This is a genomic window from Arthrobacter sp. 135MFCol5.1, assembly GCF_000374865.1.
GTDB lineage: Bacteria > Actinomycetota > Actinomycetes > Actinomycetales > Micrococcaceae > Arthrobacter.
Genome location: NZ_KB895452.1, coordinates 518,685 through 744,053, shown reverse-complemented (window position 1 = coordinate 744,053; position 225,369 = coordinate 518,685). Strand labels below are relative to the sequence as shown.

The 225,369-nt window shown below is 66.4% G+C and carries 225 protein-coding genes and 4 tRNA genes (2 of these 229 running past the window's edge); 146 read left to right on the top strand and 83 right to left on the bottom strand.

Annotation, left to right across the window (positions count from 1 at the left end; genetic code table 11):
* On the top strand, window positions 1-283 hold the 3' end of the coding sequence (locus tag C563_RS0103500) for a transglycosylase domain-containing protein (protein WP_018760648.1). Its footprint begins 1,922 nt before the window's first position; the window shows 283 of its 2,205 coding nt (coding positions 1,923-2,205); the start codon falls outside the window, past its left edge; it ends in the stop codon at window positions 281-283.
* Window positions 284-379: 96 nt separating this feature from the next.
* Here C563_RS0103500 and C563_RS0103495 read toward each other — a convergent pair whose 3' ends face one another.
* A complete protein-coding gene (locus C563_RS0103495; protein ID WP_018760647.1) occupies window positions 380-1,867 on the bottom strand; it encodes a sensor histidine kinase in 1,488 nt (495 codons plus the stop codon).
* A complete protein-coding gene (locus C563_RS0103490) occupies window positions 1,864-2,574 on the bottom strand; it encodes a response regulator transcription factor (RefSeq protein WP_018760646.1) in 711 nt (236 codons plus the stop codon). The genes C563_RS0103495 and C563_RS0103490 overlap by 4 nt, the downstream gene beginning before the upstream one ends.
* A 165-nt stretch (window positions 2,575-2,739) precedes the next feature.
* Between C563_RS0103490 and C563_RS0103485 the strand changes: the two genes are divergently transcribed.
* Window positions 2,740-3,255, top strand: coding sequence for a hypothetical protein (locus C563_RS0103485; protein WP_018760645.1), 516 nt, complete (start codon window positions 2,740-2,742; stop codon window positions 3,253-3,255).
* A 42-nt stretch (window positions 3,256-3,297) separates the two neighbouring features.
* Here C563_RS0103485 and C563_RS0103480 read toward each other — a convergent pair whose 3' ends face one another.
* Window positions 3,298-4,359 (bottom strand): sodium:calcium antiporter, encoded by a 1,062-nt coding sequence (locus C563_RS0103480; RefSeq protein WP_018760644.1) that lies wholly within the window; start codon window positions 4,357-4,359, stop codon window positions 3,298-3,300.
* 253 nt (window positions 4,360-4,612) lie between these two features.
* Window positions 4,613-5,416: a helix-turn-helix transcriptional regulator gene (locus C563_RS21825; RefSeq protein WP_018760643.1), complete on the bottom strand. Its 804-nt coding sequence runs from the start codon at window positions 5,414-5,416 to the stop codon at window positions 4,613-4,615.
* Window positions 5,417-5,720: 304 nt separating this feature from the next.
* Between C563_RS21825 and C563_RS0103470 the strand changes: the two genes are divergently transcribed.
* From C563_RS0103470 to C563_RS0103460, 3 genes are all read left to right on the top strand, one after another.
* Complete coding sequence (locus C563_RS0103470) at window positions 5,721-6,218, top strand: hypothetical protein (RefSeq protein WP_018760642.1); 498 nt, start codon at window positions 5,721-5,723, stop codon at window positions 6,216-6,218.
* Window positions 6,219-6,708: 490 nt separating this feature from the next.
* Window positions 6,709-7,395 (top strand): hypothetical protein, encoded by a 687-nt coding sequence (locus C563_RS0103465; protein WP_018760641.1) that lies wholly within the window; start codon window positions 6,709-6,711, stop codon window positions 7,393-7,395.
* Window positions 7,396-7,401: 6 nt separating this feature from the next.
* Window positions 7,402-9,867, top strand: a complete 2,466-nt coding sequence (locus C563_RS0103460) for a hypothetical protein (RefSeq protein ID WP_018760640.1) — start codon at window positions 7,402-7,404, stop codon at window positions 9,865-9,867.
* 91 nt (window positions 9,868-9,958) lie between these two features.
* Here the strand turns inward: C563_RS0103460 and C563_RS0103455 are convergent, their stop codons facing one another.
* The 7 genes from C563_RS0103455 to C563_RS0103420 all read right to left on the bottom strand — a co-directional run bounded on the left by C563_RS0103455 (window position 9,959) and on the right by C563_RS0103420 (window position 16,191).
* Window positions 9,959-10,378 (bottom strand): hypothetical protein, encoded by a 420-nt coding sequence (locus tag C563_RS0103455; RefSeq protein WP_018760639.1) that lies wholly within the window; start codon window positions 10,376-10,378, stop codon window positions 9,959-9,961.
* A 204-nt stretch (window positions 10,379-10,582) separates the two neighbouring features.
* Window positions 10,583-10,789, bottom strand: coding sequence for a hypothetical protein (locus C563_RS0103450; RefSeq protein ID WP_018760638.1), 207 nt, complete (start codon window positions 10,787-10,789; stop codon window positions 10,583-10,585).
* Between the two features lie 400 nt (window positions 10,790-11,189).
* A complete protein-coding gene (locus tag C563_RS0103440) occupies window positions 11,190-13,307 on the bottom strand; it encodes a beta strand repeat-containing protein (protein ID WP_018760636.1) in 2,118 nt (705 codons plus the stop codon).
* A complete protein-coding gene (locus tag C563_RS0103435) occupies window positions 13,304-13,792 on the bottom strand; it encodes a hypothetical protein (protein WP_018760635.1) in 489 nt (162 codons plus the stop codon). Before C563_RS0103435 ends, C563_RS0103440 begins: the two co-directional genes overlap by 4 nt.
* Before the next feature lies 1 nt (window position 13,793).
* Window positions 13,794-14,930, bottom strand: a complete 1,137-nt coding sequence (locus C563_RS0103430) for a COG1470 family protein (protein WP_018760634.1) — start codon at window positions 14,928-14,930, stop codon at window positions 13,794-13,796.
* Window positions 14,931-15,007: 77 nt separating this feature from the next.
* The gene (locus tag C563_RS0103425) at window positions 15,008-15,463 is read right to left on the bottom strand and encodes a hypothetical protein (RefSeq protein WP_026264335.1); all 456 of its coding nucleotides are present in this window, start codon (window positions 15,461-15,463) and stop codon (window positions 15,008-15,010) included.
* A gap of 266 nt (window positions 15,464-15,729) precedes the next feature.
* A complete protein-coding gene (locus C563_RS0103420) occupies window positions 15,730-16,191 on the bottom strand; it encodes an Lrp/AsnC family transcriptional regulator (RefSeq protein WP_109044260.1) in 462 nt (153 codons plus the stop codon).
* 160 nt (window positions 16,192-16,351) lie between these two features.
* Between C563_RS0103420 and pdhA the strand changes: the two genes are divergently transcribed.
* Genes pdhA through C563_RS0103405 form a run of 3 tightly spaced genes read left to right on the top strand, consistent with a single transcriptional unit; the run spans window position 16,352 to window position 20,198 of the window.
* Window positions 16,352-17,578, top strand: a complete 1,227-nt coding sequence (gene pdhA, locus C563_RS0103415) for a pyruvate dehydrogenase (acetyl-transferring) E1 component subunit alpha (protein ID WP_018760631.1) — start codon at window positions 16,352-16,354, stop codon at window positions 17,576-17,578.
* Window positions 17,575-18,687 (top strand): alpha-ketoacid dehydrogenase subunit beta, encoded by a 1,113-nt coding sequence (locus tag C563_RS0103410; protein WP_018760630.1) that lies wholly within the window; start codon window positions 17,575-17,577, stop codon window positions 18,685-18,687. The genes pdhA and C563_RS0103410 overlap by 4 nt, the downstream gene beginning before the upstream one ends.
* A gap of 2 nt (window positions 18,688-18,689) precedes the next feature.
* Entirely contained in the window at window positions 18,690-20,198 is a 1,509-nt protein-coding gene (locus C563_RS0103405; RefSeq protein WP_026264334.1) for a dihydrolipoamide acetyltransferase family protein, read from the top strand.
* Window positions 20,199-20,238: 40 nt separating this feature from the next.
* Here C563_RS0103405 and C563_RS0103400 read toward each other — a convergent pair whose 3' ends face one another.
* The 5 genes from C563_RS0103400 to C563_RS0103375 form a co-directional block, all read right to left on the bottom strand.
* Window positions 20,239-20,601, bottom strand: coding sequence for a hypothetical protein (locus C563_RS0103400; RefSeq protein ID WP_018760628.1), 363 nt, complete (start codon window positions 20,599-20,601; stop codon window positions 20,239-20,241).
* Between the two features lie 178 nt (window positions 20,602-20,779).
* Window positions 20,780-21,409: a TMEM175 family protein gene (locus C563_RS0103390; RefSeq protein ID WP_018760627.1), complete on the bottom strand. Its 630-nt coding sequence runs from the start codon at window positions 21,407-21,409 to the stop codon at window positions 20,780-20,782.
* Between the two features lie 311 nt (window positions 21,410-21,720).
* Window positions 21,721-22,968, bottom strand: a complete 1,248-nt coding sequence (locus tag C563_RS0103385; RefSeq protein ID WP_026264333.1) for an RNA polymerase sigma factor — start codon at window positions 22,966-22,968, stop codon at window positions 21,721-21,723.
* Window positions 22,968-23,303, bottom strand: a complete 336-nt coding sequence (locus C563_RS0103380) for a YciI family protein (protein ID WP_018760625.1) — start codon at window positions 23,301-23,303, stop codon at window positions 22,968-22,970. The genes C563_RS0103385 and C563_RS0103380 overlap by 1 nt, the downstream gene beginning before the upstream one ends.
* 143 nt (window positions 23,304-23,446) lie before the next feature.
* Window positions 23,447-23,779, bottom strand: a complete 333-nt coding sequence (locus C563_RS0103375; protein WP_133830423.1) for a hypothetical protein — start codon at window positions 23,777-23,779, stop codon at window positions 23,447-23,449.
* Window positions 23,780-24,482: 703 nt separating this feature from the next.
* Here C563_RS0103375 and C563_RS0103370 point away from each other — a divergent pair.
* Window positions 24,483-25,931 (top strand): FAD-dependent monooxygenase, encoded by a 1,449-nt coding sequence (locus tag C563_RS0103370; protein WP_018760623.1) that lies wholly within the window; start codon window positions 24,483-24,485, stop codon window positions 25,929-25,931.
* Window positions 25,932-26,234: 303 nt separating this feature from the next.
* Here the strand turns inward: C563_RS0103370 and C563_RS0103365 are convergent, their stop codons facing one another.
* The gene (locus C563_RS0103365) at window positions 26,235-26,957 is read right to left on the bottom strand and encodes a GAF and ANTAR domain-containing protein (protein ID WP_231369824.1); all 723 of its coding nucleotides are present in this window, start codon (window positions 26,955-26,957) and stop codon (window positions 26,235-26,237) included.
* A 158-nt stretch (window positions 26,958-27,115) separates the two neighbouring features.
* Between C563_RS0103365 and C563_RS0103360 the strand changes: the two genes are divergently transcribed.
* On the top strand, window positions 27,116-28,285 hold the full coding sequence (locus tag C563_RS0103360; protein WP_018760621.1) for an acyltransferase family protein: 1,170 nt from the start codon (window positions 27,116-27,118) through the stop codon (window positions 28,283-28,285).
* Between the two features lie 51 nt (window positions 28,286-28,336).
* Here the strand turns inward: C563_RS0103360 and C563_RS0103355 are convergent, their stop codons facing one another.
* From C563_RS0103355 to C563_RS0103340, 4 genes are all read right to left on the bottom strand, one after another.
* Window positions 28,337-29,260 (bottom strand): cation diffusion facilitator family transporter, encoded by a 924-nt coding sequence (locus C563_RS0103355; RefSeq protein ID WP_018760620.1) that lies wholly within the window; start codon window positions 29,258-29,260, stop codon window positions 28,337-28,339.
* Window positions 29,261-29,263: 3 nt separating this feature from the next.
* Window positions 29,264-29,971 (bottom strand): cation transporter, encoded by a 708-nt coding sequence (locus tag C563_RS0103350; protein ID WP_018760619.1) that lies wholly within the window; start codon window positions 29,969-29,971, stop codon window positions 29,264-29,266.
* Complete coding sequence (locus C563_RS0103345) at window positions 29,968-30,294, bottom strand: ArsR/SmtB family transcription factor (protein WP_026264332.1); 327 nt, start codon at window positions 30,292-30,294, stop codon at window positions 29,968-29,970. The genes C563_RS0103350 and C563_RS0103345 overlap by 4 nt, the downstream gene beginning before the upstream one ends.
* Window positions 30,295-30,365: 71 nt before the next feature.
* Window positions 30,366-31,901 (bottom strand): LCP family protein, encoded by a 1,536-nt coding sequence (locus C563_RS0103340; RefSeq protein ID WP_018760617.1) that lies wholly within the window; start codon window positions 31,899-31,901, stop codon window positions 30,366-30,368.
* 200 nt (window positions 31,902-32,101) lie between these two features.
* Between C563_RS0103340 and ftsW the strand changes: the two genes are divergently transcribed.
* Both ftsW and C563_RS0103330 read left to right on the top strand, forming a co-directional pair.
* A complete protein-coding gene (gene ftsW / locus C563_RS0103335; protein WP_231369823.1) occupies window positions 32,102-33,346 on the top strand; it encodes a putative lipid II flippase FtsW in 1,245 nt (414 codons plus the stop codon).
* 28 nt (window positions 33,347-33,374) lie between these two features.
* Window positions 33,375-34,589 (top strand): MFS transporter, encoded by a 1,215-nt coding sequence (locus C563_RS0103330; RefSeq protein WP_018760615.1) that lies wholly within the window; start codon window positions 33,375-33,377, stop codon window positions 34,587-34,589.
* Window positions 34,590-35,092: 503 nt separating this feature from the next.
* Here C563_RS0103330 and C563_RS0103320 read toward each other — a convergent pair.
* Window positions 35,093-35,845 carry an ANTAR domain-containing protein gene (locus C563_RS0103320; RefSeq protein ID WP_018760613.1) on the bottom strand — a complete coding sequence of 251 codons (753 nt, stop codon included), beginning with the start codon at window positions 35,843-35,845 and terminating at the stop codon, window positions 35,093-35,095.
* A 217-nt stretch (window positions 35,846-36,062) separates the two neighbouring features.
* Here C563_RS0103320 and C563_RS0103315 point away from each other — a divergent pair, with 217 nt between their 5' ends.
* Complete coding sequence (locus C563_RS0103315; protein ID WP_018760612.1) at window positions 36,063-36,581, top strand: MarR family winged helix-turn-helix transcriptional regulator; 519 nt, start codon at window positions 36,063-36,065, stop codon at window positions 36,579-36,581.
* A gap of 62 nt (window positions 36,582-36,643) precedes the next feature.
* The gene (locus C563_RS0103310; RefSeq protein WP_231369822.1) at window positions 36,644-37,093 is read left to right on the top strand and encodes a hypothetical protein; all 450 of its coding nucleotides are present in this window, start codon (window positions 36,644-36,646) and stop codon (window positions 37,091-37,093) included.
* 168 nt (window positions 37,094-37,261) lie between these two features.
* On the opposite strand, the gene C563_RS0103305 is transcribed toward C563_RS0103310, so the two are convergent.
* Window positions 37,262-37,585 carry a hypothetical protein gene (locus C563_RS0103305; protein WP_018760610.1) on the bottom strand — a complete coding sequence of 108 codons (324 nt, stop codon included), beginning with the start codon at window positions 37,583-37,585 and terminating at the stop codon, window positions 37,262-37,264.
* 203 nt (window positions 37,586-37,788) lie between these two features.
* On the opposite strand from C563_RS0103305, the gene trxB reads away from it, so the two are divergent.
* Window positions 37,789-38,766: a thioredoxin-disulfide reductase gene (trxB, locus tag C563_RS0103300; RefSeq protein WP_018760609.1), complete on the top strand. Its 978-nt coding sequence runs from the start codon at window positions 37,789-37,791 to the stop codon at window positions 38,764-38,766.
* A 26-nt stretch (window positions 38,767-38,792) separates the two neighbouring features.
* Here the strand turns inward: trxB and C563_RS0103295 are convergent, their stop codons facing one another.
* Entirely contained in the window at window positions 38,793-39,134 is a 342-nt protein-coding gene (locus tag C563_RS0103295; protein ID WP_018760608.1) for a hypothetical protein, read from the bottom strand.
* Between the two features lie 165 nt (window positions 39,135-39,299).
* Between C563_RS0103295 and C563_RS0103290 the strand changes: the two genes are divergently transcribed.
* The 3 genes from C563_RS0103290 (at window position 39,300) to C563_RS0103280 (ending at window position 41,756) form a co-directional block, all read left to right on the top strand.
* Complete coding sequence (locus tag C563_RS0103290; RefSeq protein WP_018760607.1) at window positions 39,300-39,737, top strand: hypothetical protein; 438 nt, start codon at window positions 39,300-39,302, stop codon at window positions 39,735-39,737.
* A 76-nt stretch (window positions 39,738-39,813) separates the two neighbouring features.
* Entirely contained in the window at window positions 39,814-41,031 is a 1,218-nt protein-coding gene (locus tag C563_RS0103285; protein ID WP_018760606.1) for an MFS transporter, read from the top strand.
* Between the two features lie 23 nt (window positions 41,032-41,054).
* Window positions 41,055-41,756, top strand: a complete 702-nt coding sequence (locus tag C563_RS0103280; RefSeq protein ID WP_018760605.1) for an esterase/lipase family protein — start codon at window positions 41,055-41,057, stop codon at window positions 41,754-41,756.
* Here the strand turns inward: C563_RS0103280 and C563_RS20805 are convergent.
* Window positions 41,725-42,864 (bottom strand): flavin-containing monooxygenase, encoded by a 1,140-nt coding sequence (locus C563_RS20805; protein ID WP_018760604.1) that lies wholly within the window; start codon window positions 42,862-42,864, stop codon window positions 41,725-41,727. The genes C563_RS0103280 and C563_RS20805 overlap by 32 nt on opposite strands.
* Window positions 42,865-42,964: 100 nt before the next feature.
* On the opposite strand from C563_RS20805, the gene C563_RS0103270 reads away from it, so the two are divergent.
* From C563_RS0103270 to C563_RS0103240, 7 genes are all read left to right on the top strand, one after another.
* The gene (locus tag C563_RS0103270) at window positions 42,965-43,618 is read left to right on the top strand and encodes a TetR/AcrR family transcriptional regulator (protein WP_018760603.1); all 654 of its coding nucleotides are present in this window, start codon (window positions 42,965-42,967) and stop codon (window positions 43,616-43,618) included.
* A 156-nt stretch (window positions 43,619-43,774) separates the two neighbouring features.
* Window positions 43,775-44,317, top strand: a complete 543-nt coding sequence (locus tag C563_RS0103265) for an alternate-type signal peptide domain-containing protein (protein ID WP_018760602.1) — start codon at window positions 43,775-43,777, stop codon at window positions 44,315-44,317.
* A gap of 71 nt (window positions 44,318-44,388) precedes the next feature.
* On the top strand, window positions 44,389-44,997 hold the full coding sequence (locus C563_RS0103260; protein ID WP_018760601.1) for a hypothetical protein: 609 nt from the start codon (window positions 44,389-44,391) through the stop codon (window positions 44,995-44,997).
* The gene (locus C563_RS0103255) at window positions 44,987-45,616 is read left to right on the top strand and encodes a signal peptidase I (protein WP_018760600.1); all 630 of its coding nucleotides are present in this window, start codon (window positions 44,987-44,989) and stop codon (window positions 45,614-45,616) included. The genes C563_RS0103260 and C563_RS0103255 overlap by 11 nt, the downstream gene beginning before the upstream one ends.
* 39 nt (window positions 45,617-45,655) lie before the next feature.
* On the top strand, window positions 45,656-46,105 hold the full coding sequence (locus tag C563_RS0103250) for a hypothetical protein (protein WP_155845075.1): 450 nt from the start codon (window positions 45,656-45,658) through the stop codon (window positions 46,103-46,105).
* Window positions 46,106-46,293: 188 nt separating this feature from the next.
* Window positions 46,294-46,668: a VOC family protein gene (locus tag C563_RS0103245; RefSeq protein WP_018760598.1), complete on the top strand. Its 375-nt coding sequence runs from the start codon at window positions 46,294-46,296 to the stop codon at window positions 46,666-46,668.
* Between the two features lie 270 nt (window positions 46,669-46,938).
* Window positions 46,939-47,280, top strand: coding sequence for a hypothetical protein (locus tag C563_RS0103240; protein WP_231369821.1), 342 nt, complete (start codon window positions 46,939-46,941; stop codon window positions 47,278-47,280).
* 17 nt (window positions 47,281-47,297) lie between these two features.
* Here the strand turns inward: C563_RS0103240 and C563_RS0103235 are convergent, their stop codons facing one another.
* Both C563_RS0103235 and C563_RS0103230 read right to left on the bottom strand, forming a co-directional pair.
* A complete protein-coding gene (locus C563_RS0103235; protein ID WP_043423647.1) occupies window positions 47,298-48,203 on the bottom strand; it encodes a phosphatase PAP2 family protein in 906 nt (301 codons plus the stop codon).
* Window positions 48,204-48,239: 36 nt separating this feature from the next.
* Window positions 48,240-49,418, bottom strand: a complete 1,179-nt coding sequence (locus tag C563_RS0103230) for an MFS transporter (RefSeq protein ID WP_018760595.1) — start codon at window positions 49,416-49,418, stop codon at window positions 48,240-48,242.
* Window positions 49,419-49,470: 52 nt separating this feature from the next.
* Here C563_RS0103230 and C563_RS0103225 point away from each other — a divergent pair, with 52 nt between their 5' ends.
* From C563_RS0103225 to menD, 7 genes are all read left to right on the top strand, one after another.
* On the top strand, window positions 49,471-50,463 hold the full coding sequence (locus C563_RS0103225; RefSeq protein WP_018760594.1) for an ABC transporter ATP-binding protein: 993 nt from the start codon (window positions 49,471-49,473) through the stop codon (window positions 50,461-50,463).
* Window positions 50,402-52,087 (top strand): ABC transporter permease, encoded by a 1,686-nt coding sequence (locus tag C563_RS0103220; protein WP_018760593.1) that lies wholly within the window; start codon window positions 50,402-50,404, stop codon window positions 52,085-52,087. Before C563_RS0103225 ends, C563_RS0103220 begins: the two co-directional genes overlap by 62 nt.
* Complete coding sequence (locus C563_RS0103215; protein WP_018760592.1) at window positions 52,084-52,578, top strand: GbsR/MarR family transcriptional regulator; 495 nt, start codon at window positions 52,084-52,086, stop codon at window positions 52,576-52,578. Before C563_RS0103220 ends, C563_RS0103215 begins: the two co-directional genes overlap by 4 nt.
* Window positions 52,575-53,591, top strand: a complete 1,017-nt coding sequence (gene corA, locus C563_RS0103210) for a magnesium/cobalt transporter CorA (protein WP_018760591.1) — start codon at window positions 52,575-52,577, stop codon at window positions 53,589-53,591. The genes C563_RS0103215 and corA overlap by 4 nt, the downstream gene beginning before the upstream one ends.
* A gap of 61 nt (window positions 53,592-53,652) precedes the next feature.
* Window positions 53,653-54,657 (top strand): o-succinylbenzoate synthase, encoded by a 1,005-nt coding sequence (locus tag C563_RS0103205; protein ID WP_026264329.1) that lies wholly within the window; start codon window positions 53,653-53,655, stop codon window positions 54,655-54,657.
* A gap of 265 nt (window positions 54,658-54,922) precedes the next feature.
* Complete coding sequence (locus C563_RS0103200) at window positions 54,923-56,989, top strand: PhoX family protein (protein WP_018760589.1); 2,067 nt, start codon at window positions 54,923-54,925, stop codon at window positions 56,987-56,989.
* A gap of 213 nt (window positions 56,990-57,202) precedes the next feature.
* A complete protein-coding gene (gene menD / locus C563_RS0103195; RefSeq protein ID WP_018760588.1) occupies window positions 57,203-58,975 on the top strand; it encodes a 2-succinyl-5-enolpyruvyl-6-hydroxy-3-cyclohexene-1-carboxylic-acid synthase in 1,773 nt (590 codons plus the stop codon).
* A 123-nt stretch (window positions 58,976-59,098) separates the two neighbouring features.
* Here the strand turns inward: menD and C563_RS0103190 are convergent, their stop codons facing one another.
* The 4 genes from C563_RS0103190 to C563_RS0103175 form a co-directional block, all read right to left on the bottom strand.
* Window positions 59,099-59,875: an amino acid ABC transporter ATP-binding protein gene (locus tag C563_RS0103190; protein ID WP_018760587.1), complete on the bottom strand. Its 777-nt coding sequence runs from the start codon at window positions 59,873-59,875 to the stop codon at window positions 59,099-59,101.
* Window positions 59,872-60,831 (bottom strand): amino acid ABC transporter permease, encoded by a 960-nt coding sequence (locus C563_RS0103185; RefSeq protein ID WP_018760586.1) that lies wholly within the window; start codon window positions 60,829-60,831, stop codon window positions 59,872-59,874. Before C563_RS0103185 ends, C563_RS0103190 begins: the two co-directional genes overlap by 4 nt.
* Window positions 60,832-60,866: 35 nt before the next feature.
* On the bottom strand, window positions 60,867-61,820 hold the full coding sequence (locus C563_RS0103180; protein WP_018760585.1) for an ABC transporter substrate-binding protein: 954 nt from the start codon (window positions 61,818-61,820) through the stop codon (window positions 60,867-60,869).
* Between the two features lie 202 nt (window positions 61,821-62,022).
* Window positions 62,023-63,420 (bottom strand): isochorismate synthase, encoded by a 1,398-nt coding sequence (locus C563_RS0103175; RefSeq protein WP_018760584.1) that lies wholly within the window; start codon window positions 63,418-63,420, stop codon window positions 62,023-62,025.
* Window positions 63,421-63,534: 114 nt separating this feature from the next.
* Between C563_RS0103175 and C563_RS0103170 the strand changes: the two genes are divergently transcribed.
* From C563_RS0103170 to C563_RS0103155, 4 genes are all read left to right on the top strand, one after another.
* Window positions 63,535-64,308, top strand: coding sequence for a demethylmenaquinone methyltransferase (locus C563_RS0103170; protein ID WP_231369820.1), 774 nt, complete (start codon window positions 63,535-63,537; stop codon window positions 64,306-64,308).
* Window positions 64,309-64,311: 3 nt separating this feature from the next.
* On the top strand, window positions 64,312-65,643 hold the full coding sequence (locus tag C563_RS0103165) for a geranylgeranyl reductase family protein (RefSeq protein WP_018760582.1): 1,332 nt from the start codon (window positions 64,312-64,314) through the stop codon (window positions 65,641-65,643).
* Window positions 65,640-66,740, top strand: coding sequence for a polyprenyl synthetase family protein (locus tag C563_RS0103160; protein WP_018760581.1), 1,101 nt, complete (start codon window positions 65,640-65,642; stop codon window positions 66,738-66,740). The genes C563_RS0103165 and C563_RS0103160 overlap by 4 nt, the downstream gene beginning before the upstream one ends.
* 435 nt (window positions 66,741-67,175) lie before the next feature.
* The gene (locus tag C563_RS0103155; RefSeq protein WP_018760580.1) at window positions 67,176-67,961 is read left to right on the top strand and encodes an endonuclease domain-containing protein; all 786 of its coding nucleotides are present in this window, start codon (window positions 67,176-67,178) and stop codon (window positions 67,959-67,961) included.
* A 123-nt stretch (window positions 67,962-68,084) separates the two neighbouring features.
* Here the strand turns inward: C563_RS0103155 and C563_RS0103150 are convergent, their stop codons facing one another.
* Together C563_RS0103150 and C563_RS0103145 are read right to left on the bottom strand one after the other, a co-directional pair.
* On the bottom strand, window positions 68,085-68,516 hold the full coding sequence (locus C563_RS0103150) for a hypothetical protein (RefSeq protein ID WP_018760579.1): 432 nt from the start codon (window positions 68,514-68,516) through the stop codon (window positions 68,085-68,087).
* Window positions 68,517-68,566: 50 nt separating this feature from the next.
* On the bottom strand, window positions 68,567-69,220 hold the full coding sequence (locus C563_RS0103145) for a trimeric intracellular cation channel family protein (protein ID WP_018760578.1): 654 nt from the start codon (window positions 69,218-69,220) through the stop codon (window positions 68,567-68,569).
* 60 nt (window positions 69,221-69,280) lie between these two features.
* Here C563_RS0103145 and C563_RS0103140 point away from each other — a divergent pair, with 60 nt between their 5' ends.
* The 12 genes from C563_RS0103140 (at window position 69,281) to C563_RS0103085 (ending at window position 82,473) form a co-directional block, all read left to right on the top strand.
* A complete protein-coding gene (locus C563_RS0103140) occupies window positions 69,281-70,150 on the top strand; it encodes a sirohydrochlorin chelatase (RefSeq protein WP_026264327.1) in 870 nt (289 codons plus the stop codon).
* A gap of 54 nt (window positions 70,151-70,204) precedes the next feature.
* Window positions 70,205-71,950, top strand: a complete 1,746-nt coding sequence (locus C563_RS0103135; protein ID WP_026264326.1) for a nitrite/sulfite reductase — start codon at window positions 70,205-70,207, stop codon at window positions 71,948-71,950.
* Window positions 71,950-72,678 carry a phosphoadenylyl-sulfate reductase gene (locus C563_RS0103130; protein ID WP_018760575.1) on the top strand — a complete coding sequence of 243 codons (729 nt, stop codon included), beginning with the start codon at window positions 71,950-71,952 and terminating at the stop codon, window positions 72,676-72,678. The genes C563_RS0103135 and C563_RS0103130 overlap by 1 nt, the downstream gene beginning before the upstream one ends.
* Entirely contained in the window at window positions 72,675-73,619 is a 945-nt protein-coding gene (cysD, locus tag C563_RS0103125; RefSeq protein WP_018760574.1) for a sulfate adenylyltransferase subunit CysD, read from the top strand. Before C563_RS0103130 ends, cysD begins: the two co-directional genes overlap by 4 nt.
* Complete coding sequence (locus C563_RS0103120) at window positions 73,619-75,025, top strand: sulfate adenylyltransferase subunit 1 (RefSeq protein ID WP_018760573.1); 1,407 nt, start codon at window positions 73,619-73,621, stop codon at window positions 75,023-75,025. Before cysD ends, C563_RS0103120 begins: the two co-directional genes overlap by 1 nt.
* A 213-nt stretch (window positions 75,026-75,238) precedes the next feature.
* Window positions 75,239-76,039 (top strand): hypothetical protein, encoded by an 801-nt coding sequence (locus C563_RS21820; RefSeq protein WP_018760572.1) that lies wholly within the window; start codon window positions 75,239-75,241, stop codon window positions 76,037-76,039.
* Between the two features lie 130 nt (window positions 76,040-76,169).
* Window positions 76,170-77,300: an ABC transporter substrate-binding protein gene (locus tag C563_RS0103110; protein ID WP_018760571.1), complete on the top strand. Its 1,131-nt coding sequence runs from the start codon at window positions 76,170-76,172 to the stop codon at window positions 77,298-77,300.
* Between the two features lie 26 nt (window positions 77,301-77,326).
* Entirely contained in the window at window positions 77,327-78,052 is a 726-nt protein-coding gene (locus C563_RS0103105; RefSeq protein WP_018760570.1) for an ABC transporter ATP-binding protein, read from the top strand.
* Complete coding sequence (locus C563_RS0103100; protein ID WP_026264323.1) at window positions 78,042-79,007, top strand: ABC transporter permease; 966 nt, start codon at window positions 78,042-78,044, stop codon at window positions 79,005-79,007. The genes C563_RS0103105 and C563_RS0103100 overlap by 11 nt, the downstream gene beginning before the upstream one ends.
* A gap of 105 nt (window positions 79,008-79,112) precedes the next feature.
* Window positions 79,113-79,559 (top strand): SRPBCC family protein, encoded by a 447-nt coding sequence (locus C563_RS0103095; RefSeq protein WP_018760568.1) that lies wholly within the window; start codon window positions 79,113-79,115, stop codon window positions 79,557-79,559.
* Window positions 79,560-79,646: 87 nt separating this feature from the next.
* A complete protein-coding gene (gene cobA / locus C563_RS0103090) occupies window positions 79,647-80,909 on the top strand; it encodes a uroporphyrinogen-III C-methyltransferase (protein WP_018760567.1) in 1,263 nt (420 codons plus the stop codon).
* 97 nt (window positions 80,910-81,006) lie between these two features.
* The gene (locus C563_RS0103085) at window positions 81,007-82,473 is read left to right on the top strand and encodes an FAD-dependent oxidoreductase (RefSeq protein WP_018760566.1); all 1,467 of its coding nucleotides are present in this window, start codon (window positions 81,007-81,009) and stop codon (window positions 82,471-82,473) included.
* A gap of 65 nt (window positions 82,474-82,538) precedes the next feature.
* On the opposite strand, the gene C563_RS0103080 is transcribed toward C563_RS0103085, so the two are convergent.
* From C563_RS0103080 to C563_RS0103070, 3 genes are read right to left on the bottom strand one after another with little or no spacing between them, the layout of a single operon-like run.
* A complete protein-coding gene (locus C563_RS0103080) occupies window positions 82,539-82,979 on the bottom strand; it encodes an SRPBCC family protein (protein WP_018760565.1) in 441 nt (146 codons plus the stop codon).
* Window positions 82,980-83,014: 35 nt separating this feature from the next.
* Window positions 83,015-83,842 carry a DUF1206 domain-containing protein gene (locus C563_RS0103075; protein ID WP_018760564.1) on the bottom strand — a complete coding sequence of 276 codons (828 nt, stop codon included), beginning with the start codon at window positions 83,840-83,842 and terminating at the stop codon, window positions 83,015-83,017.
* Between the two features lie 3 nt (window positions 83,843-83,845).
* Complete coding sequence (locus C563_RS0103070; RefSeq protein WP_026264322.1) at window positions 83,846-84,136, bottom strand: hypothetical protein; 291 nt, start codon at window positions 84,134-84,136, stop codon at window positions 83,846-83,848.
* Window positions 84,137-84,296: 160 nt separating this feature from the next.
* Here C563_RS0103070 and C563_RS0103065 point away from each other — a divergent pair, with 160 nt between their 5' ends.
* On the top strand, window positions 84,297-84,836 hold the full coding sequence (locus tag C563_RS0103065) for a hypothetical protein (protein WP_026264321.1): 540 nt from the start codon (window positions 84,297-84,299) through the stop codon (window positions 84,834-84,836).
* Window positions 84,837-84,910: 74 nt separating this feature from the next.
* On the opposite strand, the gene C563_RS0103060 is transcribed toward C563_RS0103065, so the two are convergent.
* Both C563_RS0103060 and C563_RS0103055 read right to left on the bottom strand, forming a co-directional pair.
* Window positions 84,911-85,591: a FadR/GntR family transcriptional regulator gene (locus tag C563_RS0103060; protein ID WP_026264320.1), complete on the bottom strand. Its 681-nt coding sequence runs from the start codon at window positions 85,589-85,591 to the stop codon at window positions 84,911-84,913.
* A 4-nt stretch (window positions 85,592-85,595) separates the two neighbouring features.
* Complete coding sequence (locus C563_RS0103055) at window positions 85,596-86,861, bottom strand: MFS transporter (RefSeq protein WP_018760560.1); 1,266 nt, start codon at window positions 86,859-86,861, stop codon at window positions 85,596-85,598.
* 135 nt (window positions 86,862-86,996) lie between these two features.
* Between C563_RS0103055 and C563_RS0103050 the strand changes: the two genes are divergently transcribed.
* Complete coding sequence (locus C563_RS0103050; RefSeq protein WP_018760559.1) at window positions 86,997-88,601, top strand: CYTH and CHAD domain-containing protein; 1,605 nt, start codon at window positions 86,997-86,999, stop codon at window positions 88,599-88,601.
* A gap of 6 nt (window positions 88,602-88,607) precedes the next feature.
* Here C563_RS0103050 and C563_RS0103045 read toward each other — a convergent pair whose 3' ends face one another.
* Window positions 88,608-90,044, bottom strand: a complete 1,437-nt coding sequence (locus C563_RS0103045) for a PucR family transcriptional regulator (protein ID WP_018760558.1) — start codon at window positions 90,042-90,044, stop codon at window positions 88,608-88,610.
* 168 nt (window positions 90,045-90,212) lie between these two features.
* On the opposite strand from C563_RS0103045, the gene C563_RS0103040 reads away from it, so the two are divergent.
* Window positions 90,213-91,643, top strand: a complete 1,431-nt coding sequence (locus C563_RS0103040) for an aminobutyraldehyde dehydrogenase (RefSeq protein ID WP_026264319.1) — start codon at window positions 90,213-90,215, stop codon at window positions 91,641-91,643.
* A gap of 74 nt (window positions 91,644-91,717) precedes the next feature.
* Complete coding sequence (gene gabT / locus C563_RS0103035; protein ID WP_018760556.1) at window positions 91,718-93,088, top strand: 4-aminobutyrate--2-oxoglutarate transaminase; 1,371 nt, start codon at window positions 91,718-91,720, stop codon at window positions 93,086-93,088.
* Between the two features lie 81 nt (window positions 93,089-93,169).
* On the opposite strand, the gene rarD is transcribed toward gabT, so the two are convergent.
* Window positions 93,170-94,195, bottom strand: a complete 1,026-nt coding sequence (gene rarD / locus C563_RS0103030; protein ID WP_018760555.1) for an EamA family transporter RarD — start codon at window positions 94,193-94,195, stop codon at window positions 93,170-93,172.
* A 104-nt stretch (window positions 94,196-94,299) separates the two neighbouring features.
* Here rarD and C563_RS0103025 point away from each other — a divergent pair, with 104 nt between their 5' ends.
* From C563_RS0103025 to C563_RS0102990, 8 genes are all read left to right on the top strand, one after another.
* Window positions 94,300-95,295 (top strand): DNA topoisomerase IB, encoded by a 996-nt coding sequence (locus C563_RS0103025; protein ID WP_018760554.1) that lies wholly within the window; start codon window positions 94,300-94,302, stop codon window positions 95,293-95,295.
* Between the two features lie 39 nt (window positions 95,296-95,334).
* On the top strand, window positions 95,335-96,795 hold the full coding sequence (locus C563_RS0103020; protein WP_018760553.1) for an FAD-dependent oxidoreductase: 1,461 nt from the start codon (window positions 95,335-95,337) through the stop codon (window positions 96,793-96,795).
* A gap of 57 nt (window positions 96,796-96,852) precedes the next feature.
* Complete coding sequence (locus tag C563_RS0103015; RefSeq protein ID WP_018760552.1) at window positions 96,853-98,196, top strand: helix-turn-helix domain-containing protein; 1,344 nt, start codon at window positions 96,853-96,855, stop codon at window positions 98,194-98,196.
* 151 nt (window positions 98,197-98,347) lie between these two features.
* On the top strand, window positions 98,348-99,871 hold the full coding sequence (exaC, locus tag C563_RS0103010) for an acetaldehyde dehydrogenase ExaC (protein ID WP_018760551.1): 1,524 nt from the start codon (window positions 98,348-98,350) through the stop codon (window positions 99,869-99,871).
* A gap of 45 nt (window positions 99,872-99,916) precedes the next feature.
* Complete coding sequence (gene adhP, locus C563_RS0103005) at window positions 99,917-100,939, top strand: alcohol dehydrogenase AdhP (protein ID WP_026264317.1); 1,023 nt, start codon at window positions 99,917-99,919, stop codon at window positions 100,937-100,939.
* Complete coding sequence (locus tag C563_RS0103000) at window positions 100,939-101,346, top strand: DUF779 domain-containing protein (RefSeq protein WP_018760549.1); 408 nt, start codon at window positions 100,939-100,941, stop codon at window positions 101,344-101,346. Before adhP ends, C563_RS0103000 begins: the two co-directional genes overlap by 1 nt.
* A 173-nt stretch (window positions 101,347-101,519) precedes the next feature.
* Window positions 101,520-103,079 carry an amino acid permease gene (locus C563_RS0102995; protein ID WP_018760548.1) on the top strand — a complete coding sequence of 520 codons (1,560 nt, stop codon included), beginning with the start codon at window positions 101,520-101,522 and terminating at the stop codon, window positions 103,077-103,079.
* Between the two features lie 78 nt (window positions 103,080-103,157).
* Window positions 103,158-103,787, top strand: coding sequence for a TetR/AcrR family transcriptional regulator (locus C563_RS0102990; RefSeq protein WP_018760547.1), 630 nt, complete (start codon window positions 103,158-103,160; stop codon window positions 103,785-103,787).
* Window positions 103,788-103,798: 11 nt separating this feature from the next.
* Here the strand turns inward: C563_RS0102990 and C563_RS0102985 are convergent, their stop codons facing one another.
* From C563_RS0102985 to C563_RS0102975, 3 genes are all read right to left on the bottom strand, one after another.
* The gene (locus C563_RS0102985; protein WP_018760546.1) at window positions 103,799-104,434 is read right to left on the bottom strand and encodes a DUF2461 domain-containing protein; all 636 of its coding nucleotides are present in this window, start codon (window positions 104,432-104,434) and stop codon (window positions 103,799-103,801) included.
* A gap of 140 nt (window positions 104,435-104,574) precedes the next feature.
* Window positions 104,575-106,071 (bottom strand): catalase, encoded by a 1,497-nt coding sequence (locus tag C563_RS0102980; protein ID WP_018760545.1) that lies wholly within the window; start codon window positions 106,069-106,071, stop codon window positions 104,575-104,577.
* Between the two features lie 7 nt (window positions 106,072-106,078).
* The gene (locus C563_RS0102975) at window positions 106,079-106,564 is read right to left on the bottom strand and encodes a Fur family transcriptional regulator (protein ID WP_018760544.1); all 486 of its coding nucleotides are present in this window, start codon (window positions 106,562-106,564) and stop codon (window positions 106,079-106,081) included.
* A 106-nt stretch (window positions 106,565-106,670) separates the two neighbouring features.
* Between C563_RS0102975 and C563_RS0102970 the strand changes: the two genes are divergently transcribed.
* Both C563_RS0102970 and htpX read left to right on the top strand, forming a co-directional pair.
* Window positions 106,671-107,942, top strand: a complete 1,272-nt coding sequence (locus C563_RS0102970; RefSeq protein WP_018760543.1) for an MFS transporter — start codon at window positions 106,671-106,673, stop codon at window positions 107,940-107,942.
* Window positions 107,943-107,970: 28 nt separating this feature from the next.
* Window positions 107,971-108,837 (top strand): zinc metalloprotease HtpX, encoded by an 867-nt coding sequence (gene htpX / locus C563_RS0102965; protein WP_026264316.1) that lies wholly within the window; start codon window positions 107,971-107,973, stop codon window positions 108,835-108,837.
* Between the two features lie 47 nt (window positions 108,838-108,884).
* Here the strand turns inward: htpX and C563_RS0102960 are convergent, their stop codons facing one another.
* Window positions 108,885-109,376: a YajQ family cyclic di-GMP-binding protein gene (locus tag C563_RS0102960; RefSeq protein ID WP_018760541.1), complete on the bottom strand. Its 492-nt coding sequence runs from the start codon at window positions 109,374-109,376 to the stop codon at window positions 108,885-108,887.
* A gap of 185 nt (window positions 109,377-109,561) precedes the next feature.
* On the opposite strand from C563_RS0102960, the gene C563_RS0102955 reads away from it, so the two are divergent.
* Both C563_RS0102955 and C563_RS0102950 read left to right on the top strand, forming a co-directional pair.
* A complete protein-coding gene (locus C563_RS0102955; protein WP_026264315.1) occupies window positions 109,562-109,816 on the top strand; it encodes a hypothetical protein in 255 nt (84 codons plus the stop codon).
* A 170-nt stretch (window positions 109,817-109,986) separates the two neighbouring features.
* Window positions 109,987-110,068 (top strand) — tRNA-Tyr (locus C563_RS0102950).
* A 248-nt stretch (window positions 110,069-110,316) separates the two neighbouring features.
* Here C563_RS0102950 and C563_RS0102945 read toward each other — a convergent pair.
* A complete protein-coding gene (locus tag C563_RS0102945; RefSeq protein ID WP_018760539.1) occupies window positions 110,317-111,342 on the bottom strand; it encodes a LysM peptidoglycan-binding domain-containing protein in 1,026 nt (341 codons plus the stop codon).
* 340 nt (window positions 111,343-111,682) lie between these two features.
* Entirely contained in the window at window positions 111,683-112,417 is a 735-nt protein-coding gene (locus C563_RS0102940; protein WP_018760538.1) for a potassium channel family protein, read from the bottom strand.
* Window positions 112,418-112,489: 72 nt separating this feature from the next.
* On the opposite strand from C563_RS0102940, the gene C563_RS0102935 reads away from it, so the two are divergent.
* Window positions 112,490-113,044, top strand: a complete 555-nt coding sequence (locus C563_RS0102935; protein WP_018760537.1) for an acyl-CoA thioesterase — start codon at window positions 112,490-112,492, stop codon at window positions 113,042-113,044.
* A 93-nt stretch (window positions 113,045-113,137) separates the two neighbouring features.
* Window positions 113,138-113,575: a thioredoxin gene (gene trxA / locus C563_RS0102930; protein ID WP_018760536.1), complete on the top strand. Its 438-nt coding sequence runs from the start codon at window positions 113,138-113,140 to the stop codon at window positions 113,573-113,575.
* 62 nt (window positions 113,576-113,637) lie between these two features.
* Here the strand turns inward: trxA and C563_RS0102925 are convergent, their stop codons facing one another.
* Window positions 113,638-113,916: a putative quinol monooxygenase gene (locus C563_RS0102925; RefSeq protein WP_018760535.1), complete on the bottom strand. Its 279-nt coding sequence runs from the start codon at window positions 113,914-113,916 to the stop codon at window positions 113,638-113,640.
* Between the two features lie 102 nt (window positions 113,917-114,018).
* Here C563_RS0102925 and C563_RS0102920 point away from each other — a divergent pair, with 102 nt between their 5' ends.
* On the top strand, window positions 114,019-115,695 hold the full coding sequence (locus tag C563_RS0102920; RefSeq protein ID WP_018760534.1) for an AMP-binding protein: 1,677 nt from the start codon (window positions 114,019-114,021) through the stop codon (window positions 115,693-115,695).
* Here the strand turns inward: C563_RS0102920 and C563_RS0102915 are convergent, their stop codons facing one another.
* The 4 genes from C563_RS0102915 to C563_RS0102900 form a co-directional block, all read right to left on the bottom strand.
* Window positions 115,696-116,013: a hypothetical protein gene (locus C563_RS0102915; RefSeq protein WP_018760533.1), complete on the bottom strand. Its 318-nt coding sequence runs from the start codon at window positions 116,011-116,013 to the stop codon at window positions 115,696-115,698. It lies immediately after the preceding gene.
* Window positions 116,014-116,150: 137 nt separating this feature from the next.
* Window positions 116,151-117,644: a hypothetical protein gene (locus tag C563_RS0102910; RefSeq protein ID WP_018760532.1), complete on the bottom strand. Its 1,494-nt coding sequence runs from the start codon at window positions 117,642-117,644 to the stop codon at window positions 116,151-116,153.
* Between the two features lie 68 nt (window positions 117,645-117,712).
* Window positions 117,713-118,303, bottom strand: coding sequence for a hypothetical protein (locus C563_RS0102905; protein ID WP_018760531.1), 591 nt, complete (start codon window positions 118,301-118,303; stop codon window positions 117,713-117,715).
* A 105-nt stretch (window positions 118,304-118,408) separates the two neighbouring features.
* Entirely contained in the window at window positions 118,409-119,392 is a 984-nt protein-coding gene (locus C563_RS0102900) for a DNA-3-methyladenine glycosylase family protein (protein WP_026264314.1), read from the bottom strand.
* Window positions 119,393-119,528: 136 nt separating this feature from the next.
* Here C563_RS0102900 and C563_RS0102895 point away from each other — a divergent pair, with 136 nt between their 5' ends.
* Window positions 119,529-119,942, top strand: coding sequence for a VOC family protein (locus C563_RS0102895; RefSeq protein WP_018760529.1), 414 nt, complete (start codon window positions 119,529-119,531; stop codon window positions 119,940-119,942).
* A gap of 21 nt (window positions 119,943-119,963) precedes the next feature.
* On the opposite strand, the gene C563_RS0102890 is transcribed toward C563_RS0102895, so the two are convergent.
* Complete coding sequence (locus C563_RS0102890) at window positions 119,964-121,148, bottom strand: SLC13 family permease (protein ID WP_018760528.1); 1,185 nt, start codon at window positions 121,146-121,148, stop codon at window positions 119,964-119,966.
* Window positions 121,149-121,210: 62 nt separating this feature from the next.
* Between C563_RS0102890 and C563_RS0102885 the strand changes: the two genes are divergently transcribed.
* Genes C563_RS0102885 through C563_RS0102865 form a run of 5 tightly spaced genes read left to right on the top strand, consistent with a single transcriptional unit; the run spans window position 121,211 to window position 126,511 of the window.
* A complete protein-coding gene (locus C563_RS0102885) occupies window positions 121,211-122,596 on the top strand; it encodes a cystathionine beta-synthase (RefSeq protein ID WP_018760527.1) in 1,386 nt (461 codons plus the stop codon).
* Between the two features lie 10 nt (window positions 122,597-122,606).
* A complete protein-coding gene (locus C563_RS0102880) occupies window positions 122,607-123,770 on the top strand; it encodes a cystathionine gamma-synthase (protein ID WP_018760526.1) in 1,164 nt (387 codons plus the stop codon).
* A gap of 52 nt (window positions 123,771-123,822) precedes the next feature.
* Window positions 123,823-124,329 (top strand): winged helix-turn-helix transcriptional regulator, encoded by a 507-nt coding sequence (locus C563_RS0102875; RefSeq protein ID WP_026264312.1) that lies wholly within the window; start codon window positions 123,823-123,825, stop codon window positions 124,327-124,329.
* A gap of 5 nt (window positions 124,330-124,334) precedes the next feature.
* Window positions 124,335-125,705 carry an MFS transporter gene (locus C563_RS0102870; RefSeq protein WP_231369835.1) on the top strand — a complete coding sequence of 457 codons (1,371 nt, stop codon included), beginning with the start codon at window positions 124,335-124,337 and terminating at the stop codon, window positions 125,703-125,705.
* Between the two features lie 35 nt (window positions 125,706-125,740).
* Complete coding sequence (locus tag C563_RS0102865) at window positions 125,741-126,511, top strand: SDR family oxidoreductase (protein ID WP_018760523.1); 771 nt, start codon at window positions 125,741-125,743, stop codon at window positions 126,509-126,511.
* 105 nt (window positions 126,512-126,616) lie between these two features.
* Here C563_RS0102865 and C563_RS0102860 read toward each other — a convergent pair whose 3' ends face one another.
* From C563_RS0102860 to C563_RS0102845, 4 genes are read right to left on the bottom strand one after another with little or no spacing between them, the layout of a single operon-like run.
* Window positions 126,617-127,792: an acyl-CoA dehydrogenase family protein gene (locus C563_RS0102860; RefSeq protein WP_018760522.1), complete on the bottom strand. Its 1,176-nt coding sequence runs from the start codon at window positions 127,790-127,792 to the stop codon at window positions 126,617-126,619.
* Window positions 127,789-129,282, bottom strand: coding sequence for an APC family permease (locus tag C563_RS0102855; RefSeq protein ID WP_018760521.1), 1,494 nt, complete (start codon window positions 129,280-129,282; stop codon window positions 127,789-127,791). The genes C563_RS0102860 and C563_RS0102855 overlap by 4 nt, the downstream gene beginning before the upstream one ends.
* A gap of 13 nt (window positions 129,283-129,295) precedes the next feature.
* The gene (locus C563_RS0102850; RefSeq protein ID WP_018760520.1) at window positions 129,296-130,507 is read right to left on the bottom strand and encodes a glutathionylspermidine synthase family protein; all 1,212 of its coding nucleotides are present in this window, start codon (window positions 130,505-130,507) and stop codon (window positions 129,296-129,298) included.
* 3 nt (window positions 130,508-130,510) lie between these two features.
* The gene (locus tag C563_RS0102845) at window positions 130,511-131,104 is read right to left on the bottom strand and encodes a hypothetical protein (protein WP_018760519.1); all 594 of its coding nucleotides are present in this window, start codon (window positions 131,102-131,104) and stop codon (window positions 130,511-130,513) included.
* Between the two features lie 134 nt (window positions 131,105-131,238).
* On the opposite strand from C563_RS0102845, the gene C563_RS0102840 reads away from it, so the two are divergent.
* From C563_RS0102840 to C563_RS0102805, 8 genes are all read left to right on the top strand, one after another.
* Window positions 131,239-131,892, top strand: coding sequence for an MOSC domain-containing protein (locus C563_RS0102840; RefSeq protein ID WP_018760518.1), 654 nt, complete (start codon window positions 131,239-131,241; stop codon window positions 131,890-131,892).
* A gap of 409 nt (window positions 131,893-132,301) precedes the next feature.
* Complete coding sequence (locus C563_RS0102835) at window positions 132,302-134,395, top strand: DEAD/DEAH box helicase (protein ID WP_018760517.1); 2,094 nt, start codon at window positions 132,302-132,304, stop codon at window positions 134,393-134,395.
* 295 nt (window positions 134,396-134,690) lie between these two features.
* Window positions 134,691-134,762, top strand: a tRNA-Thr gene (locus C563_RS0102830).
* Window positions 134,763-134,823: 61 nt separating this feature from the next.
* Window positions 134,824-134,897: transfer RNA gene (locus C563_RS0102825), tRNA-Met, on the top strand.
* Window positions 134,898-134,978: 81 nt separating this feature from the next.
* Complete coding sequence (gene yidC, locus C563_RS0102820; protein ID WP_018760516.1) at window positions 134,979-135,788, top strand: membrane protein insertase YidC; 810 nt, start codon at window positions 134,979-134,981, stop codon at window positions 135,786-135,788.
* A gap of 22 nt (window positions 135,789-135,810) precedes the next feature.
* Window positions 135,811-136,368, top strand: a complete 558-nt coding sequence (locus C563_RS0102815; RefSeq protein ID WP_018760515.1) for a dihydrofolate reductase family protein — start codon at window positions 135,811-135,813, stop codon at window positions 136,366-136,368.
* A 16-nt stretch (window positions 136,369-136,384) separates the two neighbouring features.
* Window positions 136,385-137,041, top strand: a complete 657-nt coding sequence (locus C563_RS0102810) for an SDR family oxidoreductase (protein WP_018760514.1) — start codon at window positions 136,385-136,387, stop codon at window positions 137,039-137,041.
* Between the two features lie 18 nt (window positions 137,042-137,059).
* Window positions 137,060-138,631 carry a Na+/H+ antiporter gene (locus C563_RS0102805; RefSeq protein WP_018760513.1) on the top strand — a complete coding sequence of 524 codons (1,572 nt, stop codon included), beginning with the start codon at window positions 137,060-137,062 and terminating at the stop codon, window positions 138,629-138,631.
* Here the strand turns inward: C563_RS0102805 and C563_RS0102800 are convergent, their stop codons facing one another.
* The gene (locus C563_RS0102800) at window positions 138,632-139,840 is read right to left on the bottom strand and encodes an ROK family transcriptional regulator (RefSeq protein ID WP_018760512.1); all 1,209 of its coding nucleotides are present in this window, start codon (window positions 139,838-139,840) and stop codon (window positions 138,632-138,634) included.
* A 96-nt stretch (window positions 139,841-139,936) separates the two neighbouring features.
* Here C563_RS0102800 and C563_RS0102795 point away from each other — a divergent pair, with 96 nt between their 5' ends.
* The 7 genes from C563_RS0102795 to C563_RS0102765 all read left to right on the top strand — a co-directional run bounded on the left by C563_RS0102795 (window position 139,937) and on the right by C563_RS0102765 (window position 145,851).
* On the top strand, window positions 139,937-141,649 hold the full coding sequence (locus tag C563_RS0102795; RefSeq protein WP_018760511.1) for a glycoside hydrolase family 13 protein: 1,713 nt from the start codon (window positions 139,937-139,939) through the stop codon (window positions 141,647-141,649).
* A gap of 31 nt (window positions 141,650-141,680) precedes the next feature.
* Window positions 141,681-142,622: an aldo/keto reductase gene (locus tag C563_RS0102790; RefSeq protein WP_026264311.1), complete on the top strand. Its 942-nt coding sequence runs from the start codon at window positions 141,681-141,683 to the stop codon at window positions 142,620-142,622.
* 155 nt (window positions 142,623-142,777) lie between these two features.
* Window positions 142,778-143,641, top strand: coding sequence for an HpcH/HpaI aldolase/citrate lyase family protein (locus C563_RS0102785; protein ID WP_018760509.1), 864 nt, complete (start codon window positions 142,778-142,780; stop codon window positions 143,639-143,641).
* 28 nt (window positions 143,642-143,669) lie between these two features.
* Window positions 143,670-144,629 carry a DUF2797 domain-containing protein gene (locus C563_RS0102780; protein WP_018760508.1) on the top strand — a complete coding sequence of 320 codons (960 nt, stop codon included), beginning with the start codon at window positions 143,670-143,672 and terminating at the stop codon, window positions 144,627-144,629.
* A gap of 43 nt (window positions 144,630-144,672) precedes the next feature.
* Window positions 144,673-144,897, top strand: a complete 225-nt coding sequence (locus tag C563_RS0102775; protein ID WP_018760507.1) for a DUF3188 domain-containing protein — start codon at window positions 144,673-144,675, stop codon at window positions 144,895-144,897.
* Between the two features lie 52 nt (window positions 144,898-144,949).
* Window positions 144,950-145,411 (top strand): FAS1-like dehydratase domain-containing protein, encoded by a 462-nt coding sequence (locus C563_RS0102770; protein WP_018760506.1) that lies wholly within the window; start codon window positions 144,950-144,952, stop codon window positions 145,409-145,411.
* A gap of 2 nt (window positions 145,412-145,413) precedes the next feature.
* Complete coding sequence (locus tag C563_RS0102765) at window positions 145,414-145,851, top strand: MaoC family dehydratase (protein ID WP_018760505.1); 438 nt, start codon at window positions 145,414-145,416, stop codon at window positions 145,849-145,851.
* Between the two features lie 109 nt (window positions 145,852-145,960).
* Here C563_RS0102765 and C563_RS0102760 read toward each other — a convergent pair whose 3' ends face one another.
* On the bottom strand, window positions 145,961-146,941 hold the full coding sequence (locus C563_RS0102760; RefSeq protein ID WP_026264310.1) for a trypsin-like serine peptidase: 981 nt from the start codon (window positions 146,939-146,941) through the stop codon (window positions 145,961-145,963).
* A gap of 185 nt (window positions 146,942-147,126) precedes the next feature.
* Here C563_RS0102760 and C563_RS0102755 point away from each other — a divergent pair, with 185 nt between their 5' ends.
* Both C563_RS0102755 and C563_RS0102750 read left to right on the top strand, forming a co-directional pair.
* A complete protein-coding gene (locus C563_RS0102755; RefSeq protein WP_018760503.1) occupies window positions 147,127-148,194 on the top strand; it encodes a UDP-N-acetylmuramate dehydrogenase in 1,068 nt (355 codons plus the stop codon).
* A gap of 49 nt (window positions 148,195-148,243) precedes the next feature.
* Entirely contained in the window at window positions 148,244-149,344 is a 1,101-nt protein-coding gene (locus tag C563_RS0102750) for a winged helix DNA-binding domain-containing protein (protein ID WP_018760502.1), read from the top strand.
* Here the strand turns inward: C563_RS0102750 and C563_RS0102745 are convergent.
* The 13 genes from C563_RS0102745 to C563_RS0102685 form a co-directional block, all read right to left on the bottom strand.
* Window positions 149,341-150,501 (bottom strand): cation:proton antiporter, encoded by a 1,161-nt coding sequence (locus tag C563_RS0102745; protein WP_018760501.1) that lies wholly within the window; start codon window positions 150,499-150,501, stop codon window positions 149,341-149,343. The two genes, C563_RS0102750 and C563_RS0102745, sit on opposite strands and share 4 nt — an antisense overlap.
* Before the next feature lie 30 nt (window positions 150,502-150,531).
* The gene (gene asd / locus C563_RS0102740; RefSeq protein WP_026264309.1) at window positions 150,532-151,674 is read right to left on the bottom strand and encodes an aspartate-semialdehyde dehydrogenase; all 1,143 of its coding nucleotides are present in this window, start codon (window positions 151,672-151,674) and stop codon (window positions 150,532-150,534) included.
* A gap of 103 nt (window positions 151,675-151,777) precedes the next feature.
* Window positions 151,778-152,194, bottom strand: a complete 417-nt coding sequence (locus C563_RS0102735) for a hypothetical protein (protein ID WP_018760499.1) — start codon at window positions 152,192-152,194, stop codon at window positions 151,778-151,780.
* 2 nt (window positions 152,195-152,196) lie between these two features.
* Window positions 152,197-152,841 (bottom strand): hypothetical protein, encoded by a 645-nt coding sequence (locus tag C563_RS0102730; RefSeq protein WP_018760498.1) that lies wholly within the window; start codon window positions 152,839-152,841, stop codon window positions 152,197-152,199.
* Window positions 152,842-152,864: 23 nt separating this feature from the next.
* Complete coding sequence (locus C563_RS0102725; protein WP_133830338.1) at window positions 152,865-153,842, bottom strand: hypothetical protein; 978 nt, start codon at window positions 153,840-153,842, stop codon at window positions 152,865-152,867.
* Between the two features lie 113 nt (window positions 153,843-153,955).
* A complete protein-coding gene (locus tag C563_RS0102720; RefSeq protein WP_018760496.1) occupies window positions 153,956-154,174 on the bottom strand; it encodes an NF038396 family protein in 219 nt (72 codons plus the stop codon).
* 4 nt (window positions 154,175-154,178) lie between these two features.
* Window positions 154,179-154,763, bottom strand: coding sequence for a dihydrofolate reductase (locus C563_RS0102715; RefSeq protein ID WP_018760495.1), 585 nt, complete (start codon window positions 154,761-154,763; stop codon window positions 154,179-154,181).
* Window positions 154,760-155,563, bottom strand: a complete 804-nt coding sequence (locus tag C563_RS0102710) for a thymidylate synthase (protein WP_018760494.1) — start codon at window positions 155,561-155,563, stop codon at window positions 154,760-154,762. The genes C563_RS0102715 and C563_RS0102710 overlap by 4 nt, the downstream gene beginning before the upstream one ends.
* A complete protein-coding gene (locus C563_RS0102705; RefSeq protein WP_018760493.1) occupies window positions 155,560-157,176 on the bottom strand; it encodes a hypothetical protein in 1,617 nt (538 codons plus the stop codon). The genes C563_RS0102710 and C563_RS0102705 overlap by 4 nt, the downstream gene beginning before the upstream one ends.
* A gap of 72 nt (window positions 157,177-157,248) precedes the next feature.
* The gene (locus C563_RS0102700; protein ID WP_026264307.1) at window positions 157,249-158,217 is read right to left on the bottom strand and encodes an NUDIX hydrolase; all 969 of its coding nucleotides are present in this window, start codon (window positions 158,215-158,217) and stop codon (window positions 157,249-157,251) included.
* Window positions 158,218-158,225: 8 nt separating this feature from the next.
* Window positions 158,226-160,475, bottom strand: coding sequence for an RNA degradosome polyphosphate kinase (locus C563_RS0102695; RefSeq protein WP_018760491.1), 2,250 nt, complete (start codon window positions 160,473-160,475; stop codon window positions 158,226-158,228).
* Window positions 160,476-160,607: 132 nt separating this feature from the next.
* Window positions 160,608-161,576: a mycothiol synthase gene (mshD, locus tag C563_RS0102690; protein ID WP_018760490.1), complete on the bottom strand. Its 969-nt coding sequence runs from the start codon at window positions 161,574-161,576 to the stop codon at window positions 160,608-160,610.
* Window positions 161,577-161,609: 33 nt separating this feature from the next.
* A complete protein-coding gene (locus C563_RS0102685; RefSeq protein WP_013601862.1) occupies window positions 161,610-162,308 on the bottom strand; it encodes a winged helix-turn-helix transcriptional regulator in 699 nt (232 codons plus the stop codon).
* A gap of 340 nt (window positions 162,309-162,648) precedes the next feature.
* Here C563_RS0102685 and C563_RS0102680 point away from each other — a divergent pair, with 340 nt between their 5' ends.
* The 6 genes from C563_RS0102680 to C563_RS0102650 all read left to right on the top strand — a co-directional run bounded on the left by C563_RS0102680 (window position 162,649) and on the right by C563_RS0102650 (window position 168,085).
* Complete coding sequence (locus tag C563_RS0102680) at window positions 162,649-163,416, top strand: hypothetical protein (RefSeq protein ID WP_018760489.1); 768 nt, start codon at window positions 162,649-162,651, stop codon at window positions 163,414-163,416.
* 171 nt (window positions 163,417-163,587) lie between these two features.
* Entirely contained in the window at window positions 163,588-164,196 is a 609-nt protein-coding gene (locus C563_RS0102670) for an FABP family protein (RefSeq protein ID WP_018760487.1), read from the top strand.
* A 17-nt stretch (window positions 164,197-164,213) separates the two neighbouring features.
* Entirely contained in the window at window positions 164,214-164,948 is a 735-nt protein-coding gene (locus tag C563_RS0102665; protein ID WP_018760486.1) for a flavodoxin family protein, read from the top strand.
* 58 nt (window positions 164,949-165,006) lie between these two features.
* Window positions 165,007-166,089 (top strand): CAF17-like 4Fe-4S cluster assembly/insertion protein YgfZ, encoded by a 1,083-nt coding sequence (ygfZ, locus tag C563_RS0102660; protein WP_026264306.1) that lies wholly within the window; start codon window positions 165,007-165,009, stop codon window positions 166,087-166,089.
* The gene (locus C563_RS0102655) at window positions 166,089-166,508 is read left to right on the top strand and encodes an ankyrin repeat domain-containing protein (RefSeq protein WP_018760484.1); all 420 of its coding nucleotides are present in this window, start codon (window positions 166,089-166,091) and stop codon (window positions 166,506-166,508) included. Before ygfZ ends, C563_RS0102655 begins: the two co-directional genes overlap by 1 nt.
* Window positions 166,509-166,561: 53 nt before the next feature.
* The gene (locus C563_RS0102650) at window positions 166,562-168,085 is read left to right on the top strand and encodes a DHA2 family efflux MFS transporter permease subunit (RefSeq protein ID WP_018760483.1); all 1,524 of its coding nucleotides are present in this window, start codon (window positions 166,562-166,564) and stop codon (window positions 168,083-168,085) included.
* On the opposite strand, the gene C563_RS0102645 is transcribed toward C563_RS0102650, so the two are convergent.
* From C563_RS0102645 to C563_RS0102625, 5 genes are all read right to left on the bottom strand, one after another.
* Complete coding sequence (locus tag C563_RS0102645; RefSeq protein WP_018760482.1) at window positions 168,047-168,763, bottom strand: GNAT family N-acetyltransferase; 717 nt, start codon at window positions 168,761-168,763, stop codon at window positions 168,047-168,049. The genes C563_RS0102650 and C563_RS0102645 overlap by 39 nt on opposite strands.
* Window positions 168,764-168,790: 27 nt before the next feature.
* Entirely contained in the window at window positions 168,791-169,816 is a 1,026-nt protein-coding gene (locus C563_RS0102640) for an ATP-dependent 6-phosphofructokinase (RefSeq protein ID WP_018760481.1), read from the bottom strand.
* Window positions 169,817-170,028: 212 nt separating this feature from the next.
* Window positions 170,029-170,292 (bottom strand): PspC domain-containing protein, encoded by a 264-nt coding sequence (locus C563_RS0102635; RefSeq protein ID WP_018760480.1) that lies wholly within the window; start codon window positions 170,290-170,292, stop codon window positions 170,029-170,031.
* A 3-nt stretch (window positions 170,293-170,295) separates the two neighbouring features.
* Window positions 170,296-170,550 carry a hypothetical protein gene (locus C563_RS0102630; protein ID WP_018760479.1) on the bottom strand — a complete coding sequence of 85 codons (255 nt, stop codon included), beginning with the start codon at window positions 170,548-170,550 and terminating at the stop codon, window positions 170,296-170,298.
* Between the two features lies 1 nt (window position 170,551).
* The gene (locus C563_RS0102625; RefSeq protein ID WP_018760478.1) at window positions 170,552-172,105 is read right to left on the bottom strand and encodes a PspC domain-containing protein; all 1,554 of its coding nucleotides are present in this window, start codon (window positions 172,103-172,105) and stop codon (window positions 170,552-170,554) included.
* A 125-nt stretch (window positions 172,106-172,230) separates the two neighbouring features.
* On the opposite strand from C563_RS0102625, the gene C563_RS0102620 reads away from it, so the two are divergent.
* Window positions 172,231-173,565 (top strand): ATP-binding protein, encoded by a 1,335-nt coding sequence (locus C563_RS0102620; RefSeq protein WP_018760477.1) that lies wholly within the window; start codon window positions 172,231-172,233, stop codon window positions 173,563-173,565.
* Entirely contained in the window at window positions 173,562-174,251 is a 690-nt protein-coding gene (locus C563_RS0102615) for a LuxR C-terminal-related transcriptional regulator (RefSeq protein ID WP_018760476.1), read from the top strand. The genes C563_RS0102620 and C563_RS0102615 overlap by 4 nt, the downstream gene beginning before the upstream one ends.
* Before the next feature lie 135 nt (window positions 174,252-174,386).
* Here the strand turns inward: C563_RS0102615 and C563_RS0102610 are convergent, their stop codons facing one another.
* On the bottom strand, window positions 174,387-175,604 hold the full coding sequence (locus C563_RS0102610) for a pyridoxal phosphate-dependent aminotransferase (RefSeq protein ID WP_018760475.1): 1,218 nt from the start codon (window positions 175,602-175,604) through the stop codon (window positions 174,387-174,389).
* Between the two features lie 277 nt (window positions 175,605-175,881).
* Between C563_RS0102610 and C563_RS0102605 the strand changes: the two genes are divergently transcribed.
* From C563_RS0102605 to rplL, 9 genes are all read left to right on the top strand, one after another.
* Window positions 175,882-175,954, top strand: a tRNA-Trp gene (locus C563_RS0102605).
* A gap of 83 nt (window positions 175,955-176,037) precedes the next feature.
* Window positions 176,038-176,322 carry a preprotein translocase subunit SecE gene (gene secE, locus C563_RS0102600; RefSeq protein WP_018760474.1) on the top strand — a complete coding sequence of 95 codons (285 nt, stop codon included), beginning with the start codon at window positions 176,038-176,040 and terminating at the stop codon, window positions 176,320-176,322.
* 115 nt (window positions 176,323-176,437) lie between these two features.
* Window positions 176,438-177,259, top strand: coding sequence for a transcription termination/antitermination protein NusG (gene nusG, locus C563_RS0102595; protein WP_018760473.1), 822 nt, complete (start codon window positions 176,438-176,440; stop codon window positions 177,257-177,259).
* A 128-nt stretch (window positions 177,260-177,387) separates the two neighbouring features.
* Window positions 177,388-177,819, top strand: coding sequence for a 50S ribosomal protein L11 (rplK, locus tag C563_RS0102590; RefSeq protein WP_018760472.1), 432 nt, complete (start codon window positions 177,388-177,390; stop codon window positions 177,817-177,819).
* Window positions 177,820-177,998: 179 nt separating this feature from the next.
* Window positions 177,999-178,706, top strand: coding sequence for a 50S ribosomal protein L1 (gene rplA, locus C563_RS0102585; protein WP_018760471.1), 708 nt, complete (start codon window positions 177,999-178,001; stop codon window positions 178,704-178,706).
* Between the two features lie 115 nt (window positions 178,707-178,821).
* On the top strand, window positions 178,822-179,961 hold the full coding sequence (locus tag C563_RS0102580; RefSeq protein WP_018760470.1) for a GNAT family N-acetyltransferase: 1,140 nt from the start codon (window positions 178,822-178,824) through the stop codon (window positions 179,959-179,961).
* Window positions 179,962-179,968: 7 nt separating this feature from the next.
* Window positions 179,969-181,087: a GNAT family N-acetyltransferase gene (locus C563_RS0102575; protein ID WP_018760469.1), complete on the top strand. Its 1,119-nt coding sequence runs from the start codon at window positions 179,969-179,971 to the stop codon at window positions 181,085-181,087.
* Window positions 181,088-181,383: 296 nt separating this feature from the next.
* Window positions 181,384-181,977, top strand: a complete 594-nt coding sequence (gene rplJ, locus C563_RS0102570; protein WP_018760468.1) for a 50S ribosomal protein L10 — start codon at window positions 181,384-181,386, stop codon at window positions 181,975-181,977.
* Between the two features lie 78 nt (window positions 181,978-182,055).
* Complete coding sequence (gene rplL, locus C563_RS0102565) at window positions 182,056-182,433, top strand: 50S ribosomal protein L7/L12 (RefSeq protein ID WP_018760467.1); 378 nt, start codon at window positions 182,056-182,058, stop codon at window positions 182,431-182,433.
* A gap of 78 nt (window positions 182,434-182,511) precedes the next feature.
* On the opposite strand, the gene C563_RS0102560 is transcribed toward rplL, so the two are convergent.
* Both C563_RS0102560 and C563_RS0102555 read right to left on the bottom strand, forming a co-directional pair.
* Window positions 182,512-183,009, bottom strand: coding sequence for an aminoacyl-tRNA deacylase (locus C563_RS0102560; RefSeq protein ID WP_018760466.1), 498 nt, complete (start codon window positions 183,007-183,009; stop codon window positions 182,512-182,514).
* A complete protein-coding gene (locus C563_RS0102555; RefSeq protein ID WP_026264303.1) occupies window positions 183,009-184,208 on the bottom strand; it encodes an acetyl-CoA C-acetyltransferase in 1,200 nt (399 codons plus the stop codon). Before C563_RS0102555 ends, C563_RS0102560 begins: the two co-directional genes overlap by 1 nt.
* Before the next feature lie 266 nt (window positions 184,209-184,474).
* Between C563_RS0102555 and C563_RS0102550 the strand changes: the two genes are divergently transcribed.
* From C563_RS0102550 to C563_RS0102505, 10 genes are all read left to right on the top strand, one after another.
* On the top strand, window positions 184,475-184,948 hold the full coding sequence (locus C563_RS0102550) for a hypothetical protein (RefSeq protein WP_018760464.1): 474 nt from the start codon (window positions 184,475-184,477) through the stop codon (window positions 184,946-184,948).
* Window positions 184,949-185,246: 298 nt separating this feature from the next.
* Window positions 185,247-188,756 carry a DNA-directed RNA polymerase subunit beta gene (gene rpoB / locus C563_RS0102545; RefSeq protein WP_018760463.1) on the top strand — a complete coding sequence of 1,170 codons (3,510 nt, stop codon included), beginning with the start codon at window positions 185,247-185,249 and terminating at the stop codon, window positions 188,754-188,756.
* A gap of 145 nt (window positions 188,757-188,901) precedes the next feature.
* Window positions 188,902-192,801 (top strand): DNA-directed RNA polymerase subunit beta', encoded by a 3,900-nt coding sequence (locus C563_RS0102540; RefSeq protein ID WP_018760462.1) that lies wholly within the window; start codon window positions 188,902-188,904, stop codon window positions 192,799-192,801.
* 388 nt (window positions 192,802-193,189) lie between these two features.
* Entirely contained in the window at window positions 193,190-193,564 is a 375-nt protein-coding gene (gene rpsL, locus C563_RS0102535) for a 30S ribosomal protein S12 (RefSeq protein WP_009358312.1), read from the top strand.
* Between the two features lies 1 nt (window position 193,565).
* Window positions 193,566-194,036, top strand: a complete 471-nt coding sequence (rpsG, locus tag C563_RS0102530; protein WP_003803829.1) for a 30S ribosomal protein S7 — start codon at window positions 193,566-193,568, stop codon at window positions 194,034-194,036.
* A gap of 69 nt (window positions 194,037-194,105) precedes the next feature.
* The gene (gene fusA / locus C563_RS0102525; protein ID WP_018760461.1) at window positions 194,106-196,220 is read left to right on the top strand and encodes an elongation factor G; all 2,115 of its coding nucleotides are present in this window, start codon (window positions 194,106-194,108) and stop codon (window positions 196,218-196,220) included.
* A gap of 265 nt (window positions 196,221-196,485) precedes the next feature.
* Window positions 196,486-197,676: an elongation factor Tu gene (gene tuf, locus C563_RS0102520; protein ID WP_018760460.1), complete on the top strand. Its 1,191-nt coding sequence runs from the start codon at window positions 196,486-196,488 to the stop codon at window positions 197,674-197,676.
* Window positions 197,677-197,987: 311 nt separating this feature from the next.
* Window positions 197,988-202,028: a hypothetical protein gene (locus tag C563_RS22535; RefSeq protein WP_231369819.1), complete on the top strand. Its 4,041-nt coding sequence runs from the start codon at window positions 197,988-197,990 to the stop codon at window positions 202,026-202,028.
* 29 nt (window positions 202,029-202,057) lie between these two features.
* Window positions 202,058-202,183: a hypothetical protein gene (locus C563_RS22900; RefSeq protein WP_018760458.1), complete on the top strand. Its 126-nt coding sequence runs from the start codon at window positions 202,058-202,060 to the stop codon at window positions 202,181-202,183.
* Window positions 202,184-202,288: 105 nt separating this feature from the next.
* Window positions 202,289-203,539, top strand: coding sequence for an Nramp family divalent metal transporter (locus C563_RS0102505; protein WP_018760457.1), 1,251 nt, complete (start codon window positions 202,289-202,291; stop codon window positions 203,537-203,539).
* A gap of 21 nt (window positions 203,540-203,560) precedes the next feature.
* Here the strand turns inward: C563_RS0102505 and C563_RS0102500 are convergent, their stop codons facing one another.
* A complete protein-coding gene (locus tag C563_RS0102500) occupies window positions 203,561-204,997 on the bottom strand; it encodes a GH1 family beta-glucosidase (RefSeq protein ID WP_018760456.1) in 1,437 nt (478 codons plus the stop codon).
* A 395-nt stretch (window positions 204,998-205,392) separates the two neighbouring features.
* On the opposite strand from C563_RS0102500, the gene rpsJ reads away from it, so the two are divergent.
* The 23 genes from rpsJ to map all read left to right on the top strand — a co-directional run bounded on the left by rpsJ (window position 205,393) and on the right by map (window position 218,370).
* Window positions 205,393-205,701 carry a 30S ribosomal protein S10 gene (gene rpsJ / locus C563_RS0102495; protein WP_003803825.1) on the top strand — a complete coding sequence of 103 codons (309 nt, stop codon included), beginning with the start codon at window positions 205,393-205,395 and terminating at the stop codon, window positions 205,699-205,701.
* A gap of 17 nt (window positions 205,702-205,718) precedes the next feature.
* Window positions 205,719-206,369 carry a 50S ribosomal protein L3 gene (rplC, locus tag C563_RS0102490; RefSeq protein ID WP_013601833.1) on the top strand — a complete coding sequence of 217 codons (651 nt, stop codon included), beginning with the start codon at window positions 205,719-205,721 and terminating at the stop codon, window positions 206,367-206,369.
* Window positions 206,370-206,373: 4 nt separating this feature from the next.
* Entirely contained in the window at window positions 206,374-206,994 is a 621-nt protein-coding gene (gene rplD, locus C563_RS0102485) for a 50S ribosomal protein L4 (protein WP_018760455.1), read from the top strand.
* A complete protein-coding gene (gene rplW, locus C563_RS0102480; RefSeq protein WP_011692807.1) occupies window positions 206,991-207,296 on the top strand; it encodes a 50S ribosomal protein L23 in 306 nt (101 codons plus the stop codon). Before rplD ends, rplW begins: the two co-directional genes overlap by 4 nt.
* 29 nt (window positions 207,297-207,325) lie before the next feature.
* Entirely contained in the window at window positions 207,326-208,165 is an 840-nt protein-coding gene (gene rplB / locus C563_RS0102475) for a 50S ribosomal protein L2 (RefSeq protein WP_026264302.1), read from the top strand.
* Window positions 208,166-208,177: 12 nt separating this feature from the next.
* Entirely contained in the window at window positions 208,178-208,459 is a 282-nt protein-coding gene (rpsS, locus tag C563_RS0102470; RefSeq protein WP_003803803.1) for a 30S ribosomal protein S19, read from the top strand.
* Window positions 208,460-208,497: 38 nt separating this feature from the next.
* Complete coding sequence (rplV, locus tag C563_RS0102465; RefSeq protein WP_009358304.1) at window positions 208,498-208,863, top strand: 50S ribosomal protein L22; 366 nt, start codon at window positions 208,498-208,500, stop codon at window positions 208,861-208,863.
* A complete protein-coding gene (gene rpsC / locus C563_RS0102460) occupies window positions 208,864-209,694 on the top strand; it encodes a 30S ribosomal protein S3 (RefSeq protein ID WP_018760453.1) in 831 nt (276 codons plus the stop codon).
* Entirely contained in the window at window positions 209,695-210,111 is a 417-nt protein-coding gene (gene rplP / locus C563_RS0102455; protein WP_015937848.1) for a 50S ribosomal protein L16, read from the top strand.
* A gap of 2 nt (window positions 210,112-210,113) precedes the next feature.
* The gene (gene rpmC, locus C563_RS22895) at window positions 210,114-210,443 is read left to right on the top strand and encodes a 50S ribosomal protein L29 (RefSeq protein ID WP_018760452.1); all 330 of its coding nucleotides are present in this window, start codon (window positions 210,114-210,116) and stop codon (window positions 210,441-210,443) included.
* Window positions 210,440-210,745, top strand: coding sequence for a 30S ribosomal protein S17 (rpsQ, locus tag C563_RS0102445; RefSeq protein WP_018760451.1), 306 nt, complete (start codon window positions 210,440-210,442; stop codon window positions 210,743-210,745). Before rpmC ends, rpsQ begins: the two co-directional genes overlap by 4 nt.
* A 483-nt stretch (window positions 210,746-211,228) precedes the next feature.
* On the top strand, window positions 211,229-211,597 hold the full coding sequence (rplN, locus tag C563_RS0102440; RefSeq protein WP_003803789.1) for a 50S ribosomal protein L14: 369 nt from the start codon (window positions 211,229-211,231) through the stop codon (window positions 211,595-211,597).
* Window positions 211,598-211,600: 3 nt separating this feature from the next.
* Entirely contained in the window at window positions 211,601-211,963 is a 363-nt protein-coding gene (gene rplX / locus C563_RS0102435; protein ID WP_018760450.1) for a 50S ribosomal protein L24, read from the top strand.
* Window positions 211,963-212,544: a 50S ribosomal protein L5 gene (gene rplE / locus C563_RS0102430; protein WP_018760449.1), complete on the top strand. Its 582-nt coding sequence runs from the start codon at window positions 211,963-211,965 to the stop codon at window positions 212,542-212,544. The genes rplX and rplE overlap by 1 nt, the downstream gene beginning before the upstream one ends.
* 82 nt (window positions 212,545-212,626) lie before the next feature.
* Window positions 212,627-213,025 (top strand): 30S ribosomal protein S8, encoded by a 399-nt coding sequence (gene rpsH / locus C563_RS0102425; protein WP_018760448.1) that lies wholly within the window; start codon window positions 212,627-212,629, stop codon window positions 213,023-213,025.
* An 18-nt stretch (window positions 213,026-213,043) separates the two neighbouring features.
* Window positions 213,044-213,580 carry a 50S ribosomal protein L6 gene (gene rplF, locus C563_RS0102420; protein WP_018760447.1) on the top strand — a complete coding sequence of 179 codons (537 nt, stop codon included), beginning with the start codon at window positions 213,044-213,046 and terminating at the stop codon, window positions 213,578-213,580.
* Window positions 213,581-213,582: 2 nt separating this feature from the next.
* Window positions 213,583-213,966, top strand: a complete 384-nt coding sequence (rplR, locus tag C563_RS0102415; RefSeq protein WP_018760446.1) for a 50S ribosomal protein L18 — start codon at window positions 213,583-213,585, stop codon at window positions 213,964-213,966.
* Window positions 213,963-214,679 (top strand): 30S ribosomal protein S5, encoded by a 717-nt coding sequence (gene rpsE / locus C563_RS0102410; RefSeq protein WP_018760445.1) that lies wholly within the window; start codon window positions 213,963-213,965, stop codon window positions 214,677-214,679. The genes rplR and rpsE overlap by 4 nt, the downstream gene beginning before the upstream one ends.
* Window positions 214,680-214,681: 2 nt before the next feature.
* Complete coding sequence (rpmD, locus tag C563_RS0102405; RefSeq protein WP_018760444.1) at window positions 214,682-214,888, top strand: 50S ribosomal protein L30; 207 nt, start codon at window positions 214,682-214,684, stop codon at window positions 214,886-214,888.
* Complete coding sequence (rplO, locus tag C563_RS0102400; protein ID WP_013601817.1) at window positions 214,889-215,374, top strand: 50S ribosomal protein L15; 486 nt, start codon at window positions 214,889-214,891, stop codon at window positions 215,372-215,374.
* Window positions 215,375-215,584: 210 nt separating this feature from the next.
* Entirely contained in the window at window positions 215,585-216,895 is a 1,311-nt protein-coding gene (gene secY / locus C563_RS0102395) for a preprotein translocase subunit SecY (protein ID WP_026264301.1), read from the top strand.
* Window positions 216,896-216,900: 5 nt separating this feature from the next.
* Window positions 216,901-217,470 carry an adenylate kinase gene (locus tag C563_RS0102390; protein WP_018760442.1) on the top strand — a complete coding sequence of 190 codons (570 nt, stop codon included), beginning with the start codon at window positions 216,901-216,903 and terminating at the stop codon, window positions 217,468-217,470.
* A 72-nt stretch (window positions 217,471-217,542) separates the two neighbouring features.
* Window positions 217,543-218,370, top strand: a complete 828-nt coding sequence (gene map, locus C563_RS0102385) for a type I methionyl aminopeptidase (protein WP_018760441.1) — start codon at window positions 217,543-217,545, stop codon at window positions 218,368-218,370.
* Between the two features lie 106 nt (window positions 218,371-218,476).
* Here map and C563_RS0102380 read toward each other — a convergent pair whose 3' ends face one another.
* Genes C563_RS0102380 through C563_RS0102370 form a run of 3 tightly spaced genes read right to left on the bottom strand, consistent with a single transcriptional unit; the run spans window position 218,477 to window position 221,761 of the window.
* Window positions 218,477-219,826 (bottom strand): ABC transporter substrate-binding protein, encoded by a 1,350-nt coding sequence (locus C563_RS0102380; RefSeq protein WP_018760440.1) that lies wholly within the window; start codon window positions 219,824-219,826, stop codon window positions 218,477-218,479.
* A gap of 58 nt (window positions 219,827-219,884) precedes the next feature.
* Window positions 219,885-220,805, bottom strand: a complete 921-nt coding sequence (locus C563_RS0102375; protein ID WP_018760439.1) for a carbohydrate ABC transporter permease — start codon at window positions 220,803-220,805, stop codon at window positions 219,885-219,887.
* A complete protein-coding gene (locus C563_RS0102370) occupies window positions 220,802-221,761 on the bottom strand; it encodes a carbohydrate ABC transporter permease (RefSeq protein WP_026264298.1) in 960 nt (319 codons plus the stop codon). The genes C563_RS0102375 and C563_RS0102370 overlap by 4 nt, the downstream gene beginning before the upstream one ends.
* 216 nt (window positions 221,762-221,977) lie before the next feature.
* On the opposite strand from C563_RS0102370, the gene C563_RS0102365 reads away from it, so the two are divergent.
* The 6 genes from C563_RS0102365 to C563_RS0102340 form a co-directional block, all read left to right on the top strand.
* Window positions 221,978-222,952, top strand: a complete 975-nt coding sequence (locus tag C563_RS0102365) for a P1 family peptidase (RefSeq protein ID WP_018760437.1) — start codon at window positions 221,978-221,980, stop codon at window positions 222,950-222,952.
* Between the two features lie 167 nt (window positions 222,953-223,119).
* Complete coding sequence (infA, locus tag C563_RS0102360; protein WP_009358723.1) at window positions 223,120-223,341, top strand: translation initiation factor IF-1; 222 nt, start codon at window positions 223,120-223,122, stop codon at window positions 223,339-223,341.
* A 70-nt stretch (window positions 223,342-223,411) separates the two neighbouring features.
* Entirely contained in the window at window positions 223,412-223,525 is a 114-nt protein-coding gene (gene rpmJ, locus C563_RS0102355) for a 50S ribosomal protein L36 (RefSeq protein ID WP_009358722.1), read from the top strand.
* 184 nt (window positions 223,526-223,709) lie between these two features.
* Window positions 223,710-224,084 carry a 30S ribosomal protein S13 gene (gene rpsM / locus C563_RS0102350; protein ID WP_018760436.1) on the top strand — a complete coding sequence of 125 codons (375 nt, stop codon included), beginning with the start codon at window positions 223,710-223,712 and terminating at the stop codon, window positions 224,082-224,084.
* 54 nt (window positions 224,085-224,138) lie between these two features.
* The gene (gene rpsK / locus C563_RS0102345; protein ID WP_018760435.1) at window positions 224,139-224,540 is read left to right on the top strand and encodes a 30S ribosomal protein S11; all 402 of its coding nucleotides are present in this window, start codon (window positions 224,139-224,141) and stop codon (window positions 224,538-224,540) included.
* A 130-nt stretch (window positions 224,541-224,670) separates the two neighbouring features.
* Window positions 224,671-225,369, top strand: the 5' portion of a protein-coding gene (locus tag C563_RS0102340) for a DNA-directed RNA polymerase subunit alpha (protein WP_013601812.1). 312 nt of this gene lie beyond the right edge of the window; the window shows 699 of its 1,011 coding nt (coding positions 1-699); it begins with the start codon at window positions 224,671-224,673; the stop codon falls past the right edge of the window.

Below are 225,369 nucleotides of genomic sequence, written 5' to 3'. Positions count from 1 at the left end.
CACCAACGAGTACAACAACCAGACCTGGGTGGTGGGCTACACCAAGGGGCTGGCCACGGCGTCGTTCTTCGGCGACCCCTTCAACGGCGGACCCAGCCGGCTGGGGCGCAACATCACCGTCAACGGAAAGTTCTATCCGGCAGTGGACGGGGCCTACATTGCCGGACCGCAATGGGCGCAGTACATGCAGGGCGTGGTGGGCCTCTTCGATCACGGGAACTTTGACGCCCCGCCGCAGAGCCTGGTCAGCGCCCCCGGCCCGCAGCCCGCCAAGAGCAGGTAACGGCGGCCCCTTCCGCCGGGTGCTGAAGGTTCCCGCATGCACCGTGGTGCGCGCCGCCGTCGTACCTCCCTGCCCTGCCGCCGGGCCTGCACGGGCCTACGCGGCGGTTGCGCGGGGCAGCCGGATGCAGAAGCAGGCCCCCGGGTGCTCCGGGGTGGCTGGTTCCACAGTCAGCCGGAGGTTCATGCGCTGCGCCAGCCGGGAGGCGATGGACAGGCCCAGGCCGGTGCCGGTGGGGCGCTGTCCGTCGTACCGGCGCGCTAAGACACCGCGGTCAAAGGCGACGGCGGCATCCTCCGGAGTCAGGCCCGGGCCGCTGTCACGGACCAGGATGGCGACGACGCCCGGCGGGCCTGCCAGCTGGCCGTTCCCGGGTGCCGGGCCGGGGGAAGAAGCCACGCCCTCTGTCCGGACCTGCAGGACCAGCGGTTTCCCCGCCGGGGTGACGCGCAGGGCGTTGCCGATCAGCCCATCAATGAGCTGGCGGAGCCGCTGCGCATCCGTGCTGGCCAGCAACGGTCCGGCGGGGTCCGCGGCGGGCACGTCCAGCACCAGGTCCACGCCCGCCTGCGCTGCGGCCGGGTGCCAGGCACGTTGGGCTTGTTCAAGAACGGCGGGAACGTCGACGGGCTGGATGTCCAGGGAGAAGTCGTCCGCCTCCAGCCGGGCCAGGGCCAGCAGGTCGCGGACGAAGCCGTCCAGCCGGTCGGTTTCGGCGGCGAGGGTCTGCCCAACGCGCACCGTGTCCTCGGGCGGGATCAGGCCGTCCTGGAGGGCTTCGGCGTAGCCGCGCAGGGCCGTCAGCGGGGTGCGGATCTCATGCGAAATGGACAGCAGGAACTCCCGTTGCCTGCTTTCACTGGCCAGCAGCGCGTGGTCCAGCGTGTTGATGGCCTCGCCCACGGCCCGGACCTCGGTAACCCCTGCCGGGCTGAGCTGCACGGTCCGCTCGCCCCGGGCCATCCGCCGCGCCGCCGCCGCGGTCCGGACCAGCGGGCCGGAGAGCCACCGCGCCAGCAGCGTTCCCGCCAGCACCGCGATGAGCAGCCCCGCGGCCAAAGCCAGCAGCATGGGCTGGAGGAGCCGGGCGGAGGTTGCGTTGACGTCCGCCAGGGGCCGGATCAAGGCGATGCCGCCGCCCTTGGCCAGCGGCCTGGCCTCCACCAGGTACTGGACGCCGCCGCGGGTAAGGGTGCGGGAGACTTTCTGCCCCGAGAGGACCGGTTGCACCTCGTCCATACCCAGGATCCGGCCGGCCACGCCGGTGACCGTGCCGGACGGGGTGATGCTGGCGAGGTCGTAATTGTCCGGGCCCAGCAAATGGCGTTCCCGCAGGTCCAGCGCCTGGGACGCCACCGGTGCCGCGCTGAACGCATCGGCCTGCCGGGACAGTTGTTCCCGGGCCTGTGCCACGGCGGCGGAACGGATCAGCGGGAAGGCCACGCTGCCGGTGACCAGGGCCGCCAAAACCGCGACGACGGCGGTCACCAGGGTGGTGCGGCCCGCGAGGGAACGCAGCCAGGGAGCCCGCGCGCGGCGTGACTGCTGCTCCGGCGCCGCCGTCGTACTTGTATGGGCGCTCACGATCCCTCCGCGTCCGCGGAGTAGCCCACGCCCCGCCGGGTGCGCAGCGGGTTCCCGGGACCCAGCTTTGAACGCAGCTGGGCGATGTGGACGTCCACAGTTCGTCCCGCCGAATAGTCCGCCTGCCCCCACACCGCGGAGAGCAGCTGCTCCCGGCTGAACACCCGGCCCGGGCTGGCCATCAGGTAGGCAAGCACATCGAATTCCCGCGCGGTCAGCTCCACCGGCGAGCCGTCCACTGCCGCGGTGCGGGCTTCCGGGTCCAGGGTTACCGGCCCTGCGCGGAGGACGCCCCGGCGCGGAATCCCGTCGCTTCGCCGCAGGACCGTCTTGAGCCGGGTCACCAGCTCACGGGGAGAAAACGGTTTAGTCATGTAGTCGTCCGCGCCCAGCTCCAGCCCCAGCAGCATGTCCACTTCGTCGTCGCGGGCGGTGACGAAGATGATGGGCGTCCAGTCGTTCCGCGCACGCAGACGCCGGCACACCTCGATCCCGTCGATGTCCGGCAGGCCAACGTCCAGCACCACCGCCACCGGCCGCAGGCCCCGGATCCGGTCCAGGCCCCCTTGGCCGGTAGTTTCCACGTGCACGCCGAAACCTGCCCGGCTCAGGTAGATCCGCTGCACATCGGCGATGGCGCGCTCGTCCTCAACGATCAGCACCAGGCCGCGGGACGGCGGGGCGCTGGCCGCTGTTGGTTGTTCCATGTATCTATTGAACGCTGCGGCAGCTCCGGCCAGCGGCCACGGACGCGCGACTTTACGTTCCCCTTACATTCCCCGAACACCCGCCGGATGTGGGAGCGCCAGAGTAGGAGACGCACAACCTGCAGCGCCCGGAACGTCCGGGCATGAAACGCCGAGGAGTACACCATGAACACCACACCCAGCACGTCCCGCAACCGCACCGCACGCTTTTGGGCGGTCCGCGGAGGCGCCGTCGCGGCCGGCGTTGTCCTGGTGGGCGGGGCCGTCTTTGGGGCCACGGCCGCATTCGCGGACGGCCAGAGCCCGGCGCCGTCGGCCTCCCCGTCCGCCTCGCCGTCAGCAGGCTCCGGGTCCGGTTCCGGCAACGCCAAGCACGCCGCCCACCCGTTCGTCCGTTCGCTCCGCAACGAACTCCGTGTGGACATCAAGGGCGGCGACGGCTTTGGGGACAAGGCCCACGTGATCGCGTACGCCCTGATCCACCGCGCCCAGGCCTTCGGCAAGCTGCCGGCCAACCTGCAGGCGGACCTGAAGACCCTGGAAGCGGCCGCAGCCTCAGACCGTGATGCCGCAGCCGCCAAGATCAAGGACACCGCCCTCAACGGCGGCTACGGGGACAAGATCCAGAAGGAAGCCAAGGCCATCCAGGACAAGGTCAACCAGGCGCCGGCCAAGCAATGACCATCACGAGACGACATCCGGGACAACGAACAGCGGCCGGCTCTAGGAAGCCGCGACGGCGAACAGCCCGGCAACGCCGATCAGGTACAACACCAGGACCAGCAGGGAGTCCACGCCCATGCCCAGCAGCTTCTTTTGCGGCCGGAAGAGGATCCCCAGCAGGTAGACGAGGGTGAGGAGGATGGCCAATGCGGTGAGGTAGATGTCCGTTGACTGGGCTTGGGGGAGTACCGGCTTGCCCGTGATCAGCACCGCCACCAGGAACAGCACCGGAAGGAAGGCGTTGCCGCCGAAGATGTCGCTGAACGCGAGTTTGTAGTCCCCCTGCTTCACGGACGTGAGCCCGGTGGAGATCTCCGGCAGTGAGGTTGCCAGCGCCAGGAACGTGGCACCGAACAGCACCCCGGAGAGTCCGATGTTTCCGGCGATCGCATCACCGCTGCGTTCCAGCACCACGCCGGCGCCCAGGGTGGCAAGCGCGGCGGCGCTGAAGATCAGCACCGAGGTGCCGGTGCGCAGGTGCTTGTTCTTCTCGCTGTTCTGCTTCTTGGAGTGGCCCCGTGGTTTGTCCTGCGCCCCGGGGGCGTCCCCTTGCTGGTGCCAGGGCAGGTCCTTCTGGGAGCGCTGCACCAGGATCAGGCCAACAATCCAGAACACAGCAATGAGGACCGCGGCGGGCGTGAGCCGGAACGCCACCAGGTTGCCGGGCATCTGGCTGCCGGCGATCACCACACCCAGGACGGCGACGACGGTGACCGCCTCGATCACCAGCGTCAGGGATGCCGCGCGGTAGCTCAGCGGGTGGCCGCCTTTGGTGCCCAGGGCATCCAGGACCACCAGCACCACCGTCTGGATGGCAATGCCGCCCAGGATGTTGCCCACGGCCACGCCAATGTTGTTGGCCAGGGCTGCGGAGACGGTGATGGCGATTTCGGGCAGGTTGGTGGCGATGGCCAGCAGGATGAGGCCGCCCAGCGCGGAGCCCAGGTGCAGGCGGTCATCGAGGATGTCCGTCTGTTTGGACAGCTGGATCCCGGCCACCCAGATCACGGCCGCAGCGGCGGCAAAGATGAGCAGGAGGACTGCAAGGGGCAGTGATTCCAATCCGGGGTCCCTTCCTGGTGGGGTCGCTAAACCGCGTGACGTATTCCCCCCATGGCTGGGCCGTACCCACATTTGTGCTGGTCACCCATCTTCACGCTGCTCAAACCCACATTGACGCTCCCTTGGTTAGAGTCGTCTTTCGGGCACTGTGAAAGGGGTATGAGGCCATGGAGGGGAAGCCTTACGTGCCGAATGAATTGCTGTCATGGCTGGTGGGGGACCGGCTGTACTCGGTGGAGTTCGTCCTCAACGACTACGTGCAGCTGCGCTTCGACGGCGCTCCGGCCGGGATCTCAGGTGTTGGTGCCAGGATGCCCAACAGGCGTGCTTTTTGGACTGCCATGAGCCGGTCACGCACGTCCAGTTTGCGGTAAATATGCTCAAGGTGTTTGGTGGCAGTGCGTGGCGATATGGTGAGCCGCCTGGCGAGTGCTTCTGCCGTTAGACCCTCACTCAGGAGCGTGAGGATTGTCAGCTCACGACCCGTCAAATCATGTGCTGAGCTCTTCGGGACCAGGTTGGCCTGAGCCGCGGCAACACTCAGTTGGAGGGACAGCCCGGTGAGCACGGGTTGCAGCAGTCCGGCCAGCGCCATCTCCTGTTCAGTGAAGTCACTGTCAGGCCGGGAGACAAGGTAGGCGTTATGGTCGGGGCCACCGAGTCGCAGCGGTATGGAGAGCTGATGGTTAACGCCCCAGGGGCGGGACAAGTCTTCCCAAACCCCTTTCTGGTGGTCGCTGGCCAACGCGGCGGGGACCCGGCCGTAGGACTGCGGCGCGGTCTGCCCGGTGAACACAAACCAGCGAAGCAGCGGTTGTTGCCTGAAGTCGTACCCGCCCGGAGGGTCGTTCGGAATGTAGTCGAGCGGCCAACAGGAAAGGATATGGTTCTCCCACTCCGGGCTCACGTGGTTCCGCGATGCAAACGAACCGTTGAACGACTCGGCCATGAGCTTAAGAAGCTGTGCCTCGTAGTGCGTGGACGCGGCCGGCGGCCCCTGAAGGACGTCCCCCAAGAACTCCAGCCACAATTTGTAAAGCGCGTCATTGCGAACCACGCGAGAATCTTAGATCCAGGCGGCGCCCAACAACAGCCGCGATGCTACCCATTTAAGCCCCTGTTTAGTGTTCCTTCCAGTACGTAGAACTGCTTAGGGAAACAGCCCGCAAACTTTTCTAAGCTGGACATAGCGGGCACAGAAACTTACCTCGCTGTCCTGCATCTATTGAACTGGAGCCGCCTGCATCCCAGGGAGGCGGCGATCCAGGGCCGGTCGCACGGCTTGCCCGGAAGCGTGCAGGCACACTCCATTTCCGGAAAGAGACATCGCACCAGCACCCAATTTTGAATAGAGAAGAATCATGAAAAATAGAGCCAAGCCCTTTGCGCTCGTTGCGCTGCTGACGGCCACCGCGGTTGCCACGGCCCAACCAGCCCGCGCGGACGATTCCCTCATCCTGCCTGCAGGTTTGGGCTGTGCAAACTTTGACCTGCAACTCCAGAGCTCCGGAGGTAATTTGCAGACAAAAGACTTCTACGACAGGGACGGAAGCAAGGTCCGTACCATTACGGCGGGAAAGGGCGTCCTGCTTACCTATACAAACCTGGCAAACCGGCGGTCCATTTCTTTCAACACGAGCGGCTCGGTATCGAAGACCACGTACAACGCTGACGGTTCCTTTACCGTCAGCGCAAGTGGCCATAACGGATTGATTCTCTTCCCCACCGACGTTCCGGCTGGCCCAACCACCACCCAATACATCGGGACCATCGTTTACACGGTCGATCCCGCCACTGGCGTGTTCACGTTGACCAGCACCTCAGGGCAAGCCGTGGACGTCTGCGCTGTGCTGGGCTAGCAAGGCCACAGGACGCCACACGGCAGTCACCGGGCCAGCGCAACAAGGTCGCGGCGAAGTGCTTCAATAGCCGGCATTTCCCGCCACTCTCTTGGGCTGGCCACCCATTACAGTTCACGCCGTACTTGGAGACAGCCATGATCGCACAACACAACTTAGTCATTGCCGCCCTTTTCCCTGCGCTCTTCCTCACCGGAGGAGGAACTGCCAATTCATCCGACTCCGGGGACAATCCACTGACTACATACGTGGACTGCCCGCTGGAAAGGATCGGGTCCCAGCTCGTGCGTTGCGACAATCTCACAGGCACTGGAGCGGAAGCACCTGCCTGGATCCCCGAGCAGAAGTAGGCCACGAAGCCGCTGAGGCCGGCCTCCGCCGCCGGGACCCTGTCAGTGCTTCGCAAAACTGCTAATCATGCTTACTATTGTGGGGCGCGGGCTGCCCGCTGGGGGCAGAGCACCCGCGCCGCACCGGAGGTCTCTCAAGCATGGACAACGAACTGCGTCCCCTCACCGATGATGAACTGATGTCTGAGCAGGCCACCGCCCTGCCGGACAAGGAAGTGGCGTCCGTCCTGGACCTGAACGCGGACCTGGACCTGGGCATTAACGCTGCGGCTCCCATCGACCTGGCCGTAGCCGCCAACGCGAACGTGGCGGCCCCCATCGACGCGGCAGCCTCGGCCAACATTCTCTCCTTCGGCTCTGACGCGCAGGCGCTCTCGAACCAGGACGCCGCGATTGACCAGGGCATCGTGGCCGACGCCAATGCCGACTCCGCCCAGGACAGCGTGATCGGCCAGGGCGACGGCACCACCGAGACGGGCACAGGCACCACCGATGCTGGCACCACCGGAACCACGGATGGGACCACCGGAACAGCACCTGCCCCCACAAGCACCGGTGGCGTCACCGACGCAGCGGGCGCGCTGAACGGCAACCTGCTGAACGTGGACGTGAACCTGGACGCCGACGCCGCCATCGCCGCCCCCATCAACGGTGCCGTGGCCGCGAACGCCAACGTCGCCGCCCCCATCGATGCGGCCGTTGCCGCGAACATCGGTTCCATCGACAGCCAGGCGTACGCCATCTCGGACCAGAGCGCCACCATTTCGCAGCACATCGACGGCGAGGCCAACGCCACAGCCGGCCAGACGTCCAACCTGCAGCAGTAAGCCAAGATGACCCAAACCCACGGCGGCCCGCCTCCCGAGGCGGGCCCGCCGTCGTCACGCGTTTCCCTCGCCCAGGAACCGCCGGGCCAAGGACGTACGACGGCGGGAGCCCACCTTCCGGCCCTGGCCGACGGCGTGCAGCTGCTTGGCACGGCTGAGGGCTCCGGCTACCGTGAGCCGCCCGCCCTGGTGCGCCGCGGCGACGGCCAGACCCTCCAGCTCACCCGGCTGCTGTACCTGGTGCTGGAAGCGGCGGACGGGAACCGGGACCTCGACGGAATCGCCCGGCACGCCAGCGAGGGATCCGGGCGGCTGGTCAGCGCGGAGAACGTCCGCACCCTGATGGATTCGCAGCTGCTCCCGATGGGCCTGCTCCGGCTTGCCGACGGCAGCCAGCCCGAGGTCAAGAAGTCCAACCCGCTGCTGGGCCTGCGGTTCCGCTACATCGTGACGGATCCCGAACGGACCCGCAGGATCACCGCGCCGTTCGCTGTCCTGTTCAACCCGCTGATCGTGGTGGCCGTGACCGCGGCGTTCCTGGCGGCCTGCTGGTGGGTGCTCATGGTCAAGGGCCTGGGCTCGGCCACCCACGAGGCGTTTGCCCAGCCCGCCCTCCTGTTGCTGATCCTCGCCGTCACCATCCTCTCTGCCGGCTTCCACGAATTCGGCCACGCCGCCGCCACCCGCAAGGGCGGCGCAACCCCCGGCGCCATGGGGGCCGGGCTGTATCTTTTGTGGCCGGCATTCTTCACCGACGTCACCGACTCCTACCGGCTGGGCCGCGGCGGCAGGATCCGCACCGACCTCGGCGGCCTGTACTTCAACGCGATCGTGGCGGTGGCCATCATGGGGCTGTGGTGGGCCACCGGCTTCGACGCGCTGCTGCTGGTGGTGGTTACCCAGATCCTGCAGATGGTCCGCCAGCTGATCCCGCTGGTGAAGTACGACGGGTACCACATCCTCGCCGACGCCACCGGGGTGCCGGACCTCTTCCAACGGATCAAACCCACCCTCCTGGGGATCCTGCCGTGGCGGTGGGGAAACCCGGAAAGCAAGGTGCTCAAGCCCTGGGCACGCGCCGTCGTCACCGCCTGGGTCCTGGTCACCGTGCCTGTACTGCTCTTCAGCATGGTGATGATGGTGCTGTCCCTGCCCAGGCTGCTGGCCACGGGCTGGGCCAGCGCGGGGAAGCAGCAGGAACAGCTCGCTGCCAGCCTTTCCGCTGGTGACTTCGCGGGCGTGGCGGTGCGGGCGCTGGCCATGGTGGTGGTGGCGGTGCCGGTGCTGGGCGTCCTTTACATCGTGGTGCGGCTGCTGCGGCAGCTGGTGACGGGGCTGTGGCAGAAGACCCGCGGCAAGCTGGTCCAGCGGACCATCGCCATGGGTGCCGTGGCCGTCCTGCTCGCCGGGCTGGCCTGGGCGTGGTGGCCCGACGGCGGGACGTACCGTCCGGTCCAGGCGTACGAACGCGGGACGCTCGGTGACGCCACCCGGGCCATCCTTCCCGTCCGCGACAGTGGGGCGTTGCGGCAGGGCAGTGCCGGACGGACCCTTGCGTTGTGGCCCGCTGGAGCCGCCAAGCCCACCCGGGACAACCCGCAGCTGAGCTTGGTTTTGGTGCCCGTTGGCGGATCCCCGGCGGGTGCAACGTCCGCCACTGCGTCCGGCGGTGCCTCGCCCGCATCCGCTCCGTCCTGGGTGTTCCCGTTCGACCGGCCAGCCGCGCCGGCCGCCGACGGAAACCAGGCGCTCGCCGTCAACACCACCGACGGCTCCGTGGCCTACAGCTTGGCATTCGCGCTCGTATGGGCCGAGGACGGCGAGCCTGTGACCAGCACCAACGAGGCCTACGCTTTCGCCAACTGCACAGGGTGCGCGGCCGTGGCCGTGGGTTTCCAGGTGGTGCTGGTGGTGGGGCAGGCCGATGTCATCGTGCCGCAGAACCTCTCCGCGGCCGCCAACTACAACTGCCTGGACTGCCTGACCTATGCGCTGGCCAGCCAGCTTGTCCTCACGATCGACGGTCCGCTGGATGCGGCCGCCAAGCAGCAGCTCGAGGCATTGTGGGCGCAGATCGCCGACTACGGGAGGCACATCCAGGACGTGCCGCTCTCCGAGATCCAAGCCACGCTGTCCGGATACAAAGACCAGATCACGTCCATCGTCAAGGGCAATTCCGCGGCCGGAGGGACCTCGGTGGCAACGTCCCCGGCGTCCGCGGGCCCCAGCGGCGTTCCCTCCACGGGGCCCACCGCCCCGGCGGTGGACAGCCCTGCTGCGGTTCCCGCGACAGCACCCGCCGGTACCGCCGCACCTGCGCCGGCAGGGACCGGGGCGGCCACGGCACCGGCGGGCCAGTACGTGGAAGGCGGGCAGCCGACGTCGGCCGTTACGGGTGCGACGCCGGCACCCACCAATGACGCCGGGTACGGTGCCACGCCTGTTCCGGCGCCAACTTCCAGCGCCGGCTGACCACCGGACCGGTTGCACCTTTGAGCCCGGCACCCTTGTGAAAAGGGTGCCGGGCTCAATGGGTTTCCTGTTGGGTTACCGTGCGTCCGGGTCAGCCCTGCGGGCCGCCGCCGGGGCCGCCGGTTTCCGTGGAAGTCACGGTGAAGGAGGCGTCCAGGTAGACGGTGGCGCGCGTTCCATCCGACGTGATGATGTGGGCCTCGTAGGTGGCGCTTTCGGCGTCGTTTTCCACGCGCTGGATGGTGGCGCCGGGGTTCGCCGCCAGGGCGGCGTTCGTCACTTTGGTCGCGGTGTCCCCGGTGAGGAGCGTCTCCGTGATGCCGTTGGCCTGGTGGCCGCCCTTTGATTCGTCCCGCGGAGCCTGACTGGTGGACGTGCCGGTGCTGGACTGGCTGGTGCTCGAGTCCGTAGTGGCGGCATTGGCCGGCAACGCCGCACTGGCCAAGGCACCACCGCCGATGGCTGCTGCGAGGGCGAGGCTGGCGATCGCTGACTTTAAGGTGGTCTTCATGTGGGGCTCCTTCTGGGTTGGCCCTCCGCTGGAGGGGGATGAATCAAGCATCCGGGCCCCGGCTGTTCCCGATGTAGGGCTCCGCTGTGCAACCGCTGTGGAGATTCTTGGACCTCTGGACGTTGGTGTTTGTGCCCCTGACCAGCAGGAAGCCCCTGGCATGTGTGCGCCAGGGGCTTCCTTCGGATTCTGTGCCTGTGCCCGCTACTCCGCGAGCTTGGAGACGGCCTGGGCCCAGAGGAAGAACTTGTTGGTCCCCAAGTCCTTGACGGTCTTGATGTTCAGCGCCTCTTTGAGCTTTTGGGCGTCGCCCTCGGAAAGGCCCTTCAGTGCTTCGACCGGCGCCGCAGCCAAGTCGTCGATGCCTTTGTCGAGGTATTCCTTGTCGAACTTCGCATTGATTCCAGCCATACTGTCCTCCTGGTGTTCGGGGTCCTGACTGTGCTGTGGGGCACAACCGCCATTGAACCACAGCGTTTATCAGTTTCGGGCGGACCGGGAACGGATTTGTTCATCGCCTTCTCAGAGGCCGGACGTATCCTGAAGTTTCAACGGCCATTTGCTCTTCGGAGGAGTCGCAGCATGCTCAACAATGCAAGCTTGGGGCTCAGCGTCGGAGCATTGGTGGCGGTGGCTGTTGCTCTGTACATCGTGCTGGTGGTGCGCCGCCGGAAGTGACCGGCAAACCAACTCGATCCGAACTGCCTGCCGCCCGATATCTGGGCTGCGCAGGGAACATCGTTGTCGAAAACGTGTAGCGGCTCCCCGACGACGAATCGAAGGGGAGCCGCTGGTGCACGCCACGGCAAGATCAGAACCGCGATGCCCCTGACGGGCTGTTGGCCGTAGCGAAGGGGTTGCCTGCCGCGTCCGTGAGGCTTGAACTAGCTGTGTAGACGGGGACGTCTGCCGCAATGTTGGTTCCCTGCGCGCCGGTGTTGTTCTTAGGGCTACCCAGTCTCACGATCAGTGTGTTGGTAGCAGGGTTCCAGCTCACCGTACTGGCGCCAGCATTCGCGCCGACGAAGACCACCGGCGAGGTTGTCGATGCATAGTTCGCAGTAGCGCCTAGCGAGATAGTTCCAACGTTCAGGGTGCACGTTTTGCTGGATACCGTCATCGAGTTGGTTGAGCTGGTGTGGTTGAACGTGACCGTAACGTCGTTGTTGGCGTTGAGATTTTGGGTTCCGGGAGTAGTCCAGGAGGAGCAGAACTTGGTAGCGTCCATGAACTCCGAATACACGATAGTGATTGTGTCTCCTGCGTCTGCTGTCCCAACGGTGCCACCATTGGCCAGCACTATACTCATGATTGTGGGTGCCACTGTGTCCTTTGTGGTGGAGCTCGCCGCGGTTGCGCTGCCCGTGTTACCGGCCGCGTCGGTAAGAGATGCTGTGAACGTCAGGATGCCTTGATCGAGCGAGGCCAAGTCCATGCTGGTGGACCAGGAGGCGCCTGAAGCCGATACCTGCTTTGTGACGCTGGGTGCCACGCTGCTTCTGGCAGTGACCGTAATAAGCCCGGTTGTATCTGTCGTGCCGCTAATTTGGACGGCCGTGTAGTTGCTGAGGTTCACGTACATCGGCGCCGTGATGGTCAGGACGGGTGCCACGGTGTCCTTCGTGTCCGTCGTAGTGGCAGGGACGCTGGCGTTGCCCGCGGAGTCCGTCACGGTGACCGTGTACGTCACCGTTCCGTCCCTCAGGGACGTGAGGTTGAGATTCACCGCCCAGCCTGAAGCGGTGGCAGTCGCCGTGCCGGTAACCACCGCGGCTGAACCCGGGCTCATCGCCGAAACGGTCACCACCGCGCCGGTTTCAGCGGTGCCGGCGACGGGAACCGAACCAACCCCGGCACTGTTCACGTATTGCGGCACGCTCGAGAACTGCGCTGCGGCCGGAGCCACCGTGTCCTTGGTGGAAGTAGCCGTCTTGGCCGGGCTGGTATTGCCCGCGGCGTCCGTGGCCGTGGCCGAGTAGGTGACTGCGCCTTGGTTCAGGCTGGTCAAGTCCAGGGATGCAGACCAGGTACCCGTCCCCGATGCCGTCACCGTGGCCGAAATGGAATGCGCGGAACCCGGATCGCTGGCAACAAGCGTCACCTTGGACCCCGCCTCAGCGGTGCCTGTCAGCGGCACCGCTCCAACGTTGCCGGCATTCACGTACGCCGGAGGGGTGAACGCCGGCGCGGCTGGTGCCTGGGTGTCGATCCGCACTGTCTGGCTCTGCGCGGACCCTGCATTGCCCACCTTGTCCGTGGCGAAGTATGTGAGCGTGTGGGTCCCGTCGCCGCTGACGGGGACATTGGCCACAGCGCCGCTGACCGTCTGCTGCGCGCCGCCGTCGAGCACGTAGGAAATGGAGGCGACGCCGGACCCGGCGGCCCCGTCATCTGCCGTGACCGTCACGCTGACGGGGCTTGTGGTGTTCCAGCCGGCCGCGTTGGGCGTGGGCGAGATTCCGGAAACGGTGGCCACCGGTGCGGTGGAGTCACTGCTGGTGCCGTTGCTTCGCGGGCTCTCGGCGCCGGTCCACAGGGCAATCGCAGGCGTCACTGTGTAGTACCAGATGCCGCCGGGCACAGACAGTTCCGTGCAGGTAAGCGTGGTGACGGTCCCGGCACAGCCGCCCGTGGCAGGGGTAGCCGTGCCGCCGGTGGCCGCCGAATAGCGTGCAACGGTGTAGCCGGTGGCGGCGCGTCCGTTCACCGTGGTGCCGCCGGCCCAGGTGACCGTTAATGCGGAGCCGGCGGCGGTGACCGCAGGCTTCGATCCTGGTGAGAGCGTGTCTGCAGCGGCGGCCGCGTTGCTGCTGCTGGTGCTTGAGGCCCAAAACGCGTAGGCGGCGGTGCCCGTTCCCAGCAGGAGCAGCAGGGCGGTAACGATCCAGGGCAGCCGGCGGGACGGGCGGCGCAGCAGGAGGAACCTCATTTCCGCACCTCCGCCGTCACGGGGACGCTGAAGGTTGCGCCCTGGCAGGCGGCGAGGGAAGTGGTGTCCATGGTGGCCGCTCCGGGGAGGGTGATGAGTGCTGATGAGTTGGCGGCAACGTACGTTGCGGGAGTGAGCGGCGCGGCACCCGCGAAGCGGACACCGGTGGTGGTGCAGCCCGGATGCGCGGCATCAGCGGCGGCGGGGCCGTTCGCAGTGACGCCGTAAACCTGCACCGAATAGGGGTTGGGATTGGTCAGGCGGAGCACGACGTCGGCGCTGCCGCCCGGGATGAGGGCCGTCTTCGGGTTGTCGCCGGCCACCAGGGCGTCGACGGTGACTGCCTGCATGGTGCCGGCCGCGGCGGACCCGGAGCCTCCGCCTGCCGCGGACCAGTAGGCGTAGGCGGTACCGGCGCCGGCAGTGGCCAGGAGCCCGGCGAGGGCCGCGGCCTTGATGCCGCGATGCCTGTGGATGCTGGTCATCTCAGTTCCCCTGTCCTGATCCCGAGTACGTGAGCTGGAGGGTTGCGCCTTTGCAACCGTCCTGGTTCCTGGAACTGTCCAGCATCCCCACCCGCGGCCAAGCAGACTGTGCCAGGCGGAGACCGGACAGCGAACTGCTGCCAGTCGGCGCCATCAGGGGGTACGGGCCGCTGTACTGGGTGAGGGCGAAATCGGCCGCCGTGCACGCCAGGTTCCTCGCTGTGGCATCCGCGCTCCTGGTAACCCCCGCGATAGCTACGGACAGGTTGGTCAGGGAAACAGACTTGTTGTTCGGGTTGCTGATCTGCAGGTCCAGTGCGGCCGAGGTACCGGGCGACAGAGTCCCGGGCACGTTACCGGAGAGGGTGAACTGCTTGATGGTTGAATCCAAGACCAGTTGGACGTTCGCGTAGGCGTACTGCGACTTCCCGGCGGCGTCCTTTCCGGTCCCCACCAGGTACAGGTTGTAGCTGCCGGTTGGTGAGGCGGCCGTGGTTGCCACCTGGAGCGTGCTCGAGTTGCCGGTTGTCGGTGTGGGAGAGAACGTTGCCGTGGCGCCGGCGGGCAGTCCGCCCTGGACGCTGAAGGATACTGCGGCGGGGAAGTTGTTGCGGGCCAACTGCAGCGTGTAGACGGCCGTTGCACCGGGTGGGACGGTGACGGAATCCGGTGTGGCGGCCACCGAGAGCGCGGAGGACATCTTGTAATTCACGGTGAGGCTGGCCTCCACGCTGCCGGACACCTTGCCGCTGGTCCCGGTAATGGTCAGGGCATTGGTTCCGGCCGGGGTGCTGGCGCTGGTGGTGGCGTTCAGCGTTGCGGTCGAGGTGCTGCCGGAGGTCAGGGTGACGGACGACGGCGTGAAGGCGCCTGCCGCGCCGGCCGGGAGTCCCGCGGTGGCCAGGTTGACGGCTCCGCTGAAGCCTCCGGTGGACGTCACCGTCACCGTGTAGGTTGCCGGCTGGCCCTGCTGGACGGACTGGCTGGCAGGGGAGACCTGCACAGTGATGCCCGGCTTTGGATTGTTCGATGCCGCGATCAGCGCCCCCGCACTTGCCAGCAGCAACAACAACGCGATGAACGCCGCCTTGATGCCGTTCCGTGTGCCGTGCCGCGATGGCCCGTCCTGCTTGTGCACCTTGTGCCCCCCTTGTTCCTTGGTGCAGACGACGGCAAGCCGGGGGCGGATTGCGCCGCCCCCGACTGGCTGTTGGTTTACTTGCTGCTGACGTTCACGGTGATAGTGGCGCTCTTGCAGGCATCTTGATTGGTGGCGGTGTCTTTGAAGGTCAAGGTGCCGGTACCAACAGTCGTTCCGGTCGTATTTGCCAAAACGGTCGTCGGTGTGTTGGACGCGTCGACCGTAAACCAGCTGGCGAGACAGTTGGTCGGGTCGCTCGTCACGACACTCGGGGTCAAGGAACCGACGACAGTGCTGGACGTGTTCGGGTTGTCAGCCGTGTAGGTCACGGCCCTCGTCTCGCCTGGTGCGATGTCAGCGGCGAACGAGGTGTGCAGGACGACGTCCTTCGTCCCGGACGAGGCGGCCGCGTTGCCGGTACCCGAACCGTTGGTGCTCCAGTAGGCATACGCGGCACCGCCACCAACAGCCACCAGGGCTGCGGACATGGCGACGGCGGCGATCTTGTTCTTCTTGGTCATTGGGCGCATGGAAAGACTCCTTGTGTGTGTGATTGAGAACCCGTTCCCCCATAGGTGGCTCCATCGAGGTGCCTTCCGGTGGATCGATGACCCAATATTTGCGAACGCAAAGGGGCGCAACAACACGTAGTGGTACCCGAATTTCCAGCGACTGGAATTGATCGCTACTTGGATCGGCGGGCGGGTACTCGCACGGGTGGGCAACGCCCTGCCCTGCGCGTCGGCATCACCTCCCGGCGCCGACGGCAAGGGGTGGTCGGCGACTTAGCCCGCTTCTACCGCGTATCCACGTCCTCGAACACCAGGAAAGTCTGCGTATCCAGGACGCCCGGCATGGTCTGCAGTTGGTCGAAAATGACCCGGCGAAGGTCGATGTTGTCCACGGCCCGGACCAGGAGGATCACGTCGAAATCACCGCCCACCAGGGCGATATGGTGTACCTCCGGGATGGCGCCCAGCTGGTCCCTAAGTTCCCGCCAGGAGTCCTGCTTCAGCTTGAGGGTGACATAGGCCGATGACTTCAGCCCTGCCTTGATGGGGTCTACCAGTGCGGTGAAGCGGGTCAGCACCCCGTCGCCGGTCAGCCGGGCGATCCGCGAGTAGGCATGTGCCCGGGAGATGTGCACGTTTTCCGCCACCTGGGTCACGGACATCCGTCCGTCCCGGGTGAGCTCACTGATGATTCGGCGGTCAATGTCGTCCAGCGGGACCTCGGCTGCTGCATCCTTGCCCGGCATTTTGTCCACGGCTCCCGTCGGTAATCCACGTCACAGTTACAAATCGTCTCCCATAGTAGGCACTTTGAAGCAGCTTCTCCACGATTTGCCCACCCGGTAGATACGAAACCTGCTGCGAGACCATACTGGGAGCGAATAGTGGCAACCGAAGGACGGACCAATGACGATCTCCGCAGACCACACCGCGCCGGACACCACCAGCACCGAGCCAGCAGGAAACGCGCTGACCGAAGCTGTGAAGAAGTTCGGCATCACGGTGGAGGACTACATGCTCCCCGCCCGGCACCAGATCCAGATGGTAGACCCGGACGGCCGGCTCATCCCCGAAGGTGAGCAGGGCACCCAGCCCGGCCACGAATACCCCGTGCCCGGCGACAAGGAACTGCTGGCAGCCTACGAGCAACTCGTCGTCGGCCGCCGCGTCAACGACCAGAACTCCGCCTTGGTCCGGCAGGGCCGGATGGCCGTCTACCCCTCCAGCCACGGGCAGGAAGCCTGCCAGGTTGCCGCCGCCCTGTGCCTCTCCGACGCCGACTGGATGTTCCCCACCTACCGTGACGCCGTGGCCGTCATGACCCGTGGCGTGGACCCGGTGCAGGTGATGACCATTTTCCGCGGCGACTGGCACGGCGGTTACGACCCCCTCGAAAACAAGGTGGGCATCCAGTGCACCCCGCTGACCACCCAGCTGCTGCACGCCGTGGGGGTGGCCCACGCCGCCAAGCTCCGCGGCGAGGACACCGTGGTCCTGGCCATGTGCGGCGACGGAGCCACCAGCGAAGGTGACTTTCATGAGGCCCTCAACTTCGCCGCCGTCTTCCACCTGCCGGTGATCTTCTTCGTCCAGAACAACAAGTACGCCATCTCGGTGCCGCTGGCGCACCAGTCTGTGGCGCCGTCGCTCGCGCACAAGGCCGTGGGCTACGGCATGGCCGGCGAGCGCGTGGACGGAAACGACGTCGTGGCGCTCCTGGCCGTCCTGGACCGCGCCGTCAAGCTCGCCCGAGAAGGCTCCGGTCCGCTGCTGGTGGAAGCGAACACGTACCGCATGCAGGCCCACACGAACGCCGACGACGACACCCGCTACCGCGAAAACAGCGAGGTTGCCGAGTGGCGGGCCAAGGACCCGGTCAACAGGATGCGCACGTACCTCACGGACCGCGGGTTGTTGGACGACGACGGCGAGGCCCGCATCCGTGAACACGCCGAGGCCGTTGCCGCGCAGCTCCGCGAAGGCCTCAGCGAGGATGTTCCCGTCGACCCGCAGGAACTGTTCCGCCACGTTTTCGACCGGCAGACACCGCAGCTGGCGGAAGAATCCGCCATGCTCGCCGACGAACTCGCCCGCGACGCAGCTGCTACCGATTCACAGGAGGCCGGCAAGTGAGCCCCACCATCACCACCTCGTCCGAGGCCAACGGCAACGTTTCCGCCGCCACCGCCCGGGCCGCAGCCTCCGCGGCGGCGTCCGCCGAAGCCGCCGGCCCGCAGCCGGTCACCATGGCCAAGGCCCTGAACACGGCGCTCGCCGACGCCATGCACGCCGACTCCTCCGTCCTGGTCTTCGGCGAGGACGTGGGCATGCTGGGCGGCGTCTTCCGCATCACCGACGGCCTCACCGCCACGTTCGGCGAACAGCGCTGCTTCGACACTCCGCTGGCCGAATCCGGCATTGTGGGCATGGCCGTCGGCATGGCGATCAACGGGATGCGCCCGGTGATCGAGATGCAGTTCGACGCGTTCGCGTACCCCGCGTTCGAGCAGATTGTCAGCCACGTGGCCAAGATGCACAACCGCACCAAGGGGGCCGTGAGACTGCCCCTGGTCATCCGCATCCCGTACGGCGGCGGCATCGGCGGAGTGGAACACCACTGCGATTCCTCCGAGTCCTACTACGCCCACACCGCCGGCCTGAAGGTGTACACCCCCGCCACCGTGGCGGACGGCTACCGGATGCTCCGCGAAGCCATCGACTCCGACGACCCCGTCATCTTCATGGAACCCAAGAAGATGTACTGGACCAAGGACCAGGTGGACTTGGGTGAGCTGCGGCGCCTTCATGCGGAAGGCACGACGACGGGACACACCTCCGAAGGCCGGGCCGCCGTCGCCCGTCCCGGAACGGATGCCACGCTGATTGCCTACGGCCCGTCCGTCCCCACCGCGCTCGCCGCCGCCGAAGCGGCCGCGCTGGAAGGGCGCTCGCTGGAAGTCATCGACGTGCGGACCATCGTGCCGTTCGACGACGCCACCGTGTGTGAGTCCGTCCGGAAGACCGGCCGGGCCGTGGTGATCGCCGAGGCACACGGCTTCGCGTCCGTGTCCTCCGAGATCGTGGCCCGGGTCCAGGAACGCTGCTTCCACTACTTGGCCGCGCCCATCCGCCGGGTCACCGGGTTCGACGTCCCGTACCCGGCGCCCAAACTCGAGAAGTACTACCTGCCCGGCGTGGACCGCATCCTCGACGCCGTCGACGACCTTCAGTGGGAGAACTGACCATGAGCCAAGCACGTGTGTTTTTGTTGCCGGACCTGGGCGAGGGCCTGACCGAAGCCGAACTCGTTGCCTGGCACGTTTCGGTGGGGGACACGATTGTTGTTGACCAGCCGATCGCCGAGGTGGAAACCGCAAAGTCCGCCGTCGAGGTTCCGTCCCCGTACGCGGGGATCGTCACCGAGCTGCACGGGAAGCCGGGGGAGACCCTGGATGTGGGGAAGCCGCTGATCTCGGTGACGCCGCTCTTTACTGGTGTCGCCGGTGGGGCTGACGCGGATGACGCCGCCCCCGCCCCTTCGCCGGACGACCATGCTGCAAGCAGCATGTCGTCCGGCTCAGGAAGGCCCGATGCCACTCCCGGGGCGGCATCATCCGCGCCAGCTGCCTCAGAGGCTGCAGCCGAGACTTACCGGGAAGAGGAGAAGGCCGGGTCGGGGAATGTGTTGATCGGTTATGGCACTCCCGGCGGTCACGGCGTTGCCCGGCGCACCCGTGCTCCCAAAGCCGCGCTCTCGGTGGTTGAGCCTGTCGAAACCAAGCCTGTCAACACCACCGAGGACGACCTCAGCCTCCTGCGCACCCGCGTCCCCGGCAAGCTCGGCGCGGTGATTTCACCGCTGGTCCGGCGCATGGCCCGGGAGCACGGCGTCGATCTCGGCGGCCTCCAAGGCTCCGGCGACAGTGGCCTCATCATGCGCCGCGACGTCGAAGCGGCCATCTCCACCCCGGCGGTCGAGCCGGCGGAAACCAGGCGCACCCCGGCGGTTGAGCCTGTCGAAACCAAAACCGCAGACCCCCGCACGGGTCTTGCCGTCTCCGCCCGCACTCCTGTCCGCGGTGTCCGGAAGGCAGTGGCCGCAAACATGGCGCGCAGCCGCTCGGAAATCCCGGAAGCGACCGTGTGGGTGGATGTGGATGCCACGGCGTTGATGGAGCTGCGGGAAGGACTCAAAGCCAAGGGTGGGGAAGCTCCGGGCCTGCTCGCCTTCATCGCCCGGTTCGTCACCGCCGGGCTGAAGAAGTACCCGGAACTGAACACGCGGATCGAAACAGCGGAGGACGGCTCGCAGGAGATCGTCTCGTTCGACGGGATCAACCTCGGCTTCGCGGCCCAGACCGAACGCGGCCTCGTGGTGCCTTCCGTCCGCGGCGCCGAGAAACTCAGCGCCCGGGAACTGGACGCGGAAATCCGCCGCCTCACGCAGGTGGCCCGGGACGGCAAGGCGACACCCGCCGAACTCGGCAGCGGCACCTTCACCCTGAACAACTACGGCGTATTCGGCGTGGACGGATCCGCTGCCATCATCAACCACCCGGAGGTGGGCATCCTCGGCGTGGGCCGCATCATCGACAAGCCCTGGGTGGTCAACGGTGAGCTCGCTGTCCGCAAGGTCACCGAGCTCACCCTCACCTTCGACCACCGGGTGTGCGACGGTGGCACCGCCGGCGGCTTCCTCCGCTTCGTGGCGGACGCCATCGAAAACCCCACGTCCTTGCTGGCGGACATCTGAGCTCCTCCACGTTCGACGAGCGCCGCCGGTAGGTTGGCCCTTAGCCGGCCAGCCCTCGGCGGATGTTCCTTATGTGGAGGTAGGCCATCAGCACCAGCAGGGGAGTGTGGATGGCCGGAAGGTTGTGGGCGAACCATTTTGGCAGGTAGATGTCCGTGACCGAGCCGGTTTCGGCGCCGTACCGTTTCGCGAGGCCGGTGAGGGGGCAATGGAATCCGTTGGCGGCAAATACCAGGGTTTCGGCGGCGACCACTGCCGCCGCCACGCCGACGCGCTTGTCGGTCCGCCCGGCCAAGCCGGTGACGAGCACGTAGACGACGCATAGCTCAATCGACAGCCACGCGAGAGTGTGGACTGCCTTGATTGCTGCCACGGCGGACGGATTGTGTTTCGTGGCTGTCACGTTGCCACGGCTTCCCATCGTGACCCCGGGGCTGCTTCGGGAGTCCCCTCGGCGGCCAGCGCGGTGTCCTTGGCCATTCTGCGTTTCCTTTCGGGCGGGATGCACTGGCACCTGCTGGTACCAGTGCATCTCCGGGGATGGTCCCGGACCAGAGGAATAGGTCCCGCCGAAAGGAAACCTAGGGCGTGGTGTGGCCGGGGAGGTCCCGGCCGTTGGCGTCGCCGGGCTGGTGGGCGCGGTACACGAAGTGCTCCACGCGGCGGTCCGGGACCAGCCAGATCAGCGCCACCACCGTGTACACGGCGATACCCAGGAGCGGCTGGGCGAGGGTCAGGGCTATGCCGACGAGGTAGATCAGTGGCGAGGCCTTGCCTTTCCAGTCGCGCCCCAGGGCCTGGGCGACGGCCCCGGTTTTGCCCTGTTCGCGGATGAGTGCCTGCTCCAGGATGTAGAAAGCGATGGCTGCGGCGAGAAGGTTGATGCCGTAGACCAGCACCGGCACCTCTACGAACCCGGACTCATCCATCCACCGGGTGGTGAAGGGGAACAGGGAGAGCCAGAACAGCAGGTGCAGGTTGGCCCAGAGGATGGCACCGTTGACGCGGTCCGCAATCTGGATCAGGTGGTGGTGGTTGTTCCAGTAGATCCCCACATAGACGAAGCTGAGCAGGTAGCTGAGCAAGGTGGGCAGCACCCCGGCGACGCCATGCCAGGTGGGCTCCTCAGGTACTCGCAGCTCCAGCACCATGATGGTGATGATGATTGCCAGCACGCCATCGCTGAACGCCTCAAGCCGGTTTTTGTTCACAGTTCTGCCCTCCGTCAGAAGCATAATGCCCGGTCGCTGGCTTGGGCACCGGTCGCTGCGATGTCAGACGCCGGCCGCGCCCCGCCGTCGAACGCCGTGCCTTTTTTCGATTAGGGTCTTTACGCCCTAGCCGGAGGTCTATAAAGTGATTTAGGTCATAGTCCGGATGGGCGCCCGGGGGCGTCCGGGAAGGGGGAGTGCATCAACACCGACCACTATCGGAAGCCAAGTGACAACCACTACGTTGAAAGCCCCTCCTAGGAGGGGCTTTCCCTTTGCCGCGGGCCACGGCGAACCGGCAACTGGCGGCGTCAGCCGGCCAGGCCGGACAGGCGGGCACGGAGGAAACGCTGCTCGGCTTCGTTGTCCGTCAGGATCAATGCCTCCTCGAACGCCACCCGCGCCTCATCCGGCCGGCCCAGCCGGACCAGGAAGTCACCGCGCGCCGCAGCCAGGTACGGGTACCTTGCAAGCTGCGGCTCGGCGCCAAGCGCATCGAGTTCTGCCAGCCCCTCGGACGGCCCCACCGCGAAGCCCAGGGCGATGGCCCGGTTGAGCCGGACCACGGGGGAGGGCCACCGCTCCATCAGCAGGTCGTAAAGGCCAAGGATCTCCTGCCAGTCGGTGCCGGACCAGGACCCGCTCTCGTCATGGACGGCAGCGATGGCTGCCATGAGGGCAAAGCGGCCGGGCGGCCGGGACGCCAGCGCCTCGCGCAGGAGCGCCACTCCCTCCGTGACGGCGTGCCGGTCCCACTTGGACCGGTCCTGGTTCTCCAACAGGACGAGGTCCCGGTTCCCGTCCACCCGGGCATCCCGCCGCGCCTCTGTCAGCAGGACCAGGGCCAGGAGCCCGGCCACATCGGGGTCGGCAGGAAGCAGTTCACGCAGCAGCCGGGCAAGCTCCACGCCGCGCTCGGCAAGGTCCCGGCGCATCAGGTCGGCTCCTGACGGCGCCGTGTGCCCGGTGGTGTACACGAGGTACACCACCGACAGGACTCCGTCCACGCGCTCGTGCAGCTCGTCCGCCGACGGCACCCGGTAGGGGATGTGAGCGGCCGTGATCTTCTTCTTCGCCCGGGTGATGCGGGCCGCCATGGTGGCCTCGGGGACCAAGAACGCCCGCGCCACCTCGGCCGTGGACAGTCCGCAGAGCAGCCGCAGCGTCAAGGCCACCCGTGCCTCAAAGGGAAGGGCAGGGTGGCAACAGGTAAAAATCAGCCTCAGCCGGTCATCCGGAATATCGTCCCCATCTGTGAACCCGCCGTCGTCGTCCTCACGGCCAAGGAGCTTGGGCAGAGCCCGTTGCGCCGTTGCCGCACGGCGCCGCATATCCAAAGCCCGTCGTCGTGCTGTCACCGTCAGCCAAGCCCCGGGATTGCTCGGGATGCCGTTCCCGCCCCACGTGGACAAGGCGCTGGCGTACGCGTCCTGGACGGCTTCCTCAGCGGCGTCAATGTCCCCGGCAACCCGCACCGTGGCCGCCAGCACGAACGCCCACTCCCGGCGGTGCGCATGGGCAACCGCGGCTGCAACCTCCGAGCCGGCGGCCCGCGCCATCAGCTGACCACCCGGACCGGCCACACCTCAACCCCGACGCCGGCGGGCACCTCCTTGCCGATCTGGAGCGCTTCGTCGAGGTCGGCCGCCTCCACCAGATAGTAGCCGCCCAGGGTCTCCTTCGACTCGGCAAAGGGGCCGTCCGTCACCACGAACCCGCCGGCCCCGTCGCGCCGGATGGATGTCGCCGTGGAGGACGGGTGGAGGGCGGCGCCGCTGATCAGGGACGCTCCGCGGCGTTCCATGAACTCCTGGTAGTTGGCGCTGATCGACTCGCCTTCGGCCTGCCTGGTCACCGCTTCGTCCTGGTAAATCAGGATCAGATACTTGGACATTTTGAACTCCCTTCGCTTGTCAATAAGAGCCCACTGTTGGAGCCCCTACCCATACGACGCGCGGGGGAAGCCCGGATCGACAACGCTCTAAAAAAGTTCGCCCGGGCAGCGGAGTTTATGCCGCCGCCCGGACGAGTGTCCGCCTAGCCCAGCTCAGCGCAGATGTTCCGCTGCGTGCCTGACTGCTGCTGGAAGGGCTGGGTCAGGGTGTAGTTGCTGTCAGTGGTGTACTTGACCACACCGGTGTACAGGATGGTGGACGGTCCGCCGAGGTCAACCTTGTCGAACAACAGGACCAGGTTTGCGCCGGACAGCGACCACGTAATGTCGCCGGTGGCGATGTCCGTGGCGCTCCTGGTGACCGAACCCTTCGTGCCGAACGTTACTGACTTTCCGGATTCGGCATTGGTCACCGTGATGGTTGTTCCACGGCCGGCGACGACGGTGTAGATGATTCCGTCCTTGATTCGTGTCATGCGGACGTCCTGTGTCCCACCGGTCGAACTGAGCGTGACGTCAAAACCGGGGCACGCAGGATACGCCGGGACCGGCGGGGCGGCCTGGACCGCTTGTGGAGCGAGCAGCGCCATCGCTGCCAAGAGCGTCGCCAGAAGCAGGCGCACTAGTATTTTCCTCATTTTTGGTTTCTCCATTTTTGCCTGAATTGAGCAATGTGGTTGGCGCACCACCAAGACGGGGAGGAGACCGTTCGCCATGCAAAGTCGGGGCTATGCCCTGTGTGCAGCACCGGAACGGCGCTGTGTGGCGTCCTTGGCCGCTGTGCGGCCTACGCCACAGCGTACGGAGGATCGGTGTGGCGCAAACAGTCTTGACAGGTGTAAAGGCGGGTGAATTCGGCGTAAACGGCGTGCCCATTGGTCGATGACGCACGCGCGTCCTGGGGGCGGGCCGTTCCGCCCGGCGTAAAGGAATCGTTAAAGTTTCGGCCGAAAGCGCAGTTGGCGGGCTGTGCCGCAGGCGCCGGCAAGTACTTTGGACGCAGTGCCGCCTTCTCAGGGACCCCCAACCTGGAGAAGGCGGCACGCCTGCTTTTGGGGCGGCAGTCTTCCCTGTATTTCCAAGGTACCGCGCTCCGGGGGGCTTGCCGCAAGGCCCCCGGGCTGACGCATACTGGGTGCCGCATCCCGGCTGGCGGGTGCAGGAACGGGCGGGGACAACATGCATGATGTGGTGATTGTGGGGAGCGGGCCCACGGGGTTGATGCTCGCGGCGGAATTGCGCCTGGCGGGCGTGGAGGCGCTGGTGTTGGAGCGGCGGCCGTCCCAGGAACTGGCCGGTTCCCGCGGCGGTGGAATCCACGCGCGAACCATTGAACTGCTGGACCAGCGCGGCATCGCGGAGCGGTTCCTCGCCGAGGGTAAGACCGTTCAGGCGGCAACGTTTGGCGCCACCCAGCTGGACCTGGCCGGCCTGCCCACGCGCCACCCGTTCACGCTGGCTCTGTTCCAGAACCACATCGAGCGGCTGCTGCTGGGCTGGGCAGAGGAGCTGGGCGTGCAGGTCCGGCGGGGCGTGGAGGTCACCGGCGTGGTTGCGGACGACGACGGCGCCGACGTCCAGCTCGCCGGCGGCGGACCCGTGCGGGCCAGGTTTGTGGTGGGCACCGACGGCGGACGCAGCGTGGTGCGGCGCTCGGCGGGGATCAACTTCCCCGGCCCGGACGCCACCCGCAGCAGCCTGATCGCGGAGGTGAAGGTGGCCGGCGAACCCGTGCAGCAGGGCACAGTGGATGCCCGCGGCACCCACGGGCTGTACCCGATGGGAGACGGCATGGTCCGGGTGGTGGTGACAGAAGCGGAGCTGGGTCCCGCCACCGAGCCCACGCTGGAGGACCTGCGCCGCGCCTTGACCGATGTGTTCGGCACGGACTTCGGCGTGCACAGCCCTGCCTGGCTCTCGCGTTTCACGGACGCCACCCGGCAGGCGGAGTCCTATCGGAAGGGCCGCGTCCTGTTGGCCGGCGACGCCGCCCACGTCCATTCCCCGACCGGCGGGCAGGGCATTGGCCTGGGCCTCCAGGATGCCGTGAACCTCGGTTGGAAGCTGGCGCAGGTGGTCCGCGGAATAGCCGGGGACCACCTGCTGGACACCTACCATGCCGAACGCCACCCGGCAGGCGCCCGCGCGCTCAAATACACCATGGCGCAGTCCCTGTTCCAGAAGGCCGATCCCCGGCAGGAGGCGCTGCGGGACCTGCTGGACGAGGTCCTCCGCCGCGAGGGCGCTGCCGATCCGGTGACGGCACTGGTCACCGGCCTCGACGTCGCCTACGGTCCTGGCACGGGCCACCCCCTCGTGGGACGCCGGATGCCCGACCTGGATATCGCCACCGTTGGGGGATCCGTGCGGGTTTATGAGCTGTTGCACCAGGCGCGGCCAGTGCTGCTGGAACTGGGCGGTGCCGGCCTGGACGCGGGTGCGTGGACTGGGCGGGTGCGGCAGGTTTCCGGGACGTACGACGGCGCGTGGGAGCTTCCGGTGCTGGGCGTGGTGCCTGCACCCACTGCAGTGCTGGTGCGTCCGGACGGCTACGTGGCCTGGGCCGGCGGGCACTCGGCGTCGGGCCTGCCGGAAGCGATGGCGGAGTGGTTGGGTCCAGCCCGCTGAATCCTTGCATGATCTTGACAGAAAATTGTGCGCTTGCACGTTGTTGCCGGAAGGCAGGTGCTTGTAGGCTGGCCCAAGGTCAGGCAGACGGCCAGCAACGCACCGTCTGAGGATATCCGTGACCGTTCTCCCCACAACACCCGAGCCCCTTCCGGGCGTGCATCCGCCTCCCCCCTAGCTGGCGCGGATGTGGCCCAAGGGAAATCCATGATTCGGGGGTGGGCCACATCCACGCCGTACACTCCGGGAGTCAGCAGCGTCGCTGGCTCCCGGGCCGGCGGGGAACGCCGCCGGCGTGCAACCTCAATCCTCGAAGTAGGCGGCTGTGGGCTGGGAGCCCGTGAACCGGTCCACCAGCGACTGGGCAAGATCGTTGAGCTTTTGGTTCCGCGTGTTGGAGGCCCGGCGGAGTACTTCAAACGCCTGGTCCTTGCTGCACTGGTTTTGCGCCATGATGATCCCGCAGGCCACGTCAATCGCGGTCCTGGTGTCCATCGCGGCCTTCAAGTGCTCGGCACGCTGGTCCGCGGACGCTATCCGGATAGCCAGGCGCAGGGCCATGCCCGCCATGTCCGCAAACCGTACCGCCTCGGACACCGCCCGCTCACTGAAGAGCCCGCTGGCGGGTGCGAAAAAATCCAGGACGGCCCCGGCGTCGTCCTGCAGTTTCATGGGCACCCCCAGCGCGCTGGCGATGCCCGCGGCTGCGAGGGCCTGGCGGTACTCGGGCCACCGGGGGTCGGAGTCCACGTCACCCAGCAGGACGGGGACGCCGGTCTCCAGCGCGTCGACGCAGGGCCCGTCTCCCAGTGTCTGCTCGATCCTGTCCAGCACCACCGCAGTATCGCTGCTGCCGCCAATGGTGGCCGTGTGCTTGCGGCGGCGCAGGGTCACGGCGCATTCAATAGGCGTGCCGGTGGTGTCCGTCATGGTGGCCGCCGCAAACGTGGTGATGGCGTCCAACACGGATTTGATGTCTTCCGTGCCGCCGATCAGTTCGACGAGCCGCTCGAAATCTTCTGCCATGTCCTGGTCCACCATGTGTTCAATGTAGAAGGCGCGCCGGCCGGCCACAAGCCACGATGTTGGGACCCGTTTTCAGCGTCCGCCCAGCTTCCACACAGGGCAGTTATGGAAACGTTATATATGCTTGCTTAGTGGTTTTTAGGTCAAGCAGTGGAATTTTGTCAGCCGCGGAGCGCCCGGCCTTGCCCGGAACGGGGCTCATCGCCGGGCGCAAGCATGCCCTGGACGGGCTCCGCACCATCGCCGTGGCGGGAGTGTTCTTTTTTCACACGGCCACCGATCTTGTCCCCGGGGGATCCATCGGCGTCGACGTCTTCTTCACGCTCAGCGGCTTCGTGATCACGCTGCTGATCATGAAGGAGTGGAGCACCACCGGCCGCCTCCACCTGGGCATCTTCTACGCCAAGCGCCTGGCCCGGCTCTGGCCGGCGTTGCTGGCGCTCTGCGCGGTGATCCTCGTGGCAGGCCTCCTGTTCCCGGCCTCGGGCTGGGGCGGACAGGCGGGGTTCGTCCTGCCGGCCGCGGCCTACGTGATGAACCTGGCGCACTTTGGCGTGTTCGGCGACTCCATCGCCGGGGAAACGCTGGGCCCCACCTGGACCCTGGCCGTTGAGGAGCAGTTCTACCTGGTGTGGCCGCTCCTGCTGCTGGTGATGCTCCGGTTGTGGAAGGTCCGCACCGTCGCCTTCGCCACGCTGGCGGTGGCCGGCGCGTTCCTGCTGAACCGGATCCTGCTGGTCACCGAGGGCCAGCCGCTGGCCCGGATCTACAACGGCCCGGATACCCGCGCCGACGAGCTGCTGATTGGCTGCGCACTGGCCCTGCTGTTCACTTCCGTGCGGACCGGCTCCCGGCTGCACGGTGGGTTGGTGTCCGTGGCCCGTTGGGGAGCCCCGCTGGCGGCCATTACTCTGGGGGCCGCCCTGTTCCTGTTCCGGGAACCTGACACGCCTGGCGTGTGGTTCACGGTTTTCTGGGCTGCCGGGCCCGCGGTGCTCGCCCTGTTGTCAGCGGTGCTGATAGGAGCCTTGGTGCTTGAGCCGGCAGGGTTCCTGGCACGGATCCTGAGCCACCCGTGGCTTGCCAACCCCGGCCGCGACCTGTCGTATGCGATGTACCTCTGGCACTTGCCGGTGTACCTGTTGCTGATGCGGCTGATCCCGGCGTTGCCCCTCCGGATCGCGCTGACCGCGGTCCTCACCGTGCTGGTGGCGTACGCGTCGTTCCGCTTTGTGGAGCGGCCGCTCCGGCAGTGGGCCAACGCAAAGCTGGAACCCGCCGTCGGGCCGGTACCACGGGAACGCACCAAGGAGCCGGTGGCCGCCTGAGCCACTCTGCTCCCGGCGGCCGAAGGCCCGGCCGGCAGGCGGCCTGTGCCGTCAGTGCTGGATGCTTTCCTGGTCACGGTGCGCAGCGGGTTCGATCTGGAAGGTGGAATGCTCGATGCTGACGTCGAAGTCCTTGGCCACGCAGCGTTGCAGGTCGGCCAGGATGCTTGCCGAGTGCCCGTCGCGCATGCACTGATCCTGCACGGTGACGTGGGCGGACAACACCGGAACGCCCGAGGCCACCAGTGAAGCGTGCAGGTCGTGGACGTCGATGACGTGCGGCAGGGCCAGGATGTGTTCCCGTACTTTGGCCAGGTCCAGGCCCGGGGGAGTACTTTCCATCAGCACGTTCACGGTGTCCCGGAGCAGGCTGAGGGTGCGCGGGATGATCAGCGCACCGATCAGCAGGGACACGACGGCGTCCGCCCGGGTCCAGCCGGTCAGGGCGATGACCAGTGCTGCCACGATCACCGCGATGGAACCCAGGGCGTCGTTGAGCACCTCGAGGAACGCGGCCTTCATGTTGAAGTTGTGGTGACGGCCGGAGGCGAGCACCACAAGCCCCACCGCGTTGCCGGCCAGGCCGATGACGCCGAACCACAGCATGAGGGAGCCGCCCACCTCGGGAGGGGCAAACAGCCGGCGGATGCCCTCCACAATGACGAATCCGCCCACGCCCAGCAGCAATGCGGCCTGCCCGGCCGCGGCGATGATTTCGGCGCGCTTGTAACCCCAGGTGCGGGTGTGGGTGGCAGGCTTCAGGGCAAGGGATGCCGCAATCACGGCAATGAGGAGCCCCGCGGAATCGGTGAACATGTGCCCGGCGTCCGCCAGCAGGGCCAGGCTTCCGGTCAGGACCGTTCCGAGGATCTCGGCCAGCATCACGGTAAACGTGATGCCGAAAACCAGCAGCAGCTTTCCGCGCTGGCCGTGGTGGTCGGCTCCGCCGTGGGAGTGGCTGTGTCCGCTGCCCACGGGTCAGCCTTTCCTCATGGTGGGCATGCCCAAGGACTGCGGAGCCGGCCCGCAGCAGTCGTCGCCGGCCGGGTCCTGCTCCGCGTGCGGAACCGCGCAGCAGGGGTCCCCGCGCCACGCGCTGACGCCTTCACGGACGGCGATTGCCGCAATGACCAGTGCTGCCCCGGCGTCCGCCCACCACCAGCCCAAGGCGCTGTTCAGGACCAGGCCAACCAGCAGCACGGCGGAGAGGTAGGTGCACAGCAGGGTCTGCTTCGAATCGGCCACTGCCGTCCGGGAGCCGAGTTCGCGGCCGGCACGGCGCTGGGCCCAGGACAGGACGGGCATGACGGCCAGGCTCAGGGCCGCGATGACGATGCCGGGAACCGAGTGCTGCGCTTCTCCCGCGCCTGCCAGCGAGCGGACGGCGTCCACGGCAACGAACGCGGCAAGGGCAAAGAAGGACACGGCGATGATCCGCAGCGTCAGGTGCTCGCGCCGCTCCGGGTCCTTGGCGGAGAACTGCCAGGACAACGCCAGTGCGGACGCCACCTCGATCACCGAGTCCAGCCCGAAGCCGATCAGGGCCGAGGAGTCGGCCACCCCGCCCGCCCACAGCGCCACGGCGGCCTCGATGACGTTGTAGGTGATGGTGGCCGCTGCAAAGAGCCGGATCCGGCGGCTGAGGACCCGCCGGCGTTCCGTGCCGGGCATGTGGAGTGCTGTCATCGCGCCACGTTCCCGTCGGGGCCGCAGCAGGTGGGGTCCACGGCCAGGACCACGTTGATCAGGTCCGTGATGGCGTGGCCGATCCGGGCATCCGCGAGCTCGTAGCGTGTGCGCCGGCCGTCCGGAACAGCAACCACCAAGCCGCAGCCGCGCAGGCACGCCAGGTGGTTGGACATGCTCTGCCGTGACACGCCGAGGCTGTCCGCCAGGTCCGAGGGGTACGAGGCTGCCCCGGAAAGCGCCAGGAGGACACGGGCGCGGGTTGGGTCTGAGACCGCGTAGCCGAACCGGGCCAGCACGGGAGCCTGCGTGAGGGTTTGCATGATCCCAAAGTACATAGCTGGCTGTATTCAGGCAACTGTGTACTTTGGGGACTGCGACGGTCCCCGGGTTGCTAGTAGCCGGAGGTGTTGGTGGCCTGGCAGGTCTGGTCGCTTCCGGTCTGCGCCACCACGCTCCCGGAATCAGCTGACGACGGCGGTGTGGCGGGCTTGGTGCCCGTCACGAAGTCGGTGCCGGCAGAGAGCTGCACGCCCTGGATGTTGGCCACCTGCTGGACGCTGCCGGCCGGCAGGCCGAACAGTGCGGCGACGTCCGCTGCCACGTCTTCATACCCGGCGCTGTAGTAGACCATGGTCTGGGTGCGGACGGTGGCCTGGAGCTTGGTCACCTTGGTGAAGCCGGCGTCGGCCAACAGGCCGGCGATGGCAGTGCTTCGGGCCGTCACGCCGGTGCCGTTGGCAACGGATACCGGCTGCAGCGCCTTGTCGTAGGCGGGTGCCGCGGGTGTCGCGGGTGCCTGGGTGGGGGCGGCGGTGGCCGGCTGGCTCAGGTCCGGATTGCTGCGCAGTGCAGCGAAGAAGTTGGCGGCCGCCGGCTCGTCCAGGGCCAGCCTGTTGGGGTCCTGCGGTGCCGGGACGGTGGGAGTGGTGATGAAGTTGACGCTCGCCGGATCGATGTTCTTCAGCCGGTTGGCGATGGTCAGCAGCGACGGCACGGAGGACAGCCCCGAATCCACGGTCAGGTTCTTGGTGACCGTATCAGCGATGGTCAGTACCTTTTGCGGGTTGCTGAGTGTTCCCTCGGACTTGAGTTTGCGGGTCAGCGAGGCCAGGAATCCCTGCTGGGCCTTGATCCGGCCCAGGTCCCCGCCGTTGGCGAAACCATGCCGGGTGCGCAGGAACGCCAGCGCCTGTTCACCCTGCACCTGGGAGGTGCCGGCGGGCAGGTGCAGCCCGGAATCGGGATCGTCCACGGCGTCGCTGACACATACGTCCACGCCGCCCACCGCGTTGGACAGTTCCTTGACGGCGTTGAAATCGGCCATCATGAAGTGGTCGATCTCCAGGCCGGTGAGCTTGTTCACGGTGTCCACTGCGCAGCCGATTCCAGCCTGCTTCATGGCGCTGTTGATCATGGCGCCCTGCTGTGCGGGATACTTCTGGCCGGTCTTCGGGTCCGTGCAGGCCGGGATGTTCACCAGGAGGTCGCGGGGAAAGCTCACCACGTTGACGTGTTTGTTGTCCGCCGAGATGTCCAGCAGCATCATTACGTCGGACTGTCCGTAGCCGGAGGAATCGTCCGCGCTGCCGTACTCGCTGTTGTTCCCGCTCCGGGTGTCCGAGCCCAGCACCAGGATCTGCATCCGGTCCGTGCTGTCATTGACCGCACCTTCGGTGCGTTCGCCACCGGCGGTCAGCGCCGCGGTGCTGATGTTGGACTGCAGGCGCCAGGCCCAGTAGCCGCCGAACGCCAGGACGCCGAGGAGGAGCACGGAGACGACGGCGACCACAGCCTTGACCCAGCGCGGGGCACGGCGGCGGGGCCTGCTGTGGCGGGAACTGGCGGCGTACAGCTCGCCTTGGCCCGGATAGGCAACGGGAGTGGAGCCTTCCTGTTCCGGGCCGGGAGATTTTCTGGAACCGAACACGACGAAATGACCTTCGGGAGGGGACAGGTTTCCGCTACCCTACAGGGCCAAGCTGGCAATTTCCCCAGAATGCCGGTTTCCCGGCCGCGCCGGTGCGGTCCCCGGGCGGCGGGGGCGTACTCTTTTTTCTCGGCGGTACCCGCCCCGGAGATGGGCCCGGCCGTGGAGGAAGCCCGGGGTGCAGGCTGAGGAACGGACAGATGGATACAGCTCAAAAACAACGCAGCGCGGCCCGCCCTGGCCGGCCCGGATGGGGACGATTTACTCTCTGGCTGGAGGATGACTCGCCGGGTCGCCTCCGGCCGCTGATCCTGGCCGTGGTCCTCACGCTCTCGGCGATCGGGCTCGTGGAGGTGGCGTCGGCGTCGTCCGTGGAATCCGTGGCGGCAGGAAACAATCCGTACGATCTCCCCCTCAAGCAGGCCATGTGGACCGTTGCAGGCGTGGTGATCATGCTGCTTCTGGCCCGGATGCCCGTGCGGCGGATCCGGCGCCTGGGCTGGCCCATGCTGATCGGGTCACTGGCAGCGCTGGTCCTGGTGTTCACGCCGCTGGGCATGTCCGTGAACGGCAACCGGAACTGGCTGAGCGTAGGCGGATTCACCGCCCAGCCCTCCGAGTTCGCCAAGCTGGCGCTGATTGTCTGGGCCGCGGCCATCCTGGACCGGAAACAGGCCCTGCTGGCGAACTGGAAACATGCGGTGGTACCGCTGGGCCCCGCCGGCGGGCTGATCATGATCATCGTGGCGTTGGGGCACGACCTCGGCACCACCATGATCATCATGTTGATCCTTGCCGCCACCATGTTCTACGGCGGGGTTCGGATGAAGGTGTTCTCCGTGGCCGGCCTGATCTGCGTTGTGGCCGCCCTGGTCCTCGCGGCAACCAGCGGCAACAGGATGGGCCGGATCTCGTCCTGGCTGGGCATGGGTTCGGACGAGGACGCCCAGGGCATGGGTTACCAGGCGCAGCACGGCGCATACGCGCTTGCCTCCGGCGGCTGGTTCGGAGTGGGCCTGGGGCAGAGCCGGCAGAAATGGAATTGGATCCCGGAAGCCCACAACGACTTCATCTTCTCCATCCTGGGCGAAGAACTTGGGCTGGCCGGCACCCTCTTGGTCCTCGGGCTGTTCGCGATCCTTGCCATCACGGTCTTCAAGACGATTGCCCGCACCACGGACACCTTCTCGCGGATCGTTGCCTGCAGCGTGATCACCTGGATCCTGGGGCAGGCGGTGATCAACATCGCCATGGTGAGCGGGTTGCTGCCGGTCATCGGTGTCCCGCTGCCGTTCATCTCCTACGGCGGCTCGGCCATGGTCTCTTCCCTGGCTGGCATCGGGGTGATCCTGGCCGTGACCCGGCCGGAACATCCGGACAGCAAGTCCCCGGCCAAAGCTGCCGCCCCGGCGAAGCGGGTGAGGGAACACGAATACCAGCGGTAGCGCCGGGAGGGCCGTTCCGGGAACGCCAATGACGGCTGTCCGCTTCATTGTGGCCTTCGGGATCGTCAGTGCCCTGATGGACATGGTGTACGAGGGCGCGCGGAGCGTCACCGGGCCCTACCTGGGCGCCCTGGGTGCCTCGGCCCTCCTCGTCAGCGTGGTCACGGGGGCGGGTGAAGCCGTCGCCCTGGTCCTCCGCCTGCTGTTCGGGCGCCTCGCGGACCGGCCGGCACTGCGTTGGTCCCTTGCCATCTCCGGCTATGCCCTCACGGCGTTGTCCGTGCCGCTCCTGGGCATCAGCAATGCACTGTGGATCGCCTGCCTCCTGGTCCTGGCCGAACGGCTGGGCAAGGCCGTGCGGAGCCCTGCCAAAGACACCATGCTGGCTGAGGCCGGTTCCGCCTTGGGCCAGGGCAAGGCCTTTGCGCTGCACGAAGCGCTGGACCAGGTGGGAGCACTGCTGGGGCCCCTCCTGGTGGGGGCGGCGCTCGCCCTGACGGGAAGCTACGGGCCGGGATTCCTGCTGCTGGCCATCCCCGGACTGGCGGCCATGCTGTTGCTGTTCTGGCTGAAGAACAAGGTGCCGGACCCGGCCGCCTACGAGACCGTCCCGGGCCAGCCGCCCGCGGAACCCGCCACCCCGCAGGCCGATGCCCGTCCTGGGGCTCCACCCGCACCGCCCGGCAGGGCTGCCCCGTTGCCCCGGCAGTACTGGATTTACGCCGCGTTCAGCAGCCTCACCATGTTTGGCTACGCCACGTTCGGGCTTCTTTCGTTCCACCTGGTGCAGGCCGGACTGCTTCCGCCCGCGCTGGTCCCGGTCCTCTACGCGGTGGCCATGGGAGTTGACGCCGTCGCGGCCCTGGCCTCCGGGTGGCTCTTTGACCGGGTGGGCCTGAAAGTCCTCGTGGTCCTGCCGGTGCTGGCCGCAGCAGTCCCGTGGCTTGGCTTTAGCAACAACACAGTGCTCGCGGTGGCGGGGGTGCTGGTGTGGGGAGCGGCCATGGGGGTCCAGGAAAGCACCATGCGGGCCGGCGTCGCGGGGCTGGCACCCGCAGCCCGGCGGGGGAGTGCATACGGGATGTTCACTGCCTGTTACGGCCTTGCCTGGCTGGCGGGAAGCTTCCTCATCGGCCTGCTCTATGAACAATCAATTCCGGCCTTGGCGGTGACCATCACCGGGGTGCAGGCAGTGGCCCTGGTGATCTTCGTCGTCGTCCGTCCGCACGCCGGCAGGCCATAAGCCGGCCGGAGGAGGCGCCGAAGGGACTCAGGCGACGGCACTCTCAATCTCGGGGCACTCACTGCAACGGACCTCCGCAACCAGCGAGCCGGCGTCGTCCTTTCGGAAGTGCGTGACGTGCTTAGTGGCCCTGCCGCAGGTGGGGCAGTAGCTCTGGCTTTGTTTTGTCCACATGCATGAATAATACGGAACGCCCCGCCAAAGGGAAGATCGGGGAACCGAACTATGTGGATGCCCGCAGCTGATTTTCATCAGATCTTGACCAAACCTGCTGGCGATCCTTCGGGAAACGCTGAGACTCGGCGCGTAGCTTGGGCTCATCAGGCAGTTTCAGTGGCATGGACGGAGCGCAGGGCAATGACCATTACAGATTACTTCGTGGCTCTCGGCGGCATGTTGGCTTCCCTCGGAGCTGCCGGGCTCGTCGCGGCCGGGCTCATCCGGGCGCGGGCGCGCCACTAACCCCTCCGGGTACCGGTATGCCGCTGCCCTTCCGGTAGTCCTCAGGCAAACGCCGGGGGCTCAAACCGGGTGGCGCCGCTGGGCATGGTGCTGAGGATGCTGTCCGCAACGCTGCGGACCTTGAGGTTGCGGTGCCGCGACGCCCCGGCGAGCTTGCTGAAGGCCTCGGGGTAGGAACAGCGGTTTTGTGCCATCAGCACACCGCAGGCCACATCAATGGAGGTCCTGCTCTCCAGCACCTGCTTCAGGTTGTCCCCGGAGCGGATGACGCCGTGGACGTCCAAGGCCAGCTTCAGGCTCTGTGAGGCCACCCCGGCAAACCAGGCCGCCTCGTTGGTGATCCGGGTGATGAAGGCGTAGTTGCCGTGGGCCAGGAACACCAGGGCTCCCGACGATCCGGGCCGCAGTTCGAGGGGGAGGGCCAATGCCGCTCCGTATCCGCCGTCCAGCAACCGGTGACGGTACGCCTGCCAGCGCGCGGCGGAGCCCGTGGGGTTGACCACCACGGGCGCTGACAACCCCACGCCCAGCGCCGTGGGCCCGTCTCCGTGTTCCTCCTCGGCCGCCGCGAAGCGGGCTGCTCCCGGTGTGCTGCCGGCACCGGCGGCGTAGGTTCGCTGCCTGTGCAGCACGGCGCCGCACTCGATCGTTGAGCCGGCCGTCGTACTGAGCCACCTGGCCGCTGCGTCGGCGAGCGTCTGCAGGGAGCCGGCGTCGTCCTCGGTACCTGTTATCAGGTCCAGCAGGAACCCTTGCCGTTCGGGTCCCCTGTTATGCGCCGGGCCAACCGCCACCCCGCACCCCCATTCAAGTCGTACCCAGTGGCATCGGCCGCCGCAGGTTTCCTTGCAATTTATTGGGTGGCCAGGGCGGGTGCACGAGTAGCCGGTACTCTACTTTTTCCGGCGGCCGGCGCAGGTACTTGCCCGAGCTCTTCGGGGGCCGGGCCGGCGGATGGGCTACGATAGATTCGTTAGACAGTCAAGCAAGTAGGATATCGAAGGAATTCGCATGACCCCGCATGGTGCAAGCGAAGGCTACTCGTACCCCACCCTGGAAGACACAGAGCCCAGGGCCGTTGATGTGATCAACGCCCTCCGGGAGTTCCGCACATCCGAAACCGCCATGCGCCGGCGTACCCGCTCGTCGCCCGCCATGGGGGAGACCGATCTCCTGGCCCTGCGGTACCTCATTGACGCAGAAGCCGCCGGCGTGGGCGTACGCCCCACGGAACTGGCAGGCCGGCTGGGAATCACCTCGGCCTCCATGACCACGCTCGTGGACCGGCTGGTTGCCAGCGGCCATGTAACGCGTGAACGCCACCCGTCGGACCGCCGCGCCATCATTCTCCGGCCCGCACCCGGAGCCGACGAGGAAGTCCGGCATAACCTCAACCAAATGCATAAGCGCATGCTCGAGGCCGCCGAGTCCCTGTCGCCGGAGGAAATCAAAGCGGTGATGCACTTCCTGATGCGCATGCGCGAGGCGGTGGACGCCGTCAACATGGCTCCGCACATTGGATCCCGGTAGACAACGAAGTAATCCTAGTTAGACTAGCTACATTGTTAGTGAACTATCGGATGGTGGATCGAATGACTGCAGTACTTGAACCTCAGGCGGCCGGGCACTCGATCCCGGTGACGATAGACACCGAGACTCCCGCCCGGCCCGCGGAAAGCGTGGCGCTGGACATCACGGCACCCGCGGCCCCCATGCATTGCGGCGTGGAAATGACGGCCTCCCCGGTCCCCATTGCTTCCCTCGGCTGGGCTCCACTTGAGCTCGGCTCCTCCGAATGGTCATGTGCCTGCGGGTACAGGCTGGATAGCGAACCTGCCGGAGATCCACTGGAAGCGGTCCGGCTGGCCTCCGCGCGGGTGGAAAGCATCCAGTGGGAGCTGGATGCCGCGCAGGAGGGGTTTGCCAACGCCGTGCGCGGCGCCTCCCGGCTGGGTGCCGCGCCGGACGCCCTGAGCGACGCGGCGGGCCTGACCCAGATGGAACTCCGGGAGTTCCTCGCCGGCAGCGACCGGCTGCTGTAGGTCCAGGAGCTGTTCGACCCGAAACTCCCGGAAGAAAGCCATGACGTCACGAAGTGCAGCCACCCGTCTGTTCGGGTGCAGCTGCACTTCGTTGGTTAAAGCGGGAGAGGAAAATGTGGCCGGCCGGCTCTGGCCCGATCAGGGGGCGCGGCGAGCGGCCGGGACGGGCTATGCGGCCTGGCGGGCAGGCGTCGCGGAACGATGCCGCCGGTCAGCCAGCACGCTGATGGTGCAGGGTGCCTGGCCGGGATCGATCTTGGCCGGCAGGTGCCTGGACCGGGCTGCGGAACGGAGCATTTCCAGCGCATCCTCGTCCACCCAGGCGCTGGAGATATCAAGCTCCAGGTCCAGGCCCCCTTTGAGGGAGTTGGCACGCTTGGCCACGACATAGAGTGCGTTAATGCTGTGGATGGTGATATGCCCCTTTGCAATCACCTGGGCCTTGCTGTGGTCCAGGTCAATCCGGACCACGATATTAAGCTTCGAATTCACGTTGTAAAGCCTTCCCCGGCATTGGCTGCGACGCTGCAGCTTCTTGCATGGCCTGTTTGCTTAAGCCTCAACCAGAGTAGGGACAGAATGTGATGTGCGCAACACCGCGGCCTTTATGACATCGAAGCGAACGTTGGCCCTCCCGCTCTGATCCGTGATGTGATCAAGGCACGCCCAGTAGCACCGCCTCCGAAGGACATCCCATGAGCAAAGAACAGCTGATCATTATCGGTTCCGGCCCGTCCGGCTACACCGCCGCCATCTACGCCGCCCGCGCCGGACTGAACCCGCTGGTCCTGGCCGGCTCCGTCACGGCCGGCGGTGCCCTGATGAACACCACCGAAGTGGAGAATTTCCCCGGTTTCCCGGGCGGCATCCAGGGCCCGGAGCTGATGGACGGCCTGCAGCAGCAGGCGGAAAAGTTCGGCGCCCGCATCGAATACGACGACGCCACCTCCGTTGAGCTCAAAGGCCCCGTCAAGCGCGTGGTCACCGGCGGCGGGGAGACGTACGAGGCGCAGGCGGTCATCCTCGCCACCGGCTCCGCCTATAAGGAACTCGGCCTGCCGGAGGAGAAGAAGTTCAGCGGCCACGGCGTCTCCTGGTGCGCCACCTGCGATGGGTTCTTCTTCCGCGACCAGGACATCATCGTCGTGGGCGGCGGCGACTCCGCCATGGAGGAAGCAACTTTCCTGACCCGCTTCGGCAAGACCGTCACTGTGGTGGTCCGCAAGGGCGAACTGCGGGCCTCCCGCATCATGGCGCAGCGGGCCAAGGACAACCCCAAGATCCGGTTCGCCTGGAACTCCGCGGTCAGCGCCATCCACGGCGACGGCAAGGTCACCGGCGTGACCCTCACGGATACCCGCACCGGCGAAACCCGGCACCAGGATGCCACCGGCATCTTCGTGGCCATCGGGCACCTGCCGCGGACCGAACTCGTGGCCGGCCAAGTGGATCTGGACGAGGAGGGCTACATCAAAGTGGATGCCCCCACCACCTGCACCAACCTCACCGGAGTCTTCGCCTGCGGCGATGCCGTTGACCACCGGTACCGGCAGGCCATCACTGCGGCCGGCACCGGCTGCGCGGCGGCCCTGGACGCGGAACGCTTCCTGGCAGCCTTGGAGGACGCAGCCAGCATCGCGACCGCGCTGGTGGAGGAACCGACGCACAACTGAGGCAGTCCGGCGGCGGGCCCCCGGGGTCAGACCACTTCGGGGAGCCTGCCCGTTAATACAGAGACCGGAGCGGCAGACCAGCGCTCGCGTTCGGGCTCGTAGGAGATCACCATCGACGCGTCGTTCTCGCGAGCCTCGTCGATGGCGAGCAGCAGGGCATCCTCCATGTGCCGGGCATACTCCAGGCGCTCCGGCAGGGAACCCTGCAGGCCGGCGTCGTCAATCAGCACGTGGCCCTTGCCGTCCACAATGACCTTCAGTGAATACCCGCGGTCCTCGTGCAAGGACCCCCGGGTGGACGCAATCTCGGTGACCCGGTCTGCCCGGACCAACCCGTTGCCCAGAGTGCGAACCCACACTTCACCCATGAAATGACCTCCCCTTGGCGGTGGGCACGAATCAGCGCCCCATAAGGCGAACGCTACTCCTCGCCGGCCCTTTTGTGACCCCTGTATTTTTACCGCCGGGACGCACGCCGGCGGGGGGACCTTCGGCACTTTCGGCATGCGGTGGGGCCGGGGGAGGGTGGTGCCATGGCGGACCGGACTTCCACCGGCGGGAGCGGCAACATTGGCTCCGCAGTGGTCAATGCCCTGCTCCTGTACGGGATCAACATCTGGCCCGGGTGGCAGGTGTTGCCCTTCCTCACCTCCGGCATGGTCCGCGTCCTTGACCTGATCAACGCGTCCATGATCGCCGGCATCGTGGTGGGCGTGGTCTGCGTCCTGATCCGTGCCCGGGCCCTTTGGGCCGTGGGAAACCTGGTGGCGCTGGGCTTCGGCCTGGCCGCCACCGTCCGCGTCTGGGAGGTCTTCCCCTTCGACTTCACCGGCGGCTGGACCGGCTGGCCGGTGCTGGTGCGGGTGCTCCTGGTGATCGCCATGGCGGGCTCGGTCATTGGGGCCGTGGCGGAGCTGGTCAACCTGGTCCGGGCGTTGGCGGGCATCGAGCCCCGGCCCAGGAAACGTTAGGGGCCCGGGGCGCTGCCACACCCCGTCCTTCGCGTCACGGCCCTGATGCGTTGGCGGCGGCCCTAGGATAAATCTGATGACTTCCCCGGATGACGCCCAGCCCTTCAACCTGCGCAGTATTGCGGTCGCCGCGTTCGGTCCCACGCTGCTCTTCGGAATCGGCCAGGGTGCCATCCTCCCGGTGGTGGCATTGTCGGCCCGCGAGCTGGGCGCATCAGTGGCCGTGGCAGCCCTCATCGTGACCCTCATCGGCCTGGGCTCCTGGTTCTTCAACCTGCCCGCGTCCCTGGTGACCCTGCGCTTCGGAGAGCGCTGGTCCATCGTGGGCGCCGCCGTCGCCGCCGGCCTGGCACTCGCCGCCGCCGCCACCTCCGCGCTGGCCCCGAACGGACTCTGGCTGCTGGCCGTGGCGATGACCGTCGTCGGGATGTCCGGTGCGGTGTTCGGCCTGGCCCGGCAGAAATACCTCACCGAGGCCGTGCCCGTGGCGTTCCGTGCCAGGGCGCTGTCCACCTTGGGCGGGGTGAACCGTATCGGAGTGTTCATCGGCCCCTTTGCGGGCGCGGCCGTGATGCAGTTCTTCGGCATCGCCGGCGCGTACTGGGTGGGCGTGGTGGCCATGGCCTCGGCAGCCCTGCTGTCCCTCACCATCCCGGACCTGGCCGTGCCGGACGCCCCGCCGGGCGGGGACGGCGCCACCCAGCCCACGCTCCGGAGCGTCGCGGTTTCGCACGCGGGCGTATTCCTCTCGCTGGGTGTGGGCATCCTGCTGCTCAGTGCGTTGCGGTCCTCCCGGCAGGTGGTGATCCCGCTCTGGGCCGACCATCTGGGCATGGACGCCACCTCCGCGTCCCTGATCTACGGCCTCTCCGGTGCGATCGACATGATGGTGTTCTATCCCGCCGGCAAACTGATGGACCGCAAAGGCCGGCAATGGGTGGCCATCCCCTCCACGTTGCTCATGGGAACCGCACTGCTGTTGATCCCGCTCACCGGATCCTTCACGGGACTGCTGCTGGCTGCGCTGCTGATCGGCTTCGGCAACGGCATCAGCTCCGGGCTGGTGATGACCCTGGGAGCGGACTTCTCGCCGGATCGCGGCCGCGGCCAGTTCCTGGGCCTCTGGCGGTTTATGGCGGACGCCGGGTCCACCGGCGGCCCGGTGCTCCTCTCCGGGGTGACGGCACTGGCCTCCCTGGGTCCGGGGATCTCAGCCACGGGCATCCTGGGGTTCGCGGCGGCGGCCGTGTTCGGCGTCGTCTTGCCCCGCCTCAAGCATCGCCGGAACTACTGACGCCGGCAGGCTATTCTCGACACATGACCGACCCCGGCGCGAGCGCCCGCATCAGCCCCCTGCACAAAGCCGTGTGGTGGGCCCAGGACTATGCCTATGCCACCGGCTGGCAGGTCAGGGGGTTCCTCTCCCGCGTGCAGCCGGCCTCCTTCCGGACGGGCACCCTGCAGCCCGTGGTGATCATCCCCGGCGTCTATGAAAACTGGCAGTTCATGATGCCGCTCATCCGGGCCATCCATGATGCCGGGCATCCCGTTCACGTGGTCACTGTGCTGCAGCGCAACAAACTCAAGGTCCCGGACGCCGCCAGGCTGGTGGCCCAGCATCTGGAGGAGGCGGGCCTGCACAACGCCATCCTGGTGGCCCACAGCAAAGGCGGGCTGATCGGCAAATACACCATGCTGTCCCTGGATCCCGAGCACCGGATCGACCGGATGATTGCCGTGTGCGCACCATTCTCCGGTTCCCGCTACGCCCGGTACATGCTGCTGCCCAGCCTGCGGATCTTCTCACCGCGCAACGCGTTAACCCTGCAGATGGCGCGCGAGCAGACCATCAACAGCCGCATCACGTCCCTGTACGGCCCGTTCGACCCGCACATCCCGGAGGGCAGCGTGCTCCCCGGCGCCACCAATATCGAGTTGCCGGTGGCCGGGCACTTCCGGATCCTTGGCGACCCCGGGACCGCGAGGATCATTGTGGAGCAGTTGAGCCTTCCGGCCTGACCGCATCCGGTGCTGCAGTTGATGATCCCGCGGCTGCCGCCGGTGCCGCGGCTGCCGCGATCCTGCCGGCGATGAATTCCGCGTCGCGGCCCACGCCGTGGACCATGGAGGAGGCCAGCGAATGCTGGAAGGTGGCGCCGAGGAAGTAGAGTCCGGGCTGGCTGGTGGCCACGCCCCGGTCTTGGGCAGGCTGGCCGTCCGCGCCCATCACGGGCAGGTGGATCCAGTCCAGGTCCGGAGTGAATCCGGTACACCAGATGACGTTGGCCACTTCCAGCGTCCTCCCGCCAGCCAACAGCGGAAGGCCGTCTTTGGTGCCTTCCGTCCTGGCAACGCGTACGACGCCGGCGCGCACCAGGTCCCGGTTCTTCACCCTGACCAGTGGCCCGCTGTGCGAGAGGACCCGGGGCCGGGCCTTCCGGCCGGCGGGCGTGCCGAGCGTGAGGATATGGGAGAAGGCAAAGAAGACGGCCAGCGTCAGCGGGCGGGCGGCGGCGGCGTCGACGCGCCAGGGGATTTCGCCCGGATGGCGGCCGGACAGGTAAGTGGTGCGGGTGGAAGCAAGTTCCAGGGCGATGTCCGCGCCTGAATTGCCGGCGCCGACCACCAGGACCGGTCCCGGCGCGAGGTCACGGGGGCTCCGGTAGCTCCCTGCTGTGAGCTGCCGGATGGCCGGGCTGAGCTGCCCGGCGAAAGCGGGAATTCGGGGTTTCCGGTCCCAGCCGGAGGCGACCACCACGTTGTCGGCTTCGAACCGCCGGCCGCCGGCGTCAATGACGAAGGCGTGGCTGTCGTGGCGGAGGCCGGTGACCCGGACATTGTGCCGGACCGGCAACCCGAACTCTTCACCGTAGCGGCCCAGGTAATCGGCGAACTCTTCGCGGGAGGGGAAGGACCATTGCGGTGCGGGGAACCGGCTGCCTGGCAGGGCGTCGTACCGGGCCGGGGTAAAGAGCCTGAGGGAGTCCCAGCGGGCGCGCCAGCTGTCACCGGCCGCCGCATGTTCATCCAGGATCACAAACGGCCGGTTGAGGCGGGCAAGGTGGTAGCCCATGGCCAGGCCTGCCTGGCCGCCGCCGATGACCACGGTGGTGAAGCGCTCCGACATGGTGTCCTGCCCTTCCGTCCGTGCCGCTCCGCTGCGGTCCCGGGCTTCCTGCTACAATTCATCCGAATGATGTTCGGATGAATTAAGGCTAGGCCCGGCGATGAGTGAAGTCAATGCCCAGGCACGCCGCTACAACTCCCCGTTGCGGAGGGAACAAGCGGCGGCAACCCGGGACGCGGTGCTCTCCGCTGCCCGGGACCTGTTCGTGGGCGAGGGGTACCGGTCCGCCACCGTTGCGGCCATCGCCCGGCGGGCGGGTGTCGCCGTCGACACGGTTTACGCCACGATCGGGCGGAAGCCGGACCTCCTGCGCGGGGTGGTGGAGGCGGCGATCTCGGGGACCGGCCAGGCCGTCCCGGCCGAGCGCCGGGACTACGTGATCCGCATACGCGAGGCGACGCGGGCGGCCGAGAAGATCTCCCTGTACGCCCAGGCCCTGGCACACATCCAGCCCCGGCTGGCGCCGGTGTACGAGGCGCTCCGTGATGCGGCCGGCACCGATCCGGACTGCGGCGCGCTCTGGCGGGAGATCTCGGACCGGCGCGCGGCCAACATGCGCCAATTCATCGCGGACCTCGCCACGACAGGGGAGCTCCGCACCGACCTGCCGGCCGCGGAACTCGCCGACGCTGTATGGAGCATGAACGGGCCGGAGTACTGGGGGCTGCTGGTGGGCCAGCGCGGCTGGGATCCGGAACGGTTCGCCGGGTGGTTGGGCGATGCCTGGTGCCGGCTGCTGCTGGACCGGTCCTGAGCCGGGGCTGCGACTATAACCGCAGGTCAAGCAGCAGTTGAAATTTCAAATACCTTGAGCATTTGTTGACTCTTTACCCCCTCGCTTCCTGAGCTTGGCCCTGCAAAGTAGTTCCCAGCTAGTCAAAACGAACACCACAAAGTCTGAGGGGACACCATGAAGAACAGCACTCTGGTCAAGGGAACTGCCGCTATCGCCGTTGGCGCCGCGCTGCTGCTGGGCGGCGGGGGCACCCTGGCCAACTGGAACGCAGAAGCAACCGCCGCTCCCGGCACCATCGTTTCCGGCGACCTGAACGTCGTCAAGGCCGTCAACGGCGTCTGGAAAGACCGTACCGGCACCGTCATTCCCGACATCTCCGCTTACAAGGTTGTCCCGGGCGACAAGCTCACGTTCACCCAGGACCTGACCGTGACCCTGGTGGGCAACAAGATGGCCGCCAACGTCACCACCACCGGCATCAGCGCCACCAACGGCTTCACCCCGGCCAACGTCTCGGTCAGTGCTCCCGCGCTCACCGTGGGCAGCACCGCCGTCGCAAACCCCCTGGTTCCAACGGGATCGGACCAGACGGTCACCGCAACCATCACCTTCGAATTCCTGTCCACCACCACCGGCCGCGCGGACACCACCAAGAGCTACAACTTCAACAACGTGGCCTTCCAGCTGACCCAGGTCACCCAGCCCGGCCTCTCCTAGCCTGACGTGGCCGGGTGGCCCCAGGGCCACCCGGCCGGCAGTACCAGGAAACAGGACCAGGAGGAAGCCACATGCGCATCACGCGCTCACTGAAGGCAGCGGCATTGATCGCCGCTGCCGTGGTCCTGGGCCTGTTCACCGTGCAGGGAACTTTTGCCCTCTGGAACGCGTCCGCGGTGGCCGCTCCCGGAACCGTGTCTGCGGCCTCGTTCGATGTGGCGCTGACGGCGGTCAACTCCGGCGCCACCACGAACATGACCCTGGCCAACGAGGCCGCGGCGAACCTGGCATTGTCTCCAGCCGGCACGCTCGGGCCAGGTAGCCCGGTCTCCGGGGGAGTGGTGGTCACCAACAACACCAACGCCGGCGGCCAGTTCAACACCGCCACCACGGTGGGCCAGCCAACAGTGGCCAACACCGGCGGGGGCACGCTGGCCTCCTACATCATCGTGAGCGCGAAGACCGCCGTTTCCTCCACAGAATGCAGCTCCAGCACCGGCTACGCGCAGATCGGCGCCAGCGGCCTTGCCTCGCCCACGGTGGGCAAAGGCGGGTCCACCATCTTCTGCTTCCAGGTCAGCCTCGCCCCCGGCGCCCCGTCAACAGTGAAAGGACAAGCAGTGACCATCTCCCTTCCACTCACCGCGCGTCAACTCTGCGGGGTGCCCAGTGGCTGCTGACCTGACCGAACGCCTTCTCGGCGGAGACACCGAACCCGTCACTCCGGCAGCCGAGCCAAAGCCGGCACGCCGGCGCAAAGGCGCCTGGGCCGCCGTCGGACGCATTCTGAGCATGGCGGCGATGCTCGTGGCGCTGTTCGCCGCCATTGTCCTGATCGTGGTGCCGGTGGCGACCGGATCGCAGACCTACACCGTGCTGACCAAGTCCATGGCGCAGCACTACCCGCCCGGCACCTTCATGGTGATGAAACCGGTGCCGTTCAACGAACTCAAGTACGGCGACGTCATCACCTTCCAGCTGTACTCGGGCCGCCCCGACGTGGAAACGCACCGGATTGTCGGGTTTGGTTCCACCCAGTCCGGGGAGAAGACGCTCATCACCAAGGGCGACAACAACGGGGCCAACGATCCCGAGCCCATCCGGGCCATCCAGGTCAAAGGCAAGCTGTTCTACGCCGTCCCGTATGTCGGTTTCGTGGCCAACTTCCTGGGCAATTCGGACCGGGAAATGTGGACGGTCATCGCGGCTGTGGCACTGATCGGCTACGGCTCCATCACGGTCTACAAGTCCGTTCGCAAGGCCCGCAAGCACGATGACCCAGCTGCCGAGGCCGCCTGAATGCCGCGGCTGAGGAGCATTCCAGGAGCCACGTTCGCCGTGGGGGCATTTTTGCTCACAGTGCTGCTGGGCGCCGGCGCCGGCACGGCGTCGGCCCTCTGGCAGCAAAGCGCGACGGCAAGCATGGCCGTCACGGCGTCCGGCACCTGGCCGACGCCGGTCCTGCCCACCCCTGCCTGCACCGCCGGGGACACCGCCAACAAGACCATCCAGCTGAGCTATTCCGGATTGTCCGAGGTACCAACAAAGTTCACCGTTTCTGCGGCCGGGTCCAACGGGACGTACGGATCCAGCCTGGACTTCGCGGGATCCGGCGGGACATCCGGGAGCTTCGTGGTTTCGGGTGATTCCGTGGTCTTTTCCCAGGTCAGTTCCGTCACCGCAACCGTGCGGGTGGTTGCCACGTTTGCCAGCGGGGCGCAGTCCACCGCATCGGTCAAGGTCACCCTGGACATCGGCACCGGAAACAGGAAGGTCTACTGCGCCTGACCACCGCCAGCCCGGCGGAAGAGGGCGCCGCTGCAGCCCCCCTTGCAGCGGCGCTCCCTCCCGCCGGGCTGGCCTGGCGGCAGCGACCGTTCGTGGCGACCCGGAGCCGCCCGGACGCCCCCGATATGTGGGACGCGCAAGGGAGACGGCGCCGCGAAAAGGGGTTTGCGCGTCGGTAGACTGCGGTCATGTCATCCCGAATCAGTGAACTTGTCCTGAATTGCGCCGACCCCGAACTGCTTGCGCCGTTCTGGTGTGGAGTCCTTGGCTACGTCGAGCTGGACCGTGAGGAGGGCTCGATCGAAATCGGTCCGGCGGCCGGTTTCGGCGGCCTTCAGCCCACCATCATCTTCAGCCCCAGCAGCAACCCGCGCGTGGGGCGGCTGCCGCTGCACATCGACATCAACCCGGTGGACCGGGACCAGGATGCCGAACTGGAACGATTGCTGGCACTGGGAGCGCGGCCGGCCGACGTCGGCCAGACCGGCCGGGAGCAGTGGCACGTCCTGCAGGACCCGGAGGGCAACGAGTTCTGCCTCCTTCGCAGGCGGCTCGAACCCTGAGCCTGGCCGGCCCCGGATACTGGAGTGCCTGGGGGCGCCCACTTCAAGACGCCACCAGGCACTAGCAACTATCGACGGCGGCGCTCAAGTTACCCGGAGTAAATTCCGCAAGGTTCGGTCAAGAGTTTCCGGCTGCGGGCCGGACCTCCAGGCGCCGACATAAAATGGGCAGCCGACTTCGGTGCCGGCGCGTCCCGTTCAGGTACTAGGACCCTTTACCGGCGTGCCAGGGAAGGCGCTAAATTGTAGCTACCTATCCGGGCGACGCCCATGACAGCCCGCGGCTATGGAGGGACGAACGTGGAACTCTTCGGCGACAAACCTGCCGTCGCTGCCGCGGCCCTGACCAGGCTCGTCGCCGCCGAGGCCATGACTCCTGGAAATCCGGCCGGCCGCCTCCAGGCGTACCTCAGCGATCTGGTGGTGCGGAACGGGCCCCGCATCGTCGAGCAGCTCGCCATCGAACTGGCACGCCAGCACTTGGCCACCATGGATTTGCTGGCCAAGGAGACGGGAAAGCCCGCCGCCCGCTACCTTGACGAAGTTGAGCTGGCGGCCGCCATGGATGAGAGCATCGGCCGGGATTCGGCAGACCCCGGCGACGGTTACTGACGCCCGCCGGTGGCCCTTTACGGGCCGGTCGCGTCCCGTCGCCGTGCCGCGAACGCGAACAAGGACGTCGTTGCCACCGTAGCCAGGTACCCCGCGATCACAATCAGCGAGATCCCGGCCCAGAAGTAGTTTGTGGTGCTGGTTTCCTGCCACGGGCTGGGCGCAATCCGGATCAGCGAATAGACGGCCACCCCGGCCGAGGCCAACCCGATCAGCACCGGAAGCGTCAGCCAGATCCGGGCCGAGCCAAGGTGCCGGCCGAACCCGTCCCACTCGTTCCAGGAACCGCGGCGCAGGATCAGCCAGCCCGCAGGGATCATGAAGGCACCCACCAGCAGGAAGGCGGCCACCACGTCCGCGGGCCGGTGCCACTGGTTGATCACGGTGGAGGCGCCGGAGGCAATGGCAAACGAACCACCAATGAAACCGGCCATGGGGCGCCAGCGCGGGGATGCCATCAGGAACACGGCGGCCGCGGCGGAGGCCGCCAGCGTGGTGTGCCCGGACGGCAGGGAGTTAAGCTCAAGGGTCAGCACGCCTTTGTCCGGACGGGCAGGCAGCAGGTCCTTGAGCACCTGCGTGGCCACGTTGGCGCCGATGCACGCCGCCACCGCGATTCCCGCTTCCGCCCAATGCCGCCGGATCACCGTGACGAACAGGACCACGACGGCGGCCATCACCAGGGAGATGGTGGGCAGCCAGTCCAGGAACTGGGTTGCGGCCTTGCCTGCCGGTCCGTGGATGTCCACGGCTTCCACCAACGCGGACTCATCGATGAACTGGCCCGTTGCAGTCTGGACGAAGAAGTAGTACGTGGCAACCAGCCCGGCAATGCAGGCCACAGTGGACAGCACGAACAGGAACGCCGAGCCCGGAGCGGGCCGGGAGGGTGTCCTGGTGGGTAGTTGCTGTGAAGAAGTCATCGCGCTTAAGGGTGACACAAAAAGCTGGATGGCTGCTCAGGGGCCGGTGGCATCCGGCTTAACGGGGTCGAGCCGGGGAATGCTTGCTGCCGCCACCAGCACTGCGAGGACGCCCAGGCCGAACGGCAGCGCCGTGGCCGTCGCGATGCCGCCCACCAGGAGCGGGCCGCCGGCGTCACCCAGTTCGCGGCCGAGTTCGGCCGAGCCCATGGTCCGGCCCATCCGTTCCGGCGGCGTGGTGTCCGCCAGGTGCGCGAAGCCCAGCGGCGTGGCGGCGCCGATCCCGGTCCCGATGCACGCCGCGGCCACGAAAACGGTCACCACGCCCGGGGCAGCCGCAACGAGGGCGACGCCCGCGGCAATCAGCAGCAGGCCAACGGTGGTGCCCCTGTTGTCAGTGACGGCGTTCCGGTCACGCAGCCTGCCGATCCACGGCTGGGTCAGCACCGAGCCCAGCGCCACCACGCTGACCGCGGCCGTGCCGGCGAAGGCGTCCATGCCATGGCGGGCGGCCAGTGCCGGAAGGAAACCGACGGCGGCACCCAGCGCGCCGGTGGACGCGGCCAGCACCAGCGTGGGAACCAGGAACTGACGCTCGCCCACCTGCCGGGCCAGGTCCATCACCGTGTACCGCTTTCGGGGGAGCGGTTCCAGGTTCGCGACGGACACCAGCACCCACACGGCCGTGAGCGCGGCCAGGACGGAGAGGGCGCCGAACAACAGCGGGAAACCGCCCGCCAGGATCAGCCCCGCACCCAGCGGCGGCCCGATGATGTAGCCCAGGCTCTTCCAGGAGCCATACCGGCCAAAGTAGGTGCCGGCCTTGCCGCCGCGTGCCATCCGGGCCACCATCGCGGACGACGCCGGCGAAAAGGCCGACGCCGCAGCGCCCTGTCCCAGCCGGGCCAGGGCAAGGACCAGGGGATCGGCCGCGCCAAGTCCGATCAGCGACAGCGCGGCGAAGGCCAGCAGGCCGCCCACGACGACAGGTTTGGTTCCGATCCGGTCGCTGAGCGCACCGAAGACGGGTTTGAGGAACACCTCGGCAACGTCATACAAGGCCAGGAGGATTCCGAGGTTCAGCAGCGTCAAGCCAATATTTCCGCTTTGCGAGCCCAGCCCGGCCGCAATGCTGTGGGCGCCGAAGGCTGTGACGAATCCCGCTGCGTACAGTGGCGCCGAGGACGAGCGGACGGCCTGGCCTTCAGTGCTCATGATTGGGACTTTAGTACCTTCACAAACTTGTGAAAACTACGAAGATTAATCCATGAACACTGTCATCCAAACTGTGGGCTTGCATAAAAACTTTGGCAAGGTCCGTGCCCTGGACGGGCTGGACCTTGACGTCCGGGCAGGGGAGATCCATGGCTTCCTGGGGCCCAACGGCGCCGGGAAATCGACCACCCTGCGAATCCTGCTGGGCCTGGCCAAGGCAACATCCGGTTCCGCCACCGTCCTTGGCATGGACCCCTGGACCCAGGCTGTTGAACTCCACCGGCGCCTGGCCTATGTCCCCGGCGACGTCAGGCTGTGGCCCAACCTCTCCGGCGGCGAAACCATCGACCTTCTCTCCCGGCTCCGCGGCGGTACAGCGGATGCTGCGGCGTACCGCCGCAGCAAGGACCGGCTGTGCCAGGCCTTCGACTTTGATCCGGCCAAGAAGGGGCGCGCCTACTCCAAAGGCAACCGGCAGAAGGTGGCCCTGATCGCGGCCCTCGCCACGGACGCCGAGCTTTACCTGCTCGACGAGCCCACGAGCGGCCTCGACCCGCTCATGGAGGAGGTCTTCCGCCGGGAACTGCTCGCCGTCGTCGAACGGGGCGCCACCGTGCTGCTCTCCAGCCACATCCTTACCGAGGTGGAGGTCCTGTGCCACCGGGTAAGCATCATCCGCGCCGGCAGGATTGTGGACGGCGGAACGCTGGACTCCCTGCGCCACTTGACCAGGACCGAAATTTCGTTCGCCGCCGATGGCCTGGACACAGCCTCCCTGGCACGGCTGGGGGCCGTGCATGACCTGACATTCGACGCCGGCCGGGTCAAGTTCAGCGCGGAATCGGACCGGGTGGCGGAGGTGCTGCCCGCCCTGGGCGCCCTGGCGGTGCAGGGGCTGACCATTACGCCGCCGTCGCTCGAGGAACTGTTCCTGCGGCACTACGGCGACCCGGCGGCAGGTGCCGAATCCGGGGCGCGGGACGATGACGGGGACCACCGGCACGGCGCGCGCCGGCACCTGCTGGGCGCCAGGGGACGTGGCTGACATGGCCGTCCTCATGATCCTCTGGGGCCAGCGGTTGCGCCGTGACCGCTGGCAGCTGCTGAGCTGGATCCTGGGAATCGGCGCCTTCGCCCTGTTCGCCGCCTCCGCCGTGACCCAGACGTACGGCAACGCCGCCAGCCGCGCCGAAATTTTGCAGGTGGCCATCGCCACCCCCGCCATCCTGATGCTGCGCGGCCTGCCCCGCGGCGCTGACCAGGGCGCCTTCACGTTCTTCCTGGTCTATGCCTTCCTGGCCCTGCTGGCCGGACTGATGAGCACGTTCCTGGCCGTGCGCCACACCCGTGCCGACGAGGAAACCGGGGGCGCCGAGCTGGTGGCCGCCACCCCCGCGGGCCGGCTCTTGCCCACAATTGCCACCGTCCTGCACGGTGCGGCGGCCAATGTCCTGGCGGCGCTCGCCGTCTTCGCCGGCCTTGCCGCCCAGGGCCTGGACCTGCAGGGGTCCCTCGTTGCGGGTGCGGCCACGGGCGCCGTCGGCCTTGCCTTCCTTGGCGTGGGCATCCTGGTGGCCCAGTTCATAAGCACCTCGCGCGGCGCCAACGGTGTCTCCTCCGCCCTGGTTGTCCTGGCGTACGTGCTGCGCGGGATCGGCGACGCCACCGGAACCCCGCACGCTGACGGAACGTCCATGACCGAGGGCGCCGCCAGCTGGTTCTCGCCCATCGGATGGGGCCAGCAGACGTTCGCCTTCTCCGGCAACCGGGCCTGGCCGTTGCTGCTGCCGCTGGGGCTCGGCGTCGCCTGCCTCGGGGCCGCATGGGCCATCCTGGGCACCCGGGACAGCGGCGCCAGTGTTTGGGGTGCCCGCCCCGGACGCCTCACCGCCCGGCCGGGCCTGCGCAGCCCTGCGGCCCTCGCCCTGCGCCTGCAAGCCAACTCGATCATCGGCTGGGCACTGGGTGGCCTGGCCCTCGGCCTGCTGGCCGGGTCGCTGGGAAAGGCGATTGCCGCCGTCGACACGCCGGACACCAATATCACCGCCGTCCTGAGGTCGATCCTCCAGTCGCAGGGCACTTCCCTGACCCAGCTCATGGTGTCTGTCCTGTTCTCGATGGCAGGGATCCTGGCCGCTGCCTGCGCGCTGCAGGCCGTGATCAGGCTCAGGCAGGAAGAGGCCGCCGGGACCGCGGAACTGCTGCTCGCCGCTCCGGTGGGGCGGATGCGCTGGCTGGCCGGCTACCTGGTGCTCGGTGCCGCAGCAGTGGTCCTGGTTATTGGCCTGACCGCGGTGGGCACGTGGATCACGCTGACCGGTTCCGGTGACCAGGCCATGCCGGCCGATGCGCTCTGGCAAACCGCCGTGGCGCAGCTGCCGGCGGCGCTGGTCTACCTCGCCGTGCCCGCCCTGGTGTTCGTCCTGTGGCCCGCCGCGACCATTGGCGTTGGCTGGGCCCTGCTGGGGCTCGGGGTGTTCCTGGGGATCTTCGGCGGCATGCTGGGCCTGGACCAGAGCCTCCGCGACCTCTCCCCGTTTACCCACACGCCGGTCCCGCACGGGAACGCGACCGACTGGAGCGGGGCGTGGTGGATGCTGGCCATCGCCGTCGTCGCCGGCGCGCTTGCCGTCGCGGCGATGCGGCGGCGGGAGGTGGGGGCGGCATGAGCGCCGGGACGGGGGTGGCTGCCGCCCGGGACGCCGGGGTGGCCGCCGCGGCTGCCGAACGGACGGCTGCCGCGTTCGCCGCCGCCGGGTTTCCGAAGATGCCCGCCAGGACGCTCCTGACCCTGGTGTCATCCGAGCAGGGGAGCCTTACGGCTGCAGAGCTCGCGGAGCGGCTGGGGGCCAGCGCCGCCGCCGTGTCCGGGGCGGTGCGCTACCTGCAGACCGTCGGCTTCGTGCACCGCGTATCGCAGCCCGGCAGCCGCCGCGACCTCTACGCACTGCACGACGACGAGTGGTATGTGGTGTCCATGCGGAACAGTCCCATTTACGAGAAGCTCGCCGAGCTGACGGACGCCACCGCCGAGGCCCTGCCGGAAGGTTCGGCGGCCCGGGCCCGGGTGGCCGAGATGGCCCGCTTCTACCGCTTCCTCAAATCAAGGATGCCGGCCCTGCTGGACGACTGGGAAAAGGAACGGGAGGCGCAGCCGTGACCATCATCGACAACGCGGTGTACGTGAACGGGCTGCGGACCGAGGACCCCGAGGACCTGGACGAGACCTATTTCCTGCTGCGGCAGCGTGAGGGGATGGCATGGATCGGGCTCTACCGGCCGGATGCCGCGGAACTGGAGTCCGTCGGCGAGGAATTCGACCTTAACCCCTTGGCCGTGGAGGACGCGCTCGCCGGGCATCAGCGCGCCAAACTGGAACACTACGGGGAGTGCCTGTTCCTCGTGCTTCGGCCCGCCAAGTACCGTGACGACGTCGAGAAGGTCGACTTTGGCGAGATCCACGTCTTTGTCGGCGAAGAATACGTCGTCACCGTCCGGCACGCCGAGTCCCCGGACCTGGCCCGGGTCAGGCGGCGGATGGAGTCCATGCCGGAATTCCTTGCCCTCGGCCCGGACGCGGTGCTGTACGGCATCCTGGACCAGGTGGTGGACGAATACGAACCCGTCGCCGCCGGGCTGGAAAACGATATCGACGAGATCGAGGACGACCTCTTCGGCGCCGACCCGGACGTATCCCGCCGCATCTACGAACTGTCCCGCCAGGTGATCATGTTCCAGCGTGCCACCAGTCCGCTGGCCGGGATCCTGCACGCCCTGATGTCCGGAACCCCGGACCGCGAGCAGGCATCGGAGCTCCGTGACCACTACCGGGACGTCCTGGACCACGTGCTCCGGCTCAACGAACGCGTGGCGGCCTTCCGCGCCCTGCTGCAGAACGCCCTCGCGGTCAACGCCGCCTTGGTGGCCCAGCGGCAAAACGATGAAATGAAGAACCTGACAGTTTCCAGCTACGCCCAGAACGAGGAGGTTAAAAGGATCTCCTCCTGGGCTGCCATCCTGTTCGCCCCCACGCTCGTGGCATCCATTTACGGCATGAACTTCCGCATCATGCCCGAGCTCGAGTGGGACTACGGCTACCCGTATGCCATTGGACTGATGCTGCTCCTCGGGCTCATCCTGTACCTGGCGTTCAAGCACAACAAGTGGATCTAGGTTTTCCACACCGCCGTTGCCGCAGATCCGGGAGGACTCCGGCGCCGGTACAGTGAAACGCATGCCGCGCCACGATGCCCCGATACCCCCGCTGGACGAACTCCTTGCGGGAGCGCACGTGGTCAGCCTGCCGATGCGGGTCAAGTTTCGCGGCATCATGGAACGTGAATCACTGCTGCTCCGCGGCCCGGCCGGGTGGGGCGAGTTCTGCCCGTTCCCGGAGTACGGCGACGCCGAGGCTTCCCGCTGGCTGGCCGCCGCCATTGAAGCGGGCTGGCAGGGCTTCCCGGCGCCGCTGCGCAGGTCCGTACCGGTCAACGCCACCGTACCCGCCGTTCCCGCGGACAGGGTGCCGGAGGTCCTGGCCAGGTTCGGCCGGGTGGACGCGGTCAAGGTCAAGGTCGCCGAGCGCGGACAGTCCCTGGACGACGACGACGCCCGGCTTCACGCCGTCCGGGCCGCCCTGCCCGGGGCCGCCATCCGGGTGGATGCCAACGGCGGCTGGGACGTGCCCGCAGCGGTGGGGGCCCTGACCCGGCTGGCCGCCGTCGGCCTGGAATACGCCGAGCAGCCGGTACCCACCATCGAAGGGCTGGCCGAGGTCCGCTCCCGGCTGCGGGACGCCGGGACGCCGGTGCTGATCGCCGCCGACGAGAGCGTGCGGAAGGAAACCGACCCCCTGCGCGTCGCCAGGGCCGGTGCGGCGGACCTGATCGTCGTCAAAGTGGCCCCGCTCGGTGGAGTGCGGCGCGCCTTGGACATCGTGGCGCAGGCTGGACTTCCCGCCGTCGTCAGTTCCGCGCTGGACACCTCGGTGGGGATCCGCGCTGGCCTGGCCCTGGCCGCCGCCCTGCCGGACCTGCCCTACGCCTGCGGCCTGGGCACGGTGTCGCTGTTCGAATCCGACGTCACCCTGGACCCCCTGGTGGCCGACGACGGCGCGATCGGCCTCCGCGACGCTGTTCCCGACGCCGGGCTGCTGAAGCGGTTCGCGGCTCCGGCCGAACGCCGGGACTGGTGGCTGGACCGGGTCCGCCGCGTCCACGCCCTCCTCACCGCTCCCTGACACGCCCGCTCACTTTTGGCGGTTTCTCTTGGCACGCCCGCTCACTTTTGGCGGTTTCTCTTGGCACGCCCGCTCACTTTTGGCGGTTTCTCTTGCCACGCCCGCTCACTTTTGGCGGTTTTTCCTGACACGCCCGCTCACTTCTGGCAACGTCCCTGCAGGTCACGGGCGGTTAACCATAACTTCATCAAATGGACGGTTTCCTGTAGGAACGGGCTGGAAGGGTGGGCGGGCACCCCAAAGACATTCCTTCGGAAGGCTCCCCATGTCTGAAACTGCCCGCAAGTTCACCCTGCTGCCCATGCTCGGCCATACGAAGGGCAAGCGCAGCCCGGTCACATGTGCACTCAAATGCGACAACGCCTGCGCCGGCGAGGTCTGCAACACCAGCTCCAACAGCTACTTCCGCGACATAGCCTCCGCCACCCTGTCCCGCCGTGCCGCCCTGGGCCTGGGCGCCGCCGGTGCGCTCGCCGTCGTCCTCGGTTCCGCGGTCACCTCCGCAGAACCCGCCTCCGCCGCAGGCCTGGCCAAGGCTGCCAAGGAGGGCTTCGGCAAGTCCAAGCTGCAGTTCACCGCCATCAAGCCGGTGGACAAGGCCGTTGATGCCTTCACCGTCCCGGACGGATTCACCTGGCAGCCCATCATCCGCTGGGGTGACCCGCTGTTCAACGATTCCCCGGACTTCGACCTGAACAACCAGACCGCGGCAGCGCAGGCCCGGCAGTTCGGCTATAACAACGACTACACGGACATCGTGGAGATCCCGGACAGCAAGGGCCGCCGCGCGGTGCTGTTCACCAACCACGAGTACACCAACGAGAACATCATGGTTCCCGCCGGCTACGATGCCAAGGAAACCCGCGCCATCGGACGTGCCGCCCATGGCCTGGCCGTGGTGGAACTTGAGCGCAAGAACACCACCAAGCCGTGGTCCTACGTCAAGGGCGCGCCGCTGAACCGCCGCTACCTCTCCGACACCACCTACGAACTGACCGGCCCCGTTGCCGGGTCGGCCTTGGTCAAGACCGTCGCCGACCCCTCCGGCCGCGCCATCAAGGGAACGTTCGGCAACTGCTCCGGCGGCACCACCCCCTGGGGCACCATCCTCTCCGGCGAGGAGAACTTCAACGGCTACTTTGTCTCCGGCGGCACCTCCGCCAGCGACAAGCGCTACGGCCTCACCGCCAAGCCCACCGCCCGCCAGTGGGAGTTGGACGATCCCCGCTTCGATACCCGCAATGCCGGCTACGAAAACGAAACCAACCGGTTCGGCTGGATCGTCGAAGTCGACCCGTTCGACCCCACCTCCACCCCCAAGAAGCGCTCCGCGATGGGCCGCTTCAAGCACGAGGGCGCCAACGTGATCGTGGCCGAATCGGGCCATGTGGTGGCCTACATGGGTGACGACGAGAAGTTCGACTACCTCTACAAGTTCGTCTCGGCAGGGAAATACCGCGAGGGCGACCGCAGGAACAACATGGACCTGCTCTCCGAGGGCGACCTGTATGTCGCCAAGTTCACCGGAAACTCTCCCGCGTCGGAAATCACTGGCACCGGGGCGCTTCCCTCCGACGGCGCGTTCGACGGCACTGGCGAATGGCTGCCCCTTGTGGTCGGCGGCAAGTCCGCCGTCCCCGGCATGTCGGTCGAGGAGGTCCTGGTCTACACCCGCCTGGCCGCGGACAAAGTGGGACCCACCAAGATGGACCGTTGCGAGGACGTCCAGCCCAGCCTGCACACCGGCAAGGTGTACGTCGTCTGCACGAACAACTCGGACCGCGGTACCGGCACCAAGGAAGGCGCCACCGAAGTCAACCCGCGCACGCAGAACCGCGACGGGCACATCGTGGAAATCACCGAAACCGGGGACCAGACGTCCACGAAGTTCAACTGGACCCTCCTGATGGTCTGCGGCGATCCCGCCCAGGGCGATGTCACCTACTTCTCCGGCTACCCGGTGGACAAGGTTTCGCCCATCTCCTGCCCGGACAACGTGGCCTTCGACTCCGTCGGCAACCTCTGGATCTCCACCGACGGTGCCCCATCCGGGATCGGCTACAACGACGGACTCTTCAAAGTCACCCTGGACGGTGCAGAGCGCGGCAAAGTGGAACAGTTCCTCTCCGTTCCCCGCGACGCCGAAACCTGCGGGCCGGTCATCCACGACGACGAGCGCACCGTCTTCGTCTCCGTTCAGCACCCGGGCGAGGAAGGCACTTTCGAGGCGCCGCATTCCTACTTCCCGGACTATGTCCCGGCCGGTACGACGCCGGCACCCGGCAAGGTGCGTGCGCCCCGTCCCGCAGTGGTCCAGGTGTTCCGCGGCTAACGCCTGCCAACGCCCGCTCACCTTCGACGGGATTTCCGGTAACGCCCGCTCACTTTCGACGGGTTTTGCGGCAACGCCCGCTCACTTTTGCCCTTCTTGGGCGCATAAGGTGAGCGGGCGTTTCCTTTTGAGTTGTCGTAGGTGAGCGGGGGTTGGGGGATTGGTTGTCATAGGTGAGCGGGGGTTGGAGGGTGGCAGACTGGTTGGGTGACTTTGCCGAACGAACCCGCACCGGACACCTCCGCCGAAACCGATCCCGGGAACGCCAACGCGCCTGCCGACGCCGCGCCCGGGTTGGGCGCGCTTGCTGCGGCACGGATCGCCGTCGACGTCCTGCTCGACGGCGGCGTGCGGCACGTGGTGGTATCGCCCGGATCCCGGTCGGCCCCCATGGCCTATGCCCTGGCAGAGGCGTCCGCGGCCGCCCGGGTGGAGCTCCTGGTGCGGATCGACGAGCGGTCTGCCGGCTTCACGGCCCTGGGCCTTGCCCTCGCCACCGGAACGCCGGCTGCCGTCCTCACCACGTCCGGGACCGCCGTCGGGAACCTGATGCCGGCGGTGATGGAGGCCAACCACGCCGCCGTGCCGCTGATCGTCCTGTCGGCGGACCGGCCGGAGGAACTGCGCGGGACCGGCGCCAACCAAACCACCGTCCAGCCGGACCTGTTCGGCGAGCAGGTCAGGTTCGCCGCCGACATTCCCGCCGGGACAAGCCCGCAGCGCGCCGTGGAAACCGGGCTGTCAGCGGCCACCGGGGCATTCCCGGACCTGCCGCCGGGGCCGGTCCAGCTCAACCTCGCGTTCCGGGACCCGCTGGTTCCGTCGCCACGTGACGGGTTGCCCGAAGCGGTGGAGCGGCAACGCTACCGAGTGGGTTTCGAGCCGCTGGTCATGAACCTGCCGCCCGTCCCGGAGGACCTGCCCCAGCGGCGCACCGTGGTGCTCGCCGGGCACGACGCCGGGCCGGTCGCCGAGGCCTTCGCCCGCGCCCACAACCTCCCGCTTCTGGCTGAGCCCTCCTCCAACGCCAGGTTCGGACCCAACGCGGTGGGCCCCTACCGGCTGCTGCTGGAGCACTTCGGGCCCGGTTCGATCCAGCCCATAGAGCGGGTGGTGCTGTTTGGCCGGCCCACGCTGTCGCGCCCCGTAGCCTCCCTCCTTGCCCGCGCGGACGTTGAATCAGCCCTGTACCAGCCGGTTCCGGTCGCCTGGTACGAACCCGGGCGCCGCACCGAACTGCCGCTGGAAAACCTCGCGGACCTGGCCGACTTCGCCGGCCGCGGGAGCTCCGCCTGGCTGGACACCTGGCTGCTTGCCGGGTCTGCCGCCCAGCACGCGCTGGACCAGGTGGTCTCCGAAGAGTCCGCCGCCACCGGCCCGTCCGTTGCATCCCTGGTGTGGAGGAATGCCCGCGGCCAACTGCTGCTCGGATCCTCCAACGGCATCCGGGACGTTGACCTCGCCGGTTTGCCGGCCCCGGATCCTGCCGCCACGGTTTACGCCAACCGGGGCCTGGCCGGGATCGACGGCACCATTTCCACAGCCACGGGCATCGCGTTGGGCGGGCTGCAGGAAACCACGGTCCTGCTGGGCGACGTGACGTTCCTGCACGACGCCGGCGGCCTCCTCCTCGGCGCGGGCGAGGAACAGCCGGACCTGCGGATCGTCGTCCTCAACGATTCCGGCGGCGCCATCTTCAGCCTGCTGGAGCACGGGGGAGTGGAAGAGGGCGGACGCTACGGGGACGCCGTCGAACGCCTCTTCGGCACCCCGCACTCGGTGGACATCGCGGCACTTGCCACGGCGTACGGCGTCGGGCATTCACTGGTCAGTACGACGGCGGGACTCGCCGAAGCGCTCGGCCAGCCGGTGCAGGGGCGCAGCATCGTCGAAGTCCGCACGGACCGCCGGCAGCTCAGGCAGCTCCATGCCCGCATCAAGGACGCCGTGTCCGCCGCCGTCGCGGGCGTCCTCGCGGGCCGGTAAGCGCCGCACCCGCGTCGGTGCCCCTCGACGGGTGAACTGCCCCGTGACGCAAAAATTCCCTGGCGCTGCCGGAATGACGGCAGCGCCAGGGAATGTGCGCATCGAACGGGAAATGCAGGAACGTCAGAGCACGCGGCCCAGGAACTCCTTGGTCCGGGCATGCTGCGGGTTCGCGATGATCTCCCGGGGGTCGCCCGATTCCACCACCACACCGCCGTCCATGAAGGTCAGGGTGTCACCCACTTCGCGGGCAAAGCCGATCTCGTGGGTCACCACGATCATGGTCATGCCCGACTTTGCCAGGTCCTTCATCACGTTCAGGACATCGCCCACGAGCTCCGGGTCGAGCGCCGAGGTGGGCTCGTCGAAGAGCATGAGTTCCGGGTCCATGGCCAGGGCACGTGCGATGGCAACGCGCTGCTGCTGGCCGCCTGAGAGCTGGGACGGGTAGTGGCCGGAGCGGTCCGCCAGGCCCACCCGGTCCAGGAGTTCCAGCGCACGCTTCTGGGCGGCAGCCTTGGACTGGCCCTTGACGTGCACGGGTGCTTCCATGACGTTCTGCAGCGCGGTCTTGTGCGGGAACAGGTTGAACCGCTGGAAGACCATGCCGATTTCGCGGCGCTGGGCGGCGATTTCCTTGGTCTTGAGGTCGTGGAGTTTGCCGTTGACCTCGCGGTAGCCAATCAGCTGGCCGCCCACGGAAATCCGCCCGGCGCTGATGGACTCCAGCAGGTTCACGCAGCGCAGCATGGTGGACTTGCCGGAACCCGACGGCCCGATCACCACCGACACTTCGCCTTGCCGCACCGTCATATCGATGCCCCGGAGGACATGGTGGGGCCCGTAGAACTTGTGCAGGCCCTCGATCTTGACCAGCGGCTTTTCTGCTGTCACCGTCATCGTGCACTCTCCTCGGGGAAGTCCGTCTTCATGGACCGCTGGGCGTCGGCACCCGCACCGGCAGCCTTGGCCGCAGCCGGATTCACGGCAGCGGGAGCGAGGTTGTCCACGCCCTTGCCGTAGTACGCCTCGAGGTAGTGCTGGCCCACCATGAGGATGCTGGTGACGAGCAGGTACCAGAACGCGGCAACGATCAGCAGCGGAATCGGTAGGTAGATGCGGTTGGCCAGGGCATTGGTGGCAAAGGTCAGGTCCAGCGTGAACGGGACCGCCAGGACCAGTGAGGTGGTCTTCAGCATGCCGATGGTTTCGTTGCCGGTGGGCGGGACGATGATCCGCATGGCCTGTGGCAGGATGATCCGCCACATGATCTTGCCCTTGGACATGCCGAGCGCCTCCGCGGCCTCCTGCTGGCCCCGGTCCACGGACTTGAGGCCGGCGCGGAAGATTTCCGCCAGGTAGGCCGACTCGTTCAGCCCGAGGCCCAGGATCGCGGGGATCAGGCCTTTGCTGGGATCGGAGAGTGCATAGCTGAACAGTTCAGGACCAAACGGGATCCCCAGCGTGAAGGCCGGGTAGAGAACCGTAACAAGGCCCCAGAACACCAGCTGCGTGTAGACCGGGGTTCCGCGGAAGAACCACACCCAGACCCAACTGGACCAGCGGAAGACCGGGTTCTCGGACTGCCGCATGACTGCCAGCAGGATGGCCAGGACGATGGCCAGGACCATCGATGCCACCGTTAGAAGGAGCGTCCACCCCACGCCCTGGACAACCTTGACGTCCAGGATGTAGGTGCCCACAACGTCCCAGCGGAAGTTGGAGTTGGTGAACAGGCTCTGCACGAGCCCGGCCACCAGGAGGAGGATGATCGCGGCGCTGATCCACCGGCCGGGGTGGCGCACCGGCACTGACTTATTCAGGACCGGTGCGTCCCCTTGTTGATGGTGTTCCATGTGCACGCCTGACTTGTCGTCGGTAACGCGAAAACTCAAGACTTAACCGCCGGGTTGACCTCGGACTTGGTGATGGCGCCCTCGGCGTTGCCCCAGCCTTCCAGGATCTTCTTGTAGGAGCCGTCTGCCATCAGCTTGGTGACGGCCTTCTGGATGACGTCAGCCCAGGCGGTGTCGGCCTTGGCCACGGCGATGCCCTGCGGCGCCGAGTCGTAGACGTCGCCCAGCTTCTCCAGCTGGCCGTTGGTCTGGGTGAGGGCGTAGCCGATGATGGGGGAGTCGGCCGCCATGGCGTCGATGCTGCCGTTCACCAGGCGCGTGGTGACGTCGGTCTGGTTCTTCAGCGTGACGATGTCAATGGGCTTCTTGCCGTCGGCCGCGCACTTCTTGTTGCGGTCGGCGAGGTCCGGGTCTTCCTGCACGGTGCCGGTCTGCACGCCGATGGACTTGCCGCAGACGTCGTCCATCGAGAACTTCTTGGGGTTGCCCTTCTGTACTGCCCAGGCGGTGCCGGCGTTGAAGTAGCTGACCATGTTCACGGCCCCCAGGCGTTCCGGGTTGATGGTGAACGAGGAGATGCCCAGATCGTACTTGGGGCCGAGGGCCGGGAGGATGCCGGTGAACTCGGCAGTCTGGACCTGGACCTTGAGGCCCAGCGTGGCGCCGATGGCCTTGGCGATGTCCACGTCGTAGCCCACGGGAGTCTGGCCGTCCGGACCGAGGAATTCGGCGGGGGCGTAGCTGGTGTCAGAACCAACGGTGATGGTGCCCTTGGACTTGATGGCGTCCGGGACCATGGCGGCCAGGGCGTCATCCTTCTTGACGGTGGTGGGATCAAAGCTGGCGCTGGCGCTGCCTGACGAGGTAGCCGCGCTGGAAGGACCCGTTTCCGAGGCATTGGTGCATGCTGAGAGGGCCAGGGCGCTGATGGCGATCATAGTGGCGGCGGTCAGCTTGGAGGTGCCCAGGAGGGTACGGGGAGTCTGCATTTCTTACCTTTTGTTGCAGGGGCTATGAGGTACTAACGCGGCTTATAGTGTAACGCTCAACAAGAGAGGTACGTCACACGCAACTAAGTTTCACTATTGGATAACTGTAGCGGGGGCAAAATCAAGCCTTCCAGAGCAGGACTTGTCTGTCATCCCAGACTCGGGGCCCAGCCTCGGGGCCCAGACTCGGGGCCGCCGGAAACTAGCTGTTGATGCCCAGGGACTCCAGCATCGGCCGGAATTTAGCCCAGGTTTCAGCCAATTCGGCCGCCGGCAAAGAGCCGTCAACAATTCCGCACCCGGCATACAGCCTGACGGTGTCGGGTGACTCGATGACGGCGCCGCGCAGCGCGATGCCCCATTCGCCGTTACCCGCGGCGTCCAGCCAGCCCACCGGCCCGGCATACGGTCCACGGTCCAGGTGCTCCAGCTTGCGGATCAGCTCGCCCGCCACGAGGGTGGGCGTCCCGCAGACGGCCGCGGTGGGGTGCAGTGCGTTGATCAGGGCCAGGCACGTGGGGACGTGCCCTTCCACCTCGGTGAGCTCCGCCTTGACGTCGGAGGCCAGGTGCCAGACATTGGGCAGTTCCAGGATGAACGGCTCGTCGTGGGCATTCATCGCCTCGGAGAAGGGCGCCAGCTGCTTGGTCAGCGACTGGATGGCGATCTCGTGCTCATGGCGCTGCTTTTCCGAACCCGCCAGGACCCGGGTGGCGTAATCCATGGGCGCGCCGTCCTCACCGTGGGCGTCCCGCCGGTCAAGGGTGCCGGCGAGCACCCGGGCCTGGGCGGTGCGTCCTTCCACCTGGATCAGCATCTCCGGTGTGGCGCCCACCAGGCCATCTACCCCGTAGGTCCAGCATTCGCGGTACCTGGCGGCGAGCTCACGCAATACATCGGCGGCATGTACGCCGGAAGGAATGGTTGCCACCACATCCCGCGCCAGCACCAGCTTCTCCAGCGCTCCGGTACGGATCTCGGCGACACCGGCGGCCACAGCGTCCATCCAGGCTTCCTCGCTGAGGGACCCGGTGTGCAGTGTTGCGCCGGCGGCCAGGGGGAGGGGACGCACGACGGCGCCGCGGCCTTTGCCGGGCACGCCGCCCTGGGGAGCGTCCCCGGCGGAGTCCGCCGCCGTGGTGCCCTTAGCGTCCGGGTTTCCGGCGGCAGCACTACCGAGCCAGCGGTCCAGTGCCGCAACCGCCGTCTCTTCGGTGAGCGGGCCGTCGTCGAACGTTAACTGGGTGAGCCACACCTGGTTGTCCCGGACGCCCACCACAATCTCCGGCACGATCAGCCGCGACTCGTGCCGCGAGGTCTTCGAGAAGGCGAAGGAACCGAAAGCGACAGGGCCGGTGCCGGGCAGCTCCACGGCATCCGTGACGTCCGCCTCAAGGACCAGGTGCCGCCACCAGATATCCGCTTCCAGGAACCGGTCCGGACCGGTGGCGGTGAAGCGTGAAATTTCGCCAAACCCGGCCAGCCCGGCTTCGCGGCGGGTCCAGCACAGGACGTCGTCCCGGACCAGAAACGAAGGCAGCCCCCCGGGGAATGTTTTGCCATCCAGGGGGACTGTCAGGGTGCGGAACGTGCTCGTCATGATGAGACAACACTACTCCCGCGTAGGCCGGGGCCATCTCCGGGTGCAGGGAGGGGCAAAAAGGAGATGGAGGCGCTGGTCCGGACCGCCGCGAACATTTGAGACAATGTCATGGTGAACCGAGCATCCTTGGATAAGCGTCCGGACGAAGTAGCCACGATGTTTGACGACGTCGCACCGAAATACGACGTCGTCAACGATGTCCTTTCCATGGGACAGACCCGCCGCTGGCGGAAGATCGTGGTGGACGCGATGGAAGTCTCCAAGGGCCAGCGCGTCCTTGACCTGGCGGCCGGCACGGGCACGTCCAGCGAACCATATGCCGACGCCGGCATAGACGTGGTGGCCTGCGACTTCTCCCTGGGCATGCTCAAGGTGGGCAAGCGCCGCCGCCCGGACATCGACTTCATCGCCGGTGACGCCACCAACCTGCCGTTCGCTGACAACACGTTTGATGCCACCACCATCTCGTTCGGCCTGCGCAATGTGAACGAGCCCAAGAAGGCGCTGGCCGAGATGCTGCGCGTCACCAAGCCCGGCGGCCGCCTGGTCATCGCCGAGTTCTCCCAGCCCGTGGTCCCGCTGTGGCGCACCATGTACACCGAATACCTGATGCGTGCCCTGCCGGCCATCGCCGTCAAGGTCGCCTCCAACCCGGATGCCTATGTCTACCTGGCCGAGTCCATCCGCGCCTGGCCGGACCAGGACCACCTGGCAGCCTGGCTGCAGGACAGCGGCTGGGAAAAGGTCACCTACCGCAACCTCACCGGTGGAATCGTGGCCGTGCACCGGGCCTTCAAACCCGCCGGCGCACCCGAGGGTGCCGCGGCCGCCATCGCCGCGCACAAAGGCCCGGTGGCCAAGCTGCGCCGCAACATCGTCCGCTGACCTGTGAAGGTACTGATTGTCGGCGCAGGTCCGGCCGGGTCCACCGCCGCGTACTACCTCGCCAAGGCCGGCCTTGAGGTCACGGTCCTGGAAAAGACGCAGTTCCCGCGCGAGAAGGTTTGCGGGGACGGCCTCACGCCCCGCGCCGTCCGCGAAATCCAGAAGCTCGGCCTGCCGCACCCCGAGAATGACGGCTGGCGGAGGAACAAGGGCCTGCGCCTGATCGCCGGTGGCCGCACCATCGAGCTGCCCTGGCCTGAGGTGTCCGACTTCCCGCAGTACGGCCTGATCCGCACCCGCCTAGGCTTTGACGAGGAACTGGCGCGGCACGCTGAGGCTGCCGGTGCCACCATCCTTGAGCGGCACAGCGTCACCGATGCCCTCCGGAACGACGCCGGCCGCGTCACCGGGGTCCGCGCAGCGCTCCTTGACGGGAACGGACGCAAGACCGGCGACACGCGTGACTTTGCTGCCGACGTCGTCCTCGCAGCCGACGGCAACTCCACCCGCACGGCCGTGTCCCTCGGAATCCAAAAACGCGACGACCGGCCCCTGGGCGTTGCCGTCCGCACCTATTTCACGTCGCCGCGCACCGACGACGACTGGATGGAAGGCTGGCTGGAGCTCCCCGGCCGCGACGGCAAGCTGCTGCCCGGCTACGGCTGGGTGTTCGGCGTGGGCGACGGCACCTCCAACGTGGGCCTGGGCATCCTGAACTCCTCCAAGGAATTCGGCAAACTGGACTACAAACAGGTCCTGCGCGAATGGACCGCCGGGATGCCCGCCGACTGGGGCTTCACACCGGAAAACCAGGTGGGGGAGATCCGCGGCGCCGCGCTGCCCATGGGCTTCAACCGCACACCCCACTACTCTCCGGGCCTGCTCCTGCTGGGCGACGCCGGCGGCATGGTGTCCCCGTTCAACGGTGAGGGTATCTCCTACGCGATGGAGTCGGCACGATTTGCGGCCGAGTTCATCATCGACGCCTCCTCCCGTTCGGCTGCCTTGGGCGGAACGTACGACGCCGACGCACACCTGTCGCGGTACGCGGACTACGTGCGCGGCCAGTGGGGTTCGCACTTCACCCTCGGCCGGGCCTTCGCCGCATTGATCGGGAAGCCGGCCGTGATGAAGCTCGCCCTGCGGACCGGCATGCCCATCCCCGTCCTGATGCGGTTCGTGGTCCGGCTCCTGGCCAACCTCACGGACCCGTCAGCCAAGGGCTTCGAGGACCGGGTGATCCGCGTCCTGGAATCGCTGGTTCCGGCCACGTCCAATACCCCGTCAGCTTCGAATCAGCGGTATCCGCAACAAAAAGTTAGGGTTAACCCGTGACCAAATCCGCAGACCACAGCTGGACGCACGCCGGGCACGGCCTGCCGGACTCCGAACCCAGCCTCAATACCACCGCTATTGCCACGGGACTCCAGCTGCCGGCCGGTTTTGCCGCCATTGCGGAGGATGCCGAGCTTGGCCCGGCCATCACCAACAACCTGGCCAAGGTGGAGAAGAAACTCCGGGAGGCGATCGCCAACTCGGACCCCCTGGCCGATGCCACGTCCCGCCACCTGGTGGAAGCCGGGGGCAAGCGCATCCGGCCGCTGCTGACCCTGCTGTGCGCCCACCTCGGCGACGCATCCCTGCCCGCCGTGGTGCAGGCCGCCGTCGTGGTTGAACTGACGCACCTGGCCACCCTCTACCACGACGACGTCATGGACTCCGCCCCGTTCCGCCGCGGCGCTCCCACAGCCCACGAAGTCTGGGGCAACTCCGTGGCCGTCCTCACCGGCGACCTGATCTTCGCCCGGGCATCCATCCTGGTGTCCGAACTGGGCGGCCGCGCGCTGGGCATCCAGGCCCGCACGTTTGAGCGCCTGTGCCTGGGCCAGTTGCACGAGACCGTGGGTCCGCGTCCGGACGAGGACCCGGTGGAGCACTACCTGTCCGTGATCGCGGACAAGACGGGTTCCCTGGTGGCGGCCTCGGGCCAGTTCGGTGCCATCTTCTCCGGCGCCGACGAGGCATTCGAGGACATCCTGGTGGAATACGGCGAGAAGGTGGGCGTTGCCTTCCAGCTGGCCGACGACGTCATCGACGTCACCGGTGTCAAGGTCAAGTCCGGCAAGTCACCCGGAACGGACCTCCGCGAAGGGGTCCCCACCCTGCCGGTGCTGCTCCTGCGCAAGGCTGCCGCCGACGGCGACCAGTCCGCCGTCGAGCTCCTGACGCTGATAGACGGCGACCTGACCTCGGACGAAGCCCTGGCCGCCGCCGTCGCCGGGTTGCGGGAGCACCCCGTCACGGCCGAGTCCTGGGTAGTGGCACGCCGCTGGGCCGACGAAGCCATCGCCGCCCTCGCGCCGCTGCCGGACGGGGTGGTCAAGGAGTCGCTGTCCAACTTTGCGCTGGCCGTGGTGGACCGCGCCAGCTGATCTTCTGCGGGAGCCCGGCGCCTCTGGTCCAGCCAGCAGGTGCCGGGCTTCTTTTTTTGATGTGGCGTTAACGGGATAGCCCCGGTCCTCAACAACCGAAGCTGCTGTGAACCGGGGCTATCTCTCCGTTCGCATCAGACCCGCCGGAGGCGTTTAGCGGATCCGTGAATAGCTTATGACAGCTTTGTCACAATGCGCAAGTCTTCTGTAACTGCCTGTGTCAAAAAGTTTTTCCGCTGAGTCTGCCCGCCTTTCAGCGCCGGCGGGTGACCAACCCCGGCATGTTGCAGTGGCGCGCCGGGACGGCAGCCGGAACGTGAGGAGTTTCAGCGCCGCGGGTTACCCACATAGCGCGAATCAGGCTCCCCGGCGGGGGCAGCCGTCCGCTGTGCTGACCTCATGGATGTTTGTCACTTCCTTCGCAATGCCGGTTCTGTGGCCCGCACGGCAACAATCCTCAAGGCCGGGTTTTCCGACCGGGACATCCGCAACGCGGCGGCATCCGGTGAACTCTGCCGCCTGAGGCACGGAGTGCTGGCCCTCCGGGAAGCCCCTCAGGACTTTGTGGCCGCGGTGCTGGGCAACGGACTGCTTACCTGCGCCTCAGGGGCCCCGCACCACGGGCTGTGGCTGCTGCACCCGCCGGAGAAGGTGCATCTGCTGTGCCGGCACGCCGGGCCGCCGCATGCCGTGGTGCACCGCGGGTCCCTGGTCCCGCACGGTACGGCGGAGCCCGTTGCCAGTACCACTGACATCCTCATCCACGCATTGCGCTGCCTGCCCGGGGTAGAGGCCGCTGTGATGGTGGAGAGCGCGGTGCGGCAAGGCGTGACGACCTTGCCGTACCTGCATCAACGGCTGCCGGGAAACCGGAATGGAGCCGCGCGCCAAGTCCTGGACCTTGTCGACGGCAGCGCGGATTCGCCACTTGAAGTGGTGGCCCGCATCCTCTTTCGTGCAGCGGGAATCCATACCCAAACCCAGGTCGGGTTGCCCGGAATCGGCTACGTCGACTTCCTGCTGGAGGGGTTCCTGATCGTCGAGATCGACGGCGCCAGCCACCTGGAGCCGCGACAGGTGAAGAAAGACCGCTCACGGAACAATGCCAGCACCCTCAGCGGCTATGCGGTGTTGCGATACGGGTACGCGGACGTCGTCCACAACCCGCAGAAGGTGCTTGCCGAGGTCTGGCAGGTGCTCAGGGGCAGGGTCATCCGCTGAAATTCCCCACCTTTCAACCGCAAAGCCGGGGACTCGCGGGCAAAACCGGGGAACACGCCGTCGGCACCCCTCAAAGGCGGGGATATTCAGCGAGGGCCGGCCCAGCAGGGGAGTGGGGAGCCCCTACTCTTCCTCTTCGTCGTCCTCGAAAGCCCACTCGAACATGTCGAACACGAACTCGGAGAAGGTGCCTTCCTCGGACTTCCACTGGCCGCGGGCGTTGTTGCGGCGGTACACAATGGGGTCCGGGACGCCGAGGTCGCCCACGCGGAAGCCCCAGGTGAACTGTTCCTCTTCGTCTTCGAGGAACATCAGGAAGCCCTCGTCATCGACCTCGAGCTCTTCCGGGTCCCAGAAGTAGTGGTAGGCCTCCATCAGGTCTTCGCAGCCGCCCAGGGCAAGGTAGAACTCGCGCAGGACCAGCGGGATCTCGAACTGGTGCTCGGCGAGGGCGCTGTCCAGTTCCTCCGGGGTCAGGCCATCTGCTTCCTGCCATTCATCCTCGAGATACTTCGGAACAAGCGCGCGGAACTTCTCGAGGAACATGTCAGTCATGCTCATATCCTAGCCAATGCCGGACCCTCCAAAATGACACGGAGCAGCCACTACAGCCCCGTATCGCCAGCCCGCCGGTGCCACCCTCGGACAGCAAGCGGCGCCTGCCAGGACCGCCGCCAGGCCAGGACCCGGAACGTGAAAACCAATGCCGCGATGGCCGCCGCCGTCAGCACGTTGAAGACGCCCAGCACCCACAACACGGCGGTCAGGGACGAACCCAGGAACGCCGGCAGCGCGTAAATGTCCTTGGGGTTGAAGAGTTCCGGCACCTCGTTGGCGGTGATGTCGCGCAACAGGCCGCCGCCTACCGCCGTCGTCACGCCCAGCAGCACGGACGCCACCGGGTTCAGCCCGGTGGCCAGGGCCTTGAGGGTGCCGGTCATGCAGAACAGGGCCAGGCCGGCGGCGTCGAAGAGGACCAGCAGCGACGTGTAGCGCTGGACGCTGGAGAACAGGAAATACACGAGCGCCGTGGCGAAGACCGGCGGGAATAGATAGGCGGGGTTGGTGAATGCTGCCGGGACCACGGCGATGATGATGTCCCGGATGACGCCGCCGCCAAGGCCCACCAGCGAAGCCAGCAGCAGAGAGCCGACAATGTCGATCTGCTTCCGTGCCGCAAGCAATGACCCCGATACGGCAAAGAAAAACACGCCCAGAAGGTCCAGCCATACCGGGGAGTTGTCAAAGGCGAATGTCATGGGGCGTCCCGGTATTTCAAAGAGGGCGGACAGGGCGGCTCCAACGTTACGCTAGCCCCTATGAACAGCCCCATCATGATCGCCTGCGCCCATGGGACGTCCAACACACAGGGAGCCGCGGAGGTCAACGCGCTGCGCGCCGCCATCGCTGAACTCCGGCCGGGCCTGGAGGTCAGGGAAGCATATGTTGACGTCCAGCAGCCGGACCTGGTGGACGTGGTGGCCGGCCTGCCGGAGGGGGAGCCCGCGGTGGTGGTCCCGCTGCTGCTGAGTGTCGGGTACCACGTGAAGGTGGACATTGCGCGGGCCGTGAAGAGCCGCCCCGGCAGCGCCGCCGCCGCTCCGCTAGGCCCGGACCCCCGGCTTGCCGCCCTGCTGGACCAGCGGCTGCGTGAGGCGGGCACCACGGACAACGACGTCGTCGTCCTCGCCGCGGCGGGCTCGTCCAATCCCAACGCCGCCGTCAGCGTCGAGGAGCTGCTGGGCCAGCTCCGGGAGCTCCGGTCCAACCGGATCGTGGCCGCGTACGGCGCCTCGGCCAAGCCCTCGGTGCCCGACGCCGTCGCCATGCTTCGGGAGGAGCTGGCAGGAGGTGCGGGCGCGGGGGAGTCCGCAGGAGCGGTCGACGTCGGCGGCCGGGTGGTGATTGCCTCCTACCTGCTGGCGCCGGGCTTCTTCCACGACCAGCTCGCGAAGGCGGGCGCCGACGTCGTCACCGAACCCCTGCTGCCATCCGCGACGCTTGCGGACATCGCGCTGGACAGGTACGACGCCGCCGTCGCGGCAATGCACGCAACCCGCTCCGAACCTGCCCCGGAAGCCGCGCCCGCAGCACCGACGGCGGGAGTGCCCGGGGCACCCGCCGATACACAGCACGGTGGCATCTTCAAGGCCGTTCGGCGTTTCGTGACGAAATATTTCCCTAGGTGACTCAGCATTTCCGGACCTTTGTGACGTAAATCGGGGGCACCCTACAGTCGTTGCATGACTGATACAGCTCTAGCCGGAGCGTCTGCGGACTCCGCTGCCCCCAAGCGCCCCGCACGCCCGTCCCGACCCGCCGCGAAGCCGCACGGCCAGTGGAAGGTGGACGGCAAGACGCCGCTGAATGCCAACGAAACCTGGAAGCAGGAAGACGACGGCCTGAACGTCCGCGAGCGTATCGAGACCATCTACGCCAAGGAAGGCTTCGACGCCATCCCGAGCCAGGACCTGCACGGCCGGTTCCGCTGGTGGGGCCTGTACACCCAGCGCAAGCCCGGGATCGACGGCGGCAAGACCGCCACGCTCGAGCCGCACGAGCTTGAGGACAAGTACTTCATGCTCCGCGTGCGGATCGACGGCGGCGCGCTCAGCACCGAGCAGCTGCGCGTTATCGGCCGGATCTCGGTGGACTTCGCCCGCGACTCCGCCGACCTGACGGACCGCCAAAACATCCAGCTGCACTGGATCCGGGTGGAGGACATCCCCGAGATCTGGAACCGCCTGGAATCCGTGGGCCTGTCCACCACCGAAGCCTGCGGTGACGTTCCCCGCGTCATCCTGGGCTCGCCCGTGGCCGGCATCGCCAAGGACGAGATCATCGACCCCACCCCGCTCATCGCCGAGCTGGGAGAGCGGTTCATCGGTAACCCGCTGCTGTCCAACCTGCCGCGCAAGTACAAGACCGCCATTACCGGCCACCCCAGCCAGGACGTGGTGCACGAGATCAACGACTTCGCGCTCGTGGGCGTCGAGCACCCCGAACTCGGCATCGGCTACGACCTGTGGGCCGGCGGCGCCTTGTCCACCAACCCCATGCTGGGCAAGCGCCTGGGCGCCTTCGTGAAGCCGGAGCAGGCCGCCGACGTGTGGCTCGGCGTCACCAGCATCTTCCGCGACTACGGGTACCGCCGCATGCGCACCAAGGCCCGCCTGAAGTTCCTGATGGCCGACTGGGGGCCGGAGAAGTTCCGCCAGATCCTCGAGGACGAATACCTCGGCTACAAGCTGGCGGACGGTCCCGCCGGCCCCAAGCCCGCCACCCCGGGCGACCACGTGGGCGTGCACGAGCAGAAGGACGGCAAATTCTTCATCGGCGCCACGCCGCTGGCCGGCCGGCTCTCCGGCTCCGCGTTGGTCAAGCTCGCCGACACCCTGGAGGCACGCGGCTCCTACCGGCTGCGCACCACCCCGCACCAGAAGCTCGTGGTCCTGGACGTCGACAAGGACCAGGTGGAGCCGCTGGTAGCCGAACTGGACGCCCTGGGCCTCTCTGCACGGCCGTCGGTGTTCCGCCGCGGCACCATCGCCTGCACCGGCATCGAATACTGCAAGCTGGCCATCGTTGAAACCAAGATGACGGCCGCCACCGCCGTGGCCGAACTGGAACGCCGCCTGGCCGACCTCGCCGAATCAGGCCAGCTGCCGCAGGCACTGTCCCTGCACATCAACGGCTGCCCCAACTCCTGCGCCCGGATCCAGACGGCGGACATCGGCCTCAAGGGCATGATGCTGCCAACGCCCGACGGCGAGCCCTCCCCGGGTTTCCAGGTCCACCTTGGCGGCGGCCTGGCTAACAACACCCGCGAGGAAGCCGGCCTGGGCCGGACCGTCCGCGGCCTGAAAGTGTACGTCGACGACCTGCCCGATTACGTGGAGCGCGTGGTGCGCCGGTTCGTCGCCGACCGCACCGAAGGCCAGACCTTCGCCGAATGGGCCCACGCAGCAGACGAGGAGGCACTCCAGTAATGGCAAAACACCTGGCACCCGCACCCGCCAAGCGTCCGGTCGAGGAGCTCAAGGCACTGGCTGAAGCCGGCGCCGCGGAACTCGGCTGGGACGCCCCCGCCCGCGACGTCATCGCCTGGGTGGAACGCAACTTCGACCTGCCCGCCGTCGCCGTCGCCTGCTCCATGGCCGACGCCGTCCTGCCGGCCTTGGTCGCGGACCAGATGCCCGGCGTCGACGTCCTGTTCCTGGAGACCGGCTACCACTTCCCGGAAACCTATGCCACGCGTGACGAGGTGGCCGCAAACCTCCGCGTCAACGTGGTGGACGTGCTCCCCGAAAACACCGTGGAGCAGCAGGACCGGCTCCTGGGCAAGGACCTCTTCGCCCGCGACGCCGCCCAGTGCTGCGCCCTCCGCAAGGTGGCTCCGCTGCAGCGCACCCTGGCCGGCTACGAGCTGTGGTTCACCGGGGTCCGCCGCGACGAAGCCCCCACCCGCACCAACACGCCCCTGATCGGCTGGGACGAGAAGAACGGCCTGGTCAAGGTCAACCCGATGGCCGCCTGGACGTTCGACCAGCTGGTCCAGTACTCCGACGACAACCTCCTGCCCGTCAACCCGCTGCTTTCCCAGGGCTACCCCTCCATCGGCTGCCAGCCCTGCACCCGCAAGGTGGCACCCGGCGAGGACCCCCGCGCCGGCCGCTGGGCAGGAACCGACAAGACAGAATGCGGACTACACGTATGAGCACTTCACTTACCGAGGAGACCCAGGTGACTGACGCCGCCGTATCCACGCGCCTGTCCAGCCTGGACACCCTGGAGTCCGAAGCCATCCACATCATCCGCGAGGTTGTTGCCGAGTTCGAGAAGCCTGCGCTGCTGTTCTCCGGCGGCAAGGACTCCGTGGTGATGCTGCACCTGGCCACCAAGGCGTTCTGGCCCGGCAAGGTGCCGTTCCCCGTGCTGCACGTGGACACCGGCCACAACTTCCCCGAGGTCATCGACTTCCGCGACCGCACCGTGGAGCGGCTCGGCCTGAAACTCGTGGTCGGCTCCGTCCAGGAGTTCATCGACCGCGGCGAGCTGGCCGAGCGCGCCGACGGCACCCGCAACCCGCTGCAGACCGTCCCGCTGCTGGACGCGATCCAGCAGAACAAGTTCGACGCCGTCTTCGGTGGCGGCCGCCGCGACGAGGACAAGGCCCGCGCCAAGGAGCGGATCCTGAGCCTCCGCGACGAGTTCGGCCAGTGGGACCCGCGCAACCAGCGCCCCGAGCTGTGGAACCTCTACAACGGCCGACACACCGTGGGCCAGCACGTCCGGGCCTTCCCCATCAGCAACTGGACCGAGCTGGACATCTGGCGGTACATCGAGCGCGAGAACATCGAGCTGCCCGGCCTGTACTACGCCCACGAGCGCGAGGTCTTCGCCCGTGACGGCATGTGGCGGGCAGTCGGCGAGGTCTCCCAGCCCCGCCCCGATGAGGACGTCATTACCAAGACCGTCCGCTACCGGACCGTCGGGGACATGTCCTGCACCGGTGCCGTGGAATCGAACGCCTACACGGTGTCCGACGTCGTGGTGGAAGTCGCCGCCTCCACCCTCACCGAACGTGGCGCCACCCGCGCAGATGACCGCATCTCCGAGGCCGCCATGGAAGACCGCAAGAAGGACGGGTACTTCTAATGACCACCGAAGCAGTTCTCCCGGCAGACCTGGAAACGGCCCTGCCCACCACCCTCTTCCGGTTCGCCACGGCAGGATCGGTCGACGACGGCAAGTCCACCTTGGTGGGCCGCCTCCTGCACGATTCCAAGGCGATCCTGGCTGACCAGCTCGACGCCGTCGCCCGCACCTCAGCGGACCGCGGCTTTGGCGGCGACAAGGGCGGCATCGACCTGGCCCTGCTGACCGACGGCCTGCGTGCCGAGCGCGAACAGGGCATCACCATCGACGTGGCCTACCGCTACTTCGCCACCGACCAGCGCAGCTTCATCCTGGCTGACTGCCCCGGGCACGTGCAGTACACCAAGAACACGGTGACCGGCGCGTCCACCGCGGATGCCGTCGTCGTCCTCATCGACGCCCGCAAGGGCGTGCTGGAGCAGACCCGCCGGCACCTGTCCGTGCTGCAGCTGCTCCGCGTGGCGCACGTGATCGTGGCCGTGAACAAGATCGACCTGGTGGACTTCAGCGAATCCGTCTTCCGCGGGATCGAAGCCGATGTGCAGCAGGTGGGCCGCGAACTGGGCCTCGGCTCGGACGGCATCAGCGACCTGTTGGTCATCCCGGTTTCGGCGCTCGACGGCGACAACGTGGTGGACCGCTCCGAGCGCACCCCCTGGTACACAGGCCCCGCCCTGCTCGAGGTCCTCGAAACCCTCCCCGCCGCCGATGAGCTCGAGAGCCACCTGGAAAGCTTCCGCTTCCCCGTGCAACTGGTGATCCGGCCGCAGGGCGCCCTGGCTCCGGATGCCGTCGCCGCCGGCCTGGACGCGGAGGCCTACCGCGACTACCGCGCCTACGCCGGCCAGATCACCGAAGGCTCGGTCAAGGTGGGAGACAAGGTTTCCGTACTGACGCCGGGCCAGTCTCCGCGCACCACCACCGTGGCGGGCATCGACTTCGCCGGCGCTTCGCTGCAGGAAGCCGCCGCACCGCAGTCTGTGGCCATCCGGCTGGCGGACGAGTTCGACGTCGCCCGCGGTGACACCATCGCCGCCGCAGGAACCGTCCGCGAAGCCTCCGCCGACCTGTACGCCGCCCTCTGCTGGCTGTCACCGAAGCCGCTGCGCGAAGGCCAGAAGGTGCTGGTCAAGCACGGCACCCGTACGGTGCAGGCGATGGTCCGCAACGTCTCCGGCAAACTGGACCTGGCCACCTTCAAGCTGGAGGCCGCCTCCAACCTGGAGCTCAACGACATCGGCCACGCGCAGCTCCGGCTCGCCGCCCCGTTGCCGCTGGAGAACTACCTGCACCACCGCCGCACCGGAGCGTTCCTGGTCATCGACCCGCTGGACGGCAACACACTGGCCGCCGGCCTGGTCAAGGACCACCCGGGCGACCACGAAGACGAGCGCTACAGCATCTAGTCCTCCTTCGATTCGCCGGAAAACTGCGGGCTCGCCGTTCCTGAACAGCGAGCCCGCAGGTTTCCGGCGTTTTCGCGTTCATGCGGCAATCCGCACGTTAACCGCAAAATGTGCCCGCCGGATCTTTCGGGACTAAGTGTGGCATGGGAAGCTCAGGCATTGTTTGCTCGATGCCCGCGGTTCCGAGCCCGGGCCATTCGTTCGGGAGGCGCGATGCCAACCATCCACCGGTGGCGGACCACAGCGGTACTGGCATGTGCCCGGGATGCCCGGGAGTGGCGGATCACCCGGCGGCAGGCAGTAACGCTCGCCCTGATCCCCGGCGGTATTTCGGCGGCGGCTGCGGCCACGGTCGTATACCCCCCGCTGTACATCTGGCTCCTCGCCGAGGACTCGCTGGTGGAGTGGCTGCAGTTCCTCAGCCTCCTGGCGGCGGCGATCTTCCTGACGTTCATCGCCGCCCGGCTCCCGGCGTCCGGACAGAGGGGCATGGCTGTTGTTTACGGACTGGTCGGCGCCGCGGCATGGTTCCTCGCGGGCGAGGAAATTTCCTGGGGACAGCGCATCTTTGGCTGGCAGACTCCCGAATCCATGGAGCAGATCAACCGGCAGGGTGAAACCACGCTGCACAACATCCGAGGCGTGCAGGAACTGGTCCCGGCAGCCATGCTCCTGGCCAGCCTGTACGGCGCGTGCGCCCCTCTGGTGTGGGCGGCGGTCCGGGCACGTTGGAAGCAGGCCGCGTCCCTGCACTTACTCATCCCGCCCCTGGGCCTGGTGCCGGCCTTTGGGCTTGCCGCGGCGTACCGCCTCTTCCGCCTGTTGGTGTGGCCGGCGGCCGATTACGGAATTTCTGAGTATTCCGAAGTGATGGAGTTCTGCCTGTACCTGGGACTGGCCTTGTTTTGCTGGCTCAACGTGCGCCGCCTGCTCCACCACCGGGTGAGCGTGGCAGGACCCCGCCACCGCGGTGGCGCACATGCCGTGGCAGTTGGTCAACGCCGCAGCGCCTGAATTTGTGAAACCGGGCCCCGGGGCGGCCTAATGTGACGCTACATGAACGTGCGTGACCCCCCGTTTCCGCGTCATTGAACGGGTTTGGGCCACTCCCTATGGTGAAACAATGACTAGTTCCAAGCCCGGGATGACCCGCATCGTGGCAGGCGAAAGCGCGGTTCCCAAGCGCAAGCGTGCCATCGAAGCTGCCCTGGCCATCGGGCTGGTCTTCCTGATCGCCGTCGGAGCCATTGTGGCCTCGAACGTCTCCCGCAACACCGAAGCCCAGGCCGCAGAGCCCAGCCCCGCGGCCGAGCTGAAACTGGGCTATTTCGGCAACGTCACGCACGCCCCGGCCCTGGTGGGCGTCAAAAAAGGATTCCTCCAGCAGGCCCTTGGCAGCACCAAGCTCAGCACCCAGACGTTCAACGCCGGACCGGCCGCCATCGAAGCCCTGAACGCCGGTGCCATCGATGCCGCCTACATCGGCCCCAACCCGGCCATCAACTCGTTCGCCAAGAGCCAGGGCGAGTCCGTCCGGGTGATTGCCGGGGCGGCGGCGGGCGGTGCCCAGCTGGTGGTCAAGCCGGAGATCAACTCCGCCGCAGACCTCAAGGGCAAGACCCTCGCATCGCCCCAGCTGGGCGGAACCCAGGACGTCGCGCTCCGCGCCTGGCTTTCGAAGCAGGGCTACAAGACCAACGTGGATGGCAGTGGCGACGTCGCCATCAACCCCACCGAGAACGCCCAGACCCTCAAGCTGTTCCAGGACGGAAAGCTCGACGGCGCGTGGCTGCCGGAGCCCTGGGCCTCCCGCCTGGTGCTCCAGGCCGGCGCCAAGGTGCTGGTGGATGAAAAGGAGCTGTGGGACGGCACCGGGACTGGCAAGCCGGGTGAGTTTCCCACCACCATTCTGATCGTGAACCAGAAGTTCGCGGCGGACCACCCGGATACCGTCAAGGCGCTGCTGACAGGCAACGCCGAATCCGTGGCCTGGCTCAACTCCGCGTCTGCTGACGAGAAGGCGAACCTCATCAACGCCGCACTGCAGGAATCCGCCGGGGCAGCATTGCCCACCGATGTCCTTACCAGGTCGCTGGCAAACATCACCTTCACCCTTGACCCGCTGGCCGGCAGCTACCCCAAGCTCCTGCAGGACGGCGTGGATGCGGGAACCACCAAGAAGGCCGACATCAACGGGCTCTTCGACCTCCGTGCGCTCAACCAGGTCACCGGTGGCGCCGACAAGATCTCCGCGGCCGGCCTCGGCCAGGACTGACCCACCCACTACCTAAGGACGGCACCATGCCAGTCGTACTGGAAAACCTGGGCAAACGCTTCGGCGACGGCGCCCCGGTACTGGACGACGTCAACGCCAACATCAAGCAGGGCGAGTTCGTTGCCCTCCTCGGTGCCTCCGGCTGCGGCAAGTCCACCCTCCTGAACATCATCGCGGGACTGGAAGCGCCGACGTCGGGAGCCCTGGAAGTGCCCAGCGACGGCGCCGCCTTCATGTTCCAGGACGCCGCGCTGTTCCCGTGGCTCACGGCCCGGGAAAATATCGAACTGGCCCTGAAGCTCAGGGGAGCGGGCAAAACCGAGCGCCGCACCAAGGCCCAGGAACTCCTGGAACTGGTGCACCTCGGCTCTGCCGGGGACAAGCGTCCGCACGAACTCTCCGGCGGCATGCGGCAGCGAGTATCACTGGCCCGCTCGCTGGCGCAGGACCGGCAACTGCTGCTCATGGACGAGCCCTTCGCCGCGTTGGACGCCATTACCCGTGACCTGCTGCACGATGAGCTGGAACGGATTTGGAAGGAAACCGGACGCACCATCGTGTTCGTCACCCACAACGTCCGCGAGGCCGTCCGGCTGGGACAGCGCGTCCTGCTCCTGTCCTCCCGTCCCGGACGGGTGGTCCAGGAATGGTCCGTCACCGAGGAACACCGAACCGACGCCGGGCTCGCCGGCCAGCTGACCGGGGTCATCACGGCCCGGCTGCGGGAGGAGATTCGCCGCCATGCCAAGTAACCCACCCCTGGTTGAGGAAGAGCCGGTGGTTGAGCCTGTCGAAGCCACGGCCGCTGAAACCCGTCACGTCCACGCCGCCCTGACCAGGACCTCCACTGGCAAAGAGGACCTCCGGGAGCTGGAGTCCGGCCTGGATTCCCTGCAGTCCGACGCCGACCGGAAACACCGGATCGACTGGACCCGGATCCTCCTGCCCGTGGCCGCCCTGGTGGTCCTGGTGCTGGTCTGGCAGTTCTACGTCTCGTTGGGCGTCAAGCGCCGCGACCTGGTGCCGGGTCCGCTGGACGTCCTCGGCCAGCTGGGCGTCCTCTGGAGCGACGGCAAGCTGCAGGAGTCCGTCTGCACGTCACTGCAGCGGGGCGTGGTGGGCTTCCTCATCTCGGTGGCCATCGCCACGCCGGTGGGGCTGCTCCTGGCCCAGGTGGCGCCTCTGCGGCGCGCCTTCGGCCCGCTGATCTCCGGCCTGCAGGTCCTGCCCTCGGTGGCCTGGGTCCCCGCGGCCATCATCTGGTTCGGCCTCACCGACGCCACTGTCTACTTCGTGGTGTTCATGGGAGCCATCCCCTCCATCATCAACGGGCTCATCTCCGGCGTGGACCAGATCCCGCCGCAGTACCGCAGGGTGGGCACGGTGCTGGGTGCGTCCCGGCTCCAGATGGCGCTGCAGATTGTCCTTCCGGCCGCGCTGCCGGGGTACCTGGGCGGCCTGAAGCAGGGCTGGGCCTTCTCCTGGCGGTCCCTCATGGCCGCCGAAATCATTGCGGTGGGCGGCACCATCGGCTTTGGCCTGGGTTCGCTGCTGGACCAGGGCCGGACCCTCTCGGACATGGCCGTGGTCATGGCTGCCATCCTCCTGATCCTGGCGGTGGGCATCCTGATTGAGCTGCTGGTCTTCGGCCCCATCGAGAAGCGGCTCCTCCGCAGCCGGGGCCTCCTGTCCGGCAGTACCCGCTAGCCCACGCCGGCACCCAACCCTGCAGAGAGCCCGACGGCGAGTCCCGCCGTCGGGCTTTCTGCTGTCCTGCCCACTCGAATTGGGAACAGGTGGCAGACTGGCGCCATGACAGCCAGCTTCGTTTGCCGCACCGAGTCCTCGCTCCCCGTGGAGCAGCTCTTCGACCGGGCACGCAGCATCGACCTGCACGTGGACTCGCAGCGGGCATCCGGGGAGCGGGCGGTGGGCGGCGTAATCAGCGGGCTGATCGGGCACGGCCAGGAGGTCACCTGGCGGGCACGGCACCTCGGCGTCCCGCTCACCATGACCAGCCGCATTACCCATCTGGATTACCCGCGCAGCTTCACCGACGAACAGTTGAGGGGCCCCCTCAAAGCCTTCCGGCATGTCCATGACTTCGCGCCCACCGCCACGGGAAGCGTGATGACGGACCGGGTGGAGTTCACCGCCCCGCTCGGGGCCCTGGGTACCGCCGTCGAACGGCTTGTCCTGGCCCGCTACCTGGAGCGCCTGATCATCCGCAGGGGCCGGTTCCTCGCCGGGCGGCCCTAGGAATCGTTTGTGACGCAGCATTACCTTGCGTGAACTGGTGTTGCTCGGTCTTTGTTGGCGAATGTGACGCGGCCCTACCGTTGATCCATGGCAATTCAGGACATATACCCCACGGCGCTGCGGCTGCTCGGCCGCCCCGTGCTGGTGGTGGGCGGCGGCCCCGTTGCCGCACGCCGCGCCAAAGGCCTGCTCGACGCCGGTGCAGTGGTCACGGTCGTGGCCCCGGTTGCCTCGCCCGCGCTGAAGGAGATGGCCGACGCCGGCCTGCTCACCTGGGAAGCGCGGCCCTACCATTCCAGCGACGTCGACGGCGCGTGGTTCGCCCAGACCGCCACCGGCGACCCGGAGGTGGATGCCCAGGTATCGGCCGACGCCGAGGCGCAGCGGGTTTGGTGCGTCAATGCCTCCAACCACGAAGCCTCCGCCGCCTGGACGCCCGCCGTCGCCGAGGTGGATGACGTCAAGATCGCCGTGAACGCCGGGGGAGACCCGCGCCGCGCCATGGCCGTCCGCGACGCCGTCGCCACCGCCCTCGAAACCGGCGACCTCCCGCTGCGCCGCCGCCGCGCACACCGGGGAACCGTTGCATTGGTTGGTGGCGGCCCCGGCGATACCGGCCTCATCACGGTCCGCGGCCGCCGGCTCCTGGGGCAGGCCGACGTCGTCGTGGCTGACCGCCTGGGCCCCCGCGGCCTCCTGAACGAACTGGCTCCGGACGTCCGCGTCATCGAAGTGGGCAAGACCCCCGGCCACCACCCGGTGCCGCAGGCGGAGATCAACCGGATCCTGGTCGAAGAAGCGCTGAAGGGCCACCGCGTGGTCCGGCTCAAGGGCGGGGACCCCTACGTGCTGGGCCGCGGCGGCGAGGAAGCCGAATACTGCCGCCAGCACGGTGTGGAGGTTGAAGTGGTTTCCGGCGTTACATCGGCCATCTCCGTCCCGGCCGCCGCAGGCATCCCCGTGACGCACCGCGGCTTGGCCAAGGGCTTCAGCGTGGTGACCGGACACGAGGAACTCTCCGAGGTTCCCGCCCGCCCGGACCACACCATCGTCCTGCTCATGGGCGTCGGCCAGCTCCGGGAATCCGCGTCCGCGCTGGGCGAAGCGGGCATGCCGGCGGACACCCCTGTTGGTATCGTGGAAAACGGCTACCTGCCGGACCAGCGCGTCACCATCGGCACGCTCGGTTCCATCGCGGACCAGGCCGACGCCGCCGGTGTTGCCAACCCCGCCGTGATCGTCATCGGTGACGTGGTGCGCGTGAGCCCGTTCGCTCCGCCGCACTTCAAAACCGCCGACTACGGCACCACCACCCCGAACAGCCCCCGCAAGACCGTCCTCACCACCTAGCCCCACCCAACTGACTGGCAGTTGTTGTCGTTCTGAGCCGTCAAAACGGCAACGAATGCGAGCCAGTTGGGCCGGAACGAAGAAAAGGAACACAGCCGTGTCATCCAGCACCACCGTAGGAACTGCTGCGCGTCCGCTGCGCGTCGCCGTCGTTGGCTCCGGCCCGGCCGGCGTCTACGCCGCTGACATCCTCACCAAGAGCGAGGCCGTCAAGAGCGGCGAGCTGACCGTCAGCATCGACCTCTTCGACCGCTACCCGGCGCCCTACGGCCTGATCCGCTACGGCGTGGCCCCGGACCACCCCCGCATCAAGGGCATCGTCAACGCCCTGCACAAGGTTCTGGACCGCGGCGACATCCGCTTCTTCGGCAACGTGGACTACGGCACGGACCTCACCATCGAGGACCTGCGCACCCACTACGACGCCGTCATCTTCGCCACCGGCGCCATCAAGGACGCGGACCTGAACATCCCCGGCATCGAGCTGGACGGCTCCTACGGCGGCGCCGACTTCGTCTCCTGGTACGACGGACACCCGGACGTCCCCCGTGAATGGCCGCTCGAGGCCAAGGAGATCGCCGTGATCGGCAACGGCAACGTGGCGCTGGACGTGGCCCGCGTCCTGTCCAAGCACGCCGACGACCTCCTTGTTTCCGAAATCCCGGACAACGTCTACGCCGGCCTGAAGGCTTCCCCGGTCACGGACGTCCATGTCTTCGGCCGCCGCGGGCCTGCCCAGGTCAAGTTCACCCCGCTGGAGCTCCGCGAGCTGTCCCACTCCAAGGACGTGGACATCATCCTGTACCCGGAGGACTTCGAGTTCGACGAGGAATCGGACCGCCAGATCCAGACGAACAACCAGACCAAGACCATGGTGGGCACGCTCACCAACTGGATCGCAGAGCAGCCCGAAGACCTCTCCGAGCTCACGGCTTCCCGCCGCCTGCACCTGCACTTCCTGCACAGCCCGGTGGAGATCTACGACGACGCCGAAGCTCCGGGCAAAGTGGCCGGCATCAAGTTCGAGCGCACCGAGCTGGACGGCACGGGCAACGCCCGCGGCACCGGCGAGTACGTGGACTACCCGGTCCAGGCCGTGTACCGCGCCATCGGCTACTTCGGTTCCGCCCTGCCCGAGATCGAGTTCGACCACAAGCGGGGCGTCATCCCGAACGACGGCGGCCGCGTCCTGGACGCCGAAGGCAACCATGTGCCGGGTATCTACGCCACCGGCTGGATCAAGCGTGGCCCCGTCGGCTTGATCGGGCACACCAAGGGCGACGCCCTGGAAACCGTGACCTACTTGCTGGAAGACCGCGAAAACCTCCCGGTCGCCTCCGCGCCTGCTGAAGACGCCGTCGTCGAGCTCCTCGATGCCCGCGGCGTGAAGTTCACGTCCTGGGAAGGCTGGCTGGCCCTGGACGCCCACGAACTCGCGCTTGGCGCGGCCGCCACCGAGGCCGGCGGCTCGCACGGCGTCGAGGTCAAGCGTGAGCGCATCAAGGTGGTCCCGCGCGAGGACATGGTGTCCATTTCCCGTGATGGCGTGTCCGCCCAGGTCTAGGATCCTGTTGCTGCAGGAGCCGCGGAACCACCGTTCCGCGGCTCCCGCCATTTAACCCTGCTGCGCTATTTTCCCGCGCCGCCGATGGCCATGAGCTCGAGCCGGCGAAGGGTCTCGCGGTTCCGGGCGGAGATGACAGGATCCCGGAGGAATTTCGGCATCAGCTTTCCCGGCCCGCGGATGGCGTCCTCGGCAATGGTCACCAGGCATTCGCCGCCGCGGTCCTCCAGCCTGATGTCCACCTTGGCCTCGCCCACGGGCCAGCCGCGCGCCACGAGTTCCAGGGAGCGGCCGGGATCCACCGCGGTGACACGGCTGCTGTCGTTGAGCACCAGCGGCCACGCTCCTACGGAGTGGTGGAGCCGGGCTCCGGGCCCCGGCCATTCGGGATCCACATCCCTGATCCGGGAGGCGCCCACCACCCAGCCGGAATACAGCCAGCCGTCGGCGATGACCCGCCAGACGTCGGCAGCGGGGCACGTGAACAGCTGCGAGACAGTGGACATGGGGTTCCTTCTCTCTTCATGGGCAAAAGGCGGTGCTACATGCGGCCGAACCGGGCCCGGATCATCGCGAAAATCCCGTAGGCGATGAAGCCAGCGCCAATGGCCACCAGCAGGGTGGGGCCGAACGGGTGGTCCTGGAGGGCCTTGAGGCTGCCGTCCAGTCCGGTGGATTCATCGGGCCGGTGCCGGGCTGCCGCGATCACGAACAGCAGGCCGGTAAGGACCAGGGCGATGCCCTTGGCCACATGGCCCGTGACGCCCAGGCTGTCGATCAGCCGACCCCGCCGGGTGCCGTCAAAGTGGAACAGCTCCTCCTTGAACCCGCGCCGGAGGCCCTTGACGATGAAGTAGATCCCAATGCCGAGGATGGTCAGGCCCAGGGCCACGAGGACCCAGGGCCCTGCGGGGTGCGCCATCACGCCGGAACTGAAATCCCTGGTGTTGTCGCCCGAGTCGCTGGGCTGCCCAACGGCGAATCCGGCAAAGCTGAGGCCCACGCTGCCGTACGCGATGGCAAGGAAACCCGACGACACCAGTTTGGCCAGCCGTTCCTTCCGGGGCAGGCTCCGGGCACGGAGGGTCGCTTCGCTGGCCTGCCAGAGAGCCAAGGCCAGGCAGGCCACCACGCACCCCCACATGACGACGGTGCCGAAGGGGTTGTCCGCCAGCCGGGCGATGGCCCCGGTTGGCTCGGCGTCCCCTTGGTGGCCGAAGCCGATGGCGATCGCGATGGCACCCACGATCACATGCAGCAGCGCCATGACGGCGAATCCCGCGCGGGCCAGGACATCGAGGACCTTGTGGTTGGACGCGTCTTCGACCGCGTCCGCTGCCTGGCTGAGGGTGGAATCGCCGTCGGACATGCCCTAGCCGTTCATGGGCCCTTCGGCCCGCATGTTCTCGGCTCCGGGGCCCTCAACATGGACAGTGCAGCGGACCACCAGTTGGCCGGGGGCGTTGTCCAGTTCCACCAGTGAATCGTGCCCGCTGAGGACGGTGAACACTTCGGAACCGGCGAGGACACTGACGCCCTTGGCCTTGGCCGTTTCCCGGGCGTTCCCCAATGCCTGGCGCTCCAGCGCATCCACATAGCCGCTGTCACTTTCCCGGGCGGGGTTCCCGAAGGCCCAGCCGAACAATGTCCCTGTGTTTCCCATGGCGTTGATATTACGCGGTCGGCGGGGCCGGGGGCCGGGCTTTCGTATTATTAGTAAGTGTGCTTAGTATGAGCAGACCATACCTTGATTAGGACACGGCATGCGACACCCGCGGAGGGCAGCACGCCGGAACCCGTTCACAACGTTAGGAATGCACATCATGGCAGGAAATCTCTTAGCGCGTTCAGTTCACGACCTGACGGCGGCAGCATGGTTCGGCGGATCGCTGATGGGCGCCATCGGCCTGAACGGGGCGGCCGCGCAGGCCAAGGATCCCGCCGAACGCACCCGGCTTTCCAGCGCCGGCTGGATGCGGTGGGCGCCGGTCCAGACCGCGGCGTTCGCCGCGCACCTGGCGGCAGACCTCGCCATCGCCTGGGAAAACAAGGGCCGGATCGCCAAGCAGGACGGCGTGGCACGCGACACCGCCATCAAGACCGTCGTGACCCTTGCGGGCGCCGGGGTGACCCTGTACTCGGGCATCCTGGGCAAGAAAGTGGACAAGCTTGCCGATGAGGGGGCCAAGGGAGCCACCGAGCCGCAGCCGGCGGCATCGGACGAGCTGAAGTCCGCCCAGCAGCAGCTCAAGCTCCTGCAGTGGGCCATCCCCGGATTCGCCGCGCTGGTGATCATCCTGGGCGCCAAGCACGGCGAGATGCAGCGCCCCACGAACGTCCTCGCAGGCCTGCGCCGGAGCTGATTCACCGGCAGGCGCAGGACGGACGACGGCGGCCCGGCACCACAGTGCCGGGCCGCCGCCATGCGCGGGGAGATTTACTCCGCCAGCCACTCCGCGCAAGAGTTCAGGTTCCGGTTCACGGTGGCGACGGCGTCGTCCTCGTGCCGCCGTTCAATGGCGTCCAGCAGTGTTTCGTGGCCGTCCCGCGGGAGCCCATTGAAGCCGGGCCGACGCTGTTGCGTGAGCAGGTCCTGGTGGAATGCCGTCCCGAAGCTGGCGTACAGCTCATGCAGCAGCGGGTTGCCGGAGGCCTGGGCCACTCCCTGGTGGAACTGCCAGTCTGCGTCGGCCCACGCCTCGATGTCGCCGATCTTCCAGGCCTGGTCCCGGGCGGCGAGGAAGGCGCGCAGGGCCGTGACGTCGTCGTCCGTGGCATTGCGCGCGGCGAGCCGGGCAGCCTGGGTGTCCAACCCCAGCCGGACCTCGAGGATGTGCTGCTCGGTATGGTCCTGGTAGAGCCGCCGCGCGGCACCGGACATCTCATTCGTGGCCCGCACGTAGGTTCCGTCACCGCGGCGGACCTCCAGCATGCCCCCGTGGGCCAGGGCCTTCACCGCCTCGCGCAGGGTCCCGCGGGAAACCCCCAGCCGCGCCATGAGTTCGGGCTCGGGCGGAATACGCTGATTCAACGCCCATTCGCCGGAGTGGACCATCTCCCGCAGCTTGGCGGTAACTTCGGCGGCCAGCGGCTGGCGGACGGACGGGCTCAAAGACAAGGTGCTACTTCCTTTCCGCAGGGCGGGTTCCGGACATCGGGCGCCCCGTGATCAGGTGGGCCACCACGATTTGGACCAGTGCCAGTGCCAGCAGCAGCACCAGCGGCAGGGTCCAGCCGCCGGTGGCGCTGTGCAGCAGGCCCATGCCGAAGGGACCTGCCGTCGCCAGCAGGTACCCCGAGGACTGGGCCAGGGTGGACAGTGCCGTGGTTTCGGCGGTGCTGGACCCGCTGCGGCTGATCATCACCATCACCAGGGGGAAAATGCCCAGGCCGAAACCGATCAGGACGGCCGGAATGGCCGCCAGTCCCACAGGAAGCACCAACAGCGCCGCGATCCCGGCCGCCATGGTGACGCTCACCAGGTAAAAGGCCGGGCGGAGCATGCGCGGGCGGGATCCGATGGCAATCAGCACCATGCCCGCCGGGACGGACACGAGCTGCATCAGCCCGAACATCAGTCCGCTGTCCGAGGCGCTCATTCCCATGGTGGTGAGCATGTACGGCAGCCAGCTCAGCAGCGCGTAGGCCAGGAGTGCCTGGAGGGTGAAGATCGCGGTGAGGAGCCGGCCTTTCCCGGTCCGCAGGAGCGGCCAGGGCGAGATGTGGGCTGCGGTGCTCCGGACGGTGTGGCGGTGGGCGTGCAGCGCCACGGGCAGGAAACCCAGGAATGCCGCCACGGCCGCGATGCCCACCGCCCCCACCGCGGCGGACGGCGACCCGAGGGCCTGTGCCAGTGGAACCACCAGGACCGAAGTCAGGGTGCCGCCGGTAGTCATTGTCACCGTGTAAACGGCGGTCATGAGCGACGTCCGGGAGGCGAAGTGCTCGCGGATGAAGGACGGCATGGCGACGTTGCAGATGGCCAGCCCGGACATGCCCACCACGCTGCCGGCCACCAGCATGCCGGTTGCCGGGACGCCGCGCAGCAGCAGCCCGCCGGCCAGCAGCGCCAGCGACAGCAGGATGGCCTTCTCCACGCCCAGCTTGCCGCTCAGCCAGGAAGTTGCGGCTCCGGCCACCGCGAAGCACAGGGTGGGAATGGACGGGATGATGGCCGCCACCAGTGCCCCGTAGCCCAGGACGGCTTGAAGGTCGTGCAGCAGGGCCGAGGCTCCGGTGATCCCGGCACGGAGGTTCAGCCCGATGAGCACCAGGGCAATCACGCCGAAGACGACGGCGGAGCGCGGCTTGGCGGGCACCGCGCCGGCGGTGCCGGCCGGGACGGTTGCGGTTGCTGCCGGCGCGGACGCGGGGGGAGTGGCGGACATACCATCCACCCTAAAGGTTAGACGTTTGATGTTTGCGGTTTTGTGGGCAACCTCTCGCCGATGCCGGGGCTGGCATAGACTGCGAACGGACTGTCGGAGGGCCTGGCATGGACCGGGCGGTGCGGAAGGACGGCTGTGGAGGCTTCGCGGGGACTTGAGATCGAGAAGAAGTACGACGTCGACGACGACGCCGTGGTGCCGGCGCTGGAACAAGCCGCCGGGGTGGCCCGGACCGGGAAACCCCACACCGACCTCCTCGAAGCGGTGTACTTCGACACCCCCGCCCACGACCTGGCGGCCCGCCGGATCACCCTGCGGCGCCGCACCGGCGGCACCGACGCAGGGTGGCACCTGAAGCTCCCGCCCACCGCCGCCGCCACCGCTGAAGGTCCCGCGCCGCGGACGGAGCTGCACGCGCCCCTTGGCCGTCCCGACGCCGTGCCGGACAGGCTGCTGGCCCACCTTCACGCCTACCTGCGGGGATCCGTTCCGGTGCCGGTGGTCCGGCTGGAAACCCGCCGCACCACCTACGCCCTGTACGGTGACGACGGCGTGCACCTCGCCGACCTCGCCGACGACCACGTCACCGCCGAGCGGCTGGCCGGCCGGGACAAGGGCACCGGCGCGCACGGGCAGTGGCGCGAGTGGGAGGTGGAACTGGTCCACGGCGGGCCCGCCCTCTTCGGGCCGGTGGAAGAACTCCTGACCGCCGCCGGCGCCCGGCCGGCCGGGTACGCCTCGAAGCTGGCGCGCGCCCTGGGCGCCGGCAAGGCAGCCGCGAAACGCTCCAACGGTGCCGCCCCCGACGACGATGCGAACGGCAGTGACGCCGGAAGCAGCCCCGCCCTGCTGGCAGGCAAGCGCGCCCCGGCAGCCGCCGTCGTCACCGTCTTTGTGGCGTCGCAGATCGACGAGATCCTCGCCATCGACGCCGCCGTCCGGTTGGAGGAGCCGGAAGCGGTGCACACCATGCGCTCCTCGGCCCGCCGCATCAGATCGGTCCTGGCAGCGTACGGCAAGCTGTACAGGGCATCGCCGGTGCGCCGGCTCCGGGGCGAGCTGAAGTGGCTGGGCCGGCTGCTCGGCGAACCGCGCGACGCCGAAGTCCTGCGCGCGCAGCTCCGCAGCCAGCTGGCCGACCTTCCGCCGGGGGAGGGCCTCGCGGCCGCCACGGCAGCGGTTGACCACCGGACAGGTGAAAATTTCGACGCCGCCTACCGCCTCCTGCAGGAAGCGCTCGGCTCGGCCCGCTACTTCCGGCTCCTGGACAACCTCGAGGATTTCCGCGACAACCCGCCGGTGCGCGCCGACGCCGTCACCTCCGGCCGCAAGGCGGCAGCGAAAGCCGTGGACAAGGGCGCCAGGAAGTTGAAGCGCTCGCACAAGGCTGCCACGCGCGCCCGCCGCGGCACGGACCAGGAACTTGCCCTGCACCGCGTACGCAAGGACGCCAAGCGGCTGCGCTACGTGGCGGAATCGGCCGCCCTGGTCCGCGGCAAGCGCGCCGCCAAGGTGGCCAAGGCCGCCCGCCGGCAGCAAAAGATCCTGGGCAGCTTCCAGGACGCCGTGGTGGCCAGGGAACTGCTGACGGCCCTTGCCGGTGACGGCAGTGACCCGGCCACCGCGGCCGTCTACACCGAGCTGCTCAGCCAGCAGGATGCGATCATGCTCGCCGCACACGCCAAATATCTGAAGGCCCGGAAGAAATCCCGAGACCTTTTCCGCCGCGGCATCATCTAGGGCGGGTTATTTGCCCTGTCGCGCCGACAACCGCGCCACGGCCAGGGCCAGCCACAATTGCACCCGGTCCGCGGTGACGGCGGGGTCGTAGCCGGTCAGCTCGGTGATCTGGGCCAGCCGGTACCGCACCGTGTTACGGTGCAGGGTCAGCTCTTCCGCCACCGCGGCCACCGAGCCATTGTTGTTCAGGTAGCTCTCCAGCGTGGTCATCAGCTCCGAGCCGTGCGCCGCATCGAAGGCGCGCAGCGGGTTCAGCGACTCATGCGCCATATCCGCCAGCGGCACGTCCTCGCTGGCCAGCAGCAGCGACGTCAGGCTCAGCCGCTCGGGTTCATTGACAGGCAGGCCGTGGCTTGCGGCGTCCCGCGCCTCGAAGTAGCTCCAGCGCAGGCCATTGGGCTTGGTGTACGCCCCGCCGATGCCGATCGTGGCGTGGATCCCGGCCTCGGCGAGGTGGTCGCTCAGCTTCCGTGCCAGCGCCGGCGCCGCCCCGCCGTCGTCATTGACCACCAGCACCAGGTCCTTGCCCACCACGGCGGCAACGGCCTTTTCGAGGTCCAGCGGCACCGAGGTGCTTCCCAGGGCCTTGCCATGGGCGGCGGACACCGCCAGCAGCACCACGTTCTTGCGGGTGCTGTTCACGCCCACGCCGGCCAGGCGGCGCTGCGCCTCGCTGGTCTCCAGCGCGCCATGGATCACGTCCTCCAGCACCTGGCCGCAGAGCGCCCGCTGGGCCTGGCGCTGCTTGACCATGTTGTTCAGCTCCACGCTGATCAGGTTCTGCGCATACCCGATGATGCCTGTGTCCTCGAACGGCTGGCGGACCCACAGCGTGCAGGCATCCCTCCGGCCGGTGGGCACGGGGTAGCTGGACCAGGCATCCGCGGACGGACTGGACGTGCTGCTGTTGTACAGCTGCGCGGCGAACTGGGTCAGGGCAACATCCGTGCGCAGCATGCCGCCCAAATTCTTCAACAACTCGGCCAGGCCCCCGCCGGTCAAAAGTGCCCGGGCCAGCACCTGGTGTCCGGCGATCAGCCGCTCAAGCTTGGCGTAGTGGTCTGCCGACTGGGCGTCCGCCACCAGCTTGGTAATGGCGATGAACGGAGTCTCGTACGGCACCTCCACCACAGGGAGGCCCCACCGGTTCGCCTCCGCCAGCAAGGCCGGCGGCACTGCCTCGTGCGTCAGGCCCACCCCGAATCCGATGCCCACGGCGCCGGCCCGCTGCACCTGGCGGACAAAACGTCGCTGTTCGGGGGCGGACCGCAGCCGCAGGCCGGTGGTGAGGACCAGCTCCCCGCCGTTGAGGAACCGCTGGGGATCCTCAAGCTCGGTGACGGCCACCCAGTTGATGTCCTGGTTCCAGGTAGTCTCCGCCACGCCCGCCTTGGACAGCTTCAGGGACGTCACGCCCACCAGGGCAGCGAGGGAAATGGCCATGAAGCAAGGATAAACGTGAGCTGGGCAACCGCACTAAACCTATTCCGTAAGGGTGTGCAGGTGGCTATTCACCGCGGTGGGGCCCTGGCATAGGCTCAATGCAGTTCCATCCATCCGTCCCGGCCTCCGCCCGGGCGCCGATGGCTCCTACGAAAGAGGTTGCACACCGTGGTCCAGACCTTGCAAAACTTCATCAACGGCACGTTCGTCACGCCGGCCGGCACCGCCCTGCTGGATGTGGTCAACCCCGCCAACGGCGAAGTGGTGGCACACGCCCCCGTTTCCGTGCAGGCCGACGTCGACGCCGCGATGGCTGCCGCGAAGGACGCATTCCGGACCTGGAAGCACGTCACCCCCGGCCAGCGCCAGCTGATGCTGCTCAAGCTCGCCGACGCCATCGAGGCCAACAGCGACGAACTCGTCGAGGCACAGCACCGCAACACCGGCCAGGTGCGCTCCCTGATCGCCTCCGAGGAAATCGCCGCCGGCGCAGACCAGCTCCGCTTCTTCGCCGGTGCCGCCCGCATCCTGGAAGGCAAATCCGCCGGCGAGTACTTCGAGGGCCACACCTCCTACGTCCGCCGCGAACCCATCGGCGTGGTGGCCCAGGTGGCGCCGTGGAACTACCCGTTCCTGATGGCCATCTGGAAGATCGGCCCCGCCCTGGCCGCCGGCAACACCGTGGTCCTCAAGCCCTCAGACACCACGCCGGAGTCCACCCTGGTGCTGGCCCGCCTCGCCGGAGAGATCTTCCCGGCCGGCGTCCTCAACGTTGTCCTGGGCACCGGCGAAACCGGGGCCATGATGGTGGAGCACAAGGTCCCCGGCCTGGTGTCCATCACCGGCTCCGTGCGCGCCGGCATTGCCGTCGCCTCTGGTGCCGCCAAGGGGCTCAAGCGCGCGCACCTGGAGCTGGGCGGGAAGGCTCCGGCCATCGTGTTCAAGGACGCGGACATCAAGAAGAGCGCCGCGGCCATCGCCGAGTTTGCCTTCTTCAACGCCGGCCAGGACTGCACCGCCATCACCAGGGTGCTCGTGGAGGAGTCAGTGCACGACGACGTCGTGGCAGCCATGGTGGAGCACACCAAGACCCTGCACACGGGCTCGCAGAACGACGAGGACAACTACTTCGGCCCGCTGAACAACATCAACCACTTCAACGCGGTCACCTCCGTGGTGGAGAACCTGCCCGCCAACTGCCGGATCGAAACCGGCGGCCACCGGGCGGGGGAGAAGGGCTTCTTCTTCGAACCCACCATCATCACCGGCGCCAAGCAGACCGACGACGTAGTGCAGAAGGAAACCTTCGGCCCGGTCATTACCGTGCAGAAATTCAGCACCGAAGCCGAAGCCGTGGAACTGGCCAACGACGTCGAATACGCCCTGGCCTCCAGCGTCTGGACCACCAACCACGGCACCGCCATGCGGCTGAGCCGGGACCTGGACTTCGGTGCCGTCTGGATCAACACCCACATCCTGCTCACCGCCGAAATGCCCCACGGCGGCTTCAAGCAGTCCGGCTACGGCAAGGACCTCTCCATGTACGGCGTGGAGGACTACACCCGCATCAAGCACGTCATGTCCGCCCTCGACGCCTGACCAGTTTCCGCGGGTTGGGCTCGCCGAAAACCGCGGTTTCGGCAAGCCCAACCACCAGCACAGAAAGAACCCCAATGACCACCACCGCATCAGACATCACCTACCGGCTCGAGCAGAAGCGCAACGTCCAGGCCGACTTCCCGGGCCCCAAGTCCGTGGCATTGACCGAGCGCCGCAAGTCCGTGGTGGCTGCCGGCGTCGCCTCCAGCGTCCCGGTCTACGTTGCAGACGCCGACGGCGGCATCATCCATGACGTCGACGGCAACTCCTTCATCGACCTCGGCTCTGGCATCGCCGTGACCAGCGTGGGAGCGTCCGACCCCGCCGTCGTCGGCGCCGTCAAGGAAGCGGTGGAGCACTTCACCCACACCTGCTTCATGGTCACCCCGTACGAAGGCTACGTCGCGGTCGCCGAGCAGCTGAACCGCCTCACCCCGGGCGACCACGAAAAGCGCACCGTCCTCTTCAACTCCGGCGCCGAGGCCGTGGAGAACGCCGTCAAGGTGGCCCGGCTGGCAACCGGCCGGGACGCCGTCGTCGCCTTCGACCACGCCTACCACGGCCGCACCAACCTGACCATGGCGCTGACCGCCAAGGCCATGCCGTACAAGACCAACTTCGGCCCGTTCGCCCCTGAGGTCTACCGCATGCCCATGAGCTACCCGTACCGCGAGGAGAACCCCTCCATCACCGGTGCCGAGGCAGCAAAGCGCGCCATCACCATGATCGAGAAGCAGATCGGCGGGGACCAGGTTGCCGCGATCATCATCGAACCCATCCAGGGCGAGGGCGGCTTCATCGTCCCGGCCGAAGGCTTCCTGCCGGCGCTGGCCGCCTGGGCCAAGGACAAGGGCATCGTCTTCATCGCGGACGAAGTCCAGTCCGGTTTCTGCCGCACCGGTGAATGGTTCGCCGTGAACCACGAGGGCGTCGTCCCGGACATCATCACCATGGCCAAGGGCATCGCCGGCGGCATGCCGCTGTCCGCCATCACCGGCCGCGCCGACCTCCTCGACGCCGTCCACCCCGGCGGCCTGGGCGGCACCTACGGCGGCAACCCCGTGGCGTGCGCCGCGGCGCTGGCGTCCATCGGGTCCATGGAGGAATACGACCTCAACGGCCGTGCCCGCCACATCGAGGAACTCGCACTGGGCCGGCTCCGCGACCTGCAGTCCGACCTGGCTGCTGCCGGAACCGCCGTCATCGGCGACGTCCGTGGCCGCGGTGCCATGCTCGCCGTCGAGCTCGTCCAGGCCGGTTCCACGGAACCCAACCCAGAGCTGACCAAGGCCGTGGCCGCCGCCTGCCTCAAGGAAGGCGTCATCATCCTCACCTGTGGCACCTACGGCAACGTCATCCGCCTGCTGCCCCCGCTGGTCATCACCGACGAGCTGCTCAACGACGGGCTGGATGTCCTGGCCGCGGCGATCAAGGCCAACGCCTAACCGGAACGACTCCCTCCGGCAACGCAAAGAAGGTGGGCTCCCCATTGGGGAGCCCACCTTCTTTGTGCCCGGGCAGCCTTTTCAGGCTGCGGCGCGGAGCGCGGCCCTTCGGACCAGCGAGTTCCGGCGTGCCGTCCGCAGCATGTCCACCGTGAGCAGCAGCAGGGCCAGCCACACCACTCCAAACCCGATCCAACGCTCCACGGTCATGGCCTCCCGGAAGACCAGCAGGGCCACCAGGAACTGCAGCACCGGCGCGAAGTATTGCAGCAACCCGATGGTGGTCATCGGCAGCCGCCGGGCGGAGGCGCCGAAGAAGAGCAGCGGCACCGCGGTGATGACGCCGGAGGCCAGCAGCAGCCAGAAATGCCCGGCCCCCTGCGTGGTCAGCGTGGCGGTGCCGCCGGCGGCCAGGACAACCATCGCCACGCCGGCCAGCGGGGCCAGGACCATGGTTTCCACGCTGAGGCTGGTAATGGCGTCCACCCTGGAGCCCACCCGGTTCTTGACGAACCCGTACAGTCCGAAGCTGAATGCCAGTGTCAGGGCGATCCAGGGAAGCTTTCCGTACGAGTACGTCAGCACGCCCACGGCGATGAAGCCGACGCCGACGGCGGCCCACTGGAGCGGCCGGAGGCGTTCCTTCAGCACGAACACGCCCAGCAATACGGAAACGAGCGGGTTGATGAAGTAGCCCAGCGAGGTTTCCACTGCCTGCCCGGTGGTCACGCCGTAGGTGTAGGTCAACCAGTTGATCGCGATCAGGAACGCCGCCAACGCGAGCGGAGCGAACACCCGCCGGTCCCTCACCGCGGCCGCAAGCACGGTCCAGGTCCGGGTCACCGTGATCAGGAGGGCGCAGAACAACAGCGACCACACCACGCGGTTGGCCACGATTTCGACGGCGCCGGCTGGCATGAGGATGAAGAAGTACAGGGGGAGCAGCCCCCACAAAACGTACGCGCCGATGCCGAAGAGCATGCCCGCCGTCGTGTCCTTTGCAACGGCCTTGGGGCCCGTGGTGGCCGCGGGCTTCTGCCCTGGGGCCGGGGACGTGGTGAGTGGGGCGGCGTGGGACGTTCGTTCTGGAATGGGCACGATGTCCATAACAGCAGTCCCGGGACAGGTATTCCAGCCCGAACACGGGCAAACCGCAAAACAATCAGTAGGCTTTCTTTTATGACATCCGCTAACCGGCCATCCGGCGCCCGATGAGACTCCGGCGCAGCAACGCCTCCGGCCGCGGCTACCGCAGGGTGGCTGCAGGAACAGGCTTCAGTTACCGGGACCTTGACGGTTCCACCCTGCCGCCCGGACCCGTGCGGGACCGGCTGGAAAGCATCGGCATTCCCCCTGCGTGGACCGACGTCTGGATCGCCCCGTTCGAGAACGGCCACATCCAGGCCACCGGCCTGGACGCAGTGGGGCGGCGCCAGTACATCTACCATCCTGAGTGGCGCGAGCGGAAGGACCGGGTGAAGTTCGACCGGTCCCTGCAGCTGGCCGAATCGCTGCCCGTGGCCCGGCGCCGGGTCACCATGGACCTGCGAAGCGAGGGTTTCAGCCGTGAACGCGTCCTGGCGGCAGCCTTCCGGATGCTTGACAGCGGATCCCTGCGGGTCGGCTCCGAGCGCTACACCAACGAAAACGGCAGCCGCGGCCTGGCGACACTGCTGTGTGCCCACGTCCGGGTGCGCAAAGACAGGATCCTGCTGAGCTTTCCGGCCAAGAGCGGCAAGGACTGGGAATCGGAAATCCGCGATCCCGACCTCGCCGACCTTTTGCGCCTGCTTAAGCGGCGCGGGTCCAACGCGCGGCTCCTCGCCTACAAGGAGGGCCGCACCTGGCGGCCCGTGACCAGCGCCGACATCAACGCCTACGTCAAGGAGCGGACCGGGTCCGACTTCACGGCCAAGGACTTCCGGACCCTGCGGGGAACGGCTGCCGCGGCGGCCAGCCTGGCGCGTACCGGCGCCCTGCGCACGGCCGCCAAGCGGAAGCGCGCCATCAGCCGGGCCATGGTGGAGGCCGCGGAGACCCTGGGAAACACCCCCTCGATCGCCCGCAAGAGCTACGTGGACCCCCGCGTGGTGGACCACTACCACGACGGCGAAACCATAGATCCGAAGCGGCTGGACTCCGCCGAAGCCGAACTCCGGGCACTCCTGTACCGGGAAGGCCAGGTGGTGCCCCTGGCCGCCAACTAGAATGGGGCCTTGTGCGTTGCACCATGCAGCGCATGAATCATGAGCAGGACCAGTTCAGAAGGGCTCCCGGTGACCAATCACAGCGAATCCGCCGCCAACCGTCCGCTCCGCGTCGCCATCATCGGCGCGGGACCGGCAGGTGTCTATGCTGCGGACATCCTCACCAAGTCCAGCGGCGTCAAGGACGGCGACTTCCAGGTCAGCATCGACCTCTTCGAGGCTTACCCGGCACCGTACGGGCTGATCCGGTACGGCGTGGCCCCGGACCATCCCCGGATCAAAGGCATCGTCAACGCCCTGCACAAGGTCCTGGACCGCGGCGACATCCGGTTCCTGGGCAACGTGACCTACGGCCGCGACCTCACCCTGCACGATTTCCGCGCTTTCTACGACGCCGTGATCTTTTCCACCGGCGCGGTCAAGGACGCGGACCTGGACATCCCGGGTATCAACCTCCGTGGTTCCTTTGGTGGAGCGGACTTCGTGTCCTGGTACGACGGGCATCCGGACGTTCCGCGCGAATGGCCCCTGGACGCCAAGGAGATCGCGGTCATCGGCAACGGCAATGTGGCCCTGGACGTGGCCCGCATGCTGGTCAAGCACCCGGAAGAACTGCTCAGTACCGAAATCCCGGACAACGTCTACCAGGGCCTGAAGGCATCTCCCGTTACTGATGTCCACGTCTTCGGCCGCCGCGGGCCCGCCCAGGTCAAGTTCACCCCGCTGGAGTTGCGGGAGCTCAGCCACATGGACGACGTCGACATCGTGCTCTACCCGGAGGATTTCGAATTCGACGACGCCTCGGACGAGGCCATCCGCAGCAACAACCAGATCAAGACCATGGTGAACACCCTCACCAACTGGCTCGTGGAAGAGCACGCCGAAGCCGAGAACCCGTCCTCCCGCCGGCTGCACCTGCACTTCCTGCACAGTCCCGTTGAAGTGCTCGACGACGGCACGGGCAAGGTGGACGGCATCAAGTTCGAGCGGATGCAGCTGGACGGGACCGGAAACGCCAAAGGGACGGGGGAGTACGTCGAATATCCCGTCCAGGCCGTCTACCGTGCCATCGGCTACCACGGCTCGGCCCTTGACGAACTGGAGTATGACGCCAAGCGCGGCGTCATCCCGAACGAGGGCGGCCGCGTCCTGGACGCCGATGGCAAGCCGGTCCCCGGAATCTACACCACCGGCTGGATCAAGCGCGGCCCCGTCGGCCTGATCGGGCACACCAAGGGCGATGCCCTGGAGACCATCGGGTTCCTGCTCGAGGACCGGCTGAACCTCCCAGCGGCCCGCAACCCGGATCCGCAGGCCATTATCGACCTCCTGGAGGAGCGCGGCATCGAGTACACCACATGGGAGGGCTGGAACAAGCTCGACGCCCACGAGGCCGGCCTCGGCGCTGCCTGGACCGGCCCCGAAGGGCTGGACCACGTGGTGCGCGAACGCATCAAGGTGGTCCCGCGCGAGGAAATGATCCGTATCTCCCGCGGCTGAGCCTCCGGCCGGCGGGGTTAGAATAGCCGCCACACCCCTGCGCTTTCCGGGAGTTCGATGACGAACCTGATCCAGCCTGAACCGCGCCAGCGTGCCGCGCTGGCCGGACACGAGCGCCTGGACCAAGCGTTCGCTGACGCCACCCCTGAAATACCCGGTTTGCGCGCCCTGATCCGCGAATCCTGGCTGCGGTCCGCCCGTTTCAAAGCGAACCCGGACAACGCCGCCGCGCCCCTGGCGTTCGACTGGGATGAGCTGGAGGATTACCGCCGCCGGCACCCCTTGGCCGCGATCATGCCGGTCATCAACAAGCTGCTGGTACAACCCAGCCACGACAGCGGGCTCCTGGTGGCCGTCGGGGACGAAGTGGGCAGGCTCCTCTGGGTGGACGGCGATCCCGCGCTCCAGCGCCGGGCTGAAGGCATGATGTTCGTCGCCGGCGCCAACTGGTCCGAAGCGAGCGTGGGCACCAGCGCACCCGGAACGGCGCTCGCCCTGGGCCGGGGAATCCAGATCTCCGGCGCAGAGCACTACCAGCGCGCCGTCCACCCCTGGAGCTGCACCGCCGTTCCGTTCCACGACCCCGACTCGGGAGCTGTCCTCGGCGTCGTGGACATCACCGGGACGGCTACAGCGGTGGCGCCGCACACCTTGTCGCTGGTCGAAGCAACGGTAGCGGCCGCGCAGGCGCAGCTGCGGGTGGAGCGCCTGCAGCACGCGGCAGAACTGGCAAGGAAACCCGTCCGACGCCGGAGCCCGGCTGCGGCGGCCGGGCAGGGCCGCGGTGCCACGGGAGGCAGCCTCTACCGGAACAGCCTGCAGCTGCTGGGCCGCGACCAGGCACTCCTCAGCCTCGGAGGAAAGACGGTTGCCCTGTCCGCCCGGCACAGTGAAATCCTTGCCCTGCTGGGCATGCATCCGGACGGGCTCACCGCCGAGGAACTCAGTTCTTTGCTGTACCCGGGGGAGGGCTCCACCATGACGCTCCGGGCCGAGATGGTGCGCCTGCGCAAGGTGATCCAGCAGCTCAGCCCCGAGGCCGTCCCCGGCTCGCGTCCCTACCGGCTTCCGGTGGACATCGTGGCCGATACCGGCCAGGTCCTCAGCTGCCTGCAGCGCGGAGCCCACCGGATTGCGCTGGAGATCTACCGGGGCGCGGTGCTGCCCCGCTCCGAGGCCCCCGGTGTCGTGGACCTCAGGAACAAGGTGTCGTCCCTGCTCCGTGAGGCGGTCCTGACGGACGGCAGCGCCGAGTCCCTGCTCAAGTTCGCCGCGCTTCCCGAGGCAGCTGACGACGTCGGCATCCGCCGTGCCGCACTCCGCCTCCTGCCGCCTCGCTCACCCAAGCGGGCCGCCGTCGTCGCTGATCTTGAACGGCTGGAAGCCGAGCTCCGCGCCTGAAACCCGGCCACCCGATGGTTGAGCTCGTCGAAACCGGGGTTCGGCAACCTCAACCACCGTTGCAACCTGGCTGCAACCTCCCGGCTCCTACGCTGTAGGCATCGGCGGGCCCCCAGCGGGCCGGCCTCCTGCACAGCAAAGGAGCTAAGCAATGACCGTTTACGCACAGCCAGGAACCGACGGTTCGAAGGTCACCTTCAAGGACCGGTACGAGAACTGGATTGGTGGCGAATGGGTTGCCCCGGTGAAGGGCCAGTACTTCGAAAACATCACCCCGGTCACGGGCAGGGCCTTCTGCGAGGTGGCCCGCGGCACCGCCGAAGACATCGAGCTGGCGCTGGACGCGGCCCACAAGGCGGCACCGTCCTGGGGCAAGACCTCCGTGGCAGAACGGGCCGCCATCCTGAACAAGATCGCGGACCGCATCGACGAAAACCTCGAAATGCTCGCCGTCGCCGAAACCTGGGACAACGGCAAGCCGGTTCGCGAAACCCTCAACGCAGACCTTCCGCTGGCCTCGGACCACTTCCGGTACTTCGCCTCGGCCGTCCGGGCCCAGGAAGGCAGCCTGTCCCAGCTGGATGACAACACCACCGCCTACCACTTCCACGAACCGCTCGGCGTGGTGGGCCAGATCATCCCCTGGAACTTCCCCATCCTGATGGCCGTCTGGAAGCTGGCCCCCGCGCTCGCGGCCGGCAACACCGTGGTGCTCAAGCCCGCCGAGCAGACACCGAGCTCCATCCTGGTCCTGATGGAACTCATCGGCGACCTCCTGCCCGCGGGCGTGATCAACGTGGTCAACGGCTTCGGGGTGGAGGCCGGCAAGCCGCTGGCTTCCAGCTCCCGGATCCGCAAGATCGCGTTCACCGGTGAAACCACCACCGGGCGGCTCATCAGCCAGTACGCCAGCCAGAACCTGATCCCCGTCACCCTGGAACTGGGCGGCAAGAGCCCCAACATCTTCTTCAACGACGTCGCCCAGGAGAACGACGCCTTCTACGACAAGGCGCAGGAGGGCTTCGCCCTGTTCGCCTTCAACCAAGGCGAGGTCTGCACCTGCCCGTCCCGCGCCCTGGTGCAGGAAGACATCTACGAGTCCTTCATGGCCGATGCCGTGGCGCGGGTGGAGAAGATGATCCAGGGCAACCCGCTGGACACCGAAACCCAGGTGGGCGCCCAGGCCTCCAACGACCAGCTGGAGAAGATCCTCTCCTATATCGACATCGGAAAGCAGGAAGGCGCCAAGATCCTCACCGGCGGCGCCCGTGCCGAACTGCCGGGCGACCTGGCAGGCGGCTTCTACGTCCAGCCCACCGTGTTCGAGGGGCACAACAGGATGCGGATCTTCCAGGAGGAGATCTTCGGGCCCGTCGTGGCCGTGACAAGGTTCAGCGACTACAACGACGCCATGGGCATCGCCAACGACACCCTCTACGGCCTGGGCGCCGGCGTATGGTCGCGCAACGGCAACGTGGCCTACCGCGCCGGCCGGGAAATCCAGGCCGGACGCGTCTGGGTCAACAACTACCACGCCTATCCGGCCGGTGCCGCCTTCGGCGGGTACAAGTCCTCCGGCATCGGCCGGGAAAACCACGCCATGATGCTGGACCACTACCAGCAGACCAAGAACCTGCTGGTCAGCTACGACGAGAACAAGCTGGGCTTCTTCTAGGCCCAGCCGCACCACCTCCACTACAACGACGCAAGGATTTCGCCAATGACGACGACAATGCAAGCAGCAGTAGTAACCGAATTCGGCACCGAACTGTCCGTCCACGACATCGACGTTCCGGTGCCCGGGCCCGGGCAGGCACTGGTCAAGGTGCTCACCACCGGCGTCTGCCACACGGACCTGCACGCCGCGGAGGGCGACTGGCCGGTGAAGCCCACTCCGCCGTTCGTTCCCGGCCATGAAGGTGTGGGCGAAGTGGTGGCCCTGGGCGAGGGCGTCACCGACCTCGCACTCGGCGACCTCGTGGGCAACGCCTGGCTCTGGTCCGCCTGCGGCGACTGCCAGTACTGCCGCACCGGCTGGGAAACACTGTGCGAGTCGCAACAGAACGGCGGCTACAGCGTGGACGGCTCTTTCGGGGAGTACATGCTCGTGGACTCGCGCTTCGCGGCCCGCATACCGGCGGGATCCGACCCCGTCGAGGTGGCGCCGGTGCTCTGTGCCGGCGTCACCGTTTATAAAGGCCTGAAGATGACCGAGGCGACGCCGGGCCAATGGGTCACCATCTCCGGCATCGGTGGCCTGGGCCATATCGCCGTCCAATACGCAGTGGCCATGGGCCTGCGTGTCGCCGCGGTGGATATCGCCGATGACAAACTCGCCTTGGCCAAGACCCACGGCGCCGAAGTGACGGTGAACGCCTTGCATGAAGACCCGGCGGAAGTGATCCAACGGGAAACAGGAGGCTGCCATGGAGTCCTGGTTACTGCGGTGCACCCGTCAGCGTTCGGGCAGGCGATCGGGATGGCCCGCCGCGGTGGCACCATCGTGTTCAACGGTCTGCCGCCTGGGGACTTTCCGGCGCCGATTTTCGACATTGTGCTCAAGGGGTTGACGGTCCGCGGCTCGATCGTCGGCACCCGGCAGGACCTGGCGGAAGCCCTGGATTTCTACGCCCGGGGGAAGATCCACCCCACGGTCTCCGTGCGGGAGCTTTCCGAGGTCAACGCCGTGTTCGACGAGATGAAGCACGCCAAGATCGACGGCCGCGTGGTGCTGAAGTTCTGATGCCTATCCATGGGCTTGAGGCCGCCGTGACGCTGCCCGGGGAAGACTTCTCCCGGGTGGCGCTCACGCCCGCGGCCGTGGACCTCCTGCGGATGCTCTGGGAGCGGCACGGTCCGCTCATGTTCCACCAGTCGGGCGGCTGCTGTGACGGGTCCTCGCCAATGTGCTACCCGGCAGGGGATTTCATCACCGGGGATTCGGACGTCCTGCTGGGGCTGTTCGACCTGTCGGACGGAGTGCAGCCCCTGCCCCTGGAGTTCTGGATGTCCCGGGAACAGTTCAATTACTGGAGCCACACGCATCTGACTGTCGACGTTGTTCCGGGCCGGGGAAGCGGCTTTTCCGTGGAGGCGCCCGAGGGCAAACGCTTCCTGATCCGCTCAACCCTGATGGACTGGCCCGTCTAGGAAGTTCGGCCAAGATGCTCCGGGGCTCTCCATCAGGAGGGCCCCGGATGCGTTGGCGGAATATAGTTCGGGCCTTTGCCCGTCTCACTATTCGGGACAATTGGGACCGTCCAGTGGATGGACACTATCGTTGATAGGTCTGTTTCCATCACATACCAGGATTGTGACCCCCAATGAATCTTCTGCGGACAAAATCCATCGAGCAATCGATCGCTGACGCCGATGAACCCGGACGCAAGCTCAAGCGCTCCCTCAGCACCTGGGACCTCATGATCATGGGCGTCGCCGTTGCAGTGGGCGCCGGCATCTTTTCCGTTGGCGCCAAGGCTGCCGCGAACTTCGCCGGCCCCGCCGTCACGCTGTCCTTCGCCATCGCCGCCGTCACCTGCGCGCTGGCCATCATGTGCTACGCCGAGTTCGCCACCGCCATCCCCGTGGCCGGTTCAGCTTATGTCTTCACGTATGCCACCATGGGCGAACTCCTTGCCTGGATCATCGGCTGGAACCTGATCCTGGAGTTGTTCACCGCCGCCGCCGTGATCGCCAAATACTGGGGCATCTACCTCAGCAAGGTCTTCGCCCTCACCGGGGCCGACATTCCGCCCGCCATCTCCCTGGGCGGCGTGGACCTCTACTGGGGTGCCTTCCTGATCGTGGCCATCTTCACCGTGCTGCTGGTCCTGGGCACCAAGCTCTCCGCCCGGGTTGGCAACATCTTCACCATGATCAAGATCGGCGTGGTGCTCTTCGTGATCGTGGCGGGCTTCACCTATGTCAAGGTTGAAAACTACACCCCGTTCGTTCCCGCGGCAGAGCCCACCGCAAGCACCGGCGGCGCGGATGTGCTGAAGCAGTCCTTCTTCGGTTTCCTTACCGGTGCTGCCCCGGCCCAGTACGGCACCTTGGGCATCTTCGCCGGTGCCGCCCTGGTGTTCTTCGCCTTCATCGGATTCGACGTGGTGGCTACCTCGGCCGAGGAAGTCAAGAACCCGCAGAAGACCCTTCCCCGGGGCATTTTCGGCGGCCTGGCCCTCGTCACGCTGCTGTACATCCTGGTGTCACTGGCGCTGACCGGGATGGTGTCCTACACCCAGCTGGCCGAGGCCAAGAGCCCCACCCTCACCACCGCCTTCGAGGCGGTCGGCGACACGTCGGCCGCCAAGGTCATCGCCTTCGGATCCCTGGTGGGCCTGACCACCGTGATCATGGTGCTCCTCATGGGCCTGTCCCGCGTGGTGCTCGCCATGAGCCGCGATGGCCTGCTGCCCCGGGCCCTGTCCAAGACCAGCGAAAAGCGTTCGACACCGGCGCGCCTCCAGATCATCTGCGGCGCCGCGGTAGCCCTTGTTGCGGGCCTTACCAACGTGGACCTGCTGGAGGAAATGATCAACATCGGTACGCTCTCCGCGTTCGTGGTGGTGAGCCTGGGAATCCTGGTGCTCCGCAAGAAGCGCCCGGACCTGAAGCCGGCCTTCCGTGTCCCGTTCGGCAAGGTGCTGCCGGTTGTCTCCGCCGTCCTGTGCCTGTACCTCATGACCAACCTCGCCGTGGAGACCTGGATCTTCTTTGCCATCTGGCTGGTCATCGGCCTGGCCATCTACTTTGCCTACGGCCAGCGCCACTCGCGGCTCAACGAGCGCTTCGCTGATGCCAACGCGGCCGTCAACAGCCGTACCGGCACCGCAGAGGCAGCTGATGCGTCAGATGACGAGGACGAGCTGTCCCGGACCTGAGGTCCCTTCACCCGCAAGAACTGCCCGCCCGGCCCCTGCCGGGCGGGCAGCGGCGTTTCCGGCTCCTAGGATGGAGGTATGGCACGTCCCTCCCGTTCAGAACGCAAAACTGAACTGCTCGCTGCCATCCTTGACTACCTGATGGACAAGACCCTGGCCGAGCTGAGCTTCCGGAGCCTCGCCGAGGGCCTGGGGATGAGCTCCTACACGCTGGTGTACCACTTCGGCAGCCGGGAACAATTGATCAACGACATCGTGGTATCCATCGAGTCGCGCCTGGACCGGATGCGCAATACCGATGTCCGCGATATTGACCGGGACGCGTGGCGGGCATTCCTGCTCGACTCGTGGCAGTGGACCATGGCCCAGCGGAACCGGCACCTGACCCGGCTCGAATTCGAGGCCACGGCGCAGGACATTGTGGCGGCCACGCCCCGGGGCACGGCGCAGGAGCATTTCCGCCTGCTGCACCACAAGACCCGCGACTGGCTGATGGTCCAGGGCATTCCCGAAGAGTACGCGGACACCGATGCCAGGCTCTTTACGTCCACCTTCTACGGCCTGCAGTTCGATTTCGTGGTGATGAACCAGCCCGATGCCGCCACCAAAGCCTTCGAACTCATGCTGGCCGTGTTCTTCAACAACCTCGAGACGCGCCTCGAAGCCGCAGCACAGCACCCCGCAGCACAGCATCCGGCAGCACCATAGGCCGGAGGGTATCAGGGGGCTGCGTAGCGGCCCACCCACTCTACGAGCGGACGGAGTTTCCGCCACCGTTCTTCAATCTCAGCCTTGGCGTCCGGTGTGGAAACCCACCCCGGCTGGCCTACCTCGACCCCGGCGGACAGCGATTTGTGCTTGAGGAGCTCGGCGCGGGGGTGGTCTCTGGCGAAACCCCGCGGGACGGTCTTCAGTTTCTCGCCCTCGATGGCAAAACCTGCTCCGGTCACGGCATCCACGATGTCCTGCAGCGCGGACCCGCTGGCGGAAGCGTCGGCGGCCGATCGGAACCGGGCCAGCTGGGCAGGGGTGTGGGAATGGTAGCCGCCGCCGATCAACAGTCCGTCCGCATTGATCTGGAGATAGAAACCGACGCCTTCCTGGCGTGCGGCGAATGCTCCCTGGGCGGTTTTGTACGGCGACTTGTCCAATGAAAAGCGGATGTCCCGGTTGGGGCGGAACAGCTTGGCGGGGCCAAACTCGGGCTCCAGCTCGGAGAGAAGGGCGGTGAGGGGCTGTTTCACCGCCTGCTCATACGTCGCCTTGTGTTCCTGCCACCAGTCGCGGTTATTGTTCTCTTCCAGCTGCGCGTAGAAGCCAAAAGCCTCGGGTGGAATGCCTGCGAAAGTGCTCATGTAGGGAGCCTAGGACTGCCTGCCGCAACCGGCCAGATCCCGTGGGCGTATGTGCAAAAACACCTGCCGGACAGCAGAACACCCCGTTCCCGGCAGTCCGGGAACGGGGTGTTCTGTGGCCCGCGGGCCTGAAGGCGGTACTAGCCGACCTTGTTGGCGGACTCTGCGGCCGACGTCGGAGCGGAGGGGGCATCCCCTGCGCCGAGGTTGGCGCGCAGCTTGGCGCCGAGTTCGGCGTCGACGTTGGTCCAGTACTGGATGGCCCGTTCCTTGATGTCGGCGCTCTTGACGCCGCCCACTGCACCGGAAATGGTCTCCAGGAACCGGGCCTTGGCGGCCTCGTCGTAGACCTCGCGGTACAGCGCACCGGCCTGCACGAAGTCGCTGTCCTCCGCGTGGAGGGAGTGCGCGGCAAGGGTCAGCTCGCCGTCGTTCTCCCAGCCGCCGGCCGGGTTCTGCGGCTCAACCGCAGCGGGGCCGCCCACGGAGTTCGGTGCATAGACCGGAACCGACGGGGCGTTGAACAGGTAGCGTCCGGCGCCGTCCTGGCTGTAGTTGTTGACCTGGTTCTTGGGCTGGTTCACCGGGATCTGGGCGTGGTTGGTGCCCACGCGGTAGCGGTGCGCATCGGCGTAGGAGAAGATGCGGGCCTGCAGCATCTTGTCCGGCGAGGCGGCAATGCCGGGGACGAAGTTCGACGGCGCAAAGGTGGCCTGCTCGATCTGCGCGAAGTAGTTCTCCGGATTGCGGTTCAGTTCCATGGTGCCAACCTTGATCAGCGGGTAGTCGCCGTGCGGCCACACCTTGGTCAGGTCGAAAGGGTTGAAGCGGTAGGTCTTGGCGTCCTCGTACGGCATCACCTGGACGTGCAGGTCCCAGGAGGGGAAGTTGCCGGCGGCGATGTTCTCGGACAGGTCGCGGATGTAGAAGTCCGCGTCGGAACCGGCCAGCTGCTCAGCCTGCTCGCTGGTCATGGAGTTCACGCCCTGGTTGGACTTGAAGTGGTACTTGACCCAGAAGCGCTCGCCTGCGGCGTTGATCCACTGGTAGGTGTGTGAGCCGTAGCCCTGCATTTCGCGCCACGAGGCAGGCAGGCCGCGGTCACCCATGAGCCAGGTGACCTGGTGTGCGGACTCGGGGGACAGGGTCCAGAAGTCCCACTGCATGTCGGCGTCGCGCAGGTGCGTGCCCGGGAGGCGCTTCTGCGAGTGGATGAAGTCCGGGAACTTGATGCCGTCGCGGATGAAGAAGACGGGGGTGTTGTTGCCCACGAGGTCGTAGTTGCCCTCGGTGGTGTAGAACTTCACGGCAAATCCGCGGGGATCGCGCCAGGTGTCCGGTGAACCGTTCTCGCCGGCGACGGAGGAGAAGCGGATCAGCATCTCGGTCTCGGCGCCCGGCTGCAGGAACGCGGCCTTGGTGTACTTGGAGATGTCCTCAGTGGCCTTGAACGTGCCGAAGGCGCCGCCGCCCTTGGCGTGCACTACGCGCTCCGGAACCCGTTCGCGGTTGAACTGGGCAAGCTTTTCGATGAGGTAGTGGTCGGTCAGGATGATGGCACCGTCGGCACCAACTGACTTCGAGTGAGCGTCGGACGTAACCGGCGCACCTGACTGGGTTGTGGAAACGGCAGTCATTGTTCTCCTATTTCTCTTTTTCTTGCGAGGGACTATGGGGAGGAAGTTGCTGGGCCCGCTGGCAGTCCTGGCAGATGCCCTGGTACATGACGTCCGCGATCTGGATGGTCATGGGCTTGGCGTCAGGGTTCCAGTGGGGCGTGAGGCACGGGGCATGGCCGACGGCGCAGTCCACGTCCTCCACCCGCCCGCAGCTGATGCAGATGGCGTGGTGGTGGTTGTCGCCCACGCGTGTCTCGTACAGCGCGGGGGAGTGCGGGGGCTCGAAGCGGCGCAGCATGTGCAGGTCCGTCAGGTCGCCCAGGACCACGTAGACAGACTGGGCCGTCAGCTCGGGCAGTTCGGCCCGGGCGGCGGCCAGGATGCTTTCGGCAGGTGAATGCGGGTGGCGTTCGACGGCGGCCAGCACAGCGAGCCGCTGCTTGGTCACCCTGCGGCCGTGGGCGCGCAGGGCCGCAGCCCACGCGTCCTGGCCGTCAAAGTGCTCCGTCATGGCTCCATTCAAACACTTATTTTGAATTTATCGCAATAAGGCGCGGCTAACCTCCTGCCAATTCCTGGTGAACGGCAGGAGCTCCAGGTGACATTAGGGTTGCAGGGTGGGGAAACTGCTTGCTGACATGACGCCGCTCAAGGAGAGCCCCGCATTCCGCCGGCTCTGGCTCGGCTCGGCGGTATCCGCCGTCGGCAGCCAACTCACCCTGGTGGCCGTAAGCCTCGAGGTGTACCGGCTCACCCAGGACAGCTTCTACGTGGGCCTGCTGGGCGTTTTTGCGCTGGTTCCGCTGGTGGTGGGCGGCCTCATGGGCGGCTCCATCGCCGACGCCCACGACCGCCGGCGCATCGCCCTGCTGGCCACTTCGGTGCTCTGGCTGACCACCGGCCTGATTGCCCTGCAGGCCTGGGTGCAACTGGGAAACGTGTGGGTGCTGTACCTGTTGGTGGCACTGCAGAGCGGGGCGCAGGCCATCAACCAGCCGGCCCGCAGCGCCATCATCCCCATGCTCATCCGCAAGGAACTCCTGCCTGCCGCCAACGCCCTGAGCATGCTCTCGCTGGGCCTTGCCATGACGGCCGGGCCCCTGCTGGCCGGCCTCCTGGTCGCGTGGCTGGGCTTCGGCTGGACGTACACCATCGATTTCGTGAGCTTCGCATTTGTCCTGTGGGCGGTGTACCGGCTGCCGCCCATGGCGCCCACCGGGGGCCAGCGCAAGGCGGGGATCCGCTCCGTGGTCGAGGGCTTCCGGTTCCTTGGCACCCGTCCCAACCTCCGCATGACGTTCGTCATCGACCTCATTGCCATGATCCTCGCCCAGCCGCGGGCGCTGCTGCCCGCCGTTGCCGCCGTGATGATCGGCGGCGGAGAGGCAACCGTCGGCATCCTGCTGGCGTGCACCGCCGTCGGCGCCTTCCTCGCCGGACTGTTCTCCGGGCCGCTGGGCAGCGTGCGCCGCCAGGGGACCGCCGTCGTGGTTTCCGTCATGGGCTGGGGCGCATCCATCGGGGCCTTCGGGCTGGTGGTTCTGTTGGCCGGCCGGGCGCCGGGCGCCAGCGCCACGCTCTGGTTGCTGCCGGCTGCCGTCTGCTGCGCCCTGGCCGGCATCGCGGACTCCATCAGCAGCGTCTTCCGCAACACCATCCTCCAGGCCGCCGCCCCGGACCACCTGCGCGGGCGGCTCCAAGGGGTCTTCATCGTGGTGGTGGCCGGCGGACCGCGGATCGGGGACCTGCTGGCCGGCGGCGCGACTAGGATTTTGAATGAGGGCTGGGTCCTGCTGCTCGGCGGTCTGTTGTGCATCGCGGGCGCCTGGCTGGCGGCTCAGCTGCAGCCGGGATTCCGCCGGTATGACGCCCGGAACCCGGTACCTTAGCGGACCGTTCCCTTAGTGAGGAGGAAACGTGCACAATCATCACAACGGCTTGAAGACTGCGGCCCTGTTTGGCGTCCTGTGGGCGGTGCTGCTGGGTCTCGGCGGCCTGATCGGGGTGGGAACGCGCAGCTCGGCCCCCATCTGGATCATGGCCCTGATCGGCGTCGGCACCACCTTCTACGGGTACTGGAACAGCGACAAGATGGCCATCCGGTCCATGCAGGCTTTTCCGGTCACCGAAGCGCAGGCCCCGCAGCTTTACCAGATTGTCCGGGAGCTCTCGGCCCGCGCCAACCAGCCCATGCCGCGCATCTACGTCTCGCCCACCATGAACCCCAACGCGTTCGCCACCGGACGCAACCCGCGCAACGCGGCCGTCTGCTGCACCGAGGGCATCCTTCAGCTCCTGGATGCCCGCGAGCTCCGGGGTGTGCTGGGGCACGAACTCATGCACGTGTACAACCGCGACATCCTCACCTCCTCGGTGGCTGCCGCCGTCGCCGGCGTCATCACCTCGGTGGGGCAGATGCTCCTGTTCTTCGGCGGGGGAGACCGGCGGAACGCCAACCCGCTGGCCATGATCGCCATGGCTTTGCTGGCGCCCTTCGCGGCGTCACTGATCCAGATGGCCATCTCCCGAACCAGGGAATACGACGCCGACGAGGACGGTTCGCAGCTGACCGGCGATCCGCTGGCGCTTGCCTCAGCCCTGGCCAAGATTGAGCGCGGCGTCAGCATTGCTCCGCTGCCGCAGGACCAGCGCCTGGTCAACGCCTCGCACCTGATGATCGCCAACCCGTTCCGTGGGGGCGCCATGAACAAGCTGTTCGCCACCCACCCGCCCATGCGGGACCGGATCGCCCGGCTCGAGCGGATGGCCGGCCGTCAGCTGTAGCCGCTCCCTGCACGCATGTGCGCGCAGGGAACGCCTGCGGCGGCAGCCTAGCTGCGGAAGTTCACGAACTGCAGATCGGCTTCCTCGAAGTCCTTCAGGAGTGCCATGGTGGCCTGGAGATCGTCACGGGACTTGGAGGAGACGCGCAGCTCATCGCCCTGGATTTGCGACTTGACCGACTTGGGGGCTTCGTCGCGGATCAGCTTGTTGATCTTCTTGGCCAGGTCCTGGGCGATGCCCTCCTTGATGGAGGCTTCCAGGCGGAATTCCTTGCCGGAGGCGTAGGGCTCGCCGGTGTCCAGCGACTTCAGTGAGATGCCCCGGCGGATCAGCTTGGACTGCAGCACGTCCAGGACGGCCAGCACGCGCTCCTCCGAATTGGCCTTCATGAGGATCTTCTCGCCGCTGAAGTCCACCTCCGCGCCGACGCCCTTGAAGTCGTAGCGCTGCGTGAGTTCCTTCTGGGCCTGGTTGAGGGCGTTGGCCACTTCCTGCTTGTCCACTTTGCTTACGACGTCGAACGTTGACTCGCCTGCCATGACTCTCCTTTTGCCTGATGGGAGCCCTGCGCGTAACAGGGCCGGGATCACTGGCATCAAGCCTAATACGGATGCCCCACCCGGGGGTGGTGATGAATTCACAGTTCCCTCTCAGCGGACGCACCGCGGGAACGAAGGCGCCCTGGCGAGAGTTGGAGCAGTTGTAAATGCTCGAAGGGAACACCATGCACCGCAAAGCCGCCCGTTACGTCACCCGGACCACCTCAGCAGCAGCCGGGGCGGTGGCAACGGCAGCAACCTCGGTGGCCGCTGCGGCGGTGGCGGCCTCGATCGTTTTGAGCCCGGTGGCGGACGCGTCCTCGCGGATGGACGGCGTGCGGGCCGACCTCCAGCGGGCGGTGCAGTTGAACCAGATCACCGCAGAGCAGGCGCTCAGTTTCGAAGCCAAGCTCGCAGGGCGCATCCTGGGTGAAGCCTGACCGGGGGGCGTCTTTTCCCGTCATTCCAGGGGATTATGGGTGCTGCAGGGCCCGATTCGATTCTTCGCCGGAAGTTCTGTAAAGTTGTCTTGCCCGCGGTTACTGGAAGCGGAACGGACCGGAAACGGACGCTCCGAACACTGCATCGGCGGGTACTTCTTTTGAAGTTCGGCAGATTACCCGAGCGGCCAAAGGGGGCTGACTGTAAATCAGCTGGCAACGCCTACGGGGGTTCGAATCCCTCATCTGCCACCCTTGGAAAAGCCTCCGGAACCTTCAGGTTCCGGAGGCTTTTTCGTGTCTCCGGGCAGGTCCGGAGGACGCCCGGAAGCGGCGCCGGACCGTCGTCGACACCACGCAACGGCCGGGCCGCCAATGAAGGACGCCGAACTCACCCTCCGGCGAAGCGCCATGGCCTTGTCCGCGGATCCTGCCGGTTAAGGTTCGGACCCGCGGACAAGCTTCTGAAATCCCGGTTCAGCGCCGTGGTTTACGTGCAGTCAGTTCAACGCGATCAGGAGCATCGTGCTGGTGCCCGGGATGCAGGTTTGCAGGATGGCCCGCGGGAACCCGCCGAAGACAGCAATCACGTCGTTGGTGGTTCCGGGGTTGGGGACGGTGCCGCGGCCGGTCACGGTGTAGGTGCCGTAGCCGGGGATGCTGACGGTCTCACCCACCCCTATTCCGGAGAACCGCGCCCAGCCGCCGCAGAAGTCGTGCTCTGTGATGAACAGCGAGTACCCGTCGTTCGGGGTGAAGTGGATGGGGCCGATGCATGCGTCCACCATTGACTGGCCGCCCGATCCTGCCACGTAGATGGTGCGTACGGCGGGTGCTGCCGGTGCCGGCGCAGGTGCGGGAGCCGCCGCGGGGGCGGGGGCCGGGGCTGCTGCCGGGGCGGGCGCGGCGGCTGGAGCCGGAGCCGGGGCGGCCACCGCTATGGCGGGGCCGGTCAGCAGCAGTGTTTGGCCCGGGTAGATGATGCTGTATGCGCCCAGGCCGTTGGCGGCGAGCATGGCGTTCATGTCCACTCCGTGGCTGGCAGCAATCCCGCCCACCGTGTCGCCAGAGACCACGGTGTAGACGTTGGGGTCACCCGCCGGTTCGGGAGCTGGAGCCGGAGCTGGAGCCGGTGCGGGAGCGGGTGCTGGAGCCGGTTCGGGGGCTGCTGCCGGTGCCGGGGCTGCGTCCGCAGCTGGCGCGGCCACAGGCGCGGCCGCAGCGGCCGGAGTATCGGGTGCGTTTTCTCCGGAGGAGTCTGCTGCCTCGCCGGAGTCAACGTCGGGAGCCGGCGACGGAACGGCGGCCGCCGCCACCTGGACCGCCGCCGCAGGTGTGCCTCCGCTGAGGGACGCAGGCGGCGCAGCCATGGCGCCGATGCCCATCGCGGCCACAACGGCCGCCGTGGCCATGCCGGCCCATAACTTGTTGCTGATGACCGGACGTCCGGTGGTGAGGTCCGTCCGGGGTTCGTCGGTGACAAAGCTTCTGCTGGTGCCGTCGGAAGGGGGGAGAGGCTGGTTCATGGGGGGCCCATCTGGGTTCGGTCCCGCCAGGACATGCGGTGCATGCCCACGGTCAAGGACGGATCGCGATGCCGTTGCACCGCCGGCCCCGGCGGGTGCCGAGGCCGCGTGCGGCGCAAGATGGAGGCATCCGCATACCCAGAAAATGCGGAGCTCCGCGTGATGGCAGGAACGTCCGGAAGCAACCCGGTGCACCTGCCGGTGCGTGGTGGTCCTAGGAATCCCGAGTCTAGGAATCCGGCCACCGAGCGGGCACCAGTAGGAATTACCCGAGTTTTCGGCACCGGTACTCGTCCCCGGCAGCGCCCCTACTCAGGCCGGGAGCGTGCGGTACTTGCTGCTACGGCGCCCGGCGGTCCCGCAGTTCCGCGATTTCCCGGCGCAGCAGGGCGATCTCAGCCACCAGTTCCGCCACTTCCACCCGCATGGGTTCTTCAACGGCTTCGGCAACCGATTCCGCTGTGTCCTCCACCCGCTGGACCAGCCACGATGCGATGGAGGCCGTTACCACGCCCAGCACGGCAATCCCGCTCATCATCAGCGCGGTCGCCACCAGCCGGCCAATGGGCGTGACCGGATACATGTCCCCGTAGCCAACCGTGGTGATGGTGGACGTGGCCCACCACAGGGCGTCGCCGAACGTGAGGATCTTGGCGTCCGGCGCCCACTGTTCCACGTCCAGGACTGCCAGCGCGCCCACGAAGACCAGCAGGGCGGCGGAGCCGGCCACATAGGTAACCACCCGGCCGCGCAGCGTTTCGCCCACTGTCCGGTGCAGGACTGACAACAGGGTCACCAGCCGCAGCAGGCGCAGCGGCCGGAAGAACGGCAGCGCCACGATGACCAGCTCGTGGAGGTTGCGGATGAACCACTGCCGGCGGTTCTCCGCCAGCCACAGGTTCGCCGCGTAGTCCAGCACGAACACGCACCACGTCACCCACATGACCATTTCCAGCCAGTCCGCGCCGCTGCCCTCAAGCCGGCCGATGACCTGCCACGCGTAGGCTGCCAGGAACACCAGTGCCGTTGCCATCAGGGGCCACTCCGCCAGATCGCGGTAGCGTTGCTGCGTCATGCAGGAAATCCTACGGTGATGCCCCAGCCAACAGCAGGTGCCCAGCATGTTACCCGCGGGTAGCATTGGGGCATGCACCTGCTCCTGAGAACCATCCTCCTGCTGTTCCGTTCCGCCCGGCGCGCGCCCGTCTCCGTGTGGGAGTCCTCGTCGCTGCCACTTCGGGTCCTGCCCACGGACATCGACATCGCCATGCACGTGAACAACGGCATGTACCTCTCCCTCATGGACCTCGGCCGGTTCGACCTCATGGTGCGCAGCGGCGTCTGGAAGCGGATGCGCCGCCGTGGCTGGAGCCCGGTGGTTTCCGCGGAAACCATCGCCTTCCGCAAGTCGCTGCAGCTGTGGCAGGACTACACCATCGAGACCCGCGTCATCGGGCTGGACACCAAGGCGATCTTCTTCGAGCAGCGCATGGTGGCCGACGGCGAGATTTACGCACGTGCCTACATCGCCACCCGGCTGGTCACCAAAGGAGGCCCGGTCAGCCAGGAAGACATCATCGCGGAGTTTGGTGCCCCGCCGGCGGACCTGGTGCTGCCCGAATGGATCCACGAATGGCGCGCTACCAGCGCCCTCCCCGGCAGCCGCACCCCCGCCCCGCACCTGTGGGATGCCTACCGCTGAACCGTTGTGTCGTCGTCGTACGCCGGGTATTCCCGATGACGCGGGGAGCGAACACCCGCGACACGGACAGCCCCGGGCGCGTAGCGTAGTCGCATGGCTACCCTTGACATCACAGGTGAACAGTTCGCATCCACGATCGAAGGCAACGACATTGTCCTGGTGGATTTCTGGGCAGAATGGTGCGGCCCCTGCAAGCAGTTCGGCCCCACCTACGCCGCCGTTTCCGAGAAGCACCCTGACGTCGTGTTCACCAAGGTGGACACCGAAGCAGAGCAGCAGCTGGCGGCGGAGGCAGGCATCACCTCCATCCCCACGCTGATGGCCTTCCGTGAAAAGGTGCTGGTGTTCTCGCAGCCCGGCGCCCTGAACGCCCAGCAGCTGGAGCAGGTGGTGGACGCGGTTAAGGCCTTGGACATGGAGGAGGTCCACGCGCATGTGGCCCGCCAGCGGGAAGAAGCCGCTGCCGCGGCCGGGAAGCCCGCCGGCACCCAGGGCGGTCCACAGGACGGCACCCAGATTCCCGACTTCTAGACCCTCATTAACGCACACTGCGGGACCCCGTCCGGGGTCCCGCAGTGTGCGTTAATACGTCCCTAGACGCGTTCCACCTTGACCGGTTCGGCCAGCAGTGCGCTCAGCGATTCGTTCAGGTCCTGCACCGCGGTGCCCTTGGAGTGCTTGTCCAGCTCTTCCTGGGACGCCCACTGCTCGGTCAGCACCAGCTTCTCCTCCGTGGCTTCGGTCAGCTCGTAACGGATGCAGCCCGGTTCATTCACCACCTCATCAATTGCGATTTCCAGGGCAAGTTTGACGCGGAAGAACTCGCCGTCGTTGGGAATGAACGTTGCTATCAGGTCAATGGGTGCACTCATGGTTTTCACAATACCGGGCGCCGCCGGTCCGTCTCGTGCGTTGCGGCCGAGTCCGGCCCCGCCTTCCTTCTCCCGCCGGGATCCTGTTGGTAGCGTTCCACCATGCGTGCATATACAGCCGGGGACACTGACGTCCCGCTCCTGGAAGAAACCATTGGCGCGAATTTCGAGCGCGTCGCCGCGCACTTTCCGCTGCATGACGCGCTGATCGAGGCCGCGCCCGTGCCCGGCGCCGATGCCCGGCGCTGGAGCTACACCAAGATGAACGACGACGTCGACCGACTGGCGCGTGCGCTCCTCGCCCTGGGTGTCGCCAAGGGGGAGCGGGTGGGCATCTGGAGCCCCAACTGCGCCGAATGGACGCTCCTGCAGTACGCCACCGCCAAAGCCGGCGTGATCCTGGTCAACGTCAACCCCGCCTACCGCAGCCACGAACTCGAATTCGTCGTCAAGCAAAACGGCATGCGCATGCTGGTCACGGCGCCATCGGACAGCAACAGCGACTATGTCGGCATGGCCCGCCAGGCCCTGGCCGCGTGCCCGGACCTGAAGGAACTCGTCTTCCTGCCGGACCATGGCCTGGACGGGCTGTCGGCCGGCAGCCCCCAAGGCGGCGCGGAACTCACGTACGCTGAACTGCTCAAGCGGGCGGACGACGTCGGGCACGCTGCCCTGAAGGCCCGGATGGCTGAGCTCAGCCCGCATGATCCCATCAACCTGCAATACACCTCCGGTACCACGGGATTCCCCAAAGGCGCCACGCTGACCCACCACAACATCCTCAACAACGGCTACGCGATCGGCGAGTTGCTGGGGTACACCGAGCACGACCGGGTGGTCATCCCCGTGCCGTTCTATCACTGCTTCGGCATGGTGATCGGCAACCTGAACGCGCTCAGCCACGGGGCCGCCACCATCATCCCCGGGCGCGGTTTCTCGCCTGCCGCCGCACTCGAGGCCGTGCAGGACTTTGCCGGCACGTCGCTGTACGGGGTGCCCACCATGTTCATCGCCGAGCTGGCACTCCCGGACTTCGGCTCCTATGACCTTTCGACGCTCCGGACCGGGGTGATGGCCGGCTCGCTGTGCCCCATCGAGGTGATGAACCGGGTGATTTCCGAGATGAACATGGTGGATGTGGCCATCTGCTACGGCATGACCGAAACGTCCCCGGTGTCCACCATGACGCGCAAGGGCGACACGCTGCACCAGCGCACCGAGACCGTGGGCCGCACCATGCCGCAACTTGAAAGCAAGATCGTGGATCCTGCCACCGGTGAAGACCTTGAACGCGGGCAGATCGGAGAACTCTGCACCCGCGGTTACGCCGTCATGGCTGGATACTGGAACCAGCCGGACAAGACCGCCGAGGCCATCGACGCGGAAGGTTGGATGCACACCGGCGACCTGGCCCGCATGGACGACGACGGCTATGTGGTGGTGGAAGGCCGGATCAAGGACATGGTGATCCGCGGGGGCGAGAATATCTACCCGCGCGAGATTGAGGAGTTCCTGTATTCCCACCCGTCCATCCAGGACGTCCAGGTCATCGGGGTCCCGGATCCGAAATATGGCGAGGAACTGATGGCCTGCATCATCCTCAAACCCGGAGCGGAGCCACTGGACGCGGCGGCAGTGGCTGAGTTCTGCCGCGGCCGGCTGGCGCACTTCAAGATTCCCCGCTACGTGGAGGTCCGGGAGAACTTCCCCATGACGGTTTCCGGGAAGATCCGCAAAGTCCAGATGCGGGAGGAAGCGGTGGCGCGGCTGGGGCTCTGACTAGCCGGGCTGCTGCACCAGGTCGAATCGGACTTCGCCCTCGCAAATCGAGGTGATCCGGACGGTGTAGCCGTCAAAGGTGGCTTCCTGCCCGAGTGCCAATCCCGGAAAGTCCTTCGATGCCGCGCCGGTGACCTCGAACAAGGCTACCGACAGGTCCGCCGTCGGCGGGTCATTCTTCAGGTGTGTGCTGGACAGTCGCACGAGCGGTGTGGCGTCCGGGCCCCGTGGGGAGTCCGGCAGAAGCGGAAAAGAGCCATTTGCAGACGGGATGATCCGGTAAGTTCCAGCGTGGGTGCAGCTTGCCGTTGACGTCATGGTTGGCTCCTTTGAGGCTTGGGATGAGTGCGGTTGGGACGGCTCCGCGGAGGTGGAGCAGCCGCTCAGAGTGAGTGCCAGAGGCAAAACCGTGCAGGCGAGAACGCGGCTGCGAAGCCGCAGGGCGGGACGCGGCATCAGCCCGCCACCGTGGCATCGCTGAAGAGCCTGCTGAATTCGTCCTGCGAGATCTGCATGCGCGGCTCGGAAGGGCCCCATGGATTTTGAAGGACGATGTTCCCCCGCTCGTCAACTCCGGTCACGAAATAGGCGTGGCCGGCATGGTATCCGTTGGGCGCCTCCTCCGGCGTTTCACCCAGTGTTGTGACCAAGGCCGGGCGTCCCCTGCGGGCCGCTTCCCACAGCTTCCCGGCGTCATCGGTGCGTTCCACGTCCGGTCCCGCCAAATACTGGAATGCGTCGGGACCCCAGTTGCCTTCAATGGCGCGGTAGTTCCCTGGCGGGTACGCCTGGTCCGGGGGCGCCCCTTCCGCTGTCCCGTCGTTTCTGTCGTCCTCGGTGTAAACCTGGGCCAGCGCTTTCTCAACATAGGCAGGCCAGTTGCCGCCAAACCCTGCTTTGGCTCCCATCTGTGCGCCATTGCTGTTTGCCGGCAGGTCCGAGGTGACGGTCACCCACTGCTCCTCTCCGTTCTTGTCGAACAGCAGGACGGAAACCGTGCCGTTGCCGTTATCCGTTACGTGCTCGCGGGCCCAGCCCGGATCGGCATTGACCATGGCCCCGGCGGCGGCCAAAACCACGCAGTCCCCGTACTGCCCCTGCCTGATGTCGCCAGTGCCCGGGCGTTGTCCGATCACCGGCCACTTGGGTTCCATCCACCGGTCCGTGCTGCTGGCCTCAGGGCCATCAGGCCTCGCTGCATCTCCCATGGCCTGCCCGTCCGGCTGGGCCCACGGGATGAGGTCCTTCAGGCGCCCCACCTGCTCTGCTGACGCCTTGGACAGGAACGGGTCCAGCAGTTGCTGACGTTCGAAAGGCGTGGTTCCCTCCCAGTTGAACAGTCCCTTGCCGTCGGCCGCCGCGCCGCTGCCCAGGCTTCGGAGCTCATCATCGGTTAACGACTCCAGCAACTGGTTCAGCTGGGCAGGTTTGAGCCCGGTCAAGGCGTCACGGAGCTTGTTGACGTCCGAATCGTTGCCCACAAAGAAGTTGTCGCCCGACGCAGCGTCCCTGACCAAGCCCCGGAGCCAGTCCAGTTCGGGCGCCGAAAGGTTCGCTTCGCCGCGGTCGGGGTGGCGCACCACGGAATGCTCCCCGCCGGTCAGGTAATCGGACGTCGCATCCCCGGCGGCCGTGCCGGGAGGGCCCCCGGCCGAACTGGTCCGGCCTGCCGCGCCACCGGCGCCGCTGGCGCGTTCCTGCTCGTCCGCGTGCCGTGCGGCTGCCTTCCCTGCGTCCGCAAGGGCCTCAATGACGCGGCCCAGCAGGAGGCTGTGCGTGCCATTCCAGTCGTTCCGGAACCCCTCGGCGTCGGCCCCTTTCCAGGTGCCTGGCTCGCCCACGTTCCTCGACAGCGCCGTGGCAGTGGACATCAAGCGCGCGGAGGAGGCGGTAAGGGCCTTCCCCAGGGCGCGAAGTTGGGCGACGTCCGCCCCGTAAATGCCTGCCATTATTCCCCCAATATCCAGGCGCAAGCTTACGCGAGGCGCCCCGCCGGAGGCATGGGGAGAACTGCCCGCTAGCTACTGCGGCCGGTTGGGCGGCGGGACAGCCGTAGCGCCACAACGGCGACGGCGCCCGCCGCCAGTGCGACCAAGGCCAGGACCGCTGCCCCGTTCCTTCCGGCCTGGGTGGCCTGCCGCGTCCCGCCGCCGGTCACCTCGTTGGCGGGAATCTGCCACTCCGACGGTGCCGGAAGGATTCCCTGCGGCAGTTGGGTCCCGCGCAGTTTCCGTCGGGCGGCCAGCCGCTCCCGCACCGCCTCATCGGGGGCAGCCTCCAGATCGTCGGCGGCGATGGCAGTTGGGTAGTCGATGATGTAGGGCTCACCGTAAAACGCAGAGGACGCCGCCGACTCCACCCAGGTGAACGGTGGTGGGGCAACGTCCCGCGCTGCGAACGCGGTCAGCAGCATCTCCCGGATTTCGTCAAGGCTCTTGCCCGTGGCCCCGCGGCGAATCACGTCGAAGATGGCCAGTTGCAGCTTCAGTTTGGCATCCCCGTCAGGATCGTGCGCCTCCGGGTCCACCACCGCGGGGTCTTGCCCGGTTGGATCCACGTCCAGGGGTTCTCCGCCGGCGTGGTTGGTGCGTCGTGGATCGGAGCTCATGGGGTTCCTCTCACTCGTGGTCCGGCCGTGCCTGGCCGGACGCCACACCCTAGCCTTACCCATCCCGGTCCGGATCAAGCACCGGTTGACCTGCCGCGGAGGGTTTTAGCGCCGGCGGTGGTCCTGGATAGTCATGCGCGGGCCAAAAGTGGGCTTGCGGTAACCGGTGCTCTGGATCATCCGCACCACCCGCTGCCGGTGCCCGCGCCAGGGTTCCAGCAGTTGGATCATGCCGGCGTCGTCGGTCCTGCGCCCCGTGAGCGCGGCCCCGATGTAGGCCGCCAGGTGGTAATCGCCCACGGCGATGGAGTCCGGGCAGCCGTGGGTGCGCTGCACCACCTCGGCGGCGGTCCAGACTCCAATCCCGGGAATCACCTGCATTTTTTCTGCGGCTTCCGCGGCCGGCGACGCTGCCAGCCGCTCCAGGGCGGCGGCGGAGCGCAGCGCCCGCATGACGGTGGCGGAACGCTGGGGACCCACGCCGGCCTTGTGCCACTCCCAACTGGGGACCTGCAGCCATTGGGCCGCCGTTGGCGCCACGATGAGTCCTGCCGGAGTGGAGGCCCCCGCGCTCGGGGCCGGCGTCCCGTAGCGGTGGACCAGGTACCGGTAGGCGCGCCGGGCCTCCACCACCGTCACCTTTTGTTCCAGGATGATGGGCACCAACTGGTCCACCATGCGGCCGCTCGCGGGCAGGCGCAGCGCCTGGCTGCGCCGGCGTGCCTCCCGGACCATGCGGGGCAGCGTGGCATGGAAGGCGGGTTCGTCGAAATCCCGCCAGTCGTCGTCGGCCCCCAACAGCCGGGGTGCTGCCTGGACCGCGGCCGCAGCACCCGGGCCCCATGCCTGGACGTCCACCCAGGGGCCGCCCGCTTCGCCGCCCGCGGGGGACAGCCGCAGGGTGGCCGGGCCGGTGGGGGACGTAAAGGCATTCCAGATCACGTCGCCCTGGACGCAGAAAGACGGATCGCTGTTGCCCCGCAGCAGCGGTCCAAGGGTCCGGGACAAGCTGTAGGGCGCCTCCGGATACCAGCGCAGGGACACGTCCGCGGCGGCCGCCAGCCGGGGAGGTGCGTCTGCGATGGTCATGTCTTCCATGGTCCCACGGCCCACCGACACCGGCGGGACCATCGGCCCTTCTCCGCGTCGCAGCCCGGGACTAGGATCACTGCTGGCGCACGGGCAGCGGCTGCCCATAAGCCGTGCCGTCGAGAACCAGGAGGCCATGGTGGGCGGAGCAGTGCATTTTGAGATTCCCGCGGACGACCCTGAGCGGGCAATGAAGTTCTACCAGGAAGCCCTGGGGTGGCGGATGGAACCGGTGCCGGGGATGGACTACACCATGGTCATCACCACGGACATGGATGCGGCCACCGGGCAGCCAACCACGCCCGGGGCGATCAACGGCGGAATGATGGCCAGGGAAGGACGGATCACCGCTCCCGTCATCACCGTGGATGTTCCGGACATCAACGCCACACTGAAGACGGTGGAGGAGTTGGGCGGTGCAGTGGTCATGCCCAGGAACGAGATCCCCGGCATGGGCTACACGGCATACTTCCAGGATTCCGAGGGCAACGTGATGGGGCTCTGGCAGAACCTCGCGCCGCAGGCCACCGGGACCCCGGACGGCGCCTGAGCACCCTGGAAAGACGAGCCGTCAGGGCATCCCGGAAACCAGCCACAGCGCCAGCACGGCCAGCGGCACCGTCAGCAGGACTGCCACCAGCCCGGCCACCGCAAACCCGCCCCACCTGACAGGGACGTTCAGTACCCGCAGGCGCTCATGCCACAGCAGCGTGGCCAGCGAAGCCCAGGGGCTCACCAGCGGGCCCAGGTTCACGCCGATGAGCAGGGCGGCCAGCCTGGCCGGAGATCCGGCCACCGGCTCCAGGGCCAGGTAGGCGGGAAGGTTGTTCGCGGCGTTGGCCGCCCCCGCGCCCAGCCCGGCCAGTTGCAGGAGTGCCGGCAGTCCGTCGCCCGATCCGGCGATGCCTGCCAGCAGCGTGGTCAGCCCGTGTGCGTGCAGCGTTTCCATCAGCATGAACAGGCCCACTGTCAGCATCAGCGGCCGCCACGGGACCATGGACCACCGCAGGGCCGAGGGCCTGCGGTGCAGGAAGACCGCCAGCAGGACCGCCGCCGCGGCAAGGGCGGGGTACTGGACCGGGACGCCTGAGACCAGGGCCGGGAGCAGGACCAGGAGCGTCACGGCGGCGGCCTTCAACAGGGTGCGGTCACGGACGGGATGCGTTGGCTGCGGCCCGTAGGTTCCGCGCAGCTCCCGCCGGAACGCCAACCAGAGCAGGACGAGGGGGACCAGCAGTCCCACGACGGCGGGCGCCCAGACCAGTCCCGCGAAGCGCCAGGGGCTCAGGCCAAGCCGGTCCTGGGCCAGGAGGTTGGTCAGGTTGGAGACGGGCAGCAGGAGTGAGGCCGTATTCGCCAGCCAGATGCTGGTCAGTGCGAACGGCAGTGGAGGGATCCGGGCGTGGACAGCCAGGAGGACAACCACGGGTGTCACCAGCACGGCGGTGGTGTCCAGGGACAGGAACACCGTGGCCACCGTGGCCACGGCCACCACCAACAGCCAGAGGGTGAAAACGCTGCCCCTGCCCAGCGCCGCCAACCGGTCCGTCACCACGCGGAAAAGTCCTGCCTCGTCCACCAGTTCGGTCACCAGGGACATGGCCAGCACGAAAGCCAGGATGGGAATGGTGCGTCCGGCCAGTTCGCCGAAGGCCGGGACGGGGAGGGCGCCGACGGCGAGGGTGGCCAGGCCTGCCGCCAGGGTTGCGCCGGGCAGCAGGTAGCTGCGGGTGGCTTTCAGCCATGCGAACTGCATCACCGGGCTATCCTCGCATCCCGGGCGGGGAACAGCCTGCAGTAAGCGGTAGCTTTGTATCTATGAAGTACGCCCAGTCCATCCTGGACCTCATCGGCAATACGCCGCTCATCAAACTCAACCACGTGACCGAGGGCATCAAGGCCACCATTTTGGTCAAACTGGAGTACCTGAACCCCGGCGGTTCCATTAAAGACCGCATCGCGGCGCAGATGATCGAGGATGCCGAACGCGAAGGCAAGCTGAAGCCGGGTGGCACCATCGTGGAGCCGACGTCCGGCAACACCGGCGTGGGCCTGGCCCTGGTGGCGCAGCAAAAGGGCTACAAGTGCATCTTCGTGGTCCCGGACAAGGTGGGCGAGGACAAGCGGGCCGTGCTGCAGGCCTACGGCGCCGAAGTGGTGGTCACGCCCACGTCGGTCCCGCCGGAGAGCCCGCAAAGCTACTACGGCGTCTCGGACCGGATCACCCGGGAGACACCCGGTGCCTACAAGCCGGACCAGTTCTCCAACCCCGCCGCTCCGGGCAGCCACTACAAGACCACCGGCCCTGAGATTTGGCGTGATACCGACGGCAGGATCACGCACTGCGTCATCGGCGCCGGCACCGGCGGCACCATCACCGGGACCGGCCGCTATTTGAAGGAAGTTTCGGCTGACCGGCCGGAGTCCGACGGCGGCGTGGTCCGGATCATCGGCGCCGACCCCGAGGGCTCGGTCTACTCGGGCGGCACCGGGCGGCCCTACTTCGTCGAGGGCGTGGGCGAGGACATGTGGCCCGGCAACTACGACAAGTCCATCCCCGACGACGTGATCGCCGTCAGCGACGCCGACTCCTTCGCCATGACCCGGCGCCTGGCGCGGGAGGAAGGCCTGCTGGTGGGCGGTTCCTCCGGCATGGCGGTGGTGGCAGCGCTCAAGGCGGCGCGGGACCTGCCCGAAAGTGCCGTCGTCGTGGTCATCCTGCCCGACTCGGGCCGCGGATACCTGGCGAAGATCTTCAACGACCAGTGGATGCGCTCCTACGGCTTCCTCTCCGGGGGCGAGGAAACGTCGGTGGGTGAGGTCATCAAGTCCAAGACCGGCGAACTTCCGGACCTGGTACACATCCACCCCAACGAATCCGTGCGGGACGTCATCAACATCATGACCGAGTTCGGCGTCAGCCACATCCCGGTCCTCTCGCAGGAACCGCCCGTGGTCATGGGTGAGGTCCTGGGTGCCGTGGACGAACGAACGCTGACCGCCAAGCTGTTCCGCGGCGAAGCGAAGCTGACGGACAAGATTTCCGAACACATGGGCCCCAAGCTGCCCGTGATCGGGTCGCTGGAAACCATCTCCGCCGCCAGGGAGCTGCTCTCGGACACGGATACCCTGATGGTCACGTTTGTGGGCGCGCCCGTGGGAATCCTCACCCGGCACGACCTGCTGGCCTACCTGAGCAACTAAAGGAGCACCCATGACTGCCTCTGAGAACCAAGGCTTCAACACCCGGGCCGTCCACGCCGGCCAGGCTTTCGAGCCCCGTACCGGCGCCGTGGTCCCCCCGTTGCACTTCAGTTCCACCTACGCCCAGGACGGCATCGGCGGCCTGCGCAGCGGTTACGAGTACGGCCGCGGCGGCAACCCCACCCGGGACGCCCTGCAGGAACAGCTTGCCGCCCTGGAACTCGGGACGCACGCCTACAGCTTCAGCTCAGGCCTGGCTGCGGAGGACGCCCTTATCCGTGCCCTCACCCGCCCGGGCGACCACATCGTGCTCGGCAACGACGCGTACGGCGGCACCTACCGGCTGATCAGCCGCGTGCTGGGCGATTGGGGGATCGGCAACACCCCGGTGGACATGGCCAACCTGGACACCGTCCGCAGCGCCGTCGCTGCCAACAAGACGCGCTTCGTGTGGGTGGAGACCCCCTCCAACCCGCTGATGAAGATCACGGACATCGCCGCGCTCGCGGATATCGCCCACGCCGCCGGCGCCCTGCTGGTGGTGGACAACACCTTCGCCTCGCCCTACCTGCAGAACCCGCTGGCCCTCGGTGCCGACGTGGTGGTCCACTCCACCACCAAGTACATTGGCGGACACTCGGATGTGGTGGGCGGCGCCGTGGTGGTGAAGGACGCGGAGCTGGCGGAGAAGATCGGTTTCGTGCAGTTCGCGGTAGGTGCGGTTTCCGGGCCGATGGACGCCTTCCTGACCACCCGGGGGCTGAAGACGCTTGGCGTGCGCATGGACCGGCACAGCGAGAACGGCCAGGCGGTGGCCGAGTGGCTGCTGGAGCGTCCTGAAGTGGAGGCTGTGCTGTACCCGGGCCTGCCGACGCACCCCGGCCACGAACTCGCCAGGACGCAGATGCGCAAGTTCGGCGGCATGGTGTCCGTGCAGTTCAAGGGCGGTGAAGCCGCGGCCCGGAAGGTGGCGGAGTCCACCACCGTGTTCACCCTGGCCGAATCGCTCGGCGGCATCGAATCGCTCATGAACTACCCGTCAGAGATGACCCACGCCTCGGTGAAAGGTACCGAGCTGGCAGTTCCGGTCAACCTGCTGCGCCTGTCCTGCGGCATCGAGGACGTCGAGGACCTCATCGCCGACCTCGACCAAGCCTTTTCCGCAATACCGTAGCGGCGGCAGGGGAACCCTGGCTTTCTTGAAGAAAGTCAGCTAGGGTTCCCGTATGCCTCTCCGATCTGACTGGTCCCAACGCACCTGCAGCATGGCCCGCGGCCTGGACATCCTGGGCGACCCCTGGTCCGTCCTGGTCCTGCGCGAGGTCTTCTTCGGGAACGGCCGGTTCGACCCCATGAAGGCCCGCCTCGAAGTGGCCGACTCGGTCCTCACCAAGCGGCTCGCGGGTCTGGTTGAGTCCGGGCTGCTGGAGAAGAAGCCGTACGACGACGGCGGCCGTACCCGCCAGGAATACGTGCTCACCGCCATGGGTGAAGACGCACTCCCGGTCCTGAACGCGGTCACCATCTGGGCGGAGAAGCACCTGCCCGCGCCCTCGGAGCAGGCCCACCTGTACGTCATCCATTCGGGCTGCGGGAAACCCACCACCTCGGCCGACACCTGCACGAGGTGCGGGGAACGGCTCACCGCCGCGAACACCAGCTGGCACAGCCGGTCACGGTCCGAGCAGCCCATCCGGTTGTCCACCGCAGCCCGGGAGGGAACGGCCGCGTGAGCACCCTGCCCGAGGAAGCAGCCGAACTACCCGCCGAAGCCGCCGCCGGGCCGGACACGGTCCGGCGCCGCCGGCTGCACCCGGCATGGATCGTCGCCGCCGTGGCGTTCCTTGCGCTGGTCGGGGCGGCTGGATTCCGGGCGGCCCCCGGGGTGCTCATGGTCCCGCTCCAGCAGGAGTTCGGCTGGTCCACCACGGTCCTGTCGGCTGCGGTCAGCATCAACCTTGTCCTGTTCGGCCTGACCGCACCGTTCGCCGCCGCCCTGATGGAACGGTTCGGCATCCGCGCCGTCACGGCAACAGCCCTGGTCCTGATCGGCCTCGGCAGCGCCTTGACGGTGCTGGTGAACCAGTCCTGGCAGATCCTGCTGACCTGGGGCCTGCTGATCGGCCTCGGCACCGGTTCCATGGCCTTGGTCTTCGCGGCCACCATCGCCAACACCTGGTTCACCAAAAACCGCGGGCTGGTCATCGGCATCCTGACCGCCGGCAGCGCCGCCGGCCAGCTCGTCTTCCTGCCGTTCATCGCCCTCCTGGCACAGGACCCCGGCTGGCGGCAGGCATCCCTGCTGATCGCCGCGGGCGCCCTCGCCGTGGTCCCGCTGGTGCTGAAGTTCCTCAAGAACTCGCCCGCCGACGTCGGGGTGTTGCCGTACGGTGCCCTGCCCCCGGTGCCCCCGGTGCCCGCGGACACCGTGATGCCGGACGGAGCCAAAGTCCCCGCAGCCGCGGACGGGCCCCGCGCCAACGCCGCCGTCCGCGCCCTCCAGGTCCTCCGCCGGGCCATCAAAGTCCGGACGTTCTGGGCGCTGGCGGCAGGTTTCGCCATCTGCGGAGCCACCACCAACGGGCTGATCGGCACCCACTTCATCCCCTCCGCGCACGACCACGGCATGCCCGAAACCACGGCCGCGGGACTGCTCGCCGTCGTCGGGATCTTCGACATCATCGGCACCATCGCCTCCGGCTGGCTGACCGACAGGTTCAATCCCCGCGTCCTGCTGGCCGTCTACTACCAGTTCCGCGGCATCGGCCTGCTGGTGCTGCCATTGCTGCTGAACGCCGAGGTCCAGCCCAGCATGATCGTCTTCGTGGTGATCTACGGCCTGGACTGGGTAGCCACCGTTCCCCCCACGGCCGCCATCTGCCGCGAAACGTTTGGTGCGGACGGCAGCGTGGTCTTCGGCTGGGTGTTCGCGGCCCACCAGCTCGGCGCCGCCGCGGCGGCCATCGCCGCCGGAGCCCTGCGGGATGCCACCGGGCACTACACCTACGCCTGGCTGGGTGCGGCGGCCATGTGCACCATCGCTGCGATCATCAGCGCCACCATCCGCCGGGACCGGAGTTCGCGGGCAGCGGAGCCGGCTGCGGCCTGAACCAGCGCCCCACAAGGCGGCGCTAGGCTGGTCGGATGGAATCAGACGCACCCGCCGCTGCCCGCCCCGTTGCCCTGGTCACCGGCGCCGGGCGCACCGGGAACATCGGTGCCGGCATCACCCGGCAGCTGGCCGCCGATGGCTGGGACCTCGTCCTCTCGTACTGGGCGGGCTATGACGCCCGGATGCCGTGGGGGAGTGAGCCGGACGATGTCCTCCGCCTTACCGCCGAGCTCGAAGCCATCGGCGCCACGGTCCACGCCGTACCCGCAGACCTGCAGGACCCCGGTGTGCCGGACAGGCTGGTGGCCGAGGCCGTGGAGCTGGCCGGTCCGCTGCGGGGCCTCGTGCTCAGCCATGCCGAATCGGTGGATTCGGGGGTGCTGGACACCAGCGTGGAGTCCTTCGACCGGCACTTCGCGGTGAACACGCGCGCCAGCTGGCAGCTGATCGCCGCGTTCGCCCGCCAGGCCCCGGACGACGGCGGCGCGATCGTGGCACTGACCAGCGACCACACCGCGTTCAACCTTCCCTACGGCGCCTCCAAGGGTGCCCTGGACCGGATCGTCATTGCCGCCGCACGCGAGCTGGGTCCACAGCGCATCTCGGCGAACGTCCTGAACCCGGGGCCCATCGATACGGGATGGATGACTCCCGACCTAAAGGAAGCGCTCACCTCCCAGCAGCCCACCGGCCGCCTCGGCACCCCTGCAGACGTCGCCGGAACGGTGGCGTTCCTGCTCTCGCCCGCCGGGCGCTGGGTCTCCGGGCAGCTGATCAAGGCCGACGGCGGCTTCTCCGCCTGAGCTCCCTGCGGCCCCGTTCGCCCCGCGCCCTCCCAACTGGCTCGCACTAGATGTCGTTTTGGACCGCCAAAACGACAACAACTCCGACCTGGTTGGGAAGAAGGGTCAGTGGAAGGCGCCCAACCCGGTGATATGCCTGCCCAGGATCAGGGTGTGGACCTCGTCGGTGCCTTCGTAGGTCCGGACCGACTCGAGGTTCGCGGCGTGCCGGAGCGGTGAGTAGTCGCCGGTAATGCCGTTGCCACCCAGGATGGTCCGGGCTTCGCGCGCCACGGCGATGGCTTCGCGGACGTTGTTCAGCTTGGCCAGCGAAATCTGCTCCGGCCGGAGGGCCCCGGCGTCCTTCAGGCGGCCCAGGTGCAGCGCCAGGAGAGTGCCTTTCTGGATCTCCAGCAGCATGTTCACCAGCTTCTCCTGCGTGAGCTGGTAGCCGGCCAGCGGTTTGCCGAACTGCAGGCGGTCCAGCGAATAGGCCAGCGCGGTCTCGTACGAGTCGCGGGCGGCGCCCATGGCGCCCCAGGCGATGCCGTACCGCGCCTCGTTCAGGCAGGTGAACGGGCCGCGCAGCCCGCGGGCCGCAGGCAACAGGGCCTCCGGGCCCAGCCGGACGTCGTCGAACACCACGTCGCACTGGATGGACGCGCGCATGGAGAGCTTCTGCCGGATGGGCGTTGCCGTCACGCCGGGGGTTCCCGCCGGCACCAGGAAACCGTGCACGCCGTCGTCCGTCATAGCCCAGACCACCATCACCCCGGCCACCGAGGCCAGGCCGATCCAGCGCTTGGCGCCGTTCAGCACCCACCCGGCGTCATCCCCGCTGCCGTCCCGCTCGGCGAAGGTGGCCATGGCGGCAGGATCTGAACCAGCGCTGGGTTCGGTCAGGGCGAAGCAGCCGATCACCTCGCCGGCGGCCATCCGCGGCAGCCACTCCTGCTTCTGCTCCTCCGAGCCCCAGGTGTGGATGGCGGTCATGGCCAGCGAACCCTGGACGGACACGAACGTGCGGATTCCGGAGTCGCCCGCTTCCAGTTCCATGGCCGCGAGTCCGTATTCGACGGCGGTCCGGCCCGGGCAGCCATAGCCTTCCAGGTGCATCCCCAGGACGCCCAGCTCGCCGAGTTCGGTGGCCAGTTCCAGCGGGAACACCGCGTCCTCGTACCAGCGGGCGATATCCGGTTTGATCCGTTGGCGGGTGTAGTCCCGGATGTGCTCGCGGAGCTCCAGCTCGTCTGCGGACAGCAGGGAGTCGAGGTCCAGGACATCGGACGGGCCGGCGCTCAACGCTTCACCTCGAAGTAGCCGCGGGTGGCCGGCAGGAACCTGCACACGGCTGCCAGGACCAGGCCCAGCGCCAGCAGCACCACGCCGCTGACAAAGGCACCGCCGACGCCGAGGATCCGGGTATTCCCGTACGCCGGGTCCCACATCTGCACGGCGGAGACGAAGAACGCAGCAGTCAGCAGCACCGCCCCGAGGAGGGGAAGGATGCCGCGGAACCAGAGGTTCCGTGCTGAGTCCCGCAAGGTGGTCCGGAAGTACCAGAAGCAGGCGTACCCGGTGAGGGCGTAGTAGAACGCGATGAACAGGCTGATGGCGCTGATGGAGTCTGCCAGCAGGTTCTCGCTCAGGAAGCTCATGGCCACGTAGTAGGCAGCAGCCGCCCCGCCCATCACCTGGGTGGAGAAACCGGGCGTCTGGTTCCGCTCGTGGACCTCCGCGAATTTCGCCGGAAGGGCCCCGTGGACCCCCATGGACAGGGTGCCGCGGGCCGTTGGCAGGATGGTGGTCTGGGTGGAGGACAGGACGGAAGCCAGGACCGCGACGACGATCAGCCAGCCCCAGGGTCCCAGGACCACGTCCTTCATGGCGAGGAAGACATCGTCCTTGTTTGCCTCGTTGCCCAGGCCGATGCCCTCGGAGCCCACGGTGGCGTACATCATCACCAGCAGTGCCACCGAAACGTAGATCGCCATCAGGACGAAGGCCGAGATCACGGCCCCGCGGCCGGGCGTACTGGCGGGGTTCTCGGTCTCCTCGTTCACGGCAAGGCAGGTGTCCCAGCCCCAGTAGATGAACAGGGCAAGGAGGGTTCCATGCACCACGGCTCCGGGATCGGCGAAGGCTCCCGCCGGGTTGAACCACTCGAAGTCGAAGGCCTGGCCCTCCGGGGCGCCGCCCACGATCCGCGCCACCAGGGCAAGGGCGAAGACGCCCAGGGCGATGTACTGGACATAGGTCAGCACCCGCTGGACGTGCTCACCCAACCGGATACCGCGGTAGTTCACCAGGGTCATCAGGACGATGAACAGCAGGCCCGTGGCGGTGACCACCACCTTGTTCTGCGCAAGCGATCCGTCACCCACCAGCAGCCACACATACTGGCCGGCCACCTGGGCAAGGTTGGCCAGGACCACGATCCCGGCCAGTGCCACTCCCCAGCCGCCCAACCAGCCCGCCCACGGGCCGAAAGCCTGGCGGGACCAGGTGAAAGTGGTGCCGCAGTCCGGGATTGCACTGTTGAGCTCGCGGAAGGCGTAGGCGATGAACAGGACCGGGACGAATCCCAACAGCAGGATCAGGGGAGTGTAGTTGCCGTTCACGGCAACGATCAGGCCCAAGGTGGCGGCCAGCGAGTACACCGGGGCAGTGGAGGCCAGCCCCAGCATTACCGAGTCGCCGAGGTCCAGGATCCCGGCCCGCAATCCCTTGCCCGGCACCGGGGCGCCGGGCCCGCTGCCGGGGCCTCCCGTCATCGTGATATCCGTGCTCATGCTGTCTCCGGGTTCATAGGACGATACCTGCCTTGCTGGAGTTGGCCACGGCCGAAAGCGGTGCCGGTGCGTCGATGGTGTTGGGTACGAAGCGGCAGAAGTAGTCCGTGACCGGCCCGTCGGATTCCCGGATGCCGCAGCCCACGGATTCGCCGTCCACCACCCAAAGGCCCAGCACGGGACGGTTGCCGTCGAAGTCGGGAAGGGCGTGGTACTGCTGGTAGCACCAGCCCTCGCGGCCGTAACCGCCGGGCTGTTCCACGGTGAGGCCGTCCGCGTGGATCCGGATGTTGTCGCCTTCGCGGCCGTGCAGGGGCTTGGCCACCCATTCCTTCAGCGGCCCCGGGTCCGTGAGGTACGCGGGCAGCAGGTTGGGGTGGTCCGGGTAGAGGTGCCACAAGGCGGCCAGCAGGGCTTTGTTGGAGAGCAGCATTTTCCAGGCCGGCTCAACCCATCGCGGATTATGGGCACGTTCCAGGAGGCGGGGACCGAACTCTTCCTTCATCATCAGCTCCCACGGGTACAGCTTGAAGATGGTGCTGATCATGAAGTTGTCCAGGTCCACGAACCGGTTCAGGTTGGGGTCCCAGCCGATATCCGACATGTTGATCCCGATGGTGGTCCATCCCGCCTGGCTGGCGACGTCGCGCATGTACGCGGCAGTCATCCAGTCCTCGCCGGATTCCTCCACCTCGGAGTGGGCCACGTGGAGGGTGCTCATGCCGGTGCGGTACTGGAACTTCTTCCACTGCCGGATCAGGGCCTCGTGGATGCCGTTCCACTGGTCCTTCTCCGGGAACACGTCCTGCAGCCAGAACCACTGCGCCACGGAGGCCTCGATGAGTCCGGTGGGGGTGTCGGCGTTGTATTCGAGCATCTTGGCCGGGCCGCCCCGGCCGTCGTAGATGAAGTCGAACCGGCCGTAGACGTCCACGTCGGCGGCCTGCAGGGATTCAGCCGCCAGCTCCAAGGCCTGGGGGCCGATGCCGATGCTCCCCATGGCCCCGGTTGCCAGGAACTTCGCCGCCTCCAGGCACATCCGGTGCATGTCCTCGGCCGCGACCTCAAGAGTCTCCACCTCGTCCATGCTGAACTCGTAATACGCCGATTCGTTCCAGTACTCGATCCGGCGTCCGTCGTCCATGGTGGTGGTGGAGAAGACCAGGCCCTGCTCTTCGATCTTCTGCTTCCAGCCGGGCCGTGGTTCGGATATCAGTCTCTTCACCGCTCAGCCTCCCGAGACCTTGCCGCCGCCGCCACTCGAGCCGCTCTTGGCGCTGGAACCAAACCCGCCGCGGCTGACCGTGCCGCCCTTGCTGCTGTACCCCGTGGAGGCCTTTGCCCCGCTGGGGATAGTCCGCGTGTAACCCGGCGCCGTGGACCTGTTCTGGCCCACCGGCGGAACGCTGGCCCCGCGGGAGTAGAAATACCAGGCGTAGACGCCGCCGCTGCGGCCGGCGGAGCTGTCGCAGTTGGTGTCCTCGACGCGCTCGCCGGTGTCGTCGTTGAAGCAGACCTGCGCGTATTCGGGGTCGTCCTCGTTGCTGGCCACCACCGCCGTGATGGTTCCCGCCAGGAGGGCCGTGACGCCCAGGCCCACCACCACCGTGCGTCGCTGGGAACGCTTCTTCCGCGCCGCAGCGGCGTTGAGCTGCTTTTCGCGCTCGCGGGCAAACGGATCCACCAGGGGGACGGGCTCGTTGAGGAGGTCGGGGCGCAGCTCCGGCTTGGGGACTTGCCAAGGCGGCGGCTTGACGCTTCCGCCTCCCTCCGGAGGTGTTTTCTCCGGCTCCTCTTTCGGGTCTTTTTCGTTCGAGTCCACGGCCGTCCCCCTCGGTTGTCAACACTATTTGGGCGCAGCGCTGCACCCCCACCTGCAAGTCTCGACCCAGCGTAGTCCCTGCAACAGTGAGTTGACGAGATTGGCACCACCGGCAGGAACCCTAGACTGAAGCCATGGAACCAGCTTTTGTCCTCGCCGTCTGCCGCGTCCACCAGCTCCTGGGAGACCAGGGAAACGTTGGAGTCACCGCGATCGACAAACGCCCGTCCGAAGGTCCCGTGAAGGTGCACAAGTTGGGCGTGCACGGGGACATCCAGGCCAACCGGGTCCACCACGGCGGCGAGGACCAGGCCATCTACGCCTACTCGCAGTCCGACGCGGACTTCTGGGCCGGGACGCTCGGACGCGAGCTGCCGCCGGGAATCTTTGGGGAGAACCTGCGGGTCTCCGGCATCGAACCAACCAACGCGGTGATCGGGGAGCGCTGGCAGGTGGGCGCCGACGTCGTCCTTGAGGTCACCTCTCCGCGCGTCCCTTGCGCCACCTTCCAACGCCGGATGAAGGAACCCCAATGGGTGAAGCGCTTCACCGAGGAAGGGCGGGTGGGCGCCTACCTGCGCGTCATCCGCACCGGCACCATCCAGGCGGGCGATTACATCCACCAAACATTCGTGCCGCGCCATGGAGTCACCATCGGCCGGTGGTTCAGTGCGCCCGACGCGGAAGCCGTCGAGGCCCTCCGCGATGCCGAGGCCGACGGCGAAATCAGGCTCCAGGAGGAATACCACACCAGGTTCGAGGCACTGATGCGGAGGCTGGGGGAGTAGCCGCCACAAGCCCCGTTGCGCGCTGTTCCCGGGCCGTGTGCGCAAGCTCACCGCCGTCGTCGGGCCCTTGATTTCCCGCAGGCGGTGTCCGTCCCTTACACTTGAAATATCCCCCACTCCGGAAATCCCTTATTCCTGCCCAATTTTTGAGGCAGGACTGGCAAGTGTTGGGGCCCGCGCAAGCGATGCGGGCATTTTCATAGGGAGAGCCGGCTAAAGAAAACGCTGTACAGACTGCTGGGATAGCAGCCAAGAGATGCAGCGCGAAGTCCTGCCACGGGATTGCGAAAGCGCCGGACTTCTGTGACCGGCCGGTCAACGTCTGCCCGGCACCATCGGCACGTGTACTGCGGCTCCGCTCACCTCGGGTTGTGCCGCCTGGCCCCCTATGGATGAGGAATATCTCCCTATGCCCGAAAATGAGAACGAAACCACCGCTGTTGTCGAGGACGCCGCCGAGGCTCCCGTAACCGCTCCCGCCGCAGCCCCCGCTGTTGAAGCGCCTGCTTCCGAGGCCCCCGCCGCGGAAGCCCCTGCTGCTGAGGCGCCCGCCACGGCCACCCCTGCTGCGGACGAAGACGAAAACACCGTCAAGTTCGCCGATCTTGGCATCGACGGCCGCGTCCTGGCCGCCCTGCAGGACGTCGGGTACGAAAAGCCGTCCCCCATCCAGGCAGCCACCATCCCGCTGCTGCTTGAAGGCCGCGACGTCGTGGGCCTGGCCCAGACCGGCACCGGTAAGACTGCAGCATTCGCAGTACCGGCACTGTCCCGCCTGGCCGAACTCCACGACCTCAACGGCCCCTCCCGGAAGACCCAGGCCCTGGTCCTGGCTCCCACCCGCGAGCTGGCGCTCCAGGTCGCCGAAGCGTTCACCTCCTACGCCAAGCACATCGATGACTTCACCGTGCTGCCGGTCTACGGCGGGTCCGCCTACGGCCCCCAGCTCGCCGGCCTCCGCCGCGGCGCCCAGGTGGTTGTGGGTACCCCCGGCCGCGTGATCGACCACATCTCCAAGGGTTCCCTGGACCTGTCCGAACTCCAGTACCTGGTGCTGGACGAGGCTGACGAGATGCTGCGGATGGGCTTCGCCGAAGACGTGGAGCAGATCTTCCAGCAGACCCCGGAGGACCGCCAGGTGGCGCTGTTCTCGGCCACCATGCCGGGCCAGATCCGCCGGATGTCCAAGCAGTACCTCAACAATCCGGCCGAGGTCCAGGTCAAGTCCAAGACCACCACCGGTGCCAACACCCGGCAGCGCTACCTGCAGATCATGGGCCCGCAGAAGCTGGACGCGCTGACCCGCATCCTTGAGGTCGAAGACTTCGACGGCGTCATCGCCTTCGTGCGGACCAAGATGGCCACCGAGGACCTGGCCGACAAGCTGAAGTCCCGCGGCTTCCAGGCTGCCGCCATCAACGGCGACATCCCGCAGCAGCAGCGCGAGCGCACCGTTGACGCGCTGAAGGAAGGCCGGATCGACATCCTGGTGGCCACCGACGTCGCCGCCCGTGGCCTTGACGTCGAGCGGATCAGCCACGTCATCAACTACGACATCCCGCATGACACCGAGTCCTACGTGCACCGCATCGGCCGCACGGGCCGTGCCGGCCGTTCCGGCGAAGCGATCCTGTTCATGACGCCGCGGGAGAAGTACCTACTGCGTTCCATCGAAAAGGCCACCCGCCAGCCGGTGGAACAGATGCACCTGCCCACGGCCGAGACCGTGAACACGCTGCGCCTGGGCAAGTTCGCCGAGCGCATCACCGAGACCCTCGCCTCCGAGGACGTCGCGGCGTTCCGCGACCTCATCGCCTCCTACGAGGAAGAGCACAACGTCCCGGCAGCAGAGATCGCTGCGGCCCTTGCCGTGATGGCGCAGGGCGGCCAGCCGCTCCTGGTCAAGGAGCTGCCCGCCGCTCCTGAATTCCAGAAGCGCGAGCGCTCCAAGGACGGCTTCGGTTCCCGCGGGCCCACCCGCGCGCTGACCGAGGGCAATGCCACCTACCGGATCGCCGTGGGACGCCGCCAGCGCGTCATGCCCGGCTCCATCGTGGGCGCCATTGCCAACGAAGGCGGCATCTCGTCCGCCCAGATCGGCGGGATCGACATCCGCTCGGACCACTCCCTGGTGGAGCTGCCCGCAGACCTGAGCCCCGAGCAGCTGCGCGCCTTGTCCCGTACCCGGATCGGTGGCGAGCTGATCCACCTCGAGCTGGACAACGGCCGCAGGCCTTCCGGCGACCGTCCCAGCTACCAGGGCAACCGCGGAGGCAACTTCAAGGGCAACGGCGGGTTCAAGAAGGAATTCCGGAAGAACGACGGCGAACGGTCCTCTGCTGAGCGCGGCGGACGTTCTTACACCGAGCGGTCGGAGCGGTCCTTCAGCGACCGGGGCCAGGCCGGCGACTCGCGCTTCGGTGGCCACGGCGACGGCTCCCGCAAGCCCCGCCACGGCGGCGACAGCGGACACCGCGACTTCAACCGCAAGGGCAAGTGGTAAACGCCCCGCGTTGAGGAATTGACGACGGCGATGGGCCGGCTTTCGAGCCGGCCCATCGGCGTTTAAGCGCACGGGTGTGGGACTCGCCACATTCGTGCCCCGGAGCGCTGGGCAGGGGGCCCGAAAAGACCGCTGCCGCCGTCGTCCTCCTTGCTGCCCTTTGCCCCTGCAGCCCCGGAAATCCGGGGAAAAGCAACCTTTCGCGGACCTCCAAAGAGCCTGTCCAACCGTCCGGGAGGGGCTCCAGGCGCCGATTTGTTGGTGCGGAAATCTTCCGGTAGAGTATTTACTCGTTGCCCCCCTAGCTCAGTGGTAGAGCGCGTTCTTGGTAAGAACGAGGTCACCGGATCGATTCCGGTGGGGGGCTCTGAATGAGGGCCTGCGTCAAGGCGGTTTTGACCGGCTTGACGCAGGTTTTTCTCATTCGTGGCGGTGTAGCTCAGTTGGTTAGAGCGCACGACTCATAATCGTGAGGTCGGGAGATCGAGCCTCCCCACCGCTACAGGCTAAGCCCCCGGAGTCCGCAAGGATCCGGGGGCTTTCCTGTTTCCCGGATCGGCAGTAGCTTTGCAGCAACTGGCGGATGGGTGATTCGGTGGATGTTGTTGCTGCGGTCCTGGAGCCGTTCCGGTGGCTGGTGTCCGTCATCATGGTGGCTTTCCACGACGGGCTCAGTTCGGCGGGAATGCCTCCGGCGGCCGGCCTAACGTGGACCCTGGCCGTCGTGGGCCTGGTCCTGGTGATCCGTGCCGCCCTTATTCCGGTGTTCCTGGCCCAGGTCCGGGCCCAGCGCAGGATGAACCGCCTGCAGCCGGACCTGAAGGAACTGCAGGACAGGTACAAGGGCAGGACAGACCAGGCTTCACGGCAGGCCATGGCCCAGGAGCAGATGGCCCTGTACCGGAAGCACGGCACCAATCCCTTCTCCGCGTGCCTGCCCCTGCTGATCCAGGCGCCGTTCTTCCTGGCCCTGTTCCAGGTCCTGTCAGGGGTCTCAAACGCCTCGCAGCAGGGGACCGGCATCGGCACCATGGGCCCGGCGCAGGTGGCCCAATTCGACTCGGCCAGCATTTTCGGGGCACCCCTGTCCGCGTCCCTGGTTCACGGCGGGGGCGATCCCGCCACCGTGGCCGTGCTCGCTGTCGCCATGATCCTGTTGATGATCGGATGCCAGTTCCTGACCCAAAGACTCGTGGCTGCACGGGCCATGGGCACGCAGGACCCGGGGAGCCCGCTGGTCCGGCAGCAGAAGATCCTGCTGTATGTGCTGCCGCTGGTTTTTGGCGTGGGCGGCATTTTCTTCCCCATCGGCGTGCTGGCCTACTGGACCGTCTCCAACCTCTGGACTTTGGGGCAGCAGTACCTGGTGGCACGAAGTCCTGGGCCTGCATGAGTTCCACGTGCAGAATGGGCCCATGGCGCAGCTGATCTATTCCGGAATCATGTCCCTCGACGGCTACACCGCGGGCCGGGACGGCAACTTTTCCTGGTCCGCCCCCGACGAGGAAGTCCATGCCTTCATTAACGACCTCGAACGGGAGGTGGGTACGTACCTTTTCGGCCGCAGGATGTATGAGGTCATGTCGGCCTGGGAAACGTGGGACACATCGGATGAACCGGCCGTGATCCAGGACTATGCGCGGATCTGGAAGGGGGCGGACAAGGTGGTGTACTCGACGACTCTTGACGCCGCGGCGACACCCAGGACCCGGGTGGAACGCCAGTTCCGGCCGGAGGATGTGCGCAGCCTGAAGTCCGCCAGCGGCAAGGACATCGCCATTGGCGGGCCCACGCTCGCGGCGCACGCCCTGAATGCCGGCCTCGTGGACGAGTACCGGCTGTTCATCACCCCGGTGGCCGTCGGTGGCGGCCTGCGTTTCCTGCCGGACGGCCTGCAGTCCGGGCTGGAGCTCGTCGATGAGCGCCGCTTCGAGGCGGGCACGGTGTACCTGCGTTACAGATGTCTGACCTAGCAGGCAGAATGGGGGCATGACACGCATCGCCATCATTGGCGGCCACGGGAAAGTGGCCCTCCTCCTGTCCGCCCTCCTGACCGGGGAGGGCCACAGCGTCACCTCGTTCATCAGGAATCCCGACCATGCAGCGGACGTTCAGGAGACTGGCGCCACGCCGGTGGTCCTGGACGTCGAGAATGCCACCACGGCGGACATCGCCGGCGCACTCCAGGGCCATGACGCCGTGGTCTGGTCCGCGGGTGCCGGCGGCGGCAACCCTGACCGGACCTACGCCGTTGACCGGGACGCTGCCATCCGCTCCATCGACGCCGCCGGCCAGGCGGGCGTCAACCGCTACGTCATGGTGTCCTACTTCGGCGCAGGCAAGGACCACGGGGTCCCCGAGAGCAACAGCTTCTTCGCCTATGCGGAGGCCAAGGCCGCCGCGGACGAGTACCTGCGCGGTACCGCGCTGGAGTGGACCATCCTGGGCCCGGGTGCCTTGACTGACAAGCCCGGAACCGGCCTGATCGACGTCGACCCGTCACCTGACGGGGACCGCGACACATCGCGGTCCAACACGGCGATCGTTGCGGCGGCGGTGCTGGACCTGCCCCAGACCGCTGGGCGGACCATCGAGTTCCGCGACGGCACCCTTCCGGTCTCCGCCGCCCTGGGACCGCGCGCCTAGGCGCCGGGCAGAAGCCGGATGGATCAGCTCGCCCTCATCATTGGCCTGCTGCTTGCCACGGTGGTGGCCGTCGGATTGGGCGACCGGTTGAGGCTGCCATACCCGGTCCTGATGCTGCTCCTGGCCGTGGCGTTGACGTTCATTCCAGGTTTTCCGGATCTCGAGATTCCACCCGAGCTGATTCTTCCCATCTTCCTGCCGCCGCTGCTGTTCGCGACCGCCCAGCGCAGCTCGTGGGCGGTGTTCCGGGTCCGCTGGCGCACGTTGATCATGCTGGCCGTGGCCCTGGTGGTGATCAGTACCGCTGCGGTGGCCGGAGCAGCCTGGCTGATGATTCCCGGCATCGGAGTTCCAGCCGCCATCGCGCTCGGCGCCATGGTGGCCCCTCCGGATCCCGTGGCGGTGGAGTCCGTGGCCGGCCGGGTGCACATGCCGCGGCGCCTGATTACCGTGCTGCAGAGCGAAGGCCTGTTCAATGACGCGGCCGCCATCGTCATTTTCCAGGCGGCCGTCGCCGCCGCCGTGGGCGGCACCAAGGTGGGGTCCGACGTCGTCCTGAACTTCCTCCTGGGCGCCGCGCTTGCCGTGGTGGTCGGTGTCGCCATGGGGTGGGTCATCGCCCTGGTCACCAGGCTGGTCACGTCCATGGTCGCCCGGAGCGCAGTGACCCTGGTGGTGCCGTTCGCCGCCTACATCCTGGCGGAGGAGGTGCACGCATCCGGTGTAATCGCCGTCGTGGTCACCGCACTCGAGATGCAGCGCCACGCCCGCCCCCAGGACGCAGCCGAGCGCGTCACTCGGAACGCCTTCTGGGACGTCGTGGAACTGCTGGTCACGGGGCTGGCCTTCGGCCTGGTGGGGCTGGAGATCCGGCACGTCATCCGGGATGAGGGTGCCGATATTTTTGGCATGACCGGTGTGGCCGCCGTGGTGTGCATCCTGGTCTTCGCTGTCCGGTTCCTGTGGCTGGCCATCCTCGCCGCGGGTGCCCGGAAGCGCAAGAACGTCCTCCAGCCCACGTCGTGGAAGGAAGTCCTCATCCTGACGTGGTGCGGGATGCGCGGGCTCGCCACCCTGGCACTGGCCCTGGCACTGCCCCTGACCCTGGCAGACGGTGCGCCGTTCCCCGGCCGGGACTACCTGCTGGTGATTGCCTGTGCGGTGCTGCTGGCCACGCTGGTCCTTCCGGGCCTGACGCTGCCGTGGCTGATGCGCGTCCTGAAAGCCTCCGAGGACGGGACGGCCGAACGCGACGCCGTCCGGGTACTCGCCGCTCGCGCCCAGGCCGCCGCCGTCGCGGCCCTGAAGCAGCACCACCTGATGAAGGACCTGCCGCAGGAAAAGGTGGCCCTGGTCAAGGAGCGGATGCGCCGCCTGCAGGTCGAGCTGGCGGGCGGCAACCTGCCGGATGAGCCCTTGGCGGATAAACGGAAGCGCGGGCGGGAACTGGCCGTCGCGGTCCAGACGATTGCGTTGGATGCCGCGCGGCAGGAAGTGGTGGCGGCCCGCAACGAACCGGACATGGATCCGGAGGTGGCGGACCGGGTGCTGCGGCAACTGGACCTGCGCACCATGATCATGCCGGAATAGCTACGCCTGCGCCGGCAGAACCAACTCAAGGTCGAGCGAATGCTTCTCCACGTAGTCCAGGGCGCAGCGCACCGCACCCACTGTCACGATCGAGTCCCCCAGCGGGGAGACGGACACCCGCGCGGGGGTGGCGGTAAAGTCCTTTAGCCGTGCGGTGATGGGGCCCAGCAGCACATCCGCGGAATTGGCCACGCCGCCGCCGATCACCACCAGCTCCGGATTGAGCAAGGTGGCCACGGTCCCCACCACCCGGGCCATCCTGTCCGCCAGCCGGTTCAGGATGTCACGGGCCACGGCGTCACCGTCCGCGGCGGCCGAGAACACCTGCTCGGCCTCGACCCGGCCCGGCTGGAAGGCCCTGAGCGCGGTGGGGGCGGACCCGGCCAAGGCTTCCGCGGCCCACGTCCGGGCCAGGTGGGCGATCCCGTAGGTGTCGCCCACCCCGTCCACCAAATCCAGGTAGGCGAGCTCGCCGGCGCTGCCGCGGTTGCCGTGAACCAGCCGGCCCCCTTCCACGATTCCGGATCCCAGCCGTTCGCTCGCAAGGATCACCACGACGTCATCGATCCCGGCGGCCGAGCCCAGCCACCGCTCGCCCAAGGCGGCCAGGTTGGCGTCGTTCTCGAGCAGGACAGTCCACCCCCGGGCCTCCTTCAAAGCCGGCCGCAGTCCCAGATCGAACAGGCCCCAGAATTCCTGCGTTGCCAGCACCTCCCCGTGCCGGTCCACCGGCGCGGCCACGCCGGCGCAGACCGCCAGGACCTGGTCCGGTGCCGCTGCGGCGGAGCGCAGTGCGGCCGTGGCAACGCCATCAATGAACGCAATGCGTTCCGCGGATCCCACCTCGCCGGCCTGGAACGGCTGGCTGGCGCGTCCAACGGTTGTGCCCCGAAGGTCCGAGACCGCCACGGTGACCTTGGCGTATCCGATGTCCATGCCCAGCACTACGCCGGCGCGGTCGTTGAGTTCGAAGCGGCGGGCAGGCCGGCCCTTCTGGTAGCCCCCGAACTCGCGCTGGTTCTCCCGCTCCAGGATCCAGCCCCGCCGGACCAAATCCTCGCAGACGGCAATGGTGGTGGCGCGGGTCAGGCCGGTGGCTGCCATGACGTCCGTGACGGTCACTGCCGCAGCGGAGCGCATGAACTCAAGGACCGCGCCGGCGCTGACCCGCCGCAGCAGTTGGGGAGTCGCCGGAACCAGCTCAGGCATGCTGTTGACCTTCCTGCGCAATGCACCAGATAATACTTGGGGAAGTAAATTTAGATCCAATATAAATATACCCGCACCGACGAAAAGGACCGTTCCTTGTCCACCACCGCCACGCTGGCAACCCTGTCCGACTCCGACCGCCTTGCCGACCCCAACTGGTGGCGCCAGGCTTCCGTCTACCAGATCTACCCGCGCAGCTTCGCGGATTCCAACGGCGACGGCATCGGTGACCTGAAGGGCATCACCGCCAAGGTGCCGTACCTGAAATCGCTGGGAATCGATGCCGTCTGGCTGAGCCCGTTCTACCCCTCCGCGCTCGCTGACGGCGGCTACGACGTGGACGACTACCGCGACGTCGACCCCAAGCTCGGAACGCTGGCGGACTTCGACGAGATGGCCAAGGCCCTTCACGACGCCGGCATCAAGCTGATCGCCGATATCGTCCCCAACCACTCCTCCAACCGGCACCGGTGGTTCCAGGAGGCGCTGGCCGCACCCAAGGGATCCCCGGCCCGCGACCGCTACATCTTCCGCGACGGCAAGGGCCCCAACGGGGAGTTCCCGCCGTCGGACTGGGACTCGGTGTTCGGCGGACCGGCCTGGGAGCGTATCACCGAACCGGACGGCACGCCCGGCCAGTGGTACATGCACATCTTCGCCAAGGAGCAGCCGGACCTGAACTGGTCCAACCGCGAGATCCGCGACGACTTCCTGGAGACCCTGCGCTTCTGGTCCGACCGCGGCGTGGACGGCTTCCGTGTCGACGTGGCGCACGCGCTGACCAAGGACCTCACCGAGCCCCTGCTGTCCAAGCTGGAACTGAGCGCGGCCAACACCGGTGTGGACGGATTCGACGACGGCTCGCACCCGTTCTGGGACCGCGACGAAGTCCACGAAATCTACGCCGAATGGCGTGAGGTGTTCAACGAGTACAACCCGCCGCGCACCGCCGTGGCCGAAGCCTGGGTGCACGCCACCCGGCGCGCCCGCTACGCCAGTCCGCAGGGACTGGGCCAGGCGTTCAACTTCGACCTGCTGCAGGCCGACTTCGACGCCGCCGAGTACAAGGAGATCATCACCCGCAACCTTGCCGAGGCCGCTGCCACCGGTGCCTCCTCCACCTGGGTGTTCTCCAACCACGACGTCGTCAGGCACGCCACCCGTTACGGCCTGCCGCAGGTGGCCAAGGAGAAGGCCGGTGCCAAGGGCCAGGACGGCAAGGACTGGCTGCTCGCCGGCGGACCACAGGACCAGTTGGACGTGGAACTCGGCGAACGCCGGGCCCGTGCCGCCACCTTGCTGATGCTCGCAGTTCCCGGCTCCGCCTACCTCTACCAGGGCGAGGAACTGGGCCTGCAGGAAGTGGCTGACATCCCGGATTCGGAACGCCAGGATCCGTCCTACTTCCGCAACAAGGGCGTGGAAATCGGCCGCGACGGCTGCCGCGTTCCGCTGCCGTGGAAGGTTGAGGGAACCTCGTTCGGCTTTGGTGACGGCGGCTCGCACCTGCCGCAGCCGGACTGGTTCAGCAAGTACGCCGTCGAGGCACAGGACGGCACCGACGGCTCCACCCTGGAGCTCTACCGCAAGGCCCTGAAGCTGCGCCGGGAACTGCTCACGGGTGAAGAGTTGGAGTGGATCGAGTCCGGCGCACCGGATGTGCTGCACTTCAAGCGCCCCAACGGCTGGCAGTCGGTGACCAACTTCGGGACCACGGCTGTGGACCTTCCCGCCGGTGAAGTGCTGGTCAGCAGCTCGCCGCTGGAGGATGGCAAGCTGCCGGCGAACACCACCGCGTGGCTGCGCTGATGCACGGCAGCCGTGGAACCGGGTGCCCCTGATGCAGGAACTCATCTACGGGTGCATGGGACTGGGCGGCAGCTGGTCTGACGAGCCGCATGAAGCCAAGCATGTGGACCAGGCCGCTGCCGCCGTCCAGGCGGCGATGGACGCCGGGATCACCCTGTTCGATCACGCGGACATCTACCGGCGGGGCAAGTCGGAAGCAGTTTTCGGCGAGGTGCTGGCGGCCACCCCGGGCCTGCGGGAGCGGATCCGGCTGCAGACCAAGTGCGGCATCCGGCTCAATGAACGCGGCCTGCAGACCCACTACGACCTCAGCCGGGAAGGCATCCTGGAGCGGGTCAACAGCAGCCTCGGGAGGCTTCGGACGGACTTCGTGGACGTCCTGCTGCTGCACCGCCCGGATCCGCTGGCGGACCCGGCGGAGGTCGCGTCCGCCGTCGGGCAGCTGATGGCCGAAGGCAAGGTCCGGCAGTTGGGCGTATCCAACATGTCCGCCGCCCAGATCGAGGCTTTGCGGGACCGGCTGGAGACGCCGGTGGTGGCCAACCAGCTTGAGATGAGCCTGCTCAAGCGGGCATGGCTGGAAAGCCAGGTCCTGGTCAACCACCCGGACCACCTGGAGTACAGCTTCCCGCACGGCACGCTGGAGTACTGCGCCCGCAACAACATCACCCTGCAGGCGTACGGGTCCCTCGCCCGCGGCGCCTACACCGGGGCGGAGCTGGAAAGCCCGGCCCCTGCAGAGGCCGCCACCGCAGAACTTGTGGCGGAACTCGCGGTGCAGTACGGGACCACCGGCGAGTCGGTCCTGCTGGGCTGGCTGATGAAGCACCCGTCCGGCATCGCGCCGGTGATCGGGACGGCCAACCCCGAACGCATCCTCGCCTGTGCGGATGCGGAGAGGGTGGCCGGTGCCATGACCCGGGCCGACTGGTACCGGCTCTGGGTGACGGCGCGCGGCAGCAACATCCCCTGACCGTTCCGCAATGGTGGCGGCGGGCGTCCCGATGCATGGTCATCAGGGCGCCCGCCGCTTCCGTATCCGGTCATAACGCGTTTAGTTCGTATTGATCCTCACAAGCCGGCCGTTTTCTTCGCCGTGCCGCTTCCCGGGCGGATACTGTAGAAACCATGACGTCTACCATCGCCGCCGAAACCGTAAGGCCGGAACGCAATATCCCCGCAGAGATCGCCCGTTCGTGGCTCCTCGTCAATGCCATGAAGCCGGAGCTCTTCGACCAGTCGGCCGTGTCCCGGGCCGATTCGATCATCCTGGATATTGAAGATGCCGTGGACCCGTCGCAGAAGGACCAGGCCAGGGCCAATGTGGTGGACTGGCTGACCGCCGGCGGCCAGGCCTGGGTCCGGATCAACGACGCCACCAGCCCGTTCTGGGCCGATGACCTCGCGGGCCTGCGCGGCACCCCGGGCCTGCTGGGGGTCATGCTCGCCAAGACCGAGTCGGCTGACCAGGTGACCGAGAGCTTCCACCGCATGGACGGCAAGACCCCCGTGATCCCGCTGGTGGAATCCGCGGTCGGCATCGAGGAAGCCAACAACATCGCCAAGGCACAGGGCGCGTTCCGGCTGGCGTTCGGTTCCGGCGACTTCCGCCGCGATACCGGCATGGCCGCCACCCCGGAGGCCATGGCCTACCCCCGCGCCAAGCTGGTGGTCGCCAGCCGGGTAGGCAACCTGCCGGGCCCCATTGACGGCCCCACCGTGGGCACCAACCACCCCATCCTGCGCGAACAGACCGGCATCACGGTGATGATGGGCATGACCGGCAAGCTCTGCCTGGCGATCGACCAGACCCCGGTGATCAACGAAGTCATCAGCCCCACCCCGTCCGACGTCGCCTGGGCCACCGACTTCATGAACGACTTCGAAGCCAACGGCCGCGTCATCCGTGACGGCTCCGACCTGCCCCGCCTGGGCCGCGCCGAGAAGATCATGAAGCTCGCCGTAGCCTTCGGGGTCCAGCCGGCCCTTTAACGCCGCCCCGTTCCCGCAGGAGACCCCGTTGGCCGATACCCCCTATCTGGTCCACGGGGTCTTTTGGGATGGGGCCCCCGCCTCCCCGGCGGCGCAGGCGTCCACAGCAGCGCACGACGCCGGCAGCCCGGTTTTGCGCCTGCAGTCACCGGACGGGGACTTCCGGGAGCTCAGCCTCACGCCGCGGGCACGCCTGGGCTTCGAGGTGGCCCTTACCGGGAAATCCTGCCTGGGGCATACGGTGGTTCACTCGTCAACGCGGCGGGACCATTTCCCTTGCGCCTCGGCGGCGGCCGCAGCCCGCGGAAAACAGTGCGAGCGGTGCTTCGTGCTGGACGAGTCCCGGCTGATGCATGATTTCCATCGTGGCGGCCGGGTCACGCCCGGCTTGCGGGACTACCTGATGCAGGAACACTGGCTGTATGTGGCCACTTTCGCAGGCGGCACCACGAAGGTGGGAACGGCCTCCGGACCGCGAAAGTGGAACCGGCTGGCCGAACAGGGAGCCGCGGCGGCAACCTACGTCGCCAGGGCACGGGACGGAAGGGTGGTGCGTGTCCTGGAGGACCTGGTGACGGAGCAGGCCGGCCTGACCCAGCAGGTCCGGTCCGCGGCCAAGGCCGAGGCCCTGTTGTACCCCCTTCCGGCCGCCGAATTGACGGCCGTCAACGCCCGCGCCGCGGGTCAGGTGCGGGCCCTGCTGGCCCGCACCGCCGTCGAGGGCTTCGACGCCGTGTCGGAGCAGTGGGTACGGCCGGTGCATGCCGGGGCCCTCCATGCGGCCGGGCCACGCCACGCGTACCCGCACGCATTGGACCGGGGGTGCCACGGCTTCGACGTCGCGTCCCTGAGCGGAGCGAACGCCCTGGCCCGGCTGGACGGCACGGACGCCGGGTTCGTGGTCAACCTGTCCCAACTGGCCGCCAGGACCATCGTGCTGGGGGAGTACGCCTCAGCCGTGCCGGCACTTCAGGAAGCCCTGTTCTGACCCGCCGGGTTTGCCGGGCCCCCGGGCTCGGTAGACTTGGACGGTGCTGAACGAATTCTGGGCCACCGCGCCAACCCGCTACAAAGTCCTGGTCTTCAGCGCGATGGGACTGATTGCCGTCGGCATTGTCCTCAACCTCATCGGCAACACCGGCGGCAACCAGGGCCTGGCCATGGCTTCCCTGCCCCTGATCGGGCTGGGCCTGGTGCTGCACGTCGTCGGCATGGTGGTCCGCGGCCAGTCCATCCGGAAGAACCTCCGCCGGTAGCGTTTCGGCGCACGTTTCCTGCCGCCAACGCGCTGAGGATAGGCTGGAATCCATGACTATCAATCCTGACCTGCAGGGCCGCAGCTACCCTGCCGCAGAGGTGTACGACGTTGGCCGGGAGAAAATCCGCGAGTTCGCCCGCGCCGTGAAGGCCACGCACGCCGCACACTTCGACGTTGAGGCAGCAAAGGCGTTGGGCCACCGCGATCTCGTGGCCCCACCCACGTTCGCCATCATCATCGCCCAGCGGGCCGATGCCCAGCTCATTGAGGATCCGGAAGCCGGAATCGACTTCTCCCGCGTGGTCCACGCCGACCAGCGGTTCACCCACCACCGCGCCATCGTGGCCGGAGACCGCCTCGTCGCGGAGCTGCACGTCGACGGTGTCCGGGCCATGGGCGGCGGCGCCATGATCACCACCCGCTCAGAGATCTTTGCCCTCGGCGACGGGGATTCCCGCGAACAGGTCACCACCACCACATCATCCATTCTGGTCCGCGGAGAGGGACAGTAACCATGCGCCCCAGCCTCACTGAACTCAGCCCCGGCCAGGACATCGGCAACCGCACCATCGAGGTGACCCGCACGGACCTGGTCAAATATGCCGGCGCCTCCGGGGACTTCAACCCCATCCACTGGAACGAGGCTTTTGCCACCAGCGTGGAACTGCCCGGTGTCATCGCGCATGGCATGTTCACCATGGGCTCTGCCGTCCAGCTGGTCACCGATTGGGCGGGCGACCCTGCCGCCGTCGTCGATTTCCAGACCCGCTTCACCAAGCCCGTCCTGGTCGCCGATACCACAGGCACCACGGAACCCGGCGCCACCGTGGAGGTCAGCGGCATCATCGGAAAGCTCGATGCCGAGGCCAACACCGCACGGATTGACCTCACGGTTGTGGCCGCCGGGCAGAAGGTGTTGATGAAGGCCCAGGCACAGGTCAAGCTGGCCTGACCAGGCGCTGGCACCCCAGCCTGGCCGTTTTCACGGGTGCGGCTGTTTAACGCGGTTGAGGGAGGACGCCCCGCGGGCATCCTCCCTCAACCTTTTTGGCACGTGTGGGTCAGGAAGCGGCGGCGGCGTTGTAGGCCGACTGGATGACCGAGCCCCAATACGGGCCGTACATGGTGGTGGAGTTGCTGCCGTAGCCATAGCTGTTGACCGAGTTCTGGTAACCGCCCGCGGAGGTGCCAATGAACCAGGGACCGCCCGACGAACCGCCGGTCATGTTGCAGGGGATGCCTTGGGTGTTGAACTGCGGGTTATAGGGATCGTTGGTGGCCGTCCACGAGCAGCTCTTGAGGGATTCGCCGTTGAAAGGCGGCGCGGCCGGGTAGCCGAATGCCTTGTAGGCGAGGCCGCGGGCGGCATTGAACCGGACCCCGGAGGCGCCCACGACGTCCGCGAGGTTGCGGCCGTTCAGCGGCGACATAACGGCGAAACCGGTGTCGTACTGCATGTTGCCCGAGGAGCTCCACTGGGTGGGGGCGTAGAGGGCACGGGCCGTCCACTTGCCGTACGGGGCGGATCCGTTGAGGTAGGCGGGGACGAACGTGAACCGGGTGGCGAAGGCGCCGGGGCCCTCGTTGATGCAGTGGCCCGCAGTGGACACAGTGCTCCGGTTCGTGGCGGCCACCGAGTTGGCCGAGCACACATAGTCGGTTCCGCCCAGGGTGAAGAACACCTTGCCGATATGCGGGACGGGGCTTTCGCTGGCGTTCGCCATCGGCTGGACCGTTGGATCCGATCCCTTGATTTTGGTTTCGGTGCCATTACTGGGCGTTTCCCCCAGCGGGGCAGCATTGCCCTTTTGCCGCTGCAGTGCCTTCTTGGCGAGCGAATCGCCGGGGACGGCTGCCCGCATCCGCTCCGGCGTCCAGTAGTCCGCGGCGTCACCGGTTGTCCTGGTGCTGCTGATCCCGGGAGCTGCGTCGTTTCCGGGGGCGGAGGGTGCCGCTGTTGCGCCGCCGGCCGAGGAGAAAGCGAACACTGCGGCTGTCGATAGGCTCATGAGGCTCGTGGCCAGAGTCCTGGTAATGGTCATAGCAGTCCTATGCGGTATCGGGGAAAGCGGACCCAGGTCTGTGATCCGCTGGCTCGAAAATACGCATATATGACAAGTTTGTAAATATTCAACACTGAGTTTGTTAGTTAATTGTTGATTCTGTTACTCCTTGCAAGGCGGCGCTTGGCCGGGGCTCCTTGGGCGTTCCCTAGTATTGTTGATGGGTGACTGCCACCAAGCTTTCCCAGCTGACCACGTCCGCCGTCGGCGGCCCCGCCGGCACCTTCATCGAGGCCCGGACCGAGGGCGAGATTATCGATGCCGTCAGGTCGGCGGATGCCGCCGGCGAGCAGGTCCTGATCATCAGCGGCGGCTCCAACCTCCTGGTGTCCGACGACGGGTACCCCGGGACCGTGGTCAAGATCGCCTCGGAGGGCTTCACCGTGAATGCGGAGGACTCGTGCGGCGGCGTGGCCGTCGTGGTGCAGGCAGGCCACAATTGGGACCGGTTGGTGGAGTACGCCGTTCGCCATGCCTGGTCGGGGATAGAGGCCTTGTCCGGTATCCCTGGCTCCACCGGGGCCACGCCCGTCCAAAATGTGGGAGCGTACGGTGCCGAGGTATCCCAGACCATCGCCGCCGTCCGCACCTGGGACCGGGAACGGAACGCGGTGCAGACGTTTACCAATTCCGAACTTGAATTCGGCTACCGTGACTCCATCCTGAAGCGGACCACCGTTGACGGTTCCCCCCGGTACGTTGTCCTCACTGTTGAATTCCAGCTGCCGCTGGGCCGCATGAGCGCGCCCATCCGGTACGCCGAGCTGGCCCGCTCCCTCGGCGTCGAGGTGGGCAAGCGCGCTTACGCCAATGACGTCCGCCGGGAAGTGCTCCGCCTGCGTGCCTCCAAGGGGATGGTGTGGGACGCCGCCGACAGGGATACCTATTCCACCGGGTCGTTCTTCACCAACCCCATCGTCCCGGCGGACGTGGCCGACACGCTGCCCGAATCGGCTCCCCGCTATCCGGCAGGAGGGGACGGACTGGTGAAACTCTCGGCAGCGTGGCTGATTGACCAGGCCGGGTTCGGCAAGGGGTTCGGGCTGGAACCGGGAAGCGTATCCGCGGGCCGCGCCTCCCTGTCCACCAAGCACACGCTCGCCGTCACCAACCGCGGCTCAGCCAGCGCGGCGGACATGGTGGCCGTGGCGCGGGAGGTGCGCACCGGCGTCGAACGCCGTTTTGGGATCCTGCTGCACCCCGAGCCGCTGCTTATCGGACTGGAACTCTAAGGGACCGGGTGTAGCTCCGGGCAGCCGTGCCCCGGCCTAGGATGGGGCCATGGCTGCACGAGGTGCCCTGCGCGACCGCAGGATGATAGGCAGGCTGCGGCTCGCGTCGCAACGGCTTGCGGGCGGAAGCGGCACGGTGCCGGAACTGGTCCGGTGGATGACTGCCTTGCAGGCGCAGGACCTGCCCGCAGCCCTGTGGGCGGTGGGAGTGCGGATGCCTGGTGCCGGACTCACGGACGTGCGTGCCGCCATCAACACCGGCGCGGTGGTGCGGTCCTGGCCTATGCGCGGAACGCTTCATCTGGTGGCCCCCGAAGACCTGCGCTGGATGCTCGACCTAACGGCCGATCGGCTCACCCGGAGCATCGCTGCCCGGCACCGCCAGCTGGACATTGCGTGGGCGGACGTTGAGAAGGCGCGGGACATCGCCCTTGACCGGATCCTGGCGGATGGCCCCATCAGCCGCCCGGAATTGTTCCGGGAATTCGACGCCGGCGGCCAGCCGACCCAAGGGCAGCGGGGCGTCCACCTCCTGGGCTCGCTCTGCCGGCACGGCTGGCTGGTGCTGGGCCCCCTGGCCGGGAACCAGCAGCTGATCGCCGCGTACGACCAGTGGATACCCTCGTCCCGCCGCCTGGACCGGGAGGAGGCCCTGGCGGAATTCCTGCTGCGCTACCTCCGCAGCCACGGCCCGGCCACGCTCCGGGACTTCGCCTGGTGGACGCAGCTGCCGCTGACCGAGGTGAGGTCCGCGCTCATGGAGGTCAGTGCGCAACTCGCTCAGCTGGAATGGGAGGGGACCACATACTGGATGTCGCCCGAGACAGCGTCCCTCATCGATACCGGCCTGCCGGGCGCCCGCTCCGTGCACCTGCTGCCCGGGTTCGACGAGTTCGTCCTCGGCTACACTGACCGCACGCCCGTCCTGGCCCCGGAGCACTTCGACCTGATCGTTCCGGGCGGCAACGGCATCTTCAAGAAAACCCTGGTGGCCGCGGGAATGGTGGCTGGCACCTGGATGGTCCGGGGCACCGGCCGGAGCGCCGTCGTCGTTCCCGAAATGTTCGACGCAGCCGCGGCGTTCGGCCCGGCAGCCCAAAGAGCGCTTGCCAAGGCCGCGCGGGAGTATCTGGAGTTCCTGGCCCGCTAGGTTGTCGGAAGCGGCTTCGCAGCTGCCGGTGGCGTCCACCGCCGGGCGGCACGCTGCCCTGCAAAGGCACTCGCGGCGATCGTGACCAAGGCCCCGAGCAGCACTGCGGCGCCCTCCCCGGGCAGCAGGACCCCCGTCCGGGTTCCGATGCTGGCCGCGGCCACCGGGATGCCAAGCTGGGCAGCGGACAGGACGCCGAGGATGGCCGGCACGCCCAGCAGGCGGAGGACCACATGGATGAGCAGTGATCCGCCACCGAGGCACAGTCCCAGCAGGATCATGCCAGGGTGCGCCGCCAGCTCGCTTAGGTTCAGTGAGGCGCCCAGGCACACAAAGAAGACAGGGCCCAGGAACCCGTCGCTGACCGCGAACAACTGGTGGGCAAGGCGCCGGGGCTCACCCACGGCCGCCACCACCAGGCCGAAGGCGAAGCCGGCCAACATGATGGATACGTTGTTCAGCACGGCCAGTCCGGCCAGGGCGAAGAGGATTGCCAATTGGATCCGGAGTTCCAGGGCGAACCTCCGGTTTTCCGACAGTCTATGCAGCCTGGCCCGGGCGCCTGACTGCTCGGCGCGCCGCAGCAGCAGGAACAGCACCACTGAGCAAAGCGCGACGGCGAGGGAGCCTACCGCGGCCCGGCCGGCGTTCACCGGGTCCAAGGCAAGGGGGAGCGCCACGATGCAGGCGACATCCGCGATGGCCACCTGTGCCGTCATAGCCAGCACGGGAGGGCCGCTGAGGCCCAGGGAGTCAACGATCGGCAGGACCATCGCCGCCGAGGAGGAAGCGAGCAGGACCGCGTAGAGCGGGGCATGGCCGGTACCAAAGGCCGCCGCAACTGCAACGCCGGTGGCGGCAGCCAGAACCGCAGCCACCCCGGCCTGCACCGCACCGTGGCCGAGGGCTGCCCGGATCCTGGCGTCCCTGACGGGCACATGGGTACCGACGACAAACATCAGCAGCGCAAAACCGACGTCGGACAGGAGCCGCAGCGTGGGGTCGGAGGCGTCGACCAGGTTCAGCCCGCTACGGCCAATGGCGACGCCGGCGAACAGCTCGCCGGCCACCACTGGAACCCGCCATTTGGCAGGCAGCGCCAGCAACGGGCCGGCCATGGCAACCACGGTGATCAGGGCGAGGACCAGGAATGCCATGATCTGCCTGCGCGGCGGCCGGGCCGGCTGTTACAGGTTGCCGGTGGCGATGTTAAGCATGCGGCGCAGCGGCTCAGCGGCCCCCCAGAGGAGCTGGTCGCCCACGGTGAAGGCGCTGATGTACTGCGGGCCCATTTCCATCTTGCGGATGCGGCCCACCGGGATGTCCAGGGTTCCGGAGGCGGCGACGGGGGTCAGGTCGGCCATGGAGGCTTCCTTGGTATTGGGAACCACCTTGGCCCACTGGTTGTCCTCGTCCAGCAGCTTCTCGATCTCGGCCACGGACAGGTCCTCGCGGAGCTTCAGAGTGAGGGCCTGGGAGTGGGAACGCATGGCGCCGATACGGACGCAGAGCCCGTCCATGATCACCCGGTTTTCGTCGGAGGTGCCCAGGATCTTGTTGGTTTCAACCCCGGCCTTCCACTCTTCCTTGGACTGCCCGTTGCCCAGGTCTGCGTCGATCCAGGGGATCAGGGAGCCGGCCAGGGGGACGCCGAACTGGGTGGCGTCGATGTCCGTGCGCTGGTGGGCGAGGACCTTGCGGTCGATGTCCAGGATGGCCGACGCGGGGTCGTCCAGCTCCGTGCTCACCTCGGCGTTGAGCGTGCCGAACTGGCTGAGCAACTCACGCATGTGCCGGGCTCCGCCGCCGGAGGCAGCCTGGTAGGTCATGGAGGTGCCCCACTCCACCAGCCCGTTCTTGAACAGGCCGCCCAGGCCCATGAGCATGCAGGACACGGTGCAGTTGCCGCCAATGAAGTCCTTGGTGCCGTTGACCAGGCCCTTGTCGATGACGTCGCGGTTGATGGGGTCCAGGACAATGATGGAGTCGTCGCTCATGCGCAGGGTGGAAGCGGCGTCGATCCAAAGGCCGTCCCAGCCACGGCTGCGCAGTTCGCCGTGGACCTGCTTGGTGTAGTCACCGCCCTGGGCGGTGACGATAATGGGCAGCTTGGCCAGCGTGTCGACGTCGAACGCGTTCTCGAGCTTGCCGGCGCTGCCTCCTGCTGTTCCGGCAATCGACGGCGCGGCACCTCCGGCGTTGGAGGTGGAGAAGAACACCGGGTTGATGTTGGCGAAGTCGCCCTCGTCCTGCATGCGCTGCATGAGGACGGAGCCGACCATGCCGCGCCATCCGACCAGGCCGACGGAAGGGGTAGCTGCTGTAGTCATTCGACCAGTTTAGACTTCGGAACCAGCCGGGCGCAGTCGGTTACGTCACGCCCGGCCGGGCCCTCCCCGTCGAGGTGGCGGGCGCCTCGTGCGGCCATGCGGTTCATTCACTGAGGGGTCCTGCTCCGGGTTCCGGCGCATGCCTTTCCTTCCGCAGTTTCTTGGCCCGGTACTCGTCCCTCGCCATGCCGAAGGTATACCAGGCTCCAAAAATGCCGAATGCAGTGAGGACCAGGGCGCCCCAGAACGGCTGGCCGCCGTCCGGCAGGGGCCTGAGCAGTATGACGAGGGAAAGGAGGGTCAAGAGCACCATGACGCCGGTCAGGATCCCCATACCCCACCAGGTTTGGACCTGTACGTGGCCACGGCCTGGGGAAAACCCAATTTCGTCGGCGGGGTAACTGTGCAATTCGCCGGTGCTGGTGGTGCGCAGCACCCGCTTTTCACCCCGTGCAAGCGCGGCCTTGTGTTCGGCGTGAACGGCGTCGTTGCGCCGCTCGCGGTCACGGTCGAAGGTCACAGTCAGTCCTGACGGATGGCGCGGATTTGGTGAAGGAGGCCGGCGTCGTCCACGCCTTTGGTTTCAGCGATGTCTGCCTGCCTGGGTGTGGAGGTACCAGTGGTCCATGATCCGTCGCCGCCATTCTTCACGTACAGGGTCTGTCCGGTGGGATCCTCGCGGCGGCGGAGAGTGGCGCCGCCCCCCGGGTTGCTGTCCAGGTGCTGCTTGATAACCATGAGGTTGGCTTCGGCGGCGGTAACGTCCGGCCGCTGGGCCATTGCCCACCACGTGAAGTAGGAGCGGGGCTGGAACAGCAGATGGATGTCGTCATTTTCCATGAAGACCACGCTGTCGCCCCCGTCGGCCGTCAGCAGCGAGATCTCAATGCGACGGAGGGCGGAGGAGAGCAGGGCGGCCACGGCGGCAGTGGGTCCTGACACTGAGAGGAGCCCGTCATTTTCGGCTTTGGCCAAGCCTCGGGCCACCAGTGACGACGCGCCTGCGCTCACCATGTCCGTATTGTCCATATAGCCGTCCACCCTCAGTGCTTCAGCGCTGAGGACCGCAGCGTCCCCGCCCTGGAGGCTTGCAAGGGTAACCATTTCGGCAAAGCCATATCCGATCGCATCAGGGATGGTGGCGGCTTCCGTCGCTGTCTCAGTCATCGTCCATACCTCTCGTTGTGGGCTCAGAATCCAAAGAAGTCGCCGACTTTTTCGGCGGCGTCCCCAGCGCCTTCCCAGACTTCCTTGGCACCGTCAGCGATGGACCCGCCGATGGCATTCACTGTTTCCTTGACTATGGGCACATTGTCATAGATGGCCAACGCTCCGGATGCGACCATGGCCGCCGTTCCGACAGGCGGGGGAGCGAAACTTACCACTCCGAGGCCGGCCTTGATTCCAGAGTAGACGGCGGCCCCTGTGTCGCCCTCCTTTGCGTTGTTGACGGTGTCCAAAACGTCAAGACCCACCCCGATTCCACCCAGGGCCCTGCCACCAAATTTGAAGAACTCCGCCGCCTTGCCACCTTCGGCGAGACGCAAGGCCGTATCCCACCTGCCGTCGAACAGTTCCGATGAAGTGTTGAAATACTGGCTCAACATGTTCGTGTTCTGGAATGCTTTTGCCACGTTCTGGAAGTCCCTGGAGAACAGGAACTCACCGAGGTTGTCTGCCTTGCTAATGAAATGGGGAAGATCGAACAGTCCTGCCCGAAGGTTCGGCAACGCTTTGGTGAGGTTGTAGATGTCCCAGCCGCTGCGGAAAGGGGAGTTGGGATCCGTGAGCCAGCCCGGGCCCCACGGATCGTTGCTGCCCTGACCCGGGATTGGCGGGCGGGGACCGTTGTTGCCGGCGGGAGAGCCGTTGCCAGGTCCTCCGCCGGCGCCGGAGCCGGTGCTGGCCTTCTCCTGCTCGTCCGCGTTCCTGAGCAGGACTTTGGACTCCTGCTTCAAGCGGGCGACGGTTTGTTGAAGGAGCGTGCGGTGGCTGCTGTTCCAGTCAGACCGGAACCGCTGGGCGTCAGCGCCCTTCCATGCCGGATTGTTGTTGATCTGGCTGCTTAGCTGCGTCGACTGCTGCTGCAACAGGTCGGCTGTCTTGTTGAACTGCTGCGCAAGGGCCCGCAGTTGCACGACGTCGGCGCCCCACAAAGTTCCTGCCACCAGGATTCCCCCCAATATTTTATTCGACAGCCCCCAGAGTGCCGCGTGCCCAGCCTAGGCCAGGACCGGGCTACCCGCGATGGGGTGGACTCCCCATGCCGCTGCCGTAAGCGCTAGCTTTGGTCCGACTGCTCCAGCACGGCAGCTTTCCGGGCGCGCAGCGCAAAGAACGCGCCGAAGGTGAACACCTGAGTGACCACCACCAGCACGATGGCCCCGGCGATCTTGTTGCCGCCCAGGATCATGGTCAGCCCCACGATCGCGGACAGCAAGGCCAGCAGGGGCAGCAGCATGTAGCCCAGGACGAACAGGGTTTCGGGTTTCTTCAGCATGTTCCTAGCCCTCGGTCCGTGACCATTTGGTGAATCGGTAGCGTGTGCCGTTGGCGGCAGTCAGCCAGCCGTCCGGCGGGACGGAGGCCGTGGCCTCCCAACTGGGGCCAAGCTCCGGGGCGAACGTGTCGCCGTCGGCTTTCACATCGATGGTGGTGACCACCGCGACGTTGGCGAGGTCCGTGGACTGGCGGAAAACATCGCCGCCGCCCAGGATCCAGACTGTCTCGCCGCCGTCGACGAACTGCGACTCAAGGAGCGCGTCATCCAGGGAGGGAACCACCACGGCGCCCTCCGCCTCCGGCGTGCCGGCCCAGCTTTTCTGCCGGGTGATGACGATGTTGGTGCGCCCCGGCAGCGGACGGTACTTGTCCGGGAAGGACAGCCAGGTCTTGCGGCCCATGATGACCGGGTGCCCGGTGGTCAGCCGGTTGAAGTGCTTGAGGTCCTCCGGCAGGTGCCAGGGCATGTCTCCGTCCATCCCGATGACCCCGTCAGAGGTCTGGGCCCAGACCAGGCCCACGCCGGTGATGGAGGCGGCCAGTTCCTCCGTGAAGGACTGCGGATCGGTGAAGTTTTCGGTGCTCATACCGCGATCGGCGCCTTGATGGTGGGGTGGTGCTGGTAGCCCACCACGTCGAAGTCCTCCAGCGTGTAGTCGAAGATCGACGCGGGCTTCCGGGTGATCGTCAGCTGAGGATACTCGTAGGGCTCGCGTTCGAGCTGCTTAAGGACCTGGTCCATGTGGTTTTCGTAGATGTGGACGTCTCCTCCGGTCCAGACAAACTCGCCGGGTTCGAGCCCCACCTGCTGGGCGATCATGCAGGTAAGCAATGCGTAGGAGGCGATGTTGAACGGCACGCCCAGGAACATGTCAGCCGAGCGCTGGTAGAGCTGGCAGGAGAGCTTGCCGTTCGCCACGTAGAACTGGAAGAACGCATGGCAGGGCGGGAGCGCCATGTCGTTGAGCTCGGAGACGTTCCAGGCGGACACAAGGTGCCGGCGGGAGTCCGGGTTCGATTTCAGGTTCTCGATGAGTTCGGCGATCTGGTCGATGTGGCCGCCGTCGGGGGTGGGCCAGGAACGCCACTGCACGCCGTACACCGGGCCCAGGTCGCCGTCTTCGTCGGCCCATTCGTTCCAGATGGTGACGCCTTGGTCCGTCATCCACTTGATGTTGGTCTCGCCGCGCAGGAACCACAGGAGTTCAACGGCGACGGACTTGAAGTGGACCCGCTTGGTGGTGATCAGCGGGAAGCTCCTGGAGAGGTCAAAGCGCATCTGGCGGCCGAAAACGCTGGTGGTTCCGGTGCCGGTACGGTCTGATTTATGGGTGCCGGTGGCCAGGACATCGTGCAGGAGGTCTTCATAAGGCGTAGGGATGCTCACGCCCCAAGTCTACTGGGTGGTCCCAACGAAAGGCTGGCTTCGGGGCCCCGGGCAATGACGGAGACCGGGGCCACTGCGATCAGTACGGCGGTGGCGGTCAACAAGGCGCCGAGGCCGGATGCCCCCTGCCACACCGCGTCCCATGGGCCTGGACCGGAAGCCGCCGGCCGCCCAAGGGTGTGCCCCGCGCTCATCAGGAGCACCCCCGCTTGGGCAGCGAAGAAGGCTGTCAGCGTCCGCGCCACTCGGTATACCGTGATGGCCCGGAGGGCTGCGTCGAGTCCCGGGACCCCGGGCGCAACACTGCGGCGGCGCCTCGCGAGGGCGAGGGGGACGGCAGAGAGGAGCGCTGTGCCTGCGCTGGCCCATACTGTCACCTCCCACGCGGCCTGCACCCCGAGTTCAGCCTGCCGGCCTGCGACACAGGCGATCACCGCCGTCAGGAGAGCTGCCGCTGCCGCAAGAGCCACCATCAAGGCGGGATGCACGGGCTGCCGGGGCCAATGCCGGGGCGCGCCAGCCCAGCCGTGATTGCGGTGCATCACCAATTCCCCGAGCGAAACAACGGCCAGCACCGCAGCCGCTGACACGGCCGCCACCAGGTCGGCATGCCCTGTCACCGCCCACGGGACGAAAATAGCCACCGGCACGGAAACGAACGCCGCGAGCCCCATGGCCGGTCCCACTGATACAGCCAGCATCGTCTCGGGCCGGGCAGTGACCTGGGCGGACTTGCGGGGTGGCCGTTGGCCCGGGAGGGCAGGCGGGCGCCAGAGGAGCATCACCACCAGGACCACCAGGTTCAGGGCACCGGCAGGATTGGCCCAACTGTTGGTTCCGGTGGCCGGATCGGGACGCGCTGCGTGGTTTCCGGCGATCGCCCCCAGCCCGGACGCCACAGTTGCCACCGTCCGGAGGAGGCGGTTGCCGGCGATCATCCGCAGCAGGTGATCCTCCCTCGGAGTCAGGCCTGTGAGAGGCGGCCGGCGGGCGGCCAAGGCCAGGACGAACAACGTCCCTGCAGCCAGGACGATCAGGGCGCCGCCCAGGTACGGTGCCAGCTCCTGGCCCGGGATGCGCCCTTCCCCACCGAAAGTGGTGAAACCCCCATGGCCGTCGGGCCGTGACTCGTAGGCGCGGGAAGGAAAACCCGGCAGCGCGGACATCCACGCGATGAGCGCGGCGGCTCCCGCGAAAATGGCCGCCACCGTCCATCCAAGGCGGCGCGGAACGATGTCACGGATCCGCCGCCGGGGTCCGCCTGGAGTGTCCGGTGGCGACTGCCGCCGGGGATAACTCAGTTGCCCAAGGACATGCGCAGCCAAGCAACCGAGGACCGGCCAGGCAAGGGCAGGAAGGATGGCTGCCGGGATGGCCGCTGAGTGGGGGAGGGGAATGATCCCTGCGTTCGCGGCGGGCACCAGGGAACTGGCAAGCCACCCGACCAGCCCCGCCAGGAAGGCGTGGCGCGACGCCGACGCCCTGGGGCTGCCCTCCCTCGCTCCCCGGATGACCCTCGAGAGGAGCCAGTACACTCCACCGGCCAGGACAAGGGGCCACAGCAGGGCCAGCGGTGGAACGTCGTCGAAAACAGCAATGGTGGCAGCGTGCACGTTATCCCCCCAGAACAGTGCGTGGTCCCCCAGTCAAGACGGACTGGAGCCCTCGGTCAAGCCGGTGCCCGGTTAATCGTCGAACGGCTTGAACTGTTCCACAGCCACGATCCGCTTCTTCCCGCCATGGGTTACATGGCACACCACCAGCTCGCCGGGGGAGAGGAAGGGCTCGTCCGCGGGCAACAATTTCGCCAGGTGCGAAGGCATGTGGCCGGCAAGCTGCTTGAGGACTGTCGGCAGGGCCGGCCGGTGGGTGCAGGCAACCACCGGCCGCTGCTTGTCGAAGAGCGATTCGATCACGGCCGCCGTTTTGCGCGGGCTCCGCTGGTGCCTGTGCTCGGTGAGGCCTTCGGCGAGCTTCACCTTCGCCCCGGTGGCCCGTGCGTACGGAGCAACGGTGGCAACGCAGCGCAGCCACGGGCTGGTGACCACCCGCATCGGCTTCCATGCCTGCAGGAGCCTGCCCACGGCCTGCGCCTGCCGGGTCCCGGTGGCAGCCAGCGGCCGCTCGCCCTCGGCCTTGCTCCAGGACGAACGGGGTTTGGCCTTGGCATGGCGGAGTACCACCAGGGGCCACGTGTCCAGGCTGCCGCGGCCATGCGCGTCCCGCAGGTACTCCAAAGGGACGACGTCGGACGGGTTGGACAGCAGGCGGGCTGCCTTGTCGGGGCCGCACCACATCACGCTGTCCACCTCCTTGCCGTCCGGAACAAGCCCATTTCCGTTGACCTTGACCGCCCAGTAGTGGACCTTCTTGAGGCCGGAGGCGACGTGGTAGTGGATGGGCGGCAAGGGAATTCCCAGCGGCGCGTCGAGGCCGATCTCCTCGCGCACCTCCCGGACAGCGCATTCCGGGACCGTCTCGCCGTCGTCGATCTTTCCCTTGGGCCATGACCAGTCGTCATAGCGCGGCCGGTGGATCAACAGGACTTCCAGCCGGTCTTTGTTGACCCGCCATGGGATGGCACCCGCAGCCGTCACGGCTACGGGTTCCCCCGGGTGGTCAGTCTGGTCGGCTACGAGTGCATCGCTCGACAATGCGCTGCCTAGCGCCGGCTCAGGCTGCGCTGCCGCGGCCGGGACGCCAGCAACCAGGACTGGACATCCTCAAGCGGCTTGCCGTCGTCGGAAAGGTGGTGCCGGGTCCAGCGGCCCTCGTTGTCCAAGTGCCAGCTGGACGTTTCCGGGTCCATGTAGCGCTGCAGGAGGTCAAGGACATAGGTGATGTCGTCCGCACTGCTCAACTGGACCAGTGCCTCCACCCGGCGGTCCAGGTTCCGGTGCATCATGTCCGCCGAACCGATGTACACCACGGGGTCGCCGCCATTGGCAAAGGCGAAGACCCGCGAGTGCTCAAGGAACCTGCCCAGGATGGAGCGCACGGTGATGTTCTCGCTCAGGCCCGGGACGCCCGGGCGCAGCGAGCAGATGCCGCGGACGATGACGTCCACTTTTACGCCGGCCTGCGAAGCACGGTACAGCGAATCGATGATGGCCTCGTCCACCATCGAGTTCACCTTGATCTGCACCAGGCCGGGAACGCCCGCGCGCGCATTGCGGATCTCCGTCTCGATCCGGTCGATGAGTCCCGAGCGGACGGACCGGGGCGCTACGAGCAGACGCTTGAAGGTGGACTTGGGGGCGTAGCCGGAGAGCTGGTTGAACAGCTTGGAAAGGTCCTCGCCCACCTGGTCGTTCGCGGTCAGGAGGCCCAGGTCCTCGTAGTACCGGGCGGTCCGGGGGTGGTAGTTGCCGGTGCCGATGTGGCAGTAGCGGCGCAGCCCGTCAACCTCCTGGCGCACCACCAGCGAAAGCTTGCAGTGCGTCTTCAGGCCGACGATGCCGTACACCACATGGACACCTGCCTGCTCCAGCTTCCGGGCCCAGGAAATGTTGGCCTGCTCATCGAAGCGTGCCTTGATTTCCACCAGGGCCAGGACCTGCTTGCCTGCCTCCGCGGCGTCGATCAGGGCATCGACGATGGGGGAGTCCCCGGACGTGCGGTAAAGGGTCTGTTTGATCGCCTGGACTTTTGGATCCGACGCCGCCTGTTCCAGGAACGCCTGCACCGAGGTGGAGAAGGAATCGTACGGGTGGTGCAGCAGGATGTCCCGGCGCCGCATGGCAGCAAAGACGTTGGCGGCCTTGGAGGTTTCGGACTCGTTCAGGTACCGCGACGTGTGCGGCATGTGCTTGGGGTAGTGCAGGTCGGCGCGGTCGATTCCGGCAATGACGGACAGGCCACGCATGTCCAGCGGCGCGGGGACGGAATACACCTCGGATTCCTCCACCCCCAGTTCGCGGATCAGGAGTGCACGGATGTTCGGGTTGATGTCCGTGGTCACCTCAAGCCGCACCGGAGGGCCGAAGCGGCGGCGCAGCAGTTCCTTCTCCAGCGCCTGCAGGAGGTTCTCGGCGTCGTCCTCCTCCACCTCCACGTCCTCGTTGCGGGTAACGCGGAAGGTGTGGTGCTCCAGCACTTCCATGCCGGGGAACAGCTTGTCCAGGTGGACGGCAATGACTTCCTCGAGGGCGATGAACCGTGCCACCCGCCCGGGAACCGCACCGGCCCGTGGACCGTCGATGGAAATCAGGCGGGGCAGCTGGTCAGGCACTTTGACGCGGGCGAAGAGCTCCTTGTCGCTGACCGGGTTCCGGACCACGACGGCGAGGTTCAGTGACAGCCCGGAGATGTACGGGAACGGGTGGGCAGGGTCCACTGCCAGCGGCGTGAGGATGGGGAAGACCTTCTCGGCAAACATCACGCTGAGTTGCTGCTGGGCGGCGTCGTCCAGTTCGCCCCACTGCATGACGTGGATGTGCTCGTACGCCAGTGCCGGGCGGATCTGGTCGGCGAAAACCTGGGCGTGCCGCTCCTGCAGCCGGTGGGCTTCGTCGCTGATCCGCTCCAGCACCTCCACCGGGCTGAGTCCGGCGGGCGACGGAACGGCGAGGCCGGTGGCGATGCGCCGCTTGAGGCCGGCCACGCGGACCATGAAAAATTCGTCCAGGTTGGAGGCGAAGATGGACAGGAAGCTGACGCGTTCAAGGAGGTGAAGGGTGGGGTCTTCGGCCAGCTCCAGCACCCTGGAATTGAATGCGAGCCAGCTCAGTTCGCGGTCCAGGAATCGGTCCGGCCGGATGTCGCCCTCAGGCTGCAGGTTGGGCGCGAACTCCGGGATGTCGATGCGGTCCTGGGTGGCCCGTGCCGCAGGGACCTCGGAGGAGCCGAAGCGCGCCCGGGCAGGCAACGCAACATCCTGGGACGTGGCTGTTCCGGAGGGTTCCGGGTTCATGGCTTCTCCTTATGGCTGGCGCTGTGGTGCCGGCGCTTCCGCCCCGCGCGGCTCCATTCCAACCTTACAAGCATTCACCGGCCCCACGGCCCTGTTTAACGCACCGCCGGGCTTTGTTCCGGGGCCCGTAACCTAGCCTGCAGCCGGGCCGTACATGACGTCCATGTCCCAACGGGTGAACCCCAGCCGCCGGTACAGGGCAACTGCCGCAGTATTGTCCGCATCCACGTACAGCATGACCCCGCTGAGGCCGGAGTCGCGCAGGTGCTTGATGCCGGCGATCGTCAGGGCCTTGCCCAGGCCCAGGCCCTGCGCCTCCGGCGCAACACCAACCACGTACACCTCGCCGATGGCCGGATGCTCTCCGTGACGCGGGTGGACCTTGGTCCAGTGGTAGCCGAGCAAACGCCCTTCACGGTCCTCGGCCAGGAAGAACCCGGCCGGATCGAACCAGTCCTCCGCCATCCGGGCGTCCAGGTCCGCACGGGTCAGGTTTCCTTGCTCGGGGTGGTGTGCGAATGCCGCCCGGTTCGCTGCCAGCCAGGCCTCCTCATCCTTGCCGGGCACGAAGGCGCGGATGGCCACACCGTCCGGCAGTCCGGCGTCGGGCAGGTCGGCGCCGGCCGTCGTCATCCGCATCTTCCACAATTCGCGCACCGGTGCGTAGCCGTACCGGGCCGCGAGGTCCGCGGCTGCTTCATGGTTTCCGTGGGACCAGGCTTTCAGCCCGTCGAAGCCCCGCACCTCCTTGAGCGCGCCCACCAGCCGGTCCGCCACGCCCTGGTTGCGGTAGGAGGGGTGCACTGCGATCTCCAGGACACCGTTGCCGTCCGGCTCGTCCACCACCACGGCGAACCCGGCCAGGTCCTGGCCGGTGGCGGGGTCGGAGTCCTCGTCCGGCGCGTACAGGGCCAGCGTCAGCAGGGTGTGGTCCGGCGAGTCGCCAGCGCGCATGGTCACCAGGGTCTGTTCGGAGATCGAGGGATTGCCGTCCGATTCCTCGGCCGCCGCAAGGAGGTCGCGGCAGTCTTTCAGGAGCTGCTGGTCAACGCCGCCCCGGACAACATGGACGGGCCACTTCTGCGGATGCGCTGGAGTCATGAGCCAAGGCTATACGGCGAAGGCGTGCAGGGCTCAGGCTTCGGTAAGTTCGTCTTCCTGCTGCCTGACCAGGGTGAGGCGGTAGCCCACGTTCCTGACCGTGCTGATCAGGTTCTCGTGGTCCGCGCCAAGCTTGGCGCGAAGCCGGCGGACGTGGACATCGACCGTGCGGGTGCCGCCGTAGTAGTCGTAGCCCCAGACTTCAGTGAGCAGCTGCTGGCGGGTGAAGACGCGGCCGGGGTGCTGCGCGAGGTACTTCAGGAGCTCGAACTCCTTGAAGGTCAGGTTCAAGGGTGCGCCGTTGACGCGTGCCGTGTAGCTTGCTTCGTCGATGATCACACCGGCGGCCCGGATCTCGGTGGGCGCGTCCTCCTGTTCCGGGACGGCCCGCGCCACGGACAGCCGGATGCGGGCTTCCACCTCGGCGGGTCCGGCAGAATCCAGGACGATGTCGTCAACGGCCCACGCCGAGGAAACCGCCGCCATGCCGCCCTCGGTGAGGATCAGGACAAGGGGGGCGCTCAGTCCGGTGGCCTTCAGCAGCTGGGTGAGGGAACGGGCACCCACGAGGTCTTTGCGCGCATCCAGCAGGACGATGTCGCACGGGTCAGTCTCCAGCAGGGCAGTGGGTTCCGCGGGCAGGATATGGACCCGGTGGTTCAGCAGCTCAAGGGCAGGCAGGATGTCCACCGAAGAACCGGTGCTGTTCGTCAGTAACAGGATGTGCGACATTGTTCCTCCAAGGGCCGTCCGCGCATCTTTGGGCGACTGAACCGGATTCTCACCGGCCGGTACGGGCTTCCTGCGGGAGGTTTGTGGACCGTCAGCGCGCCGCCGGCCAGCCACCTCAGCAGGGAGCGTAGCTGAACCTTGAGTATACCCGGCACCCCCTTCCAAGCCACAGATTGGGGCCCTGGACAGGTACGTTTTGCGACATAAGCGGTTCATATAGGGCAGGATTGGAGCAGGGCGGACCAGCCCTGCCACGAGGGGGCGGACCAGCCTTCCAGCCGACGCCAGGATGGGAAATCAGCGCAGTGAGTGCACCGACAAAGCACAGGCCGGGCCCCGGATGACGGCGGAACTGCAGTCACCTGTACGGTCACTTGGCTCCTGGACCATCGGGGTCGTCGGGATCGCCGGGCTCATTGCCATCATCGCCGGCGTCTATTCCTCCCCGGAAGCCCTGGCCGCCGTCGGCATCCTGATCGCCGCGGCCGTGGGCATCGGGTGGCCGCACTTCCTCCGCATTCCGGCGAAGAAGACCCTGGCCGCCGTGATCGCCCTGCCGGGAGCCGCCGCCGCGGTCTGCGCCTCCGTGGCCCCGCCCCCCGGCTACCTCGACTGGACGCCCGCCTTCGTCGCCCTGGGCATGATGGCCGTCTTCGTGGTGCAGCTCATCCGCGGCACCGGCCAGGCGCAACGGCTGGAATCCACCCTCGGGTGCTGTGTCGGTGTCCTCCTGTCCTGCCTCGGCGCCGGCTGGATAGCCGGCGCCCGGTTCAACGGTGTCCGCGAAATGCTCCTGGTGGCCGCGATCAGCGCCGCCGTAGCGCTCCTTGCCGGACTCATCCAATGGCCGGACAGCATCGTCGCGCCCCTGGGCGTTGTGCTGGCCGGCCTGGCCGGTCCGCTCGCCGGCCTGGTCCTGTCGGACATTGCTGTCCTGCCCGCGGCCGTCTTCGGCGTCATCGTCGGTGCGGTCCTGGCCAGCTTCCGCAGGCTCGCGACACTGCGCGGCGCACCGTTGAATATGCCGGCAGCCTTGAGCATGGGCCTGGCCCCGGTCTCAGCCGTCGGATCCCTGGCGTACTTCATAGACAAACTACTCATCTACTAACGGGTTAGGATTGCACCATGTCCGTACTTGCATTTGAAATCTTCTTCCTCGTCCTGCTCGGTATCGCGAGCGTTTCCATGGCCTGGTTTGCCGGTTTCGTGGTCTACCGCCTCTTCAAAGGCCAGAAGTAGCCACATCCTTTCCCACCGCCGTATCTCGAGGTAATAGACAGTGCCCATTGAGATTCCCACAGACCTGACTCCCGAACTCGTCCCCCTATCCTGGCTCATAGGTGAGTGGGAAGGACGCGGCCGGCTGGGCAGCGGTGACGAGGATTCCGAGCATTTCCTGCAGCACGTGTCCTTCACCCACAACGGGCTGCCGTACCTCCAGTACCGCGCCGAAAGCTGGTTGACCGACGACGACGGCACGCGGCTGCGGCCGCTCACCGTCGAGACCGGCTTCTGGGCGCTGGAGCGCAAACAGCTGGATGCCGACGGCGGCCCGGGGCTGGTGCCGGCAGACATCGTTCCGGTGTTGAAAAGCGCCGACGAGGTGGAGGCGCTGCGCAACAAGGACGGCGGCTTCGACATCTCCGTATCCATCGCCCACCCTGGCGGCATCACGGAGCTGTACTACGGCCAGATCAAGGGACCGCAGATCCAGCTGACCACCGACATGGTGATGCGCGGCAGCCATTCCAAAGACTACAGTGCCGCCACCCGGATCTTCGGCCTGGTGGACGGGAACCTTTTGTGGCGGTGGGACGTGGCAACGGGTGGAGAGGCCGGAAAAGGGCTGGAGGCCCACGCCTCTGCATTCCTGAAAAGAGTTTCCTGACCCGGAAAGGCCCCGCCATGGAAGACGGAACGGAACACGCAGGCAAGCCCACCAGCTACAGCGACCTCAAGGCCGTCTTCTTCAACGGCACCCTGAAGAAGTCACCCCAGACCTCCAACACCGAAGGGCTGATTACCATCAGCCGCCGGATCATGGAGAAGCAGGGCGTCAGCACCAGGCTCATCCGCACTGTCGATCACGACATCGCCACGGGCGTCTACCCGGACATGACCGAGCACGGCTGGGCCACCGATGAATGGCCGGAGATTTACCCCGCCGTCCAGGAAGCGGACATCGTGGTGGTGGCCGGCCCCATCTGGCTGGGCGACAACTCGTCCCAGACCAAGAAGCTGATCGAGCGCCTCTACGCCCACTCCGGCCAGCTCAACAGCCAGGGCCAGTGGGCGTTCTACCCGAAGGTCGGCGGCTGCCTCATCACCGGAAACGAGGACGGCATCAAGCACTGCGCCATGAACATCCTCTACAGCCTCCAGCACATCGGCTTCAGCATCCCGCCGCAGGCCGACGCCGGGTGGATCGGGCCGGTAGGGCCCGGCCCCAGCTACCTGGACGAGGGCTCCGGCGGCCCGGAGACAGACTTCACCAACCGGAACACGACGTTCATGACCTGGAACCTCCTGCACCTGGCCAGGATCCTCAAGGATGCCGGAGGCTACCCGGCCTACGGCAACCTGCCCGGTGAATGGGAGGCCGGTACGCGGTTCGATTTTGAGAACCCGGAATACCGCTAGCGTTGGCTGAACCTTCACAACCCGGAATACCCCGCTGCTAAAGGACGTTGCCGCCAATATGAGTACGCCCAGCCCTTTGTTGTCGCGTCCCGGCGCCGTTGAGGCCGCCGGCCCCGACGCCGGTGTCGCCGCCCACTACGGCGAGCCGTTGCGCGAGCAGCGCGCACTCGCTGCCGGAACCGCCGTCGTCGACCTGTCACACCGCGGTGTGGTCACCGTCACCGGACCGGACCGGTTGAGCTGGCTCAACACGCTCTCGTCCCAGCAGGTGGCAGCCCTGGCGCCGGGTGAGTCCAGCGAACTGTTGCTGCTCAGCGTCCAGGGGCGCATCGACTTTGATGCCAGGGTTGTTGACGACGGCGGGACCACCTGGCTGATCGTGGAGGCCGCCGAGGCTGCACCGCTGGCCGAGTACTTGAACCGGATGAAGTTCATGCTGCGGGTGGAGATCACCGACGTCTCCGCCGATTGGGCCGTGGTGGGCAGCACCACGGCGGTTCCCGAATGGGCCGGACGCCTTGCCTGGCAGGATCCCTGGCCGCATGTCTCGGCGGGCGGGTACTCGTACGCCACTGTGTCCGAGGAAAACCACCCGGGCCTTGAGCGTCCCTGGTTCGAATACCTCATCCCCGCCGAGGAACTCGAGGCCGCAGTCGCCGGACGCCCGCTGGCCGGAGTGCTCGCGGCCGAAGCCCTCCGCGTCGCTGCCTGGCGCCCCAGGATCGGCGCAGAAACCGATGACAAGACCATCCCGCACGAACTCGACCTCCTGCGCACCGCGGTGCACTTGGCCAAGGGCTGCTACAAGGGACAGGAAACCGTCGCCCGCGTGCACAACCTTGGCCACCCGCCGCGGCGGCTGGTGTTCCTGCAGTTGGACGGTTCGCAGCACACACTGCCCGCGGCCGGCAGCCCGGTCATGGCAGGGGAACGCAAAGTGGGCACGGTGACGTCCGTTGCGCAACACCACGAGATGGGTCCCGTGGCGCTGGCGGTCATAAAGCGTTCCGTGGCGCCGGATGAAATACTGACGGTCCTGGACGGCGATGAACCGTATCCGGCCGTCCAGGAGCTTATTGTCGCCCCGGACGCCGGCCAGGTTGTTGGGCGGCAGACCGGATTCCTGAGAGGGCCCCGCTGATGACAGACCACACCGCACCGGGTATTGCGCCGGAGGCCACGCAGGACAATGATGCCGCGGTGGCGCTGGCGCACTCGCTGTTTCAGGCGGCCCGCGACGGCAACGACGCCTTGCTTGGCGCCTACCTTGAAGCCGGGGCGCCGGCAACCATGACCAACGCCACAGGAGACTCCCTGCTGATGCTGGCCGCGTACCACGGCCACGCCGATACGGTGGAGTTGCTCCTTAAGCACGGCGCCGACGCCAACACTGCCAACGACCGTGGCCAGACCCCGCTTGCCGGGGCAGCCTTCAAGGGCTACCCGGACGTGGCCCGTGTCCTGCTGGACGCCGGAGCCGATCCGGATGCCGGAGCGCCGTCGGCGCGGGCCGCGGCCCAAATGTTCGCCCGCGCGGAGATCCTGGATCTGCTGGGCTAGCGCTTTCGCCGGGTCCGCCCGGCACCAATACCAAAATTTCAAAGGATGATCGAGTGGAAAACGTAGCGAAGCCCTGGCCGGCCCTGTGGTCCCTGGTGATCGGGTTCTTCATGATCCTGATCGACACCACCATCGTGTCCGTGGCCAACCCCCGGATCATGGAAGGCCTGGACGCGGACATCAACTCGGTCATCTGGGTGACCAGCGCCTACCTGCTGGCCTACGCTGTCCCGCTGCTCATCACCGGCCGCCTCGGCGACAGGTTCGGGCCCAAGAAGCTGTACCTCTCCGGCCTGGTGGTCTTTACGCTGGCCTCGCTGTGGTGCGGCCTGTCCGGCGACGTCCGGGTCCTGATCGCGGCCCGCGTGCTCCAAGGCCTCGGCGCCGCCATGATGACTCCCCAGACCATGGCTGTCATCACCCGCATCTTCCCGCCGGACCGCCGCGGCTCTGCGATGGCAGTCTGGGGCGCAACCGCCGGTATGGCGACCCTCGTCGGGCCCATCCTCGGCGGCGTCCTGGTGGACGGGCTCGGCTGGGAATGGATCTTCTTCATCAACGTCCCGGTTGGCTTGGTCGGGTTCATCCTGGCGTGGCGCAACGTGCCGGCACTGAGCACGCACCCGCACAAGTTCGATATCCCCGGGGTCCTGCTCAGCGCCGTCGGCCTGTTCCTGCTGGTTTTTGGCATCCAGGAAGGCGAGACCTACAACTGGGGCACCATCACCGGACCCATCAGCGTATGGGGCCTGATCATCGCCGGCATCGTGGTGCTGGCGGCCTTCGTGGCGTGGCAGCGCTTCAACAAGGGTGAACCGCTGCTGCCCTTGGCGCTGTTCAAGGACCGGAACTTTTCGCTCGCCAACATCGGGATCACCACGGTGGGCTTCACCGTGACCGCCTTCAGCCTGCCGCTGATCTTCTACTACCAGCTGGTCCGGGGCCTGACTCCCACCCAGTCCGCCCTGATGATGGTGCCCATGGCCCTGATATCCGGCGGACTCGCGCCCGTCGTGGGCAAGCTGGTGGACCGCGTCAACCCAAAATACATCACCGCCACCGGGCTCGTGCTGATGGCTGTGGCGCTGCTCTGGAACTCAGCCCTGATGCAACCGGACACACCCATCCTGATGTTCCTGCTGCCCAGCGCCGTTTTGGGCTTCGCCAACGCAGGCATATGGGCCCCGTTGAGCACTACGGCCACCAGGAACCTGCCGCCACGGCAGGCCGGGGCGGGTTCGGGTGTTTACAACACCACCCGCCAGATCGGCGCAGTCCTGGGCAGTGCCGCCATCGCGGTGCTCATCCAGTCGCGGCTCACGGCCGAACTGCCTGCGGGAGGCCCCGGCGGATCCGCCGGCGAAGGCCTGGCGATGGGCGGCTCGCTGCCCGAATTCCTGCACGGTGGCTTTTCGACGGCGATGGGCCAGTCCATCCTTCTTCCCGCCGGAGTGATCCTGGTGGGGGCAGCCGTAGCGTTGTTTTTCGCAAAGCCGCAGCCCGTCCAGGGTTGGGGAGCGCCGGCCCAAGGCCAGCCGTCAGCGAAGGTGGACGCTGGTCTGGATTCCGCCGGCTGAGAGGCCAAGCTTCCGGGCCAACGCCAGGCAGCCCGTGTTGCTGACGTCCGCGCGCCACTGCAGCGTCAGTCCCGCTGCGAGTGCTTCGTGGGCCGCGATGGAGCCCGCCAGGGAACCAAGGCCGCGCCGGCGCCACTCCGGGTCGACCAAGACCCCCATGTTTGCCAGCAGGCCTTCCCACTCGCCGTAGGCCCCGCAGGCCAAGGGCACGCGCCGGCCATCCTGCTCGTGGACGATCGTGTACCGGTTTTCCAGGTCGGAGAGGCCAACTTCGTTGACGTCATCGGGCGGGCAGCGGCCCTCCAACTCGATGGCCTCGGGGTTGCCGTGGGACACGGTGAGCTCGTCGGAGGGCTGCTGCAGGGGCAGGTCGTCCGCGAAGAACAGTGCCGCGGCACCGAGGCCGTGACCGCCTCGGTCCCTGGTGAGGGTCAGGAGGGTCACGTGCTGGGCCATTTCCTCATCCGGGATGCCGGCGGCGGCGTCGATCACGCTCTGCGGCCCCACCAGCACCGAACTTCCGAAAAGCCGCACGAACTCAACGGTCCGGACTGACTCGTCGGCCCGCACAATCCGTTCGGCCGAGGCGAGTCCGGTCCCGAATGCGTCGTCGTCAAGGCCCAGCCGGCGTGCCCACGCCAACTGGATGATGGCAGCAGAGCCGGGGTCGAGTGTCATGGTCCCAGCCTAGGGCGGCCTTGCGGCTTATCCGAACAGGACAGCCGCTTCGTCGTACCGGTTCTGCGGAACGGTCTTCAACTGGCCGAGGGCTTCCTGGAACGCGACGTGGTGGATATCGGTTCCCTTCAGCGCCACCATGGTGCCCCAGTACCCCTCCACCACGGAATCGATGGCGGCCATGCCCAGCCGGGTGGCCAGGACGCGGTCGAAGGCGGACGGTACGCCGCCGCGCTGGATGTGGCCCAGGATGGTTGCCCGGGTTTCGATGCCGGTCCGGGCCTCCAGCTCGGGCGCGAGCTGGTCGGCGATGCCGCCCAGCCGGGGCCGGCCGAACGTGTCCAGGCCGCGCTCGGAGTGCGGGCTCTCCATGTGCTCCGGGACAAAGCCCTCAGCCACCACCACCAGCGGCGCGCGGCCGCGGGCGTGGGCTTCATTGACCCACTCGGTGATCTGCTCGATGCTGACTTTCTGCTCCGGGATGAGGATGGCGTGCGCACCCGCGGCCATGCCGGCGTGCAGGGCGATCCAGCCCACGTGCCGGCCCATGACTTCGGCGATCATGCAGCGGTGGTGGGACTCGCCGGTGGTGCGGAGCCGGTCAATCGCTTCGGTGGCGATCTGGACGGCGGTATCGAAGCCGAAGGTGTAGTCGGTGGCGTCGAGGTCGTTGTCCACGGTCTTGGGGACACCGACAATCTTCAGCCCGGCGTCGGTCAGGCGCTTGGCGGCGGCGAGCGTTCCCTCACCGCCGATAGCGATGATGGCGTCGATGCCCAGCCGGTCCATGTGGGCCTTGATGGCCTCGGGGCCGCCGCCGTTTTCGAACGGGTTGGTGCGGGAGGTGCCCAGGATGGTGCCACCCTGTTTCGCGATGCCGCGGACCATGGTGCGGGGGATGTCGATGATGTCGCCCTCCACCACGCCGCGCCAGCCATCGAGGAATCCGACGAATTCGTGGCCGTGGATGGCGATGCCCTTCAGCACGGCGCCGCGGATCACGGCGTTCAAGCCGGGGCAGTCGCCACCACTGGTAAGGATTCCAATTTTCATGTTCAGCTCAAATCCTGGGAGAAGGTTTACAGGCAGAGCGCCACGCTGAGCTCACCTAGAAGTGTAGTGGGGTGTGTGGGGTACGACACAAACCGGTTACATGCGGTGCGCTTCCCGGCGGGTGGCCGCGGGCAGGAAAAAGCCCCCGCATCCGTGATCCGTTCACGAGGGCGGGGGCCTGGTCCCCCAGTGGGGGGAGGCACCTTCCGTAGCTACATCCGTGGGCCGTTGGTCGAGCGGCGCTCCAGGAAGGTTTGCAGCGGGATCTCGTCGCGCTGGTCCGGAAGCACCACCCAGGCCAGCAGGTAGAAGACGACGGCGGGTCCCGGGAGGAGGCAGAACAGCAGGAACGCGATGCGGACGTAGGCCACGTCCACGTTCAGCTTGGCCGCGATGCCGCCCAGCACCCCGCCGAGCCAGCGCTGCGGGCCGCGCTTCAGGCCAAGGCCCCTGACAATGCTGAAGAACTTATCCATGGTTCAAGACTTCCTTTTCAGTGGGTCGTTGTCACGTTTGCGGGCAGAGAGCAGGCCGCCGGCCACCAGGGCCACTCCGGCGCCGATCATGAGGCCGATCAGGACGTAGGTCCCGTTGAGGGTGACGATGCCCAGTTGCGCCACGATGATCAGCGCGGCCAAAGCCAGGACGATCAGGCCCCACACCACGGTTCCCACCCTGGCCGGCGCCGCATCGGCAGGCTCGTGGCCCGCCGTCGTCGGAATGTTGCTGTCCATGTCAGTTGCCTTCCTGGATTGTGACGTTGCTGAAGGTGCCATCGATCCGCACCACCAGGTGGTTGCCGGGTTTGTCCGTGTTGTAGCTGCTCTCGCGGGTGGTGGTCCCGCCGCGCTGGCCTGTGGCCTCGTTCAGGTTGCCCATGGTCATGTCCGCCTTGATATCCACGGGCACGTTCTGCGGGATCACCACGGTGACGTTGCTGGCCGTGATATCGAGCGGAACCACGACGTCGGAGGTCAGGGGGGCTAAGGGGGACAGGTCCGTGAGGTTCACGGTTCCCCGTCCGGCGGTGATGTCGATGCCGCCGCGCGCCTCCTCGATGCTGGCGGGGTTCCAGTCCACCTGCTGGAAACGCATCCTGCCGTCGTTCGCCACGTTGTAGACGCCGCCGGTAACCAGGGCGATCACGGCGAATAGGCTCAGGATCCCCGAGGTCCGGCCGCGCAGTCCCGCCACGAGGATGCCCAGGCCCAGGACTGCCGCGGCGCTGGCCCAGACAATCGCGTTGCCGGAGCCGCCAAGGTCGATGACATGCCCGGCGTCCAGTGCCTTGAGGCCTCCGCCCACCAGCAGGGCAGAGCCGGTGGCGATGGCGACGGCGGGGGCACCCGGGCCGGCCGGCCGGGGCTTGGGCGGCCGCGGCGGAACCCACGGCGCCGGGTATCCGTCCCCGCCGGGAACCCCGCCGCCGGAACCGCCCGGGCCGCCGGTCCCTCCGAATGCTCCCGGGCCATTCCCTGCGGGCCCGCCGGCGGTGCCGCCGCCATAGGCGGGCGCTGGAGGGAACCCCTGGGCGGGGCCGGACGTGGTGGGCGCGGAGAAGGACGACGTGTGTTCGGAACCTGGCCGTCCCGCCGTGTAGGGCGCACCCGGAGCCGCCGGAGCATGGCCCGCCATGGTGGGACGTGCTTTGTTGCGCTGGGAGAGGTGGTAGATCAGGAAGATCGCGCCGGCTACCCAGAACACGGTCCAGAGGAGGCCGCTCAAGCCGTTGTGGCTCCACCCCCAGAACCCTCCGCCCAGGCCGGTGAATCCGAGGACGGTGGCGATCAGTGCGCCCGTCATGCCACTGGACCAGCGGCCCGCGCCGGCTTCCTGGACGTGGATCCGGCCGTCCGGTTCCGGGAGGAAGGCCCAGGCCAGGCCGTAGAGCAGTACGCCGATGCCTGCCAGGAGGGTCAGGACTATTAGGGCTCCGCGGATGATGATGGGGTCCACGCCGAGCCGGTGGGCTATGCCGCTGCAGACGCCGCCGATCCAGCGGTCGCTGCCCCGGGAGATGCCCTGGCTGCGGATCCAGCCGAAGAAGTCGCTTGAGGCTGCTGGCGGGGTGGGGCCGGCGTGGAAGGCATAGCCCTGTGCCGGGTCGGAAGCTGGGGGAGCGGTGGGGCCATCCTGCGAACCGCCGGGGCCGCCCTGGGCGGGGCCCGACGCCGGGCCCGGAGGAATCGCGTCGGAGGCCGGCAGCGGCTCGGTGGGCCGCTGGTTGCCGGAGCCGGGCAACGGCCCGGTTGGGTGTTCGTCGTCGGGGGAAGGGGTCTGCGAGTTCATACTTCGATCCTCCCGTCCAAGCCCGTCGCCGCTCTACTGGGGGAAACCCTGAACGGTCCCTGAGCCACCCCCGGGAAAGCGCACAACCCGGTCCGGGCTACCCTGATCCATGCTTGGATTGATCCATGACAACCCTCCCCGCGCGGCCGCCCCTGGCCCGGAGCAGTGACCGGGTCATCGCCGGCGTGTGCTCCGGCCTGGCCCTGCACCTCGGGTGGCCCGTGAAGACCGTCCGCTGGGGCATGGTCCTCGCGTCCTTCGCAGGCGGGGCCGGCCTGGTGTTTTACGCGTGGCTCTGGATCATGGTTCCCACCGCGGATGAGGCTGCCCGGCGCAATACCCGCCGCCCGGCGTCGCCCATTGCCCCGGCGGTGAGCCGGCCCGCCGCCGCAACAACGGACGACGACGGAAGTCCCACGGGTGCCGCGGGCTCCGGCCCGGCCGGCACGGGCGCAACCCCCGGCGCTCCCTGGTTCCGGGTGCGGGGCATGCGCTACGGCAAGGAGATCCTGCTCGGCTGCGGGCTCCTGCTGGTCGCCGGGATCATGATCGCCCAGTTGCTGGGTGTTGATGTGTCCCTGGGCACCCTCATCCCCGCCGCCGCTGTCCTGGGTGGCGCCTCGATCGCCTGGATGCAACTGGACGAGACCCGCCGGGCGGGACTGGTGGACAAGACCAAGGCGGACCAGGCCGGCGGCTGGGGCCGGCTCGCAGCGGGGCTGGCGCTGGTGGTTGCCGGTGTCCTGGTGATGGTGTCCGGCTCGGGTTCCTGGGAACAGACGTGGCTTGCGCTGCTGGCTTCCGTGGCGGTCCTGGGCGGCGTGGTGCTGGTCCTGCTGCCGTGGGCCTTGAAATTCTGGCGGGACCTCGAAGCCGAGCGTGCGGGCCGCATCCGGGAAACGGAACGCGCGGAGATCGCGGCCCACCTGCACGACTCAGTGCTGCAGACGCTCGCCTTGATCCAGCGGCGGGCGGGCAACGAGCACGACGTCGTCCGCCTGGCCCGCGCGCAGGAGCGGGAGTTGCGTGGCTGGCTCTTTCAGGACCATGGACGGGAAAGCGGCCAATTGTCGGACCGGATCAAGGCCGCAGCCGCCGAGGTGGAGGACCTGCTTGGCAACGCTGTGGAGGTGGTCACGGTGGGTGACGCCGCCATGACGGAGGCTCACGAAGCCTTGGTCCAGGCCAGCCGTGAGGCGATGCTTAATGCCTCCCGGCACGGCGGCGGAACGGTGTCCGTTTATCTTGAGGCGTCGGACGGGCAAGCCGAGATCTTCATCAAGGACAGGGGCCCCGGTTTTGAGCTGGGGAACGTTCCCTCGGACAGGCTTGGCGTCCGGGAATCGATCATCGGCAGAATGAAAAGGCATGGCGGCTCGGCTGCCATCCTCAGTACGGATGACGGCACCGAGGTTCGGCTGAGGCTGCCGGCAGCGGAGAACGCGGAAGGGAAACCATGAGCACCATCCAGGGAACAGGGGGCGCAGCCGCCCGGCCGGCCAAATCCGTGCGGGTGGTGATCGTGGACGATCACGCGATCTTCCGCTCCGGGTTGAAGGCCGACCTCGACGCCAGCATCCACGTGGTGGGGGAAGCCGCCACCGTGGAACAGGCCATCGCCGTGATCGCCGAGCAGCGGCCCGACGTCGTCCTCCTGGACGTGCACCTGCCCGGTGGGCTGGGTGGCGGCGGCCGGGAAGTCATCGCCGGCTCCGCACCGCTCCTCTCCGCCACCCGCTTCCTTGCCCTGAGCGTTTCCGACGCAGCGGAGGACGTGGTGGCGGTGATCCGCGCCGGGGCCAGGGGCTATGTCACCAAGACCGTTTCCGGCGCCGAGATCACTGATGCCGTGTTCCGGGTGGCCGGCGGCGACGCCGTGTTCTCCCCGCGCCTGGCCGGGTTCGTCCTGGACGCATTCGGAACCGCTCCCGCGGACATTGCCGACGACGAGCTGGACAAGCTCTCGGCACGCGAACTGGAGGTCATGCGGCTCATCGCCCGGGGCTACAGCTACAAGGAAGTGGCCAAGGAACTCTTCATCAGCATCAAGACGGTGGAAACCCACGTGTCCGCGGTGCTCCGGAAGCTGCAGCTTTCCAGCCGGCATGAGCTGACCAAGTGGGCCGCCGAGCGCCGCCTCCTCTAACAACGCCAGCTCACCTTTGACGCCTTAAACCCCGACGCCCGCTCACCTTTGACGCCTTAAACACCGACGCCCGCTCACTTCCTCAAGGAAAGTGAGCGGGGGTCGTTGTTTAACCGGCCGGAAGCGACCGGGCGTCTACTGGGCCTTGCCCAGGAAGTCCTGCAGGCGCTGGACGCCGGTGGCGAGGTCGTCATCGCCCAGTGCGTAGGAGAGGCGCACGAATCCGGACGGGCCGAACGCCTCGCCGGGGACCACAGCCACCTCTACCTCATCCAGGATCAGGGCGGCCAGCTCGGCAGACGTCTGAGGCGTGGCGGTGCCTGACGCGGTGGGGAATTCCTTGCCCAGCAGCCCCCGGACGTCCGCGTAGACGTAGAAGGCGCCCTTCGGCGTCGGGCATTCCACGCCGTCAATGGCGTTCAGGCCGGCGACGATGGCCTTGCGGCGGCGGTCGAAGGCCACCTTCATCTCATCGACCGCGGTCAGCGGACCGGACACGGCGGCGAGGGCCGCAATCTGCATGATGTTGGAGACGTTGGACGTGGCGTGCGACTGCAGGTTGGTGGCGGCCTTAATGACGTCGGCGGGGCCGATCATCCAGCCCACGCGCCAGCCGGTCATCGCGTACGTCTTGGCAACGCCGTTGAGGATGACCACCTTGTCGCCAAGCTCTGGGGCCGCCGTGGCGATGGAGGTGAAGGGGACGCCGTCGTAGGTGAGGTGCTCGTAGATCTCGTCCGTGACAACCCAGAGGCCCTTTGCTGCGGCCCACTTGCCGATCTCAGCCACCTGCTCCGGCGAGTAGACAGCGCCGGTGGGGTTCGACGGCGAGACGAACAAGAGGATCTTCGTCTTGTCCGTGACGGCCGCTTCCAACTGCTCCACGGTTACCAGGTAGTCCTGCTCGGGGCCGGCGAAAACTTCCACGGGCACGCCGCCGGCCAGGCGGATCGCCTCGGGGTAGGTGGTCCAGAACGGGGTGGGCACGATGACCTCGTCACCCGGATCCACCAGGGTGGCGAAGGTGTTGTATACGGCCTGCTTGCCGCCGTTGGTGACCAGCACCTGCGAGGGGTCAACGGTGTAGCCGGAGTCCCGGACGGTCTTTTCGGCAATGGCCTTCTTCAGCTCAGGCAGGCCGCCCGCGGGAGAGTAGCGGTGGTACTTGGGCTGGCCGGCTGCTTCGATGGCGGCCTGGACAATGTAGTCCGGGGTGGGGAAGTCGGGTTCGCCCGCGCCGAAGCCAATAACCGGACGGCCTGCTGCCTTGAGCGCCTTCGCCTTGGCATCAACGGCAAGGGTTGCGGATTCGGCAATTGCGGATATGCGCTTGGAAACGCGGGCGGCAGACATGGCAGGTCCGTTCTTCGCTTGCAGCCGGAAGGCTGGAATGTGGGTTTCGACGAGTTCTACTCTAAGCTGTTCAGCGGACCCTCCGGGGAGCCGGTTTGGTTTTGTGACTGCTGACTGCTGCACAAGTCGGACCGGCCGGCGGATGGGCCGGGTCGGGCCGGTTTTACCTACGCGGACTTCTTGCGTAGACTGGTTCACCGGTGTTGAAACACGGATGATGGCGTGCGCCCCAGTTCAAACTGGTGCCTGGGTCGTCAAAGAGTGGCATTCACTCCATAGGGTAGTGGCGCAATTGGTAGCGCAGCGGTCTCCAAAACCGCAGGTTGCAGGTTCGAGTCCTGTCTGCCCTGCGCAAGCTGTCTCCGGGCGAAAGCCCGGGGCAGACGCAGCAACCATGGTTCTGATCAGGGCCGGGTAATCCACCATTGCAAAGATGAGCGAGGACCAGGTGACCGAAACAGCTGCCAGCAGCTCCAAGGGCCGCCCAGCTAAGAAGGAAGCCAAGGCAAGCTTCTTCGCCCGCATTGCTCTCTTTGTCCGCCAGATCATTGGCGAACTCAAGAAGGTTGTGGCCCCCACCCGCAAGGAACTGATCAACTACACGCTCGTGGTGCTGGTGTTCGTGGCCATCATGATGGTCATCGTCAGCCTGCTGGACATTGGTTTCGGAACCGCTGTCAGCTGGATCTTCGGCGGTACCGGCTCGACGGACAGCTAAGGCTGGATGGTCCGCAGGCCGCGTGTTTCGTCCGGGAAACCGGAAGGGAAGCGCCGGTGTGCGGAATTGAGCCATTTAAATAGGCATGTTAGGCAATGAGGAAGCAGGAGACCAAGTGTCTGAGCAGGAGCTCGAGGTAACCGAGTCTGGGCTGGAAGAGTCCCAGGACGTCGCGGCAGAAGCCGGTGAAGAGTCCGAGGTTGAGTCCTTCGCGCCCGAATCCGACGACGCCGGCTCCGATGCTGACGGTGCCGCCGGTGAAGAAGCCGACGCCACGGAAGACGGCGACGACGAGTCCGCTGACGCCCTCGCCGCTGCAGCGGCCACCGCAGCCGCTGATCCCGCCGAGGAGTTCAAGGCCAAACTGCGCCGCCAGGAGGGTGACTGGTACGTCATCCACTCCTACGCAGGTTACGAGAACCGCGTGAAGGCCAACCTTGAAACCCGCATCCAGACCCTGGACATGGAAGATTACATCTTCGAAATCCAGGTGCCCATGGAAGAAGTCGTGGAGATCAAGAACGCCCAGCGCAAGGTGATCAACCGCGTCCGCATCCCCGGCTACGTCCTGGTCCGCATGGACCTGACCGACGCCTCCTGGGGCGCCGTCCGCCACACCCCCGGCGTGACCGGCTTCGTGGGCAACGCCCACAACCCGGTCCCGCTGCGCCTGGACGAGGTCTTTTCCATGCTCGCCCCGGTCTTCGAGGAAGAGCAGGCCGAGAAGGGCAAGCCGGTCAACAAGCAGAACCAGGCTCCCGTGGCCGTCGACTTCGAGGTCGGCGAGTCCGTCATCGTCAAGGAAGGCCCGTTCGAGACCCTTCCCGCCACGATCTCCGAGATCAAGCCCGAGTCCCAGACCCTCGTGGTGCTGGTCTCCATCTTCGAGCGCGAAACGCCCGTCACCCTGGCGTTCAACCAGGTCACCAAGATCTGACCAACCGAGAATTCGTTCCGGCACCGCCCGCTTAGCGGCGCCGGAACGGCCGGCCGCCTTGCCATGGCGGCCACAAACCTGAGGCACGCTCCTGTGCCCCAGGACGTTATTGAGAGAAGGACCCTACATTGGCTCCCAAGAAGAAGGTCACCGGCCTCATCAAGCTGCAGATCCAGGCAGGTGCCGCCAACCCGGCCCCGCCGATCGGTCCCGCGCTTGGCCAGCACGGTGTCAACATCATGGAATTCTGCAAGGCGTACAACGCTGCGACGGAAGCCCAGCGCGGAAACGTCATCCCCGTGGAAATCACGGTCTACGAGGACCGTTCCTTCACGTTCATCACCAAGACCCCGCCGGCTGCAGAGCTCATCAAGAAGGCTGCAGGCGTTGCCAAGGGTTCATCCACCCCGCACACCGTCAAGGTTGCCAAGCTGACCCAGGCCCAGGTCAACGAGATCGCCTCCACCAAGATGGAAGACCTCAACGCCACCAGCCTCGAAGGCGCAGCCAAGATCATCGCCGGCACCGCCCGCTCCATGGGTATCACCGTCGAGGGCTAACCACCCTTCCCGCTGTCCAGCGTCAAGGTAATTGACGACGACGGGCGGCACCGCCGGGACACCGGCACCAAACACAATGAAATGTCGGGCATCCGGGCCGGATAACGAACCGGACCACCGACTGTGGCAGGGCCCAGCGCGGTCCGCAGACCACAACTGCACAAGGAGAAATAAGCAGCATGGCAAAGCGCAGCAAAGCATATGAGGCAGCAGCCGCCAAGATCGACGCGGAGAAGCACTACGCACCGTTCGAGGCAGTAACGCTGGCCAAGGACACCAACCCGTCCAAGTTCGACGCAACCGTCGAGGTGGCTTTCCGCCTGGGCGTTGACCCCCGCAAGGCCGACCAGATGGTCCGCGGTACGGTCAACCTGCCCCACGGCACCGGTAAGACCGCCCGCGTCCTGGTCTTCGCCACGGGCGACAAGGCTGAGGCAGCAATCGCAGCCGGCGCCGACTTCGTTGGTTCCGACGACCTGATCGAAAAGATCGCCGCCGGCTGGACCGACTTCGACGCAGCCGTTGCTACCCCTGACCTCATGGGCAAGGTTGGCCGCCTCGGTAAGGTCCTTGGTCCGCGTAACCTGATGCCGAACCCGAAGACGGGCACCGTGACCCCCGATGTCACCAAGGCCGTCAACGACATCAAGGGTGGAAAGATCGACTTCCGCGTCGACAAGCACTCCAACCTGCACTTCATCATCGGCAAGGTGTCGTTCGACGCCATCAAGCTGGCCGAGAACTACGCAGCAGCCCTGGAAGAGGTCCTTCGCCTGAAGCCGTCCGCTGCCAAGGGCCGCTACATCCAGAAGGCCACCGTTGCCACCACGTTCGGTCCCGGCATCTCTGTCGACCCCAACGTCACCAAGGTGCTCACCGAGGCCTAGTCCTTGATGAAAGTTCCTGCCCCGGGCTGAGCCCGGAGCATCAGGAGCCCGCCCCGACGCGCATGCGCCGGGGCGGGCTCCTTTGTTGTCCGGCGTATTTGCCTAAGCTGGCTGCATGGATAATCCGGACCCCGCTGGCGTCCCGCCTCTGCCGGCACGTGACGTACTGGTGATTGCCGCCGTCGCGATCCCTGCCGCCGGAAGCGGCCAAGGTCCCTCCGGTACGTTGGTGGACTTCCGGGAGTGCCAGTCCATGCGGGCAGCGGAGGACATGGCTGTGTGGGGAAGCCTGGAGCGCTGCCTGACCGACAAGGAGGCGCTTGAGTACTGGCGTGGCAACCCCTATGAAGAACGGCAGCTCTTCCTGGCCCGGATCGGCAGCGAACCGGTGGGCCTGTGCTCGGTCACCTTCCCGCTGCGGGACAACACGGCCACGGCGGGCATTGAGGTCCTGGTGGTTCCCCGCTGGCGCCGCCAGGGGATCGGGCGTGCGCTGCTGGGCCATGTCGAGGCCGTGGCCCACTCCCGGGGTCGGTCATCCCTTGGCGGCTTCCATGAAATACCCCTGGACGCTTCGGGACATGGCGCCGGCAGGCTGGCCGCGAAGTCCGGGGCCGGGCACTTGCCACTGGACCACCCCGCTAGCGCTTTTGCCCTGTCCGCCGGCTACCAGCTGGAACAGGTGGAACGCTCCAGCCGGCTGGCCCTGCCCGTGGCTGGTGACCGGCTGGCCCGGCTCGAAGCGGAAGGGATCGCGCGTGCAGAGTGCTACACGCTGACGGCCTGGGATGATCGTTGCCCGGAAGAGCTTGTTGCCGCCTTTGCCCGGCTCAAGGAGCGGATGAGCACGGATGCGCCTACCGCGGGCATGGACTGGGAACGCGAGGACTGGGATGCGGCCCGGGTCCGGGGGGACGAATCGGCCCTTGTCCGCAGTGGCGTCCAGTCTTCCGTGGCGGCCGCCGTGCACCGGCCCACTGGCGAGCTGGTGGCGTACACGGTCCTCACCTGGCGCCCCGAGGTGCCGGAGTCGCTGATCCAGCAAGACACCTTGGTGTCGGCAGAGCATCGCGGGCATCGGCTGGGCATGCTGGTCAAGGTGGCCAACCTCCGCCGCGCGCAGGAAAAGTGGCTTCCGGCGCGCTCGGTCCTGACATGGAATGCCAGCGAAAACCAGCATATGCTGGCGATTAATACCGCACTTGGATTCAAGCCTGCCGGCTATGAAGGTGAGTGGCAGAAACGGCTGGGATGATGCCCGAATGGCGATAGACGTAAAGATCGAACAGCTGTGGATTCCGGATTCCCTGGACACCCCGGACGCAGCCGACTTCCTGGCCGCCGTCGAGGTGGGGCGCAAGGTGCGGATGCAGACCTGGGGGAGTGACGATCTCGCCTACGGTCCGCTGGAAAAACTGCTCGAGTTCGCTGATCCCTATGAGCGGCAGCTGATCCTCGTCGCCAAGGTGGACGGAGACATCGTGGGCACTGTGGACATCGCGCTGCCGCTGACGGACCACCTGGACCTTGCCGAACTCACCCTGGACATCCTGCCCGAGTTCCAGCGCCAGGGCGTGGGCCGGCGCCTGCTTGAGGCGGCCGAACAGCTGGCTCGCGGCGAGGGACGCACCATGATCCTGGTGGACACCAACCACCCCGGCGCATCACTCCACGAATTTGGTCAGGCCCAGTTGGTCCCGGGCACCGGCCAGGGGTTCGTTCCCTTGGAAAGCCGGGAGGTGGAGTTCGCGCAGCGGACCGGGTACACACTCCAGCACATTGAGCAGTTCAGTTCCTGCCTGCTTCCCCTCGACACGAAGCTGGTGGCCGACCTCCAGGCTGAGGCCGAGGAAGCCAATGGCGGCCGGTACCGGCTGCACCATTGGACGGACCGCTGCCCGGACCAGTGGCTGGAGGCCGTGGCGGTCTTGGAGAACCAGGCGGGTGCCGACGTCGACCCCTCCCTGGACGTGCCGGTTGAGCAGGACATGGTGTTCGACGGCGGGATCCTGCGTGAGGCCGAAGACGTCGCCATCGCGCAGGGAAGGCGGACGGTGGTCACCGCCGTCGAGCACATCGCTACGGGATCGCTGGTGGGACTGACCACCATCACCGTGCTGGCCCACCGCGCCGACGTCGTTTTCCAGGACGATACCTTGGTCCTGCAGGAGCACCGCGGCAACAAGCTGGGCCTGCTGATCAAAGTGGCCAACATGGAGCGGCTCAGCGAGCAGTTCCCGGATGCCCGCATCATCTACACCTGGAATGCCCCCGAGAACCGGTACCTGCTTACGGTCAACAAGCAGCTTGGGTTCCAGACGGCAGGGGTGACGGGTATCTGGCAAAAGGAACTTCCCACCTTGCGGACCAGCACCAGCTGACGCCCGATTTGGCGGACCGGTGCTCCCTCACGTAAGCTGGGAGTACCAAAGACCGTCGGTTGTTGGAAATCCACTCTCCTGTTCATGGCTCAACTCTGCAGTTGTGCGCCGGAGGCCACAGTAGGTTTCCGGACGAAGGACCCTCAACGCAGGGCGGCCGGCGCAGGTGAACGAAGCAAAGCTCCACGGCTCAGCCGTGTTGAGCCAAGCCCCGTGCATCTGCGCGGGGCGTTTTTAGTTTTAGCTCTCTTGAGCGGGGACCGTCGAATACCGGCACTATCCCCGGAAGGAGGGTTATGGCAACGCCTACCAAGGTTTCAGCAGTAGCTGAGATCACTAACGATTTCAAGGAATCGAACGCCGCTGTCCTGACCGAATACCGCGGGCTCACCGTTGCACAGCTCAAGCAGCTGCGTGTTTCTCTCGGCCAGGACACCAAGTTCGCGGTCGTCAAGAACACCCTGACCGCCATTGCAGCCAAGGAAGCCGGCGTCGAAGCATTCGACGGCCAGCTTGCCGGCCCCACTGCAATCGCGTTCATCAAGGGTGACGCAGTTGCCGCTGCCAAGAGCCTGACGGATTTTGCCAAGGCCAACAAGCAGCTGGTCATCAAGACCGGTTACTTCGAGGGCAAGGCATTGGACGCCACCGAGGTTGCAGCCCTGGCTGCCCTCGAGTCCCGTGAGCTGCAGCTCGCCAAGGTTGCGGGCGTCCTCAAGGCACCCGCCGCCGCAGCTGCACGCATCATCGACGCACTGCGCCTCAAGCTTGAAGAAGAGAACGGTGCACCGGCAGCTGCCGAAGCGCCTGCCGCTGAAGAATCTGCTGACTCTTCAGCTGAAGCAGTAGCCGAGGCACCCGCCGAAGCTGCCGCTGCCGAAGAGAACTAATTCTCTTTACCCCACCAGACTCCGGTGTCAGGCCCGGCTCCGCGCCGCTTGGACACCACAACAGGAAGGACGCCAACCATGGCGAAGCTCAGCAACGAAGAGCTCATTGAAGCTTTCAAGGAACTGACCATCATCGAGCTCTCCGAGTTCGTCAAGCTCTTCGAAGAGACCTTCGAAGTTACCGCCGCTGCTGTTGCAGTTGCCGGCCCCGCCGGTGGCGGAGCTGCTGAAGAGGTTGAAGAGAAGACCGACTTCGACGTCATCCTCGAATCTGCCGGTGACAAGAAGATCGCCGTCATCAAGGAAGTTCGCGCCATCACCTCCCTCGGCCTCAAGGAAGCCAAGGACCTGGTTGACAGCGCCCCCAAGGCTGTTCTCGAAGGCGCCAACAAGGAAGCTGCCGAGAAGGCCAAGGAGCAGCTCGAGGCTGCAGGCGCCACCGTTACCCTCAAGTAACAACGCCTTTTCCTCGGGAAACCCCGCCCCACTGCGAGCCAGTTGGGCGGGGTTTCTGCTTTAAGCGGGCCCGAAGGGTCAGCCGGGATCTGAGATGTCGGCGACTACGGCATCCAGGGCTGCGGTCAGCGAGTCGGCGTCAACGAACGCACTGTAGCCGTGGGCTCCGGCGCCCATGGAGATCCTGCGCCCGGTGATCGTGGCGTCGGCATAGACAGGCCATGCCGTGGTGCTGCCCAGCGGCGTGATGGTGCCACGCTCGTAGCCGGTCGCTTTCAGGGCAACGTCTGCCGGTGGCAGCGAGAGCTTGTTGACGCCCAGCAGGGACCGGAGTTTCGGCCAGGAAATCTGCCGGTCGCCTGGAACCAGCGCGAACAGGAATGAACCGTCCTTGTGCTTGACCACCAGTGACTTCACAATGTCGGCCGGCGGGATGCCCAGGATATCGGCCGCTTCGGCGAGGCTGCGTGCCGGCGGACGTTCCACGACGTCAACGTGCAGGCCGCGCGCGGCGGCGTCGGCCAGGAAACGTTCCCGCCCGACGCCGTCCGTTCCGTTTGCGGTCAGGCCCGCCATTAGTCGCGGTAGAGCAGGAGCGCTTCGCCCTGCCCCCCTCCGCCGCACAGGGCCACCGCGGCCTTGCCCGTCCCGCGGCGCTTGAGCTCATGGGCGGCGTGCGCGGCCAGCCGCGCCCCGGAAGCCCCGATCGGATGCCCCAGGGCGATCGCCCCGCCATGGATGTTGCACTTTTCCAGGGGGTAGTCCAAATCCTTGAGCGACTGCACGGCAACGGAACCGAAGGCCTCGTTGATCTCGATGAAGTCCAGGTCGGCCGTGCCCCAGCCGGCTTTGCCGAGGGCATTCATGATCGCGTGCGAAGGCTGTGAATGCAGGGAGTTGTCCGGTCCGGCAACCTGGCCCGGCTTCCCGACGACGGCCAGGTACTCCAGGCCGTGTTCGTCGGCGTAGGCGCGGGAAGCGAGCACCAGTGCGGTGGCGCCGTCGGACAGGGGAGAAGAGTTGCCGGCCGTGATGGTTCCGTCCGTAACGAATGCGGCGCGCAGCCCGGCGAGCGACTCCACGGAGGTGTTGGGGCGCACGCCCTCGTCGGTGTCCACCACCAGTGGATCGCCCTTCCGCTGCTTCACGCTGACCGGGGCGATTTCGCCGTCGAACGTTCCGTTCTTTGCCGCGAGGGCCGCGCGTTGGTGGGACTGTGCGGCCACGTTGTCCTGGGAGGTCCGGTCGATGCCCAGGGTGAGGTTGCGCGTCTCGGTGGACAACCCCATGGACTCGCCGTCGAAGGCGTCGGTCAAACCGTCGTGGGCGGCTGCGTCCAGTGCCTGGATGGAGCCGTAGGTCCATCCCTGGCGGGACCCGGGGAGCAGGTGCGGTGCCCGGCTCATGGATTCCTGGCCGCCGGCCACCACCACGGCTGCTTCGCCGGCCCGGATCATGCGGGCGGCGTCGATCACGGCGGTGAGCCCGGAGAGGCATACCTTATTGACCGTCACGGCGGGGACGTTCCAGCCGATCCCGGCGCCGATGGAGCTTTGCCGCGCAGGGTTTTGGCCGGCGCCCGCTTGCAGTACCTGGCCCATGATCACGGCTTCCACGTCGGCTGCATCAATGCCGCTGGCCGCCAAGGCAGCCCTGATGGCGTGGGCGCCGAGGTCCACCGCCGTCAGGCTGGACAGTTGGCCGTTGATGCGGCCCTGCGGGGTCCGCGCTGCTGCAAGGATGACAACGTCACTGTTGTCAGGAGAGTTGCCCATGGTCATCACTTTCAATCCGGTTCAGGTGTAAGCCACCAAGGCTATCGTGAGCCTGGTCACCCATATACTCAAACGCCGAATCGTCTGTGTGCATTCCGGCGTCCCGGTTGCGGCAGGAATCCTCCCCTCCGGGCGGGAGGCCGCGGCAGGCGGGGGAGAGGTCCCCATCCCGGCATTGTGCACGACGGCGGCGGCTTGCGTAGGGTGGTGGGCGAGGCTTTCCAGGGGGACACCGGTTCCGGGGCCGTGACGGACGGAGCGAGAACATGAAGACGACATTTGCCGCAGCAGCCCTTGCCGCCGTTGCCGCGCTCACCGGCTGCTCGGTATCGACACCGTCGCCGGCGGACTCAACTCAGCCGTCCGCTTCGCCCTCGGTCCGGTCCAGCGATGGCAGCACGCCCCGTGCGTCAGCAACGTCAACAGGCGCCGGCAACGCGGCTGCGGGTACCAAGGAAGCCTGTGAGCTCTTCAACACATTGTTCGCGGACTATGCTGCCGTTTCCCCCACCGATGCAAAAGGCTACGAGGACGTCTACCTGAAGGCCCAAGATGCCAAAGCCACGGTTTCCGGCGACCTTGAGGGACTCTTCGCCTCGCTCAGCCTGCTTGCGATCGACCACTCGGCTGCCGCTGAGTCCGGCGGCACGCCCGCCCAGGAGTCCAAGGACGCCGTGCGTGACGCCGTCTTCGCCAACTCGGGAACCTGCACGGCGGAAGGCGTCACGCTGCGCCTGTAGGGTGCCCGGTGCACAGCGTGAAAACAGGTGCTTGCAATCCGGCCGGATGTGGGGTAGACACGTAGGTTGTTTTGCCGTATCGTAGATATTTGCGTCTTCCCTGTTTACCTTCAGCCTTCATATAGCGGTGGGCTTTGCCTGGCAGCTGGCAATAAACGTGCCGTGACAACGTCACAGCATCGTCAGCGCGGGTCCCGGGTCATATAGCGGAACCGGATGGTAGCGCTGCGGAGTCACTCCGCAGGGTGCACAGCGGGGGAGATCTGAAAACGCCTGAAGGTCTGTGGAAGGATCCCTCTTGGTCGCCTCGAGCACCTCTAATAACGAAACCGCTAACACCGCCGACAGCACTGATGGTGCCACTCGCCGGCTCTCATTCGCAAAGATTCACGAACCTCTTGACGTTCCGAATCTGCTTGCCCTGCAGACAGACAGCTTTGACTGGCTGGTCGGCAATGAGCGCTGGCAGGCACGCGTGGCAAAGGCTGTCGAAGAAAACGATCTCAGCGTCGCCACCACGTCCGGCCTGTCGGACATCTTTGAAGAGATCTCCCCGATTGAGGACTTCCAGGGCACCATGTCCCTGAGCTTCTCCGATCCGGAGTTCGCTGACCCCAAGTACACAATGGCCGAGTGCAAGGACCGGGACGCAACGTACTCGGCTCCGCTGTACGTGAAGGCCGAGTTCATGAACAACAACACGGGCGAAATCAAGCAGCAGACCGTGTTCATGGGCGACTTCCCGCTGATGACCGAGAAGGGTACCTTCGTGGTCAACGGCACCGAGCGTGTCGTCGTCTCACAGCTGGTCCGTTCGCCGGGCGCCTACTTCGAGCGCGCCGCTGACAAGACCAGCGACAAGGACATCTTCACCGCCAAGATCATCCCGTCCCGCGGTGCCTGGTTCGAGCTCGAGATCGACAAGCGAGACCAGGTCGGTGTCCGCCTCGACCGCAAGCGCAAGCAGTCCGTCACCGTCCTGCTGAAGGCCCTCGGCTGGACCGAAGGCCAGATCCTCGAAGAGTTCGGCCAGTACGACTCCATGCGGGCAACCCTGGAGAAGGACGCCACCGAGACCCGCGAAGACGCCCTGCTGGACATCTACCGCAAGCTGCGTCCGGGCGAGCCGCCCACCGTCGAGGCTGCCCAGTCCCTGCTGGACAACCTGTACTTCAACTCCAAGCGCTACGATCTGGCCAAGGTTGGCCGCTACAAGATCAACCGCAAGCTCGGCATCGACCGCTCCCTTGGTGACAAGGAAGCCTCGGTGCTGCACGTTGAAGACATCGTTGCCATGATCAAGTTCCTCGTCGCGCTGCACGCCGGCGAGAAGACCATCAAGGGCACCCGCGATGGCCAGGAAGTGGACCTGCGCGTCGAAATCGACGATATCGACCACTTCGGCAACCGCCGCATCCGCGCCGTCGGCGAGCTCATCGAGAACCAGGTCCGCACCGGCCTGTCCCGCATGGAGCGCGTCGTCCGCGAGCGTATGACCACCCAGGACGTCGAGGCCATCACGCCGCAGACCCTGATCAACATCCGCCCTGTGGTTGCAGCCATCAAGGAGTTCTTCGGAACGTCCCAGCTGTCCCAGTTCATGGACCAGAACAACCCGCTCTCGGGCCTGACCCACAAGCGCCGCCTGTCCGCGCTTGGCCCGGGTGGTCTGTCCCGTGACCGTGCCGGCATGGAAGTCCGTGACGTGCACCCGTCCCACTACGGACGTATGTGCCCCATCGAAACTCCTGAAGGCCCGAACATCGGCCTGATCGGTTCGCTGGCGTCCTACGGCCGGATCAACCCGTTCGGTTTCATCGAAACCCCGTACCGGCTGGTCAAGGACGGCGTCGTGTCCGACGACGTCCAGTACCTGACGGCCGACGACGAGGCCGAGGTGCTGATCGCGCAGGCCAACGCCCCGCTGGACGAGAACAACAAGTTCGCCGAGGACACTGTCCTGGTCCGTGCCCGTGGTGGTGGAGGCGAGCCCGTCCTGGTTCCCGCCGCCGACGTCGAGTTCATGGACGTCTCCCCGCGCCAGATGGTGTCCGTGGCAACCGCCCTGATCCCGTTCCTGGAGCACGACGACGCCAACCGTGCACTCATGGGTGCCAACATGCAGCGCCAGGCCGTGCCGCTGGTCCGTTCCGAGGCCCCGTTCGTGGGTACCGGCATGGAACGCGCCGCCGCCGTTGACGCAGGTGACGTTGTCATCGCCAAGAAGGCCGGTGTGGTCACCGAGGTTTCCGCCGAGCTCGTCATCATGCTCAACGACGACGGCACCGAGACCAACTACCGCATCAACAAGTTCGCCCGCTCCAACCAGGGCAACTGCTACAACCACCGCGTCCTGGTGAACGAAGGCCAGCGCCTGGAAGTCGGCGGCATCATCGCCGACGGCCCGGCAACGGACCAGGGTGAACTTGCACTCGGCAAGAACCTGCTCGTGGCATTCATGTCCTGGGAAGGCCACAACTTCGAGGACGCCATCATCCTCTCGCAGCGCATCGTTGCCGAGGACGTCCTCTCCTCCATCCACATCGAGGAGCACGAGATCGATGCCCGCGACACCAAGCTTGGTGCCGAGGAGATCACCCGTGACATCCCCAACGTGTCCGAGGAAGTCCTGGCCGGCCTGGACGAGCGCGGCATCATCCACATCGGTGCCGAGGTTGAAGCAGGCGACATCCTGGTCGGAAAGGTCACCCCGAAGGGTGAAACCGAACTGACCCCGGAAGAGCGCCTGCTGCGCGCCATCTTCGGTGAGAAGTCCCGCGAAGTGCGCGACACCTCCCTGAAGGTGCCGCACGGCGAGTCCGGCACCGTCATCGGCGTCCGCGTCTTCGACCGCGACAACGACGACGAGCTGCCCCCGGGCGTGAACCAGCTGGTCCGCGTCTACGTGGCCGCCAAGCGCAAGATCACCGACGGCGACAAGCTCGCCGGCCGCCACGGCAACAAGGGCGTTATCTCCAAGATCCTCCCGGTCGAGGATATGCCCTTCCTTGCCGACGGCACCCCCGTTGACATCGTCCTGAACCCGCTGGGTGTTCCGGGCCGCATGAACGTGGGCCAGGTGCTCGAAACGCACCTCGGCTGGGTTGCCAAGACCGGCTGGAAGATCGAAGGCGAGCCCGAGTGGGTCAAGCAGCTGCCGAACCTGCCGCGCGAGAGTGGCCCCACCACTGTTGCCACGCCGGTGTTCGACGGTGCCCGCGAAGAGGAAATCACGGGCCTGCTGGATTCCACCAACGTGACCCGTGACGGTGACCGCCTGATCAACTCCTCGGGCAAGACCCGCCTGTTTGACGGTCGCTCCGGCGAACCGTTCCCGGATCCGATCTCGGTCGGCTACATGTACATCCTGAAGCTCCACCACCTGGTGGACGACAAGATCCACGCGCGCTCCACCGGCCCGTACTCCATGATCACGCAGCAGCCGCTGGGTGGTAAGGCACAGTTCGGTGGCCAGCGCTTCGGTGAAATGGAAGTGTGGGCGCTCGAAGCTTATGGCGCCGCCTACACGCTCCAGGAGCTCCTCACGATCAAGTCGGATGACATCCACGGCCGCGTGAAGGTCTACGAAGCGATCGTCAAGGGCGAGAACATCCCCGAGCCGGGTGTTCCCGAATCCTTCAAGGTCTTGATCAAGGAAATGCAGTCGCTGTGCCTGAACGTGGAAGTGCTTTCCACGGACGGAACCACAATTGAAATGCGTGACTCTGATGACGCAGTCTTCACGGCTGCGGAAGAACTGGGCATCGATCTGTCTCGCGCAGAGCCCAGCTCCGTAGAAGAGGTCTAGCAGGAGGCTGACGACGGCGGGTGACCACCCGCCGTCGTACGCCCCCTCCCTCCTCCCGCACCCAGGGCGCCCGGTGGTTGAGCTGTCGAAACCCCGGCGCCGTCAAGACTTCAGAATTTAGAGAACAAGAGAGAACAGGGACCATATGTCCAGCGAATCCTCCTTCGGCCTCATGCAGATCGGCCTCGCCACCGCGGAAGACATCCGCGGCTGGTCGTACGGCGAGGTTAAGAAGCCGGAAACCATCAACTACCGCACGCTCAAGCCCGAGAAGGACGGCCTCTTCTGCGAGAAGATCTTCGGCCCGTCCCGGGACTGGGAGTGCTACTGCGGCAAGTACAAGCGCGTGCGCTTCAAGGGCATCATCTGTGAGCGCTGTGGCGTCGAAGTCACCCGCGCCAAGGTCCGCCGTGAGCGCATGGGCCACATCGAGCTGGCCGCTCCCGTCACGCACATCTGGTACTTCAAGGGTGTTCCGTCCCGCCTGGGCTACCTCCTTGACCTGGCTCCGAAGGACCTCGAAAAGGTCATCTACTTCGCCGCCTACATGATCACCAGCGTCGACGAGGCCGCCCGCCACGAGGAACTGCCCAACCTGCAGGTTGAGCACGACATCGAGAAGAAGCAGCTGATCGACAACCGCGACGCCGACATCGCCGCGATCGCCCGCGACCTCGAAGGCGAAATCGCACGCCTCGAGGGCGAAGGCGCCAAGGCAGCTGACAAGAAGAAGGCCCGCGACTCCGCCGACCGCCAGATGGCCAACGTGCGCAAGCGCGCCGACGCCGACATCGAGCGCCTCGAGCAGGTCTGGGACCGCTTCAAGAACCTCAAGGTCGCGGACCTCGAAGGTGACGAAGGCCTGTACCGCGAACTGCGCGACCGCTACGGCATGTACTTCGAAGGCTCCATGGGTGCCGAGGCCATCAAGAAGCGTCTTGAGAACTTCGACATGCAGGCTGAGTCCGACCTGCTGCGCGACATCATCGCCAACGGCAAGGGCCAGCGCAAGACCCGCGCCCTCAAGCGCCTGAAGGTGGTCAACGCGTTCCTGACCACCAACAACAGCCCGCTCGGCATGGTGCTCGACGCCGTCCCGGTGATCCCGCCGGAACTGCGCCCGATGGTCCAGCTGGACGGTGGCCGCTTCGCGACCTCCGACCTGAACGACCTCTACCGCCGCGTGATCAACCGGAACAACCGCCTCAAGCGCCTGCTTGACCTTGGTGCTCCGGAGATCATCGTCAACAACGAGAAGCGCATGCTTCAGGAAGCTGTTGACAGCCTCTTCGACAACGGCCGCCGCGGCCGTCCGGTCACCGGACCGGGCAACCGTCCGCTGAAGTCCTTGAGCGACATGCTCAAGGGCAAGCAGGGCCGTTTCCGCCAGAACCTCCTCGGCAAGCGCGTCGACTACTCCGGCCGTTCGGTCATCGTCGTCGGCCCGCAGCTGAAGCTGCACCAGTGCGGCCTGCCCAAGCAGATGGCCCTGGAGCTCTTCAAGCCGTTCGTGATGAAGCGCCTGGTTGACCTCAACCACGCCCAGAACATCAAGTCGGCCAAGCGGATGGTGGAGCGCTACCGCCCGCAGGTCTGGGACGTTCTCGAAGAGATCATCACCGAACACCCGGTGCTGCTCAACCGTGCACCTACCCTGCACCGCCTGGGCATCCAGGCGTTCGAGCCGCAGCTTGTTGAAGGCAAGGCAATCCAGCTGCACCCGCTGGTTTGTGGCGCGTTCAACGCAGACTTCGACGGTGACCAGATGGCAGTCCACCTGCCGCTGAGCCCCGAAGCGCAGGCTGAGGCCCGCATCCTGATGCTGTCCTCGAACAACATCCTGAAGCCCTCCGACGGACGCCCGGTCACCCTGCCCTCGCAGGATATGATCATCGGCCTCTACCACCTGACCACCAAGCGCAAGGGTTCAGCCGGCGAAGGCCGCATCTTCGGTTCGGTTTCGGAAGCCATCATGGCGTTCGACGCCCGCGAGCTGCACCTGAACTCGCAGGTCAAGATCCGGCTCGAAGGCTTCGTGCCCTACGCCGGCTGGGAAGCTCCGGAAGGCTGGGAGCAGGGTCAGCCCGCTCTCGTCCAGACCTCCCTGGGCCAGGTCCTCTTCAACGAGACCCTGCCCGAGGACTACCCCTGGGTCGAGGCTGTTGCCGACAAGGGCGAGCTGTCCCGGATCGTCAACGACCTCGCCGAGCGCTACCCGAAGGTGGTCACCGCGGCAACGCTGGACAACCTGAAGGACGCCGGTTTCTACTGGGCCACCCGCTCAGGCGTCACGGTTGCCATCTCCGACATCGAGGTCCCGGCTGCCAAGCCGGAAATCCTTGCCGGTTACGAGGAACGGGCCGCCAAGATCCAGGGCCAGTACGACAAGGGCCTGATCGACGACGACGAGCGTCGCCAGGAACTGATCGAGATCTGGAACAAGGCCACCAACGACATCGCCTCGGTGATGCGCGAGAGCCTGTCACCGATGAACACCATCAACCGCATGGTGTCCTCCGGTGCACGTGGTAACTGGATGCAGGTCCGCCAGATCGCGGGTATCCGTGGCCTGGTGGCCAACCCGAAGGGCGAGATCATCCCGCGCCCCATCAAGTCCTCCTACCGTGAGGGCCTGTCGGTGCTGGAATACTTCATCGCCACGCACGGTGCCCGTAAGGGCCTGGCCGATACCGCCCTGCGTACCGCCAACTCGGGTTACCTGACCCGTCGCCTGGTGGACGTCTCGCAGGACGTCATCGTCCGTGAAGAAGACTGCGGCACCGAGCGCGGCTTGGTCACGCCCATCGCCGTCGCCGATTCCAACGGTGAGCTCGTCCTGGACGAGAACGTCGAGAACAGCGCCTACGCCCGTACGCTGGCCGTCGACGTCGTGGACTCCGAGGGCAATGTCCTCGCAGCCGCCGGCACCGACTGCGGCGACGTCGTCATCGCGGAACTCTTCAAGGCAGGCATCACCGAGGTCAAGGTCCGCTCGGTCCTCACCTGTGAGTCCAGCGTCGGCACCTGCGCCCTGTGCTACGGCCGTTCGCTGGCCACCGGCAAGACCGTGGACATCGGCGAGGCCGTGGGCATCATTGCCGCACAGTCCATCGGTGAGCCCGGTACCCAGCTGACCATGCGTACGTTCCACACCGGTGGTGCAGTTTCCGCCGGCGGTGGCGACGACATCACCCAGGGTCTGCCCCGTATCCAGGAGCTCTTCGAAGCCCGTACTCCGAAGGGTGTCGCGCCGATTGCCGAAGCAGCCGGCCGCATCACCATCGAAGAGTCCGAGCGCCAGATGCGCCTGGTCATCACCCCGGATGACGGAACGGAAGAGATCGCTTACCCGGTCCTGCGCCGTTCACGCCTGCTCATCGAAGACGGTGACCACGTCACCGTTGGCCAGAAGCTGATCAACGGTCCCGTGGACCCCAAGCAGGTCCTGCGCATCATGGGTCCGCGTGCCGCCCAGAAGTTCCTGGTGGACGAGGTCCAGGGCGTCTACCGCAGCCAGGGCATCGGTATCCACGACAAGCACGTCGAGGTTATCGTCCGCCAGATGCTGCGGCGCGTCACGGTCATCGAGTCCGGTGAATCGGACTTGCTGCCCGGCGAGCTCGCCGAGCGGAGCCGGTTCGAGGAGGCCAACCGCCGCGTTGTGTCCGAGGGCAAGACTCCGGCTTCCGGACGTCCTGAGCTCATGGGCATCACCAAGGCGTCGCTGGCCACCGAGTCCTGGCTCTCGGCCGCTTCCTTCCAGGAGACCACCCGCGTCCTGACGCAGGCGGCCATGGAAGGCAAGAGCGATCCGCTGCTTGGCCTGAAGGAGAACGTCATCATCGGTAAGCTGATCCCCGCCGGCACGGGCCTCCCGCGCTACACGGAGGTCACGGTCGAGCCCACTGAAGAAGCGAAGGCCAACCTGTTCACCGGCCCCAGCGCATTCAGCGATTTCTCGTACGACACCCTGGGCGGTGACGGAGCTCCCGAGTTCCACGCCATCCCGCTGGATGACTACGACCTCGGCAACGACTTCCGCTAACCAGCAGAAGCCGGCTTAGCCGAAAGGGATGGTCCCGCACCGCACGGTGGGGGACCATCCCCCTTTAACCCGTCGATTAAGGCCTGGACACTGTCCGTGGTAGACTGGTTACCAATTGTTATTGTGGCAGTGGATGAGTGCGCCGGTATCAGCTGAAAGGCTGGGCCAGAGCGACGTTTCCGGTTTGCAGGGTTCTTGTGCAACGTATGCCACATTTTTGCATGCCTAGGGACTGATGGGATCGCAAGCTCCTTCCCGGTATGCGATCCGACTATTAAAGGCTTCGCCTTCGCCGCCATGAAGATCCTCTTCAGGGCTCGGGCGGCGGGGCAACGCAACAAGAGAGTGGCCGGAAACAGCCACTCCGGATAAAACGGAGAACACGAGAGTGCCTACGATTAACCAGCTGGTCCGCAAGGGCCGCACGCCTAAGGTCTCAAAGACCAAGGCTCCCGCGCTTAAGGGCAGCCCCATGCGCCGCGGTGTTTGCACCCGCGTTTACACCACCACCCCGAAGAAGCCGAACTCGGCTCTGCGTAAGGTGGCGCGTGTTCGCCTCAACGGCGGCGTGGAAGTTACCGCCTACATCCCCGGTGTTGGCCACAACCTGCAGGAGCACTCCATTGTGCTCGTCCGCGGTGGTCGTGTTAAGGACCTCCCCGGTGTCCGCTACAAGATCGTCCGTGGCGCCCTTGATACCCAGGGCGTGAAGAACCGTAAGCAGGCCCGCAGCCGCTACGGCGCAAAGATGGAGAAGAAGTAATATGCCTCGCAAGGGTCCGGCCCCCAAGCGGCCGCTCGTTTCGGATCCGGTTTACGGCTCCCCGCTGGTAACCCAGCTCATCAACAAGGTGCTTGTTGACGGCAAGAAGTCCACTGCAGAGCGCATCGTCTACGGAGCCCTCGAAGGCGCACGCGCCAAGTCCGGTGGCGACCCCGTCGCAGCGCTGAAGAAGGCCATGGACAACGTCAAGCCTTCGCTTGAAGTTCGCTCCCGCCGCGTCGGTGGCGCCACCTACCAGGTCCCGGTTGAGGTCAAGCCGGGCCGCTCCACCGCACTCGCCCTGCGCTGGCTGGTTGGCTACTCCAAGGCCCGCCGTGAAAAGACGATGACCGAGCGCCTCCAGAACGAAATCCTGGATGCGTCCAACGGTCTCGGTGCCGCTGTGAAGCGTCGCGAAGACACCCACAAGATGGCCGAGTCCAACAAGGCCTTCGCACACTACCGCTGGTAATACTCCCCGGGCGCCGCCGGCTCAACAGAGCCGGCGGCGAACGTGTAGTCCATCCCAAAAGGAGACCCCGTGGCACAGGACGTGCTTACCGACCTTAGTAAGGTCCGCAACATCGGCATCATGGCCCACATTGATGCCGGCAAGACCACCACAACCGAGCGCATCCTGTTCTACACGGGTGTGAACCACAAGATCGGCGAAACGCACGACGGCGCTTCGACCACTGACTGGATGGAACAGGAAAAGGAACGCGGCATCACCATCACGTCTGCCGCCGTGACCTGCTTCTGGGAGAACAACCAGATCAACATCATCGACACCCCCGGCCACGTTGACTTCACGGTTGAGGTTGAGCGCTCCCTGCGCGTCCTCGACGGTGCAGTTGCCGTCTTCGATGGCAAGGAAGGCGTTGAGCCGCAGTCGGAAACCGTTTGGCGCCAGGCTGACAAGTACAACGTTCCGCGTATTTGCTTCGTCAACAAGATGGACAAGCTCGGTGCTGACTTCTACTTCACCGTAGACACCATCATCAGCCGCCTCGGTGCCAAGCCGCTGGTCATGCAGCTGCCCATCGGTGCCGAGAACGACTTCATCGGCGTCGTCGACCTGCTTTACATGCGTGCCCTGGTTTGGCCGGGCGACGCCAAGGGCGACGTGACCATGGGTGCCAAGTACGAAATCCGCGAGATCCCTGCCGACCTGCAGGAAAAGGCTGAAGAGTACCGCGCGAACCTCGTTGAGACGGTCGCCGAGTCCTCTGAGGAACTCATGGAGAAGTACCTCGAGGGCGAAGAGATCTCGATCGACGAGCTCAAGGCCGGCATCCGCAAGATGACCATCAACTCCGAGCTGTACCCGATCTTCTGTGGCTCCGCCTTCAAGAACCGCGGCGTCCAGCCGATGCTCGATGCCGTGGTGGACTACCTGCCGAACCCGCTCGACGTCCCCCCGATGGTCGGCCACGATCCTCGCGACGAAGAGAAGGAACTGACCCGCAAGCCTTCCTCGGAAGAGCCCTTCTCGGCTCTGGCCTTCAAGATTGCGGCCCACCCCTTCTTCGGCCAGCTCACCTTCATCCGCGTGTACTCCGGTCACGTGGAAGCAGGCGCCCAGGTGGTCAACTCCACCAAGGGCAAGAAGGAGCGCATCGGCAAGCTGTTCCAGATGCACGCCAACAAGGAAATGCCCGTCGAGGGCGCTACCGCCGGCCACATCTATGCAGCCATCGGTCTGAAGGACACCACCACGGGCGACACCCTGTGCGATGCCAACAACCAGATCGTGCTCGAGTCCATGAGCTTCCCGGAGCCCGTGATCTCGGTTGCCATCGAGCCGAACACCAAGGGTGACCAGGAGAAGCTCTCCACGGCCATCCAGAAGCTCTCCGCTGAGGACCCCACCTTCCAGGTGTCCCTCAACGAAGACACCGGCCAGACCATCATCGCCGGCATGGGCGAGCTCCACCTGGACATCCTGGTGGACCGCATGCGCCGCGAATTCAAGGTCGAGGCCAACGTGGGCAAGCCCCAGGTTGCTTACCGCGAAACCATCAAGCGCGCCGTCGAACGCCACGACTACACGCACAAGAAGCAGACCGGTGGTTCGGGCCAGTTCGCAAAGATCCAGATCGCGATCGAGCCGCTGGACACCGCCGAGGGCGAGCTGTACGAGTTTGAGAACAAGGTCACCGGTGGCCGCGTTCCCCGCGAGTACATCCCGTCCGTTGACGCGGGCATCCAGGATGCGCTGAACGACGGCGTCCTGGCCGGCTACCCGGTTGTCGGCATCAAGGCCACGCTGATTGACGGCGCGTACCACGATGTTGACTCTTCGGAAATGGCGTTCAAGATCGCCGGCCGCATGGCTTTCAAGGAAGCTGCGCGCAAGGCGAACCCGGTTCTGCTTGAACCGCTGATGGATGTCGAGGTCCGCACCCCTGAGGAATACATGGGTGAAGTTATCGGTGACCTCAACTCCCGCCGTGGCCAGATGCAGTCCATGGAAGATGCACAGGGCGTCAAGGTCATCCGTGCGCACGTTCCGCTGTCCGGCATGTTCGGCTACATCGGTGACCTGCGCTCGAAGACCCAGGGCCGTGCTGTGTACTCCATGACGTTCAACAGCTACGCCGAGGTCCCGAAGGCAGTTGCCGACGAGATCATCCAGAAGACCCGCGGCGAGTAGTCCTTCGGACTTTTCGCAGCGAAAAAACTCGGGTGCGCTTGCCGGTTACGGAAAGCACAGCCGGTGCAGGTGGCCGGGGCACGGTCGGATTCGTCCGGTCAAGCCGGTTCCCGGCCATCTGCACGAACAGGCTCTAGGGACTAGTATTAGTTCCTGAATCTGCAATTTCACCAATCCAAAGCCCCCCAAGTAGACTTACCTGAGTTTCTGCCGCGACAAGAGCGGCAGGAGGGTATGTCATTTGAAAACGTTCTAGGAGGAACCTGTGGCAAAGGCAAAGTTCGAGCGGACTAAGCCGCACGTCAACATCGGCACCATTGGTCACGTTGACCACGGTAAGACGACGCTGACGGCCGCCATTTCCAAGGTGCTGTACGACAAGTACCCGACTCTCAACGAGAAGCGTGACTTCGCGTCGATCGACTCTGCACCCGAAGAGCGTCAGCGCGGTATTACCATCAACATCTCCCACGTGGAGTACCAGACCGAGAAGCGTCACTACGCACACGTTGACGCCCCCGGCCACGCTGACTACATCAAGAACATGATCACCGGTGCTGCCCAGATGGACGGCGCAATCCTCGTGGTTGCCGCCACCGACGGCCCGATGGCTCAGACCCGCGAGCACGTTCTGCTGGCCCGCCAGGTTGGTGTTCCCTACCTGCTGGTCGCGCTGAACAAGGCCGACATGGTTGACGACGAAGAGCTCCTCGACCTCGTCGAAATGGAAGTTCGCGAGCTCCTGAGCTCGCAGGGCTTCGATGGCGACAACGCTCCGGTTGTCCGCGTCTCCGGCCTGAAGGCCCTGGAAGGCGACCCCGAGTGGGTCAAGTCCGTTGAGGACCTGATGGCTGCAGTCGACGAGTCCGTTCCGGACCCCGTACGTGACCGCGACAAGCCGTTCCTGATGCCGATCGAAGACGTCTTCACCATCACCGGTCGTGGCACCGTTGTTACGGGCCGCGCCGAGCGTGGAACCCTCGCCATCAACTCCGAGGTCGAGATCGTCGGCATCCGCCCGGTCCAGAAGACCACGGTTACCGGTATCGAGATGTTCCACAAGCAGCTCGACGAAGCATGGGCCGGCGAGAACTGTGGCCTCCTGCTCCGCGGTCTGAAGCGCGACGATGTCGAGCGTGGCCAGGTTGTCGTCAAGCCGGGTTCCATCACCCCGCACACCGACTTCGAGGCCAACGTCTACATCCTCTCCAAGGACGAAGGCGGACGTCACAACCCGTTCTACTCCAACTACCGCCCGCAGTTCTACTTCCGCACCACGGACGTAACCGGCGTTATCACCCTGCCCGAGGGCACGGAAATGGTTATGCCCGGCGACAACACTGAGATGACCGTTGCGCTCATCCAGCCCATCGCAATGGAAGAGGGCCTCGGCTTCGCAATCCGTGAAGGCGGCCGCACCGTTGGTTCGGGACGTGTCACCAAGATCATCAAGTAGTTTCTGCTGATCACGGACCATCCGAATCCTTGATTCGGTAATCCACAGGAAACCCCGCTGCCCAGTGCAGCGGGGTTTTCTTTTGCTACCATTTATCCAGTCGTTTGATAAATAAATGGGGACCGTTGTCTTATGGAAGAAGGCCCGACATGAGGGACGAGTCGTATGCCGCAGGGTACCGCGCCGGTCATCTGCAGGGGTGGCTGGACGCAATGGCTCAAGTAGACCAAATGCGGCGTCCGGCCAGTGCGGACCAACCCGCGGCGCAGGAAGTGAACCCGGCGCGGGTCTCTGTGGACGCGGCTCCTCCTGTGCTTCCGCCAGTTGCCGGAACGCTCGCCGCGGCAGCCGCTTTCGGGCAGCCCGCACCGGCATCCTCCGCACTGACCCGGCACGCCGACGCCGACCGGTTGGGAATCGTCTCCGGCCCCGGACGGGCGGTACCGCCGCGGCCCCCCGCGCCAGTCCCATCGGGTGCCCGTGCCTTGCCGCGTGCCGTCACGCCGGCCGAGCGCCAGGCGCGCCGGGAACGCCGGGACCGGCAGAACATCAACATCACGCTCTACGTCGCAAGTATGCTCCTGGTGGCGGCTGCGGCACTCTTCGTCGGGAGCAGTTTGCCCCCGATGCTGCGCTTCGCAGGTGTTGGAGCCGTCACCGCAACGTTCTACTGTCTGGGCTTCGGGCTGCATGCAAAGATCGCCCGGTTGAGGCCGGCCGCCGTTGCCTTCACCGGCACCGGGCTGGCGCTGGTGCCGGTTTCGGGCCTGGCACTGTACAACTTTGCCTGGCACAACGGGCCGGCCACCTGGTTGCTGACGTCCCTGCTGGGGACCGCCGCTTATGTGGCGGCCGCCATCAGGCTGGACAGTAAAGTCCTGACCTACCTCTCGTTGACGTTTGTGGTGTCGACGGCGTGGTCGGGGGTTGCTGTCCTCGGAGGAGCACTCGTTTGGTATTTCGCGGCCATGATCAGCGTGGCCGTGGCCTTCACGTTGTTGTCGCATCGGCGCCCGTCTTGGCTGCCGCCTATTTTCGCCGGGCCGCTTGCCGCACTGCACCCCTATGTGGTGCCAGGTGTCGCGGTTGCGGCCACGTTTTCGCCGTTCCTGCCCGGTGGCCCGGGATTGACCAAGGCCGAGTATGCGCTGGTCGTCGGCGCCTGCGGGGCATACTTCGCCGTGTTTGCAGTGACGACGGCTGGTCTGCGGGTGGCGTATTTCAGGGCCGCGAGGGTGGCTCTGACAATCGCGGCGACGGTGGGGATCTGGCACGTGTCAGGACGCGGGACGGTCGCCCTGTTCACCCTTGCCGTTGTGGTTGGCGCCCAGGCAGTGGCAGTGGCATTCATGGGCGGACACCTTGAAGGCTGGATCACGCGGGCAGCAAGCGGGTCCGGCGGGCACCAACGGACGGTCGACGCCGGCCCGCAGGCGGGCACGGCACGCTGGCGGCGTGACGCGCTCGTCACGTTCGGCATCCAGTTCGCGGCCACGGCCGGCTACGCGCTGGCCGTCGTCGTCGCGGGCTTCTTCCTGCCGGCCCGGATATCTGCAAGTCCTGTGCCACTGTGGCTTCCAGTCCTGCTGAGCCTTGTCACAGGCTTCGCGCTGGCTGCCAGGCTTCGCGGCCGCGCGGAGATCGTGCCACTCCCGGCACTGTTGCTGGCAGCCCTCGTCAGCCATCACCTCGGTGAGGGCGTGTTTGCGCTGATGCTGTTCCTGGCCTGCGTCTTTTGGGCAGTCCGGGCCTACGTGGCGGACGGGGCACTGCGGCACCGCATGGTGCTCAACGCGCGCCTGGCCTGCACGGTGCTGGCTCCTGCGCTGGCAGCAGCCCTGACCGAAGGCGCCGGGCAGAACCGGGCCGTGTGGTTCACGTTGCTGATCGCGGCGGCTGTGCAGCAACTTCTCTCTGCGGCGATGCAGCGTTTCGGAATGAGGGCCCTGGCGCCCAGCATGAGCCTGGTCGGCTTCACGCTCCTCGGCCTCGGGAGCATCGCCAGCCTCTCGTCAGTCGCGGGCCTCGGGTCCCAGGGGCTGGTGTGGGCGTCAGCGCTGATCCTGCTCACGGCTGCTCTCGTGACCGGCTTCTTGCTGACCGGCAAACCTGCGGACTGGCGCAACTGGCGGCCCGGCGCCGGAGAGGTACTGGCGCCGGTGGTGGGCGCGATGCTTGCGGCGTTCGCGTTTGGCAGGCTGACGGAGGGGGCCGGGAACGTGGTCCTCTTGCTGTTGCTGGCGTACCTGGTGGCTTCTGCATCCAGGCTCCCGGCGCTGGGGCACAGGTGGGCTTATTGGTGGGCCGCCCGGGCGACAGGAACCGTTTTGGTGTTGACGGCGTCCTCCCAGTTGCAGCACAGCACCGGCAGCCTCGTTGTCGGAGGGGAGGCGCTGCATCCGGCCACCGTTCTCGTCGCCGCCCTCTTTGCCCAGATGTCCCTGCCGTTGGGCGCGAAGATCCTGCGACGGGCCCCGTCGGGCGTAGTTTTCGACGCTGCCGGTGTCATCGTGCTGCAGCTCGCCGCCTGTGCTGTCCTGGCGCTCCAGGCATCCGGGAGCTGGCAGCACCTTGCTGCCGTGTCCGGAGCTGCAGTTTCCGCCGCACTGACTGCCTACGTCCTGCGGACGGAGCCGGCCGCTGGAGTCTTTGCCCCTGTGTCCTTCATTGTTCTCGCGGGCCTGTCGCTCGGAAATGCCCGGGCAATGGAGGTTCTGCTGGGTGTCTTCGCGGTGTTTGCCGGCGTCATGGTGGCAGCGGTGCCTCGGCCTCGGAGCAAAGGGTGGTACTTCGTTGCCGCGCGCGTCCTGACTGCCGTCCTTGCCTTGGTGCTCAGCGACGACGTGACGGCGTCACCCACCGCTGTTTCCGTAACGTTTGCGCTCGTCCTTGCTGCCCAGCATGTCATTCGCTGGTTGATGCGTTTCCGGCTCGCTGCCGTGCCCTTCCAGCAGGCCGCCGTGTGGATCACCCTTGCAGGCCAGGCTCTGCTGCCCCTGGTGTACGCCGTGCAGCACGGGGCGTTGCGGCTTGGCCCGACCCTTGGTGCTCCGCTGCCGGGCGGCGGAACCGGGGTGGACGGCGCGGGCCGGTGGGTGTTGCTTCTAGAGCTCGGGCTGCTGGTGGTGTCGGCCGCCGTGGCCCGCAGGCTGTTCGTTGCCCGGGGTGCGCTGTACTTCGGCGTTTACGGGCTGCTCTTCGGCGTATTGTCCCTCAGCCCGGTGGTTGCTTTCGGGGACGTGGCTGCCGTCAGCTTCACCGGGACTGCCGTTGTGCTTCTGCTCCTGGGCCTTACGGCAGCCGCCGCCGGTCCGGAGTGGCAGCGCCGCAGTGTCTCTACGGGCCCGGAGCGCCGCCTGTGGCTCGCCGCAGCAGGAACATTCACCGCTGCGGCGTTGGCTGTGTCGCCCCAGGCTTCCCACTGGGTTCCGGGCGCTTCCGTGCTTGCCGTTGCAACGGTCCTGCTGACGGCGTCCCATGTGGAAGCGAGGCCGCTCCTCTATCCGCCGGCTGCGGCCGCCGTGCTCGGCGGAGCCTTCATGCTGGCGGCCGCCTGGCTGGGAGAATCCGAGGGCAATGGCCCGGGGGAGTGGGCACAGTACCTGCCATGGCTGGCAGGGCCAGGCGTGGCGGCAGCGGGGCTCTACGCCGTGCGCCGGGCACGGTCCAGGGTCCTAACGGATGATCCGTTCCGGCGCTGGTCCTTGGCCGGCGGCGCTTTTGCCGGCCTTCTCCTGGCAGCGCTTGCGGGCCTCTATCGTGATGGAACTTCCTGGACCGGTGTGGGCGTCCTCGTTGCCGCTGCCGCTGTTGCTGTCGCCGAAGCGACACCCCGCATGCGCCGGCCTGCAGCGGAGCTGGCGGCATTCGCGATCGTGGCTGCTGTCCAGCGGGCCGCCCTGTTCGAGTTCAGCGCGGTTCAAGGACTCCTGCCGTGGCCAGCCGATTCCCACGCGGACCCCTTCTGGGTGGCGCAGTGGTACACGCTGCTGGCCTCCGTGCTGGCTGGCCTGCGATACCTGGCGAACAGTCGCACCATCGGCCGGCGCTATGTGTGTGCCGCCGCGGCGCTGCTCAGCCTGTCAGGGGCGGGCACGGTGTTCGGGGGTGAAGCCTCACAGCAGTTGTGGGTACTGGTGTGGCTCGCCGTGCTTCTGGTCGCCGGGCTGGTCCTTGGTGACAGGCTCTTTGTCAGGTGGGGCGCCGCTGGGATTGCCGTCTGCGTCCTTTGGGCAATGCGGCAGTACACGTTTGCGCTCCTGACCGTGGTGGCCGTCGGCCTTATTGCTTTTGCGGTCTGGCGCCTCAACCGTGGCAACGCTGGTGAGGACAAGGCCGGGAACGCGCCCTGATACTGTTTCAGCACTGAAAGGAGTCCATCATGGGGTGGCTTATTTTCCTGATCATCGCGGTTGTCGTCGTCGCCGGGGCGTTTTGGGCCAAAAGGTATTTCCGGCACGAGATCGATCGCGCCAAACGGATCAACAGGTCCAACAAGAACCAGTAACACCGTGCGGACAAGATTCGCTGGTACACCGTAGCCCTACTTTTCGGTATACCTAAATTCGCGCTATCCTCGTCTTGTAGATGCCCGCAACGATGAGGACACGTAATGGCTGCTCCCACACTGACGGCCGGACCTGCAGGCCCCAAGGCCTGGTCCCGGCTCCTGCTGCTCGGACCCGCCTTTGTGGCGGCTATCGCGTACGTGGACCCGGGCAATGTCGCCGCAAACCTGACGGCCGGGGCCAACTTCGGGTACCTGCTGGTGTGGGTCCTCGTGGCCGCCAACGCCATGGCGGTGCTGATCCAGTACCAATCCGCGAAGCTTGGTCTCGCCACCGGCATGAGCCTGCCGGAGATCCTGGGCAAGCGCCTGGGTACCCGGCGCCGCCGCGCCTACTGGGCCCAGGCAGAGCTTGTGGCCGGGGCTACGGACATGGCCGAAGTGATCGGTGGCGCTGTCGCGCTGAACCTCCTTTTCGGAGTGCCCCTGCTGGCCGGTGGATTCATCATTGGTGTTGCCTCCATGCTGTTGCTGGCCCTTCAATCGCACCGCAGCCAGAAGTCCTTCGAGATCGCCATCCTGACGCTCCTGGGCGTGATAGCGGTGGGGTTCGTCTCGGGGCTGTTCGTCAGCCCGCCTGACGCGGGCGGTGCGCTGGCCGGCCTTGTCCCGCGGTTCGAGGGGACTGACACGGTTCTGCTGGCCGCCAGCATGCTCGGGGCAACGGTCATGCCGCACGCGATCTACCTGCACTCGGCCCTGGCACGGGACCGGCATGGCTTCTCGCCTGATCCCGGGGTCCGGTCCAGGCTCATCCGGGCAACGCGCGTTGACGTCGCCGGTGCCCTGCTTCTTGCCGGAATCGTCAACATCGCCATGCTGCTGCTGGCCGCCACCAGCCTCCGCGGGGTGGAAGGAACCGACACCATTGCCGGGGCGCATGCTGCTGTGACGTCGGCACTCGGGCCGGTGATCGGCGTCGTCTTTGCCGTAGGCCTCCTTGCCTCCGGCCTGGCCTCCACCTCGGTTGGCTGCTACGCCGGAGCCACGATCATGGGCGGCCTCCTGAAGGTGAGGGTGCCCCTCCTGGTCCGGCGGATCATCACCTTGATCCCGGCACTGGTGGTCCTGGGTGCCGGGATAGAGCCGACGCTTGCCCTCGTCTTGAGCCAGGTGCTCCTCAGCTTCGGGATTCCATTCGCGCTGATCCCCCTGATCCGGCTCACCGGCAGCCGCGAAGTGATGGGCATCCATGTGGATTCCAAGCCGCTGCGGCTTGCCGGTTGGACCAGTGCCGCGCTGATCGTCGGACTGAACTGTGTCCTAATCGTCCTCACGGTGTCCGGACATAGCTGAGCCGGCGCCGGCAGCCCTGCGCTAGCTGTCCCGGCGTGCCCGGGCCCGCGAGAGGGCCTGGTACCAGTAGAAGGACTTTTTGGGGGTCCGTTCAAGGGTCTCAAAGTCCACATGCACCAGGCCGAAGCGCTGCGAGTAGCCGGCTGCCCACTCGAAGTTGTCCATCAGGGTCCACACGTAGTAGCCGCGCAGGTCCACGCCCTCGGCAATACCGCCGGGCGCCGTGGCCTCCAGCGCAGTTCCCAGGTGCGTCGCCAAGTAGTCCACCCGGTCGGCGTCGTCCAAAGTCTCGGACACGCGGTCGGGCTCGGGGAAGCTGGCCCCGCCCTCGGTGATGTACACCGGCGGCAGGGCATCGCCGTAACGGTCCCGCATTTCCTGCAGCAGGATCCCCAAATGGTGTGGCGCCACCGGCCAGCCGAAACCGGTGCTGCCGTACTCCGGATACCCCACTTCGTGGAAGGGAAGCTTGGCCAGTTCCTGGTGCATGTCCGCCGGCAGGGGCGTAATGCCGGGCCCCAGCGCCACCTTGACCGGGAAATAGTAGTTGAGCCCATAGAAATCCAGCGGCTGGTGGATGGTCTTCAGGTCTGCGTCGGAGATCCTGCCGATAGAACGCAACCACGGCCTGGCATACAACGGCAGGGACGGGTAGCGGCCCAGCAGGACGGGGTCGGCATACAGCCGGTTCATCAGCAGGTCGTACAGGTGGGCGACCATCCGATCGCCGATCTTCCGGGACGCTGGCCTGACCGGTGAGTGCAGGTTCGTCAGTCCGATGCCGCCAACAACTCCGGCGGCCCGCAGCGCCTGGACCCCCAATCCGTGCGCCAGGAGCTGGTTGTGGATGGCGGGCAAGGCATCGAACATCAGGCGGCGTCCAGGTGCATGCACCCCTAAGGCATAACCGTTCAGGGTTACCGATACGGGCTCATTGAGGGTGACCCACTGCGGCACCCGGTCCCCGAACCGCTCGCCGGCCGCCCTGGCGTACTCGGCGAAGCGATGCGCCGTGTCCCGGTTCAGCCAGCCGCCCCGGTGCTCCAGCGGCAAAGGAGTGTCCCAGTGGTAGAGAGTGGCCATGGGGGAGATGCCGGCCTCGAGGAGTTCGTCGATCAGCCGGTCGTAGAAATCCAGTCCCTGGGCGTTGAAGCTGCCCTGGCCGTCGGGCTGGATGCGGGGCCAGGAAAGCGAGAAGCGGTACGAGCCAACGCCGAGCTCCTTGAGCAGCGCCACATCTTCGGGCAACCTGTTGTAGTGGTCGCAGGCGACGGCGGGGGAGTGGCCGTCCAGGATTGCCCCGGGCTTTTCGGCGAAGGCGTCCCACCCGGAGGGTCCCCGGCCATCCGCCTTGAGGGAGCCTTCGATCTGGAACGCCGCAGCCGCAACACCCAGGGTGAACGACGGCGGCACCCGCCCGGCCAGTTCGGTCACCGATTCCGTGCCTTCCATGGTCATGCCCCTATCATCCAGTGGCTTCCGGTCCACGGCAATGGCAGTTCATGGGGCTGAAAAGCGGCGATTCGCATCTGGCAGGGTTTTCCGGCATACTAGATGAGTTGTTCAAGCGCTTCTTCGCGTCCCGATCCGGATAATGCCGGGTGCAGGGTCCAAGCTGAAGACCAAACATAACCCACCCCCATGGAACTGCGGATTCATATGCGCGCCCAGCGCGACACGCCCGACCGCGGGGGTCGGTTACGCCGGCAAGGTGAGGAACCCGGATTTATCCGGATTCAGTTTGTGCGGCGGATGGTGGTTACGACCTCAAATGCTTCGGCAGCCATACAACAGGTAAGTGAACAGGGCAGCCCTAAACCGGGGAAGCACAGACTGAAAGAGAGTCAGGCGACATGGCGGGACAAAAAATCCGCATCCGGCTGAAGTCATACGACCACGAGGTCATTGACGTTTCAGCACGGAAGATCGTTGAGACGGTCACGCGCGCAGGCGCAACGGTAGTCGGCCCCGTGCCGCTGCCGACGGAGAAGAACGTGTACTGCGTGATTCGCTCTCCGCACAAGTACAAGGACAGCCGCGAGCACTTTGAAATGCGCACGCACAAGCGTCTTATCGACATCATCGATCCCACGCCGAAGGCCGTCGACTCGCTCATGCGTCTCGACCTGCCGGCTGACGTGAACATCGAAATCAAGCTGTAGGGAGGTGCTGAGAAACTATGACCGCAACCCGTAACGTAAAGGGCCTGCTGGGCACGAAGCTCGGCATGACCCAGGTCTGGGACGAGAACAACAAGCTCATCCCCGTCACTGTGGTCCAGGCAGATTCGAACGTCATCACCCAGCTGCGCAACGCTGAGGCCGATGGCTACGTCGCCGTCCAGATCGGCTACGGCCAGATCGATCCCCGCAAGGTCACCAAGCCGCTGGCTGGTCACTTTGAAAAGGCAGGCGTCACGCCTCGCCGCCACGTCGTCGAACTCCGTACCGCAGATGCTGCCGAGTACGAGCTGGGCCAGGAGCTCTCCGTAGAGGTCTTCGAAGCCGGCCAGAAGATCGACGTCATCGGCACCACCAAGGGTAAGGGCTTCGCCGGTGTTATGAAGCGTCACGGCTTCCACGGCGTTGGAGCTTCCCACGGTGCCCACAAGAACCACCGTAAGCCCGGTTCAATCGGTGGCGCATCCACCCCGAGCCGCGTCTTCAAGGGCATGAAAATGGCCGGCCGCATGGGCGCCGTTCGTCACACCACGCTGAACCTCACCGTTCACGCGGTTGACGTCGAGAAGTCGCTGCTCCTGATCAAGGGTGCCGTTCCCGGTGCCCGCGGCCAGGTCGTCCTCGTACGTACCGCCGTGAAGGGAGCCTAGTTCAATGGCTAACACTGTCCAGGTTGACCTGCCTGCAGAGATCTTCGACGTTCAGACCAACGTGCCGCTGCTGCACCAGGTTGTCGTTGCCCAGCTCGCTGCTGCCCGCCAGGGAACCCACAAGACCAAGACCCGCGCTGAAGTTTCCGGTGCAGGACGCAAGCCGTTCAAGCAGAAGGGCACCGGCCGCGCCCGTCAGGGTTCCATCCGTGCTCCCCACATGACCGGCGGTGGCGTTGTCCACGGTCCCACCCCGCGTGACTACAGCCAGCGGACCCCCAAGAAGATGATTGCTGCTGCACTGCGCGGCGCACTCTCCGACCGGGCCCGCAACGGACGCATCCACGTTGTCGCTGAACTGGTTGAAGGCACCAAGCCTTCCGCCAAGACCGCACTGGCAACGCTCCGCGGTGTTTCCGACCGCAAGAACCTGCTGGTCGTCATCGAGCGCGACAACGACGTTGCCGCACTGTCCGTGCGCAACCTCGCCGGCGTTCACGTTCTGTACGCAGACCAGCTGAACACCTACGACGTTCTCGTCTCCGATGACGTTGTCTTCACCAAGGCAGCCTACGAAGCATTCGTAGCCGCCAAGGCAGCTAAGAACGAGGAGGATGCCAAGTGAGTGCAGCCACCATCAAGGATCCCCGCGACGTCGTGCTTGCACCCGTCGTGTCGGAAAAGAGCTACGGCCTGATCGACGAGGGCAAGTACACCTTCCTGGTGGACCCCCGTTCGAACAAGACCGAGATCAAGCTGGCCGTGGAGAAGATCTTCTCCGTCAAGGTCGAATCGATCAACACCATCAACCGTGCCGGTAAGCGCAAGCGCACCAAATTCGGATGGGGTACCCGCAAGAACACCAAGCGTGCGATTGTCACCCTCAAAGAAGGCACCATCGACATCTTCGGCGGTCCGCTCGCGTAGCGGAGACCACTTTAACGAGGAAATAAATTATGGGAATCCGTAAGTACAAGCCGACTACCCCGGGCCGTCGTGGCTCGAGCGTAGCGGACTTTATCGAAATCACGCGGTCGACGCCGGAAAAGTCGTTGGTACGTCCGCTGCCCAAGAAGGGCGGCCGTAACAACACCGGTAAGATCACCACCCGCCACAAGGGTGGTGGACACAAGCGCCAGTACCGTCTGATCGACTTCCGTCGCCACGACAAGGACGGCGTCAACGCCCGCGTTGCCGAAATCGAGTACGATCCGAACCGCACGGCTCGCATCGCCCTCCTGCACTACGTTGATGGCACCAAGCGTTACATCATCGCCCCCAACAAGCTCTCCCAGGGTGACGTTGTGGAGGCAGGTGCCGGTGCAGACATCAAGCCCGGTAACAACCTGCCCCTGCTCAACATCCCGGTGGGTACCGTCATCCACGCAGTTGAACTGCGCCCGGGCGGCGGCGCCAAGATGGGCCGCTCCGCCGGTGCATCCATCCAGCTCGTTGCCAAAGAAGGCCGTTTCGCCCAGCTGCGCCTGCCTTCCGGCGAAATCCGCAACGTTGACGTGCGCTGCCGCGCAACCGTCGGCGAGGTCGGCAACGCCGAGCAGTCGAACATCAACTGGGGCAAGGCCGGCCGTATGCGGTGGAAGGGCGTCCGCCCGACCGTCCGTGGTGTCGCCATGAACCCGGTTGACCACCCGCACGGTGGTGGTGAGGGTAAGACGTCCGGTGGACGTAACCCCGTCAACCCGAACGGTAAGCGTGAAGGCCGCACCCGCCGCCCGAACAAAGAGAGCGACAAGCTTATTGTGCGTCGCCGTCGTACTGGCAAGAACAAGCGATAGGAGCCTGGACACATGCCACGCAGCCTGAAAAAAGGTCCTTTCGTTGACCAGCACCTCTTTGTGAAGGTCGCCAGGGAAAACGAAAAGGGCACCAAGAACGTCATCAAGACCTGGTCCCGCCGTTCGATGATCATCCCCGACATGCTCGGGCACACGATCGCCGTACACGACGGACGCAAGCACATCCCGGTGTTTGTCACTGAGTCGATGGTCGGGCACAAGCTCGGCGAATTCGCTCCCACGCGGACATTCCGCGGCCATGTCAAGGACGACCGTAAGGGCAAGCGCCGCTAGGCGCCTGCGTTTACGTCAAAGACGAGAGAAGGAAAGCAATGGAAGCCAAGGCAATTGCGCGCCACATCCGCGTAACGCCTATGAAGGCCCGGCGCGTCGTCAACCTTGTTCGTGGATTGCAAGCGAATGAGGCTCTGGCAATTCTGAAGTTTGCCCCCCAGGCAGCTTCGGAGCCGGTATTCAAGGTAGTTCAGTCGGCAATCTCCAACGCCCGGGTCCTCGCGGACCGCGACGGCGTGGCGTTTGACGAAGGTGACCTCATCATCAGCGAAGCGTTTGTTGATGAAGGCCCGACCATGAAGCGGTTCCAGCCGCGTGCCCAGGGTCGTGCATTTCAGATCAAGAAGCGCACCAGCCACATCACCGTGGTAGTCGCTACCCCGGAGAAAGAGGAGGCTCGCTAAGTGGGACAGAAAGTAAACCCGCACGGGTTCCGACTCGGCATCACCACCGATCACGTATCGCACTGGTTCGCTGACAGCACCAAGGCCGGCCAGCGGTACAAGGACTTCGTTCGCGAAGACATCCGCATCCGCCAGCTCATGTCCACGGGCATGGAGCGCGCCGGTATCGCCAAGGTCGAGATCGAGCGCACCCGTGACCGTGTCCGCGTGGATATCCACACGGCCCGTCCCGGCATCGTCATCGGCCGCCGTGGAGCAGAAGCAGACCGCATCCGCGGCGAGCTCGAAAAGCTCACCGGCAAGCAGGTCCAGCTGAACATCCTCGAGGTCAAGAACCCCGAGATGGAGGCCCAGCTTGTGGCCCAGGGCGTTGCAGAGCAGCTGACTTCCCGCGTGGCATTCCGCCGTGCGATGAAGAAGGCCATGCAGTCCGCACAGCGTGCAGGTGCCAAGGGCATCCGTATCGCCTGCTCGGGCCGCCTCGGTGGCGCTGAAATGTCCCGCTCGGAGTTCTACCGCGAAGGCCGTGTGCCCCTGCACACCCTCCGCGCGAACATCGACTACGGCTTCTACGAAGCCAAGACCACCTTCGGCCGCATTGGTGTGAAGGTCTGGATCTACAAGGGCGACGTCACTGCCAAGGAACTGGCCGCCCAGGCTGCCTCGGCACCGTCCCGCGGCAACCGTGGCGACCGTCCCGGCCGTCCGGGTGGCGCCGACCGCGGTGACCGCCGCCGTCGCAACGACCGCCCGGCCGCTGACGCAGCTCCTGCTGCTGAAGCTCCGGCAGCTGAAGCTGCACCTGCAGCAGCAGAAGGAGGACAGGCTTAAATGCTTATCCCACGTCGAGTCAAGCACCGTAAGCAGCACCACCCGGGTCGTTCCGGCGCTGCAACGGGCGGCACCGAGGTCTCGTTCGGTGAGTGGGGTATCCAGGCTCTGAGCCCGGCATACGTCACCAACCGCCAGATCGAATCTGCCCGTATCGCGATGACCCGCCACATCAAGCGTGGCGGTAAGGTCTGGATCAACATCTACCCGGACCGTCCCCTGACCAAGAAGCCTGCCGAAACCCGCATGGGTTCCGGTAAGGGTTCGCCGGAATGGTGGGTCGCCAACGTCAAGCCGGGCCGGGTTCTGTTCGAACTCTCCGGTGTCAATGAAGAGGTAGCTCGCGAGGCCCTGCGCCTGGCAATCCACAAGCTGCCGTTGAAGGCACGCATTGTGCGTCGCGAAGGTGGTGAGTAGAAATGGCAGTAGGATCCAAGGATCTGGCTCCCGCACAGCTGGACGGTTTCGACAACGAGCGTCTCGTTGAAGAACTCCGCAAGGCCAAGGAAGAGCTGTTCAACCTGCGCTTCCAGTCCGCCACCGGACAGCTGGAGAACCACGGTCGCCTGCGTGCAGTAAAGAAGGACATTGCCCGCATCTACACCGTTCTCCGCGAACGCGAGCTGGGCATTCGTGCCGAGGTTGCCGCACCGGTTGTGGAAGCCAAGGAAGAAAAGAAGTCCAAGAAGGCTGCAACCAAGAAGGCCGAAAAGGCTGAAACGGTTGAGACCGAGGAGGATGCCAAGTGAGTGAAAAGGACGAGAACGTGACGGAAACTGCTACCGCCGCCAAGGCTGGGGAGCGCGGTTACCGCAAGACGCGTCGCGGCTACGTGGTCTCCGACAAGATGGAAAAGACCATCGTTGTTGAGGTTGAGGACCGCGTAAAGCACGCCCTGTACGGCAAGGTTATCCGCCGTACCTCCAAGGTCAAGGCACACGACGAAGAGAACACCGCCGGTATCGGCGACCTCGTTGTCATCGCCGAGACCCGTCCGCTGTCCGCCACCAAGAACTGGCGGCTCGTGGAAATCCTCGAGAAGGCCAAGTAGCACCTGCTGCTTAGCTGTTGCCCCTGCTCCCTTCCGGGAGTGGGGGCTTCCTCGTTTAAAGGGCCGGCAGTGTCACGCCAGGCACCCTTCGGACGCCGCGGACGACGCCGGCGCCTGGGCCGGCGGGGGACAGGCACCATGGGTGGGCCGAAAGGCTGCCGTGCGTGACGCCGTCGTCCGTCTTGCGGTGCGGATGCGACGGGTGATATGGGGACTGGCGGAAAACGTGCTAGGATATTGAGTTTGTATGGCGCCTTCTGTGCGCCGTCATCAACCTCGTAAACAAGCGTGCCACAGCATAGTGCCCCTGTGCGCCCGGGATCCGTCCCGGACCGGATGGGAGCAACTGCTTCTGGCACGGGCGTTTAGGCCTGGTCTGGCAAAATCCAGGCAGGTCAAGAGACACCCCGATCAACCGTTCCGCAAGGCTCATTCCGTAGCAAGACCACGGCCTGAGAACCGGCGCGACGCAAGGAGTAAATAGTGATTCAGCAGGAGTCGCGACTGAAGGTCGCCGACAACACGGGTGCTAAGGAAATCCTTACCATTCGCGTTCTCGGTGGATCCGGCCGTCGCTACGCAGGCATCGGCGACGTCATCGTCGCCACCGTCAAGGATGCAATCCCGGGCGGCAACGTAAAAAAGGGCGATGTGGTCAAGGCCGTCATCGTCCGTACCAAGAAGGAACGCCGCCGTGCGGATGGTTCCTACATCAAGTTTGACGAGAACGCAGCTGTGATCCTGAAGAACGACGGTGACCCCCGCGGTACCCGTATCTTCGGACCGGTTGGTCGTGAACTGCGTGACAAGAAGTTCATGAAGATCGTTTCTCTGGCTCCGGAGGTGCTCTAGTCCATGGCTGCAAAGATCAAGAAGGGTGACCTGGTTCAGGTCATCACTGGCGCCAAGGCTGAGCGCGGCGGCGACCGTGGCAAGCAGGGCAAGGTTCTGCGCGTTTTCACCGACACCAACCGCGTGCTGGTTGAGGGCGTTAACCGCGTCACCAAGCACACTCGGGTTGGACAGTCGCAGCGCGGCACCAAGACCGGCGGCATCGAGGTTGTAGAGGCCCCGATTCACGTTTCCAACGTGGCCCTGGTTGACCCGTCGACCAAGAAGCCGACCCGCGTGGGCTTCCGCCTCGACACTGTGGAGAAGAACGGCGTCAAGAAGACCGTCCGCATCCGCGTGTCCAAGAGCACCGGGAAGGACATCTAATGACCGAGACTATCGAGACCCCGGCAACGAAGATCGTTCCTCGTCTGAAGACCAAGTACGCCGAATCCATCAAGGCTGCGCTGCAGGATGAATTCAAGTACTCGAACGTGAACCAGGTACCCCGTCTGGTGAAGGTTGTTGTGAACATGGGTGTTGGAGATGCCGCCAAGGACTCCAAGCTGATCGACGGCGCTGTCCGCGACCTCACCCAGATCACCGGCCAGAAGCCGCAGGTTACCAAGGCCCGCAAGTCGATCGCACAGTTCAAGCTGCGCGAAGGCATGCCCATCGGTGCACACGCAACCCTGCGTGGCGACCGCATGTGGGAATTCGTGGACCGCCTGGTCAGCCTGGCCCTGCCCCGTATCCGCGACTTCCGCGGCCTCAGTGGCAAGCAGTTCGATGGCAATGGCAACTACACCTTCGGTCTTACCGAGCAGGTTATGTTCCACGAAATCGACCAGGACAAGATCGACCGCGTCCGCGGTATGGACATCACGGTTGTCACCACTGCGAAGACCGACGACGAAGGCCGTGCGCTGCTCAAGGCGCTTGGTTTCCCGTTCAAAACCGAAGCTTAATTAACTACGTAAAAGGTCCGGCTGCTCCGCTCCCCAGGGGACGGAACGGCGGAAACCGTTATGAGGAAGGGCATGAGCCCACATGACAATGACAGATCCTGTCGCAGATATGCTTACGCGCCTGCGTAACGCAAACTCGGCGTACCACGACTCCGTGACTATGCCGTACAGCAAGCTCAAGGCACGCGTTGCCGACATCCTCAAGGCCGAAGGTTTCATCGCCGGCTGGAAGGAAGAGGACGCAGAGGTTGGCAAGAAGCTGACCCTCGAACTCAAGTTCGGTCCGAACCGCGAGCGTTCCATCGCCGGTGTACGCCGGATCTCCAAGCCGGGTCTCCGCGTTTACGCGAAGTCCACCAACCTCCCGCACGTGCTCGGTGGCCTGGGTATCGCAATCCTGTCCACCTCTTCCGGCCTCCTGACTGACAAGCAGGCCGGCAAGAAGGGCGTGGGCGGCGAAGTCCTCGCGTACGTCTGGTAACGGGAAAGGAAGAGAATAATGTCACGTATTGGACGTCTCCCCATCACCGTTCCTGCCGGCGTTGAGGTCAAGGTTGACGGCTCTGTCGTCAGCGTCAAGGGTTCCAAGGGGGAGCTTAGCCACACTGTGGCCAGCCCCATCGAGGTTGCCCTGGACGAGAACACCCTGACCGTTACCCGCCCGAACGATGAGCGCGCCTCCCGTTCACTCCACGGCCTGACCCGCACCCTGATCGCCAACATGATCCAGGGCGTCACCGCAGGCTACGAGAAGAAGCTTGAAATCGTCGGTACCGGTTACCGCGTTCAGGCCAAGGGATCTGACCTTGAGTTCGCTCTCGGCTTCAGCCACCCGGTCAGCGTTTCCGCTCCGGCCGGCATCACCTTTGCAGTAGAGGGTCCGACCAAGCTCTCTGTCTCAGGCATCAACAAGCAGCAGGTCGGCGAAGTTGCTGCCAACATTCGCAAGCTGCGCAAGCCTGACCCCTACAAGGGCAAGGGCATCCGTTACGCCGGCGAAGTCATCCGCCGCAAGGTCGGAAAGGCTGGTAAGTAACCATGGCCATCGCCATTAACAAGAAGCGTACGAACAAGAGCAAGGCAGCTGCACGCAGCCGCCGCCAGCTTCGTATCCGCAAGCGCATTGCCGGTACGGCTGCCCGCCCCCGTTTGGTGGTCAACCGCTCCGCACGCCACGTATTTGTCCAGGTTGTCGATGACAGCATTGGCCAGACCGTAGCAAGCGCGTCCACTCTGGAAGCTGACCTTCGTGCATTCGACGGTGACAAGACTGCCAAGGCCAAGCGCGTCGGCGAGCTCGTTGCCGAACGTGCCAAGGCTGCCGGTGTCGAGGCTGTCGTATTCGACCGTGGTGGTAACAAGTACCACGGCCGGATCGCCGCCGTCGCCGACGGTGCACGCGAAGGTGGGCTGTCACTGTGACCGAAGCAAACAAGGAAAAGGACACTGTGTCTGCAGATCAGAAGGCGCCCGAAGCCGCAGCTGCTGAGACCACTGCCCCCGCTGCCGAGGACCGCCGTGGTGGCGCCCGTCGCGGCGAGCGTGGAGACCGTGGCCAGGGCCGCGGCGACCGCGGTGGCCGTGGCGGCCGCGACGGTGGCCGTGAAGCCGAAAAGAACCAGTTCGTAGAGCGCGTTGTCACCATCAACCGCGTTTCCAAGGTCGTCAAGGGTGGTCGTCGCTTCAGCTTCACCGCCCTGGTGGTCGTTGGTGACGGTAACGGCATGGTCGGCGTCGGCTACGGCAAGGCCAAGGAAGTTCCCGCTGCTATCGCCAAGGGCGTTGAAGAGGCCAAGAAGTCCTTCTTCCGCGTTCCCCGCGTCGGCAGCACCATCCCGCACCGTGTTCAGGGTGAAGCCGCTGCCGGCGTCGTAATGCTGCGTCCGGCCTCCGCCGGTACCGGTGTTATCGCCGGTGGTCCGGTCCGTGCAGTACTGGAGTGCGTGGGTATCCACGACATACTCTCCAAGTCGCTCGGTTCCTCCAACGCCATCAACATCGTTCACGCGACCGTTGATGCCCTGAAGCGCCTCGAAGAGCCGGCATCCGTGGCAGCACGCCGCGGCCTGCCGCTGGACGAGGTTGCTCCCCAGGCACTGGTGAAGGCCCTTCTCGCCCCGAAGGCAGGTGCCTAGTCATGGCTAAGAACCTGGTCCCCTCCGACGCTCAGTTGGAGATCACTCAGATCAAGTCCGCCATTGGCGGCAAGCAGAACCAGCGCGACACCCTGCGGTCGCTCGGCCTGAAGCGGATCGGACACACCGTTGTCCGCACCGCCGACGCCGTGACCGTCGGGATGATCAACACGGTTCCGCACCTGGTAAAGGTAGAGGAGGCGAAGTAAATGGCAGAGAACACTGCTGATAAGGCACAGGCTGCTGAGAAGCAGAACGCCCTGAAGGTTCACCACCTGCGTCCCGCTCCGGGTGCCAAGACCGCCAAGACCCGTGTTGGTCGTGGTGAGGCATCCAAGGGTAAGACCGCCGGCCGCGGTACCAAGGGTACGGCTGCCCGCTACCAGGTGAAGGCTGGCTTTGCCGGCGGCCAGTTGCCGCTGCACATGCGCCTGCCGAAGCTGCGCGGCTTCAAGAACCCGTTCCGGGTTGAGTTCCAGGTTGTAAACCTGGACAAGCTCAACGAGCTGTTCCCGGAAGGTGGCGCAGTCACCGTGGAGAACCTGGTCGAAAAGGGTGCCGTTCGCAAGAACCAGCCCGTCAAGGTGCTGGGCACCGGCGACATCACCGTCAAGGTTGACGTCACCGCCCACGCATTCTCGGCCAGCGCCGCAGAAAAGATTGCCGCAGCAGGCGGAAGCACCACCGCCCTCTAAGGGACGGCGCCAGCTGTTGAACTCCCGGTATCCGCGGGCTTTGGCCCCGGATACCGGGAGTTTTCCATATCCGCCGGGCGAATTTTTCCTGCCTTCCGGCGCACCCCGGCGGGGATGGATTGTTCGCATCGCGCATCCAACCGTTAGACTCGGATGTCGGGATTTATCAAGTTCCGCAACCCCACTCTTATTGACACCACAGGAGGACGCTTGCTTAGCGCATTTGGCCGGGCCTTTCGCACGCCTGATCTGCGACGCAAGTTGTTGTTCACGCTGGGAATCATCACCATCTTCCGCTTGGGTGCTTTCATTCCCTCGCCCGGTGTGAACTACCAGAATGTCCAGCAATGCTTGCATAACGGTCAGACTGCCGGCGGGCTGTACCAGCTCGTCAACCTTTTCAGCGGCGGCGCGTTGCTCCAGGTGTCCATCTTCGCCCTGGGCATCATGCCGTACATCACGGCCAGCATCATCGTCCAGCTGCTCCGGGTGGTCATTCCCCGGTTCCAGCAGCTCTACGACGAGGGCGCATCGGGCCAGTCCAAGCTGACCCAGTACACCCGCTACCTCACCATCGCCCTGGGCCTGCTCAACGCCACCACTTTGGTGTCCCTGGCCCGCTCCGGCCAGCTTCTGCCGGGCTGCCAGCTCCCGGTGATCCCGGACACGAGCATCATCACCACCATCCTGATCATCATCACCCTCACGGCCGGCACCGGCCTGATCATGTGGATGGGCGAGCTCGTCACCGAAAAGGGTGTGGGCAACGGCATGTCGCTGCTGATCTTCACCTCCATCGCAGCGCAGTTCCCCACCTCGCTCGGCGCGATCTGGACCTCCCAGGGACCGGGGACTTTCTTCCTCGTCCTGGTGGTGGGCCTTCTCACGGTTGCCCTGGTGGTCTTCGTGGAACAGTCCCAGCGGCGCGTTCCGGTCCAGTACGCCAAGCGGATGATCGGCCGCCGGACCGTGGGCGGAACCAGCACCTACATTCCCATCAAAGTGAACATGGCCGGCGTCATTCCGGTGATCTTCGCTTCCTCCATGCTTTACATTCCAGGGCTGATCGCACAGTTCAACCAGCCCCGGAACGGCGAGCAGCTCCAGCCGTGGGTTGAATGGATCAACAACAACCTGACCCGCGGTGACCACCCGATCTACATGGCGGTTTACTTCCTCCTGATCGTGTTCTTCACCTACTTCTACGTCGCGATTACCTTCAACCCTGAAGAAGTCTCGGACAACATGAAGAAGTACGGCGGCTTCATTCCAGGTATCCGCGCCGGCCGGCCGACCGCGGACTACCTGCAGTACGTGCTCTCGCGGATCACGCTGCCCGGCGCCCTCTACCTGGGTTTCGTGGCACTGATTCCACTGGTGGCACTGGTACTGATCAACGCAAACCAGAACTTCCCGTTCGGTGGCACCTCGATCCTGATCATGGTGGGCGTTGGCCTGGAGACCGTCAAGCAGATTGATGCGCAGCTACAACAACGTCACTACGAAGGGCTTTTGCGATGACGAGAATGCTGATTATTGGACCTCCCGGTTCCGGAAAAGGAACGCAGGCGGAGCGGATTTCAGAACGCCTTGGCGTTGTGGCCATCTCCACCGGCGACATCTTCCGCGCCAACGTGAAGGGCGAAACCCCGCTCGGCATCGAGGCGAAGAAGTACATGGACAACGGTGACTTCGTGCCGGACAGCGTGACCAACAAGATGGTCCGCGACCGCCTGGGCGAATCCGACGTCGAAAACGGCTTCCTGCTGGACGGCTACCCGCGCACCACCGCGCAGGTGGACTACCTTGACGAGATCCTCGCCGACGGCGACGAGAAGCTCGACGTGGTGCTGCAGCTGACGGCCGACGACGAGGAACTGGTTCACCGCCTCCTGGGCCGGGCCAAGGAAACGGGCCGGAGCGACGACAACGAAGCCGTCATCCGCCACCGCCTTGACCTCTACCACGAGCAGACGGAGGCAGTCGTGGCCAAGTATGCCGAGCGTGGCATCCTGACCCAGGTGGACGGGATCGGTCCCATCGACGAAGTAACCAACCGCGTGATGCAGGCCATCAAGGCCGCACAGGCAGCCTGACCCAAGGCGCCACGGTTATCGAGGCTCCTCCCGGAATCCGGGAGGAGCCTCAGCCATTTGAAAGGACACACCATGGCCTTCGGCCAACCCCGCATCGAATTCAAGAACAACGCCCAGATGCGCACCATGCATGAAGCAGGACTGGTCCTCAGCCGCGCGCTGGACGCCGCCGTCGCCGCCGCGGTGCCCGGTGTCACCACCAAGCACCTGGACGACGTCTTTGCAGCGGTCCTCAACGAAGCGGGCGCGAAATCCAACTTCCTGGGCTACCACGGCTTCCCGGCCACCATCTGCACGTCCGTGAACGAGGAAGTGGTCCACGGTATCCCGGGCAGCCGGGTCCTGCAGGACGGTGACATCATTTCCATCGACGGCGGTGCCATCGTCGACGGCTGGCACTCCGATTCCGCGCGGTCCGTGATCGTGGGCACAGCGGATCCCGAAGACCAGCGGCTCTCCGACGTCACCGAGGCAGCCATGTGGCGTGGCATCGCGGCGCTGGCCACGGGAAGCCATGTGGGCGATATCGGTGCCGCCATCGACGATTATGTCTCTTCCGTTCCGGGCAAGCCCCTGGGCATCCTGGAGGACTACGTGGGCCACGGGATTGGCTCCGAGATGCACATGGCCCCGGACGTGCTGAACTACCGCACCAACCACCGGGGACCGAAGATCAAGCCGGGCCTGTGCCTTGCCATCGAACCCATGCTGGTCCGTGGCGGCATCGACACCGCGGTCCTGGAGGACGACTGGACCGTGGTCACCACCGACGGCAAGCGGTCCTGCCAGTGGGAGCATTCGGTTGCTGTGCATGAGAAGGGCATCTGGGTGCTTTCGGCCCCCGACGGCGGCGCGGAGCACCTGGTGCCGCTGGGCGTCACACCCGTTCCCATCCCTTAGGCCAAACCGCCAAGAGCGGTACGACGCGTGTTTTCTTCAGCGACACGCAAAAGCCCTGGCGAACCCATAAACGGGGTTCGCCAGGGCTTTCGCGTGTCGAAAAGCGCTAAGCCTTCAGCTTCGGCTTCACATCCCGGTCGTAGATCCCCTGCAGGGTGCTCTTCAGGTCCGTCATGGAGGACTTGACGTCGCCCTGCTGGGTGAGGATCTTCGCGGCAGCCTTGGCCATCTCCTGGTCTGCGCCCGGCAGGAACACCCGGGCGTTGTCCTGGACCTTGGTGACGGCCAGTTGGTCCATGGCCGTCTTGATCTGCGGCGTCTTGGCCAGGACCGCCGTCATGTCGGCAGACTTGCGGGTGGGCATGTAGCCGGTGGCGGCAGAGAACTCCGCGGTGCTCTCCGGCTGCGTGATGAACTTCAGGAACGTACCCGCGGCCAGCTGTTCCTCCTTGGTGATCCCGCTCGGGATGCCCAGGCCGGCGCCGCCGGTGGGGCATACGTTGGACTGCGCCTTCGGGCCGCCCGGCAGGAAGCCTACGCCCACATTGAACTTGGCGGACTTCAGGATTCCCAGCAGCGAGCCGGTGGAGGAAATGGTGGTGGAGGTCAGGCCGGCGGAGAAATCGTCAGCGGCTTCCTTGGAGGAGACGCCAGCCCACTTGTCCTTGTAGATCGAGTCCTGGGCCCACTGCAGCGCCGCCACGGACTCGGTTGAGTCGCACGTGATGTCCCATTCGTTGGACCAGCCGCCGCCCCAGCCCCACAGCATGTTCTGCAGCGTCCACCCCGCATAGCCGGCCAGGGCCGGGTAAATGTAGGCGTACTGGGCGCCGGAGCTCGCCTTCAGCTTGGGTGCCCATTCCCCGAACTCGTCCCAGGTCTTGGGGGCGCGGTCGGGCAGGCCCGCGGCGGCGAAGTGATCCTTGTTGTAGTAGAACAGGGGCGTTGAGCGGCCGTAGGGGAGGGCCCACTGCTTGCCGTCGTATTTGTAGTCGTCCACCAAGGACTTCTGGAAATCGTCCATCTTCATGTCCAGCTGCTTGGTGAGGCTGTCGACGGGGATGATGCTGCCGTTGGTGTAATAGCGGAACCACCAGACGTCGGACAGGACCACGACGCCGGGGAGGCCCGACTTGGCCGCCTGCGCGGTCTGGAATTTCTGGGCGATCTCCTCATAGTTGGCGCCGGCCGTAACCAGGTTGACCGTGATGTCCGGGTTCTGGGCGTGGAATTTGTCAATCAGGCTCTTTTCGACGTCCTGGGACTGGCCAGGGTGGCTGGACCAGAAGTCGATCTTGGCCGCAGGCTTTACCCCGCTGAAGTCGATGTCGGCCGCTTGGGACGTGGCCTGGCCGCCGCCGGTGGTTGAGGGTCCGCCGCATGCTGCCAGGGCGGCCGCGGAGGCGGTAGCCCCTGCCAGGCCCAGGAAATGCCTCCGGTCCAGATGCAATGCCATGAGAGTTCCTTTCGGTTGTTGCCTTGTGGAAGGTGGAAGTTCGACGGCGGCCGGCAGCTTAGCCGGTCACGCTGCCTTGGGTGAGGCCCGCCACGATGTAGCGCTGCAGGGCCGCGAAGATGATCAGGATGGGCACGATGACCAGGACGGCGCCGGCCATGAGCACGCCCCAGCCGGCGGCGTTGCTCTCACTGTTTTGCAACAGCGTCAGGCCCACCGGGAGGGTCATGGTCTCCGGCCGGTCTGTGATGATCAGCGGCCAGATGTAGTCGTTCCATTCGGTCACGATGGTCACCAGTGCCACCGTGGCAATGGAGGGGACCGAGACCGGAACCACGATCTGCCACAGCCGGCGCCAGTGCCCGGCCCCGTCCATTTCCGCCGATTCCAGGATGGAGGCGGGCAGGGTCCGGAAGTGTTGGCGCAGCAGGAAGGTACCGAACGCGGTGCCGAGGCCCGGCAGGATGATGCCCCACAGGGTGTTCTTTCCGCCTATCCCGGCGATCAGGATGAAGTTGGGCAGGATGGAGACCTGCGGCGGCACCATGAGGGCCACCAGGATCAACAGGAAGATGAAGTTCCGGAACGGGAAGCGGACAAAGACCAGCGCGTACGCCGTCAGGATCGCGAGCAGCACCTTGATGGTGGCCCCCGCCAGGGTAACGATGGTGCTGTTCAGGAAGAACTGTCCAAACGGGACGGTGGTCATGGCGGTCCGATAGTTCTCCAGGTTCAGGCTCTCCGGGAGGATCTTCAGGTCCGTGGTGACAATCTCGCCGGAGGACTTGAAGGAGCTGAGGACCATCCAGAGCAGGGGCAGGAACACCACCAGCGTGGCAATGAGCAGCGGCAGGTAGCCGCCAACAATCGTCTGGACAAGGTTTCGGCGCGAAAAGGGACGGTCGGGGCGGAGGGCCGGATCCGGCGTCGACACCGCCGGGGCCGCCGGGTCCGGGTTGACCGGTGATAGGGACGTCACGAGTAGTGCACCTTTCGTTCCACGAAGCGCAGCTGCAGCACGGTGATCACCAGGAGGATGGCAAACAGCACCACGGAAATGGCTGCTGAATAGCCGGCCCGGTTGTACGCCCCGAACGCTTGGAGGTAAGCCTCGTAGATCAGGGTGCTGGTGCCGGTGCCCAGCGGCGTCATGATGCGGATGAGGTCAAAGGCCTGCAACGAGCTGAGCATGGTGGTGATGAGGAGGAAGAACGTGGTGGGGGACAGCAGCGGCAGCGAGATGCTCAGGAAACGCCGGAACCCGTTCGCACCGTCGAGGGACGCGGCTTCCATGACGTCTTTCGGCAGGGACTGCAGCCCGGCAAGGTACACCACGGCGCAATAGCCAAGGTTCTTCCAGACGTACACCAGGATCACCATGACCAGCGACAACTGGGGGTCGTTGATCCACTGCGGGCTCTGCTGGCCGATGCCGCGCAGCAGCCAGGCGAGGACGCCGTAGCCGGGGTCGAAGATGAACAGCCACACCAGGCCCACGCCCACGCCGGAGAGCACGTAGGGCGCAAACACGGCGGACCGGGCAAACGTGGTGCCACGGATCTTCCCGTTCAGCGCCACCGCCACCAGCAGGCCCAGCAGCATGGATCCGCCCACCGTCACCACGGTGAACACGGCGGTGGTCCCCAGGACCTTGGGGGCGTCATTGCTGGTGAAGAAGGTGGCGTAGTTGGCCAGGCCCACGACGGTGGCGGTGGGGGAACCCAGCGTCCAGTCCAGCGTGGAGTAATACATGTTGCTGATCAGCGGACGGTAGGTGAAGACGGCGATCAGCACCAGGTTGGGCAGCGCCATGGCAAGGAAAACAAAGAAGTCCCGGCGGTTCCTTGCGGTCCACCGCCGGTGCGGAATCTTCGCTGCGGGTCCTGGCGGCCGCTTGGGCTTGGCGGACGGATGCGGGGCGAGTTGACGGGTCATGCGTGTCTCTCCCGGGTCGGGAGCCTGCTCGTGGCGGGCACTGGCTGAATCTAGGGACTAACTACACCAGACCGTCAGTGGGCTGAAGCCCGCATTTGCCCTTCTCGAAGGACTGTTATCCGAGGCTTAGTCGCCCGTTAACGCTGTGTTGGATGCAGTCTCGCATAAAGTTTGCCCTTGCGGCAGGGGCGCGCCCGCGACGTGCAGAATAGGGGCATGGGAACCATTGCAGACGTCCCGGGCATCCGGGTAGGCCACCACCAGCGGACCGGCGATGGCTGGCTGACCGGAGTCACGGTGGTCCTGCCGCCGCCGGGCACCAAGGGGTCGGTGGACGTCCAGGGCGGCGGCCCCGCCACCCACGAAACGGATGCGCTCGACCCCACCACGCTGGTCAGCACCGTGGATGCGGTGGTCTTGGCCGGTGGCAGCGCCTACGGGCTTGCCGCCGCCGCCGGCGCCCAAGCCTGGTGCGAGGCCAACGGCCGCGGGTTCGCCGTGCCCGGGGGAGTCGTGCCCATCGTTCCGGCAGCCGCGATCTTCGACCTTGGCAGGGGTGGCGACTTCGCCGCACGGCCGACGCCGGACATGGGCTTCGCGGCAGCCGCCGCCGCGTCGGCACAACCGGAGGGGCACGACGTCGAGCGCGGCAACGTCGGTGCCGGCACCGGAGCCCTCATCGGCAGGGGACAGTTCAAAGGTGGCGTGGGAACAGCATCGGTCATGCTGGAGAACGGCGTAGTTGTGGGTGCGCTGGCCATAGTCAACGCACTCGGGCTCCCCGTGGGTGGGCTTGTCGAGAACCGAACCCTGGATTCCGACAGGCTCCATCACCGGGAGGACAAGCCGGGACGTCCGGCGCCGTTGAACACCACCCTGGTCGTCGTGGCCACCAATGCCGTGCTGGATGCGGCGGAGTGCAAGCGCACGGCATCTGCCTCACACGCCGGGATTGCCCGGGCCCTGAATCCGAGCCACACCCTCGCCGACGGGGATACCGTATTCTGCCTCGCGTCCGGCGCCCTGGCGCTGGACCGCACGGACGAAGCCGCCCGGCAAACCAGCCTCATTTCGCTGCAAAGCGCGGCAGCCGACGTCGTCCGCCTGGCCGTTCTGGACGGCGTGGCCAGCGCGGAGGCCGTGACCACTCCTGCGGGTGCGTATGGTGCATACGGCGACCGGATGCGCTAGCATGGCTGGATTTAACTTTCGCCGCCAGATGGCGTAATGTTGTCTGTTGGTTGTCTGGACTGCCGCGCCCTTTTGGGCTTGGAGATGGCAATCGATCCAACAAAAACGTTCGTAGTCATGTCCGGTGCAATCCGGCGGGGCTGCGGCAACAACAGTTAGCGGAGGGTATGGCCAAGAAGGACGGGGTCATTGAGATCGAAGGCGTTGTGACCGAGGCGCTGCCTAACGCGATGTTTCGCGTTGAGCTCACCAACAAGCACATCGTTCTGGCACACATCTCTGGAAAGATGCGTCAGCACTACATCCGGATCCTCCCCGAGGACCGCGTAGTGGTGGAGCTGAGCCCGTACGACCTCACCCGTGGTCGTATCGTCTACCGCTACAAGTAAATTGCTGGGCAGCTGCAGCGCATGCTGACTGCTGCTCCAGCTGACCAACTGTTACACGCAAAGGAACGCCATGAAGGTCAAGCCGAGCGTCAAGCAGATCTGCGAAAAGTGCAAAGTGATCCGCCGTAACGGCCGGGTCATGGTGATCTGCGAGAACCCGCGCCACAAGCAGCGCCAGGGCTAATTTCCTTCCCTGAAGGAAATCCTGGGTTGCTAACCCACGCAAGTAAATAAAGGCAGCACAAGCTGATCTGGAACATTGAGCTCGAAAGAGTCCGGACAGCTAACCCCCGGTCGGAGGCTGGGGCCGTACGGAATGTGCGGGTGTACTGCCTACGACCTCCGGTTTATCAAGGAGTACTGCCACTATGGCTCGTCTCGCTGGCGTAGACATTCCCCGCGAAAAGCGGCTGGAAATTGCGCTTACTTACATCTACGGCGTGGGCAAGACCCGTGCACACGAAACCCTGACTGCCACGGGCATCAGCGCTGACGTTCGCGTCAAGGACTTGACTGACGCCCAGCTGGTTGAGCTGCGTGACTACATTGAAGGCAACTACAAGGTTGAGGGTGACCTTCGCCGCGAAGTAGCAGCAGATATCCGCCGCAAGGTTGAAATCGGCAGCTACGAAGGCCTGCGCCACCGCAAGGGCCTGCCCGTACGCGGTCAGCGTACGAAGACCAACGCACGTACCCGCAAGGGCCCGAAGCGTACCGTCGCCGGCAAGAAGAAGGCCCGTTAAAATCCCCGCTCGGGATTTACGGACTTTCCCCAATAACTTTCTGTAGGAGAAAAAATGCCCCCGAAGACTCGTGGCGCGGTTCGCAAGCCGCGTAAGAAGGACAAGAAGAATATCGCGCTTGGCCAGGCGCACATCAAGAGCACCTTTAACAACACCATCGTTTCCATCACGGATCCCTCCGGTGCTGTTATTTCCTGGGCTTCCTCTGGCGAGGTTGGCTTCAAGGGCTCGCGCAAGTCCACCCCGTTCGCTGCCCAGATGGCTGCCGAAGCCGCTGCCAAGCGTGCGCAGGAGCACGGCATGCGCAAGGTTGACGTTTTCGTCAAGGGACCGGGTTCCGGGCGCGAAACCGCAATCCGTTCGCTGCAGGCCGCAGGCCTCGAGGTTGGCTCCATCCAGGACGTCACCCCCGCAGCGCACAACGGCTGCCGCCCGCCGAAGCGCCGCCGCGTCTAATTCTTTTCCGCAGCAGGAGCTTGCCCGGACCAGTGATGGCCCGGGCAAGCCCAGCGCGTTAAGTCTTCAGACCGAATTTCCACCACCTGTGTTGCGTCATATAGCGGATGCTCGCCGAAAGGAAACCTAAGTGCTCATTGCACAGCGCCCCACCCTCTCCGAAGAGGTAGTCTCCGAAAACCGTTCGCGGTTCATCATCGAACCGCTGGAACCGGGCTTCGGCTACACCCTCGGAAACTCCCTCCGCCGTACCCTGCTCTCCTCCATCCCCGGTGCTGCCGTAACCAGCATCCGGATCGATGGTGTGCTGCACGAGTTCACCACGGTTCCGGGTGTCAAGGAAGATGTCACCGAGATCATCCTTAACATCAAGAGCCTGTCGGTTTCCTCCGAGCACGACGAGCCCGTCGTGGCTTACCTGCGCAAGCAGGGCCCCGGAGTCGTCACCGCCGCGGACATCGCTCCGCCGGCCGGCGTCGAATTCCACAACCCGGATCTGCACATCGCCACGCTGAACTCGAAGGGCAAGTTCGAACTCGAACTGACCATCGAGCGCGGCCGCGGCTACGTTTCGGCAGCTCAGAACAAGTCCGGCGACGCAGAGATCGGCCGTATCCCGGTCGACTCCATCTACTCGCCGGTCCTGAAGGTTACTTTCCGCGTGGAAGCAACCCGTGTTGAGCAGCGCACCGACTTCGACAAGCTGATTGTCGACGTCGAGACCAAGCAGGCCATCGCCCCGCGCGATGCCGTCGCTTCCGCAGGCACCACCCTGGTGGAACTGTTCGGTCTGGCCCGTGAGCTGAACACCGCAGCTGAAGGTATCGAG

What these genes read in the sequence shown, in the direction of transcription:
- C563_RS0103490 (WP_018760646.1), bottom strand. Translation starts at nt 2,574, where the DNA reads ATGGAACAACCAACAGCGGCCAGCGCCCCGCCGTCCCGCGGCCTGGTG.
- C563_RS0103485 (WP_018760645.1), top strand. Translation starts at nt 2,740, where the DNA reads ATGAACACCACACCCAGCACGTCCCGCAACCGCACCGCACGCTTTTGG.
- C563_RS0103470 (WP_018760642.1), top strand. Translation starts at nt 5,721, where the DNA reads ATGAAAAATAGAGCCAAGCCCTTTGCGCTCGTTGCGCTGCTGACGGCC.
- C563_RS0103465 (WP_018760641.1), top strand. Translation starts at nt 6,709, where the DNA reads ATGGACAACGAACTGCGTCCCCTCACCGATGATGAACTGATGTCTGAG.
- C563_RS0103460 (WP_018760640.1), top strand. Translation starts at nt 7,402, where the DNA reads ATGACCCAAACCCACGGCGGCCCGCCTCCCGAGGCGGGCCCGCCGTCG.
- C563_RS0103455 (WP_018760639.1), bottom strand. Translation starts at nt 10,378, where the DNA reads ATGAAGACCACCTTAAAGTCAGCGATCGCCAGCCTCGCCCTCGCAGCA.
- C563_RS0103450 (WP_018760638.1), bottom strand. Translation starts at nt 10,789, where the DNA reads ATGGCTGGAATCAATGCGAAGTTCGACAAGGAATACCTCGACAAAGGC.
- C563_RS0103440 (WP_018760636.1), bottom strand. Translation starts at nt 13,307, where the DNA reads ATGAGGTTCCTCCTGCTGCGCCGCCCGTCCCGCCGGCTGCCCTGGATC.
- C563_RS0103435 (WP_018760635.1), bottom strand. Translation starts at nt 13,792, where the DNA reads ATGACCAGCATCCACAGGCATCGCGGCATCAAGGCCGCGGCCCTCGCC.
- C563_RS0103425 (WP_026264335.1), bottom strand. Translation starts at nt 15,463, where the DNA reads ATGCGCCCAATGACCAAGAAGAACAAGATCGCCGCCGTCGCCATGTCC.
- C563_RS0103420 (WP_109044260.1), bottom strand. Translation starts at nt 16,191, where the DNA reads ATGCCGGGCAAGGATGCAGCAGCCGAGGTCCCGCTGGACGACATTGAC.
- pdhA (WP_018760631.1), top strand. Translation starts at nt 16,352, where the DNA reads ATGACGATCTCCGCAGACCACACCGCGCCGGACACCACCAGCACCGAG.
- C563_RS0103405 (WP_026264334.1), top strand. Translation starts at nt 18,690, where the DNA reads ATGAGCCAAGCACGTGTGTTTTTGTTGCCGGACCTGGGCGAGGGCCTG.
- C563_RS0103385 (WP_026264333.1), bottom strand. Translation starts at nt 22,968, where the DNA reads ATGGCGCGGGCCGCCGGCTCGGAGGTTGCAGCCGCGGTTGCCCATGCG.
- C563_RS0103380 (WP_018760625.1), bottom strand. Translation starts at nt 23,303, where the DNA reads ATGTCCAAGTATCTGATCCTGATTTACCAGGACGAAGCGGTGACCAGG.
- C563_RS0103375 (WP_133830423.1), bottom strand. Translation starts at nt 23,779, where the DNA reads ATGACACGAATCAAGGACGGAATCATCTACACCGTCGTCGCCGGCCGT.
- C563_RS0103370 (WP_018760623.1), top strand. Translation starts at nt 24,483, where the DNA reads ATGCATGATGTGGTGATTGTGGGGAGCGGGCCCACGGGGTTGATGCTC.
- C563_RS0103365 (WP_231369824.1), bottom strand. Translation starts at nt 26,957, where the DNA reads ATGGCAGAAGATTTCGAGCGGCTCGTCGAACTGATCGGCGGCACGGAA.
- C563_RS0103350 (WP_018760619.1), bottom strand. Translation starts at nt 29,971, where the DNA reads ATGACAGCACTCCACATGCCCGGCACGGAACGCCGGCGGGTCCTCAGC.
- C563_RS0103345 (WP_026264332.1), bottom strand. Translation starts at nt 30,294, where the DNA reads ATGCAAACCCTCACGCAGGCTCCCGTGCTGGCCCGGTTCGGCTACGCG.
- ftsW (WP_231369823.1), top strand. Translation starts at nt 32,102, where the DNA reads ATGGATACAGCTCAAAAACAACGCAGCGCGGCCCGCCCTGGCCGGCCC.
- C563_RS0103330 (WP_018760615.1), top strand. Translation starts at nt 33,375, where the DNA reads ATGACGGCTGTCCGCTTCATTGTGGCCTTCGGGATCGTCAGTGCCCTG.
- C563_RS0103315 (WP_018760612.1), top strand. Translation starts at nt 36,063, where the DNA reads ATGACCCCGCATGGTGCAAGCGAAGGCTACTCGTACCCCACCCTGGAA.
- C563_RS0103310 (WP_231369822.1), top strand. Translation starts at nt 36,644, where the DNA reads ATGACTGCAGTACTTGAACCTCAGGCGGCCGGGCACTCGATCCCGGTG.
- trxB (WP_018760609.1), top strand. Translation starts at nt 37,789, where the DNA reads ATGAGCAAAGAACAGCTGATCATTATCGGTTCCGGCCCGTCCGGCTAC.
- C563_RS0103295 (WP_018760608.1), bottom strand. Translation starts at nt 39,134, where the DNA reads ATGGGTGAAGTGTGGGTTCGCACTCTGGGCAACGGGTTGGTCCGGGCA.
- C563_RS0103290 (WP_018760607.1), top strand. Translation starts at nt 39,300, where the DNA reads ATGGCGGACCGGACTTCCACCGGCGGGAGCGGCAACATTGGCTCCGCA.
- C563_RS0103285 (WP_018760606.1), top strand. Translation starts at nt 39,814, where the DNA reads ATGACTTCCCCGGATGACGCCCAGCCCTTCAACCTGCGCAGTATTGCG.
- C563_RS0103280 (WP_018760605.1), top strand. Translation starts at nt 41,055, where the DNA reads ATGACCGACCCCGGCGCGAGCGCCCGCATCAGCCCCCTGCACAAAGCC.
- C563_RS20805 (WP_018760604.1), bottom strand. Translation starts at nt 42,864, where the DNA reads ATGTCGGAGCGCTTCACCACCGTGGTCATCGGCGGCGGCCAGGCAGGC.
- C563_RS0103270 (WP_018760603.1), top strand. Translation starts at nt 42,965, where the DNA reads ATGAGTGAAGTCAATGCCCAGGCACGCCGCTACAACTCCCCGTTGCGG.
- C563_RS0103265 (WP_018760602.1), top strand. Translation starts at nt 43,775, where the DNA reads ATGAAGAACAGCACTCTGGTCAAGGGAACTGCCGCTATCGCCGTTGGC.
- C563_RS0103260 (WP_018760601.1), top strand. Translation starts at nt 44,389, where the DNA reads ATGCGCATCACGCGCTCACTGAAGGCAGCGGCATTGATCGCCGCTGCC.
- C563_RS0103245 (WP_018760598.1), top strand. Translation starts at nt 46,294, where the DNA reads ATGTCATCCCGAATCAGTGAACTTGTCCTGAATTGCGCCGACCCCGAA.
- C563_RS0103240 (WP_231369821.1), top strand. Translation starts at nt 46,939, where the DNA reads ATGACAGCCCGCGGCTATGGAGGGACGAACGTGGAACTCTTCGGCGAC.
- C563_RS0103235 (WP_043423647.1), bottom strand. Translation starts at nt 48,203, where the DNA reads ATGACTTCTTCACAGCAACTACCCACCAGGACACCCTCCCGGCCCGCT.
- C563_RS0103230 (WP_018760595.1), bottom strand. Translation starts at nt 49,418, where the DNA reads ATGAGCACTGAAGGCCAGGCCGTCCGCTCGTCCTCGGCGCCACTGTAC.
- C563_RS0103225 (WP_018760594.1), top strand. Translation starts at nt 49,471, where the DNA reads ATGAACACTGTCATCCAAACTGTGGGCTTGCATAAAAACTTTGGCAAG.
- C563_RS0103220 (WP_018760593.1), top strand. Translation starts at nt 50,402, where the DNA reads ATGACGGGGACCACCGGCACGGCGCGCGCCGGCACCTGCTGGGCGCCA.
- C563_RS0103215 (WP_018760592.1), top strand. Translation starts at nt 52,084, where the DNA reads ATGAGCGCCGGGACGGGGGTGGCTGCCGCCCGGGACGCCGGGGTGGCC.
- C563_RS0103205 (WP_026264329.1), top strand. Translation starts at nt 53,653, where the DNA reads ATGCCGCGCCACGATGCCCCGATACCCCCGCTGGACGAACTCCTTGCG.
- C563_RS0103200 (WP_018760589.1), top strand. Translation starts at nt 54,923, where the DNA reads ATGTCTGAAACTGCCCGCAAGTTCACCCTGCTGCCCATGCTCGGCCAT.
- C563_RS0103190 (WP_018760587.1), bottom strand. Translation starts at nt 59,875, where the DNA reads ATGACGGTGACAGCAGAAAAGCCGCTGGTCAAGATCGAGGGCCTGCAC.
- C563_RS0103185 (WP_018760586.1), bottom strand. Translation starts at nt 60,831, where the DNA reads ATGGAACACCATCAACAAGGGGACGCACCGGTCCTGAATAAGTCAGTG.
- C563_RS0103180 (WP_018760585.1), bottom strand. Translation starts at nt 61,820, where the DNA reads ATGCAGACTCCCCGTACCCTCCTGGGCACCTCCAAGCTGACCGCCGCC.
- C563_RS0103175 (WP_018760584.1), bottom strand. Translation starts at nt 63,420, where the DNA reads ATGACGAGCACGTTCCGCACCCTGACAGTCCCCCTGGATGGCAAAACA.
- C563_RS0103150 (WP_018760579.1), bottom strand. Translation starts at nt 68,516, where the DNA reads ATGACTGACATGTTCCTCGAGAAGTTCCGCGCGCTTGTTCCGAAGTAT.
- C563_RS0103145 (WP_018760578.1), bottom strand. Translation starts at nt 69,220, where the DNA reads ATGACATTCGCCTTTGACAACTCCCCGGTATGGCTGGACCTTCTGGGC.
- C563_RS0103140 (WP_026264327.1), top strand. Translation starts at nt 69,281, where the DNA reads ATGAACAGCCCCATCATGATCGCCTGCGCCCATGGGACGTCCAACACA.
- C563_RS0103135 (WP_026264326.1), top strand. Translation starts at nt 70,205, where the DNA reads ATGACTGATACAGCTCTAGCCGGAGCGTCTGCGGACTCCGCTGCCCCC.
- C563_RS0103130 (WP_018760575.1), top strand. Translation starts at nt 71,950, where the DNA reads ATGGCAAAACACCTGGCACCCGCACCCGCCAAGCGTCCGGTCGAGGAG.
- cysD (WP_018760574.1), top strand. Translation starts at nt 72,675, where the DNA reads ATGAGCACTTCACTTACCGAGGAGACCCAGGTGACTGACGCCGCCGTA.
- C563_RS0103120 (WP_018760573.1), top strand. Translation starts at nt 73,619, where the DNA reads ATGACCACCGAAGCAGTTCTCCCGGCAGACCTGGAAACGGCCCTGCCC.
- C563_RS21820 (WP_018760572.1), top strand. Translation starts at nt 75,239, where the DNA reads ATGCCAACCATCCACCGGTGGCGGACCACAGCGGTACTGGCATGTGCC.
- C563_RS0103110 (WP_018760571.1), top strand. Translation starts at nt 76,170, where the DNA reads ATGACCCGCATCGTGGCAGGCGAAAGCGCGGTTCCCAAGCGCAAGCGT.
- C563_RS0103105 (WP_018760570.1), top strand. Translation starts at nt 77,327, where the DNA reads ATGCCAGTCGTACTGGAAAACCTGGGCAAACGCTTCGGCGACGGCGCC.
- C563_RS0103100 (WP_026264323.1), top strand. Translation starts at nt 78,042, where the DNA reads ATGCCAAGTAACCCACCCCTGGTTGAGGAAGAGCCGGTGGTTGAGCCT.
- C563_RS0103095 (WP_018760568.1), top strand. Translation starts at nt 79,113, where the DNA reads ATGACAGCCAGCTTCGTTTGCCGCACCGAGTCCTCGCTCCCCGTGGAG.
- cobA (WP_018760567.1), top strand. Translation starts at nt 79,647, where the DNA reads ATGGCAATTCAGGACATATACCCCACGGCGCTGCGGCTGCTCGGCCGC.
- C563_RS0103080 (WP_018760565.1), bottom strand. Translation starts at nt 82,979, where the DNA reads ATGTCCACTGTCTCGCAGCTGTTCACGTGCCCCGCTGCCGACGTCTGG.
- C563_RS0103075 (WP_018760564.1), bottom strand. Translation starts at nt 83,842, where the DNA reads ATGTCCGACGGCGATTCCACCCTCAGCCAGGCAGCGGACGCGGTCGAA.
- C563_RS0103070 (WP_026264322.1), bottom strand. Translation starts at nt 84,136, where the DNA reads ATGGGAAACACAGGGACATTGTTCGGCTGGGCCTTCGGGAACCCCGCC.
- C563_RS0103065 (WP_026264321.1), top strand. Translation starts at nt 84,297, where the DNA reads ATGGCAGGAAATCTCTTAGCGCGTTCAGTTCACGACCTGACGGCGGCA.
- C563_RS0103055 (WP_018760560.1), bottom strand. Translation starts at nt 86,861, where the DNA reads ATGTCCGCCACTCCCCCCGCGTCCGCGCCGGCAGCAACCGCAACCGTC.
- C563_RS0103045 (WP_018760558.1), bottom strand. Translation starts at nt 90,044, where the DNA reads ATGGCCATTTCCCTCGCTGCCCTGGTGGGCGTGACGTCCCTGAAGCTG.
- gabT (WP_018760556.1), top strand. Translation starts at nt 91,718, where the DNA reads ATGACCACCACCGCATCAGACATCACCTACCGGCTCGAGCAGAAGCGC.
- rarD (WP_018760555.1), bottom strand. Translation starts at nt 94,195, where the DNA reads ATGGACATCGTGCCCATTCCAGAACGAACGTCCCACGCCGCCCCACTC.
- C563_RS0103025 (WP_018760554.1), top strand. Translation starts at nt 94,300, where the DNA reads ATGAGACTCCGGCGCAGCAACGCCTCCGGCCGCGGCTACCGCAGGGTG.
- C563_RS0103020 (WP_018760553.1), top strand. Translation starts at nt 95,335, where the DNA reads ATGAGCAGGACCAGTTCAGAAGGGCTCCCGGTGACCAATCACAGCGAA.
- C563_RS0103015 (WP_018760552.1), top strand. Translation starts at nt 96,853, where the DNA reads ATGACGAACCTGATCCAGCCTGAACCGCGCCAGCGTGCCGCGCTGGCC.
- exaC (WP_018760551.1), top strand. Translation starts at nt 98,348, where the DNA reads ATGACCGTTTACGCACAGCCAGGAACCGACGGTTCGAAGGTCACCTTC.
- adhP (WP_026264317.1), top strand. Translation starts at nt 99,917, where the DNA reads ATGACGACGACAATGCAAGCAGCAGTAGTAACCGAATTCGGCACCGAA.
- C563_RS0103000 (WP_018760549.1), top strand. Translation starts at nt 100,939, where the DNA reads ATGCCTATCCATGGGCTTGAGGCCGCCGTGACGCTGCCCGGGGAAGAC.
- C563_RS0102995 (WP_018760548.1), top strand. Translation starts at nt 101,520, where the DNA reads ATGAATCTTCTGCGGACAAAATCCATCGAGCAATCGATCGCTGACGCC.
- C563_RS0102990 (WP_018760547.1), top strand. Translation starts at nt 103,158, where the DNA reads ATGGCACGTCCCTCCCGTTCAGAACGCAAAACTGAACTGCTCGCTGCC.
- C563_RS0102985 (WP_018760546.1), bottom strand. Translation starts at nt 104,434, where the DNA reads ATGAGCACTTTCGCAGGCATTCCACCCGAGGCTTTTGGCTTCTACGCG.
- C563_RS0102980 (WP_018760545.1), bottom strand. Translation starts at nt 106,071, where the DNA reads ATGACTGCCGTTTCCACAACCCAGTCAGGTGCGCCGGTTACGTCCGAC.
- C563_RS0102975 (WP_018760544.1), bottom strand. Translation starts at nt 106,564, where the DNA reads ATGACGGAGCACTTTGACGGCCAGGACGCGTGGGCTGCGGCCCTGCGC.
- C563_RS0102960 (WP_018760541.1), bottom strand. Translation starts at nt 109,376, where the DNA reads ATGGCAGGCGAGTCAACGTTCGACGTCGTAAGCAAAGTGGACAAGCAG.
- C563_RS0102955 (WP_026264315.1), top strand. Translation starts at nt 109,562, where the DNA reads ATGCACCGCAAAGCCGCCCGTTACGTCACCCGGACCACCTCAGCAGCA.
- C563_RS0102945 (WP_018760539.1), bottom strand. Translation starts at nt 111,342, where the DNA reads ATGAACCAGCCTCTCCCCCCTTCCGACGGCACCAGCAGAAGCTTTGTC.
- C563_RS0102940 (WP_018760538.1), bottom strand. Translation starts at nt 112,417, where the DNA reads ATGACGCAGCAACGCTACCGCGATCTGGCGGAGTGGCCCCTGATGGCA.
- C563_RS0102935 (WP_018760537.1), top strand. Translation starts at nt 112,490, where the DNA reads ATGCACCTGCTCCTGAGAACCATCCTCCTGCTGTTCCGTTCCGCCCGG.
- trxA (WP_018760536.1), top strand. Translation starts at nt 113,138, where the DNA reads ATGGCTACCCTTGACATCACAGGTGAACAGTTCGCATCCACGATCGAA.
- C563_RS0102925 (WP_018760535.1), bottom strand. Translation starts at nt 113,916, where the DNA reads ATGAGTGCACCCATTGACCTGATAGCAACGTTCATTCCCAACGACGGC.
- C563_RS0102920 (WP_018760534.1), top strand. Translation starts at nt 114,019, where the DNA reads ATGCGTGCATATACAGCCGGGGACACTGACGTCCCGCTCCTGGAAGAA.
- C563_RS0102915 (WP_018760533.1), bottom strand. Translation starts at nt 116,013, where the DNA reads ATGACGTCAACGGCAAGCTGCACCCACGCTGGAACTTACCGGATCATC.
- C563_RS0102910 (WP_018760532.1), bottom strand. Translation starts at nt 117,644, where the DNA reads ATGGCAGGCATTTACGGGGCGGACGTCGCCCAACTTCGCGCCCTGGGG.
- C563_RS0102905 (WP_018760531.1), bottom strand. Translation starts at nt 118,303, where the DNA reads ATGAGCTCCGATCCACGACGCACCAACCACGCCGGCGGAGAACCCCTG.
- C563_RS0102900 (WP_026264314.1), bottom strand. Translation starts at nt 119,392, where the DNA reads ATGACCATCGCAGACGCACCTCCCCGGCTGGCGGCCGCCGCGGACGTG.
- C563_RS0102895 (WP_018760529.1), top strand. Translation starts at nt 119,529, where the DNA reads ATGGTGGGCGGAGCAGTGCATTTTGAGATTCCCGCGGACGACCCTGAG.
- C563_RS0102890 (WP_018760528.1), bottom strand. Translation starts at nt 121,148, where the DNA reads ATGCAGTTCGCATGGCTGAAAGCCACCCGCAGCTACCTGCTGCCCGGC.
- C563_RS0102885 (WP_018760527.1), top strand. Translation starts at nt 121,211, where the DNA reads ATGAAGTACGCCCAGTCCATCCTGGACCTCATCGGCAATACGCCGCTC.
- C563_RS0102880 (WP_018760526.1), top strand. Translation starts at nt 122,607, where the DNA reads ATGACTGCCTCTGAGAACCAAGGCTTCAACACCCGGGCCGTCCACGCC.
- C563_RS0102875 (WP_026264312.1), top strand. Translation starts at nt 123,823, where the DNA reads ATGCCTCTCCGATCTGACTGGTCCCAACGCACCTGCAGCATGGCCCGC.
- C563_RS0102865 (WP_018760523.1), top strand. Translation starts at nt 125,741, where the DNA reads ATGGAATCAGACGCACCCGCCGCTGCCCGCCCCGTTGCCCTGGTCACC.
- C563_RS0102855 (WP_018760521.1), bottom strand. Translation starts at nt 129,282, where the DNA reads ATGAGCACGGATATCACGATGACGGGAGGCCCCGGCAGCGGGCCCGGC.
- C563_RS0102840 (WP_018760518.1), top strand. Translation starts at nt 131,239, where the DNA reads ATGGAACCAGCTTTTGTCCTCGCCGTCTGCCGCGTCCACCAGCTCCTG.
- C563_RS0102835 (WP_018760517.1), top strand. Translation starts at nt 132,302, where the DNA reads ATGCCCGAAAATGAGAACGAAACCACCGCTGTTGTCGAGGACGCCGCC.
- yidC (WP_018760516.1), top strand. Translation starts at nt 134,979, where the DNA reads ATGGGTGATTCGGTGGATGTTGTTGCTGCGGTCCTGGAGCCGTTCCGG.
- C563_RS0102815 (WP_018760515.1), top strand. Translation starts at nt 135,811, where the DNA reads ATGGCGCAGCTGATCTATTCCGGAATCATGTCCCTCGACGGCTACACC.
- C563_RS0102810 (WP_018760514.1), top strand. Translation starts at nt 136,385, where the DNA reads ATGACACGCATCGCCATCATTGGCGGCCACGGGAAAGTGGCCCTCCTC.
- C563_RS0102805 (WP_018760513.1), top strand. Translation starts at nt 137,060, where the DNA reads ATGGATCAGCTCGCCCTCATCATTGGCCTGCTGCTTGCCACGGTGGTG.
- C563_RS0102800 (WP_018760512.1), bottom strand. Translation starts at nt 139,840, where the DNA reads ATGCCTGAGCTGGTTCCGGCGACTCCCCAACTGCTGCGGCGGGTCAGC.
- C563_RS0102790 (WP_026264311.1), top strand. Translation starts at nt 141,681, where the DNA reads ATGCAGGAACTCATCTACGGGTGCATGGGACTGGGCGGCAGCTGGTCT.
- C563_RS0102785 (WP_018760509.1), top strand. Translation starts at nt 142,778, where the DNA reads ATGACGTCTACCATCGCCGCCGAAACCGTAAGGCCGGAACGCAATATC.
- C563_RS0102770 (WP_018760506.1), top strand. Translation starts at nt 144,950, where the DNA reads ATGACTATCAATCCTGACCTGCAGGGCCGCAGCTACCCTGCCGCAGAG.
- C563_RS0102765 (WP_018760505.1), top strand. Translation starts at nt 145,414, where the DNA reads ATGCGCCCCAGCCTCACTGAACTCAGCCCCGGCCAGGACATCGGCAAC.
- C563_RS0102760 (WP_026264310.1), bottom strand. Translation starts at nt 146,941, where the DNA reads ATGACCATTACCAGGACTCTGGCCACGAGCCTCATGAGCCTATCGACA.
- C563_RS0102750 (WP_018760502.1), top strand. Translation starts at nt 148,244, where the DNA reads ATGGCTGCACGAGGTGCCCTGCGCGACCGCAGGATGATAGGCAGGCTG.
- C563_RS0102745 (WP_018760501.1), bottom strand. Translation starts at nt 150,501, where the DNA reads ATGGCATTCCTGGTCCTCGCCCTGATCACCGTGGTTGCCATGGCCGGC.
- asd (WP_026264309.1), bottom strand. Translation starts at nt 151,674, where the DNA reads ATGACTACAGCAGCTACCCCTTCCGTCGGCCTGGTCGGATGGCGCGGC.
- C563_RS0102730 (WP_018760498.1), bottom strand. Translation starts at nt 152,841, where the DNA reads ATGACTGAGACAGCGACGGAAGCCGCCACCATCCCTGATGCGATCGGA.
- C563_RS0102720 (WP_018760496.1), bottom strand. Translation starts at nt 154,174, where the DNA reads ATGCTGAAGAAACCCGAAACCCTGTTCGTCCTGGGCTACATGCTGCTG.
- C563_RS0102715 (WP_018760495.1), bottom strand. Translation starts at nt 154,763, where the DNA reads ATGAGCACCGAAAACTTCACCGATCCGCAGTCCTTCACGGAGGAACTG.
- C563_RS0102695 (WP_018760491.1), bottom strand. Translation starts at nt 160,475, where the DNA reads ATGAACCCGGAACCCTCCGGAACAGCCACGTCCCAGGATGTTGCGTTG.
- mshD (WP_018760490.1), bottom strand. Translation starts at nt 161,576, where the DNA reads ATGACTCCAGCGCATCCGCAGAAGTGGCCCGTCCATGTTGTCCGGGGC.
- C563_RS0102685 (WP_013601862.1), bottom strand. Translation starts at nt 162,308, where the DNA reads ATGTCGCACATCCTGTTACTGACGAACAGCACCGGTTCTTCGGTGGAC.
- C563_RS0102680 (WP_018760489.1), top strand. Translation starts at nt 162,649, where the DNA reads ATGACGGCGGAACTGCAGTCACCTGTACGGTCACTTGGCTCCTGGACC.
- C563_RS0102665 (WP_018760486.1), top strand. Translation starts at nt 164,214, where the DNA reads ATGGAAGACGGAACGGAACACGCAGGCAAGCCCACCAGCTACAGCGAC.
- ygfZ (WP_026264306.1), top strand. Translation starts at nt 165,007, where the DNA reads ATGAGTACGCCCAGCCCTTTGTTGTCGCGTCCCGGCGCCGTTGAGGCC.
- C563_RS0102655 (WP_018760484.1), top strand. Translation starts at nt 166,089, where the DNA reads ATGACAGACCACACCGCACCGGGTATTGCGCCGGAGGCCACGCAGGAC.
- C563_RS0102645 (WP_018760482.1), bottom strand. Translation starts at nt 168,763, where the DNA reads ATGACACTCGACCCCGGCTCTGCTGCCATCATCCAGTTGGCGTGGGCA.
- C563_RS0102640 (WP_018760481.1), bottom strand. Translation starts at nt 169,816, where the DNA reads ATGAAAATTGGAATCCTTACCAGTGGTGGCGACTGCCCCGGCTTGAAC.
- C563_RS0102635 (WP_018760480.1), bottom strand. Translation starts at nt 170,292, where the DNA reads ATGGATAAGTTCTTCAGCATTGTCAGGGGCCTTGGCCTGAAGCGCGGC.
- C563_RS0102630 (WP_018760479.1), bottom strand. Translation starts at nt 170,550, where the DNA reads ATGGACAGCAACATTCCGACGACGGCGGGCCACGAGCCTGCCGATGCG.
- C563_RS0102625 (WP_018760478.1), bottom strand. Translation starts at nt 172,105, where the DNA reads ATGAACTCGCAGACCCCTTCCCCCGACGACGAACACCCAACCGGGCCG.
- C563_RS0102620 (WP_018760477.1), top strand. Translation starts at nt 172,231, where the DNA reads ATGACAACCCTCCCCGCGCGGCCGCCCCTGGCCCGGAGCAGTGACCGG.
- C563_RS0102615 (WP_018760476.1), top strand. Translation starts at nt 173,562, where the DNA reads ATGAGCACCATCCAGGGAACAGGGGGCGCAGCCGCCCGGCCGGCCAAA.
- C563_RS0102610 (WP_018760475.1), bottom strand. Translation starts at nt 175,604, where the DNA reads ATGTCTGCCGCCCGCGTTTCCAAGCGCATATCCGCAATTGCCGAATCC.
- secE (WP_018760474.1), top strand. Translation starts at nt 176,038, where the DNA reads ATGAGCGAGGACCAGGTGACCGAAACAGCTGCCAGCAGCTCCAAGGGC.
- rplA (WP_018760471.1), top strand. Translation starts at nt 177,999, where the DNA reads ATGGCAAAGCGCAGCAAAGCATATGAGGCAGCAGCCGCCAAGATCGAC.
- C563_RS0102580 (WP_018760470.1), top strand. Translation starts at nt 178,822, where the DNA reads ATGGATAATCCGGACCCCGCTGGCGTCCCGCCTCTGCCGGCACGTGAC.
- C563_RS0102575 (WP_018760469.1), top strand. Translation starts at nt 179,969, where the DNA reads ATGGCGATAGACGTAAAGATCGAACAGCTGTGGATTCCGGATTCCCTG.
- rplJ (WP_018760468.1), top strand. Translation starts at nt 181,384, where the DNA reads ATGGCAACGCCTACCAAGGTTTCAGCAGTAGCTGAGATCACTAACGAT.
- rplL (WP_018760467.1), top strand. Translation starts at nt 182,056, where the DNA reads ATGGCGAAGCTCAGCAACGAAGAGCTCATTGAAGCTTTCAAGGAACTG.
- C563_RS0102560 (WP_018760466.1), bottom strand. Translation starts at nt 183,009, where the DNA reads ATGGCGGGCCTGACCGCAAACGGAACGGACGGCGTCGGGCGGGAACGT.
- C563_RS0102555 (WP_026264303.1), bottom strand. Translation starts at nt 184,208, where the DNA reads ATGGGCAACTCTCCTGACAACAGTGACGTTGTCATCCTTGCAGCAGCG.
- C563_RS0102550 (WP_018760464.1), top strand. Translation starts at nt 184,475, where the DNA reads ATGAAGACGACATTTGCCGCAGCAGCCCTTGCCGCCGTTGCCGCGCTC.
- C563_RS0102540 (WP_018760462.1), top strand. Translation starts at nt 188,902, where the DNA reads ATGTCCAGCGAATCCTCCTTCGGCCTCATGCAGATCGGCCTCGCCACC.
- rpsG (WP_003803829.1), top strand. Translation starts at nt 193,566, where the DNA reads ATGCCTCGCAAGGGTCCGGCCCCCAAGCGGCCGCTCGTTTCGGATCCG.
- C563_RS22900 (WP_018760458.1), top strand. Translation starts at nt 202,058, where the DNA reads ATGGGGTGGCTTATTTTCCTGATCATCGCGGTTGTCGTCGTCGCCGGG.
- C563_RS0102505 (WP_018760457.1), top strand. Translation starts at nt 202,289, where the DNA reads ATGGCTGCTCCCACACTGACGGCCGGACCTGCAGGCCCCAAGGCCTGG.
- C563_RS0102500 (WP_018760456.1), bottom strand. Translation starts at nt 204,997, where the DNA reads ATGACCATGGAAGGCACGGAATCGGTGACCGAACTGGCCGGGCGGGTG.
- rpsJ (WP_003803825.1), top strand. Translation starts at nt 205,393, where the DNA reads ATGGCGGGACAAAAAATCCGCATCCGGCTGAAGTCATACGACCACGAG.
- rplC (WP_013601833.1), top strand. Translation starts at nt 205,719, where the DNA reads ATGACCGCAACCCGTAACGTAAAGGGCCTGCTGGGCACGAAGCTCGGC.
- rplD (WP_018760455.1), top strand. Translation starts at nt 206,374, where the DNA reads ATGGCTAACACTGTCCAGGTTGACCTGCCTGCAGAGATCTTCGACGTT.
- rplB (WP_026264302.1), top strand. Translation starts at nt 207,326, where the DNA reads ATGGGAATCCGTAAGTACAAGCCGACTACCCCGGGCCGTCGTGGCTCG.
- rpsS (WP_003803803.1), top strand. Translation starts at nt 208,178, where the DNA reads ATGCCACGCAGCCTGAAAAAAGGTCCTTTCGTTGACCAGCACCTCTTT.
- rplV (WP_009358304.1), top strand. Translation starts at nt 208,498, where the DNA reads ATGGAAGCCAAGGCAATTGCGCGCCACATCCGCGTAACGCCTATGAAG.
- rplP (WP_015937848.1), top strand. Translation starts at nt 209,695, where the DNA reads ATGCTTATCCCACGTCGAGTCAAGCACCGTAAGCAGCACCACCCGGGT.
- rpmC (WP_018760452.1), top strand. Translation starts at nt 210,114, where the DNA reads ATGGCAGTAGGATCCAAGGATCTGGCTCCCGCACAGCTGGACGGTTTC.
- rplX (WP_018760450.1), top strand. Translation starts at nt 211,601, where the DNA reads ATGGCTGCAAAGATCAAGAAGGGTGACCTGGTTCAGGTCATCACTGGC.
- rplE (WP_018760449.1), top strand. Translation starts at nt 211,963, where the DNA reads ATGACCGAGACTATCGAGACCCCGGCAACGAAGATCGTTCCTCGTCTG.
- rpsH (WP_018760448.1), top strand. Translation starts at nt 212,627, where the DNA reads ATGACAATGACAGATCCTGTCGCAGATATGCTTACGCGCCTGCGTAAC.
- rplF (WP_018760447.1), top strand. Translation starts at nt 213,044, where the DNA reads ATGTCACGTATTGGACGTCTCCCCATCACCGTTCCTGCCGGCGTTGAG.
- rplR (WP_018760446.1), top strand. Translation starts at nt 213,583, where the DNA reads ATGGCCATCGCCATTAACAAGAAGCGTACGAACAAGAGCAAGGCAGCT.
- rpmD (WP_018760444.1), top strand. Translation starts at nt 214,682, where the DNA reads ATGGCTAAGAACCTGGTCCCCTCCGACGCTCAGTTGGAGATCACTCAG.
- rplO (WP_013601817.1), top strand. Translation starts at nt 214,889, where the DNA reads ATGGCAGAGAACACTGCTGATAAGGCACAGGCTGCTGAGAAGCAGAAC.
- C563_RS0102390 (WP_018760442.1), top strand. Translation starts at nt 216,901, where the DNA reads ATGCTGATTATTGGACCTCCCGGTTCCGGAAAAGGAACGCAGGCGGAG.
- map (WP_018760441.1), top strand. Translation starts at nt 217,543, where the DNA reads ATGGCCTTCGGCCAACCCCGCATCGAATTCAAGAACAACGCCCAGATG.
- C563_RS0102380 (WP_018760440.1), bottom strand. Translation starts at nt 219,826, where the DNA reads ATGGCATTGCATCTGGACCGGAGGCATTTCCTGGGCCTGGCAGGGGCT.
- C563_RS0102370 (WP_026264298.1), bottom strand. Translation starts at nt 221,761, where the DNA reads ATGACCCGTCAACTCGCCCCGCATCCGTCCGCCAAGCCCAAGCGGCCG.
- C563_RS0102365 (WP_018760437.1), top strand. Translation starts at nt 221,978, where the DNA reads ATGGGAACCATTGCAGACGTCCCGGGCATCCGGGTAGGCCACCACCAG.
- infA (WP_009358723.1), top strand. Translation starts at nt 223,120, where the DNA reads ATGGCCAAGAAGGACGGGGTCATTGAGATCGAAGGCGTTGTGACCGAG.
- rpmJ (WP_009358722.1), top strand. Translation starts at nt 223,412, where the DNA reads ATGAAGGTCAAGCCGAGCGTCAAGCAGATCTGCGAAAAGTGCAAAGTG.
- rpsM (WP_018760436.1), top strand. Translation starts at nt 223,710, where the DNA reads ATGGCTCGTCTCGCTGGCGTAGACATTCCCCGCGAAAAGCGGCTGGAA.
- rpsK (WP_018760435.1), top strand. Translation starts at nt 224,139, where the DNA reads ATGCCCCCGAAGACTCGTGGCGCGGTTCGCAAGCCGCGTAAGAAGGAC.